General features: G+C 59.3%; 205 protein-coding genes, 4 tRNA genes, 3 rRNA genes, 1 other RNA gene and 1 pseudogene (2 of these 214 cut by a window edge). 149 read left to right on the top strand and 65 right to left on the bottom strand.

Annotated features, from left to right (window positions below; all coding sequences use genetic code 11):
* The 5 genes from prpF to CKA81_RS08125 form a co-directional block, all read right to left on the bottom strand.
* Window positions 1-982, bottom strand: the 5' portion of a protein-coding gene (gene prpF / locus CKA81_RS08145) for a 2-methylaconitate cis-trans isomerase PrpF (RefSeq protein ID WP_128354864.1). The gene continues 209 nt to the left of window position 1, outside the view; only the first 982 of its 1191 coding nucleotides appear in the window; the start codon lies at window positions 980-982; the stop codon falls past the left edge of the window.
* A gap of 17 nt (window positions 983-999) precedes the next feature.
* Window positions 1000-3597: a Fe/S-dependent 2-methylisocitrate dehydratase AcnD gene (gene acnD, locus CKA81_RS08140; protein WP_128354863.1), complete on the bottom strand. Its 2598-nt coding sequence runs from the start codon at window positions 3595-3597 to the stop codon at window positions 1000-1002.
* A gap of 24 nt (window positions 3598-3621) precedes the next feature.
* On the bottom strand, window positions 3622-4848 hold the full coding sequence (gene prpC, locus CKA81_RS08135) for a bifunctional 2-methylcitrate synthase/citrate synthase (RefSeq protein ID WP_394342551.1): 1227 nt from the start codon (window positions 4846-4848) through the stop codon (window positions 3622-3624).
* A complete protein-coding gene (gene prpB / locus CKA81_RS08130; RefSeq protein ID WP_128354861.1) occupies window positions 4806-5699 on the bottom strand; it encodes a methylisocitrate lyase in 894 nt (297 codons plus the stop codon). The genes prpC and prpB overlap by 43 nt, the downstream gene beginning before the upstream one ends.
* A 103-nt stretch (window positions 5700-5802) precedes the next feature.
* Complete coding sequence (locus tag CKA81_RS08125) at window positions 5803-6792, bottom strand: malate dehydrogenase (RefSeq protein WP_128354860.1); 990 nt, start codon at window positions 6790-6792, stop codon at window positions 5803-5805.
* Between the two features lie 320 nt (window positions 6793-7112).
* On the opposite strand from CKA81_RS08125, the gene CKA81_RS08120 reads away from it, so the two are divergent.
* The 7 genes from CKA81_RS08120 to gltA all read left to right on the top strand — a co-directional run bounded on the left by CKA81_RS08120 (window position 7113) and on the right by gltA (window position 12885).
* The gene (locus tag CKA81_RS08120; RefSeq protein WP_128354859.1) at window positions 7113-7886 is read left to right on the top strand and encodes a GntR family transcriptional regulator; all 774 of its coding nucleotides are present in this window, start codon (window positions 7113-7115) and stop codon (window positions 7884-7886) included.
* 94 nt (window positions 7887-7980) lie between these two features.
* Window positions 7981-8394 (top strand): succinate dehydrogenase, cytochrome b556 subunit, encoded by a 414-nt coding sequence (gene sdhC / locus CKA81_RS08115; protein ID WP_128354858.1) that lies wholly within the window; start codon window positions 7981-7983, stop codon window positions 8392-8394.
* Window positions 8394-8774, top strand: coding sequence for a succinate dehydrogenase, hydrophobic membrane anchor protein (gene sdhD / locus CKA81_RS08110; RefSeq protein WP_128354857.1), 381 nt, complete (start codon window positions 8394-8396; stop codon window positions 8772-8774). The genes sdhC and sdhD overlap by 1 nt, the downstream gene beginning before the upstream one ends.
* A gap of 3 nt (window positions 8775-8777) precedes the next feature.
* On the top strand, window positions 8778-10553 hold the full coding sequence (gene sdhA / locus CKA81_RS08105; RefSeq protein ID WP_128354856.1) for a succinate dehydrogenase flavoprotein subunit: 1776 nt from the start codon (window positions 8778-8780) through the stop codon (window positions 10551-10553).
* Between the two features lie 13 nt (window positions 10554-10566).
* Entirely contained in the window at window positions 10567-11283 is a 717-nt protein-coding gene (locus tag CKA81_RS08100; protein ID WP_128354855.1) for a succinate dehydrogenase iron-sulfur subunit, read from the top strand.
* A 15-nt stretch (window positions 11284-11298) separates the two neighbouring features.
* Entirely contained in the window at window positions 11299-11559 is a 261-nt protein-coding gene (locus tag CKA81_RS08095) for an FAD assembly factor SdhE (RefSeq protein ID WP_128354854.1), read from the top strand.
* Window positions 11560-11577: 18 nt separating this feature from the next.
* Window positions 11578-12885: a citrate synthase gene (gene gltA, locus CKA81_RS08090; RefSeq protein ID WP_128354853.1), complete on the top strand. Its 1308-nt coding sequence runs from the start codon at window positions 11578-11580 to the stop codon at window positions 12883-12885.
* A gap of 61 nt (window positions 12886-12946) precedes the next feature.
* Here gltA and CKA81_RS08085 read toward each other — a convergent pair whose 3' ends face one another.
* Window positions 12947-15244, bottom strand: a complete 2298-nt coding sequence (locus tag CKA81_RS08085) for an NADP-dependent malic enzyme (RefSeq protein ID WP_128354852.1) — start codon at window positions 15242-15244, stop codon at window positions 12947-12949.
* A 305-nt stretch (window positions 15245-15549) separates the two neighbouring features.
* Between CKA81_RS08085 and CKA81_RS08080 the strand changes: the two genes are divergently transcribed.
* The 5 genes from CKA81_RS08080 to CKA81_RS08060 all read left to right on the top strand — a co-directional run bounded on the left by CKA81_RS08080 (window position 15550) and on the right by CKA81_RS08060 (window position 23748).
* Window positions 15550-18420, top strand: coding sequence for a 2-oxoglutarate dehydrogenase E1 component (locus tag CKA81_RS08080; protein ID WP_128354851.1), 2871 nt, complete (start codon window positions 15550-15552; stop codon window positions 18418-18420).
* 29 nt (window positions 18421-18449) lie between these two features.
* Window positions 18450-19661: a 2-oxoglutarate dehydrogenase complex dihydrolipoyllysine-residue succinyltransferase gene (odhB, locus tag CKA81_RS08075; RefSeq protein ID WP_128354850.1), complete on the top strand. Its 1212-nt coding sequence runs from the start codon at window positions 18450-18452 to the stop codon at window positions 19659-19661.
* Window positions 19662-19769: 108 nt separating this feature from the next.
* Window positions 19770-21197 (top strand): dihydrolipoyl dehydrogenase, encoded by a 1428-nt coding sequence (lpdA, locus tag CKA81_RS08070; protein WP_128354849.1) that lies wholly within the window; start codon window positions 19770-19772, stop codon window positions 21195-21197.
* A gap of 79 nt (window positions 21198-21276) precedes the next feature.
* A complete protein-coding gene (zapE, locus tag CKA81_RS08065; protein ID WP_128354848.1) occupies window positions 21277-22368 on the top strand; it encodes a cell division protein ZapE in 1092 nt (363 codons plus the stop codon).
* A gap of 39 nt (window positions 22369-22407) precedes the next feature.
* Window positions 22408-23748 carry a tryptophan--tRNA ligase gene (locus CKA81_RS08060; protein WP_128354847.1) on the top strand — a complete coding sequence of 447 codons (1341 nt, stop codon included), beginning with the start codon at window positions 22408-22410 and terminating at the stop codon, window positions 23746-23748.
* Window positions 23749-23761: 13 nt separating this feature from the next.
* Here CKA81_RS08060 and CKA81_RS08055 read toward each other — a convergent pair whose 3' ends face one another.
* Both CKA81_RS08055 and CKA81_RS08050 read right to left on the bottom strand, forming a co-directional pair.
* The gene (locus CKA81_RS08055) at window positions 23762-24283 is read right to left on the bottom strand and encodes a hypothetical protein (protein WP_128354846.1); all 522 of its coding nucleotides are present in this window, start codon (window positions 24281-24283) and stop codon (window positions 23762-23764) included.
* Window positions 24284-24285: 2 nt separating this feature from the next.
* Window positions 24286-26655, bottom strand: a complete 2370-nt coding sequence (locus tag CKA81_RS08050) for a Tex family protein (protein WP_128354845.1) — start codon at window positions 26653-26655, stop codon at window positions 24286-24288.
* A gap of 126 nt (window positions 26656-26781) precedes the next feature.
* On the opposite strand from CKA81_RS08050, the gene CKA81_RS08045 reads away from it, so the two are divergent.
* Entirely contained in the window at window positions 26782-28842 is a 2061-nt protein-coding gene (locus CKA81_RS08045) for an ATP-dependent DNA helicase (protein WP_128354844.1), read from the top strand.
* Here CKA81_RS08045 and CKA81_RS08040 read toward each other — a convergent pair.
* Window positions 28829-29617 carry an outer membrane protein assembly factor BamD gene (locus CKA81_RS08040; RefSeq protein ID WP_164878454.1) on the bottom strand — a complete coding sequence of 263 codons (789 nt, stop codon included), beginning with the start codon at window positions 29615-29617 and terminating at the stop codon, window positions 28829-28831. The genes CKA81_RS08045 and CKA81_RS08040 overlap by 14 nt on opposite strands.
* Window positions 29618-29727: 110 nt before the next feature.
* Between CKA81_RS08040 and CKA81_RS08035 the strand changes: the two genes are divergently transcribed.
* The 5 genes from CKA81_RS08035 (at window position 29728) to phaR (ending at window position 34628) form a co-directional block, all read left to right on the top strand.
* Window positions 29728-30690: an RluA family pseudouridine synthase gene (locus tag CKA81_RS08035; protein ID WP_128354842.1), complete on the top strand. Its 963-nt coding sequence runs from the start codon at window positions 29728-29730 to the stop codon at window positions 30688-30690.
* Window positions 30668-31450 (top strand): peptidoglycan editing factor PgeF, encoded by a 783-nt coding sequence (gene pgeF / locus CKA81_RS08030; RefSeq protein WP_128354841.1) that lies wholly within the window; start codon window positions 30668-30670, stop codon window positions 31448-31450. Before CKA81_RS08035 ends, pgeF begins: the two co-directional genes overlap by 23 nt.
* A 111-nt stretch (window positions 31451-31561) precedes the next feature.
* Entirely contained in the window at window positions 31562-33193 is a 1632-nt protein-coding gene (gene phaC, locus CKA81_RS08025; RefSeq protein WP_128354840.1) for a class I poly(R)-hydroxyalkanoic acid synthase, read from the top strand.
* A 38-nt stretch (window positions 33194-33231) separates the two neighbouring features.
* On the top strand, window positions 33232-33969 hold the full coding sequence (phbB, locus tag CKA81_RS08020; RefSeq protein ID WP_128354839.1) for an acetoacetyl-CoA reductase: 738 nt from the start codon (window positions 33232-33234) through the stop codon (window positions 33967-33969).
* 86 nt (window positions 33970-34055) lie between these two features.
* Window positions 34056-34628, top strand: a complete 573-nt coding sequence (gene phaR / locus CKA81_RS08015; protein ID WP_128354838.1) for a polyhydroxyalkanoate synthesis repressor PhaR — start codon at window positions 34056-34058, stop codon at window positions 34626-34628.
* A 3-nt stretch (window positions 34629-34631) separates the two neighbouring features.
* On the opposite strand, the gene CKA81_RS08010 is transcribed toward phaR, so the two are convergent.
* Entirely contained in the window at window positions 34632-35762 is a 1131-nt protein-coding gene (locus tag CKA81_RS08010; RefSeq protein WP_128354837.1) for a GNAT family N-acetyltransferase, read from the bottom strand.
* Window positions 35763-35859: 97 nt separating this feature from the next.
* On the opposite strand from CKA81_RS08010, the gene CKA81_RS08005 reads away from it, so the two are divergent.
* Complete coding sequence (locus tag CKA81_RS08005) at window positions 35860-36915, top strand: CobW family GTP-binding protein (RefSeq protein ID WP_128354836.1); 1056 nt, start codon at window positions 35860-35862, stop codon at window positions 36913-36915.
* Between the two features lie 540 nt (window positions 36916-37455).
* Here the strand turns inward: CKA81_RS08005 and CKA81_RS08000 are convergent.
* A tRNA-Met gene (locus CKA81_RS08000) sits at window positions 37456-37532 on the bottom strand.
* Window positions 37533-37600: 68 nt separating this feature from the next.
* Between CKA81_RS08000 and scpB the strand changes: the two are divergent.
* From scpB to typA, 8 genes and pseudogenes are all read left to right on the top strand, one after another.
* A pseudogene (gene scpB, locus CKA81_RS07995) lies at window positions 37601-38159 on the top strand (SMC-Scp complex subunit ScpB); the annotation flags it as partial.
* 147 nt (window positions 38160-38306) lie between these two features.
* A complete protein-coding gene (locus CKA81_RS07990; RefSeq protein ID WP_128354834.1) occupies window positions 38307-40082 on the top strand; it encodes a pseudouridine synthase in 1776 nt (591 codons plus the stop codon).
* A gap of 213 nt (window positions 40083-40295) precedes the next feature.
* The gene (gene rimP / locus CKA81_RS07985) at window positions 40296-40778 is read left to right on the top strand and encodes a ribosome maturation factor RimP (protein ID WP_128354833.1); all 483 of its coding nucleotides are present in this window, start codon (window positions 40296-40298) and stop codon (window positions 40776-40778) included.
* Window positions 40775-42259: a transcription termination factor NusA gene (nusA, locus tag CKA81_RS07980; RefSeq protein ID WP_128354832.1), complete on the top strand. Its 1485-nt coding sequence runs from the start codon at window positions 40775-40777 to the stop codon at window positions 42257-42259. Before rimP ends, nusA begins: the two co-directional genes overlap by 4 nt.
* A gap of 63 nt (window positions 42260-42322) precedes the next feature.
* Entirely contained in the window at window positions 42323-45289 is a 2967-nt protein-coding gene (infB, locus tag CKA81_RS07975; RefSeq protein WP_128354831.1) for a translation initiation factor IF-2, read from the top strand.
* A gap of 2 nt (window positions 45290-45291) precedes the next feature.
* On the top strand, window positions 45292-45702 hold the full coding sequence (rbfA, locus tag CKA81_RS07970) for a 30S ribosome-binding factor RbfA (protein ID WP_128354830.1): 411 nt from the start codon (window positions 45292-45294) through the stop codon (window positions 45700-45702).
* A 34-nt stretch (window positions 45703-45736) separates the two neighbouring features.
* Window positions 45737-46492 carry a tRNA pseudouridine(55) synthase TruB gene (gene truB / locus CKA81_RS07965; RefSeq protein WP_128354829.1) on the top strand — a complete coding sequence of 252 codons (756 nt, stop codon included), beginning with the start codon at window positions 45737-45739 and terminating at the stop codon, window positions 46490-46492.
* Window positions 46489-48309: a translational GTPase TypA gene (typA, locus tag CKA81_RS07960; RefSeq protein WP_128354828.1), complete on the top strand. Its 1821-nt coding sequence runs from the start codon at window positions 46489-46491 to the stop codon at window positions 48307-48309. Before truB ends, typA begins: the two co-directional genes overlap by 4 nt.
* Window positions 48310-48378: 69 nt before the next feature.
* On the opposite strand, the gene CKA81_RS07955 is transcribed toward typA, so the two are convergent.
* Complete coding sequence (locus CKA81_RS07955) at window positions 48379-49860, bottom strand: NAD-dependent succinate-semialdehyde dehydrogenase (RefSeq protein WP_128354827.1); 1482 nt, start codon at window positions 49858-49860, stop codon at window positions 48379-48381.
* Window positions 49861-49870: 10 nt separating this feature from the next.
* On the bottom strand, window positions 49871-50551 hold the full coding sequence (locus tag CKA81_RS07950; protein WP_128354826.1) for an LOG family protein: 681 nt from the start codon (window positions 50549-50551) through the stop codon (window positions 49871-49873).
* Here CKA81_RS07950 and polA point away from each other — a divergent pair.
* Window positions 50550-53267: a DNA polymerase I gene (gene polA / locus CKA81_RS07945; RefSeq protein ID WP_128354825.1), complete on the top strand. Its 2718-nt coding sequence runs from the start codon at window positions 50550-50552 to the stop codon at window positions 53265-53267. The two genes, CKA81_RS07950 and polA, sit on opposite strands and share 2 nt — an antisense overlap.
* A 41-nt stretch (window positions 53268-53308) precedes the next feature.
* Window positions 53309-54097, top strand: a complete 789-nt coding sequence (locus tag CKA81_RS07940) for a dienelactone hydrolase family protein (protein WP_128354824.1) — start codon at window positions 53309-53311, stop codon at window positions 54095-54097.
* 8 nt (window positions 54098-54105) lie between these two features.
* On the opposite strand, the gene htpX is transcribed toward CKA81_RS07940, so the two are convergent.
* Window positions 54106-54987 (bottom strand): protease HtpX, encoded by an 882-nt coding sequence (htpX, locus tag CKA81_RS07935; protein ID WP_128354823.1) that lies wholly within the window; start codon window positions 54985-54987, stop codon window positions 54106-54108.
* Between the two features lie 149 nt (window positions 54988-55136).
* Between htpX and CKA81_RS07930 the strand changes: the two genes are divergently transcribed.
* Together CKA81_RS07930 and CKA81_RS07925 are read left to right on the top strand one after the other, a co-directional pair.
* Window positions 55137-56054: a DMT family transporter gene (locus CKA81_RS07930; RefSeq protein WP_128354822.1), complete on the top strand. Its 918-nt coding sequence runs from the start codon at window positions 55137-55139 to the stop codon at window positions 56052-56054.
* Window positions 56047-56916 (top strand): sulfurtransferase, encoded by an 870-nt coding sequence (locus CKA81_RS07925; protein WP_128354821.1) that lies wholly within the window; start codon window positions 56047-56049, stop codon window positions 56914-56916. The genes CKA81_RS07930 and CKA81_RS07925 overlap by 8 nt, the downstream gene beginning before the upstream one ends.
* Here the strand turns inward: CKA81_RS07925 and CKA81_RS07920 are convergent.
* Window positions 56905-58059, bottom strand: coding sequence for an aromatic ring-hydroxylating oxygenase subunit alpha (locus CKA81_RS07920; RefSeq protein WP_128354820.1), 1155 nt, complete (start codon window positions 58057-58059; stop codon window positions 56905-56907). The genes CKA81_RS07925 and CKA81_RS07920 overlap by 12 nt on opposite strands.
* A 226-nt stretch (window positions 58060-58285) precedes the next feature.
* Here CKA81_RS07920 and CKA81_RS07915 point away from each other — a divergent pair, with 226 nt between their 5' ends.
* From CKA81_RS07915 to CKA81_RS07875, 9 genes are all read left to right on the top strand, one after another.
* Window positions 58286-58564, top strand: coding sequence for an exodeoxyribonuclease VII small subunit (locus CKA81_RS07915; RefSeq protein WP_128354819.1), 279 nt, complete (start codon window positions 58286-58288; stop codon window positions 58562-58564).
* A gap of 2 nt (window positions 58565-58566) precedes the next feature.
* Window positions 58567-59481 carry a polyprenyl synthetase family protein gene (locus CKA81_RS07910; protein WP_128354818.1) on the top strand — a complete coding sequence of 305 codons (915 nt, stop codon included), beginning with the start codon at window positions 58567-58569 and terminating at the stop codon, window positions 59479-59481.
* Window positions 59482-59547: 66 nt separating this feature from the next.
* Window positions 59548-61440 carry a 1-deoxy-D-xylulose-5-phosphate synthase gene (gene dxs, locus CKA81_RS07905; protein ID WP_128354817.1) on the top strand — a complete coding sequence of 631 codons (1893 nt, stop codon included), beginning with the start codon at window positions 59548-59550 and terminating at the stop codon, window positions 61438-61440.
* A 64-nt stretch (window positions 61441-61504) separates the two neighbouring features.
* The gene (folE2, locus tag CKA81_RS07900) at window positions 61505-62308 is read left to right on the top strand and encodes a GTP cyclohydrolase FolE2 (RefSeq protein WP_128354816.1); all 804 of its coding nucleotides are present in this window, start codon (window positions 61505-61507) and stop codon (window positions 62306-62308) included.
* Window positions 62309-62486: 178 nt separating this feature from the next.
* Window positions 62487-62891, top strand: a complete 405-nt coding sequence (gene rpsF, locus CKA81_RS07895) for a 30S ribosomal protein S6 (RefSeq protein WP_128354815.1) — start codon at window positions 62487-62489, stop codon at window positions 62889-62891.
* A gap of 26 nt (window positions 62892-62917) precedes the next feature.
* Window positions 62918-63235 carry a primosomal replication protein N gene (priB, locus tag CKA81_RS07890; RefSeq protein WP_128354814.1) on the top strand — a complete coding sequence of 106 codons (318 nt, stop codon included), beginning with the start codon at window positions 62918-62920 and terminating at the stop codon, window positions 63233-63235.
* Between the two features lie 95 nt (window positions 63236-63330).
* Window positions 63331-63603: a 30S ribosomal protein S18 gene (gene rpsR / locus CKA81_RS07885; RefSeq protein ID WP_128354813.1), complete on the top strand. Its 273-nt coding sequence runs from the start codon at window positions 63331-63333 to the stop codon at window positions 63601-63603.
* Between the two features lie 16 nt (window positions 63604-63619).
* Window positions 63620-64072, top strand: a complete 453-nt coding sequence (gene rplI, locus CKA81_RS07880) for a 50S ribosomal protein L9 (RefSeq protein ID WP_128354812.1) — start codon at window positions 63620-63622, stop codon at window positions 64070-64072.
* Window positions 64073-64187: 115 nt separating this feature from the next.
* Window positions 64188-65567, top strand: a complete 1380-nt coding sequence (locus CKA81_RS07875) for a replicative DNA helicase (protein WP_128354811.1) — start codon at window positions 64188-64190, stop codon at window positions 65565-65567.
* On the opposite strand, the gene pdxA is transcribed toward CKA81_RS07875, so the two are convergent.
* Genes pdxA through CKA81_RS07855 form a run of 4 tightly spaced genes read right to left on the bottom strand, consistent with a single transcriptional unit; the run spans window position 65564 to window position 69203 of the window.
* Window positions 65564-66559 carry a 4-hydroxythreonine-4-phosphate dehydrogenase PdxA gene (gene pdxA / locus CKA81_RS07870; protein WP_128354810.1) on the bottom strand — a complete coding sequence of 332 codons (996 nt, stop codon included), beginning with the start codon at window positions 66557-66559 and terminating at the stop codon, window positions 65564-65566. The two genes, CKA81_RS07875 and pdxA, sit on opposite strands and share 4 nt — an antisense overlap.
* A 20-nt stretch (window positions 66560-66579) precedes the next feature.
* Entirely contained in the window at window positions 66580-68238 is a 1659-nt protein-coding gene (locus tag CKA81_RS07865) for a PhoH family protein (protein ID WP_128354809.1), read from the bottom strand.
* A 51-nt stretch (window positions 68239-68289) separates the two neighbouring features.
* A complete protein-coding gene (locus CKA81_RS07860; protein ID WP_128354808.1) occupies window positions 68290-68754 on the bottom strand; it encodes a peroxiredoxin in 465 nt (154 codons plus the stop codon).
* Window positions 68751-69203 carry an Mth938-like domain-containing protein gene (locus tag CKA81_RS07855; RefSeq protein ID WP_128354807.1) on the bottom strand — a complete coding sequence of 151 codons (453 nt, stop codon included), beginning with the start codon at window positions 69201-69203 and terminating at the stop codon, window positions 68751-68753. Before CKA81_RS07855 ends, CKA81_RS07860 begins: the two co-directional genes overlap by 4 nt.
* A 160-nt stretch (window positions 69204-69363) precedes the next feature.
* Between CKA81_RS07855 and alaC the strand changes: the two genes are divergently transcribed.
* The 5 genes from alaC to crcB all read left to right on the top strand — a co-directional run bounded on the left by alaC (window position 69364) and on the right by crcB (window position 74034).
* Entirely contained in the window at window positions 69364-70551 is a 1188-nt protein-coding gene (gene alaC, locus CKA81_RS07850) for an alanine transaminase (RefSeq protein WP_128354806.1), read from the top strand.
* Complete coding sequence (locus CKA81_RS07845) at window positions 70548-71852, top strand: homoserine dehydrogenase (protein WP_128354805.1); 1305 nt, start codon at window positions 70548-70550, stop codon at window positions 71850-71852. Before alaC ends, CKA81_RS07845 begins: the two co-directional genes overlap by 4 nt.
* Window positions 71849-73258 (top strand): threonine synthase, encoded by a 1410-nt coding sequence (thrC, locus tag CKA81_RS07840; protein ID WP_128354804.1) that lies wholly within the window; start codon window positions 71849-71851, stop codon window positions 73256-73258. The genes CKA81_RS07845 and thrC overlap by 4 nt, the downstream gene beginning before the upstream one ends.
* An 83-nt stretch (window positions 73259-73341) precedes the next feature.
* The gene (locus CKA81_RS07835) at window positions 73342-73641 is read left to right on the top strand and encodes a hypothetical protein (RefSeq protein WP_128354803.1); all 300 of its coding nucleotides are present in this window, start codon (window positions 73342-73344) and stop codon (window positions 73639-73641) included.
* Entirely contained in the window at window positions 73642-74034 is a 393-nt protein-coding gene (crcB, locus tag CKA81_RS07830; protein WP_128354802.1) for a fluoride efflux transporter CrcB, read from the top strand.
* Window positions 74035-74064: 30 nt separating this feature from the next.
* Here crcB and hpnE read toward each other — a convergent pair whose 3' ends face one another.
* The 3 genes from hpnE to hpnC are packed head-to-tail and all read right to left on the bottom strand — an operon-like array spanning window position 74065 to window position 77179.
* Window positions 74065-75417, bottom strand: a complete 1353-nt coding sequence (hpnE, locus tag CKA81_RS07825) for a hydroxysqualene dehydroxylase HpnE (protein WP_128354801.1) — start codon at window positions 75415-75417, stop codon at window positions 74065-74067.
* A complete protein-coding gene (gene hpnD / locus CKA81_RS07820) occupies window positions 75414-76277 on the bottom strand; it encodes a presqualene diphosphate synthase HpnD (protein WP_128354800.1) in 864 nt (287 codons plus the stop codon). Before hpnD ends, hpnE begins: the two co-directional genes overlap by 4 nt.
* A 17-nt stretch (window positions 76278-76294) precedes the next feature.
* Entirely contained in the window at window positions 76295-77179 is an 885-nt protein-coding gene (gene hpnC / locus CKA81_RS07815; RefSeq protein WP_128354799.1) for a squalene synthase HpnC, read from the bottom strand.
* A gap of 76 nt (window positions 77180-77255) precedes the next feature.
* Here hpnC and alr point away from each other — a divergent pair, with 76 nt between their 5' ends.
* The 13 genes from alr to phoU all read left to right on the top strand — a co-directional run bounded on the left by alr (window position 77256) and on the right by phoU (window position 90387).
* Window positions 77256-78383 carry an alanine racemase gene (gene alr, locus CKA81_RS07810; RefSeq protein ID WP_128354798.1) on the top strand — a complete coding sequence of 376 codons (1128 nt, stop codon included), beginning with the start codon at window positions 77256-77258 and terminating at the stop codon, window positions 78381-78383.
* A gap of 11 nt (window positions 78384-78394) precedes the next feature.
* Window positions 78395-79111: an SDR family oxidoreductase gene (locus CKA81_RS07805; protein WP_128354797.1), complete on the top strand. Its 717-nt coding sequence runs from the start codon at window positions 78395-78397 to the stop codon at window positions 79109-79111.
* A gap of 27 nt (window positions 79112-79138) precedes the next feature.
* Window positions 79139-80500, top strand: coding sequence for a DNA repair protein RadA (gene radA, locus CKA81_RS07800; protein WP_128354796.1), 1362 nt, complete (start codon window positions 79139-79141; stop codon window positions 80498-80500).
* Between the two features lie 44 nt (window positions 80501-80544).
* Complete coding sequence (locus CKA81_RS07795; RefSeq protein WP_128356682.1) at window positions 80545-81288, top strand: sulfite exporter TauE/SafE family protein; 744 nt, start codon at window positions 80545-80547, stop codon at window positions 81286-81288.
* Between the two features lie 3 nt (window positions 81289-81291).
* On the top strand, window positions 81292-83802 hold the full coding sequence (locus tag CKA81_RS07790) for an ABC transporter permease (protein WP_128354795.1): 2511 nt from the start codon (window positions 81292-81294) through the stop codon (window positions 83800-83802).
* Window positions 83799-84515: a 3-deoxy-D-manno-octulosonic acid kinase gene (locus CKA81_RS07785; RefSeq protein ID WP_228255815.1), complete on the top strand. Its 717-nt coding sequence runs from the start codon at window positions 83799-83801 to the stop codon at window positions 84513-84515. The genes CKA81_RS07790 and CKA81_RS07785 overlap by 4 nt, the downstream gene beginning before the upstream one ends.
* Before the next feature lie 59 nt (window positions 84516-84574).
* The gene (locus tag CKA81_RS07780; RefSeq protein WP_128354794.1) at window positions 84575-85675 is read left to right on the top strand and encodes a polyamine ABC transporter substrate-binding protein; all 1101 of its coding nucleotides are present in this window, start codon (window positions 84575-84577) and stop codon (window positions 85673-85675) included.
* A gap of 5 nt (window positions 85676-85680) precedes the next feature.
* Window positions 85681-86811: an ABC transporter ATP-binding protein gene (locus tag CKA81_RS07775; protein WP_128354793.1), complete on the top strand. Its 1131-nt coding sequence runs from the start codon at window positions 85681-85683 to the stop codon at window positions 86809-86811.
* Window positions 86808-87734 carry an ABC transporter permease subunit gene (locus CKA81_RS07770; RefSeq protein ID WP_128354792.1) on the top strand — a complete coding sequence of 309 codons (927 nt, stop codon included), beginning with the start codon at window positions 86808-86810 and terminating at the stop codon, window positions 87732-87734. The genes CKA81_RS07775 and CKA81_RS07770 overlap by 4 nt, the downstream gene beginning before the upstream one ends.
* Window positions 87721-88527 (top strand): ABC transporter permease subunit, encoded by an 807-nt coding sequence (locus CKA81_RS07765; RefSeq protein WP_128354791.1) that lies wholly within the window; start codon window positions 87721-87723, stop codon window positions 88525-88527. Before CKA81_RS07770 ends, CKA81_RS07765 begins: the two co-directional genes overlap by 14 nt.
* 9 nt (window positions 88528-88536) lie before the next feature.
* Window positions 88537-88893, top strand: coding sequence for a Spx/MgsR family RNA polymerase-binding regulatory protein (locus CKA81_RS07760; RefSeq protein ID WP_128354790.1), 357 nt, complete (start codon window positions 88537-88539; stop codon window positions 88891-88893).
* Window positions 88894-88909: 16 nt separating this feature from the next.
* Window positions 88910-89593 (top strand): ribose-5-phosphate isomerase RpiA, encoded by a 684-nt coding sequence (gene rpiA / locus CKA81_RS07755; protein ID WP_128354789.1) that lies wholly within the window; start codon window positions 88910-88912, stop codon window positions 89591-89593.
* 68 nt (window positions 89594-89661) lie between these two features.
* Window positions 89662-90387 (top strand): phosphate signaling complex protein PhoU, encoded by a 726-nt coding sequence (gene phoU, locus CKA81_RS07750; protein WP_128354788.1) that lies wholly within the window; start codon window positions 89662-89664, stop codon window positions 90385-90387.
* A gap of 55 nt (window positions 90388-90442) precedes the next feature.
* Here the strand turns inward: phoU and CKA81_RS07745 are convergent, their stop codons facing one another.
* Together CKA81_RS07745 and argA are read right to left on the bottom strand one after the other, a co-directional pair.
* Window positions 90443-90715 (bottom strand): oxidative damage protection protein, encoded by a 273-nt coding sequence (locus tag CKA81_RS07745; protein WP_128354787.1) that lies wholly within the window; start codon window positions 90713-90715, stop codon window positions 90443-90445.
* Between the two features lie 63 nt (window positions 90716-90778).
* Window positions 90779-92137 (bottom strand): amino-acid N-acetyltransferase, encoded by a 1359-nt coding sequence (argA, locus tag CKA81_RS07740; protein WP_128354786.1) that lies wholly within the window; start codon window positions 92135-92137, stop codon window positions 90779-90781.
* A gap of 77 nt (window positions 92138-92214) precedes the next feature.
* Here argA and hrpA point away from each other — a divergent pair, with 77 nt between their 5' ends.
* The 9 genes from hrpA to CKA81_RS07695 are packed head-to-tail and all read left to right on the top strand — an operon-like array spanning window position 92215 to window position 106118.
* A complete protein-coding gene (gene hrpA / locus CKA81_RS07735) occupies window positions 92215-96093 on the top strand; it encodes an ATP-dependent RNA helicase HrpA (RefSeq protein WP_128354785.1) in 3879 nt (1292 codons plus the stop codon).
* Between the two features lie 48 nt (window positions 96094-96141).
* Window positions 96142-99630, top strand: a complete 3489-nt coding sequence (dnaE, locus tag CKA81_RS07730; RefSeq protein WP_128354784.1) for a DNA polymerase III subunit alpha — start codon at window positions 96142-96144, stop codon at window positions 99628-99630.
* On the top strand, window positions 99630-100730 hold the full coding sequence (locus CKA81_RS07725; protein ID WP_128354783.1) for a glycosyltransferase family 4 protein: 1101 nt from the start codon (window positions 99630-99632) through the stop codon (window positions 100728-100730). The genes dnaE and CKA81_RS07725 overlap by 1 nt, the downstream gene beginning before the upstream one ends.
* Window positions 100727-101566, top strand: a complete 840-nt coding sequence (locus CKA81_RS07720) for a polysaccharide deacetylase family protein (RefSeq protein WP_128354782.1) — start codon at window positions 100727-100729, stop codon at window positions 101564-101566. The genes CKA81_RS07725 and CKA81_RS07720 overlap by 4 nt, the downstream gene beginning before the upstream one ends.
* Complete coding sequence (locus CKA81_RS07715) at window positions 101563-102330, top strand: glycosyltransferase family 2 protein (protein ID WP_128354781.1); 768 nt, start codon at window positions 101563-101565, stop codon at window positions 102328-102330. The genes CKA81_RS07720 and CKA81_RS07715 overlap by 4 nt, the downstream gene beginning before the upstream one ends.
* Window positions 102331-102355: 25 nt before the next feature.
* The gene (locus CKA81_RS07710) at window positions 102356-103492 is read left to right on the top strand and encodes a glycosyltransferase family 4 protein (RefSeq protein WP_128354780.1); all 1137 of its coding nucleotides are present in this window, start codon (window positions 102356-102358) and stop codon (window positions 103490-103492) included.
* Window positions 103493-103514: 22 nt separating this feature from the next.
* Window positions 103515-104231 carry a polysaccharide deacetylase family protein gene (locus CKA81_RS07705; protein ID WP_128356677.1) on the top strand — a complete coding sequence of 239 codons (717 nt, stop codon included), beginning with the start codon at window positions 103515-103517 and terminating at the stop codon, window positions 104229-104231.
* Between the two features lie 30 nt (window positions 104232-104261).
* On the top strand, window positions 104262-105431 hold the full coding sequence (locus CKA81_RS07700; protein ID WP_128354779.1) for a glycosyltransferase family 4 protein: 1170 nt from the start codon (window positions 104262-104264) through the stop codon (window positions 105429-105431).
* A 54-nt stretch (window positions 105432-105485) separates the two neighbouring features.
* Window positions 105486-106118: an FMN-binding negative transcriptional regulator gene (locus CKA81_RS07695; protein WP_128354778.1), complete on the top strand. Its 633-nt coding sequence runs from the start codon at window positions 105486-105488 to the stop codon at window positions 106116-106118.
* Here the strand turns inward: CKA81_RS07695 and CKA81_RS07690 are convergent.
* A complete protein-coding gene (locus tag CKA81_RS07690) occupies window positions 106115-106879 on the bottom strand; it encodes a YdcF family protein (RefSeq protein WP_128354777.1) in 765 nt (254 codons plus the stop codon). The two genes, CKA81_RS07695 and CKA81_RS07690, sit on opposite strands and share 4 nt — an antisense overlap.
* 3 nt (window positions 106880-106882) lie before the next feature.
* Window positions 106883-107854, bottom strand: a complete 972-nt coding sequence (locus tag CKA81_RS07685; protein ID WP_128354776.1) for a glycosyltransferase family 9 protein — start codon at window positions 107852-107854, stop codon at window positions 106883-106885.
* A 108-nt stretch (window positions 107855-107962) separates the two neighbouring features.
* Here CKA81_RS07685 and msbA point away from each other — a divergent pair, with 108 nt between their 5' ends.
* A complete protein-coding gene (gene msbA, locus CKA81_RS07680; RefSeq protein ID WP_394342538.1) occupies window positions 107963-109738 on the top strand; it encodes a lipid A export permease/ATP-binding protein MsbA in 1776 nt (591 codons plus the stop codon).
* A gap of 65 nt (window positions 109739-109803) precedes the next feature.
* Window positions 109804-110220 (top strand): hypothetical protein, encoded by a 417-nt coding sequence (locus CKA81_RS07675; protein ID WP_128354774.1) that lies wholly within the window; start codon window positions 109804-109806, stop codon window positions 110218-110220.
* A gap of 7 nt (window positions 110221-110227) precedes the next feature.
* Here the strand turns inward: CKA81_RS07675 and CKA81_RS07670 are convergent, their stop codons facing one another.
* Complete coding sequence (locus CKA81_RS07670) at window positions 110228-111109, bottom strand: isocitrate lyase/PEP mutase family protein (protein WP_394342550.1); 882 nt, start codon at window positions 111107-111109, stop codon at window positions 110228-110230.
* Between the two features lie 85 nt (window positions 111110-111194).
* Between CKA81_RS07670 and CKA81_RS07665 the strand changes: the two genes are divergently transcribed.
* From CKA81_RS07665 to CKA81_RS07650, 4 genes are all read left to right on the top strand, one after another.
* Window positions 111195-111872 carry a GntR family transcriptional regulator gene (locus CKA81_RS07665; RefSeq protein WP_128354772.1) on the top strand — a complete coding sequence of 226 codons (678 nt, stop codon included), beginning with the start codon at window positions 111195-111197 and terminating at the stop codon, window positions 111870-111872.
* 96 nt (window positions 111873-111968) lie between these two features.
* Entirely contained in the window at window positions 111969-112976 is a 1008-nt protein-coding gene (locus CKA81_RS07660) for a TRAP transporter substrate-binding protein (RefSeq protein WP_164878365.1), read from the top strand.
* Between the two features lie 72 nt (window positions 112977-113048).
* Window positions 113049-113639: a TRAP transporter small permease subunit gene (locus CKA81_RS07655; protein WP_128354771.1), complete on the top strand. Its 591-nt coding sequence runs from the start codon at window positions 113049-113051 to the stop codon at window positions 113637-113639.
* Entirely contained in the window at window positions 113636-114910 is a 1275-nt protein-coding gene (locus tag CKA81_RS07650; protein WP_128354770.1) for a TRAP transporter large permease, read from the top strand. Before CKA81_RS07655 ends, CKA81_RS07650 begins: the two co-directional genes overlap by 4 nt.
* A 4-nt stretch (window positions 114911-114914) precedes the next feature.
* On the opposite strand, the gene rng is transcribed toward CKA81_RS07650, so the two are convergent.
* Entirely contained in the window at window positions 114915-116378 is a 1464-nt protein-coding gene (gene rng / locus CKA81_RS07645; RefSeq protein ID WP_128354769.1) for a ribonuclease G, read from the bottom strand.
* 2101 nt (window positions 116379-118479) lie between these two features.
* Between rng and CKA81_RS07640 the strand changes: the two genes are divergently transcribed.
* The 6 genes from CKA81_RS07640 (at window position 118480) to CKA81_RS07615 (ending at window position 125545) form a co-directional block, all read left to right on the top strand.
* Window positions 118480-120011 (top strand): 16S ribosomal RNA (locus CKA81_RS07640).
* A 109-nt stretch (window positions 120012-120120) separates the two neighbouring features.
* Window positions 120121-120197, top strand: a tRNA-Ile gene (locus CKA81_RS07635).
* Between the two features lie 19 nt (window positions 120198-120216).
* Window positions 120217-120292 (top strand) — tRNA-Ala (locus CKA81_RS07630).
* A gap of 422 nt (window positions 120293-120714) precedes the next feature.
* A 23S ribosomal RNA gene (locus CKA81_RS07625) occupies window positions 120715-123603 on the top strand.
* A gap of 204 nt (window positions 123604-123807) precedes the next feature.
* Window positions 123808-123920: ribosomal RNA gene (gene rrf / locus CKA81_RS07620) — 5S ribosomal RNA — on the top strand.
* The 16S, 23S and 5S rRNA genes sit together here with 2 tRNA genes alongside, the layout of an rRNA operon.
* A gap of 80 nt (window positions 123921-124000) precedes the next feature.
* Window positions 124001-125545, top strand: a complete 1545-nt coding sequence (locus tag CKA81_RS07615; protein ID WP_394342537.1) for a phospholipase D family protein — start codon at window positions 124001-124003, stop codon at window positions 125543-125545.
* A gap of 11 nt (window positions 125546-125556) precedes the next feature.
* Here CKA81_RS07615 and CKA81_RS07610 read toward each other — a convergent pair whose 3' ends face one another.
* Genes CKA81_RS07610 through CKA81_RS07575 form a run of 8 tightly spaced genes read right to left on the bottom strand, consistent with a single transcriptional unit; the run spans window position 125557 to window position 132134 of the window.
* The gene (locus CKA81_RS07610) at window positions 125557-126183 is read right to left on the bottom strand and encodes a Maf family protein (RefSeq protein ID WP_128354768.1); all 627 of its coding nucleotides are present in this window, start codon (window positions 126181-126183) and stop codon (window positions 125557-125559) included.
* Window positions 126184-126192: 9 nt separating this feature from the next.
* Entirely contained in the window at window positions 126193-127632 is a 1440-nt protein-coding gene (gene pyk / locus CKA81_RS07605; RefSeq protein ID WP_128354767.1) for a pyruvate kinase, read from the bottom strand.
* Window positions 127633-127659: 27 nt separating this feature from the next.
* Window positions 127660-128130, bottom strand: coding sequence for a 23S rRNA (pseudouridine(1915)-N(3))-methyltransferase RlmH (gene rlmH, locus CKA81_RS07600; RefSeq protein ID WP_128354766.1), 471 nt, complete (start codon window positions 128128-128130; stop codon window positions 127660-127662).
* 15 nt (window positions 128131-128145) lie between these two features.
* Complete coding sequence (rsfS, locus tag CKA81_RS07595) at window positions 128146-128541, bottom strand: ribosome silencing factor (RefSeq protein WP_128354765.1); 396 nt, start codon at window positions 128539-128541, stop codon at window positions 128146-128148.
* A gap of 22 nt (window positions 128542-128563) precedes the next feature.
* Window positions 128564-129163, bottom strand: coding sequence for a nicotinate (nicotinamide) nucleotide adenylyltransferase (gene nadD / locus CKA81_RS07590; protein WP_128354764.1), 600 nt, complete (start codon window positions 129161-129163; stop codon window positions 128564-128566).
* On the bottom strand, window positions 129154-130062 hold the full coding sequence (gene hemF / locus CKA81_RS07585) for an oxygen-dependent coproporphyrinogen oxidase (RefSeq protein ID WP_128354763.1): 909 nt from the start codon (window positions 130060-130062) through the stop codon (window positions 129154-129156). The genes nadD and hemF overlap by 10 nt, the downstream gene beginning before the upstream one ends.
* Window positions 130059-131348: a phosphoribosylamine--glycine ligase gene (gene purD, locus CKA81_RS07580; RefSeq protein ID WP_128354762.1), complete on the bottom strand. Its 1290-nt coding sequence runs from the start codon at window positions 131346-131348 to the stop codon at window positions 130059-130061. The genes hemF and purD overlap by 4 nt, the downstream gene beginning before the upstream one ends.
* Window positions 131349-131402: 54 nt before the next feature.
* Window positions 131403-132134, bottom strand: a complete 732-nt coding sequence (locus tag CKA81_RS07575) for a YebC/PmpR family DNA-binding transcriptional regulator (protein WP_128354761.1) — start codon at window positions 132132-132134, stop codon at window positions 131403-131405.
* Between the two features lie 113 nt (window positions 132135-132247).
* Here CKA81_RS07575 and CKA81_RS07570 point away from each other — a divergent pair, with 113 nt between their 5' ends.
* The 3 genes from CKA81_RS07570 to CKA81_RS07560 are packed head-to-tail and all read left to right on the top strand — an operon-like array spanning window position 132248 to window position 135779.
* On the top strand, window positions 132248-133735 hold the full coding sequence (locus CKA81_RS07570) for a helicase HerA-like C-terminal domain-containing protein (protein ID WP_128354760.1): 1488 nt from the start codon (window positions 132248-132250) through the stop codon (window positions 133733-133735).
* A gap of 23 nt (window positions 133736-133758) precedes the next feature.
* Entirely contained in the window at window positions 133759-134682 is a 924-nt protein-coding gene (locus CKA81_RS07565) for a 2-hydroxyacid dehydrogenase (protein WP_394342549.1), read from the top strand.
* A 29-nt stretch (window positions 134683-134711) separates the two neighbouring features.
* Window positions 134712-135779 carry a tartrate dehydrogenase gene (locus tag CKA81_RS07560; RefSeq protein ID WP_128356670.1) on the top strand — a complete coding sequence of 356 codons (1068 nt, stop codon included), beginning with the start codon at window positions 134712-134714 and terminating at the stop codon, window positions 135777-135779.
* A gap of 10 nt (window positions 135780-135789) precedes the next feature.
* Here CKA81_RS07560 and CKA81_RS07555 read toward each other — a convergent pair whose 3' ends face one another.
* On the bottom strand, window positions 135790-136656 hold the full coding sequence (locus CKA81_RS07555; RefSeq protein ID WP_128354758.1) for a DMT family transporter: 867 nt from the start codon (window positions 136654-136656) through the stop codon (window positions 135790-135792).
* A gap of 81 nt (window positions 136657-136737) precedes the next feature.
* On the opposite strand from CKA81_RS07555, the gene CKA81_RS07550 reads away from it, so the two are divergent.
* Window positions 136738-137724 carry a quinone oxidoreductase family protein gene (locus CKA81_RS07550; protein ID WP_128354757.1) on the top strand — a complete coding sequence of 329 codons (987 nt, stop codon included), beginning with the start codon at window positions 136738-136740 and terminating at the stop codon, window positions 137722-137724.
* On the opposite strand, the gene CKA81_RS07545 is transcribed toward CKA81_RS07550, so the two are convergent.
* A complete protein-coding gene (locus CKA81_RS07545) occupies window positions 137721-138746 on the bottom strand; it encodes a class 1 fructose-bisphosphatase (RefSeq protein WP_128354756.1) in 1026 nt (341 codons plus the stop codon). The genes CKA81_RS07550 and CKA81_RS07545 overlap by 4 nt on opposite strands.
* 13 nt (window positions 138747-138759) lie before the next feature.
* On the bottom strand, window positions 138760-141453 hold the full coding sequence (gene pepN, locus CKA81_RS07540) for an aminopeptidase N (protein ID WP_128354755.1): 2694 nt from the start codon (window positions 141451-141453) through the stop codon (window positions 138760-138762).
* Window positions 141454-141625: 172 nt separating this feature from the next.
* Between pepN and CKA81_RS07535 the strand changes: the two genes are divergently transcribed.
* Window positions 141626-142273 (top strand): DUF4136 domain-containing protein, encoded by a 648-nt coding sequence (locus CKA81_RS07535; RefSeq protein ID WP_128354754.1) that lies wholly within the window; start codon window positions 141626-141628, stop codon window positions 142271-142273.
* 64 nt (window positions 142274-142337) lie between these two features.
* Here the strand turns inward: CKA81_RS07535 and CKA81_RS07530 are convergent, their stop codons facing one another.
* The gene (locus CKA81_RS07530) at window positions 142338-142694 is read right to left on the bottom strand and encodes an H-NS histone family protein (RefSeq protein ID WP_128354753.1); all 357 of its coding nucleotides are present in this window, start codon (window positions 142692-142694) and stop codon (window positions 142338-142340) included.
* A gap of 145 nt (window positions 142695-142839) precedes the next feature.
* On the opposite strand from CKA81_RS07530, the gene CKA81_RS07525 reads away from it, so the two are divergent.
* From CKA81_RS07525 to thpD, 7 genes are all read left to right on the top strand, one after another.
* Window positions 142840-143658, top strand: a complete 819-nt coding sequence (locus tag CKA81_RS07525) for a carbon-nitrogen hydrolase family protein (RefSeq protein ID WP_128354752.1) — start codon at window positions 142840-142842, stop codon at window positions 143656-143658.
* Between the two features lie 21 nt (window positions 143659-143679).
* Window positions 143680-145137, top strand: a complete 1458-nt coding sequence (tldD, locus tag CKA81_RS07520; RefSeq protein WP_128354751.1) for a metalloprotease TldD — start codon at window positions 143680-143682, stop codon at window positions 145135-145137.
* A 127-nt stretch (window positions 145138-145264) separates the two neighbouring features.
* A complete protein-coding gene (locus CKA81_RS07515) occupies window positions 145265-145810 on the top strand; it encodes a MarR family winged helix-turn-helix transcriptional regulator (RefSeq protein ID WP_128354750.1) in 546 nt (181 codons plus the stop codon).
* Between the two features lie 83 nt (window positions 145811-145893).
* A complete protein-coding gene (ectA, locus tag CKA81_RS07510) occupies window positions 145894-146370 on the top strand; it encodes a diaminobutyrate acetyltransferase (protein WP_128354749.1) in 477 nt (158 codons plus the stop codon).
* Between the two features lie 104 nt (window positions 146371-146474).
* Window positions 146475-147782 (top strand): diaminobutyrate--2-oxoglutarate transaminase, encoded by a 1308-nt coding sequence (gene ectB, locus CKA81_RS07505; protein ID WP_128356668.1) that lies wholly within the window; start codon window positions 146475-146477, stop codon window positions 147780-147782.
* Window positions 147779-148174: an ectoine synthase gene (locus tag CKA81_RS07500; protein ID WP_128354748.1), complete on the top strand. Its 396-nt coding sequence runs from the start codon at window positions 147779-147781 to the stop codon at window positions 148172-148174. The genes ectB and CKA81_RS07500 overlap by 4 nt, the downstream gene beginning before the upstream one ends.
* 17 nt (window positions 148175-148191) lie before the next feature.
* Entirely contained in the window at window positions 148192-149118 is a 927-nt protein-coding gene (gene thpD, locus CKA81_RS07495) for an ectoine hydroxylase (RefSeq protein WP_128354747.1), read from the top strand.
* 647 nt (window positions 149119-149765) lie between these two features.
* Here the strand turns inward: thpD and ehuA are convergent.
* From ehuA to ehuB, 4 genes are read right to left on the bottom strand one after another with little or no spacing between them, the layout of a single operon-like run.
* The gene (ehuA, locus tag CKA81_RS07490) at window positions 149766-150542 is read right to left on the bottom strand and encodes an ectoine/hydroxyectoine ABC transporter ATP-binding protein EhuA (RefSeq protein WP_128354746.1); all 777 of its coding nucleotides are present in this window, start codon (window positions 150540-150542) and stop codon (window positions 149766-149768) included.
* Entirely contained in the window at window positions 150539-151231 is a 693-nt protein-coding gene (gene ehuD / locus CKA81_RS07485; RefSeq protein WP_128354745.1) for an ectoine/hydroxyectoine ABC transporter permease subunit EhuD, read from the bottom strand. Before ehuD ends, ehuA begins: the two co-directional genes overlap by 4 nt.
* Window positions 151232-151233: 2 nt before the next feature.
* Complete coding sequence (ehuC, locus tag CKA81_RS07480; protein WP_128354744.1) at window positions 151234-151905, bottom strand: ectoine/hydroxyectoine ABC transporter permease subunit EhuC; 672 nt, start codon at window positions 151903-151905, stop codon at window positions 151234-151236.
* Window positions 151906-151919: 14 nt separating this feature from the next.
* On the bottom strand, window positions 151920-152783 hold the full coding sequence (gene ehuB / locus CKA81_RS07475; RefSeq protein WP_128354743.1) for an ectoine/hydroxyectoine ABC transporter substrate-binding protein EhuB: 864 nt from the start codon (window positions 152781-152783) through the stop codon (window positions 151920-151922).
* Between the two features lie 413 nt (window positions 152784-153196).
* Between ehuB and aroG the strand changes: the two genes are divergently transcribed.
* The 7 genes from aroG to CKA81_RS07440 all read left to right on the top strand — a co-directional run bounded on the left by aroG (window position 153197) and on the right by CKA81_RS07440 (window position 161666).
* Window positions 153197-154291: a 3-deoxy-7-phosphoheptulonate synthase AroG gene (aroG, locus tag CKA81_RS07470; protein ID WP_128354742.1), complete on the top strand. Its 1095-nt coding sequence runs from the start codon at window positions 153197-153199 to the stop codon at window positions 154289-154291.
* Window positions 154292-154346: 55 nt separating this feature from the next.
* Window positions 154347-155759: an FAD-binding oxidoreductase gene (locus tag CKA81_RS07465; RefSeq protein ID WP_128354741.1), complete on the top strand. Its 1413-nt coding sequence runs from the start codon at window positions 154347-154349 to the stop codon at window positions 155757-155759.
* A 51-nt stretch (window positions 155760-155810) separates the two neighbouring features.
* Complete coding sequence (locus CKA81_RS07460) at window positions 155811-157304, top strand: FAD-linked oxidase C-terminal domain-containing protein (protein ID WP_128354740.1); 1494 nt, start codon at window positions 155811-155813, stop codon at window positions 157302-157304.
* Window positions 157305-157313: 9 nt separating this feature from the next.
* On the top strand, window positions 157314-158414 hold the full coding sequence (glcE, locus tag CKA81_RS07455; RefSeq protein WP_128354739.1) for a glycolate oxidase subunit GlcE: 1101 nt from the start codon (window positions 157314-157316) through the stop codon (window positions 158412-158414).
* 10 nt (window positions 158415-158424) lie between these two features.
* Complete coding sequence (gene glcF, locus CKA81_RS07450; protein WP_128354738.1) at window positions 158425-159660, top strand: glycolate oxidase subunit GlcF; 1236 nt, start codon at window positions 158425-158427, stop codon at window positions 159658-159660.
* Between the two features lie 9 nt (window positions 159661-159669).
* Window positions 159670-160785 carry a tRNA 2-thiouridine(34) synthase MnmA gene (mnmA, locus tag CKA81_RS07445; RefSeq protein ID WP_128354737.1) on the top strand — a complete coding sequence of 372 codons (1116 nt, stop codon included), beginning with the start codon at window positions 159670-159672 and terminating at the stop codon, window positions 160783-160785.
* 62 nt (window positions 160786-160847) lie between these two features.
* Entirely contained in the window at window positions 160848-161666 is an 819-nt protein-coding gene (locus CKA81_RS07440) for a sulfite exporter TauE/SafE family protein (protein ID WP_128354736.1), read from the top strand.
* Between the two features lie 64 nt (window positions 161667-161730).
* Here the strand turns inward: CKA81_RS07440 and CKA81_RS07435 are convergent, their stop codons facing one another.
* Window positions 161731-162345: a glutathione S-transferase family protein gene (locus tag CKA81_RS07435; protein WP_128356666.1), complete on the bottom strand. Its 615-nt coding sequence runs from the start codon at window positions 162343-162345 to the stop codon at window positions 161731-161733.
* Window positions 162346-162569: 224 nt separating this feature from the next.
* Between CKA81_RS07435 and purB the strand changes: the two genes are divergently transcribed.
* The 4 genes from purB to CKA81_RS07415 all read left to right on the top strand — a co-directional run bounded on the left by purB (window position 162570) and on the right by CKA81_RS07415 (window position 165313).
* Window positions 162570-163946 (top strand): adenylosuccinate lyase, encoded by a 1377-nt coding sequence (gene purB, locus CKA81_RS07430; protein ID WP_128354735.1) that lies wholly within the window; start codon window positions 162570-162572, stop codon window positions 163944-163946.
* A 78-nt stretch (window positions 163947-164024) separates the two neighbouring features.
* Window positions 164025-164100 (top strand) — tRNA-Lys (locus CKA81_RS07425).
* Window positions 164101-164281: 181 nt separating this feature from the next.
* On the top strand, window positions 164282-164941 hold the full coding sequence (locus tag CKA81_RS07420) for a PAS domain-containing protein (RefSeq protein ID WP_128354734.1): 660 nt from the start codon (window positions 164282-164284) through the stop codon (window positions 164939-164941).
* Window positions 164942-165082: 141 nt separating this feature from the next.
* Window positions 165083-165313 (top strand): hypothetical protein, encoded by a 231-nt coding sequence (locus CKA81_RS07415; protein ID WP_128354733.1) that lies wholly within the window; start codon window positions 165083-165085, stop codon window positions 165311-165313.
* Window positions 165314-165401: 88 nt separating this feature from the next.
* On the opposite strand, the gene CKA81_RS07410 is transcribed toward CKA81_RS07415, so the two are convergent.
* Window positions 165402-165587, bottom strand: a complete 186-nt coding sequence (locus CKA81_RS07410; protein ID WP_128354732.1) for a CsbD family protein — start codon at window positions 165585-165587, stop codon at window positions 165402-165404.
* Between the two features lie 185 nt (window positions 165588-165772).
* Here CKA81_RS07410 and CKA81_RS07405 point away from each other — a divergent pair, with 185 nt between their 5' ends.
* Complete coding sequence (locus CKA81_RS07405) at window positions 165773-166015, top strand: hypothetical protein (protein ID WP_128354731.1); 243 nt, start codon at window positions 165773-165775, stop codon at window positions 166013-166015.
* Here the strand turns inward: CKA81_RS07405 and CKA81_RS07400 are convergent, their stop codons facing one another.
* The 3 genes from CKA81_RS07400 to CKA81_RS07385 all read right to left on the bottom strand — a co-directional run bounded on the left by CKA81_RS07400 (window position 166016) and on the right by CKA81_RS07385 (window position 169277).
* Window positions 166016-166399 carry a VOC family protein gene (locus tag CKA81_RS07400; RefSeq protein WP_128354730.1) on the bottom strand — a complete coding sequence of 128 codons (384 nt, stop codon included), beginning with the start codon at window positions 166397-166399 and terminating at the stop codon, window positions 166016-166018.
* Between the two features lie 507 nt (window positions 166400-166906).
* Window positions 166907-168583 (bottom strand): ABC-F family ATP-binding cassette domain-containing protein, encoded by a 1677-nt coding sequence (locus tag CKA81_RS07390; protein WP_128354728.1) that lies wholly within the window; start codon window positions 168581-168583, stop codon window positions 166907-166909.
* A 31-nt stretch (window positions 168584-168614) separates the two neighbouring features.
* Window positions 168615-169277, bottom strand: a complete 663-nt coding sequence (locus tag CKA81_RS07385) for a carbonic anhydrase (protein ID WP_128354727.1) — start codon at window positions 169275-169277, stop codon at window positions 168615-168617.
* Between the two features lie 148 nt (window positions 169278-169425).
* On the opposite strand from CKA81_RS07385, the gene CKA81_RS07380 reads away from it, so the two are divergent.
* The 3 genes from CKA81_RS07380 (at window position 169426) to CKA81_RS07370 (ending at window position 173140) form a co-directional block, all read left to right on the top strand.
* Window positions 169426-169620, top strand: coding sequence for a YqaE/Pmp3 family membrane protein (locus tag CKA81_RS07380; protein ID WP_128354726.1), 195 nt, complete (start codon window positions 169426-169428; stop codon window positions 169618-169620).
* Window positions 169621-169623: 3 nt separating this feature from the next.
* On the top strand, window positions 169624-170193 hold the full coding sequence (mntP, locus tag CKA81_RS07375; protein ID WP_128354725.1) for a manganese efflux pump MntP: 570 nt from the start codon (window positions 169624-169626) through the stop codon (window positions 170191-170193).
* Window positions 170194-170284: 91 nt separating this feature from the next.
* A complete protein-coding gene (locus CKA81_RS07370) occupies window positions 170285-173140 on the top strand; it encodes an adenosylcobalamin-dependent ribonucleoside-diphosphate reductase (protein WP_128354724.1) in 2856 nt (951 codons plus the stop codon).
* 25 nt (window positions 173141-173165) lie between these two features.
* Here CKA81_RS07370 and CKA81_RS07365 read toward each other — a convergent pair whose 3' ends face one another.
* Window positions 173166-173528 (bottom strand): hypothetical protein, encoded by a 363-nt coding sequence (locus tag CKA81_RS07365; RefSeq protein ID WP_128354723.1) that lies wholly within the window; start codon window positions 173526-173528, stop codon window positions 173166-173168.
* A 10-nt stretch (window positions 173529-173538) separates the two neighbouring features.
* Entirely contained in the window at window positions 173539-174036 is a 498-nt protein-coding gene (locus CKA81_RS07360) for a hypothetical protein (RefSeq protein WP_128354722.1), read from the bottom strand.
* A gap of 671 nt (window positions 174037-174707) precedes the next feature.
* Here CKA81_RS07360 and CKA81_RS07355 point away from each other — a divergent pair.
* The 5 genes from CKA81_RS07355 (at window position 174708) to ribA (ending at window position 180292) form a co-directional block, all read left to right on the top strand.
* Window positions 174708-176060, top strand: a complete 1353-nt coding sequence (locus CKA81_RS07355; protein ID WP_128354721.1) for a substrate-binding protein — start codon at window positions 174708-174710, stop codon at window positions 176058-176060.
* A gap of 55 nt (window positions 176061-176115) precedes the next feature.
* Window positions 176116-176982: a branched-chain amino acid ABC transporter permease gene (locus tag CKA81_RS07350; RefSeq protein ID WP_228255814.1), complete on the top strand. Its 867-nt coding sequence runs from the start codon at window positions 176116-176118 to the stop codon at window positions 176980-176982.
* A gap of 94 nt (window positions 176983-177076) precedes the next feature.
* Window positions 177077-178813, top strand: coding sequence for a branched-chain amino acid ABC transporter ATP-binding protein/permease (locus CKA81_RS07345; protein ID WP_128354719.1), 1737 nt, complete (start codon window positions 177077-177079; stop codon window positions 178811-178813).
* Entirely contained in the window at window positions 178800-179504 is a 705-nt protein-coding gene (locus CKA81_RS07340) for an ABC transporter ATP-binding protein (protein WP_128354718.1), read from the top strand. The genes CKA81_RS07345 and CKA81_RS07340 overlap by 14 nt, the downstream gene beginning before the upstream one ends.
* A gap of 155 nt (window positions 179505-179659) precedes the next feature.
* Window positions 179660-180292, top strand: a complete 633-nt coding sequence (gene ribA / locus CKA81_RS07335; RefSeq protein WP_128354717.1) for a GTP cyclohydrolase II — start codon at window positions 179660-179662, stop codon at window positions 180290-180292.
* 9 nt (window positions 180293-180301) lie between these two features.
* On the opposite strand, the gene dbpA is transcribed toward ribA, so the two are convergent.
* Together dbpA and CKA81_RS07325 are read right to left on the bottom strand one after the other, a co-directional pair.
* Window positions 180302-181690, bottom strand: a complete 1389-nt coding sequence (gene dbpA / locus CKA81_RS07330; RefSeq protein WP_128354716.1) for an ATP-dependent RNA helicase DbpA — start codon at window positions 181688-181690, stop codon at window positions 180302-180304.
* Between the two features lie 82 nt (window positions 181691-181772).
* Window positions 181773-182405, bottom strand: a complete 633-nt coding sequence (locus CKA81_RS07325; RefSeq protein WP_128354715.1) for an FMN-dependent NADH-azoreductase — start codon at window positions 182403-182405, stop codon at window positions 181773-181775.
* A gap of 111 nt (window positions 182406-182516) precedes the next feature.
* On the opposite strand from CKA81_RS07325, the gene CKA81_RS07320 reads away from it, so the two are divergent.
* Entirely contained in the window at window positions 182517-183428 is a 912-nt protein-coding gene (locus CKA81_RS07320; protein ID WP_128354714.1) for a LysR family transcriptional regulator, read from the top strand.
* On the opposite strand, the gene CKA81_RS07315 is transcribed toward CKA81_RS07320, so the two are convergent.
* Entirely contained in the window at window positions 183411-184982 is a 1572-nt protein-coding gene (locus CKA81_RS07315; RefSeq protein WP_228255813.1) for a glycosyltransferase family 39 protein, read from the bottom strand. The two genes, CKA81_RS07320 and CKA81_RS07315, sit on opposite strands and share 18 nt — an antisense overlap.
* Before the next feature lie 173 nt (window positions 184983-185155).
* Between CKA81_RS07315 and nirK the strand changes: the two genes are divergently transcribed.
* The 4 genes from nirK to CKA81_RS07295 all read left to right on the top strand — a co-directional run bounded on the left by nirK (window position 185156) and on the right by CKA81_RS07295 (window position 190209).
* Window positions 185156-186541, top strand: a complete 1386-nt coding sequence (gene nirK, locus CKA81_RS07310; protein ID WP_199287569.1) for a copper-containing nitrite reductase — start codon at window positions 185156-185158, stop codon at window positions 186539-186541.
* A 239-nt stretch (window positions 186542-186780) separates the two neighbouring features.
* The gene (locus CKA81_RS07305) at window positions 186781-187740 is read left to right on the top strand and encodes a TAXI family TRAP transporter solute-binding subunit (RefSeq protein ID WP_128354713.1); all 960 of its coding nucleotides are present in this window, start codon (window positions 186781-186783) and stop codon (window positions 187738-187740) included.
* Window positions 187741-187756: 16 nt separating this feature from the next.
* Window positions 187757-189784, top strand: coding sequence for a TRAP transporter permease (locus tag CKA81_RS07300; protein ID WP_128354712.1), 2028 nt, complete (start codon window positions 187757-187759; stop codon window positions 189782-189784).
* On the top strand, window positions 189781-190209 hold the full coding sequence (locus CKA81_RS07295; RefSeq protein ID WP_199287568.1) for a DUF1850 domain-containing protein: 429 nt from the start codon (window positions 189781-189783) through the stop codon (window positions 190207-190209). The genes CKA81_RS07300 and CKA81_RS07295 overlap by 4 nt, the downstream gene beginning before the upstream one ends.
* Before the next feature lie 50 nt (window positions 190210-190259).
* Here the strand turns inward: CKA81_RS07295 and CKA81_RS07290 are convergent, their stop codons facing one another.
* The 3 genes from CKA81_RS07290 to CKA81_RS07275 form a co-directional block, all read right to left on the bottom strand.
* The gene (locus tag CKA81_RS07290) at window positions 190260-190667 is read right to left on the bottom strand and encodes an Hsp20/alpha crystallin family protein (protein WP_128354711.1); all 408 of its coding nucleotides are present in this window, start codon (window positions 190665-190667) and stop codon (window positions 190260-190262) included.
* A 14-nt stretch (window positions 190668-190681) separates the two neighbouring features.
* Window positions 190682-191125, bottom strand: a complete 444-nt coding sequence (locus CKA81_RS07285; RefSeq protein ID WP_128354710.1) for an Hsp20/alpha crystallin family protein — start codon at window positions 191123-191125, stop codon at window positions 190682-190684.
* Window positions 191126-191483: 358 nt separating this feature from the next.
* The gene (locus tag CKA81_RS07275; protein WP_128354709.1) at window positions 191484-191861 is read right to left on the bottom strand and encodes a pyrimidine dimer DNA glycosylase/endonuclease V; all 378 of its coding nucleotides are present in this window, start codon (window positions 191859-191861) and stop codon (window positions 191484-191486) included.
* Between the two features lie 179 nt (window positions 191862-192040).
* Here CKA81_RS07275 and CKA81_RS07270 point away from each other — a divergent pair, with 179 nt between their 5' ends.
* Window positions 192041-192250 (top strand): cold-shock protein, encoded by a 210-nt coding sequence (locus tag CKA81_RS07270; RefSeq protein WP_128354708.1) that lies wholly within the window; start codon window positions 192041-192043, stop codon window positions 192248-192250.
* A 163-nt stretch (window positions 192251-192413) separates the two neighbouring features.
* Here the strand turns inward: CKA81_RS07270 and ssrA are convergent.
* Window positions 192414-192781: a transfer-messenger RNA gene (gene ssrA / locus CKA81_RS07265) on the bottom strand.
* Between the two features lie 78 nt (window positions 192782-192859).
* Between ssrA and sstT the strand changes: the two genes are divergently transcribed.
* On the top strand, window positions 192860-194116 hold the full coding sequence (gene sstT, locus CKA81_RS07260) for a serine/threonine transporter SstT (RefSeq protein ID WP_128354707.1): 1257 nt from the start codon (window positions 192860-192862) through the stop codon (window positions 194114-194116).
* Between the two features lie 22 nt (window positions 194117-194138).
* On the opposite strand, the gene gph is transcribed toward sstT, so the two are convergent.
* The 3 genes from gph to ompA form a co-directional block, all read right to left on the bottom strand.
* Window positions 194139-194813 carry a phosphoglycolate phosphatase gene (gph, locus tag CKA81_RS07255; protein ID WP_128354706.1) on the bottom strand — a complete coding sequence of 225 codons (675 nt, stop codon included), beginning with the start codon at window positions 194811-194813 and terminating at the stop codon, window positions 194139-194141.
* A 5-nt stretch (window positions 194814-194818) separates the two neighbouring features.
* Window positions 194819-195550, bottom strand: coding sequence for a bifunctional 2-polyprenyl-6-hydroxyphenol methylase/3-demethylubiquinol 3-O-methyltransferase UbiG (gene ubiG / locus CKA81_RS07250; protein WP_128354705.1), 732 nt, complete (start codon window positions 195548-195550; stop codon window positions 194819-194821).
* A gap of 82 nt (window positions 195551-195632) precedes the next feature.
* Entirely contained in the window at window positions 195633-196217 is a 585-nt protein-coding gene (ompA, locus tag CKA81_RS07245) for an outer membrane protein OmpA (RefSeq protein ID WP_128354704.1), read from the bottom strand.
* A gap of 416 nt (window positions 196218-196633) precedes the next feature.
* On the opposite strand from ompA, the gene gyrA reads away from it, so the two are divergent.
* The 15 genes from gyrA (at window position 196634) to cysM (ending at window position 212849) form a co-directional block, all read left to right on the top strand.
* Window positions 196634-199306, top strand: coding sequence for a DNA gyrase subunit A (gene gyrA / locus CKA81_RS07240; protein WP_128354703.1), 2673 nt, complete (start codon window positions 196634-196636; stop codon window positions 199304-199306).
* A gap of 2 nt (window positions 199307-199308) precedes the next feature.
* Window positions 199309-200436, top strand: coding sequence for a 3-phosphoserine/phosphohydroxythreonine transaminase (gene serC, locus CKA81_RS07235; RefSeq protein WP_128354702.1), 1128 nt, complete (start codon window positions 199309-199311; stop codon window positions 200434-200436).
* Complete coding sequence (gene pheA / locus CKA81_RS07230; protein ID WP_128354701.1) at window positions 200429-201514, top strand: prephenate dehydratase; 1086 nt, start codon at window positions 200429-200431, stop codon at window positions 201512-201514. Before serC ends, pheA begins: the two co-directional genes overlap by 8 nt.
* An 11-nt stretch (window positions 201515-201525) precedes the next feature.
* The gene (gene hisC, locus CKA81_RS07225) at window positions 201526-202665 is read left to right on the top strand and encodes a histidinol-phosphate transaminase (RefSeq protein ID WP_180016397.1); all 1140 of its coding nucleotides are present in this window, start codon (window positions 201526-201528) and stop codon (window positions 202663-202665) included.
* Entirely contained in the window at window positions 202662-203570 is a 909-nt protein-coding gene (locus CKA81_RS07220; RefSeq protein ID WP_128354700.1) for a prephenate dehydrogenase, read from the top strand. Before hisC ends, CKA81_RS07220 begins: the two co-directional genes overlap by 4 nt.
* Window positions 203567-204889: a 3-phosphoshikimate 1-carboxyvinyltransferase gene (gene aroA, locus CKA81_RS07215; protein WP_128354699.1), complete on the top strand. Its 1323-nt coding sequence runs from the start codon at window positions 203567-203569 to the stop codon at window positions 204887-204889. Before CKA81_RS07220 ends, aroA begins: the two co-directional genes overlap by 4 nt.
* Window positions 204886-205566, top strand: a complete 681-nt coding sequence (cmk, locus tag CKA81_RS07210) for a (d)CMP kinase (protein ID WP_128354698.1) — start codon at window positions 204886-204888, stop codon at window positions 205564-205566. Before aroA ends, cmk begins: the two co-directional genes overlap by 4 nt.
* Before the next feature lie 96 nt (window positions 205567-205662).
* The gene (gene rpsA, locus CKA81_RS07205; protein ID WP_128354697.1) at window positions 205663-207378 is read left to right on the top strand and encodes a 30S ribosomal protein S1; all 1716 of its coding nucleotides are present in this window, start codon (window positions 205663-205665) and stop codon (window positions 207376-207378) included.
* Window positions 207379-207383: 5 nt separating this feature from the next.
* Window positions 207384-207743 carry an integration host factor subunit beta gene (locus CKA81_RS07200; protein ID WP_128354696.1) on the top strand — a complete coding sequence of 120 codons (360 nt, stop codon included), beginning with the start codon at window positions 207384-207386 and terminating at the stop codon, window positions 207741-207743.
* Between the two features lie 146 nt (window positions 207744-207889).
* Window positions 207890-208213: a LapA family protein gene (locus tag CKA81_RS07195; RefSeq protein WP_128354695.1), complete on the top strand. Its 324-nt coding sequence runs from the start codon at window positions 207890-207892 to the stop codon at window positions 208211-208213.
* Between the two features lie 21 nt (window positions 208214-208234).
* Window positions 208235-209449, top strand: a complete 1215-nt coding sequence (lapB, locus tag CKA81_RS07190; RefSeq protein ID WP_128354694.1) for a lipopolysaccharide assembly protein LapB — start codon at window positions 208235-208237, stop codon at window positions 209447-209449.
* Complete coding sequence (gene rfaE1, locus CKA81_RS07185; protein WP_128354693.1) at window positions 209446-210375, top strand: D-glycero-beta-D-manno-heptose-7-phosphate kinase; 930 nt, start codon at window positions 209446-209448, stop codon at window positions 210373-210375. Before lapB ends, rfaE1 begins: the two co-directional genes overlap by 4 nt.
* Window positions 210372-211367, top strand: coding sequence for an ADP-glyceromanno-heptose 6-epimerase (gene rfaD / locus CKA81_RS07180; RefSeq protein WP_128354692.1), 996 nt, complete (start codon window positions 210372-210374; stop codon window positions 211365-211367). Before rfaE1 ends, rfaD begins: the two co-directional genes overlap by 4 nt.
* A 109-nt stretch (window positions 211368-211476) precedes the next feature.
* Window positions 211477-211890, top strand: a complete 414-nt coding sequence (locus CKA81_RS07175) for a ComEA family DNA-binding protein (protein WP_128354691.1) — start codon at window positions 211477-211479, stop codon at window positions 211888-211890.
* Between the two features lie 53 nt (window positions 211891-211943).
* The gene (gene cysM / locus CKA81_RS07170) at window positions 211944-212849 is read left to right on the top strand and encodes a cysteine synthase CysM (protein ID WP_128354690.1); all 906 of its coding nucleotides are present in this window, start codon (window positions 211944-211946) and stop codon (window positions 212847-212849) included.
* Here cysM and mltB read toward each other — a convergent pair.
* Window positions 212842-214074 (bottom strand): lytic murein transglycosylase B, encoded by a 1233-nt coding sequence (mltB, locus tag CKA81_RS07165; protein ID WP_128354689.1) that lies wholly within the window; start codon window positions 214072-214074, stop codon window positions 212842-212844. The genes cysM and mltB overlap by 8 nt on opposite strands.
* A 10-nt stretch (window positions 214075-214084) precedes the next feature.
* On the opposite strand from mltB, the gene CKA81_RS07160 reads away from it, so the two are divergent.
* The 8 genes from CKA81_RS07160 to CKA81_RS07130 all read left to right on the top strand — a co-directional run bounded on the left by CKA81_RS07160 (window position 214085) and on the right by CKA81_RS07130 (window position 221022).
* Window positions 214085-215008 (top strand): histone deacetylase family protein, encoded by a 924-nt coding sequence (locus CKA81_RS07160; protein WP_128354688.1) that lies wholly within the window; start codon window positions 214085-214087, stop codon window positions 215006-215008.
* A gap of 57 nt (window positions 215009-215065) precedes the next feature.
* Window positions 215066-215815, top strand: a complete 750-nt coding sequence (locus tag CKA81_RS07155; RefSeq protein ID WP_128354687.1) for an electron transfer flavoprotein subunit beta/FixA family protein — start codon at window positions 215066-215068, stop codon at window positions 215813-215815.
* Window positions 215816-216745 (top strand): electron transfer flavoprotein subunit alpha/FixB family protein, encoded by a 930-nt coding sequence (locus CKA81_RS07150; RefSeq protein ID WP_128354686.1) that lies wholly within the window; start codon window positions 215816-215818, stop codon window positions 216743-216745. It abuts the gene before it with no gap.
* A 15-nt stretch (window positions 216746-216760) separates the two neighbouring features.
* Window positions 216761-218575: an acyl-CoA dehydrogenase gene (locus CKA81_RS07145; protein WP_128354685.1), complete on the top strand. Its 1815-nt coding sequence runs from the start codon at window positions 216761-216763 to the stop codon at window positions 218573-218575.
* Window positions 218576-218669: 94 nt separating this feature from the next.
* The gene (locus CKA81_RS07140; protein WP_128354684.1) at window positions 218670-219311 is read left to right on the top strand and encodes a peroxiredoxin; all 642 of its coding nucleotides are present in this window, start codon (window positions 218670-218672) and stop codon (window positions 219309-219311) included.
* 194 nt (window positions 219312-219505) lie between these two features.
* Window positions 219506-219682 (top strand): hypothetical protein, encoded by a 177-nt coding sequence (locus CKA81_RS17065; protein ID WP_164878364.1) that lies wholly within the window; start codon window positions 219506-219508, stop codon window positions 219680-219682.
* A gap of 151 nt (window positions 219683-219833) precedes the next feature.
* Entirely contained in the window at window positions 219834-220223 is a 390-nt protein-coding gene (gene rplS, locus CKA81_RS07135) for a 50S ribosomal protein L19 (protein WP_128354683.1), read from the top strand.
* Between the two features lie 61 nt (window positions 220224-220284).
* On the top strand, window positions 220285-221022 hold the full coding sequence (locus tag CKA81_RS07130; protein ID WP_128354682.1) for a CoA pyrophosphatase: 738 nt from the start codon (window positions 220285-220287) through the stop codon (window positions 221020-221022).
* Between the two features lie 30 nt (window positions 221023-221052).
* Here the strand turns inward: CKA81_RS07130 and rsgA are convergent, their stop codons facing one another.
* Window positions 221053-221958: a ribosome small subunit-dependent GTPase A gene (gene rsgA / locus CKA81_RS07125; protein WP_128354681.1), complete on the bottom strand. Its 906-nt coding sequence runs from the start codon at window positions 221956-221958 to the stop codon at window positions 221053-221055.
* On the bottom strand, window positions 221951-223195 hold the full coding sequence (locus CKA81_RS07120; protein WP_128354680.1) for a M48 family metallopeptidase: 1245 nt from the start codon (window positions 223193-223195) through the stop codon (window positions 221951-221953). Before CKA81_RS07120 ends, rsgA begins: the two co-directional genes overlap by 8 nt.
* Window positions 223196-223243: 48 nt before the next feature.
* On the opposite strand from CKA81_RS07120, the gene orn reads away from it, so the two are divergent.
* Window positions 223244-223789 (top strand): oligoribonuclease, encoded by a 546-nt coding sequence (gene orn, locus CKA81_RS07115; protein WP_128354679.1) that lies wholly within the window; start codon window positions 223244-223246, stop codon window positions 223787-223789.
* Here the strand turns inward: orn and paaX are convergent.
* On the bottom strand, window positions 223779-224738 hold the full coding sequence (gene paaX / locus CKA81_RS07110; RefSeq protein WP_128354678.1) for a phenylacetic acid degradation operon negative regulatory protein PaaX: 960 nt from the start codon (window positions 224736-224738) through the stop codon (window positions 223779-223781). The two genes, orn and paaX, sit on opposite strands and share 11 nt — an antisense overlap.
* A gap of 145 nt (window positions 224739-224883) precedes the next feature.
* Here paaX and paaA point away from each other — a divergent pair, with 145 nt between their 5' ends.
* The 7 genes from paaA to paaG all read left to right on the top strand — a co-directional run.
* Entirely contained in the window at window positions 224884-225876 is a 993-nt protein-coding gene (gene paaA, locus CKA81_RS07105; protein WP_128354677.1) for a 1,2-phenylacetyl-CoA epoxidase subunit PaaA, read from the top strand.
* A gap of 49 nt (window positions 225877-225925) precedes the next feature.
* Entirely contained in the window at window positions 225926-226213 is a 288-nt protein-coding gene (gene paaB, locus CKA81_RS07100; protein WP_128354676.1) for a 1,2-phenylacetyl-CoA epoxidase subunit PaaB, read from the top strand.
* Between the two features lie 8 nt (window positions 226214-226221).
* Window positions 226222-226986 carry a 1,2-phenylacetyl-CoA epoxidase subunit PaaC gene (paaC, locus tag CKA81_RS07095; protein WP_128354675.1) on the top strand — a complete coding sequence of 255 codons (765 nt, stop codon included), beginning with the start codon at window positions 226222-226224 and terminating at the stop codon, window positions 226984-226986.
* Complete coding sequence (gene paaD, locus CKA81_RS07090) at window positions 226980-227492, top strand: 1,2-phenylacetyl-CoA epoxidase subunit PaaD (protein WP_128354674.1); 513 nt, start codon at window positions 226980-226982, stop codon at window positions 227490-227492. Before paaC ends, paaD begins: the two co-directional genes overlap by 7 nt.
* 4 nt (window positions 227493-227496) lie before the next feature.
* Entirely contained in the window at window positions 227497-228579 is a 1083-nt protein-coding gene (paaE, locus tag CKA81_RS07085) for a 1,2-phenylacetyl-CoA epoxidase subunit PaaE (RefSeq protein WP_128354673.1), read from the top strand.
* 95 nt (window positions 228580-228674) lie between these two features.
* Window positions 228675-230339 carry a phenylacetic acid degradation protein PaaN gene (gene paaN, locus CKA81_RS07080; protein ID WP_128354672.1) on the top strand — a complete coding sequence of 555 codons (1665 nt, stop codon included), beginning with the start codon at window positions 228675-228677 and terminating at the stop codon, window positions 230337-230339.
* Between the two features lie 24 nt (window positions 230340-230363).
* Window positions 230364-230686, top strand: the 5' end (the start) of a protein-coding gene (gene paaG / locus CKA81_RS07075; protein ID WP_128354671.1) for a 2-(1,2-epoxy-1,2-dihydrophenyl)acetyl-CoA isomerase PaaG. Its footprint extends 466 nt past the window's final position; only the first 323 of its 789 coding nucleotides appear in the window; the start codon lies at window positions 230364-230366; its stop codon lies beyond the right edge, outside the window.

Here is a 230686-nt window from a genome sequence, read left to right as displayed (position 1 = left end):
CGGTGCCTATGGCGACCGCCGCCGTACCCATCATGGCATGGTGCAGCTTGCCCATGGACAAGGCGCGCACCAGCAAGTCTATGCTGTCGGCGGCTATCTGTTTGCCGCTGGAAGACACATAGGCGGCAGGCTTGGCAACGAAGGCCACCTTGGGCGTATGCTGCCGTTGTGCCGCTTCGTCGATATTTGCTATCAAGCCCATCCGAACGGCGCCGTGAGCCCGTATGGTCTCGAACATGGCAAGGGCCTTCGGGTCGCTATTGATGTCGTCCTGCAGCTCCGTGCCGGTGTAGCCGACGTCTTGCGCATTGATGAAAATGGTGGGGATGCCGGCATTGATCATGGTGGCCTTCAGCGTACCCACGCCAGGCACCTGCAGTTCATCGATCAGCTTGCCGGTAGGGAACATAGCGCCACCGGCGCCGTCTTCCTCGGCCGCCGGGTCCATGAATTCCAGTTGTACCTCGGCAGCCGGAAAGGTCACGCCATCCAGTTCGAAGTCGCCGGTTTCCTGCACTGCCCCGTTGGTAATCGGGACGTGGGCAATGATGGTTTTGCCGATGTTCGCTTGCCAGATGCGTACGGTGGCAACGCCGTCCTGGGGAATGCGACTGGCATCCACCAGGCCGCCGCTGATGGCAAACGGCCCCACGGCAGAAGACAGGTTGCCGCAGTTGCCGCTCCAGTCGACGAAGGCCTTGTCGATGGACACTTGGCCAAACAGGTAGTCGACATCGTGGTCCGGTCGGGTACTGGTCGACAGAATTACCGTCTTGCTGGTGCTTGAGGTAGCGCCACCCATGCCGTCGGTGTGCTTGCCATAGGGGTCGGGGCTGCCGATCACGCGCAGCAACAAGGCGTCGCGCGCCGGGCCTGGGGCCTGCGCGGCCTCGGGCAGGTCTTGCAGGCGGAAGAACACCCCTTTGCTGGTCCCGCCGCGGATGTAGGCGGCAGGCACTTTGATCTGGGCTGGGTGAGCCATACGGGTAAGTTCCTTCTTCAAGCTGTTGTCGCGGTCGATTCGATGAAGTCCTGCGCGAAGCGTTGCAGCACGCCACCGGCCTCATAGATCGATACTTCTTCTGCGGTGTCCAGGCGGCAGGTGACGGGTACGTCGATACGCTCGCCATCCTTGCGATGGATGCGTAGCGTCAGTGTCGTGCCAGGGCTGGGTTCGCCAACCACGTCGTAGGTCTCGGTGCCGTCGATGTTCAAGGTGTGGCGGTTGACGCCCGGCTTGAACTCCAGCGGCAGTACGCCCATGCCGACCAGATTGGTGCGGTGGATGCGTTCGAAGCCTTCGGCCGCGATGGCTTCCACGCCGGCCAGCCTTACACCCTTGGCCGCCCAGTCGCGCGAAGAGCCCTGGCCGTAGTCCGCACCGGCCACGATAATCAGCGGCTGCTTGCGCTCCATGTAGGTTTCGATGGCTTCCCACATGCGGGTGATCTTGCCTTCGGGTTCGATGCGTGCCAGCGAGCCTTGCTTGACCTTGCCGTTCTCGGTGACCATTTCGTTCAGCAGTTTGGGGTTGGCAAAGGTTGCTCGCTGCGCTGTCAGGTGGTCGCCGCGATGGGTGGCGTAAGAGTTGAAGTCTTCCTCGGGCAAGCCCATCTTGGCCAGGTATTCGCCGGCAGCACTGTCCGCCAGTATGGCGTTGGAGGGCGACAGGTGGTCGGTCGTGATGTTGTCGCCCAGTACTGCCAGGGGCCGCATGCCGCTAAGCGTGCGCTTGCCGGCAAGTGCGCCTTCCCAGTAGGGCGGGCAGCGGATGTAGGTGCTTTGCGGGCGCCATTCGTACAAGGGCGCTACCTGCTCGCTTGCCACGATGCTGCGTGCAAACATGGGCTCGTAAACTTGCCGGAACTGTTCGGGCTTGACGCTGGCCGCAACGATGGCGTCGATCTCTTCGTCCGTAGGCCAGATGTCTTTCAAGGTGACCGGCTTGCCGTCATGGTCCAGGCCCAGCACATCTTTTTCGATATCGAAGCGGATGGTGCCGGCGATAGCGTAGGCAACCACCAGTGGCGGGGAGGCCAAAAAGGCTTGCTTGGCGTAAGGATGGATGCGGCCATCGAAGTTGCGGTTACCCGACAGTACGGCGGTAGCGTACAGGTCGCGGCTGACGATTTCTTGCTGTATGGTCGGGTCCAGCGCGCCGCTCATGCCATTGCAAGTTGTACAGGCGAAGCCGACAATCCCGAATCCCAGTTGTTCCAGTTCGGGCAGCAGCTTGGAATCTTCCAGGTACAACTGCACCGCCTTCGAACCGGGCGCCAGTGATGACTTTACCCACGGCTTGCGTGTCAGGCCGCGCGCATTGGCATTGCGGGCCAGCAGGCCGGCGGCGATCACGTTGCGCGGGTTGCTGGTGTTGGTGCAACTGGTGATGGCGGCGATAATCACGGCGCCATCCGGCATCAAACCGGGCTCGTTCTCGACCTTGCCCGAGATGCCCCGCGCAGCGAGCTCTGAAGTCGGCACGCGGCGGTGCGGGTTGGACGGGCCGGCAATATTGCGTACCACCGTCGACAAGTCGAATCGCAGCACACGCTCGTATTCAGCCGTTTTAAGGCTGTCGGCCCAAAGCCCCGTGTGCTTGGCATAGGTTTCCACCAACTTTACCTGCTCGTCTTCGCGACCGGTCAGTTTCAGGTAATCGATGGTCTGCTGGTCGATATAGAACATCGCCGCCGTGGCGCCGTATTCGGGCGTCATGTTGGAGATGGTGGCGCGGTCGCCCAGGGTAAGGTCGGCAACGCCCTCGCCATAGAACTCCAGGTAAGACGACACAACCTTCTCGTTGCGCAGGAACTCAGTCAGTGCCAATACCAGATCGGTGGCCGTGCTGCCGGGGCGCAGCTTGCCGGTCAGTTCGACGCCGATGATATCGGGCAGGCGCATCCATGATGCGCGACCCAGCATGACGCTTTCCGCCTCCAGGCCGCCGACGCCGATGGCAATCACGCCCAGCGCGTCCACATGAGGCGTGTGGCTGTCGGTGCCCACGAGTGTGTCAGGGAAGGCCACACCATCGATGGCATGCACCACGGGCGACATCCGTTCCAGATTGATCTGGTGCATGATGCCGTTGCCGGGCGGAATGACGTCGACGTTCTTGAATGCCTTCTTGGTCCAGTTGATGAAATGAAAGCGGTCGTCGTTGCGCCTGTCTTCGATGGCGCGATTCTTTTGGAAGGCATCCTTCTCGAAACCGCCGTGTTCGACGGCCAAGGAGTGATCGACAATCAATTGCGTCGGTACAACCGGATTGACTTGAGCCGGGTCGCCGCCTTTTGCCGCAATGGCTTCGCGCAGGCCAGCCAGGTCCACCAGAGCGGTTTGGCCCAGGATGTCATGGCAAACCACGCGTGCCGGAAACCAGGGGAAATCCAGGTCACGCTTGCGCTCAATGAATTGCCGTAGCGAAGCGGTAAGGGTAGCCGGATCGCAGCGGCGCACGAGGTTTTCGGCCAGCACACGCGAGGTGTATGGCAGCTTGTCGTAGGAACCCGGCTCGATCGCCTCGACCACCGAGCGGGTGTCGAAGTAGTCGAGCTTGGTGCCGGGCAGCGGCTTGCGGTTTGCAGTATTCATGACTTCAAGGTTTCCTATCGTGACCTATCCGCGTTTGGCGAGAGGGACGAATTTCTGATCTTCGGGGCCGACATAGTTGGCCGTGGGGCGAATGATTTTGTTGTCGATGCGCTGTTCGATGATGTGCGCCGCCCAGCCGGCGGTGCGGGCAATGACGAACAAGGGGGTGAACATGGCTGTCGGTACGCCCATCGTGTGATACGAAACGGCCGAGAACCAGTCCAGGTTGGGGAACATTTTTTTGGCGTCCCACATGACGGTTTCCAGGCGTTCCGCGATGTCGTACATCTTCGTGTTGCCTTGCTTCTTGGACAGCTTGCGGGCGACGTCCTTGATGACTTTGTTGCGCGGATCGGAAACGGTGTACACGGGATGGCCAAAGCCGATGATGACTTCCTTGTTCTCGACGCGGCGCCGAATATCGGCTTCAGCCTCGTCGGGCGACTCGTAGCGCTTTTGTATTTCGAAGGCGACTTCGTTGGCGCCGCCATGTTTGGGGCCGCGCAAGGCGCCTATGCCGCCGGCGATGGCCGAATACATATCCGAGCCCGTGCCCGCAATCACGCGGCTGGCAAAGGTGGACGCGTTGAATTCGTGTTCTGCATAAAGGATGAGCGAGGTGTGCATGGCGCGCACCCACTCGTCATTGGGCGCCTTGCCGTGCAACAGGTGCAGGAAGTGTCCGCCTATGCTGTCGTCGTCGGTCTGGACGTCGATGTAGTGGCCGTTGTGGCTGAAGTGATACCAATACAGCAGCGCGGAGCCCAGGTTGGCCAGCAGCCGGTCGGCGATGTCTCGGGCGTCCGGCGTATTGTGGTCGTCTTTTTCGGGCAGGATGCAGCCCAGTACGGAAACGGCCGTGCGCATGACGTCCATGGGATGGCTTGCAGCCGGCAAGGCTTCCAGTGCGGTTTGCAGATTTGCCGGCAGACCGCGCAGGGCCCGCAGCTTTTCCTTGTAGGCGGCAAGCTCTGCCTTGTTGGGCAGCTTGCCGTGGATCAGCAGGTGAGCAACTTCTTCGAACTCGCAGGTTTCGGCAATATCGAGAATATCGTAGCCGCGGTAGTGCAGGTCGTTACCGCTGCGCCCGACGGTGCACAGGGCGGTGTTGCCGGCAACTACGCCGGACAATGCTACGGATTTTTTAGCCTTGGGTGCGGGCTTGGTATCTGGGGTCTGCTTTGTGACCATGGCGGGGCTCCTGATGATTATTTTGCTTTGCCTTGTTGGAACAAGGCGTCGAGTTTCGATTCGAATTCGTGGTAACCGATGCGTTCGTAAAGTTCTTCGCGCGTTTGCATGAGATCGACCACGTTCTTCTGGTGGCCATCACGCCGGATGGCGGTATAAACAGCTTCTGCAGCTTTGTTCATGGCGCGGAAGGCCGACAGCGGATAGAGCACCATGCCCACTCCGACGCCGCCCAATTCTTCGACCGTGAACAATGGGGTCTGGCCAAACTCGGTGATGTTGGCCAATACCGGCACCTTGAGTGTGTCGGCGAACAGCTTATAGGTTTCCAGATCGTAGGACGCCTCGGCGAAGATGGCATCCGCGCCCGCTTCAACGCAGGCGACTGAGCGTTCCAGCGCGGCCTGTACACCGTCCACCGCAATGGCATCAGTGCGTGCAATGATGAAGAAATCGCTGTCGGTGCGTGCATCAACAGCTGCCTTGACGCGATCAGCCATTTCCTGGGTGCTAACAATCTCCTTGCCGGGACGATGGCCGCAGCGCTTCGCGCCGACCTGGTCCTCGATGTGGCAGGCGGCGGCGCCAAACTTGATCAGGCTTTTAATGCTGCGTGCGATATTGAAGGCCGATGGACCGAAACCGGTGTCAATATCGACAACCAGGGGCACGTCGCAAACGTCAGTGATGCGGCGGATATCGGTCAACACGTCATCCAGCGTATTGATGCCCAGGTCTGGCAAGCCCAATGAGCCGGCAGCCACGCCACCGCCCGACAGGTAAATGGCGCGGTATCCTGCGCGTTTTGCAAGCAGGGCATGATTGGCGTTGATGGCGCCCATGATCTGCAGGGGTTGTTCTTCTTTCAGTGCCTGGCGAAATTGTGCGCCGGCGGACGCGGGTCGGGTCATTTCAGCTCCGGAATAGCGGGTGTAAGCGCTGGAAAGCAGCGGGGGCGGAACGTCTTGCGAACAAGGCCCAACGTTGCGGGCCTTGTTGTCGTTCAATGTGTGTTTACGTTAACAGCTCTTGCACGCCGTCGCGCTCTTCGAGCAGCTCTTTCAGGGTGAAATCCATGCGCTCGCGCGAGAAGGCGTCGATTTCCAGCCCTTCCACCCGTGTGTACTCGCCCTTGTCGGTGGTGACTGGCACGCCGTAGATAATGCCTTCGGGAATGCCGTAAGAACCATCGGAGGGAACGCCCATGGTGACCCATTTGCCGTTCGAGCCCAGCACCCAGTCGCGCACGTGATCGATGGCGGCGTTGGCAGCCGACGCGGCGGATGACAAGCCGCGCGCTTCGATGATGGCTGCACCGCGTTTGCCGACGGTGGGGATGAAGGTGTCGCGATTCCAGGCGTCGTCATTGATCAGGCCGGCCAGGCTTTGGCCGCCGACGGTGGCGAAACGGATATCGGGATACATGGTGGGCGAGTGGTTGCCCCAGACGATCAGCTTTTCGATCTCGGCAACAGGCTTGCCCGACTGGGTGGCCAGTTGCGACAAGGCACGATTGTGATCCAGGCGCAGCATGGCTGTGAAGTTCTTCGCGGGAAGATCGGGCGCTGACTTCATGGCGATGTAGGCGTTGGTGTTGGCGGGGTTGCCCACGACCAGGACCTTGACGTCGCGGCTGGCCGACTCGTTAAGAGCCTTGCCTTGCGCCGTGAAGATCTGCGCATTCACATGCAGCAGGTCTTTGCGTTCCATGCCGGGGCCGCGGGGACGTGCGCCAACCAGCAAGGCAACGTCGGCGTCCTTGAACGCCTCGCGGGCGTCGCTGTGGGCGGACATGCCGGCCAACAAGGGGAACGCGCAATCGTCAAGTTCCATCATGACGCCCTTGAGTGCCTTCTGGGCTTTCTCGTCGGGTATCTCGAGCAACTGAAGAATCACGGGCTGGTCTTTGCCGAGCATTTCGCCCGAAGCAATGCGGAACAGCAGAGCGTACCCGATCTGGCCGGCTGCGCCGGTGACGGCGACACGCATGGCGGGTTTGGACATGAACAATCTCCCGGTAGATAATGGTATGTGAGGGGTGTAAAGACAAATGACAGTGTAAATCTTTTGACGGCTTTTCCATCGGGCCGCAGACCCTGGACAATCGCGGCCCTGGTCCTGTGCCAGGCCAAGCTGCCACGCGGGCCGCTGCCTATGGGCGTCGTGCTGTAGCGTAGCGAAATTCCGGGCGCGAGTCAATTGTCTTATATCTTATATAAGACACAAGAGTATTCGACAGAATGCGTCAAGCGTGCGAAAATGGCGGGCGTTCATGTAGCGTTTTCACCCTATCCCACGACCTACCCGGTTCTTAAATATCTGCCATGTCTGATGCACCCCTTACTGATCGAGGCTCCGCGCCTGCCGATCGCTCTGCAAGCAGCGCGGCGTTCAGCCCGTTGTACCAGCAGATCAAGGGTTTGTTGCTGCAAAGTCTGGACAGGGGCGAATGGAAACCGGGCGAGTCCATCCCCAGCGAGCTCGAGCTTGCAGCGCGCTTCCAGGTCAGCCAGGGCACGGTGCGCAAGGCCATCGACGAGCTCGCTTCTGAGAACCTGCTGCTGCGTCGGCAAGGCAAGGGCACTTTTGTAGCCACGCATCACGAAGCCAAGGTGCGTTTTCGCTTTTTGCGGCTTGCTCCCGACGACGGCAAGCAGTCCGTTTCAGGCAGTCGTATTCTCGACTGCCGCCGCGTCAAGGCGCCGGCCGATATCTCCACCTTGCTTGAACTGCGCAGCGGCGAAGCCGTCGTCAATATGCGGCGCCTGCTCACTTTTGATCAGACCGCCACCATACTGGACGATATCTGGCTGCCGGGCGCCGTGTTTCGCGGCCTCACAGCCGAGTCACTCGGCCGGTATCGCGGCCCGCTATATGGGCTGTTCGAGTCCGAGTACGGGGTCAGCATGGTGCGCGCTGAAGAAAAAATCAAAGCAGTATCCGCGTCGGACGATCAGGCGCGGCTGTTGCAAGTGGCGCCAGGCAGCGCGCTGCTGCAAGTGGAACGTGTGTCTTATACCTATGGTGATCGCCCCATGGAAGTTCGCAGGGGATTGTATGTAACAGAGCGGTTCCATTATCGAAACAGTCTGAATTAGCGCAACTTTTTGCCGATTTGATGCTCACCGCTTAAATCGGCGAAAATGCCTGTAGCGCTTTGCAATAATTATTTGTTTTTCACTCGAGGCCATCATGTCCGATTCAGCTTCAAAGCCGCGTCCGCAGTTTCGCAATCTTAGCGTGCCGCAGATACTAAGCTACCGCTTGCCCTTGGCAGGAAAGTCGTCAATCATGCACCGCGTCAGCGGCGCCTTATTGTTTCTCTGTATTCCGCTGGTAATTTTGCCGCTTTTTGCGCTTAGCGTGACGTCCCCCGAAAGCTTCGCCTCCATCCAGGGCTGGGTGGCAAATCCGCTCTGCAAACTGGTGCTGCTGGCGCTCATTTGGGGTTACCTCCATCATTTCTGTGCGGGCATCCGCTATCTTTTGCTCGATCTGCATATCGGCAACGACAAGCATTCGGCACAGAAGTCGGCGGGTGTGGTGTTCGGTGTCAGTCTCGCGCTCACTCTGGTCTTCGGTCTTAAATTGTTCGGGGTTTGGTAATGGCTAAAGAACTACTCGGTACGAAGCGCCTGGTCGTTGGCGCACACTACGGAACCCTGGACTTTATCGTGCAACGGGTCACCGCGGTCATCATGGCTGTCTATACACTCGTGCTGTTTTTCGGAATTATTTTCACCTCTGAAATGAATTTCGAAAGCTGGCGCAACCTGTTCACGTTTACCTGGGGCGTTTTGCCGGTCGGTCAGTTGTTGGCCACCTTGGCGTTCCTGTCGGTCGCGTGGCACGCCTGGATAGGCGTCCGCGATATCTGGATGGACTACGTACGCTCTGCGGGCCTGCGCCTGTTGCTGCAAGTGCTGACACTGTTGTGGCTGGTTGGCGCCGTCGTCTATTTCGCAAAAATTCTCTGGAGCTTATAAGCCGTGGCTGCTGTCAAAAATTCCTTACCGCGCCGCCAGTTTGATGTGGTGGTCGTGGGCGCCGGCGGGGCCGGCATGCGTTGCTCCTTGCAACTTGCTCAAGCCGGCTTGTCGGTTGCCGTCCTGTCCAAAGTCTTCCCGACCCGTTCGCATACGGTGGCTGCTCAAGGGGGCGTCAGCGCTTCGCTGGGCAACATGAGCGAAGACCACTGGAACTGGCATATGTACGATACCGTCAAGGGTTCCGATTGGCTCGGCGACCAGGACGCCATCGAGTTCATGTGCCGCGAAGCGCCCAATGCGGTTTACGAACTCGAGCACTTCGGCATGCCCTTCGACCGCAATCCGGATGGCACCATTTACCAGCGTCCGTTCGGTGGACACACGGCCAACTTCGGCGAAAAGCCCGTGCAACGCGCCTGTGCCGCTGCTGACCGCACCGGTCACGCCATGCTGCATACGCTGTATCAACGCAACGTTGCCGCCCGCACGCAGTTTTTTGTCGAGTGGATGGCACTGGACCTCTTGCGTAACGACGCGGGCGATGTCCTGGGCGTTACCGCCCTCGAAATGGAAACCGGCGAAATCTACGTGCTGGAGGCGAAGCAAACTGTATTGGCAACCGGCGGGGCAGGGCGCATCTGGGCCGCATCCACGAACGCGTTCATCAATACCGGTGACGGTCTGGGCATGGCAGCACGCGCCGGCCTGCCTTTGCAGGATCTCGAGTTCTGGCAATTTCACCCCACCGGCGTCGCCGGTGCCGGCGTACTGATTACCGAAGGCGTACGCGGCGAAGGCGGCATCCTGCTCAACAAGGATGGCGAACGCTTCATGGAGCGCTACGCGCCCACGCTTAAAGATCTGGCCCCGCGCGACTTCGTCTCGCGCTCGATGGACCAAGAAATCAAAGAAGGGCGCGGTTGCGGAGACGGCAGCTATGTCGTGCTCAAGCTCGATCACCTGGGTGCCGAAACCATCCAGAAGCGTCTGCCGTCCATCCGCGAAATCGCCATCAAGTTTGCCAACGTCGATCCCATCAAGGATCCCATACCGGTCGTGCCCACGATTCACTACCAGATGGGTGGCATCCCGACCAACATCTATGGTCAGGTCATCACCGTTGCCAATGGCGGCACCACACCGGTCAATGGTCTGTACGCCATCGGCGAGTGCGCTGCAACGTCGGTGCACGGCGCCAACCGGCTGGGCACGAATTCCCTGCTCGACCTTATTGTATTTGGCCGTTCGGCGGGCAATCACATTGTTCAGTCCCATCCAGAACGCCAGCACGCCCATCAAGACATCCCGGATTCGGCCATCGAGTTCTCGCTGGATCGTGTCAATAGGCTGGAAGCTCGCAAGTCGGGCGAGAAAGTACAGGATGCAGCCGCTGCGATCCGCACGTCCATGCAATATCACTGCGGCGTGTTCCGCACACTCGATCTCCTGAACAAGGGCGTCGACTCCATCGAGGGCATCGCTCAGCAAGTGGACAATATGTACTTCGACGACAAGTCAAAGGTCTTCAATACCGCGCGTATCGAGGCCCTGGAAGTCGAGAACATGATCGAAGTCGCACGCGCGACGACCAAATCCGCAGCCGCCCGTACGGAAAGCCGGGGCGCTCATGCCCTGGACGACCATCCCGAGCGCGATGACGAGAACTGGTTGCGTCACACACTGTGGTTCTCCGAAGGCAGCCGTCTCGAGTACAAGCCGGTCACCATGAAGCCGCTTACCGTCGACAGCATTCCGCCCATGCCGCGGACCTTCTAAGCAGGATATCGAAATGAGCCAAAAACGTATCGTTAAATTCGAAATCTACCGCTACGATCCCGACAAGGACGAGCGGCCCTACATGCAAAAGCTCGAAGTCGAGCTTCAGCCGACCGACAAGATGCTGCTGGATGCACTCATTCGCATCAAAAGCGACGTCGACGACAGCCTGGCGCTGCGCCGGTCCTGCCGCGAAGGCGTCTGCGGTTCCGATGCCATGAACATCAACGGCAAGAACGGCCTGGCCTGCACGACGAATATGCTCGAACTGAAAGAGCCTGTCGTGCTCAAGCCATTGCCCGGCCTGCCGGTGGTGCGCGACCTTATCGTCGACATGACGCACTTCTTTAACCAGTACCATTCGATCAAGCCTTTCCTGATCAACGACCAGCCGCCGCCCGAGCGTGAGCGTCTCCAGACGCCCGAGGCACGCGACGAGCTCAACGGCCTGTACGAATGCATACTGTGCGCATGCTGTTCGACGGCATGTCCCTCTTTCTGGTGGAACCCCGACAAATTCGTGGGTCCCGCAGGGCTGCTGCAGGCTTACCGATTCATCGTCGATACCCGCGACGAAGCTACGGCAGAACGCCTCGATAACCTCGAGGATCCCTATCGCCTGTTCCGGTGCCACACCATCATGAACTGTGCTGATGTCTGTCCCAAGGGCCTTAATCCGTCGGCTGCTATCGGCAAGATCAAGGAACTCCTGGTTCGTCGCACTATTTAGGAATATGCCCCAGTAATGGCAACACTCTCCGAGCTGGAACGCGCCCGTCTGCGTTGGCGGGCCCGTCGAGGCCTGCTGGAAAACGATCTGATCATCACCCGATTTCTGGATCACTACGAAGCTGAACTAACTGATACTGATGTTTCCGCCTTGTCTTTGCTGTTCGAGATGGGCGATAACGAATTGCTTGATGTGTTGCTGGCCAGAACCGACCTTGCGGGCGTATACGATACGCCCGACATCCGTCGCTTGGTCGCGCAAATGCGAGAGCTGTAAATTTTAAGGAAAAATGTGATGCAATTGTCCGACAAGAAAGCCACGCTATCATTCTCCGACGGCAGTCCTTCTGTTGAGTTTCCGGTCTATCAGGGTACTGTTGGCCCCGACGTGATCGACATCCGCAAGCTCTATGGCCAAAGCGGCATGTTCACGTACGATCCGGGCTTTCTCTCGACTGCCGCCTGCGAATCGGGCATTACCTATATTGATGGCGACAAGGGCCAGTTGCTGTATCGCGGCTACCCTATTGATCAGTTGGCGCAAAATTGCGACTTCATGGATATTTGCTATTTGATCCTGAATGGCGACTTGCCCAACAACACGCAGAAGACCGAGTTCGACCACCTGGTTACGCACCACACCATGGTGAACGAGCAACTGCATTTCTTCCTGCGCGGTTTCCGTCGCGACGCACACCCCATGGCTGTGCTGACTGGCCTGGTGGGCGCGCTGTCGGCCTTCTATCACGACTCTACCGACATCACCAATCCGCACCATCGCCATGTGTCGGCCATCCGCCTTATCGCGAAGATGCCGACGTTGGTCGCCATGGCCTATAAATTTTCACAAGGCCAGCCTTTCATCTATCCGCAGAACGACTTGTCCTACACGGGCAACTTCCTGCGCATGATGTTCGCCACGCCTTGCGAAGAATACAAGGTCAACGAGGTCGTCGAGCGTGCGCTGGATCGCATCTTCATCCTGCATGCCGACCACGAGCAAAACGCCTCCACCTCAACCGTGCGTCTGTGTGGCTCGTCGGGCACCAATCCCTTCGCGGCCATCGCCGCTGGCGTGGGCTGCCTCTGGGGCCCGGCCCATGGTGGCGCCAATGAAGCCTGCCTGCAGATGCTCGAAGAGCTCCAAGCCAACGGCGGCGTCGCCAAAGTGGGCGAGTTCATGGAGAAGGTCAAAGACAAGAACTCTGGCGTTCGCCTCATGGGCTTTGGCCATCGGGTCTACAAAAACTACGATCCACGCGCCAAGCTCATGCAGGAAACCTGCAAGGAAGTGTTGTCGGCACTGGGCCTGGAAAACGATCCGCTGTTCAAGCTGGCCATGGAACTGGAACGCATAGCGCTGGAAGATCCGTACTTCGTCGAGCGCAAGCTGTATCCCAACGTGGACTTCTACTCCGGTATCGTCCAACGCGCCATCGGCATTCCGACCTCGTTGTTCACGGCTATCTTCGCCTTGGCACGTACCGTGGGCTGGATCGCCCAATGGAGCGAAATGCTGTCCGACCCCGACTACAAGATCGGCCGTCCCCGTCAGTTGTACACCGGTGCCCAAACCCGCGACGTTCCTGCTAACCGCGGGTAAGTAAGCCCTGGTGTGGGGTCGGGTCTTGCAATCAGGCATTGCAAGACCCGACTTGCATACACTACAGTTGGACTTGACCGGCCTCTTGTTGAGCATCGACCACGGCCAGGGCGGTCATGTTGACGATGCGCCGGACCGTGGAACTGGTGGTCAACACGTGTACGGGACGCGCGGCGCCCAGCAGCACGGGCCCCATGGTAACGCCATTGCTGCCGGTCATTTTCAACATGTTGTAGATGATGTTGCCAGCGTCCAGGTTCGGCGTGATCAGCAAGTTGGCAGGCCCACGCAGCGTCGAATCCGGGAATGCCTTCAAGCGTATGGCTTCCGACAGCGCCGCATCGGCATGCATCTCGCCATCCACTTCCAGGTCGGGCGCCCGTTGGGCGATCAGGCGGCGTGCTTCGGCCATCTTGCGCGACGAGGCCGTCGAGCGGCTGCCGAAGTTCGAATGCGACAGCAAGGCCACCTTGGGCACGATGCCAAAGCGCAGTACTTCTTCCGCCGCCAATATGGTCATGTCGGCAATCTGTTCCGCTGTGGGATCTTCGTTTACGTGGGTATCGCAAATGAACAAGGTCTGGGTCGGCAACATCAGTACATTCATGGCGGCAAAAGTGCCGGCGCCGGGCTTGAGGCCTATGACTTCTTCCACGTACTTCAGTTGATTATCGAAGCGGCTGCTGACTCCGCATATCATCGCGTCGGCGTCTCCGCGTTGCAGCAGCATCACACCAATCAAGGAATTGTGCTTGCGCACCATGGCCTTGGCGATCTCGGGCGTTACGCCGTCGCGGCCTTTCAGCTTGTAATAGGCGCTCCAGGTTTCGTTGAAGCGGGCGTCGTCTTCCGGGTCGACGATCTCGATGTCGCGGCCGACGGTCAGGCGCAGGCCGAACTTTCGTATCCGCATATCGATGACCGATGGGCGTCCGACCAGGATGGGGTAGGCCACTTGCTCGTCGACGATGGTTTGAAGCGCCCGCAGCACTCGCTCATCTTCCCCGTCGGCGTAGATCACACGCTTGGGCGCGCTCTTGGCTTGCATGAACAGGGGCCGCATCAATTGCCCGGAGTGGTAGACCAGGCTCATCAGCTTTTGCCGATAGGCTTCCATGTCTTGAATCGGACGCCTGGCCACGCCTGAAGCTGCAGCGGCTTCGGCCACGGCCGGCGCGATCTTCATGATGAGGCGCGGATCAAAAGGCTTGGGAATGATGTAGTCAGGCCCGAAGTTCAGTTCTTGATTGGCATAGGCGAGGGCGACTTCGTCGTTCTGTTCAGCCTGGGCCAGTTCGGCGATGGCCTTTACGCAGGCCAGCTTCATTTCTTCGTTGATGACCGATGCCCCGACATCCATTGCTCCGCGGAAGATGAAGGGGAAGCACAGGACGTTGTTTACCTGGTTGGGGTAGTCGGACCGCCCCGTTGCGATGATGCAGTCGGGCCGTGCCGCTTTCGCGATCTCCGGCCGGATCTCCGGCTCTGGATTGGCCAGCGCCAGGATCAGGGGTTGGGATGCCATGGTCTTGACCATGTCGGCCGTCAGTACACCCGGCGCCGAGCACCCCAGGAATATATCCGCATCGCGGCACACGTCTGCCAGTGTGCGTGCCTCGGTTTCCTGCGCGTAGCGTGCCTTGTTGGGCTCCATGTTCTCGTCGCGGCCCTTGCGGATGACGCCGCGCGAATCCACTACATACATGTTCGATTGCCTGACCCCCAGGTGCTGCAGCAGATCCAGGCAAGCGATGGCGGCGGCGCCCGCGCCGGAACACACCAGCTTGACGTCTTCGATTTTCTTGCCCACGACCTTCAATCCGTTAAGGATGGCGGCGGAGGAAATAATGGCAGTGCCATGCTGATCATCGTGGAAGACTGGTATCTTCATGCGTTCGCGCAGCTTCTTCTCGATGTAGAAGCATTCGGGCGCCTTGATATCCTCCAGATTGACCCCGCCCAGGGTGGGCTCGAGCGCGGCAATGATGTCGACCAGCTTGTCGGGATCAGTTTCATCCAGCTCGATGTCGAACACATCAATGCCGGCGAACTTCTTGAACAGGCAGCCTTTGCCTTCCATGACGGGTTTGGCGGCCAAGGGCCCGATATTGCCCAGCCCCAGCACGGCTGTGCCATTGGTAATCACGCCCACCAGATTGGAGCGCGAGGTGTACATCGAGGCGGCGTCTTCGCCGTCAGCATGGATGGCCATGCAGGCGCTGGCTACACCGGGCGAGTATGCCAGCGACAAGTCGTCCTGGTTCGCCAGCGGCTTGGTCGGCATCACCGATATCTTGCCCGGGCTGGGATAGGCATGGTATTGAAGGGCAAGTTTGGCAAGATCGGCGTTCGCATCCATGGCGACATGCTCCTGGGAAAAGAAAAAGAAGAAACTTAACGCTTTACAGACGATTTGCGTTAACGAATTAGTATCTGAATCCGATAGGTGTTTGTTATTGCCAACGGTTTGGCGCTTTTGCGCCGCATTTGCCTAGTCGCGGTTTATCCCCCAATGCTTCAAGGGTATACTGGTAACAATACGGCTTATCAAGGCGTCGTACTGTTGCCTTCTGCCCCGCTATCCGCTATTCGGTCTGGCCGTGTCGCGGAAGGTTGTCCCCTGCATCATAACGAGTGAGACACTCGGATAGGTGAAGCGAATATATGTCATCGGAAATAGAACTTTTATCCAATTCGTACCTTTTTGGCAGTAATGCACCCTATGTCGAGGAGCTCTACGAGGCTTACCTCGATAACCCGGGTTCTGTTTCAGAACAGTGGCGCCAATACTTCGACCAATTACAACACCTGCCCGCCACCGACGGTAGCGAAATTACGCGCGACCAGGCCCATGCGCCTGTAGTCGAGTCGTTCGCTCAGCGTGCCAAGGCCAACGCCTTCGTGGCCCGCGCCCAAGAGCCCGATTTGTCCATCGCAGGCAAGCAGGTCTATGTGCAGTCCATCATCGCCGCATACCGGTCGCTGGGCTCGCGCTTTGCCGAACTCGATCCGCTCAAGCGCTTCGATCGCCCGGTCATCCCCGAGCTCGATCCCTCTTTCTACGGACTGACCGAAGCCGATCTCGACCAGGTCTATTCGGCCACCAATACTTATTTCACCAAAGCCGACACCATGACCTTGCGCGATATGCTCAAGGCCTTGCGCGATACCTACTGTCGCAGCGTCGGTGCCGAATTCATGCACATTTCCGATCCGGCCGCCAAGCGCTGGATCCAGGAGCGGCTCGAGTCCACACTGGGTGTTCCTTCGTTTTCGCCCGAACGCAAGCGTCACGTCCTTCAGCAGATCACCGAGGCCGAAGGCCTGGAGCGCTTCCTGCATACCAAGTATGTGGGCCAGAAGCGCTTCTCGCTCGAGGGCGGCGAAAGCTTCATCGCTGCCATGGACGAAGTCGTCAATCACGCCGGCGACAACGGTGTCCAGGAAATCGTCGTGGGCATGGCTCACCGCGGTCGCCTGAACATGCTCGTGAACATCATGGGCAAGATGCCGGGCGATCTGTTCGCCGAGTTCGAGGGCAAGCACGCCGAAGGCCTGACCGACGGCGACGTTAAATACCACAACGGTTTCTCCAGCGACCTGTCCACGCGCGGCGGCCCCATACACCTGTCGCTCGCGTTCAACCCTTCCCACCTTGAAATCGTCAATCCCGTGGTCGAGGGCAGCGTACGCGCGCGCCAGGACCGTCGCGGCGACGAAGAAGGTGCGCAGGTTTTGCCGGTACTGGTGCATGGCGACGCCGCCTTTGCCGGACAAGGCGTGGTCATGGAAACCCTTAACCTGGCACAAACGCGCGGCTATGGTACGGGCGGCACGCTGCACATTGTCATCAACAACCAGATTGGCTTCACGACGTCCGACCCGCGCGATACCCGTTCCACGCTGTATTGCACCGATGTCGTCAAGATGATCGAAGCACCGGTGTTCCACGTTAACGGCGACGATCCTGAAGCCGTTGTCTATGTCACGGCCTTGGCGCTCGATTACCGCCTGCAGTTTCACCGCGATGTCGTGGTCGACATCGTGTGCTTCCGCAAGCTGGGCCACAACGAGCAAGACACCCCTTCGCTTACCCAGCCGCTTATGTACAAAAGCATAGGAAAGCATCCTGGCACGCGCAAGTTGTACGCCGACAAGCTGCTCGCCCAAGGCGTGCTGGCCGAAGGCGAACCCGACCAACTGGTCAAAGACTATCGTCAGCTCATGGAAGACGGGCAGCGCACGATCGAACCCGTGCTTACCGACTACAAGAACAAGTACGCGACCGACTGGTCGTCCTTCCTGGGTGCCAAATGGACCGACCAGGCAGACACCGGGGTTCCGCTTGCCGACCTTACCCGTATCGGCGAAAAGCTCACCACGGTTCCCGAAGGCTTCACTGTCCACTCGCTGGTCAACAAGCTGCTTAACGACCGTCGCAACATGGCGCGCGGCGAGCAGAATGTCGATTGGGGCATGGGCGAGCACCTGGCGTTCGCTACGCTGGTCGCCAGCGGTTACGCCATACGCATCACCGGGCAAGACTCCGGCCGCGGCACGTTTACGCACCGCCACGCGGTCTTGCACGACCAGAAGCGCGAGCGCTGGAACGATGGCACGTATATCCCCCTGCAAAACGTCTCCGAGGGCCAGGCACCGTTCACGGTCATCGATTCGGTCTTGTCCGAAGAAGCCGTTCTGGCGTTCGAGTACGGCTATGCCTCGGCCGAACCCAACACGCTCACCATTTGGGAAGCGCAGTTTGGCGACTTCGTCAATGGCGCCCAGGTCGTCATCGACCAGTTCATTACATCGGGCGAAGCAAAATGGGGACGCCAGTGCGGTCTGACCATGATGCTGCCGCATGGCTACGAGGGGCAGGGTCCAGAGCACTCTTCCGCCCGTATCGAGCGTTTCCTGCAACTGTGTGCGGACAACAACATACAGGTGGTGCAGCCAACCAACGGCTCGCAAATTTTCCACCTGTTGCGTCGTCAAATGATCCGGCCCTTCCGCAAGCCGCTGGTCATCCTGACGCCAAAATCCCTGTTGCGCAACAAGGACGCCACCTCGCCGCTATCCGATCTGGCCAATAGCCAGTTCTTGCCGGTCATTGGCGAGCAAAACGCCGACATCGACCCGGCAGCCGTCAAGCGCGTGCTGGTTTGTTCCGGCAAGGTGTATTACGACATCATGCATGCCCGCAAAGATGCAGATCGTTCGGATGTTGCCATTCTGCGTATCGAACAGCTTTATCCGTTCGCTCACAAGTCCTTCCAGGCCGAGCTGCAAAAATACGAGAACGCCAAGGAAATCGTCTGGGTACAGGACGAACCTCAAAACCAGGGTCCCTGGTTTTATATTCAACATCATTTGTACGAGAATATGGCTGACGGTCAACGTTTGGGCTATGCGGGCCGTGCTGCCTCGGCTTCTCCTGCGGTGGGCTATCTGGCCAAACACCAGGAGCAGCAGCGCAATCTGCTCGAACAGGCTCTGGCGCCCAAGTTCAAAAGCTTCATGCTGACCAAATAACGACTATCTCACATCACGGAATACACATTATGGCTATCACCGACGTTCTCGTACCCCAGCTTTCCGAATCAGTTTCCGAGGCCACGCTGCTTACCTGGAAGAAGCAACCGGGCGAAGCAATCGAAGCAGACGAAATTCTCATCGAGGTCGAAACCGATAAGGTCGTACTCGAGGTGCCTGCACCCTCGTCGGGCGTCTTGAAGGAAATTGTGAAGGCAGATGGCAGTACGGTAACCTCGGGCGAAGTACTGGCGCGTATCGATACCGAAGGCAAGGCTGCGGCTGCGCCTGCGGCCGCCGAAGCTGCGGCACCAGCAGAGCCCGCAGCAGCCGCTCCGGCCTCGGCCAAGGCGGCTGCATCGTCAGTGGCGTCGCCGGCAGCCAACAAGATTCTGGCCGAAAAGGGTGTGGATCCTTCCAATGTCGAAGGCTCCGGCCGTGGCGGTCGCATCACCAAGGGCGACGCCCTGCAGGCGGACAGCGCGCCGGCCAAGAAGGCCGCTGCCGCTCCCGCAGCACCCACCAGCCTGTCGCTGGATGGCCGCCCCGAGCAACGCGTACCCATGAGCCGCTTGCGTGCTCGCGTTGCCGAACGCCTGCTGCAGTCGCAGGCCGAGAACGCCATCCTTACGACCTTCAACGAAGTCAATATGCAGGGCATATTGGATCTACGCAAGAAGTACAAGGACCAGTTCGAGAAAGAACACGGCGTGAAGCTCGGCTTTACCTCGTTCTTCGTCAAGGCTGCCGTTGCGGCGCTCAAGAAATACCCCATCGTGAACGCCTCGGTCGATGGCAAAGACATCATCTACCACGGCTACTTCGATATCGGTATTGCCGTGGGCAGCCCGCGCGGCCTGGTGGTGCCCATCCTGCGTAACGCCGACCAGCTGTCCATTTCCGAAATCGAGAAGCAGATCGCCGACTTCGGTGCTCGTGCACGCGATGGCAAGCTTACTTTGGAAGAGCTTACCGGCGGTACGTTCTCGATTTCCAACGGCGGGGTGTTTGGTTCCATGCTGTCCACGCCCATCATCAACCCGCCGCAGTCGGCCATCCTGGGCATACACGCCACCAAGGACCGCCCGGTCGCCGAGAACGGTCAGGTCGTCATCCGCCCAATGAACTATCTGGCACTTTCTTACGATCACCGCATCGTTGATGGCCGCGAGGCCGTGCTGGCCCTGGTCGCCATGAAAGAAGCGCTGGAAGATCCTCAGCGCCTGCTGCTGGACGTCTAAGCAATCGGGGTCGGCCGGTGCAAGTCCGGCGGCGCGACGTTCTGTATGCGCTGACCCTCGCAGGCCTCTGGCGGGCCTGCGCCACCACTATCAAGATCGAGAAAAAATATGGCTAAACAATTCGACGTAGTCGTTATCGGCGCCGGTCCTGGCGGATACATTGCCGCCATCCGCGCAGCCCAGCTGGGCATGACGGTGGCCTGCATAGACGCATGGAGCACCGCTGACGGTAAACCCGCACCCGGAGGCACCTGCACCAACGTGGGCTGCATTCCGTCCAAGGCACTGCTTCAGTCGTCCGAACACTTCGAACAGGCCAACCATCATTTTGCCGATCACGGCATCGAACTGAAGGGCGTGAGCCTGAAGCTGGACACCCTGATCGGTCGCAAGACCACCGTGGTCAAGCAAAACAACGACGGCATCCTTTATTTGTTCAAGAAGAACAAAGTCACTTTCTTTCATGGCACGGGGTCGTTCGTGGCTCATGTGGACGGCGGCTGGTCCATCAAGGTTGCCGGCAAGACTGACGAAGACCTCGTTGCCAAGCATGTCATTATCGCCACGGGCTCCGCTCCACGCGCTTTGCCGGGCCTGCCTTTCGACGAGACACAGGTGCTGTCCAACGACGGCGCCTTGCGCCTTCCCGCCGTGCCCAAGACCCTGGGCGTGATCGGTGCCGGCGTCATCGGCCTCGAACTGGGCAGCGTATGGCGTCGCCTGGGTTCCGAAGTCACCATTCTTGAAGCCATGCCCGACTTCCTGGCCGTTGCCGATCAGCAGGTGGCCAAGGAAGCGCACAAGGCTTTTGCGAAGCAGGGGCTGGTCATCCACACCGGTGTAAAAATCGGCGAGATCAAATCCGGCGCGAAGTCCCTTACCGTTCCTTATACCGACGCCTCTGGCGCGGATCAGAAGCTGGTCGTGGACAAGCTCATTGTTTCTATCGGCCGCGTTCCCCATGTGGACGGTCTGGGTGTAGAGACCGTAGGCCTGAAGCTTGATGAGCGTGGCTTTGTGGCGGTAGACGACGATTGCAAGACCAATCTACCCAATGTCTGGGCTGTCGGCGATGTCGTGCGCGGCCCGATGCTGGCGCACAAGGCTGAAGAAGAAGGCGTGGCGGTGGCAGAACGCATTGCCGGTCAACACGGCCATGTCAATTTCGGCACGATACCCTCGGTCATTTATACATCGCCGGAAATCGCCTGGGTCGGCCAGAACGAGCAGCAACTGAAGAAGGAAGGCCGCGACTACAAGGCGGGCAGCTTCCCCTTCATGGCCAATGGCCGCGCTCGGGCGCTGGGCGACACCACAGGCTTCGTCAAGGTGCTGGCCGATGCCAAGACCGATGAAGTGCTGGGCGTACACATTGTGGGCCCCCAGGCTTCCGAACTGATCTCCGAGGCCGTCACCATCATGGAGTTCCGGGGTGCAGCTGAAGACATCGCACGTATCTGCCATGCGCACCCGACGCTGTCGGAAGCCATGAAAGAAGCGGCGCTGGCCGTCGACAACCGCACGCTGAATTTCTGATTCCGGCGTGTTGCTGCGTTGCTGATTCTGTAAAGGGCGGGTGTCGACTCGCCCTTTTTGTTTTTTGTGAGTCTGTTGGATGAATGTTCGCGAGTACTACCATCATGTGTTGCAAGAGCGTGGCTATCAGGTCGATGAGGCCCAGCTCGCGGCGGTGGAGCGATTGCAGACTTACTACGACGACTGGGTCAGCTTCAAGCAAGGACGCTCTTCCACCTTGCGCAAGTTATTCCGGCGACCCGATGTGCCGCGCGGCGTTTACATGTGGGGCGGGGTGGGGCGCGGCAAGAGCTTCCTGATGGATGCCTTCTATCAGACCGTCCCGGTTCGGCGCAAGACGCGGGTGCACTTTCATGAGTTCATGCGTGGCGTGCATCGGCAGTTGGACGAAGTGCGCGGCCAGCAAGATCCATTGGACGAAGTCGCGCGCCTCCTGGCCAAACGTTACCGGCTTATTTGCTTCGACGAATTCCATGTGTCCGATGTGGCGGACGCAATGATTCTGTACCGGCTGCTGTTCAAGTTGTTCGAGCATGGCACGTCCTTCATCATGACGTCCAACTACGAGCCCAACACCTTGTATCCCGATGGCTTGCATCGCGATCGCATTCTTCCGGCCATCAAGCTGATCTACGAGCGCATGGATGTCCTGAATGTGGACATCGGCGTGGACTATCGCCGCCGCAGCCTCGAACAGATGCGCATGTACTTGACGCCGATTACGGCGGAAACCACCAAAGAGCTACGTGCCAATTTCGATCGCTTGCTGGATACTGCGCCACTCAAGCCTGTCCTTATGGTCGAGAACCGCCAGCTGCATGCCGTGGCGCTGGGCGGCAGTATTGTGTGGTTCGACTTCGCCACCTTGTGCGGCGGACCGCGCTCGCAAAACGACTATCTGGACCTTGCCAGTCGATTCAAGACGGTGATTTTGTCGGATGTGCCGCGCATGGGTCCACGCCATGCGTCCGAGGCAAGGCGCTTTACCTGGCTGATCGATGTGTTCTACGATCACAAGATAAAACTGATCATGTCGGCCGAGTGCGAGCCCGACGAGCTTTATACCCAAGGCCCCATGGCCAACGAATTTCATCGCACGGTCTCGCGCATACTCGAGATGCAGTCGCGTGATTACCTGGAAGCTGATCGTCGCGAGGCTGTGGTTCTGTAGTCCTGCCCGCCTATCTGTCCTTACTTACTTAAGCGATTTATGAACACCCGTGTACTGACTGGCATTACCACTTCCGGCACCCCGCACCTGGGCAACTATGCCGGCGCGATCCGGCCCTCCATACAGGCCAGCGCGCTGCCTGGCGTGGACGCCTTCTATTTCATGGCCGACTATCACGCCCTGATCAAATGCGATGATCCCCAGCGCATTGCCCGGTCCCGCCTCGAGATCGCGGCTACCTGGATTGCGGCCGGGCTTGATCCGGAAAGGGTAACGTTCTATCGGCAGTCCGACATTCCCGAGATTCCGGAGCTATGCTGGATGCTTACTTGCGTGACGGCCAAGGGACTGATGAATCGGGCGCATGCCTACAAGGCATCCGTCGACCAGAATGTCGCGCGCGAAGCCGAACCAGACGATGGCATCACGATGGGGCTGTTCTCGTATCCGGTGCTGATGGCCGCCGACATCCTCTTGTTCAATGCCAACAAGGTGCCGGTGGGGCGCGACCAGATCCAGCATCTGGAAATGACGCGCGACATTGCGCAGCGTTTCAATCACTTGTATGGAAAAGGCACCGACATCTTCGTGCTGCCCGATGTGCAGATCGACGACGAGGTCGCCACGCTGCCAGGCCTGGACGGTCGCAAGATGTCCAAGAGCTACGACAACACCATTCCCTTGTTTGAAGGCGGTTCCAAGGCGCTGCGTGCGGCAGTGATGCGTATTGTCACTGACTCACGCGAACCGGGTGAGCCCAAGGATGCGGAAGGCGCGCACTTGTACACCTTGTACCGCGCCTTTGCGACGCCCGATGAAACGGCGACTTTTCGGGCCCAGCTTGAAGCCGGCATGGGCTGGGGCGACGCCAAGCAGGCCTTGTACGAGCGCATCGAGCAAGATTTGGGTCCCATGCGTGATCAGTATGCCGAGCTGATGGCCAGGCCGGAACGTATCGAGGACATACTGCAGGCCGGCGCGGCCAAGGCGCGCCGCCTGTCCGAGCCTTTCATGGCGCGTTTGCGCGAAGCGGTGGGCCTGCGCAGCAGCATGCTGCCCGCGTCGGCCCTGACCGATGCGACAGCCCCCAAGCCCGCTGCGAAGCGGCCCCGCTTCGTCAGTTTCCGTGATGAGGCGGGGCAGTTCCGTTTCCGCTTGCTTGCCGGCGACGGTCAGGAACTGATGCTGTCCGAACCCTATGCCAACCCCAAGGACGCCGGCGTCGCCATCCGTCAGCTTCAAGCCGTGGACGGTGAGGTAGCGATGCTGGAAGACGGCGAGCAAGTGGTCCTGCGCGTGGATGGCACCGTGGTCAGTCGCTTCGATGCCGACCGACTGGCCAGCGTTCGCGCGGCGCTGGCTGACCTGGCTACCGACTGAAGCAGCGCTGCATTCAGTTGCAGCGTTCTGCCTGTACACCCAGTTGGCCGCACAAGGCCAGGATGTCGTCCACTCGGTCCCGATAGACCAGTAAGACCTGGAAGTCGTGGGTATAGCTTTGTCCGAAGTGGATCAGCTGATATTTGGTGTGATGCGCCAGCAGTTGCTGGTCGACCCAGGCAAAAAAGCCCGACACGCTATCGAAGCTGCTTTGTTCGTAGGGATAGTCCGGCAAGGCTGGCTGCTCAAAGGCGTCGACGATCTGTTCATAAAGTTCGTCGACGGTGTCGGCATAAGCGAAGTAGTCCTCTAGCTCGGTGAACAGAACGAAAGCCAGCAGGCCCTGCGGATCGTACTCGACCACCTTGGCTGCATCCGCACCGTAAGTCTCGAGCAAGGTCGGCGTCGGACTGGCCTGCACCTGCAGGCAAAGGTCGATGATGCGGTTCGCCTCGTGCTCGTCCAGGTCGTCGCAAGTTAGCCACTGCGTCAAGGTAAGCAGCTGTTCGCGCTTGTTGTTCTCTGGCTGGTTCATGTTTATTGCTTTAGTTTTGCAAACGCGGCGGCCATGGCGCTTTCGCCTGCAGGCGGTGCAGATCGCGGCTGGGCCGGCTTGCGTTTGTCGCCATTGCTGGGGCGGCGCTCTTCCGAGCCGCGGCGGGTGGGCGCACCCTCGTCGTCCAGCCGCATGGTCAGCGCAATGCGCTTGCGTGCCGCATCCACTTCCTGCACCTTTACCTTTACGGTCTGGCCGACACGGACAACATCGCGGGGGTCCTTGACGTAGCTTTGTGACAGGGCCGAGATATGCACCAGGCCGTCCTGATGGACGCCCACATCAACGAAGGCCCCAAAATTGGCCACGTTGGTGACGACGCCTTCGAGAATCATGCCCGGGTGCAGATCGGCCAGGGTGTTCACGCCTTCCTTGAACTGCGCCGTCTTGAACTCTGGCCGCGGGTCGCGACCAGGCTTCTCAAGCTCCAGGAAGATGTCCTTGATGGTAGGCAAGCCGAAACGCTCGTCGGTGAACTCGGACGGCGACACACCCTTGAGTGCGCCGGGCGCGCCCATGATGGCACGGGCGTCGGCCTGGATCTTGGCCAGGATACGTTCAACGACAGGATAGGCTTCCGGGTGCACCGCGGACGCATCCAGTGGGTTGTCGCCGTCGGGTATGCGCAGAAAGCCGGCAGCCTGCTCAAAGGACTTGTCGCCAAAGCGCGGCACCTTCATCAATCCCTTCCGGTTGGTAAAGGCGCCGTTCTCGTCGCGCCAGGCGACGATGTTGCGAGCCAGTGTGGCGTTCAGGCCGGACACGCGGGTCAGCAGCGGAGCCGAGGCCGTGTTCACATCGACACCGACCGCGTTTACGCAGTCTTCGATTACGGCATCCAGCGAGCGTGCCAGCTCGCGTTGATTCACGTCGTGCTGATACTGGCCCACGCCTATGGCTTTGGGCTCTATCTTGACCAGCTCGGCCAAAGGATCTTGCAAGCGGCGAGCGATGGAAACAGCGCCGCGCAGGCTGACGTCCATGTCGGGGAATTCCAGTGCGGCAAGCTCTGAGGCCGAGTACACGGAAGCTCCGGCTTCCGAGACCATCACCCGTGTAAGCGTCATCTCGGGGTGTTTCTCGAGCATGTCGATGACCAGCTTTTCCGTCTCGCGCGAGGCCGTACCGTTGCCGATGGCGATCAGTGCGATATTGTGCCGGGCCACCAGCGCTGCCAAGCTGCGTATGCTGCCTTCACGGTCGCGCCGAGGCTCGAACGGATAGATTGTTGCCGTGTCCAGAACCTTGCCGGTTGCATCGATGGCTGCCGCTTTGACGCCCGTGCGTATGCCCGGATCCAGTCCCAGCACGGCTTTGGGTCCGGCCGGAGCCGCCAGCAGCAAGTCCTTCAGGTTGGCGGCGAATACGCGTATGGCTTCTTGCTCGGCGCTTTCACGCAAGCGGCCTATCAGCTCGGATTCGAATGAGGTCAGCAGTTTGACGCGCCAGGTCCAGCGGCACACTTCCGCCAGCCAGCGGCCCCGGGGCGGTGCATCGGCGCCAAAGTCGGCGCCGACTCGCAACAGGTCGGCAATACGCAGGACGCAAGGGTGGGGCGTCTGGGCTTCCAGTTCGGGGGACAGGCCCAGCCGGATATCGAGCGCGCCCTGTTGACGGCCACGCAATAACGCCAGGACGCGGTGCGACGGCAGCGTGCGCAGCGGCTCGCTGAAATCAAACCAGTCGCGAAAGTTCGCACCCTCGGTTTCCTTGCCTTCAACCACACGAGAATACAGCAGGCCGGTGTTCCAGAGGTGCTCGCGCATCGTCGCCAACAGGTCGGCGTTCTCGGCGTAGCGCTCGGACAGGATGTCGCGGGCTCCATCCAGGGCGCCCTTGATGTCATTGACACCGGCCTCGGCGTTGATATAGCCCGCGGCCAGTTGCGCAGGGTCGCATTGCGCTTCTGCCACGATGGCATCGGCCAGCGGCTCCAGGCCCGCTTCCCGAGCGATTTGCGCCCGGGTGCGCCGCTTGGGCTTATAGGGGGCGTAAAGGTCTTCAAGGCGCTGCTTGGTGTCGGCCGCATTGATTTCTTGCTCGAGGGCGGCATCAAGCTTGCCCTGCTGGGCGATAGAGTCCAGGATGGCGGCACGGCGCGACTCGAGGTCGCGTATATAAAGCAGCCGCAATTCCAGGTTGCGCAGCACGGTGTCATCCAGCCCGCCTGTGGCTTCTTTCCGGTATCGGGCAATGAAGGGCACCGTGGCGCCACCGTCCAGCAGATCTACGGTCGCCTCGACCTGGGCGAGCCGCACATTGAGCTCCTTGGCCAGCAGGGCGAGTATGCGGGCCGGATCAGGCGCGCGGTCGGCTTTGCCGGATTTTGCGAGAACGGAATTTTCAGTCATTGGTCCAAGAATAAAACAAGTGTTCAGGCGGGGCATTTTGCCACATCGGCCTGCGGTCGGGAAAGCTACGAGGGTATCATCTATGCTTGCCTGTCTTTAAGCGCTTCACTCCTTCTTTACCATTTGATGCTATTGCAAGAATTAACCGATATTTTCTCGGCCGATGGGCCTATCGCGCAAGCCGTGCCCGACTATCGCCCGCGCGTGGCTCAGCTGGAGCTCGCCCAGGCCATCGAGCTGGCCTTGCGCGAACGCAGCACGCTGATCGCCGAGGCGGGTACGGGCACCGGCAAAACGTGGGCCTATCTCGTGCCGGCCTTTCTTGGCGGCGGCAAGGTATTGGTGTCCACCGGTACGCGCACCTTGCAAGACCAGCTGTTTCGGCGCGATCTGCCGCGGCTGCGCAAGGCGCTGGCCCTGCCCATCTCTGTCGCGCTGCTTAAGGGCCGCGGCAACTATGTGTGTCATTACCATCTCGATCGCCTGGGTGGTGACGACCGCGCGCTGAAATCGCGCGCCGAGATCAGTCAACTGCGCCATATCCAGGTTTTTGCCAAGCAATCGCGCAGTGGCGACCGCAGCGATCTGGCCGAGGTCCCCGAGGACGCCGACATCTGGAACCGGGTCACCTCGACGCGCGACAACTGCCTGGGGCAGGACTGTCCCCACGTACGCGACTGTTTTGTAATGAAAGCCCGGCGCCAGGCCCAGGATGCCGACCTGGTGGTGGTCAATCATGCGCTCTTCATGGCGGACCTGGCCCTGCGCGAAGAAGGTATTACCGAATTGCTGCCCACCGTCGAACTGGTGGTGTTTGACGAGGCGCATCAACTTCCCGATATTGCCACCCGCTTTCTGGGCAGCAGCGTGTCTTCGCATCAACTGCTGGACCTGGCCCGAACAACCGAGGTGGCCGGTCTGGCTTACGCCCGCGAATCCACCAACTGGAGCGAGGCGGGCAAACGCATAGAGCAGGCAGCACGAGAATTGCGGCTGGCTGCGGCCCCGATCGAGAAGCTGCCCGGGCGCAAAGCCACGTATCTGGCCATCCCGAACCCGGCACAGTTCGATAAAGCCCTGACCGACCTTCTGGATGTCCTGGACACCAGTGCCCAACTGCTTAATGTGGTCAGCGAAAAACATCCCGACCTGGCAGCCGTCCATAAAACCTGCCTCGATCTGCGGGCGCGACTCTACCAATGGAGCCAGCCCGACCGCAGCGGCAAGAACGCGCTGCGTCCGGCAAGCGACGACGCCACCCTGCCGGCCGACGCCGACGGTGCCGCAGTGCGCTGGGTGGAGCAAACCCAGCACCACATGCGGCTGCATAGCGCGCCCCTATCGGTGGCCAAGGTGTTTTCCCGGTATCGAAGCAAGGACCAGGCCTGGGTGCTGACATCGGCCACCCTTTCCGTACATGGGGATTTCGGCCATTTCGTGCGGCAGTTGGGCCTTTGGGATGCCACCACCCGCCATTGGGAATCACCTTTCGACTACCCGGACCAGGGCGTGCTTTATGTGCCCAAGTCCTTGCCACTGCCCAGCGATCGCGAATTCAACGAGAAGTTCGTGTCCGCGCTGCTGCCGCTCATACAGGCGTCCACCGGTGGCGTATTGGTCTTGTGCACGACCTTGCGGGCAGTCGATCGCATCGCCACGCTGCTTGAAGAACATTTTGAAGACCTGGACATCGACCGGCTGCTGCTACGGCAGGGGGAAAGCTCGCGCGGCGTTTTGCTCGAGCGCTTTCGCGCGCAGAGCAATGCGGTGCTGGTGGGCAGCGCCAGCTTCTGGGAAGGCATCGATGTGCCGGGCAACGCCCTGACGCTGGTCGCGATCGACAAGCTGCCCTTCGCGCCGCCCGACGATCCGGTTCTGGAAGCCCGCCTGAACCTCTGTCGCACTGAAGGCGGCAATCCGTTCATGGAGTACCAGTTGCCCGAAGCAGCCATTGCGCTCAAACAAGGAGCCGGCCGCCTGATACGTTCGGAAAGCGACTGGGGCGTGCTGATGGTGGGTGACACCCGCATGGTCGAAAAACCCTATGGCAAGCTGCTGTGGCGCGGGCTTCCACCCTTTGCCCGTACGCGCGAGGCTGCCCAGGTTATCGGCTTTCTGAAAAGCAAACAGGCTCCGAAGGAGCCTGTGCAAGAAACGAGCGACACCGTGGCGATCAAAGCCAGTTGATGGGGTTCCATTTGCTGCCGCCGGGTTCATCCAGGCCCCGCGCGTAGTACTTGCTGTCGGGGAAGTTCTGGTCGAGCACGCGTTTGGCGTCATCGCGCAGTTCTGTCATCCCCAGCTTGTCGTAGGACAGCATCATGATGTACAGGGCCTTCTCGGCGATGGGCACGCCCTGGAAGTCGGTGATGACGGTTTGCGCACGATTGACCGCCGCCACGTAGGCACCCCGCTCGTAATAATATTGCGCCACATGCACTTCGTTTTGGGCAATCGTGCTGACCAGCCACGTTACCCGCTTGCGTGCATCGGCCGCGTAGCGGCTGTCGGGATAGCGTTCGATCAGTTCATTAAACGATTCGTACGATTCGCGTAGCCCTTTGGGGTCGCGTTCGCTGGGATCCTGGCGCGTGATGTTGCTGAACGCCGCGCTGGGAGGCGTGAAGGTGATGAGACCCTTCAGATAAAGCATATAGTCGGTGCCGGGGTGATTCGGATACTGCTGCTGGAAGCGATCGATTGCCGCCAGCGCCTGCTCCGGCTCTTCGTCTTTCCAGTTTACGTAGGCCTGATCCACCAGCGCCTGCTGTGCATAGGTGCCAAACGGGTAGCGCGCTTCAATGGCTTCGAGCCGTGCGCGGGCTTCTTTCCAGTTGCCTGCGCTGGTCTCTTCGCGGGCGTCCTGGTACAGGCGTTCGGCGCTCCAGCCGGCGGTCTTGTCCTGGTCCCCCTTGACTGTGCCGCAGCCAGCGATCACGATGATCGCAAGCAGCGCCAGCAGGGTGAGCCCTAAGCGTGCCAGGCCGGAAGATCCGGAAAATTGAGAGTCGGTACGAGTCACAAAAGCGTCCTTGGTGTTAGCATTGCAGGCTGATTATATGATTTGTCGCCATGCCTGACACAGATATCGCCAAAGAAAGTTTGGCGCCCCTGGCCACCCTGGAGTTTCAGGTGCCATTTACCGCCATGCCCGAGCGGCTGGACAAGGTTCTGGCCCGGCTCATTCCGGAGCATTCACGCAGTCGAATGCAGGGCTGGATTGAATCAGGCCATGTGCAGGTCAATGGCCAGCCAGGCCGCATCAGGCAGCAGGTCAACCCGGGGGACAAGCTTGTCGTGCACCAGCAATTGGCGCCGGAATCCCAGGCATTTACGCCAGAGGATGTACCCTTCGGGGTCGTACAAGCCAGCCCCGACTGGATTGTGGTCGACAAGCCGGCGGGCCTGGTGACGCATCCGGGCGCCGGAAATTGGACCGGCACGCTGCTTAATGGCCTGCTTTATCGGTTTCCCGAGCTCGCCACGGTATCGCGCGCCGGGATTGTGCATCGTCTGGACAAGGATACCTCGGGGCTCCTGGTCGTAGCCAGGCACGACCGGGCGCAAACCCATCTAGTACGCCAACTGCAGGACCGCAGCGTCAGTCGCGAATATCTCGCCCTGGTGCACGGGCACATCCGCTCGGATGGCCAAGTACGGCTGGCCATCGGCCGGGATCCGCGAGTGCCGGTGCGCATGTCGGCAGATCACCCCATCGCTCCCAAAGAGGCCATTACCCATTACGCGCCGCTGCGTCGCGGAATGATCAGCGGGGAACACCCGGTTACCGAGGTGATATGCCGGCTGGAGACGGGCCGTACCCATCAGATACGTGTACATATGGCCAGCCTGCGGCATCCCCTGGTGGGCGACACACTGTACGGCGGCAAGCCCTTGGGAGATGCCTCGCGGCAGTTGCTGCATGCCCGGGCACTGGCCTTCGATGATTTTTCCACGGGAGAGCGACTGTCTTTCGAATCGCCGCTTGCCCAGGATTTCAAGAAGGTGCGCGATGACATTGCCTGGGACGCTTGACGCTGGTTTGCCCACCGTAAGCGGTCGTCCATGGCCGGGTGTGCGCTACTTCTGTACAACCCGCCAGGGGGGTGCCAGCGTCGGACCATGGTCTGCGCTTAATCTTGGGCGCCATACCAGGGATGATCCTGCTCACGTTGACCAGAATCGCGCACTGCTGCTGCGGCATCTGCCGGCGGCGCCTTTATGGCTGGACCAGGTGCACGGATCGACGGTGCTGGACGCCGACCTGTCGCAACCAAGCGAGCCAGGTCGTCAGGCCCTGCCGGTCGCTGATGCTGCCGTGACGACCCGGCCGGGCACCGTGCTCGCCATCATGACCGCCGACTGCCTGCCTGTGGTAATTGCCAGTATGGATGGACGCGCGCTGGGCGTCGCACATGCCGGCTGGCGTGGCCTTGCCGCAGGCGTCCTTGAAAACACCCTGGCAGCGCTGCGTCTGCGCGCCGATGTGGGCACGACGTGGCAAGCCTGGGTAGGTCCGGCAATCAGCCGGGTTCACTTCGAGGTGGGGCCTGATGTCTACGAAGCGTTCACCGCCACCGACCCCGAAGCGAGCGCACACTTTGCCCCAGGGGCCGCACAGAAGTGGATGGCCGACCTGCCCGCACTTGCACGCCGTCGTCTATTGCAGGCTGGCATCCAGCAGGTGGAATTGTCGGGCGTATGCACCTACGCACAGGCCGACAAATACTACTCGTTCCGGCGTAACCCGACGACCGGCAGACAGGCCACACTGGCTTGGCTCGCGCCGGTCTAGACACCGTGGCGTATGCCTGTGGATAAGGCTAGCGACTTACCCTGATTGACACCAAATTGAATGCCATTCACCATGAAGACAAGGTATTTAAACGCTTAAGGTGTCAGCAAATTGAGAGCTTCGTCATCAGTATGGCCGATTCCGGTTACCGTCGCGCCGGACAAGCTCGCGCAAATACAGTCCGAGTTCTCGCGCGAATGGCTGCGTATATCCACGAGCGCGCAGCAGGGTGCTCTGGCACCGCCGGCCGACCGCCGTTTTCGTAGCGAGGCCTGGACCAGCCATGCTGCTTCCCTGATGGCAGCCCATACCTATTTATTGACTGCCAAAACGCTGGACAGCATGGTCGACGCCGCCGACATCGACGAGGCCGTGCGTAAGCGCCTGCGGTTCTCCATCATGCAATGGGTCGAGGCCAGCTCGCCTGCCAATTTCCTTGTCACCAATCCCGATGCCCAGCGCGAGCTGATCAAGTCCAATGGCCAGTCACTATGCCGGGGCATGGCCAACCTGATCAGCGACCTGCAAAAGGGCAGGCTTACGCAATCCGACGAATCTCAGTTCGAGCTCGGCAAAAATGTCGGCATCACGCCGGGCGCCGTTATTTACCAGAATCGGCTGATGCAGCTTATTCAGTATGCGCCGACCACACAGCAGGTCTACAAGAAGCCGCTGCTTGTCGTCCCGCCGTGCATCAACAAGTATTACATCCTTGACCTTCAGCCCGAAAACTCCTTCGTGCGCCATGCCATCGATCAGGGCCACACGGTGTTCCTGGTTTCGTGGCGCAATCCGGCCACCACCGATACCGACGGTGTCGATCAGGCCACTTGGGCCGACTACCTCCAGGAAGGCGTGCTGCAAGCCATCGACGTCGCCAGTAGTATCTCGGGGTCCAGGCAAATCAACGCCCTGGGGTTCTGCGTCGGTGGAACACTCCTGGCGTCAGCCTTGTCTTTGGCGCATGCGCGGGGCAAGCAGCCGGTCAGCGCGCTTACCTTGCTGACCACCATGCTCGATTTCGCCGATACCGGTGTGCTGGACGTTTTTGTCGACGAACAGCACGCCCAGAAGCGTGATCAGGAGTTGGGGCAGGGCGGACTGATGTCGGCTCGCGAGTTGGGTACGACGTTTTCGTTTTTGCGGCCCGCCGAACTGGTCTGGAATTACGTCGAAGGCAACTATCTGAAAGGGCAGCTACCGCCGGCGTTCGATCTCTTGTACTGGAATGCCGACGGCACCAATTTGCCCGGCCCATTTTTTTCCTGGTATTTCCGCAATACCTATCTGGAGAACAACCTGCGGGTTCCCGGCAAGGTCAAGGTAGGCGAACACGCGCTCGACCTGGGCACGCTGTCCATGCCGGCCTATATCTATGCATCACGAGACGACCACATTGTGCCGTGGCAGGCGGCGTATGCTACAACCGGGATTCTAGGCGGCGCGTCGCGGTTCGTGCTTGGTGCATCGGGCCATATTGCGGGCGTCATCAATCCTCCTGCCAAGAAGCGCCGCAGTTATTGGGCACACGATGACGCCGTCCCGTCGGCTGCACCGGCAACTGGCGCCGCACAGTGGCTGGACAACGCAGCCGAGCACTCTGGCAGTTGGTGGCCCGATTGGGCGGCATGGTTATCGACCCGGTCGGGTGCCAAGGTTCGCGCCCCGGCCAGCGCCGGAAATAAAAAATATACGACACTCGAATCGGCGCCAGGCAGTTATGTAAAAGTGCGGGCACAGTAAACCGACTGTCTGGAACTCAACAACAACAGGAGAGCATCATGGCTAGCAAACTGGCTTATGTAACAGGGGGGATGGGGGGCATAGGCACCAGCATCTGTCAGCGGTTGGCCAAAGAAGGCTATACCGTGGTGGCGGGGTGTGGGCCCAGCCGAAATTTCAAGCAGTGGCTCGATGAGCAATCTGCCTTGGGCTACAGTTTTCACGCTTCCGTCGGTAATGTGTCCGACTGGCAATCCACCGTCAAGGCTTTCGAACACGTGCGTGACAACCTAGGTCCGGTTGATGTGCTGGTCAACAATGCCGGCATTACGCGCGACGGGCTCTTCCGGAAAATGACTCAAGAAGACTGGCGTGCTGTTATCGACACCAATCTGAACAGCTTGTTCAACGTTACCAAGCAGGTCATCGAAGACATGGTCGAAAAGCAATGGGGGCGCATCATCAATATCAGCTCCGTAAATGGCCAGAAGGGGCAGTTCGGGCAAACCAATTACTCGACCGCCAAGGCGGGCATACACGGTTTCACGATGGCGCTGGCCCAAGAGGTCGCAAGCAAGGGCATTACGGTCAATACCATCTCGCCGGGGTATATCGGTACCGATATGGTGCGGGCCATCCGTCCCGACGTGCTCGAAAAAATCGTCGCCACCATACCGGTCAAACGTCTGGGCACTCCTGAAGAAATCGGGTCCATGGTGGCCTGGCTTGCCTCCGACGAATCCGGGTTTGCGACGGGCGCCGATTTCTCCCTTAATGGCGGCTTGCACATGGGCTAGGTATCGATTCAGATTTCCGCCACGACGGCTGCAGGCTTTGCCCGCCTCCAGTCGTTTCGCATCAACTCGTATTTGGCCAGAATGTCATGACGCAAGCTCAGCAAGCACAATCCAGCACATCAACCCGCTTGATCAAGAAGTACCCCAATCGGCGCCTGTACGACACGCAGACCAGCGCCTATATCACTTTGGCCGACGTCAAGCAGTTGGTGCTCGATTCCGAGGTCTTTCAGGTTGTGGACGCCAAGTCCGGTGACGACCTTACGCGCAGTATCTTGCTGCAGATCATCCTCGAAGAAGAAAGCGGTGGCATGCCCATGTTTTCGCCTACGGCACTGTCGCAAATCATCCGCTTCTACGGCCACGCCATGCAGGGCGTCATGGGCTCGTTTCTGGAAAAGAACATCCAGGCTTTCATGGACATCCAGGACCGGATGGCCGAGCAATCAAAGGGTCTGTACGGTCAGCAGTTCGGGCCGGAAGCCTGGACGCAATTCATGAATATCCAGGCGCCGGTGCTGCAAAACATGATGAGCAACTACGTCGATCAAAGCAAGAACCTGTTCGTACAGATGCAAGATCAGATGCAGGACCAAAGTCGCAATATGTTCTCGGTATTTCCCTTTGCTGCGCCGCCGCCCAAAGATCCGAAAAAATAAGGCTTACTCGGGCTTGCTCTTGAAGGGGCTGTGCGCCTGCAGCTCTTTAAGATAGGCATCCACCGCAGTGGTTTCCACTTCAAGAAACTCCATGATGGCCTCGGCATAACGCTGATCAGCAATCCAGTGCGCCGAGCATGTCCGCACAGGAAGCATGCCGCGCGACAGCTTGTGTTCACCCTGGGCCCCGCCTTCGAAGACACTTAAATTGCGAGCAATGCAATACGCTATGCCCTGGATGTAGCAGGCCTCGAAGTGCAGGCCCGGAATGTACCGCGTGCAGCCCCAATAGCGACCGTACAGGCGCTTGGTTGCGCGGATGTTCAGGGCGGCGGCTACCGGGGCGCCGTCTTGTTCGGCAACGACCATCATCATGCTTTGCGGCATGCGCTGATGCAAGGTCTCGAAGAAGGCGTAAGACAAATAGGGCGCATTGCCATGTTCCATGTAGGTGCGCTCGTAGCAGGTGTAAAAGTACCTTAGCGTCTTGCTGTCGATGTCCTCGCCTTCAAGCCAGCGAAAGCGCACGCCGGCTTGTTCGACCTTGCGACTGTCCTGTTTGATTTTCTTTCGTTTCTGTTGGCTGAGGCTGGCAAGGAAATCTTCGTAAGAACTGTAGCCGTCATTGAACCAATGAAACTGCACGTTCTCGCGCAGCATGAATCCCGCTTCCACCAGTGCGCGCTCGTCATCCGCATCGGGAAACAACACATGCACGGACGAAACCTGGTTGTCGCGGCTGATCGCGATCGCCTCTTGTGCCAGCAGGACACGGTCGGCGTGGTTACGCGCCAGTAGGCGAGGCCCGGGCACCGGCGTGAACGGAATGGCGGAAAGCAGCTTGGGGTAGTAAGCAAGCCCATGGCGCGCAAAGGCATGCGCCCACGCATGGTCGAAGACATACTCTCCACGAGAATGCGATTTTAAATACAGAGGCATGGCAGCCGCCAATTGCCCGTTGCGGTGCATCAGCAAAAAGTGGGGCGCCCACCCCGTTTCAGGAGCGGCGCATCCGGTTTCCTGCAAAGTCAGCAAGAAGGCATGATTGACCAGGGGGTGATCGCCCGCCAGGCTGTTCCACCCATCGGCATCGATATCTTGCAGTTGGCGAACAAGGTTGAAAGTGGGGGACAAGGCAGGCTGGAGCGTCAGGCGCAGTAGTGATCAAGGCAACAAAGGTGCGGGCCTTCAGAGTGTAGTCCATAGGCCGGCGATACGGTAAAGTGCCCGCATGCAGAAAATTCCCATCACGGTGGTTTCGGGTTTCCTGGGCAGCGGCAAGACCAGTCTGCTGAACGGTCTTTTGCGCGCGACGCCAACAACAGAGGCGGAGCAGGGTGCGCTGGATGGCACCCTGGTGCTGGTGAATGAGCTCGGCGCCATTGGCCTGGATCACCGGCGCTCGCTTGCCGTCACCGACACGGTGGTGTTGCTGGAATCGGGATGCCTTTGTTGTGCCGTGCGGGGCGAACTCGTTCAGGCTTTGCGCCAGGCATTCATGGACGCCTTGCACAAGAAGATACCCGCTTTCTCCCGGGTACTGATAGAAACCACGGGGATCGCCGATCCCGCAGCAGTGATGTACACACTCAAGTATGAGCCCTTTCTTGCAGAGCGATACCGGTACGCAGGCTGCATCACTGTGGTCGATGGCTGCTTCGGCGCCATGCAACTGGAGCAGCATCGGGAAGCGGTGCAGCAGGCCGTGTTGGCCGACGTTCTGGTCATCAGCAAGACGAACCTGACGGACACTGATAGCCTGGCCGAGCTGGAGGTCTCATTAGGGCGCATCAATCCGATGGCCGTTCGTTTTCAGGCTGACCATGTGCCGGTGCTGGCAGAGTTGCTGCACACGGCCAATTCCACAGTAGAGGCGCCGGGCCGGCTAAAGCTTGCACCCCTATGGACGCGTGGTGCCTTGCGGTCAGCCTCCATGCACCATGGGGGCGTAGGGGTGTTGACGCTGTCATGGTCCACGCCCTTGCAGCGCTCCCGTTTCGTGGCCGCCGTCAGCGCATTGCAAGAGCTCGAGCATCCCTACTTACTGCGTCTCAAGGGATCAGTCTGGTTCCAGAATGCGATTGAAGCCGTCCTGGTGCATGGCGTGCACAAGCACCTGTATCCCCTTGACTTGCCGGCCCCCAGTGCGGGCGATACCTCGCGATCATCTTTTCTTGTGGTGATCACACGCGACGGCCCGCTCGCGGCGCCGCTCGAGATTTTCCAACGGCTGCTACCTGGTGCTCATTTGGCAGTGTCGCCTGAGGGCAACTTTGTAGATTCATAGGTTGCAATGACTGCCTGCCGGTGGTGTAATGGCATTGTTACTGCCACAGGCAAGACCCGGCGCAAGACGCTAGGTCAACCCGCATTACGGGCTCCTGCTGGCACAGGCCGCGACCTTGTCTTTCGGCCATCGCAATATAAATTGAATAATTTTAAACAGGCGCATTATTCGCGTGTGCCAGGCAAGCCCCGTATCTTCCGGGCAAGCTTCGGCGGGCCGCAAGCGCCTGAACCACAAATATTTCATAGCAGTGGGCCATCCCTCGGATAGCCTGATGAAGTAGCGTAGCTGCCTCATCAGACGCGACCACCTGCACCCTGAAATAGGACTCATGGCAGCAAACCTTAGTATTTCCGGTATTGGCATTCTCGCAAGGCGCAGGCCTGGGCTACGTGCGACCCTGGCCATCCAGGGGCAGTACTCTGCCGGCGCCCGTACGGTTTGCGCTGCGGCCGGTGTAAGGTCGCTTGTACCTCAAGCGGCATTATCAGCACAAACAAAAATGGGTCAAACGCGTTTGCGTTTGACCCATTTAAAAACTGGTTGCGGGGACAGGATTTGAACCTGTGACCTTCGGGTTATGAGCCCGACGAGCTGCCAGACTGCTCCACCCCGCGTCTGAAGAAAAGAATATTAACCCAATTACCTAATCCATGCAACCCAAGCAGAACCTACTTTTTGCCCGATGACAGAGACCGAGATCATCCGAGTGCTTGAAACGGCGCTGTTGTGCGCCGATCGCCCCATGCCGGTGGCCGAGCTGCGCAAGCTTTTTGCAAGCGAAGACTTCACCAACGATGACTTGCATCGCTACGTGGCTACCTTGCAGCTGGACTGGAGCGAAAAAGGTCTCGAACTGGTCAACCTGGCGACGGGCTGGCGCTTCCAGAGCCGGCCGGATATGCAGCGCTATCTGGCACGCCTCAACCCCGAAAAGCCGCCCCGTTATTCCAGGGCGGTGCTCGAGACCCTGGCCATTATCGCGTGGCGCCAGCCGGTAACCCGGGGCGACATCGAAGACATTCGTGGCGTCACGGTCTCAACGCAAATCGTGCGTACGCTGGAGGATCGTGGCTGGATCGAGGTGCTCGGGTACCGGGACGCCCCTGGGCGGCCGGCGCTTTTGGGCACCACTCGCCAGTTCCTGGACGATCTCGGGCTTAAGGCGCTGGACCAACTACCTGAGTTGGAATCTCAGGAGGCGGTAGTAGCCCTTGCAGGCCTTCAGCTTGAAGAAATCCCCAACGACGAACTCGCATTCGCCGAGGCGACAGAGGCATACGACACCGAATCCCCGGACGCAGACCCAGGCGAACGTAACGCCATCATTAATGCCGACGATGCGCAGCCATCGGTGGAAGAACAGATACAAACGGAGTACCAGAAAGAAAATGAGTGATATCAACGAAGAACACGGTTCCGCCGCTGGCAAGCTTCCAGCAGTCGATCAAGCCGATCATGCTGCTGATGGCGGCCAGCCCACGTCGACGCGCGGCAAGGGCCGCAAATTGCGTACGCCCTTTCGTCGCCGACGCGGCGATGCGCCGACTGAGGGCGCCAACGCAACGTCAACGGGTGCGCCCGATGGAGAAGCTGCGCCGACAGACTCGGCCGAAGCCGCCGCTGCGGCCAAGCCCCCAAGAAACCCTCGACGCCGTAAACCCGCTGACAAGACGGCGGCTGGCCCGGGCGCGGGTAGCCCGGCGGCTGGGCCGGCGCGTGGCCGCGGGCGCGGTCCCAAGCCAGCCGAGCCGGCCCAGGCAGCCGAAGCCGAGAACGATGCCGAGCAGGCCCTGGCCTATCTCGAGACTGCTGCGCCGATGGCGCAACGCTTGGGCAAGTACCTGGGCAGCGACGCGCTGATGCCCAAGCTGCACAAGGTGCTGGCCGAAGCCGGAGTCGGTTCTCGTCGCGAGATGGAAGAGCTCATTATTGCCGGCCGGGTATCCGTCAACGGCGAGCCGGCTCATATCGGACAGCGGGTTGGCGAGAACGATCAGGTTCGCGTCAACGGCCGCGTCATTACTCGTCCAAGTGCGAAGAAGCCGCCGCGCATCATCCTGTATCACAAGCCGGCCGGCGAGATCGTCAGCCACGACGACCCTGAAGGTCGCGCTACCGTATTTGCGCGTCTGCCCAAGATGCGAGTGGGCAAGTGGCTCTCGGTAGGCCGTCTGGATCTGAACACCGAAGGCCTGCTTATCCTGACCACATCGGGCGATCTGGCCAACCGTCTGATGCATCCACGCTATGGCGCCGAGCGCGAGTACGCTGTGCGCGTTTTGGGCGAGCTCGGCGAAGAGCAGCAGGCCAGCCTGCTCAAGGGCATCGCCCTTGAGGACGGGATGGCGCAGTTCGGTTCGCTGGACTATTTGGGGGGCGAGGGCAGCAATCGCTGGTACCGCGTCACACTGAAGGAAGGCCGCAATCGCGAAGTCCGCCGCATGTTCGAGGCGGCAGGTGTGACGGTAAGCCGCCTGATACGCACTCGATTCGGTGAAGTGGTATTGCCACGCAATTTACGCCGCGGCCGGTGGGAAGAGCTGGATGGTTCCCTGGTCAACGCCCTGATGTTGCAGCTTGGGCTGTTGCGCGAAGATGACGGCGATGACGACGGTCGCCGCGAGCGGCAGCCTGCCTCGCACGATAGCGCCTTGCCACCAGGGTTTGGCACCATGGAGCGCAATGGCATGAACGGCGCCAAGCTCGGGCGTCGCGGCAAGTTGTCGGGCGGTCGGACAGTGCGCGGTTCGGTGGCAGAAAGCTATCCGTCTGATCCCTACGGTACCGGCCTTAGCTTCAGTGGCGGTTTGGCCAACGGCCACCCTAATGGCAACGGCAGTGGCCGGGCCAAGCCGGCCGGGAAGGGTCGCAAGCCGGCAGGGCAGCCACGGGGTCCGCGCGACGAGAACGCTGCACCGGCAGACCCACGTCGGCGGTCCACCCGTTCGGCCAAGCCCGGAGGCCCCAAGCCGGGCGGCGCTGGTCCCAAGGCAGGAGCGCCCAAGCCAGCGCGTGGCCCTCGCGGCAGCGCCAAGCCCAAAGCAACCGGCAACACCGGCGGTCGCGCCCGCAGCTCCGCAGCACGCGGCGACGATTGGCAGCCTCGCGGGGCGTCGGCGCACGAGTCGCACCTGGGCAAGCTGGGCGGCGGTCGTAACAGGTAGTCGGACGTACCGGGGGCGGCACTTGCCGCCCACTGTTGCTTTTTAAAGGTAAGGCCTAGACATCACAGGATTTTTATTGAGATTCTGTTAGAATGTAGGGCTTTACAGCTATATTGTTTTTGCCGCAGGGCGGTAACAAGTAGGTAGCAACTACGGCAATATTGGCGGCAATAACAGTGGGCTGGTGCATACAGCCCATTTTTTTTGGATTTTATGGCAGATATATTCGCTTTAACACAAGAGGCTCTGGCCGGAATGGAAGTCGAGCTTATCGACGTAGAACGCGCGCCCCTTGGGTTGCTGCGCGTTACCATCGACCGCCCGGAGGGTGTGCGAATCGAGGACTGCGAGCAGGTTTCAAAACAGTTGTCGCGCGTATTCGAGGTGGAAAACATCGACTACAAGCGTCTCGAGGTTGGCTCTCCTGGCACCGATCGGCCGCTCAAGCGCGTCGCCGACTTCATTCGGTCTGCCGATCAGCGTGTCGAAATCCGACTGCGTGAAGCTATCGATAATCGTAAGGTGTTTGTCGGCATGCTGCGCGTGCCCGAGGATGCGGCCAGTGTCGCTACACCGGTGTTCGGCCTGGTGCTCGAGGGCACCGAGCCCGACGCGCAAGTACTTGACTTCACTTTCGACGATGTCGATCGGGCCAAGTTGGATCCCATTCTAGATTTCAAGGGTAAGAAGCGATGAGTCGCGAAATTCTTTTATTGGTCGACGCCCTGGCGCGTGAGAAAAACGTAACGCGCGAAGTGGTTTTTGGTGCGCTTGAAAATGCGTTGGCTTCCGCCATGAAAAAACGCTTCAAGGAAGACGCCGATATCCGCGTCACCATAGACCGCGTTACCGGCGAGCACGAAGGTTACCGCCGGTGGCTGGTCGTGCCCGACGATGCGGGCTTGCAAGAGCCCGATCAGCAAGAGCTCTATTCAGACGCCCAGGAAATCGTCCCGGGTATCGAAGTGGGCGACTATATAGAAGAGGCGCTCGAGCCCGAAGAGTTCGGTCGCATTGGTGCCCAGGCTGCCAAGCAGGCCATCCTGCAGCGCATCCGCGATGCCGAGCGCGAACAAGTCCTTAGCGACTTCCTGGACCGCGGTGAAAACATCGTGTCCGGTACGGTCAAGCGCATGGACAAGGGCGATGCCATTATCGAAACCGGCAAGATCGAAGCCCGCTTGCCCCGCAGCGAACTCATCCCCAAAGAGAACATCCGGGTGGGCGATCGCATACGCGCCTGGGTGTTGCGTGTCGATCATGCAGCCAGAGGCCAGCAGGTCATTCTTTCGCGTACGGCGCCCGAGTTCATCCGTCAGTTGTTCGAGAACGAAGTGCCTGAAATCGAACAAGGCCTGCTCGAGATCAAGGCGGCGGCTCGCGATCCGGGCGTACGCGCCAAGATCGCGGTGGTTGCCTACGACAAGCGCATCGACCCGATCGGCACTTGCGTGGGCATGCGCGGGTCGCGCGTCACCGCAGTGCGCAACGAATTGGGCGGCGAACAAGTCGATATCGTTCTGTGGGCGGATGATCCGGCCGAGTTCGTTATTGGCGCGCTGGCGCCCGCTCATGTCGACTCCATCGTGGTCGATGAAGACAAGCACGCCATGGACGTCGTGGTCGACGCCGAGAACCTGCCAAAGGCCATCGGCGCCCGCGGCCAGAACGTGCGCCTGGCTTCCGAGCTCACGGGTTGGCAGATCAACATCATGACGCCCGAAGAAAGCCAGAATCGCCAGGAAGAAGAGCGTACCGGCCTGCGCGCGGCGTTCATCAGCAAGCTGGATGTCGATGAAGAAGTGGCCGACATCCTGATCGATGAAGGGTTCACCGGGCTGGAAGAGATCGCCTACGTGCCCATGCAGGAGTTGCTCGAGATCGAAGCCTTCGATGAAGACACGATCAACGAACTGCGCACCCGTGCCCGTAACGCACTGCTGACCGAGGCAATCGCCCAGGAAGAGCGTGTGCAGACGGTTGCCCAGGATTTGCTGGAAATAGAAGGAATCACGCCTGAACTGGTTGCCAAGCTGGCCGATGCCGAGGTTCTCACCCTCGACGACCTGGCAGAACTGGCCACCGACGAGTTGTCCGAAATTACCGGTTTGACCGAAGACGAAGCAAGTCAAATGATTATGCGCGCCCGGGCTCACTGGTTTGAAGACGACGCTTGACACACTAGTGGCAACCCAAGGTGTGTTTATTGAAAATAGTTGTAGTAAGCAAGAGAGAGTCGAATGCCGAGTAACACCGTCGCCCAGTTCGCTGTTGAACTGAAAATGCCTGCGAACGCACTGCTGGAGCAGTTGCGTTCCGCTGGCGTTGAACTCAAGTCGGTTGACGATGCCGTCACCGACGCGGATAAGGCGAAACTCCTTGATTCGTTACGCCGTGCACATGGCGGAAACGAGGGCAAGAAAATAACCTTGACGCGCCGTCAAACCTCCGAAATCCGGCAGGCTGACGGCTCCGGCCGTTCGCGCACCATCCAGGTCGAGGTGCGCAAGAAGCGCGTGTTCGTCAAGCGCGATCCCTCCGAGCTGGTGGCAGAAGCCGCTCGTAGCGAAGTCGCCGACCAAGCACCCGACAATCTCGACGCTGCACTCGCTGCGCCTGTGCCCGAGGCTGGTCAGGCACCCGAAGCCCAGGCTGCCGCAACACCTGTCGCCGATATGGTTTCGCCGCAAGCGGCAGACAAGCCGGTAGAGCCCGAAGCAGCGCCAGTCCAGGAAGCAGTGCCGGCCGAACAGCCCGCACAGCCTGAGCCTGTCGCAGACGCCAAGCCTGTTCAAGAGGCTGCTGCTGCCGACAAGGCTGAAGCCGAAGTTGCAACGCCGGCCGAGTCGGCCGAGCCGGTCGCGCAAGCGCCTGCCGCCGCGACCGACCCCGAGCCTGCAGCGCCGTCCGAAACTGCGCCCGTAGCGGCTCCCGAAACCGCGTCTGTCACTGCGGCTCCCGAGAAGCCTGCTGCAAAAGCTCCTGCGAAGACAGCCGCTCGCGGCACCAAGACGGCCGCCAAGCGTACGTCAGCCGTCGAGCCCGTAGAAGACGAAGACCGTCAACGCGCCCGTCAGGCAGCCGAGGCTGAAGCCGCTGCCTTGCGCGATATGCTTAACCGTCCTCGCAAGGTCTTGAAAGCTCCCGAGCCCGAGGCCCCTGGTATATCCGGTACGTTGCACAAGCCTGCTGGTGTCAAGGGCGCCAAGAAAGACGCCAAGGGCGCTCCCGGCGACGTCAAGAAAGTCATCAAGGCGTCCGAGGTGTCATCGTCCTGGACAGATGACAGCGGGCGCAAGAAGCCGGCTGCCAAGGCCGACGCCCCACCTGCCAGCCCCAGCCGCGACGGCTGGCGTGCCGGCGGCAAGGCGGGCAAGGGCAACAAGGGCGGCAATGCCCGCGGTCGTGGTCGCAATGCGCAACCCGAACGCAAGGAAATTCAACCGGTCGAGTTCATCGCGCGTGAAGTCCATGTGCCTGAAACCATTTCTGTGGCCGACCTGGCTCACAAGATGTCAGTCAAGGCCGCCGAGGTCATCAAGCACCTGATGAAGTTGGGCCAGATGGTCACCATCAATCAGGTGCTCGACCAGGAAACCGCCATGATCGTGGTCGAAGAGCTCGGCCATACGGCTATCGCGGCCAAGCTCGACGACCCGGAAGCCTTCCTCGAGATTGCAGAAGGTCCCGAGGCCGAAACCTTGCCGCGTGCACCGGTCGTAACCGTGATGGGCCACGTCGATCACGGCAAGACGTCCTTGCTTGACTACATTCGCCGCGCCAAGGTCGCGTCGGGCGAAGCGGGTGGCATTACCCAGCATATCGGGGCGTATAACGTCAAAACCGATCGCGGCATGGTCACCTTCCTGGACACCCCGGGCCACGAGGCGTTTACCGCCATGCGTGCACGCGGCGCCAAGGCGACCGACATTGTCATTCTTGTGGTTGCTTCGGACGACGGCGTCATGCCGCAAACCAAAGAGGCCATCCATCATGCCAAGGCAGCAGGTGTGCCGCTGGTGGTCGCCATTACCAAGATCGACAAGCCCGACGGCAATCCAGAGCGGGTAAAGCAAGAACTTGTCGCGGAAGAAGTCGTGCCCGAAGAGTACGGTGGCGACGTCCCCTTCATTGGCGTTTCTGCCAAGACGGGCGAAGGCATCGATAACCTCCTCGAGAACGTGCTGCTGCAGGCCGAGATCCTTGAGCTCGCCGCTGCGGTCGATGCACCCGCCAAGGGCATCGTGATCGAAGCGCGCCTCGACAAGGGTCGCGGTCCGGTGGCGACCATCCTTGTGCAGAGCGGCACTTTGAACCGCGGTGATGCGGTGCTGGCCGGCGCAAGCTATGGCCGCGTGCGAGCCATGCTCAACGAGAATGGCAAGCCTGTCACCAGTGCCGGTCCTTCCATGCCAGTCGAGATCCAAGGCCTTACCGATGTGCCGGCGGCGGGTGACGAAGTCATCGCCATGGTCGACGAACGCAAGGCCCGCGAGATCGCGCTGTTCCGTCAGGGCAAGTTCCGCGACGTCAAGCTGGCGCGCCAGCAGGCGGCCAAACTCGAGTCCATGTTCGACAACCTGGGCGAAGGCACGCAAACTTTGGCACTTATCGTCAAGACGGACGTGCAGGGCTCGCAAGAAGCGCTGGTGTCCTCGCTTACCAAGCTGTCCACCGACGAGGTCCGTGTGCAAGTCGTGCATGCCGCCGTGGGCGGTATCTCGGAAAGCGACGTCAACCTGGCGATTGCCTCGAACGCCGTGATCATCGGCTTTAACGTACGCGCCGAGCAAAGCGCCAAGAAGCTGGCCGACAACAACGGTATCGACTTGCGCTACTACAACATCATTTACGATGCGGTAGACGACGTACGTCAGGCTTTGTCCGGCATGCTGGCGCCCGAGAAGCGCGAAGAAGTCATCGGCATGGTCGAGATCCGCGAGGTCTACAGCGTGTCGCGTATCGGCAATATTGCAGGTTGCATGGTCACCGACGGTGTCGTGCGACGCGATGCCCAGGTGCGCCTGTTGCGCAACCATGTGGTGCACTGGACGGGCTGGATCGACTCCCTGCGTCGCTTCAAAGACGATGTCAAGGAAGTCAAGTCGGGCTTCGATTGCGGTATCACCCTCAAGGGCAATAACGATATCGAAGTCGGCGACCAGCTCGAGGTCTTTGAAATCAAAGAAATCGCCCGGACGCTGTAATAATGGGTCGACACAAGTCCAAACCAAATCCGGGGCGCAATACCCGGCTGGCCGATCAGATCCAAAAGGATCTGGCCGGCCTGATACAGCGCGAACTCGACATATCGCGGGCTGGGCTTATTACGCTTACGGGTGTCGAGCTCTCGGCCGACTATGCGCACGCCAAGGTCTATTTCACGGTCATGGGTGCCGAGCCGGAAACGGCCACGGCGGCCCTGGCAGAGAAAGCAGGCTGGTTGCACTCCCTGCTGTTCAAGATGCTGCACATCCATACTGTGCCCACCTTGCGCTTCATCCACGACGACCAGCTCGCTCGCGGCCTGGCCTTGTCGCAGCTGATCGATCAGGCCAATCGGCCTCAGGCTGAAGTGTTCAAGCCCTCGGAACCCGAGGATCCGGACGAGCAGCCTTAAGAGGCTGTCGTTTTTTTTCATGGATTTATAAACGATGGCTTCCCGACGCGGGCAGATGCTCGATGGTGTCTTGTTGCTGGATAAACCGGAAGGTTTATCGAGCTTCCACGCCTTGCAGCGGGCCAAGCGCGCACTGGATGCCCGCAAGGCTGGCCATACCGGCACACTCGATCCTTTCGCCACCGGCCTGTTGGTATGCTGCCTGGGTCGCGCAACCAAGTTGTCCGGTCAGATGCTGGAGGCGGACAAGGGCTATGTTGCGACGATCCGCTTTGGGCAGGAAACCGACTCGGGTGACCTGACCGGTAACATTGTCAGTACCGCGCCGGAAGGCCATCAGGGCCCCGAGCGCGAGGCCCTGGAGCAAGTGCTTGCCCAGTTCCGGGGTGACATCCTGCAAATTCCGCCGATGTACTCGGCCTTGAAGCGCGATGGAAAGCCCTTGTACGAGTACGCGCGGCAAGGCATAGAATTGGACAGGCCGGCCCGGCCTGTCACCATTTATCAACTGGAACTCTTGAGCCTGGACGGGCTTGAGGCGGTCATCCAGGTTCAGTGCAGCAAGGGAACATATATTCGTACCCTGGCTCAAGACATTGGACGCCAGCTTGGCTGTGGGGCGCATCTGAAAGCACTTCGACGCACCAGCGTCGGGCCTTTCCAGTTGAGCGACGCAGTGGGACTGGAGGCTTTGCAAGCCATGGCTGCACCTCAGACGGTCTTGATTGCCCTGGACGCCTTGCCCGCCGGTCTGTCGCCGGAAACTATTACACCAAAGGATGAATTATGAATCGCGCTTTGCGCAATGTGGCCATCATCGCCCACGTCGACCATGGCAAGACCACATTAGTGGATCAGTTGCTGCGTCAGTCCGGAACCTTCCGCGATAATCAAGCACTTACCGAACGCGTGATGGATTCCGGCGACATCGAAAAAGAACGCGGGATCACCATCCTGGCCAAGAACTGCTCGGTACAGTATGAAGGCACGCACATCAATATCATCGATACCCCGGGACACGCGGATTTCGGCGGCGAAGTCGAGCGCGTGCTGTCCATGGTGGACGGTGTGGTGCTGCTGGTCGATGCCGTTGAAGGGCCCATGCCGCAGACCCGTTTTGTGACGCGCAAGGCGCTTGCATTGGGTCTGAAGCCCATCGTGGTCGTCAACAAGATAGATCGTCCCGGCGCGCGTCCGGACTTCGTCATCAACGCCACTTTCGATCTGTTCGACAAGCTGGGCGCCACCGAAGAACAACTGGACTTTCCGGTGATTTATGCGTCTGGCCTTTCGGGCTATTCCGGCTTGACCGCTGATGTGCGCGATGGCGACATGCGTCCGCTGTTCGACGCCATACTTCGTCATGTGCCCCAGCGCGAGGACGATCCGGACGGACCCTTGCAGATGCAGGTCATTTCGTTGGACTACAGCACCTACGTTGGCAAGATAGGCGTGGGGCGTATCAATCGCGGACGCTTGCGCGCTGCCCAGGATATCGTCATCAAGTTCGGTCCGGACGGAGAGCCCATCAAGGGCCGCGTCAACCAGGTGCTCAAGTTCAAGGGTCTGGAGCGTGTGCAAGTCGAAGAGGCTCAGGCCGGCGATATTGTTCTGATCAACGGTCTGGACGAGATCGGCATTGGTTGCACCATTACTGACCCCTCGCAACCGGATGCTTTGCCGATGCTGCGCATCGACGAGCCCACATTGACCATGAACTTCATGGTCAATACCTCGCCGCTGGCGGGTCGCGAAGGCAAGTTCGTAACCAGCCGCCAATTGCGCGACCGCCTGGATCGCGAGCTGAAGGCCAACGTAGCGCTACGGGTTAACGAAACCGATGACGATACGGTATTCGAAGTATGTGGCCGTGGCGAACTGCACCTGACTATTCTGCTGGAAAACATGCGTCGCGAAGGTTACGAGCTTGCCGTCTCGCGTCCCCGTGTCTTGCTCAAAGAGCAGGACGGCGTACGCATGGAGCCGTACGAACTGCTGAGCGTGGACGTCGAAGACGCCCACCAGGGCGGCGTGATGGAAGAATTGGGCCGGCGCAAGGGCGATCTGCAGGATATGCAGGCCGACGGCCGCGGACGTACGCGTCTGGAGTACCGCATTCCGGCTCGCGGCCTGATCGGATTCCAGGGCGAGTTCATGACCTTGACGCGTGGTACCGGCCTGATGAGCCATATTTTCGACGACTATGCGCCCATGAGGGAAGGTGGTGTGGGCGAACGCCGAAATGGGGTGCTGATCAGCCAGGACGACGGCACCGCAGTGGCCTATGCCTTGTGGAAACTTCAGGAACGTGGCCGTATGTTCGTGTCGCCGCAGGAACCTGTGTACGAAGGCATGATCATCGGCATCCACAGCCGCGACAACGACCTGGTCGTGAACCCTATCAAGGAGAAGAAGCTCACCAACGTGCGCTCATCCGGCAAGGACGAGCATATCGACCTGGTACCGCCCATACAGTTGACGCTCGAGTACGCAGTGGAGTTCATCAGCGACGATGAGCTGGTTGAGGTCACGCCGAAATCCATACGCCTGCGCAAGCGCTATCTGCAAGAGCACGAGCGTCGCCGCATGTCGCGCGAGGCCAGTTAAGCTAGACGCTGTCTGCCAACCCATAACGCCCCATATTCGTATGGGGCGTTATGTTTTTGGGACTACGGTCTACATGCCGCCCAGGCATACGTATTTTATTTCCATGAAATCGTCCATGCCGTATACAGAACCTTCGCGGCCCAGGCCTGACTGCTTGACGCCGCCGAAGGGCGCGACTTCGTTGGAGATCAGTCCGGTATTGACGCCTACCATGCCGTACTCCAGTGCTTCGGCGACGCGGAATATGCGTGCCACATCGCGACTGTAGAAGTAGGACGCCAAGCCATACTCGGTGTTGTTGGCCAATTCAATAACATGGGCCTCGTCAGTGAACTTGACAACGGGTGCGAGCGGACCGAAGGTCTCTTCGCGCATGCACAGCATCTCTTCGGTAATGTCGGACAGTACGGTGGGCTGGAAGAATCGCCCGCCCATTGCATGGTCTTTGCCACCCGTGGCGATTTTTGCACCCTTGCCAAGTGCATCTTTGACGTGCTCGCGCACCTTGGCGACCGCGGCATCGTCGATCAGTGGGCCTTGGGTCACCTGGTCGGTAAAGCCATCGCCCACCTTCAGGTTGGTGACCTTGGCGGTGAATTTCTCGAGGAAGCTATCGTAGACCGACGCATGAACGTAGATGCGGTTGGTGCAAACGCAGGTTTGTCCCGCGTTGCGGTATTTGGCGATCATGGCCCCCTCGACGGCAGCGTCCAGGTCGGCATCTTCGAACACGATGAAGGGAGCGTGGCCGCCAAGCTCGAGCGACAGCTTCTTGAGGGTAGGCGCGCTTTGCTGCATCAGGATGCGTCCCACCGGGGTCGATCCGGTGAACGTCAGCTTGCGCACGACTGGGCTGTCGCACAGCGTTTTGCCGATGTCGATGGAGCGCTCGCTGTCTGCCGTGATGATGTTAAGCACGCCTGCGGGAATGCCGGCCCGATGTGCCAGCTCGGCAAGTGCCAGCGCCGACAGCGGGGTTTGTTCGGCCGGTTTAAGGATGACGGTGCAGCCTGCGGCCAGCGCGGGCGCCACTTTGCGGGTGATCATGGCGTTGGGGAAATTCCAGGGCGTAATCGCAGCGCACACACCGATGGGTTCGCGCATGACCAGCATGCGGTTGGCCTTGTTGGGCGAAGCCATGATGTCACCGCTGACGCGCTTGGCCTGTTCGGCGAACCACTCGACAAATGAAGCGCCATAGACGATCTCGCCTCGTGATTCGGCGATCGGCTTGCCCTGTTCCAGTGTCATCAATTGCGCGAGATCTTCGGCATTGGCAATGATGAGATCAAACCAGCGGCGCAGGATCTCGGCTCTTTCCTTGCCCGTTCGTGCCCGCCAGGGACGAAACGCCTTATTGGCCGCGCGTATGGCGTTTTCGGCGTCGGCCACTCCCATGTTGTCCACTTGGGCGATGGGCTTGCCGTTGGCCGGATTGTCGACAGCAAAGGTGCTGCCGTCTGGCGCGTGCACCCATGTGCCATCAATATACGACTGCGTCTTGAACAGTGCGGGGTCTTTCAGGGGGTGGGGCAGGTCGGTAACGTTCATGGTCTATCCGTTATTGGGGGAGGGCGGGCGCTACTTCGCGCTCTTCGGCAAAATCGGCGCAGAATGTTTCTATTTTGCTCATCACGACGTCGAGGTCGTCAGTTATCGTGAGCAGGTCCAGATCGTGCGGGCCGATAAGTTGATTAAATAATAGTTCACTTTTGATCCAATCGATGAGCCCCGACCAGAATTCCGTGCCGATCAACACGATGGGAGCCGGCGGAACCTTACGGGTCTGAACCAGGGTCAGGACTTCGAACAGTTCGTCCAGCGTGCCGAATCCACCGGGCAGCGCGATATAGGCCGCGCTATGCATGAAGAAGGTGGCTTTGCGCGAATAGAAGTAGTCGAACGTGAGGCTGTGGGTTTGGTATTGGTTGTTGCTGGCCTCGCGGGGCAGTTTGATATTAAGCCCCACGCTATGGCCGCCTGCTTCGAAGGCCCCCTTGTTGGCAGCTTCCATGATGCCCGGGCCCCCGCCTGCGATAACGGGCAGGCCGGCTTTGGCCAGGCGGGCTCCCACGCCTTCGCTTAACGCATAATAAGGAGAGTCGGGCCGGATCCGGGCGCTGCCAAACACGCTGACACCCCAGCCGATTTCCCGCAATGTTTCGGCAGCGGCCTTCATCTCTGACATAATCGCAGGGATCTGCTCGCTTGCCGGCAAACGTACTATTCTATTGTTTGACATGAAAAAAACCTTGTTGCTTGTTGATGGTTCCAGCTACCTGTATCGGGCTTATCATGCGATGCCCGACCTGAGAAACGCCAAGGGAGAGCCCACCGGCGCGCTCTATGGGGTCATCTCCATGTTAAGGAGACTGCTGGTTGATTACAAGGCGGACTACGCCGCCTGCGTTTTCGATGCTCGTGGAAAGACTTTTCGCGACGATATCTACCCTCTGTACAAGGGCAACCGACCGTCGATGCCCGACGAACTCTCAGCACAAATCGAGCCCATACACAGGGCGGTTACTGCCCTGGGATGGCCTGTATTGGCGGTGCCGGGCGTAGAGGCGGACGACATTATCGGTACATTGGCGTGTCGCGCCACGCTAGAGGACGTGCGGACGGTGATATCGACCGGTGACAAGGACTTGGCTCAGTTGGTCAATGAGCATGTTGAGCTGGTCAACACCATGAGTGGAGAACGCCAGGATATCGCGGGCGTCATGAAAAAATTTGGTGTGTCCCCAGCACAGATTGTAGACTTTTTAATGTTGACCGGCGATTCGGTGGACAATATTCCCGGGGTGCCCAAGGTGGGCCCCAAGACCGCAGCCAAGTGGCTGGCAGAGTTCGGCAGTGTCGATGCCCTGGTCCAGAATGCGGATGCCATCAAGGGCGTGGCAGGGCAGAACCTGCGGGCCGCGCTTGGCGACTTTCCCATGACGCGGCAGCTCTTGACGGTCAAGACCGACTGCGAAATTCCGGATCTGGCGCAAGGCCTGGCTGGCCTTACACCCCGTGCGCAAGATCTGGACGCCCTGATTCAGTTGTATGACGAATACGGGTTTCGCACCTGGCTGCGCGAGCTTAGCGGCGACAGCGAGCGTGTGCCGGCCCAGGACAGCCGTGTGCCCGAAGAGGTCCCCGCCGCCCCGGCCACTACCGATTATGAAACCATACTGGATGCCGAAGCACTCGGGCGGTGGTTGACGCTGGTGCAAGGGGCCGAGCTTGTTGCCCTGGACACTGAAACCACCTCGCTTGATCCCATGGTGGCCCGCCTGGTCGGCTTGTCGCTGTCGGTGCAACCCGGTGTGGCCTGCTATATTCCCGTGGGCCATCGTGGCCCCGATCGGGTCGAGCAGCTTCCCAAACAACAGGTGCTCGATACCCTGCGCCCCTGGCTCGAGAACGCCGGCGCGGCCAAACTGCTGCACAACGCCAAGTACGACGCGCATGTATTGTTGAATGAAGGCGTGGCGCTGGCCGGCATCACTGAAGACACGATGTTGCAGGCCTATGTGCTCGAATCGCACCGGCGCGTCAATATGCAAGAGCTGGCCGAGCGCTGGCTCGGCCGTACCGGCACGACGTACGAGGATCTTTGCGGCAAGGGCGCCAAACAGATCTGCTTTGACGAAGTCGATGTGCAGACGGCCTCTTTCTACGCATGCGAGGATGCAGACTTCACCTTGCAACTGCACCAGACCCTGCGCCCCAAGGTCGCGACCGACCCCGGCCTGGACGCCATCTATCAGCTTGAGGTCAAGGTGTCGGCTGTATTGACGACCATAGAACGCAATGGCGTGGCCATCGATGCCGCCTTGTTGGCCAGGCAAAGCCACGAATTGGGCCAGCAACTGCTGGCACTGGAAGAGCAGGCTTATGCGCTGGCAGGCCAGCCCTTCAACTTGAATTCGCCCAAGCAGCTGGGCGAGGTCCTTTTTCAGCGCATGGAATTGCCCGTGGTTCGCAAGACAGCCAGTGGCGCGCCATCGACCGACGAAGACGTGCTGACCAAGCTGGCGCGCGACTATCCCTTGCCGGCGCTATTGCTGGAATACCGCGGCATGGCCAAGCTCAAGTCGACCTACACCGACAAGCTTCCCCGGATGATCAACCCCAGTACGGGACGCGTGCATACGCGCTATGCACAGGCGGCGGTCATAACCGGCAGGCTGGCCTCGTCCGATCCCAACCTGCAGAACATACCCGTGCGCACGGCGGAAGGGCGACGTGTTCGGGCGGCCTTTGTGTCCTCTTTGGGCAAGGTGGTCTCGGCCGACTATTCTCAGATAGAACTGCGTGTGATGGCCCACGTTTCCGATGACGAGAACCTGTGCCGCGCTTTTGAGCAGGGCGACGACATACATAGGGCAACCGCAGCCGAAGTATTCGGGGTTGCACCAGGAGACGTATCTTCCGAACAGCGACGCGCCGCCAAGGCGATCAATTTCGGCTTGATTTACGGCATGGGCGAGTTCGGCCTGGCTTCCAACCTGGGCATCACGCGGGACGCGGCCAGGGCTTATATCGATCGATACTTCACGCGCTATCCGGGGGTAGCGGCGTATATGGAGCAGACCAAGCGCATGGCACGCGAACTGGGCTATGTCGAGACCGTGTTCGGACGACGCCTTTGGCTGCCCGAACTGCGCGGCGCCAAAGGTCCACGCCAGGCCGCCGCCGAACGTGCCGCCATTAACGCACCCATGCAAGGTACGGCAGCCGACCTGATCAAGATGGCCATGGTGGCGGTACAGGACTGGATACACGCCGAGAAGCTGCAGACGCTGCTTGTCATGCAGGTACATGACGAACTGGTGCTCGACGTCCCAATGCAGGAAGTAGACCTGGTCGCCAGCCGCTTGCCCGACCTGATGTGCAATGTGGCCAAGCTGGTCGTACCGCTGGTTGCCGAAGTGGGCCAGGGCCCCAACTGGGAGCAGGCTCACTGATTGCCCGCTGGCAAGCTTATTGAACCCACCAAGGAGCCGATATGTCTTTTTCTCGCATTACCGGGCTGGCTGCAAGTACCATCCATACCGACACGAGTGGCTTGCGCGAAGGGCAGGTGCAAATGCCTACTTTCGACGGCACGATACCCGCGTATTATGCGGCGCCTGCCGACGTGCCAGCGCCACCAGTGGTGTTGGTCATACAGGAAATCTTCGGCCTGCACGAACATATCCGGGACGTCTGCCGCCGCTACGCCCAGGCGGGATACCTGGCCGTCGCCGTAGAGCTGTATCAGCGTCAGGGCGATGCCGGCCAGTACACCGACACTGCTGCGCTCATACGCGACATCGTTGCCAAAGTGCCCGATGAACAAGTGTTGGCCGACCTGGACGCCAGCGCAGACTGGGCCGCAACGCAGGGTGGCGATATTACACGGCTGGGCGTGACCGGATTTTGTTGGGGCGGCCGCCTGACATGGATGTACGCCGCGCACAGCGACCGCTGCAAGGCAGGGGTTGCGTGGTACGGCAAGCTTGCCACCGGCCATGGTCCGCTGCAATCACGTCATCCTGTGGACGTGGCCGCGCAATTGCGTGCGCCCGTGCTTGGACTGTATGGCGGGAAGGACAGCAGCATCCCGCTTGAGGATGTGCGCCGCATGGAGGCCGCGTTGGCAGAGGGCGGACCGATAGCCCAGCAGTCCAGGCTTGTCGTCTATCCCAAGTCAGGCCATGCTTTCTATGCCGACTATCGGCCCAGTTATGTTGCGCAGGATGCGCAAGACGCCTGGGCCAAGTGCCTGGCCTGGTTCGACCAGTATCTGGTCTGAACCCACGGTTACAAGGTCGGGGCGGTTTGCAATGCGTGTATGCGTGCCGCTATGGGCGGGTGCGAAGCAAAGATGGCGCTGATGGCGCCGCCGCCGGAGATACCGGACGCCTGGAATGCCTTGGGCAGTTCGCCTGCTTCGACACCACCCAGACGGGCCAGCGCCCGTATCATGGGTTCGCGCGAGCCCAGCAACCGGGCCGAGCCGGCATCAGCGCGGTATTCGCGCTGGCGCGAGAACCACGCCACGATAATTGAAGCGAGTATCCCGAACGCAATCTCGCAGGCGATGACGGTCGCGTAATAGCCCAGGCCAACGCCGCGGTCATTTTTCAGGACGACCCGATCCACAAAGTAGCCCACGACACGGGCAAGAAAAATAACGAAGGTGTTGACCACGCCCTGGATCAGGGTGAGGGTGATCATGTCGCCATTGGCGATGTGGGCAACCTCATGGGCCAGTACGCCCGCCACTTCTTCTTCGGACATGCTGGACAACAAGCCCGTGGATACGGCCACCAGGGAATCGTTCTTGAACGCGCCGGTGGCAAAGGCGTTGGGTGCGCCGTCGTAGATGGCGACTTCCGGCCTGCCGATGCCGGCACGATCAGCAAGTTGGTGGACCGTGTCGACCAACCAGGCCTCTTGTGCCGTGGCCGGGGCCTGCGGGTCGATCACGCGGGCACCGGTCGACCTTTTGGCCATCCATTTGCTGATCAGCAGCGAAAAGATCGCTCCGGTGAAGCCGATCAGAGCGGCAAAAATCAGCAGTTGGGTCAGGTCCAGGCCGTTGGCGGTCAGGTAGCGGCCGACGCCCAGGATACTCATGGTGGCGCTGAGCACCAGCATGACGGCAATGTTGGTCAAGAGGAAGAGAAAAATTCGTTTCATGTTTTTTATATTCAGAAAGTCGCGAGCAGGATTATGACTTGGAATATGGTGGCAGGTTCCGCAATTTAAAGCGGCCGCCAGCCATATTTCTTTCCATCCATCAGAGTATAGTAACGGCTTGGCGTCTAATCTGAATTTCGGTTGAGTGCATGCAGTCTCTGTGGATGTTGCTGGCGAGTTTGATGTTTGCTGCGATGGGGGCGTGCATCAAAGTCGCTTCAGATTATGGCGCGACCCTACCCCACGTCGTCCTGTTTCGCGGTCTGCCCTCTGTCATCTTGCTTTTCTTCTGGACGCAGGCCACGCATAGAAGCCTCAGGCCCTCCAGTTGGACACTGCATATCTGGCGCAACCTGACGGGCATCGCCTCGATGTGGCTGGGGTTCTATGCCATTGCGCACCTGCCCCTGTCGACGGCTATCAGCCTGAACTACACCGCGCCGCTGTTCATCGCTGGATGGATGCTCGGGTGGGGCGGCACGCAGCGTGATCCCGTGCGCATCGTCGCCGTGATGCTGGGCTTTATCGGCGTGGTCGCTGTCCTGCGCCCCAGCATCGGGCACGACCATTTTTTTGCCGCTACCTTGGGGCTGTGCGCCGGCGCCATGTCTGCTGTCGCCATGATGCAGATCCGAAAGTTGGGCCGTATCGGCGAACCCGAGTGGCGCACTGTTTTCATTTTCTCTTGCTTTGCCTGCTTGTCCGGCGTGGTCGGCATCGCCGTGTACGGCTGGCGCGACATCGGTATTGCGGCATGGCTGGCCCTTACTGGAGTCGGCCTGTTCGGCCTGGTCGGGCAGTTGGCAATGACGCGGGCCTTCGGTTTGGGTTCCGCGCTATTGACGGCGGCCTTGCAATATACAACTATTATCTTCGCAGCCATGTTGGGCATTGCCTTTTGGGACGACGCGCCCGATATCCTGGCATGGGCAGGGATGGCGCTGATCATTGCTTCCGGGCTACTGTCCATCTGGCGCACTTATAGCGAAGACCGGGTCATGCGTGGGCAAGCCAGCCCCGCTCCGGCCGCTCCACCTACAGCAACACAGGAGACCGGTAGTGCTTGATTTATTGATAGAGGCTTCTGCCCTGCGCGATAAACTTCCCTCGCGCGAATGGCTGGTGTTCGACGTGCGCCACGATCTTGCCGATCCTGCCGCTGGCCGCCATGCCTACGAACAGGGGCATATTCCTGGTGCCTTGTTTCTCGATCATGAACAGCAGTTGTCGGCTGCCAAAACCGGTCGCAACGGGCGTCACCCCTTGCCCGAGCGCCAGGAGTTCGCCGCGTTCATGCGTACGCAGGGCTTGACGCGGCAGTCGCGGGTGTTGGTCTACGACGGCGGCAACAGCATGTTTGCCTCCCATGTCTGGTGGATGCTGCGCTGGCTGGGCCACGACAAGGTCGTTGTGCTGAACGGAGGCTGGCCTGCGTGGGTGGCCGCTGGTGGCGCGGTCGAGACCGGCTCCAACAGCCCCCGACTTACCGAGGCGCAAGCGGTCCAGGATCTCGGTTTGCCTGCAGCGCCTGGCATGAAGACGGTCGACGTGCAGGCGGTGCTGGCCAATCTGGATGCGCCCGCATTCACCTTGTTGGATGCGCGCTCAGCGGAGCGCTATCGCGGTGAGACCGAGCCGCTGGATCCGGTGGCCGGCCACATCCCTGGTGCACTGAATCGTCCCAGCAACCTTAATGTCGGGCCGGACGGGCGCTTCCGTCCTGTCACCGAGCTTCGCCACGAATTCGATGCGTTGTTGCAGGGCCGCGATGCGGCGCAGATGGTACACCAGTGCGGCTCGGGCATAAGCGCCTGCCATAACCTTTTTGCCATGGAACTGGCCGGGTTGCCAGGCTCTGCCGTGTATCCGGGTTCCTGGAGCGAGTGGTGCAGCGATCCCGCTCGGCCGGTGGCCCGATCAGAGGCCTGAGGCGTCTTCCATCATGAGACGGTACCACTCGTGGAAGTGCTGCATGCCGTCTTCCATGGGCGACTGGTAAGGCCCGGCCTCGTTGACGCCACGGCGCATCAGCGCGAGGCGTCCGGCATCCATGCGTTCGGCTATCTCGTCATCTTCAATGGCGGTTTCCATATAGGCGGCGCGTTGTGCCAGGACGAATTCGCGCTCGAACGCTGCGATGTCTTCCGGATAATAGAATTCCACAATATTGAGGGTTTCCTGTGGGCTGACCGGGTGAACCGTCGACAGCACCAGCACGTGAGGGTAGAGCTCTATCATGTGGGTCGGAAAATAAGTTACCCACACAGCGCCAAAGTCGGGCTCGTCGCCGCCACGGTAATCCAGCAGGCGATCGTGCCACTGGCGATAGACCTCCGTGCCGGGCTGGTTCAGGGACTGGTTGATCCCGACCCGCTGAGAGCTGTACCAGTCGGCCAATTCCCATTCCAGGTCGTCGCAGGTAACAAATTTACCCAGGCCGGGGTGGAACGGCCCGACGTGGTAGTCCTCCAGATAGACTTCAATGAAGGTTTTCCAGTTGTAGTGGCATTGATGCACTTCGACGTGGTCGAGAACGTAGTCGCTGAAATCGAACTCCGGCCGTTGGAACAGCGCAGCCATGTCGGCGGCTGGGTCGCGTGGTCCCTCGAACAACAAACCATGGCAGTTTTTCAAGGTGTAGCGCGCCAGGTCCATGCAAGGTGTCTGGGGAAACTGCGGTGCACCCAGCAATTTGCCTTGCTTGCTGTAGGTCCAGCGGTGCAGCGGGCACACGATGTTGCCGCCCGTGTCTTGCAGATTGCCGTGGGCGCTGCCCGGGTCGGTGACTTGACCTGTCCGTCCGCCCAGCATGATGGCCTGCCGGTGTCGGCAAACGTTGGAGATCAGTTCGACGCCGCCGGCATTGCGCACCAGCACACGCCCGGCATGCTCTTGTGCCAGGGTGCGCCAGTCGCCCACTTCGGGGACGAGCTTTTCGTGGCCGATGTAAATTGCGGAATTCTTGAAAATGCGTTCCTGCTCTTGGGCAAAAACGTCTGGGTCAAAATAGCTGCTGACTGAAAGCTGGCTTTGTGCCGGCGCAAAATGCGCTTCCCGACCGATATCGGTCATGGTTCCCCCCGCTGTGATGAAACCAGGGCGGTATTTGTAAAGCCCTGGTGCGAAGAAAAAAACGGACTGGCCGATGATGATGTGTAAACAAAAAGTGTACCCCAGAAAGCAGCCGGCAAAAAGTATGCCGGCAGCCCGTTCGGGCAGCCAAGCCGAGCATCTCGTACAATTTGCCTTGGTACAGAACCGGGCGCCGTAACGGCACCCCGCATTTTCGGAATACGTCATGAACGACATCAACACGGGATCCACGCCTCCCGGCGGCGACAGCGCAGCTAATTTACCCAAAGACTTCGAAACGGCGTTGGCCCAGCTCGAATCGCTGGTAGCCCAGATGGAAGACGGCACGCTGGCCCTGGACCAGTCTTTGGCGGCTTACGAGCGCGGGGTCGAACTTGCCCGCATCTGCCAGCAACGACTCGATCACGCCGAGCAACAGGTACGGGTATTGCAAGAGAACCTGCTCAAGCCCATGCCGGGCGCCGCCCTGGGTGACGAGGGTTAAGGATGCCGCGTAGAACCTTGGATTTTTCCGACTGGCTGACCGACCGCGTACATCATATAGAAAGCGTGCTCGAGCAGGCTCTGCCGGCGTCCACGGTAGTGCCCGGCAGTTTGCACGATGCCATGCGCTACGCAGTACTGGGTGGAGGCAAGCGGGTACGTGCCGCCCTGGTTTATGCCGCGGGCGAAGCATCGCTGTCGGCCGGTACCGCCGCTTCCGCCCAGGAAATCGCCCTGGATCACGCTGCTGCGGCGGTCGAGCTGATCCACGCCTATTCGCTGGTACACGACGACTTGCCCTGCATGGACGACGATGCCTTGCGCCGGGGCAGGCCGACGGTACACGTGAAATATGGTGAAGCCACCGCCATGCTGGCCGGCGATGCCTTGCAGCCCTTGGCTTTTGAGCTGATCGGCCTGATGCCGATTGCGCCTGCGCTGGTCGTGCAGGCGACTCAACTGCTGGCCCGGTCGGCCGGTAGCCTGGGTATGGTGGGCGGTCAGGCCATCGATTGCGAGAGCGTCGGTAAAGTACTGGCCGCAGAACAACTGCAGCAGATGCACAGCATGAAGACGGGCGCCATGCTCGAAGCCAGTGTCTTGTTGGGAGGCATCGTGGCCGGGGCAGGCTCGTCGGCAAGGCAGGGGCTGGAAACCTATGCCGCCGCCATCGGGCTGGCGTTCCAGGTGGTGGACGACATCCTGGATGTCACCGCCGACACTGCTACGCTGGGCAAGACGGCGGGCAAGGACGCCGCCGGCAACAAGCCGACCTATGTTTCGAGCATGGGGCTGGAGGGTTCGCGCGAGTTGCTGCAATCCTTGCATGCCCAGGCCCGCAACGCCTTGCTACCGCTGGGGCCGTCCGCCGCCCGCCTGGCTGAGATCGCCGATTTCATCGTCGGACGAGACCGTTAACCGCGCCGCTAACGCCCGTATCACAGAGCGCCTAAAATGCACTCTGCACTGGATTTCATGATTCGTATGTCTACTGTCTCTCTTGACCACATCAATACACCGGCCGATCTGCGCGGCCTGGACCGCGCCGAACTCAAAGAGGTTGCCGATGAACTGCGCGAGTTCGTGCTTCGGTCGGTATCCAGAACGGGCGGCCATCTGTCCTCCAATCTGGGCACGGTCGAATTGACGATCGCCTTGCATCATGTCTTCAACACCCCATTTGACCGCATAGTCTGGGATGTGGGCCATCAGTCGTATCCTCACAAGATACTGACCGGACGCCGCGAACAAATGGCCCAGCTGCGTCAGGCGGGCGGCATTTCAGGCTTTCCGCGTCGCTGCGAGTCCGAGTACGACGCATTCGGTACCGCCCACTCATCCACCTCTATCTCTGCCGTGCTGGGCATGGCGGTCGCATCGCGTAATGCAGGCCTGGACCGCCAGCATATTGCCGTGATCGGCGATGGCGCGATGACCGCCGGCATGGCTTTCGAAGCGCTCAACAATGCGGGGGTGACTCCAGACGTCAATGTGCTGGTGGTACTGAACGACAACGACATGTCGATCTCTCCACCGGTGGGGGCGCTCAACCGCTATCTGGCGCGACTGCTGTCGGGCGGCTTCTATGCGGCCGCCAAGAACGTCGGCAAGGCGGTACTGCAACACGTGCCCACCATGCTAGAGCTGGCGCGTCGTTTCGAAGGTCACGCCAAAGGCATGGTGTCACCGGCAACTTTGTTCGAAGAGCTGGGCTTCAACTATGTCGGGCCCATCGACGGCCACGATCTGGACGCCCTTATTCCCACGCTGGAAAATCTGAAGGCCTTGGGCGGTCCCCAGTTTCTGCACGTCGTGACCAAGAAGGGGCAGGGTTACAAGCTTGCTGAAGCCGATCCCGTGCTCTATCACGGTCCGGGCAAATTCGATCCCGATGTCGGTATCCAGAAGTCCGGCAGTCCGTCGCGGCAAACCTTTACCCAGGTGTTCGGGCGCTGGTTGTGCGACATGGCCGCTGCCGACGAGCGCCTGGTGGGTATCACGCCGGCCATGCGCGAGGGCAGTGGACTGGTGCAGTTTGAGCAGCAGTTTCCCACACGCTACTTCGATGTGGGCATCGCCGAGCAGCACGCAGTGACCTTCGCCGGCGGACTGGCTTGCGAAGGGCAAAAGCCGGTACTGGCCATCTACTCCACCTTCCTGCAGCGCGGCTACGATCAGTTGATTCATGACGTGGCCCTGCAAAACCTGGACGTTACCTTTGCGCTGGACCGCGCCGGAATAGTCGGTGCCGACGGCGCCACGCATGCGGGCAACTTCGATATTGCCTTTTTGCGTTGCATCCCCAACATGGTGGTGGCGACGCCGTCGGACGAAAACGAGACACGCCTGCTGCTTAGCACCTGTTATCAGCATCCCGGGCCGGCATCGGTCCGATATCCACGTGGCGCGGGGCGCGGCGTGGCGGTAAGCGAAAGTCTCGACACCGTCGAGATCGGCAAGGCGATCATGCGGCGCGAAGGGCGCGGCATCGCGATTCTGGTCTTTGGCACCTTGCTGCCGGACGCAACGCAGGCAGCCGAAAGCCTGGGCGCCACGGTGGTCGACATGCGCTTTGTCAAACCCCTGGATCAGGCCATGCTCGCCGGTCTGGCCGAGAATCACACAGCCTTTGTAACGGTGGAAGAAGCGGCCATTATGGGAGGGGCGGGTAGTGCTGTGCTTGAATCTCTCAGCGCGCAGTCCATTCAGGTGCCGCTACTGATGCTGGGCCTGCCGGACCGGTTCATCGATCACGGAGACCAGGCTTTCATCCTGAGCGAGCTGGGCCTGGATGCCCGCGGAATAGAGCGGTCGATACGGGAACGTTTCGGCGCCTTGTGCCCTCCAATTGCAGAGGCGCCTGCTGATTTGAAGTAAAGTAAGCTTACTCTTCCCCTACGTGGCGCCTCTTGAACCGTAGCGCTTTACAGGCATTTAATTCATGAATATTTTGATAGACCCGGTGGTTGCCATGCCCGATGTGCAAAGCAGCCAAGACACGCGACGTATCGCGATTCAGCGCGTAGGCGTGCGTGGTGTACGCCATCCCATGCTGGTGATGACGACCGACGGTCCTCAGGCTACCGTGGCCAACTGGGAACTTACCGTGGGCCTGCCGGCTCACGAGAAGGGTACGCATATGTCGCGTTTTGTGGCCTTGCTCGAAAAGTACCGCCGGATCCCCATGACGCCCGCTGGATTTTGCCAGATGGCCGACGACATGTTGCCGCTGCTCCAGGCAAAGCATGGCGACATCAGCGCCAGCTTTCCGTACTTCATGAGCAAGACTGCTCCGGTGTCGGAGGTCGTCAGCCTGATGGATTACGAAGTGACATGGACGGCCCGTACCCGGGCCGGCATGCCGACGCAGTTCGAAGCCGTGGTGCTGGTTCCCGTTACCAGTCTATGCCCGTGCTCCAAGGCCATTTCAGAGTACGGCGCCCATAACCAGCGCTCGCACGTTACCGTCGAAATTGTCTACGCTGATGGCGCCCAGGCCGATATTGATGGCTTGATCCGCATGGTGGAAAAGGAGGCATCCTGCGAATTATGGGGCTTGCTCAAGCGTACGGACGAGAAGTTCGTCACTGAACGCGCATACGAGAATCCAAAATTCGTCGAAGACCTGGTGCGCGACGTGGCGGCCCGGCTGCAAGACTTGCCGGCAATTCAGCGCTACAAGGTGGTGGCCGAGAATTTCGAATCCATACATAACCACTCGGCCTACGCGGTGGTCGAAGGCTAAGCCTTACGCCCTTCGCACCCGCCCATTGCCAGAATTGCGCCAAAATGCTATTATCACTGGCTGTTTCTTGCTCGACCAACTGTAAAGAAGACTAGGCATTTAGCCTATAAACCTTGTTTGGGTTGGCGGGCTGACCCTTTTGGCCTTGAAGCCAAAAGATATCCACAAGGAGTGTTTTATGCGTCACTACGAAGTAGTGTTTATCGTGCATCCCGATCAAAGCGAGCAAGTGCCCGCCATGATCGAGCGCTATCAGTCTGTCGTTACCAGCAATGGCGGCCAGGTCCACCGTTTGGAAGATTGGGGCCGTCGCCAGTTGGCATACCCCATCCAGAAGCTCGTCAAAGCGCATTATGTGTGCTTTAACATCGAATGCGGACAGACCGTTCTCGATGAACTCGAGCATTCGTTCCGCTACAACGACGCCATCTTGCGCCACCTGATCATCAAAGCCAAAAAGGCTCACACGGCACCGTCCGTCATGATGAAATCGGTCGAGCGCGAAGAGGCCCGCAAGGCAGGCGCCGAGGCAACGACGTCGGCTCCCGCTCCTGCCCCCACCACGACGGCTGAAGCCGAGTAAATGGGGCTGGTGTCCCACGTCCACTCGTGAATCAGCTCGTTTTGACTGCTACTGCCCTCGAGGTCCAGCCATTGCGCTATACCCCGGCAGGTCTGCCTGCAGTCGAAATGATCTTGGATCACGCTTCCGAGGTCCAGGAAGCCGGGCAGCTACGCCGGGTCGAAATGGTACTGTCGGCGGTGGCGCTGGGAGACATCGCTTTGCTGTTGGCTGACACCCCGCTGGGTGCATCGTTGTCGATACAGGGGTTTTTAGCTCCGGTACGCAAAGGCGCAAGCAAGCTGGTGTTGCATATACAGCAGGCGGATCGGGTTTTTGCCGGCGACGCGACAGTCGTCGTATAGCAGGAATTCATGGCACATCAACGCGCGGGTGCATATTGCGCCAGGCGCATGGAATATACAGTCCGGACACGTTCCGGAAACTAAAGAGGCACATCATGGCTTACTTCAAGAAGAGCAAGGAAAAACGCAAGTTCACGCAACAGAATCCGCTGTTCAAACGTCGCAAATTCTGCCGTTTCACAGCCGCGAACGTTGACGAGATCGATTACAAAGACCTGGACACCCTGCGTGACTTCATCCAGGAAAACGGCAAGATCATTCCTGCCCGTCTAACCGGTACCAAGGCCCACTATCAGCGTCAGCTCGACACCGCTATCAAGCGTTCGCGCTTCCTGGCCCTGCTGCCTTACACCGATAACCACAACTGATCCGGGGCCCATCGTCATGCAAATCATACTGCTCGAAAAAGTTGCTAATCTGGGTAACCTGGGTGAGGTCGTTCGCGTGCGTAACGGCTATGCCCGCAACTACCTGATACCCAAGAAAATCGCCCGTCGCGCTACCGAGGCCGCCTTGAAGGAATTCGAGGCCCGCCGCGCCGAGATCGAAAAAGTGCAGGCCGAGAAGCTGGCCGTTGCGCAAGCCACGGGCGAGAAGCTGTCCGGTAAAACGGTCGCCATCTCGCAGAAAGCGGGCGTGGACGGTCGTCTGTTCGGTTCGGTTACCAGCATGGACGTCGCTGCTGCGCTCGTGCGCGATGGTTTCCAGGTCGAGAAAACGCAAGTCCGTCTGCCGGAAGGTGCCTTGAAAGCCGTGGGCGAGTTCCCGGTACAGGTCGTCCTGCATGCTGACGTCGTGGCGGAGATCACCGTTGCGGTACAAGGCGAAATGGCCTGATCGGCCTACCGGTGCATGGTACATTCCTTACCTGGAAAGTACCGTGTGCCGACGCATGAAAGCCGGCCTTGGCCGGCTTTTTTTATTGCAGTGCCCTTAAGCTCGGAGCCCGGATTTGGACAGCAAAAGAACAAGCAACGACCCGCAACTGGATTATCTGCGCGTGCCGCCTCATTCGGTCGAAGCCGAGCAATCCGTGCTGGGCGGCCTGTTGCTGGACAATGCCGCTTTCGACCGCGTTACCGATGTCTTGAACGAAGACGATTTCTATCGCTACGATCACAAGATCATTTGGCAGCACATCACCCGCCTGATCGGCCTGGCCCGTCCCGCCGACGTGGTCACAGTCAACGAGTCGCTGGCCAGTGCCGGCAAGTCCGATGACGTAGGCGGGCTGGCCTACCTGAACGCGCTGGCTCACAACACGCCATCAGCCGCAAACATACGTCGCTATGCCGAAATCGTGCGCGAGCGCTCCATGCTGCGCAAGCTGGTTTCCGTGGCCGACGAGATCTCCGCGACGGCGTTCAACCCGCAAGGCAAGGAAGCCAGACAACTGCTCGATGAGGCAGAGTCGCGGGTATTCCAGATCGCCCAGGAAGGCGCGCGGGGCGCGACCGGTTTCCAGGAAATCCAGCCGCTGCTCACTCAGGTGGTCGAGCGCATTGACGAGCTCTATCACCGGGAGGGCGATTCAGACGTCACCGGCGTGCCTACCGGCTTTACCGACCTGGACCGCATGACTTCGGGCTTGCAGGCCGGCGACCTGGTTATCGTGGCTGGTCGGCCCTCCATGGGCAAGACTTCGCTCGCGATGAACATCGGCGAGCATGTTGCCATCGAGCAGGGCTTACCCGTGGCGGTTTTCTCCATGGAAATGGGCGCTGTGCAGCTGGCCATGCGGATGGTGGGCTCTGTGGGGATGCTGGATCAGCATCGCATGCGTACTGGCAAGCTTACCGCCGACGACTGGCCGCGGCTTACCCATGCCGTGCAGCAGGTTCAGGAAGCGCAAATTTATATCGATGAAACGCCGGCCCTCACTTCGATGGAGGTTCGGGCGCGCTCGCGCCGCCTGGCGCGTCAATGTGGCCAATTGGGCCTGATCATCATCGACTACATGCAGTTGATGTCGGCCAACTCTTCTGGCGAGAACCGTGCCACCGAGATCTCGGAGATCAGCCGGTCGCTGAAAGGCCTGGCCAAAGAGCTTAACTGCCCCTTGGTGGCGCTATCGCAGCTTAATCGTAGCCTGGAGCAGCGGCCCAATAAACGGCCGGTAATGAGCGACTTGCGCGAATCGGGCGCCATCGAGCAGGATGCTGACCTGATACTCTTTATCTACCGCGACGAGGTCTACAACCCCGACTCTCCCGACAAGGGCACGGCGGAAATTATCGTAGGCAAGCAGCGTAACGGCCCCATAGGCAGTGTGCGCCTGACCTTCCAGGGGTCCAGCACGCGCTTCCTGAACTTTACGTCGGGAATGGGCTAGCCGACCGTCATGTCTAGCGCCAGGTCATAGGCTGCCCGCAAGGAGGCGGCATTGGCGATGCCCTGTCCGGCAATATCGAAGGCCGTGCCATGGTCGACGCTGGTCCGCACGAAAGGCAGCCCTATCGTGACGTTCACGCCTTCGTCCACGCCCAGGTACTTCACGGGTATCAGGCCCTGGTCATGATATTGCGCCACGACGATGTCGAATTCGCCCTGGCGTGCGCGCATGAAGACGGTATCGCCGGGCCATGGGCCGCTGGCGTCGATGCCTTCCTGCCGGGCCTGACTGATTGCCGGAGCGATGATCTGTTGCTCTTCCTGGCCGAAGCGGCCGTCTTCGCCGGCGTGCGGATTCAGGCCCGCAACCGCTACCCGGGGTTTCTGAAGGCCCGCTTGCAAACAGGCACGATGCGCCAGCCGTATGGTGTCAAGTTCAAGTTCTTGAGTGATCAGGCTGCTTACCTGCGACAGCGGCACATGGATGGTTGCCAGGATGACCCGTAACTGCGGATTGGCCAACATCATCGCGTAGCGGGCTGTGTGGCTTCTTTCGGCCAAAATTTCGGTGTGCCCGGGGTAGTCTATGCCGCCGGCCTGCATGGCCTTCTTGTTCAGCGGAGCGGTAACTATGGCTCGCAGTTTGCCGGCCAGCGCATCGTCGATGGCGTGGCACAGATACTCGTATGCCCCGCGACCGGCCAGCGCGCTAAGTTCGCCAGGCACGAGGTCGTCCGGCAAGGCTTGCCAACGATTCAAGACAGGAATGATGCCCGGTTGCGTGGACAGCAGATCGGGGTCGCTGACCAGTTCGATATTCAGCTTGTCCTCCAGGCCCAGCTGCACGATGGTGGCTTCTAGTACACCGGCGTCGCCGTACACCAGCGCCGGATGCGGCAGACCCGCTGCAAACAGCTTCACGATGATCTCGGGGCCGATGCCGTTGGCATCGCCCAAAGTGAAGCCAATAGGAAGGTCGGTAACAGAGCTCATGCGCAAACGCCCGTGCTGTGCTAGAGCGCCTCGCTGGCGTAATCGGCCAGGCGTGAGCGCTCGCCGCGCTGCAGGGTGATGTGGCCCGCATGCGGCCAGCCCTTGAAGCGATCAACCACGTAAGTCAGCCCCGAGCTGCCTTCGGTGAGATACGGCGTGTCGATCTGCGCGATGTTGCCCAGGCAGACGATTTTCGTGCCGGGTCCGGCCCGGGTAACCAGCGTCTTCATCTGTTTGGGTGTGAGGTTCTGGGCTTCGTCGATGATCAGGAACTTGTTAAGAAAGGTGCGGCCGCGCATGAAGTTAAGTGACTTGACCTTAATGCGGGAACGGATCAGTTCCATGGTTGTATTCTTGGACCAGTCGACGTTGCCCCCGCTGGCGGTGATTTCGCCGTTGCCGGCGCCCAGGTGCAGAACCTCGAGGTTGTCCTCGAGCGCTCCCATCCAGGGCAGCATTTTTTCTTCTTCGGTACCGGGCAGGAAGCCGATGTCGTCGCCCACCGGCACTGTCGCGCGCGTGATGATGATCTCGTTGTAGCGCTTGGTTTCGAGGGTTTGGGTCAGTGCGCTGGCCAGCGCAAGCAGGGTCTTGCCCGTGCCCGCCTGGCCCAGTAGCGACACGAAGTCGCAATCGGGGTTCATGAGCAGATTCAGCGCAAAGTTTTGTTCGCGATTGCGCGCCGTGATGCCCCATACGTTGTTCTTGCCGTGACTGTAGTCGCGCAAAGTGGCCAGTACCGCGCTTTTGCCGCTAACCTCTTTGACCTGGGCCTGCAAGGGCAGGTCGCCATCGAAATAGACGAACTCGTTGACGATGAACTCGGCGCACAGCGGGCCCTTGATCCGGTAGAACGTCGTGCCGCCCTGTTGCCAGGACTCGACGTCTTTGCCGTGCTTGAGCCAGAAGTTCTCGGGCAAGGGCATGACGCCATCGTAGAGCAGGTCCGAGTCGTCCAGCACATGATCGTTCAGGTAGTCTTCGGCAGGCAAGCCCAGCGAGCGCGCCTTCAGGCGCATATTGATGTCTTTGGACACCAGGATGACTTCACGCTTGGAATAGGCGGCTTGCAGTGCATGGACGACGTTCAGGATGGCGTTGTCGGCCTTGCCCATGGGCAGTTCGATAGGCAGCTTCGCATACAGGGCGGTCGTTTGGAAGTGCAGGCGCCCCAGCGCCTCCTGGTTGCCCAGGGTGTCGAGCTCGACGCCTTTTTCCAGTTCGCCGTTGCCGCTGACCAGCCCATCCAGAAAGCGGCTGACCTGGCGCGCGTTGCGGGCCACTTCCGACATGCCTTTCTTCTGGTGATCGAGTTCCTCCAGGACCATCATGGGCAGGAAAATGTCGTGCTCCTGGAACTTGAACAGAGAGTTCGAGTCGTGCAGCAATACATTGGTGTCCAGTACAAACAGCTTGCGCTTTGCGGTGGCGAGGCGCGCCTTCTTGGCCGGGCGGCTCGTCACGACGGTCAGTGCGGGCTCGGGCGGAGGCGGCGTGGCGGGCAGCAACGGCTTGGCCGTTTTGCGAGCTGCCGGCGCCGCGGCTGGTGCCTTGCTGCGCGGCGCTTTCGCGGCGGGTGTGGGGGCAGGTGTGGCGGCGTCCTCCGCGACAACGGGTTCCGATCCGGTATCGGCTGAGATCACTGCTCCCATGCGGGTCGGCAACTTCGGTAGCGGCATAAGGTGTTAGCTCCTGGGGGATCGGGTGGCAGTTATTTGCCGTGATGATACCTAGATATTGCGCACGGCCTGCAATACCTCGTCGACATGGCCGGCCACGCGCACGCCACGCCACTCGCGCAGCAGGACCCCGTCGGGACCGATAAGGAAAGTGCTGCGCTCTATGCCGCGTACTTGCTTGCCGTACATGTTTTTCATTTTGATGACGCCGAACAGTGAACACAGCGCTTCGCTATCGTCAGAGATCAGGGGAAACGGCAGTTGCTGCTTCTCGGTGAAGCCCTCGTGCGACTTGAGCGTGTCGCGCGACACGCCGATGATATGGCAGCCGGCATCGACGAAATCCTGGTAGGCATCCCGAAACTCTTGTGCCTGGGTCGTGCAGCCCGGCGTGTTGTCCTTGGGGTAAAAGTAAAGCACGGCAGCATGGTTGCGCAGGCCGGCCAGGGTTACCTGCCCCTGAGTGCTTTGCGCGCTGAATTCGGGCACGGCCCTGCCCACGGCGATCTGGGTCATGCGGTCTCCTGTAAGGGCAGCAAAGCGACGACAACACGGCGTCCTTCTGCCATAAGAATATTGTAGGTACGGGCGGCGGCTTGTGTGCTCATGGCCTCAACGCCTATGCCCATCTGGAGTAGGGGACCGGTGATGGCGGCGGGTAGCAGGTGTTGCGCCGTACCCGTGCCGATCAACAACACTTCTGGTGCGTCTGGCGGCTTGCGCGGGCCACTGCCGCCGCCATCCAGAAAGGCCATGGGATCGGCCGGGACTTCGACGATTCCCGCCACCAGCTTCAGGGTGGCGGCGGTGATGTCACTGAAGCGATGGACTTCCCAGGTATGTATCGGGCCCTCGGGCGCGAAGTACACCGCATGCCCATACGTGACTTCGTTGATCTCGATGTAATCCTTCCCGTAAGCGGTGACGGTATTGAGCGCAGGATTGGATTCGCTTTGTAATTGCACAGAAAACTCCCGAAAGTCTTTTCGATCATAGCGCAAAGCCGCTATGCGCCATGCTGTCCCCGCGATTTTTTCGTATGGATTAAACTTACCGGTTATTTGGCGCAAGCGCCGGCTTGCGATTGAACAGACCCCTTCAAGCTTTTGTCATTCAAGGACAATCATGACGAATTTTCCGCGCATAGAGCGGTTACCGCCCTACGTTTTTAACATTACCGGCGAACTGAAAATGGCGGCGCGGCGGCGCGGGGAAGATATTATCGACATGTCCATGGGTAATCCCGACGGACCCACCCCCAAGCATATCGTTGATAAGCTGGTCGAAGTGGCAACTCGCATCGACACCCACGGTTATTCCGTATCGAAAGGGATCCCCCGATTGCGCAAAGCCATTTCGGGCTGGTACGAGCGCCGCTATGGTGTTCAGATCGATCCCGATACCGAAGCAATTGTGACGATAGGCTCCAAAGAAGGCCTGGCCCACCTGATGCTGGCCACGCTGGACAAGGGCGATACCGTGCTGGTGCCCAATCCCAGCTATCCCATCCATATTTATGGTGCCGTCATTGCCGGCGCCAATATCCGTTCGGTGCCCATGACGCCCGGCCTGGATTTCTTTGAAGAAATAGAAAGGGCGGTACGCGAAAGCATACCCAAGCCCAAAATGATGATATTGGGGTTTCCGAGCAACCCTACGGCGCAATGCGTGGACCTGTCTTTTTTCGAGCGTGTCGTCGCGCTGGCCCGCGAGCACAATATCCTGGTTGTGCACGACCTGGCCTATGCCGACATCACCTTCGACGGTTATGTGGCACCGTCCATCATGCAAGTCGAAGGCGCGCGCGACGTAGCGGTAGAGTTCTTCACCATGAGCAAGAGCTACAACATGGCGGGCTGGCGCGTCGGCTTCATGGTCGGCAACCAGGAATTGGTCAATGCGCTGGCGCGCATCAAGAGCTACCACGACTACGGCACGTTTACCCCTATTCAGGTTGCGTCGATTGCGGCGCTCGAGGGCCCGCAGGACGGCGTGGCCCAGGTTGTCGAACAGTATCGTAACCGGCGCGACGTCCTGGCCAAGGGCCTGCACGAGGCAGGGTGGATGGTCGATATCCCCAAAGCTTCCATGTACATCTGGGCAAAAATCCCGGAAGCCTATCAAGAGCTGGGTTCGCTGGAGTTCTCCAAGCGCCTGCTGGCCGATGCGAAGGTGGCCGTGTCGCCGGGCATCGGGTTTGGCGAATATGGCGACGGGTACGTGCGCTTCGCACTGATAGAAAACGAGCAGCGCACGCGTCAGGCCGTGCGTGGCATTAAAGAAATGTTCCGTAAGGACGGTTTGGCTAAATGAGTTCGATAAAAGTAGGTTTGTTGGGTTTGGGCGTCGTCGGTGGCGGCACCTGGAAAGTTCTTACGCAAAATGCAGAAGAGATTGCGCGGCGCGCAGGCCGGTCGATCGAAGTGACGGCCGTGGCCGTGCGCGATGTCGCCAAGGCCAAGCGCCTGGTGGGCGACAGCGTGCGAGTTACCGACGATGCGATGCAGGTGCTGCGCGATCCCGATATCGACATCATTGTCGAGCTTATCGGTGGCGATACCCTGGCGCGCACATGGATCATGGAAGCCATCGCCCAGGGCAAGCACGTGGTAACGGCCAACAAGGCGCTGCTTGCCAAGCATGGCAACGAAATCTTTGCGGCCGCACATGCCAAAGGCGTAATGGTGACCTTCGAGGCAGCCGTGGCGGGCGGCATCCCCATTGTCAAGGCTATCCGCGAGGGCCTGACTGCCAACCGCATACAGTGGCTGGCAGGCATCATTAATGGCACGACCAATTTCATTCTTTCCGAAATGCGCATGCGCGGCCTGTCGTTCGAGCAGGCGCTGGCTGATGCCCAACGCCTGGGCTATGCCGAAACCGATCCTACTTTTGACATCGAAGGGGTGGATGCGGCGCACAAGCTGACTTTGCTGGCCTCGCTGGCGTTCGGCATACCGGTGCAATTCGACAAGGCGCATATCGAGGGCATCTCGACGCTGGCACAAGACGACATCACGCACGCCGAGCGCTTGGGCTATCGCATCAAGCTGCTGGGCATCACGCGGCGCCGCGAAGACGGCATCGAACTGCGTGTGCATCCTACCCTGGTCCCGGTCGATTGCCTGCTGGCGAACGTCGAGGGCGCCATGAATGCCGTATTGGTCAGCGGCGACATGGTAGGCCCCACCTTGTATTACGGTCAGGGCGCCGGCGAGCTGCCAACGGCGTCTGCCGTCGTGGCGGACCTGGTTGACGTCGCGCGGCTGGAAGCCGCCGACCCGGAGCACCGTGTTCCGCATCTGGCCTTTCAGCCCGATGCCATGCAAGACACCGTGGTGCTGCCGGTACAAGAGGTGCGCTCTTCTTACTACCTGCGTGTACGGGTGCAGGACCGGCCGGGTGTGCTGGCCGATATTGCGCGCATCTTGTCCGATTCGGGCATTTCCATAGGTTCGATGTTCCAGCAGCCGCATGGCGATACCGAGGCCGATATTATTTTTCTTTCGCACGAAGCGCGGGAAGGCGCCGTGGATGACGCCATGGCCCGCATTCGTGCCTTGCCTTTCGTGCAATGCGACCTGACTCGTCTGCGCGTTGAGAGCCTGACATGAAATACCAGTCTACCCGTGGCGGCATGACGCCCCAGCCGTTCAGCGATATTTTGCTGGAGGGCCTGGCGCCCGATGGCGGCCTGGCCGTCCCCGTTACGCTACCGAGCATCGATGCACAGACGCTCGAGTCTTGGCGCGGCTTGAGCTATGCCGACCTGGCGACCGAGATCCTGGGAAGGTTCATCGACGACATACCAAGGGCGGACCTTGCGCGCCTCACGCATGCGGCCTATCGGCCCGAGGTGTTTGGCAGCGAGGGCATTGTGCCGCTCAAGCCCCTGTCCGCTTCAGTGTCCTTGCTGGGCTTGTCGGAAGGCCCGACGCTGGCTTTCAAGGACATGGCGATGCAGTTTCTTGGCCATGTCTTCGAGTATGTGCTGGACAAGAGAAACGCCACGCTGAACATCGTGGGCGCCACGTCCGGCGACACCGGTTCGGCGGCAGAGTACGCGCTGCGCGGCAAACGTGGTGTGTCGGTCTTCATGCTGTCACCGCAGGGCCGCATGAGCGAGTTCCAGCGTGCGCAGATGTATTCGCTGCAAGATGAAAACATCCACAACATCGCCGTCGACGGTGTATTCGACGAATGCCAGGACATCGTGAAAGCACTGGCGAGCGATCTGGATTTCAAGGCGCGCCATCACATAGGCGCGGTCAACTCGATCAATTGGGCCCGTATTGCGGCCCAGGTCGTGTACTACTTCTGGGGCTGGCTGCGCGCCACCACAGGCAGCGGCCAGCGTGTGTCCTTCAGTGTGCCGTCGGGCAATTTCGGCAACATCCTGGCCGGACACATCGCCCGGCAAATGGGCCTGCCCATACGCAGGCTGGTGCTGGCCACCAACGAGAACAACGTGCTTGAAGAGTTCTTCCGCACGGGGGTGTATCGGCCACGCGCGGCCGAGCATACCCATGCCACCTCCAGCCCATCCATGGATATATCCCGGGCGTCCAACTTCGAACGCTTCGTATTCGACTTGCTCGATCGCGATACCGACGCGCTGCGCGCATGCTGGGATCAGCTCGCCAATACGGGTGCCTTCGATCTTAGCCACATGCTGCCGCAGTTCGAGTCGCGGTATGGTTTTGTGGCCGGCGTCAGCACCCATGCTGATCGCTTAAATACCATTAGAACCACCTACGAGCAGACCGGCGTTCTCATCGACCCCCATACGGCAGACGGTGTGAAAGTCGCGGCACCGTTTGTGGAAGAGGGCATTCCCATGCTCGTACTGGAAACAGCGCTGCCTGCAAAGTTCAGCGAGACGATCGAGCAGGCCATAGGCAAGCCGGCCCCCGTGCCGGCGCACTTGCGGGGTTTGTCTGATCTGCCACAACGGGTCCAGCAAATGGATTGCAGCGTAGATCAGGTGCGCGCCTACATCGCGCAGCACGCCGCAAGCTGACAGCGGCAGTCACTGCAACTTTCAGTTGCAGTGACTGGATTTTCGTTTTGCTACACTGGTTTGACACTTCTCAGGAGCCTGATATGCCGAACGAAAATCATGCAGAAACAGAAGTCGTCCAGATCCATCCCGATGGGCGGCGCGCAGTGGTGCAACTGCGTACTGATGGCAAGAATTTTTACCAGGCCCTGGGGCCGGATGGCTTCGGCGTAGGGGTATACAACCTGCCCGACGAGGCTCGCTCTGCTGCCCAGTGGGCCTGGGATTTCCTCGAAGAAGATCCCAATCTGCGTCGGCTGACCCTGATGCAGCTCATCATCGAAAAGCTGATCGAACAATACCCCCTGGAGGCGTCCGACGTGACGCTGTCGCCCAAGGCCTGAATGTTCTCGCTGCCCCACTTGCTTGCGGTTGCTGGCGGTGCTTCGATAGGCGCGCTGTGCCGGTGGGGCCTGGACTTTTGGCTTGATCGCGGTTCATCAAGCTTGCCCTGGGGCACACTCGGTGCGAACCTTGTCGGCGGCTATCTCGTAGGATTGGTGCTGGGCTGGCTTAGCCTGAACCCCGACCTGCCGGTGTGGTTGCGGCTGATGCTGGTCACCGGATTCCTGGGCGGGCTGACGACTTTTTCCACTTTCTCGGCGGAGGCCTTCGGCATGTTGGAGCGTGGTGCCTACGCGACGGCCTTGGGTTATGTGGGGCTTAGTCTATTGGGCAGTCTTGGACTGACGGCGCTGGGTTTTGCCACTGTGCGCATGATCCGCTCGGGCATGTAGTTCGCCGGCGCGGGCGCGCCAGCCACTGCATCAGTCCAGTGCCGCGTGCAGTTCAGTCGCGGCCTGCAGGCCGCTGCGTACCGCGCCTTCCAGAACGGCCGGATACTCCGTGTTGGTCCAGTCGCCGGCAACCCATACTCGCGGCCATGGCGTGCGGTTCTGGGGTCTTGCAAGACCTGGCACCGCCGCGAACGTTGCGCGCTTTTCAACGATGATGTTGTGCGCCACCACCTCCGGCAAGGGGGCGTAGCGGCGAGTCTGTTCACGTAGTTGGGTGACCAGCCCCGCGATGACGTCGGCAGCTTCGTGTTCCTGCATCGCTCTGGCATCGCTGACGACGATGTGCACCAGCGTGTCGCCGTGCGGCGCCTCATGCCTCAGTGGGCGGCCCAGGGCGCTGGAATCGAACAGCCATTGACCGAACTGTCGACGCGCCGGATCGTCGCGCAGCAATAGCATGGGGGTAGGCAATGCCCAAGGTTGGGCGAGCCGCAAGCTGATGGTGGCGATGGGCAGAAACGAAAAAGCCGCCAACGACTCCAGATAGGCAGTGCTTAGTGGCGAGGCCGGCAATTGCGCAAGCAGTCTATGGCTGGACGGCGCATTACCAGCCACGATCACGGCATCAAAGTGCCTGTCTTGCACTTGCACGTAGCGCGCTGCGGTACGCAGCTGGCGCACTGTATGGCCCTTCAGGACGCTGGAGCGGCCCAAAGGGTCGCCGTGCAGGGCATGCTCCAGGGCATCGGGCCATAGTCGCGTCAGGTCGACTCTGGGGATAAGCAGGTCGCTGGCCTGCTTGTTGCCGCCCAGGCTGTCGCGCAGCACATGGGCAAATAATTGCGCGCTGGCGGCTTCCAGCGGGGTATTCAGCGCTGCTATGCACAAAGGGTGCCAGAACGTTCGGATCGCATGGGGCGATTGCCGGCCCTGTTCAAGCCACTGGCTGACGGTTTGCTCAGGTGGAGTTTCCCACTGGGCTTTTTGCAACTTGTTGGTGATGGCGATCAAGGCCAGTTTCTCGCTCAGCCGCAGGCCGCGTGCCGTGGCTATTCCTGCAAGCAGGTGCCAGGGCGCAGGCAGGTTGGCGGCCTTGATGCTGAATTGACCGTCGGCGGACTCCAGCCGCAGAGGCATGCGATAGAACAGGGCTTGAGGGTCCAGGCGCAGCATGCGCATGACCTGCAGCGTTTGCGTGTAGGCGCCCAGCAGCAGGTGTTGACCGTTGTCGGTCCAGCAATCAAGCGCCCGTGCATGCACGCGGCGCGCTCTGCCGCCCAATGTGCGGGCGGCCTCGTGTACGACCACTGAATGTCCCAGCTCACGCAGCCGCAAGGCTGCGGCAAGGCCAGCCCAGCCGGCGCCTACGACGGCGACGTTCATTGGCTTAATCGCTTGATCAGCCCCCGGCCACCACCTACCCAGATCTTCCAGGCCAGCCAGAACTTGCGGATGGGCGTGAGCGAGATGCGCTGATCGAGCACTTGCCAGTTGTCTCTTTCGATCTCTTGCAGGAGGGCATGGTAGATGGCTGCCATCATCAATCCGGGCCGTTGTGCGCGCCGGTCGGCTTCGGGCAGTGCCTGGACGGCTTCACGGTAGCATTGGCGTGCGCGTTCGGTCTGAAATCGCATCAGTGCTTCGAAGCGGTCGGAATGCTGCCGATCGATGATTTCCGCAGCGGTCACATTGAAGTTCTGCATATCCTCGACAGGCAGATAAATGCGTCCGCGCCGGGCGTCGTCGCCGACGTCCCGGATGATGTTGGTCAGTTGAAAGGCCAGGCCCAGCTTCTCAGCGTAGACCAGGGTTTCGGGTTGCGTGTAGCCGAAGATGCTGGCCGAGAGTTCACCCACCACGCCGGCCGCGTGCCAGCAATACTTGCGCAGGGCGGGCCAGTCGTTGTAGCGGCTTTGATCCAGGTCCATTTCCATGCCTTCAACGACAGCATGCAGGCGTTCGGCGCTCAGACCGAAGACGTGGATGTGCGGTGCCAGTGCCTGCATGACGGGATGCTCGGCGTGGCCGGCGTAGAGTTGATCGATCTGGGTGCGCCACCACGCAAGCTTCATGCGTGCCACGGACGGCTCGGTGGACTCGTCGACGATGTCGTCCACTTCGCGACAGAAGGCGTACAGGGCCGTAATCGCCCGACGCCGTTCAGGCGGAAGGAACAAAAAGGCATAGTAGAAGCTGGAACCGCTTTGGGCGGCCTTGTTCTGGCAGTATTCGTCGGGAGTCATGTATCCGGCTGGGCTCTTTAAGGTCTTGCGAGGTGTCGGACGGCGGGACGGGCAGCCAGTGCTCGCCACACAAGCAGGATCCAGTCGCTTTTTTTCAGCGTTGGTCGTTGAAAGAATATGTCGTAGTGTAATTCGTCCAGGCGCTGCAATATGCGCAAGCCGCCGTGGATCACCAATTTCAGCTCCAGCCCGATCCTGCCGGGCAGGCGGCTGGCCAGGGGCAGGCCTTGCAACAGCATGAGGCGGGCCTGTGCAACCTGTTCTCGCATCAGGGACTGCCAGGCGCGGTCGTCGCCTTCTGGCTTGTACGCGTTCGCGGAACTGCGGGTGGCAATATAGTGCTCGTCGACGCCATGTTGCCGAAGTTTGTCCTGCGGCAGATATACGCGGTCTTTGCGCCAATCGATGGCGACATCCTGCCAGAAGTTGGTCAGTTGCAGCCCCGAGCATACGGCGTCCGACTGGGCAAGGCTGGCCGGATCGACGCGATCATAAAGATGCAGCATCAGGCGGCCGACCGGGTTGGCGGATCTGCTGCAGTAGTCCAGGAGCTCGTCATCGCAAGTGTAGCGGCTCTTCTGGACGTCCTGCTCGAACGCCGAAAGCAAATCATAGAAGGGCGCCACAGGCAGCTTGTGGCGCTGTATGGTCCCCATCAGAGGCCGGAATACGGCGTGGCGCGGATCGGCGTCCGCAAGCGTCAGTCTGCCGTTTTCTATCTGTGCCAGTGCCGATCGATAGCCGGCAAGCTGCTCAAGACGTTCGTGGGGCAGGGCTGTGCCTTCGTCCGCAATATCGTCCGCGCTGCGTGCAAACCGGTAGATGTCGCGTACGGCGCCACGCAGGCGGCGCGGCAGCAGCACCGAGGCTACCGGGAAGTTCTCATAATGATCGACGGCCATAGGCGGGCAGTATAAGGCAAGGCACTTACCGGATTATCGGGAAGTGGTTTAGACTTCGCTATCCAGGGAGGGAGTCATGCCGCGTCCGATTTCGGCGACGATATCCATATCGTCCTTGAGTCACAATTTACATACCGTCATTCAGCAGTTGCAACCGGATAGCGGCCACGCAAGCCAACCGCGCCCCAAGGTGTGGGCGGTCATCAAGGCAAATGCATACGGGCACGACATCGCCAGCGCCGTCTCGGCCTTCCACGAGGCCGAGGGGCTTGCCATGCTGGATCTGGACGAGGCCTTGCGTTGCCGGGAACTGGGCTGGCGCAAGCCCATCCTGTTGCTTGAGGGCTGCTTCGAGCCGGGCGACATCCAGCTTGCCCAAGCCCACGACCTGACCCTGGCGATCCATTGCAAAGAGCAACTGGACATGCTGGCTGCCAGCACGGCCACCTCGCCTGGCTTGGACGCTTACGTCAAGCTCAATACCGGCATGAACCGTCTGGGCTTCAGCCTTCAGGATTTTCCCCAGGCTTACCGCGAGGCAATGATGCTGCGCGAGCAAGGCGTGCTGCGCCATGTCGGCAAAATGACGCACTTCGCGCGGGCTGACGACGACCCCGAAGAAACACGCCAGCAATTGGAAACCTTCAATACCGTGACGGCCGGGCTGCCAGGCTCCATCAGCGTCTGCAATTCCGCCGCCACGCTAACGTCCGGCCTGTGGGTCAAGGCTGCCGGAGACGAACAATGGGTTCGTCCCGGCATTTGCCTGTACGGGTCCTCTCCCTTTGCCGATGTTACCGCCGGGCAGTTGGGCCTGCGACCGGCGATGACGCTGGCCGCGCAGTTGATCAGCGTACGCAGCGTGGATACCGGCGGGGCAATCGGTTACGGCCACACTTTCCGCTGCGTCGAACCTGTCCGGGTGGGTGTAGTGGCTTGCGGCTATGCCGATGGCTATCCGCGCCATGCCGGTACCGGCACCCCTATTACCGTTGCCGGCGTGCGTACCCGTTTGTTGGGCCGCATATCCATGGACATGCTGGTTGCCGACTTGACTCCCGTGCCGCATGCCGCCGTGGGCAGTCCAGTGGTGTTGTGGGGGGAAGGCGGGCCGTCCGTGGACGAGGTCGCCGCAGCGGCCGGCACCATAGGTTACGAATTGCTTTGCGCTGTGGCGCCTCGCGTGCCAAAACATATCGTATGAAAGGAAATGCCATGAAGCATAAATGTGTACTGGTCACCGGAGCCACCAAGGGCATAGGCTGGGCGATCAGCCGTCGGCTGGCCGACCTGGGTTGCCATGTCGTGGGCCTTGCGCGCCAGACACAGGATATCGACTTTCCTGGTTATCTTTACGCCTGCGATCTGAATAACGCCGGCGAGACTGAGGACATGCTGCGCGTCATCCGCGAGAAGTATCCGGTAGATGCGGTTGTCAACAATGTGGGGGTCATCATGCCGGAGCCGCTGGGCGAGGTGGACCTGGCCTCGCTCTATCAGGTGTTCGACCTGAATGTTCGGGTGGCCGTTCAGGTGGCGCAGACCTTCGTGCCTTCCATGAAAGCGCGTCACGAAGGCCGTATTGTGAATATTTGCAGCCGCGTCACACACGGCAGCGTCAACCGCACCAGCTATTCGGCTGCGAAAAGCGCACTCATTGGGTGCACCAAGACCTGGGCGCTCGAACTCGCACCCTATGGCATTACCGTCAATGCGGTTTCTCCGGGCCCCGTCGAGACCGAATTATTTCGTGCCGGGCATCCGGAAGGCAGCGAGGTCGAAAAGAAGGCGTTGTCATCCATACCCATGGGCCGTTTCGGTTCGCCGGCCGACGTGGCTGCGGCCGTCACCTTTCTGCTAAGCGACGAGGCCGGATACATCACCGGCCAGGTGCTTGGTGTTGATGGCGGAGGCAGCATCGCCGGCAGGTAAAGCGCTTGCGGCGGTTAAACTTGCCCGATGGCCAAAGCAAAAACCGTGTTTGTTTGTAGTGAGTGTGGTGCAAGCAGTCCCAAATGGGAAGGCAAATGCCCGCATTGCGGCGAGTGGAATACCTTGCACGAGGCGGTGGAAGCCGGCGTTGCAGCCAGTCGTTTTGCCCCCTTGGCCGGCGCCAGCCCTGTACGCAGCCTGGCCGATATCGAGGCCCGGGAGCACGCGCGCCAGCCAACCGGCATCGCAGAATTCGATCGGGTGCTCGGCGGTGGCCTGGTGGCCGGGTCGGTCGTCCTGATCGGCGGCGACCCGGGAATAGGCAAGTCCACGCTATTGCTGCAAGCCCTGGTCAGCCTGTCCAATGCTGTCAAGGTGCTGTACGTGACCGGCGAAGAATCCGCCGAACAGGTCGCGCTGCGCGCCCGCCGGCTTGAGCTGGCCAGCGGCGACGTAGACCTGTTGGCCGAGATCCGCCTGGAGGCCATCACGGATGCGCTGGCCCGGCACAAACCCGCCGTGGCAGTCATTGACTCGATACAAACCCTTTATTCCAGCCAGTTGACCTCGGCGCCGGGCTCGGTGTCGCAGGTGCGTGAGTGCGCTGCCCAACTGACGCGGATCGCCAAGCAGACTGGTACCGCCATTGTCCTGATCGGCCATGTCACGAAGGATGGCACGCTGGCCGGTCCCCGCGTACTGGAACACATCGTCGACACGGTCCTGTACTTCGAAGGCGATACGCATTCGTCGTTTCGTCTGGTGCGAGCCTTCAAGAATCGCTACGGTGCAGTCAACGAACTGGGCGTCTTCGCCATGACGGACCGGGGCTTGCGCGGCGTCGCCAACCCGTCCGCCTTGTTCTTGTCCCAGCACGAGCAGAACGTACCGGGGTCCTGCGTCATGGCCACTCAAGAGGGCACCCGTCCCTTGCTGGTTGAGATCCAGGCACTGGTCGACACTGCCCATGTTCCCAACCCGCGCCGCCTCTCGGTGGGGCTGGAGGCTACCCGGCTTGCCATGTTGCTGGCGGTGATGCATCGCCATGCAGGCGTCGTCACCTTCGACCAGGACGTCTTCGTGAACGCGGTTGGCGGCGTAAAAATTACCGAACCGGCTGCTGATCTGGCTGTGCTGCTGGCCATCATGTCCTCCCTGAACAACAAGCCCTTGCCCAAGGGCCTGGTGGTATTTGGCGAGGTCGGTCTTGCCGGCGAGATACGACCCGCACCGCGCGGCCAGGAGCGCTTGCGCGAGGCCGCCAAGCTGGGCTTCAGCCTCGCGCTGATCCCGCGTGCCAATGCGCCGCGACTACCCATAGAGGGCCTGGAGATCTGGGCCGTCGATCGCGTGGATGCTGCTCTCGCGCGTCTGCGCGAAGGCCACTGAGGGGACTGCGTTTGGCGTGGTATGTGATTGTGCTGGGTTGCCTGATGTCGGGGGCGTTGATCGGCTTTACGGGCGGAGTCCTCGGTATAGGCGGTGGGCTACTGGCCATTCCATTGCTGGGCCTGATCATGAATATGGATCAGCAAGCTGCGCAGGGTACGGCCTTGATCATGGTTCTGCCCGCCGTGCTCATGACGGTTCGTCAATACAATCAACAAGACAAGATCGACCTCAAGGCGGCAGCTGCCGGTGCTGCCGGATCCATCGTGTGTACATGGATAGGCGCCCAGATTGCACTCGGACTGGATCCGTCGCGCTTGCGCCTGATCTATACCGGCTTTGTTCTGTTCATTGCGATCTTCTACATCGTGCAGAGCCAATGGCGGCCAGCCGCCGGAGGTGGACCCAAGCCGCGTCGCAAGACCCAGGATTTCCATAAGGGATGGTTCGCGCTGATCGGCATGATCGCGGGCATGGCGGGTGGCATATTCGGTGTCGGAGGTTCGGTGCTGGTTGTGCCCATCCTGACGACAGTTTTTCGCTTGACCCAGACCGGCGCGCAGGGCCTGGCCTTGACGATGATTATTCCGGGAACCATTGTCGCGCTGATCACCTATGCCGCCCATGGTCAGGCCGATTGGTTGCTGGGCCTGCCGCTGGCAGTGGGCAGCATATTTCTTGTTCCTTATGGCGTCAGGCTGGCTTACGCATTGCCCGAGCCCCGGCTCAAGCTCGCTTTTGCATGCATGCTGCTTGTTATCATGGTGCTATTGCTGATTAAGGTCTGAACCATGCATGCAGGTATCGTTTCTATAGTGCGCTTCGGACTGCGGTCATTGAGGCGGGACTGGCGTTCGGGCGAGTTACGGCTCTTGGCGCTGGCCCTGGTGACCGCTGTAACAGCAGTGACCAGTGTGGGTTTTCTTGCCGACCGTGTTGGCGGGGCGCTGGAGCGCGACTCAGCACAAATGCTTGGGGCAGACCTTGCAGTGCGTTCCGCGGATCCCATACCCAGCCCTTTCGGTCAGCGTGCCCTCGAGCTTGGCTTGACGACAGCGCAAACCGTCCAGTTTCCCTCCATGGCGGGCACCGATAGCACCATGCAACTGGCGTCCTTGAAGGCGGTGTCTCCCGGATACCCCTTGCGCGGGCAACTGCGTACAGTCGATGGGACGGACCCATCCGGTGCTGCCCACCCTGCAGATGGCATTCCGGCGCCCGGCACCGCCTGGGCGGACGCCCAATTGCTGAATCAGCTCGACATAGAGCCAGGCCAGGACGTCACGCTGGGCGAGGCGAGCTTCACCGTTGCACGCATCATCACCTACGAGCCAGATCGCGGCATGGAGTTTGTGAATGTGGCGCCGCGCATCATGATCAATATGTCGGACCTGCCCGCAACCGGACTGGTCGCGACGGGCAGCCGCGTCCGTCATCAGTTGTTGGTGGCCGGATCACCCGCCCAAGTGCAGCGCTACCAGGACTGGATTTCCGAGAAGGTAGTCGATGGCCAGACGATCTCCACGCCGCAAACCAGCCGCCCACAGTTACGCAGCGCACTGACCCGCGCGGAGCAATTCCTGCAGTTGGTCGCTCTTTTGACCGTGATGATCGCGGCCGTGGCGGTTGCCCTGGCAACGCGTCGATATACCTTGCGCCACCGGGATGGTATTGCGGTGATGCGCTGCCTGGGCGCCAGCCGGCGACAGCTGGGCATTTCGCTATGGGTGGAGTTTCTGGCGCTGGGTTTGATCACCAGTGCGGTGGGTGCGCTGGCGGGCTTTGCCGTGCACGAAGGCCTGGTACTGGTTGTCTCTGCCTGGCTGGATACCTCGCTGCCGCCGGCCACGCTCGAGCCAGTCTGGCAGGGTCTGGCCGCGGGTTTATTGCTGCTGATGGGGTTTGCCTTGCCCCCGCTGGCGGCGCTGCCCAAGGTGGCGCCCGCCCGGGTCCTGCGTCGTGATGATGCGGGGCCGCCGTTGCGCCGCTGGCCCTCTTATGCTTTCGGGGTCGCTGCTTTCTTCGCGTTGACGGTCTGGATTTCAGGCGACCTTCGCTTAAGCAGTGTGGTGACGGGCGGATTCGCCGTGGCGCTCGTCTTGTTTGCGCTGACCGCCCATGCGCTGGTGGCCGTCCTGGGCCGCCTGAGGCATCGCGCGGCCGGCCATGCCGCCTTGCGCTTTGCATTGGCAGGCCTGGTGCGCCGCCGTGGCCTGACCGTCACGCAACTGTGTGCCTTGTCGACCGGCTTGATGATATTGCTGTTGCTGGCGATCACGCGCACCGATCTCTTGCAGGGCTGGCAAGGCAGCCTGGAACCCGATGCACCCAACACCTTTCTGATCAATATCCAGCCAGAACAGCGCAGCAGCGTACAGGCCCGTTTAAAGGAAGAGGGCCTGCAGGCAGTGACATTCTCGCCGATGATACGGGGCAGGCTGGTGGCGATCAGCGACAAGGCGGTCAATGCCGACGACTACAAGGATGCTCGCGCGCAGCGCATGGCCAAACGGGAATTCAATCTGTCCTACACCGATACATTGCCGGACAGCAACGAGACGACGGCCGGCCGATGGCTTGATCCCCAGGCTCACGAGGCTTCCCTGGAGACCGGCCTTGCAGCTACCTTGGGTATCGCCGTTGGCGACACGCTGACCTTCGACGTAGCAGGCCGTGACGTCAAGGTGGCCGTGGTCGGACTGCGTGAAGTGGATTGGGATTCCTTCCAGACGAACTTCTTTGCCGTGCTCAGTCCGGCGGCGTTGGTCGATGCGCCGGCAAGCTACATTACTTCGCTGCATGTGCCGCCCGAGCAGGCCGCTGGGCTGCTTGCGGTTCTGCGCGATTTTCCTAATCTCACGCTCTTCGATATCGGCTCTCTTCTGGGACAAGTGCAGCATGTGCTGGATCAGGTGGTAAGAGCCGTGCAATTGCTTTTTCTTTTCACGGTAATCGCCGGTGTGCTGGTGTTGGCCGCGGCGCTGGCTGCCACCCGGGATGAGCGCATCCACGAAGTGGCGATCCTGCGTGCCTTGGGTGCCAGCCGACGCCAATTGGTGGCGGCGCAACGCATCGAGCTATTGATCGTGGGCGGGCTTGCCGGCTTGCTGGCGGCAGGCGGGGCTGTTGCTGTGGCCGGTTTACTGGCACGGCTGGTGTTCGAGTTTCCGCTGGCCTGGTCCTGGTGGCCCTGGGTCGCCGGGATAGGCATAGGTATCGCGGCATCCCTCCTGGGCGGCACCTTGGCGCTGGCCGGCGTGCTTAAAACGCCGCCACTGGTCTCACTACGGGAAGCGACATGATGACAAGGATACGCAGCGTCGATTTCCCGATGGCACAGGGGGCGATCCGCTACGACGCGGCAACGCTGGACCAGCCTACGCCGCAGTGGTTTGATCCGAACGCCGAGTCGCTGCAGGCGCAGGCGGTCTCGCATGGCGGGCGACAGGCTGCCTGGTTTGTGAGCGGCGGCTTCGGTGCGGCGGTGCTGCGCCATTATCGGCGCGGCGGTCTGGCTGCAAGAATAAGCGCCGATAACTACCTGTGGAGGTCGGCCGAAGCCAGCCGGTCTTTCGCCGAGTTCGAATTATTGCGCTACCTGTACGAACTTGATTTGCCGGTGCCGCGACCTTTGGCCGCCGCCTACTGGCGTCGCGGCCTGAGCTATCGCGCCGCCATCCTGATCGCACGCATACCCAATGTGCAGCCGCTGGCCCGCGCGCTGGACGATGCCGACCCTGCCAAGGTTGCGGCCGCCATTTATGCAATGCACGAGGCAGGTGTCTGGCATGCCGACCTGAACGCCTACAATATTCTGCTTGGCGAAGATGGCGGCGTCTGGCTTATAGACTTCGACAAAGGCCGCAAGATGACGGTCTCGCCGGAACGGCGGCGTGGCAACTTACTACGGCTACGCCGCTCGCTCATCAAGGTGGCTGGCGATTCGGGAGCACAGTGGTGGATGGCGCTGGAACCGGCCTATTCGCGGTTGATACGGGCAGATGGCCATTTTTAGCTAAAAAGCTTTATCATCACGCCTTTTGGCTTTTTTAATATTGTCGGGGGAGGCTCGTAATGAAGTTCAACACAGCGAAAAGGCTGCTTATGGCCGCCGTCGTTGCGACGGCATTGTCGCCCGTCAGCGCCCAACAGCGCGTCGTGAATGTCTATAACTGGGCTGAATACACTGCCCCCGACACACTTTCCGGATTTGAAAAAGCCACAGACATCAAGCTGCGCTATGACGTCTACGACAGCAACGACACCTTGCAAGCCAAGCTGTTGACCGGCAAGTCCGGTTACGACGTGGTCGTGCCGTCTACGCACTATGCAGCCCGGCAGATCGAAGGCGGTCTGTTTCAGAAGCTGGACAAGAGCAAGATACCGAACTGGGAGCATCTGGACCCGGCCATCATGGCTATTGTCGAGGCGGTTGATCCAGGTAACCAATACCTGGTGCCGTGGGGCTACGGTACCAATGGCCTGGGCTTCAATGTCGACAAGGTTAAGGAAATCCTGGGCGCCGACGTGCAACTGGGCAGTTGGGACATGCTGTTCAAGCCCGAGAATGCTGAAAAGCTGAAGGCTTGCGGGATCTCGGTGCTGGACGAGGCCGCGCAAGTGTTCCCGGCTGTCTTGCATTACCTTGGCAAGGACCCCAACAGCAGCAAGCAGCAAGACTACCAAGAAGCGTTGGCGCTGCTGAAAACCATACGCCCCTATATCAGGCAGTTCAGTTCGTCCGGCTACATCGATGAGCTGGCCGCGGGCGATTTGTGCATGGTCTACGGTTACTCCGGCGACGTCATGATCGCGGCCAATCGGGCCCGCGAGGCGGGCAAGAGCTACAAGATCGACTATTACATTCCCGAGGGCGGGGCCCCGGCCTGGTTCGACACCATGGCCATACCGAAAGACGCGGCGAACGTAGACGAGGCACATGCCTTCATCAACTACATAGAAACGCCCCAAGTGCATGCCGCCATCACTAACGTCATGTTTTACCCGAACGCCAACAAAGAGGCACGCAAGCACGTCGTCAAGGAAGTGGCCGACAACCCCATGATCTACCCACCCGACGACGTTGCCAGCACACTTTATGTGATCAAGCCACAGACTCCTGCCATGCAGCGCGTGCAAACGCGCATGTGGGCTGAGCTCAAGTCCGGGCGTTGACGGTCATGCTCGATAATCGCTCCGTCGCATCCCCGTGGTCAGGCGACGCGGATGAGTTCGTCCGCATCGAAGAGGTGGTCAAGATATACGGCGACACGGTAGCCGTGCAGTCGGTCAGCCTGTCGGTACGGCGCCACGAAGTGTTCGCCTTGCTGGGCAGCTCCGGCTGCGGAAAATCCACGCTGCTGCGCATGCTGGCCGGTTTCGAGGAGGTCACTTCGGGGCGCATCTACCTGGACAACGAAGACATCACCAGCCTGCCGCCGTATCGGCGGCCGGTCAACATGATGTTCCAGTCCTACGCGCTTTTCCCTCACATGACAGTAGAGGCGAACGTCGCTTTCGGCCTGAAACAGGAGGGCGTGCCGCGCAACGAGATCCATGAACGCGTTTTCGAAGCGCTGGATCTGGTCCAGATGGCCGGCTTCGCTCGTCGAAAGCCGCATCAATTGTCAGGCGGACAGCAGCAGCGCGTGGCCTTGGCGCGCAGCCTGGTCAAGCGGCCCAAGCTCTTGTTGCTGGACGAGCCCATGTCGGCGCTGGACAAGCAGATCCGCCAGAAAACGCAGCTTGAACTGATCAAGATCCTGGATCAGGTCGGCGTGACTTGCATCATGGTGACCCACGATCAGGAAGAAGCCATGACCATGGCGCATCGGCTGGCTGTCATGACGGAAGGGCAGATCATTCAGTGCGGCACACCGCAAGCGGTTTATGCCTTCCCCAACTCTCGCTTCGTGGCCGGTTTTATCGGCTCCACCAATCTATTTACCGGCACGATCGTTGTCGACGAGTCCGACCATGTGTCGATCGAAAGTCCCGAGCTGACCCGACCGCTATACGTCAGTCATGGCGTCAGCGAGCCGCTGGGCATGGAGGTGCATGTTTCGATACGGCCCGAGAACATACGCGTGCTGCGTGAGCAGCCCGACGCAGAATTCAACTGGGGCCATGGCATGGTCAGCCACGTCGCGTGGATGGGCAGCTACGCGCGCTACCAGGTAAGGCTGGACTCGGGGCAGCTTATGGAGGCCAGTGTGCCCAGCCTGATGCTGGCCCAAGCCGACGCACCGGGTCTGGATGAAGAGGTATTCGTGTCGTGGTCGGATGACAGCGCCACGGTGTTGCCATCATGAACGGATTGTCCTGGCGCGCATGGCCGATTCGACGCTGGCTGACGATCATGCCGCCGTTCCTGTGGTTGGCCTTGTTTCTGTTGCTGCCGTTCTTATTGGTGCTGAAGATCAGCTTTGCTGATCTGCGTTTCGGCATTCCGCCGTATACCCCATTGGCGGAATTGCAGGAACAGACCCTGACCTTGGCCTTGAGCCTGCGTGGCTACGCGCTGCTGTTCAGCGATAGTCTGTATATCGCCACGTACCTGAACTCGGTAAAAATGGCAGCGATCACAACGCTGTGCTGCATGCTGATCGGCTATCCGATGGCGTACTACATCGCCCGATCCGAACCTTCGTTGCGCAACCTGTTGCTGCTGGGCGTCATCCTGCCGTTTTGGACGTCCTTGCTGCTGCGTGTGTATGCCTGGGTCGGGATCCTGCGCAACGATGGCCTGCTCAATAACTTCTTGTTGTGGTTGGGCGTCATAGACGTGCCGCTGGAAATTTATCGCACCGACCTGGCTGTCTACATCGGCCTGGTCTATGCCTACCTGCCGTTCTTCGTGCTGCCCCTGTACGCCAACCTGGTCAAGTTTGATCTGCGTTTGCTGGAAGCCGCCTACGATCTGGGCGCGCGGCCATGGAAAGCCTTCCTGACCATTACTGTCCCCTTGTCCATGCCCGGTGTGATCGCCGGAGCCATGCTGGTGTTCATTCCTACGGTTGGCGAATACGTCATACCCGAGATGCTGGGTGGCGCCAATACCTTGATGATGGGGCGGGTGATGTGGACGGAATTCTTCAATAATGCCGATTGGCCGATGGCGGCCGCAGTGACCTGCGTCATGGTCTTGATGTTGCTGGTTCCACTGGTGCTGTTCCAGTACAACCAGGCCAGGCAATTGAACGACACCAGAGGAGTTGGACATGACGCGTCCTGATCCCGTCCTGCGTGCGGTCGTGCTGGGCGCAGGCTTTGCCTTTTTGTACGTGCCCATCCTGTGCCTGATGGTTTTCTCGTTCAATGATTCGTCGATGATGACGTCCTGGACAGGCTTCTCTTTCAAATGGTATGGCGAGCTGTTCCGGGACGACGCCCTGCTGAGCGCCGCCCGGCTTTCACTGGTCATCGCGGCCTTGACTGCAACGGCTGCGGTCATTATCGGCACTTGGGCGGGCTATGTGCTGGCGCGCATGGGGCGGTTTCGGGGCTTCGGGCTATACATAGGGATGGTCAGCGCACCGCTGGTGATGCCCGAGGTGGTGTTGGGCATTTCCCTGCTGCTGATGTTTGTGGAGATCAGCGAGTTGCTCGGCTGGCCGTCCGGCAATGGCATGTTCACCATCTGGGTGGGTCACGTTACCCTATGCATGGCTTACGTTGCCGTCATCATCCAGTCGCGCATCCGTGATCTGGACCGATCGCTCGAAGAAGCCGCCCTGGATCTGGGCGCCAGTCCACTGAAGGTCTTTTTTGTCATTACCTTGCCATTGATCTTCCCGGCATTGCTGGCCGCCTGGCTGTTGGCCTTCACCTTGTCGCTGGACGACGTGGTGATCGCCTCTTTCTTGTCGGGACCCGGCTATACAACTCTGCCGCTCGAGGTTTTCTCTCGCGTCCGGCTGGGTCTGAAGCCCGAGATCAATGCGCTGGCCACGCTATTCATACTCATCGTCGGCCTGTTTGTCGTCATCGCCAACCGCATGCAGTGGCGCAAACAAGCCCAACAGTAAGGACACCACATGCGTAGTATTGCGGTTTATGGATTGAAGAAGTGCAGCACCTGTATCAAGGCGATGGCCTGGCTCGAAGCGAACGGCATGCCGTTTGCCTTCACCGATTACCGCGATAACCCCATCGCTCCGGCTGTCTTGGCTGTCTTGGCCGACGAATTGGGCGGATGGGAGAAGCTGGTGAATCGGGCTTCAATGACCTGGCGCAATTTACCTGCCGAGCGCAAGGCGCCACAGACTGCCCAGGATTGGCTGGCGCTGATCGCCGAGTTTCCGGCCTTGATACGACGTCCTGTGATGGTGGACGCCGACGGGCAGGTCAGTGTCGGTTTTTCGGAAAAGAAGTACTCCGCAATTTTTGCCTGACGACAGGATCATACGCATGCTTACGCAATCAGATCTCAAACGACAAGTGGCCGAGGCCGCGGTGCAATTCATTTTGCCCGAACTCACACCAGAAACTGTGTTGGGGGTGGGTACAGGGTCCACGGTAGACCTTTTCATTGAGGCGATCACCCCGTACAAGAATCGTTTTCTCGGTGCTGTATCAAGCTCGGAGCGCAGTTCGGCCCGCCTGGCGGAGGCCGGCATCCGCGTCTTCGACCTGAACGATGTGGCCAGCATGCCCTGGTATGTCGACGGCGCAGACGAGGTCGATCACGGCTTGAACATGATCAAGGGCGGGGGCGGCGCGCTCACGCGCGAGAAGATCGTGGCGTCCGTGGCCGAACAATTCCTGTGTATTGTGGACGAGTCCAAGTTGGTGCAGACCCTGGGCGCCTACCCTCTGCCGATCGAAGTCATTCCGATGGCACGTGAAGTCGTGTCGAGGCGGCTGGCAGGCCTGGGCGGCGAACCGGCGCTGCGCGAGGGCTTCCTTACGGATAATGGCTGTCAGATCGTGGATGTGGCGGGTTTGCAGATCACCGCGCCTGCCGACCTGGAGGGCCTGATCAATGATATTCCCGGCGTGGTTTCCTGCGGCCTGTTTGCCTTGGCCGGGGCAGACGTACTGTTGGTCTCGACACAATCGGGCGTGCGTCGACTGAATTTGCCCTTGTCATAAAGGCGTCACGATTCACATGTAAACTACCTGTGTAACTTCAATTTTTTATGTGAACATCAAGGGCCGATATGTCTGAGCACACGAATAAGCAATTTCATACCGATCTTGAAACCACACGATCGCTCTTCCTTGAAATGGGCGGGCTGGTCGAAGCCATGGTGCAGGACGGCATGGAGGCGCTCTCTACGGGCGACCTCACTCTGGTCGATAAAGTGCGCGAGCGCGAAAAAGAAGTCAATCGCCTGGAGGTCGAAATTGATGAGCGCATCAGCCTGCTTATTGCTCGCAACCAGCCCACCGCCGTCGACCTGCGTTTGCTGTTGTCCGTATCAAAGATGCTGACCGACATGGAACGCTGTGGCGACGAAGCCGAGAAAATCGCCAAGATGGCGCGGCGCCTGCACGAGTCCGGGGGCCGCTACGAGCCCGTGGTCGAGTTGCGCCACATGGCAAATTTCGTCACCGCCATGATCCGCGACTCTCTGGACGCTTTTGCCCGGCTCGATCCCGTTCATGCGGCGCAGGTCGTGCGTAACGACAAGGAAGTCGACAAAGAGTGGAAAGGCTCTCTACGTCATATCATTACCTACATGATAGAAGACCCGCGCACGATCTCGCGCTCCATCGACCTGATCTTCATAGCCCGCGCGCTCGAGCGCATCGGCGATCATGCCAAGAACATGTCCGAACGCGTTATCTACATGGTCCGGGGCGACGACGTACGGCACACTGGCATCAAAAACACCGAGAGACTGGCCAGGGGTGAAGCCGCCGAAGAAGAAAACGAGATCTGAGCACCGGCCAGATCAACAAAAAACCGCCTTGATCGGCGGTTTTTTGTTGATCGCGTTATGCCGAGGGAGGCACGTAGCCCTGGGCCTCGACGTCGACGTCATCAAACAGGAAGCTTTCCATTTGCGTGGCCAGATACTTGCGCGCTCGGGCGTCGGCAAGATTGAGGCGGTTTTCGTTGACCAGCCTGGTTTGCGTATCCATCCATAGCGCCCAGGCTTCCTTCGACACGCTTTGCCAGATACGCACGCCGAGGTCGCCAGGGTAGGGGGGGTAATCCAGCCCCTCCGCCTCGCGCTTGAGCTTTACACATTGCACCATACGAGCCATGGAACACACCTTATAAAACGAGTTGACTGACTGCCTATTGTACCGAGGCGCCAGCGTGCCGGACTAGAGGCGCTTGATGAAGATCAGACTGTTGCGCGAACGGTTGTAATGGGCCTGGCGCTCTTTGGGCAAGTCGGCCACGCCACCTTGCACGAAGCCACGCTTGATGAACCAGTGCGAGGTACGGGTCGTCAAGACGAACAGGCGCCGGGCACCTATGGCCCGCGCGCGGCCTTCGGCGTGACGCAGCAGTATTTCGCCTTCGCCAGCACCCTGCCACTCGGGCTGTACGATCAGGCAAGCCATTTCGGCCATGTGGTCGTTAGGGTAGGGAATGATCGCGACGCAGCCGTAAATGACGCCATCGTGCTCCAGCACAGTGAACTTTTCCACATCGCGCTCGATGACTGAACGGCCCCGAGGCACCAGGGTGCCGTCCGCTTCCAGGGGCTCGATCAGTTGGACGATGGCGCCGACATCGTCGACCGAGGCAGGCCGCAGGTCGTCCAGCGTGTCTTCGACCACCATGGTGCCCACCCCGTCGTGGGTGAAGATCTCGAGCAGTATGCTGCCGTCCAGTGTGTAGGGCACCAAATGGGCGCGGGCCACGCCGCGTTTGACCGCCCGCGAGGCATGCGTCAGAAATGACGAGGTATCTTCATCCAGTGTGCCCGAGGCCAGAATACGATCAGCGTCTTCGCGGGCCAACTCGGTATCGACCGTGCCGTCCGTATCAAGCACCGTGCGGTCCTGCGTCAGGAAAATAAGCTTTTCCGCGCGCAGTGCGATGGCAGCGCTGGTGGCCAGGTCTTCCATGGCCAGGTTGAACGCCTCTCCCGTAGGCGAGAAGCCCAGGGGAGACAGCAGCACAATGGAGCCCTGGTTGATGCTGTTCTTGATGGCGTCGATATCCATCTTGCGCACCGCGCCGGCGTGTTTGTAATCCAGGCCGTCTATCACGCCTACGGGGCGTGCGGTGACGAAGTTGCCCGAAATGACACGTATTTGCGCATGCGACATCGGGGTGTTGGGCAAGCCCTGGCTGAATGACGCTTCGATGTCGAGCCGGATTTCACCCGCGGCCTCTTTGGCGCACTCCAGCGCTTCGGCGCTGGTGGGCTCGGTGCCCCGGCCGAATTGTGTCTGGTAGCCTTTTAATTTAAGCTGTTCGTTTACCTGCGGGCGCGAGCCATGCACCAGCACCAGTTTGACGCCCAGTGCCGAAAGCAGCGACAAGTCTTGTATCAGGGCATTCAGTGCGCCGTCGCTGACCAGTTCGCCACCGAAGGCGACGACGAATGTCTTGCCCCGGAAGTCGTGGACATACGGGGCGACCTCGCGAAACCATCGCACGAACTGAGCCGGAGCGAATTCGGGCGCGTCTTGCGCGGATAGCGTGGGGTCGGGTTCGATGGTGGTCATATGGCAGTGTAAAGTCTCAGCAGGGGTTGTGTCCGTCCAAAATTATAATAACGGACTACCCGCTTCCATTACGTTTCATGCAAGAGTTTGTCAATTTGTCGGAAAACCCACACATACCAGGTAGCAAGCGTGCCTCCAGGCCCGCCGGTGCTGCTTCTGTTCGTCGCCCACCGGCTGCAGCGCGCGCGGCCCGCGCCCTGCCTTCGGTAAGTTACCCGGAAGACCTGCCCGTCAGCGCGCGCCGCGACGATATCGCTGCGGCCATCAAGGCGAACCAGGTCATCATTGTCTGTGGTGAGACGGGTTCAGGCAAGACCACGCAGTTACCCAAGATCTGCCTGGAACTTGGGCGCGGCCTGGAAAAAATGATAGGCCACACCCAGCCGCGCCGTCTGGCGGCCACCTCAGTGGCCAAGCGCATCGCGCAAGAGCTGAACACCGAACTGGGCGACTGGGTCGGTTATCAGATCCGCTTCAACGACAAGACCGGACCCAACGCCGCCATCAAGCTGATGACGGACGGAATACTGCTTGCCGAGTCTCAGCGCGACCCGCTGCTAAGGCGCTACGACACCATCATTATTGATGAGGCCCATGAGCGCAGCCTGAATATCGATTTTCTGCTGGGATTCCTGCGGCAATTGCTGCCGCGGCGGCCGGATCTGAAATTGATCATTACCTCGGCAACCATAGATGCCGACCGCTTTGCGCAGCATTTCGGCCTAGCCGGCAAGCCTGCCCCGGTGATCGAGGTGTCGGGCCGCCTGTACCCCGTGGACATACTCTACCGACCGGTACGTGCGGATGAAGAGCCGGCTCCGGGCGAGGCGGCTGGCAAGCGGACGTCCAGTGATGAGGAGCGCGATCTGATTGACGCCGTGGTCGAGGGTGTGGATGAGTGCGCACGCCACGGACGGGGCGATATCCTGGTGTTCCTCCCCGGCGAGCGCGAGATTCGTGAGACCGTCGAGGCCTTGCGCAAACATCACCCCCCGGGCACAGAAGTGTTGCCGCTCTATGCCCGTTTGTCCCAGGCTGAGCAAGAGCGCATTTTTCATCCCGAAGGCAGCGGCCGACGCGTGGTGCTGGCCACCAACGTGGCTGAAACCTCGCTTACGGTGCCCGGCATACGCTACGTGGTCGATAGCGGCCTGGCGCGTGTGAAGCGCTATTCGTGGCGCAACAAGGTGGAGCAGCTGCGCATCGAGCCCATCAGCCAGGCTTCGGCGAATCAGCGGGCGGGGCGTTGTGGGCGCATAGGGCCGGGCGTATGCGTGCGCTTGTACGACGAGGCTGATTTCAAGCAGCGGGCGGCCTTTACCGACCCCGAGATATTGCGCTCTTCGTTGGCTTCGGTGATCTTGCGCATGAAGGCGCTCAAGCTGGACGATATCGAAGTATTCCCCTTTGTCGATCGCCCCTCCGGCCGTGCAGTGGCCGATGGCTATCAGCAGTTGCAGGAACTGGGCGCGCTGGACGAGCAGCAGACACTGACCGATACCGGTCGGGCGCTGGCCCGTTTACCGGTGGATCCGCGGCTGGCCCGCATGATTTTGGCCGCCCGCGACCAGCAATGCCTCGCCGAGATCCTTATCATCGCCTCGGCGCTGTCGGTACAGGATCCCCGCGACCGGCCGATGCAGGAGCGCGAGGCTTCCGAAGCGGCCCATGCCAAGTTCGGCGACGATAAGTCCGAATTCATCTCCTACCTCAAGCTATGGCGCTGGTATGGCGAACAAGTAGAGCACAAAGGCTCGCAACGCAAGCTGGTTGCGCTATTACGCCAGAATTTCCTCTCGCCGCTGCGCCTGCGGGAATGGCGCGATGTCCACAGTCAGCTATCCGGCCTGGTCGGCGAACAGGGTTGGCGCATGAACACCAGCGAAGCGACTTATGAACAGACCCACATGGCGCTCTTGTCCGGTTTGCTCGGTAATATCGGCTTGAAGTCGGAAGAAAGCGGCACCTATCAGGGCGCGCGGGAAATCCGCTTTCATATCCACCCCGGGTCGCGCCTGGTGCGCAAGGCGGGCCGTTGGATCGTCGCGGCAGAACTGGTCGAAACCACGCGTCTGTACGCCCGCTGCGTTGCCCGCATCGACCCGGTCTGGCTGGAAAAAGTGGGTGGACATTTGCTGCGCCGTAACTGGTCCGACCCGAGGTGGGACCGGAAAGCCGGCCAGGTCGTTGCCAATGAAAGGGCGACGCTCTATGGCTTGCAGGTCTACAACGGCAGGCGTGTCCACTTTGGTCGGATAGATCCGGCGCAAGCACGGGAACTGTTCATCCGGCAGGGACTGATGACGGGAGAGATCGATGTCTCCTTGCCCTTCCTGCGGGAAAACCGAAAACTGATTCTGGCCATCGAGAAACTCGAGCACCAGACGCGGCGGCCGGACATTCTGGTGGATGACAGCCTGATTTTCGCCTTCTACGATCAGAAAATTCCTGCGGATGTCTACCAGAGCGCGACCCTGGAGAAATGGCATAAAGGCCTGTCCAAGGAAGAATCAAAGGCCTTGTTGCTGAGTCGCGATGCGCTGATGCGGCATGATGCCGCCGGCATCACCACCGAGATATTCCCGCGCAAGGTCGTGTGGCATGGCGTCGAGATGGCGCTCGATTATCATTTCGAACCCGGTTCCGTGCGAGACGGCGCGACCTTGACCGTGCCTCTGTTTGCTTTGAACCAAATCGACCCCTTGCGCTGCGAGTGGCTGGTGCCCGGCATGCTGAAGGAAAAGGTTCATCTGCTGCTTAAATCCTTGCCTCAGAAAATACGGCGCCATTGTGTGCCTTTGCCCGATTATGCAGCGGGTTTTTATGAGCGTTGGTTCGACAGGGCCGCCGATCCGGACCGGGGCCTGCTGGAGGCGATCAGCGCCGACATGTGGGAGCAAGTGAAGCAGCGTCCGGCCCGCAGTGATTTCAAGCCCGAAACCTTGCCGGCCCATTTGTTCATGAACTTCAAAGTGGTGGACGAGCATGGGCGCATGCTTTCGGGCGGGCGCAACCTGGATCAACTCAAGGCAGAGCACGGCAAGCAAGCGCAGGCTTCCTTTCAGCAGTTTGCGGCCCGGGACGACCAGGTTGCCCAGGCCCTGTCTCATGAGCAGTTGACCGAGTGGTCGTTTGGCCCGCTACCCGAGATCATGGAAATACGCCGCAAGGGACAATCGTTTGTGGGCTATCCCGCGCTGGTTGACAGGCAAACCCATTGCGATCTGGACGTATTTGATGATCCGGCGCAGGCTCGCCAACGGCATCGGGCAGGCTTGCGCCGCCTGTTTCGCTTGGGACTGCGCGAGCAGGTGAAGTTCCTTGAAAAGAATCTGCCTGAGCTGACCACGATGAGCATGCTTTATATGTCGCTGGGCACACAGGAAGAGCTCCGCAATCAGATTATTGATTGCGCACTGGATCAGGCCTGCCTTGCCGAGCCCTGGCCTTCGGACCAGGCTGCTTTCGAATTGAGACGCAATGAGGGCAAGTCGCGCCTGGGCCTTCTGGCGCAAGAAGTTGGCCGCCTGACCAAGCAGATACTCATGGAGTGGTCGGCGTTGCAGAAGAAGCTGCCGCAGGCCAAGCCGCATGCCGGCGCATACGCCGATTTGCAGGCGCAGCAGTCGCGCCTGATGGGAAAATGGTTTCTGCGCGACACACCCTATCAGCAACTGGCACACTACCCACGCTACCTGAAGGCGGCCCAGGTGCGTATAGACAAGTTGCGTGCCGATCCTGCGCGTGATGCCAAGCTGATGGCCGAGATGGCGCCGTTGGTGGCTCAATACCAGCGCGCCGCGGTGGCCCTGCAGGGCAATGCCGATGCGCAACTGGAGGCGTTTCGATGGCTGCTCGAGGAGTTGCGTGTGGCTCTGTTCGCCCAGGAACTGCGCACGCCTATGCCGGTATCGGTAAAGCGCCTGCAAAAGGCCTGGGCGGCAATGCAGCGCTAGGTCGGCGCGGCAGCTCCAATAACGCTAAGGCTGGGTACAATTCGGTCCATGATTGATGCCAACACCCCACCCGCTTTCGTCCATTTGCGTGTCCATACCGAGTTTTCGGTCGTAGACGGTATCGCGCGCATTCCCGACCTGGTCAAGCGGGCGGCGCAATTCGGCCAGCCGGCCATGGCGATCACCGACCTGTCCAATCTCTTTGGTCTCATCAAGTTCTACAAGGCGGCGCGGACGGCCGGCATCAAGCCCATTGCCGGTTGCGATGTGTGGCTACAGAACGAACATGATCGCGACAAGCCTTATCGGCTCTTGCTGCTGGCCAGTTCACAGCAGGGTTATTTGTCGCTGTGCGAGCTTCTCAGCCAGGCCTGGCTGGACAACCAGTACCGGGGGCGGGCCGAATTGCGGCGCGAATGGCTGCAAGGCCGTAGCGGACTGATCGTCCTGTCGGGCGGGCGTGCGGGCGATGTTGGCCAGTTGCTCGAGGCAGGCAACATGGACGAGGCTGCGGCGGCTGCGGGCCAGTGGGCCAAATCCTTCCCGGGCAGTTACTACATTGAATTGCAGCGTAGCGGCCACGAGGGCGACGAAACCTATGTACAGGCCGCCATGCGCGTGGCGGCATCGCTCGACCTGCCGGTGGTGGCCACGCACCCCGTGCAGTTTCTCGAAGCCACGGATTTTCGTGCGCACGAAGCCCGCGTCTGTATCGCCGAAGGCGAACAATTGGGTAATGCCCGGCGGGTGCGGCGCTTTACCCAGCAGCAGTACCTGCTGAGCACCGAAGAGATGGTGCAGCGCTTTGCCGATGTGCCCGTGGCCCTGGCCAATGCGGTGGAGATCGCCAAGCGGTGCAACCTCACGCTGGTGCTTGACCGCCCGCGTCTCCCGGATTTTCCAACGCCCGATGGCATCACGCTGGACGACCACATGGCTCAGTTGGCCGAAGAGGGGCTGGCCTTGCGCATGCAGCAGCTATTCCCGGATGAGGCCGAGCGGCAGGCCCGTTATCCGCAGTATCTGGAACGCTTGCGATGGGAATGCAAGACCATCATCGGGATGGGCTTTCCAGGTTACTTCCTGATCGTGGCCGACTTCATCAACTGGGGCAAGAATAACGGCGTGCCGGTAGGCCCCGGGCGAGGCTCCGGTGCCGGTTCGCTGGTGGCGTACTCGCTGGGCATCACCGACCTTGATCCCATACGCTACGACCTGCTGTTCGAACGTTTCCTGAACCCCGAACGGGTATCCATGCCTGACTTCGACATCGACTTCTGCCAGGACAACCGCGAACGTGTTATCGACTACGTGAAGCAAAAGTACGGCAAGGAGGCTGTCAGCCAGATCGCCACCTTCGGAACGCTGGGTGCCAAGGCGGTGGTGCGCGACGTCGGGCGTGTGCTCGAGATGCCTTACTCCTTGTGCGACACCCTGTCCAAACTGATCCCTTTCAGCCCCGCGGACCCCTGGACGCTGGAGCGCACGCTGGCCGACGAGCCTGCCTTCAAGGAGCGCTACGATCAGGACGAAGAAGTGCGCGCGCTGATCGACCTGGCGCGGCCCCTGGAAGGGCTGACCCGCAACGTAGGCATGCACGCCGGAGGCGTGCTGATAGCCCCAGGCAAGCTTACCGACTTTTGCCCGCTGTATTGCCAACCCGGTGTGGACAGCAACGCCGTTTCGCAGTTCGATAAAGACGACGTCGAAGCGGCCGGCCTGGTCAAGTTTGACTTCCTGGGCCTGCGCAACCTGACGATACTCGATTGGGCGGTTCGCTACGTCCGTCAGTTCAATCCACAGCAGCGCGACTTCGACATCATGGCGTTGCCGCTCGATGATCCGCAAGCCTACAAGCTGTTGTCCGACGGCAATACCACGGCGGTATTCCAGCTTGAGTCGCGCGGCATGAAAGAGCTGCTCAAGAATCTGCGGCCCAACACCTTTGAAGACATCATCGCCATGCTGGCGCTGTATCGGCCCGGGCCGCTCGAGTCCGGCATGGTGGTCGACTTCGTCAACCGCAAGCATGGCCGAGCCGAGGTCGATTATTTCCACAAGGATCTCGAGCCGGTACTCAAAAGCACTTACGGCGTCATTGTTTATCAAGAACAGGTGATGCTGATCTCCCAGATCGTGGGGGGATACACCCTTGGCGGCGCCGACCTCCTGCGCCGCGCGATGGGCAAAAAGAAGGCCGAAGAAATGGCCAAGCATCGCAGCATCTTCGAGAAGGGTGCCGTCGAGAAGGGCTACGACGCGAAGCTGGCCGTCAAGTTATTTGACCTGATGGAGAAATTTGCCGGGTACGGTTTCAACAAGAGTCACTCCGCCGCCTATGCCTTGATCGCCTACCAGACAGCCTGGCTCAAGGCCCATCATCCAGCCGAGTTTCTCGCGGCCACCTTATCTTCCGATATGGACGATACCGACAAGGTGCAAATCTTCTGGAAGGATGCGCTTGCCAACGGCGTGCAAGTCCTCCCCCCTGATGTCAACACGTCGGCTTACCGATTTGAGCCGGTGCCCGATGAACATGCGGCCCGCGGCGAGCCGCCTCGCACCATGCGCTACGGCCTGGGGGCCATCAAGGGGACGGGCCAGGGCGCGGTCGAGGAGATCATCCGTGCCCGTCAGGAAGGCGGGCCTTACACCAGCTTGTTTGACTTCTGCCGCCGAATCGACCGGCACAGTGTCAATCGTCGCAGCATCGAAGCGCTTATTCGTGCCGGAGCCTTCGATCAAATCGAAGAGAACCGGGCCGCCTTGCTTGCTACGGTGGGTAATGCCATTGAAGCGGCCGAGCAGGCCGAGCGCAGCGCCAATCAGGTCTCGCTGTTTGCGGACGATGCCAACGATATCGTCGAAGGCGAGCTGGCCAAAGTGGCGCCATGGGATCTGCAGACCCGCCTGACGCAGGAAAAGGCCGCACTGGGGTTTTTCTTCAGCGGCCATCTGTTCGACGCCTGGCGCGACGAAGTAAGGCGTTTTGCTCCCAGGCCGCTCGCGCGTCTCGAGGCAGCCCGGAGCCCGCAATGGTTTGCCGGGGTGCTGGCTTCCGTACGGCCGAAAATGACACGACGAGGCCGCATGCTTTATGCCGTCCTGGACGATGGCTCTGCACAGGTTGAGGTCGCCGTTTTCAACGAACTGTACGAGCAGCATCGCAACCGTCTAAAGGAAGATCGCCTTATCATCGTTCACGGCAAGGTAAGCAATGATGATTACTCAGGCGGTTTGCGTGTGTCGGCCGAGTCGGTCTACGACCTGCAATTGGCCCGCGAAGCGCGCGCACGCAGTTTGCGCATTACCCTGAACGGCAACGCTGATGCACAGCGCTTGCGCCAACTGCTCAACCCCTTTCGCGCAGAGCCTGAAAATGGCGTGCCTGGTGTACCGGTGGAAATCCGTCTGAAACGGGAAGACTATCTGTGCACGGTCAGGCTGGGCGAAGATTGGCGGGTACGCATGGCCGACACCATGCTGGAACAACTGGAAGATTGGGCGCTGGCAGAGGCTATCGAGGTAAATTATTGATGACGCCCTTGCGTATCCTGCATTCCGAAGCGGCCACCAGTTTTGGTGGGCAAGAACAATATATCTACCGGATGATGATTGCCATGCGAGAGCGCGGCCATCACCTCGAGGCCGTATGTCAGCCGCATGCCGTGCTGGCCGAGCGTTTGCGAGAGGCCGGCTTCACGGTGCACACCACCTACATGGACGGACCCGTCAATTTCGTCAAGACCCTTGTCAAGGTAAGAGGTGTACTGCGTCGCGGTCGATTCGATGTGCTCAATACGCACAGCCGGCGCGACACCATAGTGGCTGGCCTGGCGGCCCGGCTTGCGGGCACGCCGCTTATTGTCCGTACCCGACACCTGGCCAAGAAGGTGGGCTCCCTCTTGTCGTACACCATCATTCCGCACCGGGTGACGACGGCCAGCGATTTTGTGCGAGATCACCTGATCTCGCGAGGCGCAGATCCCACCAAGGTGGCAACGGTTTATCCGGCGGTAGATATACCACCCATACCGGAGGCTTCCACGCTGCGCGAAGAGCTGCGCCTGGCCCAGAACGACATCGTGGTGGGGTGCGTCGCGGTCATGCGCGCGGAAAAAGGTCACAAGAGCCTGATCGATGCCATGGAGCCCCTGATACGGGCCAGCCCCAATGTGCACCTGGTGCTGGTGGGTGGCGGGTCGCCGGTGTTCGAGGAAGTCCGCGATTACGTCGCCGCCAAAAAACTGGACAAGCGAGTGCACCTGATGGGCACGCGCCGCGATGTCCCCAATTTGCTGGCCGGCTTTGATGTGTTTGCGCTTGCCACGCGCACCGAGGCATCGGGCACGGCTTTCGTCGAGGCGGGTGCAGCCGGCTTGCCTGTCGTGGGCACCGATGTGGATGGCGTGCCCGAAATGATGCATGCCGGGGTCAGCGGTATGCTGGTTCCGCTTGACGATACGGCGGCGTTCACTCAGGCCCTGGAGCGGCTAATCACGGATCCCGCCCTGCGTCGACAGATGGGGCAGGAAGGCTTGAAGTTCTGTCGTGCTTCCGGGCGCTTCAGCGCCGAAGCCATGGCCGAGCGCATCGAATCCTGCTATACCCGTTGGCTTACGGAGCGCAAACAATGAGTCGAAATCGCAGCGTCCCTGTGCTGATGTACCACCATGTTAGCCCAGTGGACGGCATGATCACCGTGTCGCCGGCCAATTTCGAGCAACAGTTGTTATGGTTGAAACGACGCAATTACCGGACGCTGACCAGCGCCGAATTTGCCCAGCATTTGGACGGCGCCCCGGCCCCCGCCCGATCAGTGCTGATCACCTTCGACGACGGCTATCTGGATAACTGGGTATACGCCTACCCCCTGCTTAAAAAGTACGGTTACACGGCGATGATATTTCTGGTCACGTCATGGATAGGCGACGGCGACAAGCGGCATTGCCTGGGGCAGGGCGAGCTGCCCGAAACACCGTCGCACCGCGAATGCGAAGCCCGTATCGAACAGGGGCGCGCCGACGAGGTCATGCTTCGCTGGAGCGAGATCCAGGCCATGCAAGACAGCGGCGTCGTCGAGTTCCACAGCCACACGCATACACACACCCGATGGGACCTGCTTGCGCAGCAAGACAAAAACGCCCATATGGCAGAGGAGCTGTCGTCTTCCCGTACTTGCCTGGAAGCCAATCTGGGTGCGGCGTCCGAGCATTTTTGCTGGCCGCAGGGGTACTTTGATGCGGACTACACGCGGTTGGCGCAGCAGGCGGGCTTTAAATACCTGTATACCACCCAGGCTTTCGGACAGAATCGCCCGGGCTCCGACCCGGCTAATATTTATCGCTTTGCGGTGCGCAACACCTCGGGCCAGTCGGTGGGGCGCCGTATCCAAGTGGCTGGCCATCCGGTAATCGGGCCGCTGTTCAATCGCTGGAAGCGCTGGAAGCGCAGTCTCAGGCAGCGGACATGACGCTGTCCGTCATCATCATTACGAAGGACGAGGCAGGGCACATCGCCGACTGCATCGATTCGGTCAATTTCGCCGACGAGATCATCGTGGTCGATTCGGGCAGCCAGGACGGCACGCGCGAGATTGCCGCTGCCAGGGGTGCCCGGGTCAGTCTTGCAGCGGATTGGCCGGGCTTCGGGCGGCAAAAAAACCGCGCGCTCGATCTGGCCACTTGTGAATGGGTATTGTCGATCGACGCCGACGAACGGGTGACACCCGAACTGGCACAGGAGATCCAGCAAGTCATTGCGGCGCCTAGCGCCGATGCCTACAAGATTGCCCGTCTGTCCAACTTTGGCGGTCGCTGGATCCGGCACAGCGGTTGGTGGCCCGACCATGTACTGCGCCTGTTCAGGCGCGGGACGGCTCGCTTCAAGGACGTGCCGGTGCATGAAAGTGTACAGACCACGGCGCCAGTGGCCTTGCTGCATGGGCACTTCCTGCACTATCCCTACGCCAACCTCGAAACTTTCATTGCGAAGATCAACCATTATTCGTCCGAAGCGGCGGCTGCCATGCATGCGCGGGGAAAGCAGACGAGCGTCATGGGCGCAACGGGGCACGCAGTCTGGACCTTTATTCGCATCTACCTCATACGGCGCGGATTCCTCGACGGTCGGGAAGGTTTTATTCTGGCCGGGATGGCGGCTGCGGGCAGCTTTTTTCGTTACAATAAGCTGCTTTTTCTAAATAAAAATAAACAACCCCCGCCCGATAAAGACTGACGTCGGCGCAACTTAGTCGGCTCGCATGAAAATTCTCATTACTGACATCCACCATGGCAATGGCGGAGGCCACGTCACGTACGTTGCCAGCCTCTTGAAGGGCCTGAAGAGCGCCCACGACGTTACCGTGGCGGCACCTCGTACCGGGCGCCTGTATCAGGCGGCCACCTTGTTCCCGGGGGTCAGGGTTTTGCCCGGGCACTATACGTCCAGACCCTTGCCGCTGCTGGCCGAGGTTGCCAAATTAAGGCGTTTCCTGGATCGGGAAGCTTTCGATGTCGTCCATGTCAATGGCGGCGCCGACCACCGGCATATCATGCTGGCCTCGCTGGGGCTGGCCCGCCGGCCGGCCATCGTTTGGACCAAACACAACACCAACCCAGTTTCTAGTCCTGGCCATCGGCTGCGCGCCCGGCTGGGCACCGATCTTTCCATTGCTGTTTGCGACCATGTCGCGCACATATTGACCGAATCCGCCTACCGCCGTCGGCCCATAACCGTGATACGCAACGGCATCGACATCAATCATTTTTCGCCGGTGGCGGCCGAGCGTCGTCAGGCCCTGCGCGAACAACTGTTTGGTGCAATCGATAAGGACGTACTGGTTCTGGGCAGTATCGGCGGCACCGACCATAACAAGGGTTGGATGGATCTGGTGAAGGCTGCAGCTCGCCTGTCGCCGCCGCAACGGTGCCGCGTGCGTATTATTGTGGCGGGCGATCCGCCATCGAAGGGCGTTTTGGACGAAGTCGGGCGCCTGGACATGCACGGCCAAGTTCATTTTCCCGGCTTGGTGGCCGATGTACGCGACATATTGGGTGCGTGCGATGTGGGCTTTGTGCTGTCTTACCGCGAGGCAGCCTCTTATGCCAGCTGCGAAACCATGGCGATGGGATTGCCGGCACTGGTCTCGAAGGTTGGCGGTCTGCCTGAGAACGTGCGTGATGGGCTGGACGGGTGGGTGGTGCCGGCCGGAGACGTCGATGCCATCCATTCGTGGTTATCTGGCCTGCTGGCCGACGCCTCGGTTCTGGCGGCGCTGGGCCGCTCGGCACGGCAGCGTGCACAGCAGGCTTTTCCCACGGCGAAGTTTATTCAGGACACCGTGCACGCCTATACGCAGGCAGTGGGCCTGGTATCCCGGCGCGTTGCCCCGATATAATCGGCCCATGATTCCCATATTGATGTACCACCAAATCGGCCAGCCTGCGCCGCGCAAGTCGCCCTATCGCAGCCTGATCGTGCATCCTTCTGACTTCAAGCGTCAAATGACATGGTTGCGCCGTTTTGGTTATCGGGGCCTTTCCATGCACGACCTTTTGCCCTATCTGCTCGGACAGCGACGCGGCAAGGTCGTGGGCATTACCTTCGACGACGGCTATCGCAACGTTTACGAAAATGCGCTTCCTGTCTTGCGCGATCACGATTTCACCGCCACCAATTACTTCGTCGCCCGTCAACTGGACGGCGGCAATGTCTGGGACTACGAGAAAGGCATTGCGCATGCCGACCTGATGTCGGTTGAGCAGATGCGGGCATGGGCAGCCGCCGGCATGGAGGTTGGCTCGCATACTTTGGATCATCCCTATTTGCCCAAGCTGTCCCCCGAAGTTGCCGATCACCAGATCCGGCAATCGAAGGCCGAGCTGGAGCAACTGCTGGACAAGCAAGTCAGTGCCTTCTGCTATCCCTATGGTGGCGAAACGCCAGGCATACGCGCCATGGTCCGTAATGCCGGGTATAGCAATGCCACGACAACCCTGGGTGGGCTGGCGAACAGCAACGACGATCCTTTCGGTCTACCCCGAGTAACCGTTGCACGCTCCACCAATATTTTTCGCTTCCTGCAAAAATGCATGACCCGATTGGAAGAAAAGCGCCGCGATCCTCAAAGGCCTTAGCCGTCTCTGTCTCTTGTACAGGTGCCACCCATGTCGATGCCCCGTTTAAAAATCGCTTTTGTTGTAGACCGTTTTGGCAATCGTTACGGCGGTGCTGAGGCCTATGGGGTGGCACTCATGCGCCAATTGGCGCAGCGCCACGATGTCACGGTGTTCGCTCGCGAATACGACGCAAACTGCGACCTGGTGCTGCCCTTTGTTCCTTTGCGGTCCTGGAAGGGTCTGCCCAGTTGGGTGCGCGTGCTGCTGTTCTCGTGGCGCGCCCGCCGCGCGACTCGCCGCGACTATGACATTGTTCATTCGCACATGAACGGCTGGTGCGGCGATATCGAAGTCATACACGTGACCCCGGTGCGCTACAACTGGCGGGTGCGCGCCTTGCCCCTGGCAAAGCGGCTGCTTTCATATGTTAGCCCTCGCGTGCAGACTTATCTTGGACTGGAAGCGCGCCGTGTTGCCAGGCGGCCGGCCCATCGCGCCGTGGCCGTGTCGGGCTTGATTGCCGATCAACTCGAGGCGGCTTACGGCGAGGCCGATTACCCGGTCATTCCGCCGGGCGTATCCGTGCAAGATAGCCCGGGTGAACCCGACCGCACCGGCATCCGGCAACGGCTGGGCTTTGCTGCCGACGACCACGTCAGTTTGCTGGTGGCGCGCAACCCCTTGCGCAAAGGCTTGCCCACTGTACTTCGCGCGATGGCCTTGCTGCCGGCCCGGCACAAGCTGCTTGTCGTTGGCAGCAATGCCGCCACCCGCGATTTCATCCATAAAGCGCCCGAATTTGCTGCCTTGGCCGACCGCATCAGTCTGGTGGAAGAGACATCCGACGTCGCACCCTATTATCGGGCGGCGGACGTCTATGTGCACCCTACCTTGAACGATAGCTTCGGGATGGCCCCTCTGGAAGCCATGTCATTTCAGTTGCCCGTGGTGTTAAGCCCGGCGCCCTGGTGCGGCTTTGCCCAGTATGTGCGCGACGGTCATGAAGCCCTCGTAATGAAGCATCCGGAAGATCACCACGAACTGGCGCTGTGCATCAAGCGGATCAGCGACGACCCCGTGTGTCGCGCCACGTTGGTTCAGGGCGGGAATGCCGTGGTCGCCCGGCACAGCTGGGAGGAGGTCGCGAGCAGCTACCTGGGCCTGTATGCCGAAGTGATCGCCGAGCGCGAATATCCCGCGCCGGTTACCAGCTCGTGATGGCCCCCGCCTTGATTATGCAACTGACCACCCGGCGCTAAGGAGTCTGCCACCATGTATCTGCCTTCGGCCTTCGAGGAAACCCGTCCGGAAGTCTTGCACGCCTTGATGCGTGAGCACCCGCTGGGCGCCCTGGTGACGCAGGGACCTGCAGGGTTGGACGCCAACCACCTGCCTTTTGAGCTCGACACGTCGCGTGGCACGCATGGCACGCTTACCGGTCATGTCGCCAGGGCCAACCCCTTGTGGCGGGAGGTAGCCGATGGCGACGAAGTGCTGGTGATCTTCAAGGGCGGCGATGCCTATGTTTCGCCCAACTGGTACCCCAGCAAGCACGAGTCGCATCAACAGGTTCCGACCTGGAACTATTGTGTGGTCCACGCTCACGGTCATATCAAGATACGCGATGACGAGAAATTTGTAAGGGGTGTGGTGGCACGCCTGACGCGCACGCACGAGAAGCAGGCCGAGCCCGATAGCCCCTGGAAAATGACCGACTCCAGCCCCGACTACATCGCCCGCATGCTTGGGGCCATTGTGGGCATAGAAATCGACATTACCCGCTTGTTGGGGAAGTTCAAGCTGAGTCAAAACAGAGAGCAGCGCGACGCCGACGGTGTGGTCCAGGCGCTACGCGATCGTCACCAGGATGAACTGGTACGCCTCATGACGGCTGGCCCCCGCTAGATCCAGCCGCGCATCCAGTACACCAGCAGGCCGACATACTCCTTGACGATGGAGCGGCTGGCGGCGAGTGCCCGCATGCTTGGTTGCCAGAACGAAAACCTTGGGTCCGCCGGTACGACAATCTGTGGGGGAGCTGGCGACGCAATGGCGCTGACGCCTTGCTTGCGGAACACTGCCATGGCGCGCGGCATGTGCAGGGCGGAGGTCACAAGCAGGATGCGGCGAATGTCCCGCTGCTTGAGTTTCTCTGCGGTATAGACTGCATTCTCGTGGGTGGTGAAACTGCGGTTCTCGAGCAGCATCGCGGTCTCGGGTATGTCGGCCTGCTTGAGCGCATTGGCCATCATCTGCGCCTCGCTGACAGAACCCTCGAGTGCCGCTCCGGACAAGACAATCAAGGGCGCCCGGCCCTCCTTGTACAGCACCGCCGCGGTGTCTACCCGTGAAGTTGCTGTAGCGCTGTCGTAGGGCTCGAACCAATTGGTGCGTCCATTGGCAGTGCTTCCCCCAAGTACCACGATGGCATCCGCAGTCGGCAGATTCATGGGTGGCTGATGGGGATACAACTGTTCTAGTCTTCCGCCGGCCCATAACGATGAGGCCGGCAACGACCAGAACAGCGCCCAGGCCAGCCCTGTGGCCGCCACCAGGAACCCCGTCTTGCGCCAGCGCACCATGAACAGGATCGCGCCGATCAGCAGCAAGGTGATGCACAGGTTCAGCGGAATCACCAGGTTAGTCAGAAAACTAGAAAAGGTCATGTGCTACCGGCCAATGTCTTCGGGCAAAAGGGCAAGAATATGTTGCTCGGTGTCTCGCAGCGACGGCCAGGCATTCGCCGAGCCCAGGCAAACGGCATTCTCGGACCAGGGTCCGGTGCGCTCGGGCTGGGTAACGCCGAAGAGGGTCAGTTGGCGGGACCCGGCGGCGGCCGCTAGATGCGACACACCGGAATCATTGCACACGACCAGTGAAGCGAGTCGGGTGAGTGTAGCAAAGGCGCCCAGCTTCAAGGGCGGCAGGCAAAGGGCTGTCGGCGCATTGCGCCTGGCAGATTCCGCTTCGGCGGGTGGCGGACACATGGCCACAATATGACCCTGTTCCTGCAACTGTCGCGTCAGCGCGTCGTAATGCGGCCAGACTTTGACCTTGCCTCGGTGCAAGCCTGTCGCTGTGGGGGCGATCAGTACGAATGGCTTGTTGTCCAGGCCGGTGGTTTTCAGTGCGTGCTGGGCTTCGCTACGGTGCCGGTCCGTCATCCGCAGGCCCAGAGTGCGCTCGGCCGGCAGGGGGCTAGCCGGCAGATTCCAGCGCTTCAAGGCCTGGGCGGTGACAAAATGCCACGCTTGCACCGCATGCGGTGCGCCGCCCGGCTTCTGTACCGGCCAACGCAGGATCAGGCTGCGGCCATCGTCACGGTAACCAGCGCTCTGGATCCCGGCAAAGCTGAACACCATCGCGCTCGAGAGTGAGTCGGGTAGCAATACGCCTCGCGGGTGTGCGTGCTGAGCTTTCTTGCGGTAGGCATGAACGGCCGCACGATCTTCCCGCCATCGGCCTTTCATATCGATGAATCCGCCCAGTTTGTATCCCGCCAGCAGATCACGCGCCCACGGTCGTGCACAGACGACGATCGGCAATTGGGTGTCCAGCAACGTATGGAGGCTGGGAAGACTCATGCAGACATCGCCAATCCAGTTGGGAAGACGCACATAGATGGCTGAAGGCATAGGCATGAATATGGGACGGGCGAAGCAGGCGGTATGATTGTTCAAGTAGGCGGGGACGGCGTTTCAGGCTGGTAACGCTAAAATGAATCACCCAATAGTATATAAGCGAGTTTATTGTTGAATTCAGCCAGCCAAACCACGGCACGCTCGGAACCCGTCAAGATCGACCTGTGGCGTCGCATATACAGCCGTCTGGGCGTGTACTGGAAAGCGGTAATCGTTGCCGTGTTGCTGGTCAGTGTAGCGGCCGCCACGCAGCCCACGCTGGCAGTCATCATGAAGCCTTTGCTCGACGAAGGGTTCTCGGGCACCAAGCCATCCTACATCTGGTCCATACCGCTGGCAGTCGTCGGCTTGATGCTGTTGCGCGGGGTTTGCAGCTTCGCCAGTAACTACCTGCTGGCCTGGGTTGCCAACAACATGCTGCTGGGCCTGCGCAAAGAGATGTTCGACCGGCTGCTTGGACTTTCCGACGCCGACTTCAAGCGCGGCGACTCCGGCCGCTTGCTCAATCGGTTCACGATAGACGCCGGCACGGTCACAGGCCTGGCCACGGAAGTCATTACGGTGGTGGTGCGCGAAACGCTGGTTGTCGTCGCGCTGCTGGGCGTGCTGCTGTACATGTCGTGGCAGTTGACCTTGATTGTCCTGGTCATGTTGCCGATTTCCACGATCATTGCACGTATCTTCATTCGGCGACTACGCCGTATCAATCGTGAAACCATAGGTATGAACGCCGAGCTGACCCGGGTGGTGCGCGAAGGCATAGATGGCCAGCGCGTCATCAAGCTGTTTGACGGCTATACGCGCGAGTCCAGCCGCTTTCAATACGTAAATGCCAAGCTGCGCCGGTTTGCCATGCGTGCCGCCAGCGCCAATGCTGCCATGTCGCCCCTGTCGCAATTTTCCATAGGCGTGTCTGTGGCGGCCGTGATTGCGGTGGCGCTTTACCAGGCGAACCACCAGGGTCTTACTGTGGGCAGCTTTGCGGCCTTCATGGCGGCGCTTGGGCAGATCTTCGATCCCATGAAGCGACTGACCAATATTGCAAGCGCCATGCAACGCATGCTGATATCAGCCGAAAGCGTATTTACCCTGATCGACCAAGAGCCCGAAACCGACACGGGTAAAACCAAGCTGAGCTTACCCGTCAAGGGCCGTGTCGAATTCCGCAATATCCACCATCGTTTTCCTGATGCCCACGTCGACACGCTGTCCGACGTCTCTTTCGTGGCCGAGCCCGGCCAGACGATTGCATTGGTAGGTCGGTCAGGCAGTGGCAAGACGACACTGGTCAATATGTTGCCGCGTTTCGTCATACCCGATAGCGGCATCGTATCCATAGATGGTCAGAACATTGCCGATCTGAACCTGCGGGAGTTGCGATCGCAGCTGTCACTGGTCAGCCAGGATGTTGTTCTGTTCGAGGGCACGATCGCCGAGAACGTGGGTTATGGCGCCTTGCATGAGGCCAGCGAACAAGATATTCGCGATGCCTTGCAGGCTGCCAATCTCTTGAGTTTTGTAGAGGGCCTGCCCTTGGGCCTGGAAACGCCGGTAGGCGAGAATGCCAGCCAGCTTTCGGGTGGCCAAAGACAACGCCTGGCCATCGCGCGCGCGCTGATCAAGAACGCGCCCGTCCTGATTCTGGATGAGGCCACATCTGCCCTGGATAATGAATCCGAGCGCCAGGTGCAGGCATCGCTGGAATTGCTGATGGCAGGCCGCACGACCCTCGTGATTGCGCATCGGCTCTCGACCGTGCAGAAAGCCGACCGTATCGTGGTCCTGGATGCGGGCTGCATTGTCGAGCAAGGGCGCCACGAAGATTTGCTTGAGCAAGATGGACTATATGCCTCTTTGTACCGCATGCAGTTCCGCGAAGATTGATGCCGCGGCAGTGGTTCAGCACAGTTGCGGCCACTGTCCTTCCCGAATTTGAAAGGACGAAGACAATGAAGATTCCAGCAGTTTTTGTGATGGTCGCGATGTTGGCCGGCTGCGCATCCACACCCCAGGGCCTACGCGTTACGGATTTGCGTGACCAGCGGTACTTTCGCGGCGACTACACCATACCCCTGAGCTTTGCCAAGATACAGGCCGCGCTATTCAAGCACGAAGCGGCCTGCGGCTCAGCGCCTGTCTTTGCGCTGGACCCTCGCCAGACCAGTTATGCCACCATCATCGATAAGCCGGCCGGCCAGACCAGCTACGAGAACGCCATTGTCGCGGACCTGACCTTTTACCAATCGACGTTGATGTCCGAGCCCCGCAGCCGAGCCCATGTATACAGCTATTACGCTGATTCGGCGACCCAGCAGCGTATCGAGCAGTTGTTTGCCGCCATCGCCCACCCCGAAGTCTGCCCTTAAACCGCGGCTAATCGTCGGCATGCGCCTTGTCAAAATCCCAGACGGCCTGAAACCCCATCAGGCGGCTGAAGGATTCGAAATCATAAAGGCGGTCGGCCACAGCGGCTGAGGAGCCGTCTTGTAGCAGCGCACTATAGGCATCTTCAAGTGCCTTACCCATTGCGAGAAAAGCGGTGCCCGGATAGATCGCGAGTCGGAATCCCATCGCCTGAAGTTGCTCGCGCGACAGTACGGGCGTTTTGCCACCTTCGACAATGTTGATCAGTACCGGCTTGTCGAAAGCGCCAGCGATCTGCTCCATCTCCTGCACCGATTCGGGCGACTCCACGAAAAGTATGTCGGCACCTGCTTCCGAGTAGGCATGCATGCGGCTCAGCGCCTCATCCAGCCCCAAAGACGTGCGGGCGTCTGTGCGGGCGACGATCAGGAAATCATCACTGTTGCGCGCTTCGGCGGCGACACGTATTTTCTTTACCATATCGCTGGCGGGAATGACGCGGCGCCCCGGCGTATGCCCACACTTCTTCGGGAATTCCTGATCTTCAAGCTGAATACCCGCCAAGCCGCCAGCCTCATAGCCTTTCACTGTATGAGCGACGTTAAGCAAGCCACCGTAACCCGTGTCGCCATCGGCGATGATGGGTGTTTGGGTGCCTAGCGCGAAAGCGCTGGCCCGATTGAGCATGTCGGTATAGGTAGCCAAGCCTGCATCAGGCAAGCCCAAATAAGATGCCACGGTGCCATAGCCGGTCATGTACAACACATCGAAGCCCATTCGATCCGCCATGCGGGCTGAAATCATGTCGAAGATTCCGGGTGCAGTCAGCATCCCCGGTGCGGCCAGGCGTTCGCGCAGGCGTTGACGCTTCTCTGTGGCGGTGGTCATCAGTGCAATTCCTCGTTGTAGTAAGCCAGAAATTAATTGTATACAATCTCGGCTCAGTATCAACAGCTTTCTAGGATCGGACGGCATCATGGCGCGCACAGGGCAGCATGGACATACTGCTGAGCAGGCCTATCATTGGATCAGGGACCGCATACTACGCAACTATTGGCCTGCTGCGAGTCAGCTGAAAGAGGGCGAACTTGCTACCGAAATAGGCGTAAGCCGGACGCCTGTTCGAGAAGCCTTGCGTCGCCTGACCCAGGAGGGCCTCGTGGAGACGGTGCCCAACCTCGGAAGCCGACTTCGCAGTTGGACCAGTACAGACCTCGAAGAAATATTCGGCCTACGCATGGTGCTGGAGTCTTATGCCGCGCGGCTCGCCGCCACACGAATAAACGCTGAAGAGCTTGATGCCCTCTACAAGCTCTGTACGGCCATGGAGCAACTGGTCGAACAAGGCATGGACAATTCTCAGGCTCGACACGAGCTGACTCGCCTGAACGAGCAGTATCATGCCGCCATCATGGCTGCCTCACATAGCCCGCGGCTAATGACGCTGGCGCAGCAAGTCATTTCTTTCCCTCTGGTTTACAGAACCTTTTCGAGCTACCGGCTGGAGGAGATCAATCGCAGTATGGCGCACCATCGCGAGCTTGCTGATGCTTTCGGCTCGCGCGATCCGATCTGGGCCGAGAGCGTCATGAGAGCTCACTTGGCCGCTGGTCATGAGGCGATCCGGCACAAGCTTTCCAGGGATAATCTCTGATTGACGGTTTCCGAAGTAGTTGTATACAATTTTTGAGAGATCGCGCTATGACGCGGCATCCAACGCTTTTTGTTTTTTGCCCTGGAGGAGACCCGCATGCAAAAACGTATCATCAAGTCGCTGTGTCTATCAGCGTTAGCCACTTTCATGGTCTGCGGCAGCATGGCCGCCCATGCCGAGCGTACGCTTAAAGTCAGCCTGCAGGTTTCCGCGAAACATCCGGTCGGCGCCAATGTCGTGTATTTCAAAGATCAGGTCGAGAAGATCTCGAATGGTGAGATCAAGGTCGAGATCTATGATTCGGCGCAGCTCTACAAAGGCAGTGAAGTGCCTCAGGCGGTCGCTGCTGGTGCCATCGACATGGGCCTGGTATTGATAGACGAATATGCCGGCACCTTGCCGGCAACAGGTCTGTTCTCAGTGGCCTTCATGTTCCCCAACTACGACGTCCTGGCCAAGGCGGCAGCGCCTGAAAGTCCCATCCGCCAGGAAATCGACGAGCTTATCCGCAGTACTGGTACGCGCGTCGTGTGGTGGCAAGATTACGGCCCCGTGCAACTGCTTTCCAAAGGCACGCCCGTGATCACTCCCGATGACATGAAAGGCAAGAAAGTACGTGTGCTGGGCAAGCCGTCCGGCGACTTCATCAATGCCGCTGGCGGCATACCGGTAAAAATCGGCGGCGCCGAACAGTTCATCGCCTACCAGCGCGGCACTGTGGACGTCGGCATGACCGGCACCACAGCAATTCAGTCGCGCAAGCTCTTTGAGGTCATGGATTCCGTCACCATCACCAATCATGCCCAGACCGAGTTCCTGATCGTCATGAACGACAAGCTGTGGGACTCCATGTCCGAGCAAGAAAGAGAATGGATTTCAACAGCTGCCAAATCGGCCGAAGACGTGATGCGCGCCGAAACCAAGACCGACAATCTCGAGTCGGAAGAATTCATCCGCAGCCAGACCCCCATGAAGGTTATCCATCTTTCGGATGAGCAGGTGAAAGCTTGGCAGGCGACGGCAGCACCCGCGGTGGACGAGTACATCCGTTCCGCTGGTGACGTGGGCAAGCGCCTGGTCGACGAAGTCAAGAAACTCTACTAGTTGGTGTTTGGCGGGTAGGGGGCGTTCGGCCCACTGCCTGCCGGCCCCCGCTGTCTTACCGCGAGTGCGCGCATGAAAAAAGAAGCAAGCATCGAACGAAGCAAGGTCCTTCGCTTCGTCGACCGTGTCGCCGAGCTCAGTGGAAGCGTGGGTGTCTACATGATCATCTTTGTCACTGTCGTCCTGACCTACGAAGCCGTGGCGCGCTATTTTTTCGCTTCGCCCACGCAATGGACGCAAGATATCTCCGTCACCTTGCAGATCTGGTTTACCTATATGGGAATGGCCCTGGTTCTCAAAGATCGCGAGATGATCAGAATAACAGCGCTGCTGGCCATCGCGCCAAAGTCGGTTCGCTATGTGCTCGAAGCGGTGTCGCTCATTATTATTTTTCTTTTCTCGCTTCTGGCGGTAACCAAGGGGTGGGACGTCGTCGCTGACTCTATTCGCCTTGGACGTCGGCAGCCAACCATGTTGGCGCTGCCTAACTGGATTGCCGAGCTACCGGTCGTACTGGGGTTTTTCCTTCTTCTGGTTCAATCGACCGCTGAACTGATACGGCTGCCTTTTCGCGGCCCGCCCAACTTCTCCGTTATTGCTGAACTCGACCCTGCCTTGCACGAGGCAGCTCAACCATCGCCACACGACGAGGTTCGCGCGTGACACTGCTCTATATTGGAATCGCGCTCCTCACGCTGCTGTTTATCGGCGTGCCTGTGGCTTTCTCGCTTGCGGGGTTGGGCGCCGCCTTGTTATTGCTGAAGGGACTGCCTTTGGCCATGGTGGCCCAGAACCTGCACGGTGCGCTCGATAACTTCGTGCTGTTGTCTGTTCCTTTATTCCTGTTGATGTCCAACCTTTTATTGAAAGGCGGAGTCGGCAAGGATCTCTTCGAGGCGGTTCAGAAGTGGGTAGGGCATTGGCCCGGCGGCCTCGGTATTTCGGCATTGCTGTCTTGCGGGATATTTTCCGCCATATCAGGAAGCTCGATCGCGACCGCGGCCACAGTCGGCTCGGTAGCGATCCCCGAGATGGTCAAACGCGGCTACGGCAAGAGCTTTACGCTCGGTCTTCTGGCGGCGGGCGGTACGCTGGGTATTCTTATACCGCCGTCGATCCCGCTCATTGTCTATGGTGTGATTACCGAAGAGAGCATAGGCAAGCTGTTCATGGCCGGCATCGGGCCAGGCTTGCTTCTTATGTTGCTCTTTGGCATTTATACCGTGTTCTATGCGCGTGCCAACAAGCTCCACCAACAGGCGCCCCGCGCCACTTGGGCCGAGAAACGCGGCTCGACCATGCGTGCATTGCCCACTGTCGCGCTGGCAGTGCTGATAATCGGCGGCATCTACGCAGGCGCGTTTACACCTACTGAGGCTTCTGCGGTGGGTGCAACCGCATCGTTCTTGCTGACCGCGTTTTTCCTGAAAACATTATCGGTCAAGGACTTCATTGCGGCGGTAAGGCAAACGCTTAAAACGACTATCGTGCTTTTCCTTATCGTGATTGGCGCGAAGATTTTTGGCAAGGCAATAACGCTCTACCAGGTTCCGGCCATGCTTTCGGAGCTCGTCGACCTTCATATTTCGTCGGTCGATGGTTTCCTCTTGCTGGTAACCGCCATTCTGTTGGTGATCGGACTGTTCCTGGAAAGCCTGTCGATGTTGCTGATCATGGTTCCCGTGCTGTTTCCAACGGTATTGGACCTTGGTATTGATCCCATTTGGTTCGGCATCTATTTCGTGATCCTGATTGAACTGGCATTGATTACGCCGCCGGTGGGGTTGAACCTGTTCGTGATCCAGGCGATTGCCGGCTCCACGCTTGGCGCGGTCGCCCGGGGCGTCATACCGTTTATTATCTTGATGTTGGTAGCGGTGGTGTTGGTGTATTTCGTCCCATCCATCGTCACCTGGATACCGAGTACCTTCTAGAGTCTTACATCAAAACGATATCGTATTGTTCTTGTGTGTACTGGCTTTCCACCTCGAGCGATATCGGCTTGCCGATGAAGTCGCCCAGCATGGCCAGGTGCGGGCTTTCTTCTTCCAGGAACAAATCCACAATGGCTTGCGAGGCCAGGATGCGGAATTCCTTGGGATTGAACTGCCGCGATTCGCGCAGAATTTCACGCAGGATCTCATAGCAAAGCGTGCGCGGCGTACGGACATTGCCGCGGGCCTGGCAAGTAGGGCAGGGCTCGCATAGTTGGTGGGCCAAAGAGTCGCGGGTGCGTTTGCGAGTCATTTCGACCAGCCCCAGCTGACTGAAGCCACTGACCGTCATGCGCGTGCGGTCCTTGCTTAGCGCCTTGTTCAGTTCGGCCAACACCGCAGCACGGTGCTCGGTATCTTCCATGTCGATGAAGTCCAGGATGATGATGCCGCCCAGGTTCCTTAGCCTTAGCTGGCGCGCCACCGCAATGGCAGCTTCCAGGTTGGTCTTGAAGATGGTGTCGTCGAAATTTCGACCTCCAACGAAGCCGCCGGTATTGACGTCGACGGTCGTCAGGGCTTCTGTCTGATCAATAATGAGGTAGCCCCCCGACTTCAGATCGACCCGACGCGACAGCGCCCGGGCAATCTCTTCGTCGACATTGGCGGTATCGAACAAGGGGCGCTCGCCGCTGTAATGCTTGATGCGTTCAAGCACGGAAGGCGTGTAGGTGCGAGCCCAATCGATAAGCTCTTGAGTGGTGCCCCGCGAATCAACCACGATGCTCCCGGTGTAGGGCGTGACCATGTCACGGAGCACACGCTGAGCCAACGTGAGGTCGGTATAGAGCAGTGACGGGGCGCCTTGGATCTTGGCCTTCGATTGTATGCTGTTCCAGAGGGTGCGCAAATAAGAGTGGTCGGCCTCGAGCTCTTCGTTCGTGGCGATTTCGGCCTGGGTGCGGACAATAAACCCGCCTTGCTCATCTTGCGCTCGAAAGCTCAAGACGCGGTCGCGTAGCGAGATCCGGTCTTGCTCGGATTCTATCTTTTGTGAGATGCCGACGTGCGGATCGTAAGGAAGGTAGACGAGCATGCGGCCTGCGATGCTGATCTGGGTAGAAAGACGTGCCCCTTTGGTGCCGAGTGGATCTTTGATGACCTGGACCATGAGGGATTGGCCTTCGAAAAGGAGTTTCTCGATAGGCGTGATGGCTGCACCAGTGCTGCGCTCGTTACGGTTTTGGCGCAGGTCGGCAACGTGGATAAACGCGGCGCGGTCCAGGCCTATGTCGACGAAGGCGCTTTGCATGCCGGGCAGCACGCGCACGATTTTCCCGAGGTACAGGTTGCCGACATGGCCACGCTGGATGCTGCGTTCGATATGGAGTTCTTGCACGGAGCCCTGTTCGACTACGGCGACGCGGGTTTCAAAGGGTGTGACGTTTATTAGTATGTCTTCGGTCATGAGGCATTATGTGATTGCGGTGTTTTGTCAGTGTAGAGGTGAATGGAGCGTCGTGGTAGATGGGCTTACCTTTATGGGGCTTCGCCAATGCGGTTCTGTTAGTGCAATCAGCCTGTGCTGATGCGATGATTTGCTTTTATTCCTATTGCGATCCACTGTTCCTATTGCGCGCGGCGCGGCGTGGGGGCACGGGCTGGGCTAGACGGTCACGGCTCCGGCTTGCGCCGTGGCAAACCTTGCGTCAGGGCCACGGCGGGGCGCCTGCGGAACTCGCAACGTCGGGGCAGTGCCCCGACACCCGTGTTGCTCGGACACCCGCAGGCTTGCCTCCCCGCCGCAGCCCTGCCACAAGGCGTGCCCTAAAGCCGCCCAGCCCGTGCCCCCACGCCACACCGCGAGTCTGTAGTGATTGTGACGGCGTGGGTCCTTCTGAGTGGAGCGGATAGGACGTCGGTATGTTCCTGCCTATATATATAAGTAGCGTGGAGATATAGGCCAGCGGGACGGCGCTGCGTCGTCTAGAGCGGATAGCTTTAGGCGATCACCAGGCACGACGCTATCACCACGTGGCGACAGGTCCCGCTACTGCGGCACCTCTTCCCTACATATCGGAGGGCGTGCATTACTGGCGGTGAGAGCGTCACGGTCATCCGTCGTGATTGTGCATCGACTCTTTATATATGGCGCTTCTCTATATCTGTCCAATCTCGGAGCGATGCACGCCAGAAGTGCGATATAGAAGAAGGCAGCTCAGTGGTCGATGCCTGTGCTTTTATCTGCTGATCATGGCAATTGAACAGTCAGGCGAGTGAAGTAGCAAACCGGCACGGTAGCAAGGAGTGCGGCAGAAGCAACGAAGGGGCATCAACGAAGGTGCAGCAGGGCAGCGCCCAACGGCATGAGTCAAGAATGCTAAATCCACCCAACGCGCCAGCTTATCCTTATCGGTCCACCCCATGAATAGTCCAGGCCCGGGGTGTGGGGTAGCGGTTGCGCGATTTGTCGGCCCCGCCGCGGGGCGACGTTGCACGGGGAGGCAAGCCTGCGGCTGTTCGACCAACGCGGGTGTCGGGGCACTGCCCCGACGTTGGGAGTTCCGGAGGCGCCCCGTGCAGCGTTGACCCGCGGGCAGCCCTGGCGCAAGCCAGGGCCGGGGTCGATGAGCGCAACCGCTACCCCACACCCCGGGCCGGGTTTAGTGCGCAGTGCGTGGCAATAAGATTCAGGCACCTGCGCGACAAGCGCTTTTAAAGCAAAGCCGAACCCCTAATAACGCTTTCGCCCAGGTAAAAAGCGTGCTTTCCCATGGAATTTAGCCCCGCCGCAAAACTATTTGCGCCCCGCCCAAAAAAACATTCCACCAGTATTTCAACAGCTTATCTGTCTAGCCGTCATCAGCGCGTCACAAAACCGTGCTTTTGCCCGCAAAGCGAGTTGCATGGCCTAAAAACCCTGTGCTATAGTTCTGTTCTTCGCAGCACACGCGACTGGGGTTAACCCTAGTTAGCAACCGGTACTAAGGCTTTGAAAGTAAAGCAGTTTTACCGGGCAAGTGGGTTGCAAGGGCAGTAAAACAGGTAGCGAAAAACTTCTCGGATTATGGTATGATTTCGGTCTTGCCAAAAAACGGCAAGGTAGAGGACAAAGCAGCGGCGCTTTAAGGTGGTTTTCAAAGCGCGCTGGCAGCAAGGGTAAGGGCAGTGTGAAGTTTGTGGCGTTAAGCCCGGCCGAACCACCCCAACTTGACAGGCCAGAAAAACTGCTTCATAATCTCGCTTCTTTGCTCGAGGCACACACGGCCAGCCACACGCTGCCAGGTGGGTTAGCCGAGCAGGCAGTAGTACAGAATTTAGTACCCGAGGGGTTGTTCGCACAAAACGCCTCACACGCTCTTTAACAATTTAACAGCCGATAAGTGTGGGCGCTTGGAATGAGTGTGCAGCCTTCTCACGAGGGTTCGCCAAAATTATCAAGTGCTCGCACATTGAAAAAGTAAAGGTTTGAAGTAATTTAAACCGGTCTTTTTCTTTGAGCAGACGCGACGTATGACCTGCCGGGTTCTTAGGAGCTCGGTTTGGAAATTACGATTTATACAGAGATTGAACTGAAGAGTTTGATCCTGGCTCAGATTGAACGCTAGCGGGATGCTTTACACATGCAAGTCGAACGGCAGCGCGGGTCTTCGGACCTGGCGGCGAGTGGCGAACGGGTGAGTAATATATCGGAACGTGCCCAGTAGCGGGGGATAACTACGCGAAAGCGTGGCTAATACCGCATACGCCCTACGGGGGAAAGGGGGGATCGCAAGACCTCTCACTATTGGAGCGGCCGATATCGGATTAGCTAGTTGGTGAGGTAAAGGCTCACCAAGGCTGCGATCCGTAGCTGGTTTGAGAGGACGACCAGCCACACTGGGACTGAGACACGGCCCAGACTCCTACGGGAGGCAGCAGTGGGGAATTTTGGACAATGGGGGAAACCCTGATCCAGCCATCCCGCGTGTGCGATGAAGGCCTTCGGGTTGTAAAGCACTTTTGGCAGGGAAGAAACGGCGCCGGATAATACCTGGCGCAACTGACGGTACCTGCAGAATAAGCACCGGCTAACTACGTGCCAGCAGCCGCGGTAATACGTAGGGTGCAAGCGTTAATCGGAATTACTGGGCGTAAAGCGTGCGCAGGCGGTTCGGAAAGAAAGATGTGAAATCCCAGAGCTTAACTTTGGAACTGCATTTTTAACTGCCGAGCTAGAGTATGTCAGAGGGGGGTAGAATTCCACGTGTAGCAGTGAAATGCGTAGAGATGTGGAGGAATACCGATGGCGAAGGCAGCCCCCTGGGATAATACTGACGCTCATGCACGAAAGCGTGGGGAGCAAACAGGATTAGATACCCTGGTAGTCCACGCCCTAAACGATGTCAACTAGCTGTTGGGGCCTTCGGGCCTTAGTAGCGCAGCTAACGCGTGAAGTTGACCGCCTGGGGAGTACGGTCGCAAGATTAAAACTCAAAGGAATTGACGGGGACCCGCACAAGCGGTGGATGATGTGGATTAATTCGATGCAACGCGAAAAACCTTACCTACCCTTGACATGTCTGGAAGCTTTAAGAGATTAAAGTGTGCTCGCAAGAGAACCGGAACACAGGTGCTGCATGGCTGTCGTCAGCTCGTGTCGTGAGATGTTGGGTTAAGTCCCGCAACGAGCGCAACCCTTGTCATTAGTTGCTACGAAAGGGCACTCTAATGAGACTGCCGGTGACAAACCGGAGGAAGGTGGGGATGACGTCAAGTCCTCATGGCCCTTATGGGTAGGGCTTCACACGTCATACAATGGTCGGGACAGAGGGTCGCCAACCCGCAAGGGGGAGCCAATCCCAGAAACCCGATCGTAGTCCGGATTGCAGGCTGCAACTCGCCTGCATGAAGTCGGAATCGCTAGTAATCGCGGATCAGAATGTCGCGGTGAATACGTTCCCGGGTCTTGTACACACCGCCCGTCACACCATGGGAGTGGGTTTTACCAGAAGTAGTTAGCCTAACCGCAAGGAGGGCGATTACCACGGTAGGATTCATGACTGGGGTGAAGTCGTAACAAGGTAGCCGTATCGGAAGGTGCGGCTGGATCACCTCCTTTCAGAGCGAAGCACACGAAGCGAAAGCGTCCACACTTATTGGCTGTTTGATTAGAAAGAGTAAGCCACGACAAGGTTACGGGTCATGCTGCAGGGCATGGCGCGCACACTGGGTCAGTAGCTCAGTCGGTTAGAGCACCGTCTTGATAAGGCGGGGGTCGTTGGTTCGATTCCAACTTGACCCACCAGTACGGTTTTTATCGGTGCGGGGGATTAGCTCAGCTGGGAGAGCACCTGCTTTGCAAGCAGGGGGTCGTCGGTTCGATCCCGTCATCCTCCACCAAGCTTCTTTTAGGTATTAAAAGGAAGGCGCGGTCCGAGCGTGCGGGTTGGACGAAAGCAGCAGCGGTGCACTTGTCGGCTGGATGGAATTAACGAACAGGGCTTTGGGCTCTGGCGCGCACACACAGTGCGTACCGGAAGTCAGAGCGCTGCTCGTTAAGTCTACGGATTTAATGGTTTTACTCGTTCTTTAACAATCTGGAAGAAGCACAACGAAGTAATTTATGGATGGTGCCGCGCCTTCAGAAGCGCTGCACCAGTAAGTAAAGTACGGGTTGTGATTGCATTATTAAATTAGTTCAAGTAGTTCTCAAAAGCGGGTCATGCGGGTAGCAGTATCGCACGCGTGACACGAGCTTTGAAAGCGATGAACGGCACAACACACGCTAAACTCAAGTGTTTCTATAACCTATAAAGTTATAGGATCAAGCGACTAAGTGCACATGGTGGATGCCTTGGCGATCACAGGCGATGAAGGACGTTGTAGCCTGCGAAAAGCTGCGGGGAGCTGGCAAACAAGCTTTGATCCGCAGATATCCGAATGGGGAAACCCACGCCCGCAAGGGCGTATCCCGCACTGAATACATAGGTGCGTGGAGGCGAACCGGGTGAACTGAAACATCTCAGTAGCTCGAGGAAAAGAAATCAACCGAGATTCCGATAGTAGCGGCGAGCGAACTCGGATCAGCCTTGACGTTTTAGCACGTACGATAATCGAACGCGATGGAAAGCGCGGCCATAGCAGGTGATAGCCCTGTAGATGAAATCGTGCGTGTGGAACTAGGCGTCAGACAAGTAGGGCGGGACACGTGAAATCCTGTCTGAACATGGGGGGACCATCCTCCAAGGCTAAATACTCGTGATCGACCGATAGTGAACCAGTACCGTGAGGGAAAGGCGAAAAGAACCCCGGAAGGGGAGTGAAATAGATCCTGAAACCGTGTGCATACAAACAGTAGGAGCGGGCTTGTCCCGTGACTGCGTACCTTTTGTATAATGGGTCAGCGACTTACATTCAGTGGCAAGCTTAACCGAATAGGGAAGGCGCAGCGAAAGCGAGTCCGAATAGGGCGATTTAGTCGCTGGGTGTAGACCCGAAACCAAGCGATCTATCCATGGCCAGGTTGAAGGCACGGTAACACGTGCTGGAGGACCGAACCCACTAATGTTGAAAAATTAGGGGATGAGCTGTGGATAGGGGTGAAAGGCTAAACAAGCTTGGAAATAGCTGGTTCTCTCCGAAAACTATTTAGGTAGTGCCTCACGTATTGCTGCCGGGGGTAGAGCACTGTTATAGCTAGGGGGTCATGGCGACTTACCAACCTATGGCAAACTCCGAATACCGGCAAGTATGAGCGTGGGAGACAGAGCACCGGGTGCTAACGTCCGGACTCAAGAGGGAAACAACCCAGACCGCCAGCTAAGGTCCCTAACTATGGCTAAGTGGGAAACGAAGTGGGAAGGCATAGACAGTCAGGAGGTTGGCTTAGAAGCAGCCATCCTTTAAAGAAAGCGTAATAGCTCACTGATCGAGTCGTCCTGCGCGGAAGATGTAACGGGGCTAAGCCATAGACCGAAGCTGCGGGTGTGTATCTTGATTGATATACGCGGTAGGAGAGCGTTCTGTAAGCCTGCGAAGGTGTCTTGTAAAGGATGCTGGAGGTATCAGAAGTGCGAATGCTGACATGAGTAGCGATAAAGGGGGTGAAAAGCCCCCTCGCCGTAAGTCCAAGGTTTCCTGCGCAACGTTCATCGGCGCAGGGTGAGTCGGCCCCTAAGGCGAGGCAGAGATGCGTAGCTGATGGGAAGCTGGTTAATATTCCAGCACCGTCGTGAAATGCGATGGGGGGACGGATTGCGGAAAGTCATCGGGGTGTTGGATGTCCCCGTTGTTGCACTATAGAAGGCGCCCAGGCAAATCCGGGCGCGTAATTCAAGGGTGTGACTGGATAGGACTTCGGTCCTAAACTGATCCGAAGCAGTTCCAAGAAAAGCCTCTAAGCTTCAGTTTCACGAGACCGTACCGCAAACCGACACAGGTGGACGGGATGAATATTCCAAGGCGCTTGAGAGAACTCAGGAGAAGGAACTCGGCAAATTAATACCGTAACTTCGGGAGAAGGTATACCCCGGTAGTGTGAAGGGCCCGCGCCCTGAGCATGAAGGGGTCGCAGAGAATCGGTGGCTGCGACTGTTTATTAAAAACACAGCACTCTGCTAAGACGAAAGTCGACGTATAGGGTGTGACGCCTGCCCGGTGCCGGAAGGTTAAGTGATGGGGTGCAAGCTCTTGATCGAAGCCCCGGTAAACGGCGGCCGTAACTATAACGGTCCTAAGGTAGCGAAATTCCTTGTCGGGTAAGTTCCGACCTGCACGAATGGCGTAACGATGGCCACACTGTCTCCTCCTGAGACTCAGCGAAGTTGAAGTGGTTGTGATGATGCAATCTACCCGCGGCTAGACGGAAAGACCCCATGAACCTTTACTGTAGCTTTGCATTGGACTGTGAACCGGCCTGTGTAGGATAGGTGGGAGGCGTTGAAAGTGAGTCGCTAGATTCGCTGGAGCCAACCTTGAAATACCACCCTGGTCTGTTTGCGGTTCTAACCTTGGCCCGTTATCCGGGTTGGGGACAGTGCATGGTGGGCAGTTTGACTGGGGCGGTCTCCTCCTAAAGCGTAACGGAGGAGTTCGAAGGTACGCTAGGTACGGTCGGAAATCGTGCTGATAGTGCAATGGCATAAGCGTGCTTGACTGTGAGACTGACACGTCGAACAGGTGCGAAAGCAGGACATAGTGATCCGGTGGTTCTGAATGGAAGGGCCATCGCTCAACGGATAAAAGGTACTCTGGGGATAACAGGCTGATACCGCCCAAGAGTTCATATCGACGGCGGTGTTTGGCACCTCGATGTCGGCTCATCTCATCCTGGGGCTGTAGCCGGTCCCAAGGGTATGGCTGTTCGCCATTTAAAGAGGTACGTGAGCTGGGTTTAAAACGTCGTGAGACAGTTTGGTCCCTATCTGCCGTGGGCGTTGGATACTTGACGGAGCCTGCTCCTAGTACGAGAGGACCGGAGTGGACGTACCGCTGGTGTATCGGTTGTCATGCCAATGGCATTGCCGAGTAGCTATGTACGGAAGAGATAACCGCTGAAGGCATCTAAGCGGGAAACTCGTCTGAAGATTAGGTATCCCGGGGGCTAGACCCCCCTGAAGGGTCGTTCGAGACCAGGACGTTGATAGGCTGGGTGTGTAAGTGCAGTAATGTACGTAGCTAACCAGTACTAATTGCCCGTGCGGCTTGATCCTATAACCTTGTAGGTTATGCGTTTCAAGTGTCGTTCAAACAAATTGATGTAACAATCGCGAACCCGTACCCAACACACAAATCCATACGTTACACCCCTGGCGGTCAGCCCAACGGCTGGCACGCGAAGGCGCGGTGTGCTTCTTCTTAAGATTGGCCTTAGGGCCAGGCTGGCAACAGCTTGGCCACAAGGCAAACCAGTTACGCTTGACGACCATAGCAAGGTGGTCCCACGCCTTCCCATCCCGAACAGGACCGTGAAACGCCTTCGCGCCGATGATAGTGGACGTACGTCTGTGAAAGTAGGTCATCGTCAGGCTCTTATACCCCAAACCCCCATCCGCTCACCGCGGGTGGGGGTTTGTCTTTGGGCTAACGGTTTCCAGGTCGGTGATTATCTTGTTTTTCACCCGTAGGGCTTTCCTGCTTTGCTTGCTCGCCTTGCTCTTGGGCGGTTGTTCCCTACCTCCGCTGGAGGGGCGAAGCACCAGCGTGGCGCTCAATCAGATTGAAGCTGCGGACACCGCCTTGGGTCGCGCCATTGCGCCTCAGGCACAACAACATCGTGGACGTAGCGGTATCTATTGGCTGATTGACCCGCACGAAGCTTTTGCTGCCCGTGCGCTATTGGCCAGATCTGCGCAAAAGACCCTGGACGTGCAGTACTACATTTGGCATGGCGACGTCACTGGCACCCTGTTGCTCGACGAGCTACGTGCCGCGGCTGACCGGGGTGTGCGTCTGCGCTTGCTGCTGGATGACAACGGTACAACCGGCTTGGACAAAGAGCTGGCCGCCTTGCATACCCATCCGAATATCGAAGTCCGCCTGTTCAATCCCTTCGTGGTGCGCAGGCCTAAAGCCATTGGTTTTCTCACGAATTTCACTGCGGCAAATCGCCGCATGCACAACAAATCGTTTACTGCCGATAACCAGGCGACGATTATTGGCGGTCGCAATGTGGGCGATGAGTACTTTGGCGTAGGCGAATCTTTTTTGTTTGCCGACCTGGATGTCATGGCGGTCGGATCGGTGGTGGACGACGTTTCTACTGATTTTGATCGTTATTGGAGCAGCGACTCGTCCTATCCGGTCGACCTGATCCTGCCCAAGGCGGACGCGGCGGCTTTGCAGGAAGTGAGAGCCGCTGCTGCACAGATGGCCGAATCCGAGGCGTCTGCCGACTATCTGCGTGCGATCAGAGATTCTCCTTTTGCCACTGGACTGCTGCAAGGCAGTTTGGAGTTTGAGTGGGCGGACACCACTATGGTCAGCGACGACCCGGCCAAGGGCCTGGGCCTCGCGGATCCTGACAGCCTGGTCACTCGCCAGCTAAGCGAGCTTCTGGGGCGCCCAACCGAGAATCTGGAGCTGGTCTCGTCTTACTTTGTGCCCACGGCCGCCGGCGTAGACGTCTTTACCAAGATGGCGGAAGACGGTGTCAAGTTGCGTATATTGACTAACTCATTGGACGCGACAGACGTTGCCGCAGTTCATGCAGGCTATGCCAAGCGACGTAAAGATCTGCTGGCTGCCGGCATTGCGCTTTATGAAATGCGGCGAATGTCGACGGTAAGCCGGCGCAACGCGAGCGCAGGTCCTTTTGGCAGCTCGGGATCCAGCTTGCATGCCAAGACCTTTGCCGTCGATGGAAAGCGCGTATTTGTGGGCTCGTTCAATTTCGATCCCAGATCAGTGCACCTTAACACCGAACTGGGCTTCGTCATAGAAAGTCCGACCACGGCTCGGCAGATCGAACAGTTCTTTGATGAGCGGGTATCCGAAAGCTCGTACGAGGTGCGTCTGTCCGAGCCCGGGGACTTGTATTGGTTAGAGCGCCGGGATGGAAAGGAAGTCCGCCACGACTCGGAACCTGAAACTGGCCTGTTCAAGCGAGGCTACGTGTTGTTCCTTTCGATATTGCCCATCGAGTGGCTACTTTAAGCGCTAGTGCTCTACACCTTGGGACTGGATAGCTGATCCAGCAGCCGCCCGGTTTCATACAAGGGCAGTCCCATCACACCGGTATAGCTGCCGGATATATAGGCGACGAACCGGCCTGCCTTGCCCTGGATGCCATAGGCGCCGGCTTTGCCTAAGGGTTCTCCGCTATGGCAGTAGCTGTCGATTTCGGACGCAGTCAGTGCCTTGAAGCGAACTTCTGTGATGGATACATCTTCCAGCAATACCCCGGCGTGCGCGATCACGATGGCCGTATGCACGGCATGCGTACGGCCGGACAGCCGCTGCAACATGGTGCGCGCATCTTCGATATCGAGCGGCTTGCCCAGAATATCGCCGCCCAGAATGACAGTGGTATCGGCGGACAGTATGGGTGTGCTTAATGACAAGGCGCCGGCTTCCAGCGCGCGGTGCTGCCTGGCGACCCATTCGCGCGCACGTATCGCCTTGTCGCGTGCCGTGCGGCGTACGTAGACTTCGGGTGCCTCGCCGGGAAGCTGCGGCTCGTCTTCGCCGTCGGGCGCGGGAACAGCCAGTACCTGATGGGGAACACCCATCTGTAGCAACAGCTCGTGCCGGCGCGGGCTGGCCGAGGCCAGATAAATAGGCAATGACTTCATGGCTGACGCTTAGCTGACCTTAAGTATTTTCATGCCGTTGGTGCCGCCGCTGTCGCTGTAGAAGTCGCCCTTGGTCAGGATGATCCAGTCGCCCGGGCTCAGCAAAGACTGCTCTTTCAATTTGTCGATGGCTTTTTCACTGACCAGTGCGGGGTCGATTTGCGCGGCGTCGAACGGTACGGTGTAAACACCGCGGAACATGGCTGCGCGGCGCTGTGTATTGGGGTGTCGGGTGTAGCAGTAAATGGGCACGCCAGACCGGATGCGCGACATGATCAGCGGCGTGTGGCCGCTTTCCGTCAGGCTGATGATGGCCTTGATTCCCGGAAAATGATTGGCGGCATACATGGTCGCCAGCGCAATGGTCTCGTCGCAGCGCATGAAGGTTTCGCCCAGCCGGTGCTGTGATTTCGTGGTGGTGGGCTCTTGTTCGGCGCCCAGGCATACACGCGCCATGGCCGTCACGGCCTCTACGGGAAATTGCCCCGAGGCGCTTTCGGCCGACAGCATCACCGCATCGGTATGATCCAGCACAGCGTTTGCCACATCCGATACTTCGGCCCTTGTTGGCATGGGGCTGCTGATCATGGACTCCATCATCTGCGTTGCCGTGATCACCAGCTTGTTGCGCGTGCGGGCATGCTGGATGATGCGCTTCTGTATGCCTACCAGACGGGCGTCGCCCACTTCCACGCCCAGGTCGCCGCGCGCCACCATGACGCCGTCGCTGACCTGGATGATGGCATCCAGCGCAGCGTCGTCGGCGACTGCCTCGGCACGTTCTATCTTGGCGATAATCCAGGCTTGGCTGCCCGCCTCTTGCACCAGCTTGCGCGCTTCCTCGATGTCGCTGCCATAACGCGGGAAGGAGACGGCCACATAGTCCATTTCCAGTTCGGCCGCCAGTTTGATGTCTTCGCGGTCCTTGTCGGTCAGGCTGGGCGCCGATATACCGCCGCCACGGCGGTTGATCCCCTTGTTATTGGACAGCGGCCCGCCTACGGTGACGACGGTGTGCACGGCATGCTCGTCCACACTTTCGACCAGTAGCACGACGCGGCCGTCATCCAGCAAGAGCTCGTCTCCGGGGTGGCAGTCCTGGACCAAGGACGGGTAGTCGATGCCGACGATGGTCTCGTCCCCTGCTTCCGAAGGGTGATTATTGGAAAGCGTGAAAGGCTGGCCGACGGCAAGCTGTACTTTGCTGTCCGTAAACCTGGCGATGCGGATCTTGGGACCTTGCAGGTCGCCCATGATGGCAACGAATCTATCGTGTTTCTTTGAAAGCGCGCGCACCAGTTCGGCGCGCTGCCGATGATCGTCGGGCTCGCCGTGCGAGAAATTCAGGCGCGCCACATCCATGCCAGCCAATATCAGTTGTTCGATTTTCTCCGGGGTGGAGCTGGCCGGCCCCAGTGTTGCAACGATTTTTGTACGGCGTCGAGTCATGGTGGGGCAGTGCTCGCAAAAAGCGCATCAAGCGCGGTGATAAGGGTGGCCGGTCATGATAGCCCAGGCGCGGTACAGCTGTTCGGCCAGTACCACACGCACCATGGGATGGGGCAGCGTCAGTGACGAAAGTCGCAAGCGTCCGGGGCAGCTTAGCTTGAGCTGGGGGTCCAGACCGTCCGGGCCGCCGATCAGGAAGACGATGTCCTGGCCACTGCCGCGCCATCGTTCCAGGTCTTGCGCCAGCGCCATGGTGGTCATGTCCTTGCCTCGCTCATCCAGGGCGATGCGATAGGCGTGCGCAGGGATGGCGGCTTCGATACGTCGTGCCTCCGCGTGCATCATCTGCCCAGGAGTCTTGCCCGACGTGCGGGCCTCCGGCTTGATTTCCCTGATTTCCAATGGGCAATCCGCGGGCAGCCGCCGGGCGTACTCGCGCCAGGCCGTTTCAACCCAGTCGGGCATGCGTACACCGACGGCGACGACGATCAGTTTCATCGGGTCGCTCCCGGATCAGTTTCCGTCGTAGTCGTACGATTGCGGGATGCTGGGCAGGGTGGATTGTGGCAACAGGCGCGCGCGCACAGGTTTGTCTCCCCAGATTTCTTCCAGGTTGTAGTACTGGCGTACGACCGGCTGCATGCAGTGCACGACGATGTCGCCCAGATCGACCAACACCCATTCGCCGGTGTCTTCGCCTTCGTAGGCGACGATGGGAATCTTGTGCTCGCGAGCTTTGTCCGCCACGCTGGAAGCCAGGGCTCGCGTCTGGCGGTTGGAGGTGCCACTGGCAATGACCACGCGGTCGAACAGCCCCGTAATGTGGGTGGTGTTGAAGATCTTGATGTCCTGGGCCTTGACGTCTTCGAGCGCGTCAATGACCAGGCGTTGCAGTTTTTGAATATCCATTAAGTCACTATACCGTGAGAGATCAGGCGGCAGGGGCCCGATAAAGCCCTTTTTGTTTAATATACTTCGCCACGGCGGGATCCAGCATTCCGTCGGTGGGCTGATCGGCGGCCAGATGGTCGCGAATTTGCGTGGAAGAGACAGGCATGGGAGTGAAGGGCAGCTGCAACAGCTGCTTGCCCAGCTTTTTCAGGTGCCTTTGCAGTGGTTCCGGGGCCACCAAGGCGGAGCCCGGCCTTAACGCGACGGCCAAGTGCACCAGGCTGGTGATTTCCTGCCAGTACTCCCAGGTACAGAAGTTTTGCAACTGGTCTGTACCCAATATCCAATAGTAGTCCGCCGGCGGCAATTCGCGCAGCGTATCGATGGTGTAGGTGTTGCCGCCCCGTAGCACCTCAATGGGGTTGATGCGCATGCCGGGCTGGTCACCCACCGCGAGTTCCAGCATGGCTACCCGGTCTTGCGCCGGCGCCCCCAGCGGATCGCGCTGCCAGGGAGTGCCGGCGGGGATGAATTGCACCTCGGCCAGATCCAGGGCCTGCAGGGCGACACGAGCCAAGGCCACATGGGCCAAATGGACCGGGTCAAAGCTGCCCCCAAGAAGGCCGGTTTTTATAACCATTGCCTGGGATGCAGGAAGGCCGCTAGCCTGGCCTCGGGGGTGTCTGGCTCGGGCTGCCAGTTGTAGCGCCACGTTGCCGTGGGCGGCATCGACAGCAAAATGGATTCGGTGCGCCCGTCTGATTGCAGGCCAAACAGCGTGCCACGGTCGAACACCAGGTTGAACTCAACATAGCGTCCGCGTCGGTATGCCTGGAATTCGCGCTCTCTTTCAGCGTATTCGGTGTGCCGGCGTGCCTCGACGATGGGCATGTAGGCGTCCAGGAAGCAGTCGCCAACCGAACGAGTGAGCGCAAAGCTATGGTCGAACCCTTGCTCGTTCACGTCATCGAAGAACAGGCCGCCGACACCACGGGTTTCGCGGCGGTGTTTCAAGTAGAAGTATTCGTCGCACCATTTCTTGTAAGCGGGGTATTTGTCGTCGCCAAAGGGTTGTACGGCGTCGTGACATACCTGGTGGAAATGGCGAGCGTCTTCTTCGAAGGGGTAGTAGGGTGTCAGGTCCAGGCCGCCACCGAACCAGAACACGTTATCGTCGTCGCTGCCCTGCGGCGCATGGGCGACAAACAATCGGACATTCATGTGGACGGTCGGGACATAAGGGTTGCGCGGGTGCAACACCATGGAAACCCCCATGGCTTCCCAGGAGCGCCCGGCCAGTTCCTTACGGTGGGCGCTGGCCGATGGCGGCAGAGTCTTGCCCTGTACATGGCTAAACAGTACACCGCCCCTTTCCAGCAGCTTGCCGCCTTCGATGTAGCGCGACAAGCCGCCGCCGCCTTCATCACGGGTCCATTGGTCGGTGTTGAATGATCCGCCTTCAGCATCCTCGAGCGCCTGGACAATACGCGATTGCAAGCCTAAAAAATAGTCGTGGGCGGTTGAAATAGGTACGGTCATGAGGTTTTTCCCGCCACGGCGCGCCACCCGATATCGCGGCGATACTGCTGGCCGTCAAAGTGGGTTTGCGAAATGGCACTATAGGCGGCCGCCTGCGCGCGCTTGACCGAGTCGGCAAGCACCGTGACGCACAGTACGCGCCCGCCCGATGTTTTCAGGATGCCGTCTTCCAGCTTGGTGCCGGCATGGAATATGACGCATTCGTCGGTATTGTCGGGAAGCCGGCTGATGACGTCGCCGGTACGTGCCTGTGCCGGATAGCCACTGGCTGCCATGACGACACCCAGTGCGGTGCGCCTGTCCCATTCGATGTCGGCCTCGTCCAGCCGGCCAGCGATGGCCAGGTCGAAGACTTCGGTGAGATCGCTTTTGATGCGCATCATGATGGGTTGGGTTTCCGGGTCGCCCATCCGGCAGTTGAACTCCAGCACTTTCAGGGAGCGCGTGGCGTCGGGGCCCTCGCCTATCATGAGGCCCGCATACAAGAACCCGGCATAGGGGATGCCATCGCGCGTCATGCCCGCCATTGTCGGGTTGATGATCTCGCGCATGATGCGATTGTGCAGTGCCGGCGTGATGACCGGCGCAGGCGAATATGCGCCCATGCCGCCGGTGTTCGGCCCTTCATCGTTATCGTTCAATCGCTTGTGGTCCTGGCTGGTGGCCAGCGGCAGCACATGCTGTCCGTCGCACATGACGATGAAGCTGGCCTCTTCGCCCAGCAGACATTCTTCAATGACCACCCGGGCGCCAGCGGCACCAAGGGAACCGTCGCCCAGCATTTGATCCACGGCGTCGCAAGCCTCTTGCACACTGCTGGCAACGACCACGCCCTTGCCGGCGGCCAGACCGTCGGCCTTGACTACGATGGGCGCGCCTTCAGCCGTAATATGCGCCTTGGCTTGCGCCGGGTCGGTAAAGGTTTGGTAAGCCGCCGTAGGGATGTTGTGCCGAACCAGGAACTCCTTGGCATAGTCTTTGGAGCTTTCCAGCTGGGCGGCGGCCTGCGTGGGCCCGAAAATCTTCAGGCCCGCACTTTGGAAGGCGTCAACGATGCCGGCGGCCAGGGGCGCTTCCGGCCCCACAATGGTGTAGGCGATTTTTTCGTCGCGGGCAAAGGCGATGAGGGCGTCCGTGTCGGTCAAGGGGACGTTTTTCAGTTGATCCGACAGGGCGGTGCCGCCATTGCCCGGTGCAACGTACACCGTTTGTACACGGGGCGACTGTGCCAGCTGCCATGACAGCGCGTGTTCGCGGCCGCCGCTCCCGATTACGAGTATTTTCATTTGTTAGGTGCCAGAAGCAGTGTAGTGAAGGGGGACGATGGGGTTTGCAGGGTGTCAGTCTGCTTCATCGAATACGGCGGTGGAATACACGTCTTGTACGTCGTCCAGCGACTCGAGCGCATCAAGCATCTTTTGCATCCGGGCCGCGTCGTCGCCGGTCAGCTCGGTTTCGTTCAGGGCCTTCATGACAATGCCCTGCACCTCGGGGACTAGCTCCGATTGCTCGAAGGCTATTTTGACGGCGGCATAGTCGGCAGGCGGGCAAGTGACCTCGATCACGCCTTCTTCGTCGGTCTGGATGTCGTCGGCGCCGGCCTCGAGGGCGGCTTCCATGACGGATTCTTCCGACGTGCCGGGCGCAAAAAGAAATTGCCCGCAATGCTGGAACATAAAGGCGACCGAGCCTTCCTGGCCCAGGTTGCCCCCATTCTTGCTGAAGGCATGGCGTACTTCGGCCACTGTACGGATGCGATTGTCGGTCATGCAGTCGACAATGACTGCCGCGCCGCCTACGCCGTAGCCTTCGTAGCGAACTTCTTCGTAGTTGGCGCCGTCAGCACCGCCAGCCCCGCGCTGGATGGCGCGCTGGACGTTCTCTTTGGGCATGTTGGCGGCTGTGGCTTTGTCCCAGGCCAGGCGCAGGCGCGGGTTGGAGTCTGGGTCGGCGCCGCCTGCGCGTGCGGCGACGGTGATTTCACGGATGATTTTTGTCCAGAGCTTGCCTCGCTTGGCATCTTGGCGACCTTTTCGGTGCTGGATGTTCGCCCATTTACTGTGACCGGCCATATATAGTGTGTCGTTAAATCGCTGTAAAAGAAGCCCATTTTACCCCGTGCAGAAGCAAGGGGTCCGAATTACACTTGGGCTTCCTTAACGCCAGCGTCTATAGGCCATTAAAAATGCCAGCACCCGTCCCGATTGCAAGAAACACCGACACAGAGTGTGTGTTGCTTCCCTCGTTTGCCAATCGGCATGGCTGTATAACCGGCGCCACGGGCACAGGCAAAACTGTGACCCTGCAATTGTTGGCCCAGGCCTTTTCCCGCATGGGCACGCCGGTGTTCATGGCCGACGTCAAGGGGGACCTTAGCGGCATCTCGCAAGCAGCGTCCAGCAACCCCAAGCTGGCCGACAGGCTGACCAAGCTCGGTTTGCCCGAGCCCGTCTGGGGCGCCTGCCCAACCGTGCTGTGGGATATATTCGGCGAGCAGGGGCATCCGGTGCGGGCTACGGTTTCCGACATGGGCCCATTGCTGCTTGCTCGCATGCTGGAACTGAACGATACCCAGGAAGGGGTGCTGCATCTGGTCTTCCGGGTGGCCGATGACGAAGGCGAATTGCTGCTGGACCTGAAAGATCTGCGGGCCATGCTGCAAAACGTGGGAGACCGCGCCGCCGAATTGCGTACCCGCTACGGCAACGTGTCGACCGCGTCCATAGGCGCCATCCAGCGCAGTCTGTTGCGCCTGGAGTCGCAAGGCGCCACCCAGTTCTTTGGCGAACCCATGCTGGACATCTTCGATTGGATACGGGTCGACGAGAAAGGCCAGGGTGTCGTCAATATTCTGGCTGCGAACAAACTGATGCAGGCGCCCCGGCTGTACGCGGTCTTTCTATTATGGATGCTGGCCGACCTGTACGAGGGCCTGCCGGAAGTCGGCGACCTCGACAAGCCCAAGTTTGTATTTTTCTTCGATGAAGCGCACTTGCTGTTCAACGACGCGCCCAAGGCATTGCTGGAGAAGGTCGAACAGGTGGTGCGCCTGGTGCGCTCGAAAGGGGTCGGCGTGTATTTCGTGACCCAGAATCCGCTCGACATTCCGGACAGTGTGCTGGGGCAACTGGGCAATCGCGTGCAACATGCGCTGCGAGCATTTACGCCGCGCGACCAGAAGGCCGTCAAGACAGCGGCGGAAACCATGCGGCCCAATCCGGCCCTTGATATCGAGGCGGCGATCACCGAGCTGGGCGTGGGCGAGGCTCTGGTGTCGATGCTGAACGACAAAGGCCAACCGAGCATTACCCAACGAGTCTGGATGTACGCTCCGGGCAGCCGTATTGGTCCGGCTAGCGGCGCCGAACTGCAGGTCTTGCGGGCAAGCTCCTTGTTGGGCGGCAAGTATGATCAGGTGGTTGATCGGGAATCCGCCTACGAAAGGCTGCAACAGCGCACGCAAGTGCTGGACAAGGCAAGCGGCAAGGGTGCCGACGCTGAGCAGAACGATGGCGTCATGGGCGCAGTCAGCGATTTTCTTTTCGGTTCCACCGGGCCGCGTGGCGGTCGCAGAGATGGTGTGGTGCAATCGGCAGTCAAGAGCGCGGTTCGAAGCACGGCCACGCAGTTAATCCGAGGCGTGCTGGGTTCGCTGACCGGGCGCCGTCGATAGGAGAGCATGTGAAGGTCAAGATTATGGTGGCAGGCGGTACGGCCGACTATACGGAAGAATGGCGCGCGCGGTTTGCCCAGGCCTGCCCGGATATGCAGGTTATAGCCTGGCATGGGGAAGCCGACCCTCCGGCTGCCGACTATGCCGTGGTATGGCAGCCGCCAGAGGGGTTCTTTGCCGCGTCGCCTGGCCTGAAAGCAGTATTCAACCTGGGCGCGGGGGTGGATCGCCTGATGACGATGCCGGACCTGCCAGCCAGCCTACCGGTGGTGCGGGTAGAGGACGCCGGCATGGGCAGCCAGATGGCAGAGTATGTCCTGCACGGCCTGATTCATGCATCGCGGCAATTCGACCGTTATGCGGAGAACCAGGCGCGGGGCCAGTGGCTGAAGCTGCCGGCCATATCGTACGAGGCATGGCCCGTGGGGGTGATGGGCCTGGGCGCAATCGGCAAGCAGGTCGCAGAAACCCTGGCAAGGGCAGGTTATCCCGTGGCCGGCTGGTCGCGCAGTCCCAAGACGGTAACCGGCGTCCGGACTTTTCATGCCGACACAGGGTTCCGGGACTTCCTTGCGCGCACGCGCGTGCTGGTCAATGTGCTGCCCCTGACCCCAAGCACTGAAAACATCATTAACCAGTCCACCTTGCAGGCATTGCTGCCCGATGCCTACGTCATCAATGTGGCGCGGGGCCATCATGTGGTGGACGAAGACCTGTTGTCCGCGATCGATGCCGGTCATGTACAGGGCGCTTTGCTGGACGTCTTTCGCACCGAGCCGCTGCCTGCTGATCACCCGTATTGGACGCATCCGCGGGTCCGCATTACGCCGCATATTTCTGCGATCACCCGCTATGAAGAGACGCTGGAACAGATCATTGACAAGATCCATTCGCTGGAACAAGGCCTGCCGATTAGCGGCGTGGTGGCCAGGAACCAGGGTTATTGATCCCATTTAATGCACTGAAAGAGGCTTACGTGTCCGCACATCACAAGATCGCCGTTATTGCCGGGGACGGAATAGGCAAGGAAGTTATGCCCGAAGGTATACGCGTGTTGGAGGCCGTGGCAGGCCGCCATGGCATAGTCTGGCAGTGGGATGAGCTGGACTGGAGTTGCGATTACTATGCCCGCCATGGACGCATGATGCCCGAAGACTGGAAAGACCGCATCGGCGGACACGAAGCGATCTTCTTTGGCGCCATAGGTTGGCCCGAGGCCGTGCCCGACCATATCGCCTTGTGGGAATCCCTGTTCAAGTTCCGGCGCGAGTTCGATCAGTACATCAATCTGCGTCCGGTGCGCCTGATGCCCGGCGTGCCGTCTCCACTGGCCGGGCGCAAGCCAGGCGATATTGATTTTTTTATCGTGCGCGAGAATACCGAGGGGGAATACTCCAACAGCGGAGGTCGCCTTTTCGAAGGAACCGAGCGCGAAGTCGTCATCCAGGAAAGTGTCTTCACCCGCATCGGTGCCAACCGTGTGCTGAAGTTTGCGTTCGAACTGGCGCGCAAGCGTGGCAAGCACCTTACCGCCGCCACCAAGTCCAACGGCATTTCCATTTCCATGCCCTGGTGGGATGAGCGGGTTGCCGAGATGGCAAGCCAATACCCCGATGTGCGCTGGGACAAATTCCATATCGACATCCTTTGCGCTCATTTCGTACAGCACCCGGACAGGTTCGATGTGGTGGTGGCCTCCAACCTTTTTGGGGACATCTTGTCCGACCTGGGGCCTGCATGTACCGGCACGATAGGCATAGCCCCGTCGGCAAACCTGAATCCCGAGCGCCACTTTCCGTCGCTTTTCGAGCCGGTGCATGGCTCGGCGCCCGACATTTTCGGCAGGAATATCGCCAATCCCATCGGACAGATCTGGAGCGGGGCAATGATGCTGGACTTCCTGGGCCACACGCTGGCGGCACAAGATGTGGTCAAGGCCATTGAAACCGTGCTGGAAGACGGGCCTCGAACGCCCGACATGGGCGGCACTGCAAGCACCGCGGATGTCGGCAAGGCGGTGGCTGCCCTCGTGGCGACCGCCTGACTGGCCGGCTTCAGCCGGCTTGTTTGTCCGCCTTGCGCAAGCCCGACCAGATGATGGCGCCTACCATCAAGGCGCCACCGATCAGCGCACGCAGACTGGGGTATTGTGCAAACAGGACGGCGGCAAAGAAGATCGCATAGACAGGTTCCAGCGCGATGACAATGCCGGCGCTGCGGGCTTTAAGCGTCATCAGGCTGGATACCAGTAAATAATGGGACAGCGCCGTGCACAGGACGCCCAGCATGGCCATCCATAGCCAGTTCAGCGCATCCAGTTGCGCCATGGCCGGCAGCGAGAAGGGCAGGGTAAGCAGCGCAACAAAGGCGTTCTCCCAACAAGCGACTTGCTGCGCGGGTATGCGTGCGGCGGCTCGCCGATTGATCAAGGTAAACAAGGCGAAGGACAGACCCGACGCGATCGCCCATGCCAGGCCGATGGTGGCGTCGTCGCGAAAATCGAAAGAGGGCGTCACCAGCACCAGCCCCAGGCTGACCAGCAGCAGGATCAGCCACTCGTGCGTGCTGACCTTCTCTTTGAAGACCAGCCACTCGCACAGCGTAATGAAGGCCGGAAAGCTGGCAAAGCCCAATGTGGCGATCGCAACGCCGCTGATCTTCACGGCAATGAAGAAGGTGATCCAGTGTATGGCCAGCATGGCGCCCGCCAGTGCCAGCACGCCAATGTTGCGGCGGGTGATGCCCTGGATCGGCGAGCTTCCCATCATGCGCATCACCGCATACAAGGCCACCACGGCAAAGCAGGCTCGCCCCGCCGTAATGGCAATGGCATCGGCCTGTATCAACTCGCCGAAGATGCCCGTCAGGCCAAACAGGACAGCCGCGATATGAATCGAAAAAAGGGCGCGCTGACGACTCATATTTTTTAAGCTGAAAACTCGTGGAAGGATTTACACTATGCGCAGTCATCGTACCGCAACGTTTCCCGTAAGGAGTCCGTCTTGGAAAACCAGGTAAAAGCAATACGCATAGAGAAGAACGGTGGTCCCGAAGTCTTGAAGTTGGTAACGCTTCAGGTCCCGCCGCCCGAAAAAGGCGAGGTAACTATACGGCAAAAAGCCATAGGCCTTAATTACATCGATATCTATTTTCGCACGGGCCTTTATTCGCACCCGCTGCCCCATGGCTTGGGCTTCGAGGCGTCCGGTGTCGTAGAGGCCGTCGGCCAGGATGTCCGCCACCTGAAGGTGGGCGATCGCGTCGCCTACGGGCAAAGCCCCATCGGCGCATACGCCGAAGCGCGCAACGTGCCAGCCGACCGTGTCGTCAAGATCCCCAAGGGTGTTGCTTTCGACGAAGCCGCAGCCATTATGCTCAAGGGTCTTACCGTCCAATACCTGTTTCGCCAGACCTATCGCCTGCAAGGCGGGGAAACCATCTTGTTCCATGCGGCTGCGGGTGGCGTCGGCCTGATCGCTTGTCAATGGGCCAAGGCGCTGGGCGTCAAGCTGATCGGCACGGCGTCCACACCCGAGAAAGCCGCCTTGGCCAAGCAACACGGCGCCTGGGAAGTCATCGATTATTCGCGCGAAGATGTGGTGGAACGCGTCAAGGAACTGACCAACGGCAAGAAGGTCCCCGTGGTCTACGATGGGGTGGGTAAAGATACCTGGCTCACCTCGCTCGACTGCCTGGAACCGCGCGGCCTGATGGTCAGTTTCGGAAACGCCTCCGGTTCGGTTGAAGGCGTCAACCTGGGTGTACTGGCCAGCAAGGGCTCCTTGTTTGTCACCCGTCCAACCTTGGGCACCCACGTGGCAACACTGGAAAAAATGCAGTCAGCGGCCGATGAGCTCTTCAGCCTGGTCGGCAAGAAGAAGATCAAGGTTGCCATCGGCCAGCGGTTTCCGCTGGAGGCCGCCGGCGACGCCCAAGAGGCACTGGCCGCCCGCAAGACGACCGGCGCCACGGTGTTTACTCTGGACTAAGCTTCTTGGCTGGCCGCGTCCAGGTGGTACTGCCGGACGCGCTCGACTTCCTGCTTCGAGCCCAGGATGACTCCGATACGCTGATGCAGGGCGTTGGGCTGCACATCCAGGATTCGATGGGTGCCGTCAATGGCGGCACCCCCGGCCTGCTCAACGATCATGCTCATGGGGTTGGCTTCATACATCAGCCGTAGTTTCCCGGCCTTGCCGGATGGCCGCTCGTCGCGCGGGTACATGAAGATGCCACCACGGGTCAGTATGCGGTGCACATCGGCCACCATGGATGCGATCCAGCGCATGTTGTAATCCTTGCCCAAGGGTCCGGTCTTGCCGGCCAGGCAATCGCCGATGTAGCGTTTTACGGGTGGTTCCCAATGACGCATATTGGACATATTGATGGCGAATTCCGTGGTTTCTTCCGGAATTCGTATGTCTTCCTCGGTCAGTACCCATGATCCCATCTCGCGGTCCAGTGTAAAGCCGACAACTCCCGATCCTACCGTCAGCACCAGCATGGTTTGCGGACCGTACACCGCATAGCCGGCAGCCACCTGTGTGGCGCCCGCTTGCAGAAAGTCGTCTTCATCGACTTCGCGGCCCGACGCGTGGTGCGGGGCGTGCAGGACCGAGAAGATCGTGCCGATAGAGACGTTGACGTCGATGTTGGAAGAGCCATCCAGGGGATCGAACAACAGCAGGTGTTCGCCCTTGGGATAGCGGTTGGGAATAAGATGGATGGTCTCCATTTCTTCGGATGCCATTGCTGCCAGGTGTCCACCCCACTCGTTCGCCTCCAGCAAGATCTCATTGGACAGGACGTCCAGCTTCTTTTGGACCTCGCCCTGGACGTTCTCGCTTTCCAGGCTGCCCAACACACCGCCCAGCGCCCCTTTGCTGACCGCATGACCGATAGCCTTGCAGGCTCGCGCCACGATCTCGATCAGTAGCCGCACTTCCGCCGAAACGGCTTGTTCTTTTCGTTGTTGTTCGACCAGGTACTGCGTCAATGTTTTGCGTTTCATGTGTGCTCCGCGTTTAGATGTTCAAGGCTTTCGTGACGATTTCCGCGACGTTGCGCGACAGATCCGTTTGCTGGCGTATGCGCTCAAGCGCTACACGCATGCCGCTACGTGCCGGTTCGGCATAACGCGCCCAATTGTCGAAAGCGCGAGCCAGGCGGGCGGCGATCTCCGGATTGAGCTTATCCAGGGCCAGCACCTGCTCGGCCCAGTACGCGTAACCCTCGGCGCTGTGGATCCCGCTTAGGTTGTTCATGCAGAACTGAAAAATCAGTGCCCGGGCCCGGTTGGGATTGCGCAAGGAGAACGCCGGATGCAACATCAATGCCCTGATGGTATCTACGGAGGCATCTGCAGCGGTTGCCTGCAGCGAGAACCATTTGTCCATGACCAAGGGATCGTGCTGCCATTGGTCATAGAAGTGGGCCAGCGCATCGCTGGCTTGCGGGCTGTCCGAATAGTGCACCAGCGCCGAGAGGGCGCCCATGCGGTCGGTCATGTTGCCGGCGGTCCGGTATTGCTGGATTGCCATCGCTTCCGCTTGTGGCTGCTTGGCCGCCACCAAATAAGCCAGCGCCAGGTTCTTGAGACTGCGTCGCCCAGCAGACAAGGGGTCCGGCTGGTAGGGTTCAGCCGCGTCGTGAACTGCTTCATAGGTTTGTTGCCAAAGATCGGCCATCGCGCCACCCAGGGCCGCACGCAGATGACGGCTGGCTTGCACGGTATGGAGCGGATCCATCGGCTGCGTCTTCTCGAGCAATTCGCGGTCGCTCGGCAGGGTCAGAATGCGAGCCTGGTAAGCGGGAGACAATTGCTGGTCCAGCAGCAGGCTGCGCCATGCCTCGACGAACGAGTCCAGTACCGTGGGTGTCTTGCCTTGCGCGTAGGCATCGACCAAGGCGAGCAGTTGGCGGGTGGCAAGCTCTTGCCCGGCTTCCCAACGGGCAAACGGATCGGTGTCGTGCTGGGCCAGCAAGACCAAGTCTTCGTCCGGACGGTCGAATTCCACAATGACGGGGGCCGAAAAGTTGCGCAGCAAAGACGGCACGGGCATGGAGGGGATATCGTGGAAGGTCCATGTTTGCTCTTGCTCCCGCAGCTCGAGCAGCACGGTATCGAGCACCTTGCCCTCGTGCCGGATCGCTAGGGCTTGGCCGTCGCGGCCCAGCAAGCCCATGGCAAACGGAATATGCAGCGGCGGCTTATGCAAGGGTGGCTGCTGCAGTTTCTCGATACCCACGGGATCACAGCGCTGGCGCAAGGTCACGGTGCAGTACTGGCCGGCTTCGTCCCAATCGAGCCGGACCCTAACCCGCGGCGTGCCGGCTTGCGAATACCAGCGCCGGAAGACGTCGAGGCTTTTGCCGGGATTGCGAGCGCTGTAGACGGAGTCCATGGCGCTGACAAAGTCGTCGCAGGTGACGGCCTGGCCATCGTGTCGGCGAAAATATTCTTCGAGCCCCTCGCGAAATCCGTCTTCGCCGAGCAAGGTATGCTGCATGCGTATAACTTCCGCCCCTTTCTCGTAGATGGTAGCCGTATAGAAGTTGCCGATTTCCTGGTAGCTTTCGGGCCGTATCGGATGAGCCATGGGGCCGGCGTCTTCGGGAAACTGGGCAATGCGAAGGGTGCTGACGTCATCGATGCGCTTGACGGCGCGGGCGCTGGCTGCCTCCGCCCCTGAAAGGTCCTGCGCCAGCATGTCGGCCGAAAATTCCTGATCGCGAAATACCGTCAAGCCTTCCTTGAGCGATAACTGGAACCAATCGCGGCAGGTAACCCGGTTACCTGTCCAGTTGTGAAAGTATTCGTGGCCAATAACGGCTTCGATAGCCCGGTAAGCGGCATCGGTAGCGGTGTCTTGGTCGGCCAGGACGTAGGCTGAATTGAAGACGTTGAGCCCCTTGTTTTCCATGGCGCCCATATTGAAGTCGCGCGCCGCCACGATCATGAAGCGGTCCAGATCCAGCTCGAGTCCAAACCGCTGCTCGTCCCACTTCAGTGACCGCAGCAGGCAGTCCAGCGCCCAGCCCGTCTTGTTTTCCGAATCTTTGTCGCTATATACCTGTAGCAAGGCGTCTTGGCCGCTGCGTGTTTGTGTGGTGAGTTCGCGGCATGCAAAGTCGCCCGCGACCAGGGCAAACAAATAGCTGGGCTTGGGGTGAGGGTCTTCCCATAAGGCTTCGTGGCGGCCGTCAGGCAAATCGCGTTCGTGCAGCAAATTGCCATTGGACAGCAACAAGGGGTAGCGCTGCTTCTCGGCCCGCAAGGTGACCCGATAGCGGGACATGACGTCAGGGCGATCCGGAAACCACGTAATGCGGCGAAAGCCTTCAGCCTCGCACTGTGTGAACAGCTTGTCTCCGGATACATACAGACCCATTAGGGTGGAGTTGTCCGCAGGCCGACAAAGACTGGTAATTTCCAGCGTAAAGCTTGCGGGAACCTTCGAGATGACCAGGGTGTCATTTTCGATCTTGAAATTGTCTTCTGGCACCCTTGCGCCATCAATGGTCAGGCATTCCAATTGCAGGGCTTGTCCGTCCAGTACCAGCGGATGGATGTCGGTGCCGATGCGTTCGAATACCAGTCGGCTGACAACCCGGGTTTGTTCCGCCTGAAGGTCGAAGGCGAGCTCTACGCTGACCAGGCTGTATGGATACGGCTGGTAGTCGTGACGTGAAATGGAAGGAGCGATATCGGTGCGCATGACAGCTGTCCCGAGAAATTGCGAATGTTCGTATTGTAGTGTTTGCGGCTCTCTGCGGTTTTTGGGCTGATGATGCAACCTTTGGATGTTTTTAGTGGTCTTATGGCAATGTCGTGGCAGCAATGCATAACCATGCCGGCATGCCTTATAACTGGACGAAGCAGAGGGACATATGTGGAAGAAAACAGTTAACTATCAGCAAGCGGTATGGCGCTGCTGTGTATTGCTTGCCACTGCGGTGCTGGTGGCCGGATGCGCCTCTACGCTTTCGGCCAGGGTGACCAGCTATCAGCAATGGCCGGCGGATGCCTCTGGCGCCAGCTACCGGATCGTGCCCGCACCCACGCAAGTAAATAATCTTGAATTCCAGGCGGTCTCCGACATGATACGTTCCTCCATCGGGCCCACCGGCCTGGTCGAGGCCAGGGCAGGCGTGTCGCCGCGGTTCGATGTGCATATCGAATACGACAGTGCCATGAGCCGCGCCTGGACGCAGCGCTACCATGACCCCTATGTGCGCGATGGTTGGGGCTTTGGGCCCGCATTCGGGCACTATGGCGGCTATGGTGGCTGGGGGGGCGGGGTCTTCATGAGCTCGGGCACGTCCAGCGTGCCGGTGGACGTATATAAAAATACGCTTACCGTCATTATTCGGGATAATCAGAATAATGACGCCGAGGTATATCGGTCCAGCGCTGTCAATATGAGCTCAAGCGATAACCTGCAGGAAGTCATGCCCTATTTGGCCCAAGCGGTGTTCGACGGTTTCCCGGGCAATAACGGCCAGGTGCGCGAGGTTGAATACGATCGTGGCCGGTAGCCCTAGCCGGAAAAGCCGCCGGTGCCGGCCACGGATGCCGGCACTGGTGTAGCGGTAGTTGGCTTTATGGCTTGATCAGGAAGCTGTCGCGTTGCTGGCCTTCGGATTCTGCCGCGGTTATCCAGCGTGGTGCCTTGCCACGGCCTGTCCAGGTATCACCGGTTTTCGGATTGCGGTATTTGGGCGGCACAGTGCGCTTTGGAGCCCCAGCTGCAGCAGCTTTCTTGGCAACGTGGGAAGTTTTTCGGTTGTAGGCGCTTGCGATGTCGTCGGGCGTGATATCGTACTCGCGCATGGACCGAAGAATGGATGTAACCACCGGCCCCCGGCGTTTGGTTTGCAGCGCGAGGGCTTGTTTTTGAAGCTTTTGTATTTCTTTTTCGATTTTCTGTTTCTGGGCAGTGTAAGAGTCGCGAGTCATTTGGGTATTCCTGTATATAACGGTGCAGGTTTGGGCCAGCGATAATCATCCGCCTCACGGCAGCTAGTGATTCTATCGTATTTTGTGTTGCGTTTGAATCAATTCATATTGAAGAGTGGACAAATTTGCATTATCAGGATTATTAATGGACGTCCCGACCAATAAGTTTCGCGTCGCCGCCGTACAAACGGTCAGCAGCACCGATCTGCAGCGCAACCTGCGGGAAGCTGGCGAACTGATCGGGAAAGCCGCAAGGGCTGGCGCCCAATTAATAGCCTTGCCCGAATACTTCTGCCTTATGGGGCGCCACGATCAAGACAAGCTATTGATCAAGGAAGAGCTGGGCAGTGGCCCCATACAAGAGTTTCTGGCAGAACAGGCCCGCCGGCACGCCATATGGCTGGTCGGCGGAACCCTGCCATTGACCACTGATGATGCACAACGCATTTATAATGCCACCCTGGTTTACGATCCGGCCGGGAAACAAATCGCCCGTTATGACAAAATCCATTTGTTCGGCTTTCGCCGCGGAGAAGAATCCTACGACGAGTCGGTTTCCATCAAGGCTGGCACCCTGAATGCAAAAACCTTCGATGCTCCTTGTGGTGCCGTGGGCTTGTCCATTTGCTACGACCTGCGTTTCCCCGAGTTATATCGGGCGATGGGCGACATAAACTTGATTATCGTGCCCTCGGCCTTTACTTATACGACGGGTTCGGCACACTGGGAACTGCTGTTGCGTACGCGGGCCATCGAGAATCAGTGTTATGTTCTTGCCGCGGCGCAGGGTGGCAAGCACGAGAATGGTCGACGCACCTGGGGTCATTCCATGCTGATAGATCCATGGGGCGATATTGTCGATTGCATTGCAGAAGGCCCGGGCTTTGCTATTGGCGATATCAACCCCGAACGAATTTCCGAAGTGCGGGCGTCCTTGCCCGCGCTGAAACATCGCACGATGTAACCTTGTACCGGTACGCTACTAATGAAAGTTGTTGATCCCGCAGTTAATGCTCTGGCCACGGCCAAATCGGTTTTGTTAGACCCTTGGGGGCTTACAGAATCTGATATGGCGCGTGCGCTGGGCGAAATATTCACCCATCGGGTCGATTATGCCGACTTGTATTTCCAATATACTCGCAGCGAAAGCTGGAGCCTCGAAGAGGGTATAGTCAAAACCGGCAGTTTTTCGATCGAACAAGGCGTGGGCGTGCGTGCTCTAAGCGGCGAGAAAACCGCATTCGCTTATTCGGATACCTTGTCGCCGGAAGCCCTGCTGTCCTCCGCCCATGCGGTGCGCACCATCGCACGCCAGGGCGCCGGAAAGCAAAAGGTAGTTAGCGGCCACCCGCCGCCCGGACACATGCTTTATCCGGCTGTCGATCCTCTTAATACACTGTCGGCGCCCGACAAGGTCACTTTGTTGGGGCGCATCGAAAGCATGGCCCGCGCCGCCGATCCACGCATTATTCAAGTGATGGCCGGCCTGGGGGCGGAATACGACGTTATTCTGGTTGCCGGCAGCGACGGGCGCCTTGCCGCCGATGTCCGCCCGCTGGTTCGTTTATCCCTGACGGTTATTGCCGAACATGAAGGCCGGCGCGAAATGGGCCACGGGGGCGGTGGCGGTCGTACGGGCCTGGATTACTTTACCGACGATATCCTGCTGTCTTATGTCGAACGTGCGACCCATGAGGCCTTGACCAACCTGCAGGCCCGCCCGGCGCCGGCTGGCGAGATGACCGTCGTTCTGGGCTCCGGGTGGCCGGGCATCTTGTTGCACGAGGCCGTCGGCCATGGCCTGGAGGGCGACTTCAATCGCAAGGGCTCCAGCGTTTTCTCCGGTCGTATCGGCGAGCGTGTGGCTTCACCGGGCGTCACGGTGATCGATGACGGCACGATCGCCGATCGCCGCGGTTCGCTCAATATTGACGATGAGGGCAATCCGACGCAGCGCAATGTATTGATCGAAGACGGCATCTTGAAGGGTTATATGCAAGATTCCCTGAATGCCCGCTTGATGAAAATGCCGGTTACCGGCAACGGCCGACGCGAGTCCTATGCCCATTTGCCTATGCCCCGCATGACCAACACTTATATGTTGGCCGGCGGTGTGCCGCCGGCGGAAATCATCGCTTCGGTCAAGAACGGACTATACGCGGCCAATTTCGGCGGTGGTCAGGTCGATATCACCAGTGGCAAGTTCGTCTTTTCGGCTTCCGAAGCCTATCTGATCAAGAACGGCAAGATCACGCACCCGGTCAAGGGCGCCACCCTGATCGGTAGCGGCCCCGAAGCCATGAATCGCATCAGCATGATCGGCGACGATTTGCGGCTGGATTCGGGGGTCGGTACTTGCGGCAAGGAAGGTCAAAGCGTCCCTGTAGGCGTGGGCATGCCCACGGTACGCATGGATGGACTGACGGTGGGTGGCACTGGCTGAACATCGTCCAGCTGTGCCGTCAGGAAAGGCCGCTTGCGGCCTTTTTTTTCGTCTTCAGGTTTGACATAAGTCGTTCGCGAGCTTATCATTTCAGTAGAAATCAATTGGGTTGAACCTTTGTGAGACTATGACCAACACCACTCTTTCAAGTCAGGAATACGACCTGCGCATACTGCGTGCGTTGCGCCGCATTACCCGTTCTGTGGCTTTGCATTCCCGACAGTTGGCCGCCTGCAGCAACATCACGGCGCCCCAGCTTATCTGCTTGCGCGCCGTCATCGAGCGCGGGGCGCTGACTGCCACGGCCATCAGCCGCGAGATCCACGTCAGCGCCAGCACGGTGGTGGGTATTCTTGACCGCCTGGAAGACAAAGGCCTCATCCAGCGTGAACGGGGCCGCCAGGATCGCCGCATTGTGTTCGTGACTGCCACCGAGGCTGGCATCCAACTGGCAGCCAGTACACCGTCGCCTCTGCAAAAAAAGCTGTCCGACGCACTGAACGCTTTGCCCGAGCTGGAGCAGGCCACAATCACGATGTCGCTTGAGCGCATCGTCGACCTCATGGAGTCCGACGGCGTGGCGCCTGTAGAAGAGGCGCCTGGCGAACCGGCTTCGCCCATATTGGACGTGCCCATAGCTGGCGCGTTGCCAGAATCGGGATTGGTGGTGTGACAGATTGTTCAAATACTATCTCCCCTCCAGCGCCAGCCAAGCGCCACGCCAGCCCCAGTTCGGGCGAACGCCCTCCGGAATGGATGCGCGCTCCGGTTAATAGCGACGCCGCATCCATCCATCGTTTGATTGCAGAGTGTCCTCCCCTGGACCTGAATTCGCTCTACGCTTATCTGCTGCTTACCGAACATCATTCTCATACCTGCATTGCAGCAGGCTCCGGCGAGTTCCTCGACGGATTCATCTCCGCCTATTTTGTTCCAGAGCGCCCCGACGTGTTGTTTGTATGGCAGGTCGCCGTGCATCCGCGCGCCCGAGGCCGGGCACTCGCACGCCGCATGCTCGACGCGCTGTTGCGCCGGCCGGCCACGGCGGGCGCTAGATACCTGGAAACGACGGTCGGGCAGGACAACCAGGCATCACGCAAAACGTTCAACTCAATCGCACATTCGCTGTCGGCTCCGCTAATCGAACTACCGCTGTTCGAGCCGACGCTATTTGGTGAACAGAATCACGAAAGTGAACCCTTGCTGCGCATTGGTCCGTTTCGGGCTACGTAGTCTTCCGGCCGTATCGGCCGATCAACAGTCAGGGGCGTCGCGCACGATGTGCGCTGCAGGCATTTTATATTGCGCACCCCATAACCAAGAGAGGAAGAACAATGATGGATTTGAAAATATTTGACCGGATGGAGTCGGAAGTGCGGGGCTACGTCCGGTCGTTTCCCGTGATATTCAAACAAGCCAGAGGCTCCGTACTGATCGACGAAAATAATCGTGAATATATCGACTTTTTCAGCGGAGCCGGCACGCTGAATTATGGCCATAACAATCCGGAACTGAAGAGCAAGCTGATCGAGTATCTGGAGTCTGACGGATTGGTGCACGGCCTGGACATGGCTACGAGCGCCAAGAAATACTTCATGGAAACCGTGGAGCGGGTGCTGTTCAAGCCTACTGGTCGAAAATATACTTTGCAGTTCACGGGCCCCACCGGTACGAATGCGGTTGAAGCAGCGCTCAAGCTCGCTCGGCAGGTCAAGGGACGCCAAAACGTTATCTCCTTTACGCATGGCTTTCATGGCGTCAGCGGCGGCTCGCTCGCCGTCACCGCCAACGCCAAGTTCCGCAAGGCTGCGGGCGTGGCGCTGAGCAATACGACCTTCATGCCCTTCGATGGCTATATGGGTCCCGACGTCAATACCATGGCATATTTGGAACGCATCCTGGAAGACTCGTCCAGCGGTGTCGACCATCCCGCCGCCGTCATTGTCGAGACGGTACAGGGCGAGGGTGGCGTCAATGTGGCCTCGCATCGCTGGCTAAGAGAGCTCGAGCGTCTGTGCCGACAGCACGACATGCTGTTGATCGTTGACGACATACAGGTTGGCTGCGGTCGAACAGGCAGCTTCTTCAGCTTCGAAACTGCCGGCATCCAGCCAGACATCATCACGCTGTCCAAGTCCTTGTCAGGATTTGGCCTGCCCATGTCTCTCGTGCTGATGAAGCCGGAGCTCGATATATGGCAACCGGGTGCGCATAGCGGTACCTTCCGCGGCCACAATCTGGCTTTCGTTACCGCCGCGCAAGCACTGGACAGCTACTGGGCTACCGACAGCTTTGCCAAGGAAACGCGACGCAAGGAGCGTCTGGTGCGGGACTGGCTTGAGAACCTGGCGCATAGCTTTCCCCAGGCAGGGCTTAGCGTGCGCGGTCGAGGCCTGATACAAGGCCTCGTTACGCGTGGTGATGACGATACGGCAAACCGCATTGCCAAGAAGGCATTTGAGCACGGCATCGTGATCGAGACATCGGGCGCGAACGACGAAGTACTTAAAATTCTTCCGGCACTAACTATCGAAGACGAATTGCTGATCAAGGGCCTGGAGGCCATTGAACGCAGCGTCTCGGAAGTTGTGTCGGGTAAAGGGGCAAGCGCCCATATTCTCAAATTTGGAGGACGTGCAGGATGATCGTCAGAAACGTTAATGACATTATCGGGACGGACCAGGAGGTCCGAACCGAAACATGGCTAAGTCGCCGGGTACTGCTTAAAAAAGACGGCATGGGCTTCTCGTTCCATGAGACGGTCATTTTTCCGGGAACGGAAACACACATCCATTACCAGAACCATCTGGAAGCGGTGTGGTGCGTCGAAGGCGATGGCGAGATCGAAACCATCGCCGATGGCAAAAAATATGCATTGGGCCCAGGCGTGGTTTATGCCTTGGATGAGAACGACGAACACTGGCTGCGGGGCGGCACAAAGCCGCTACGTGTCATCTGCGTCTTCAATCCTCCCCTGACAGGCCTGGAAGTACACGATGACAAGGGCGTTTATCCGCTGGTAACGGATACCGCCTGAGTTCTTGAGGAGTAGTAATGAATATTTCAATGAAAGACCCTTACGTATCTCGTACCGATCGGATGGCGGCGATCATCGCTCGTCGCGATCCGGTAGTGTACGGCGGGGGCAATTACGCTGACGCCTTGCCGGCGCAGCAACTGGCTTCCTACGAACGCAATGGTTTCGTGATGCTGGAAGATGTATTTTCCGAGCAGGAAGTCCAGGAGCTTATGGATGAGGTCAAGCGCATGAGCGCCGATCCCCAGATTGTTTCCATGGAAGAAGCCATCACCGAACCGGGCAGTGATGCGGTCAGGTCCATCTTTCGTGTGCATCAGCTTAACGAGCGCATCGCCAGGCTGGCGCGCGATCCGCGGCTGCTGAACGTCGCGCGACAGATTCTGGGCTCGGAAGTCTATATGCATCAGTCCCGCGCCAACATGAAGCCCGGCTTCAAGGGCAAAGAATTCTACTGGCACTCGGACTTCGAAACCTGGCACGTCGAGGACGGCATGCCGGCCATGCGCGCCTTAAGTTGCTCGGTGCTGTTGACCGATAACAACGCCTGCAACGGGCCGCTGATGCTGGTGCCCGGTTCACACCAGCAGTTCATATCGTGCCAGGGCGAGACGCCCGACGAGAACTACAAGAAGTCGCTCAAGAAGCAGGAGTACGGCGTGCCGGACCCGCTGAGCTTGCAGCTGTTGGTGGAGCAGGGCGGGATACAGGCCATGACCGCCAAGGCCGGATCGGTCGTATTCTTTGACTGCAATACCATGCACGGTTCAAACGGCAATATCTCGCCATGGCCTCGTGCCAATGTATTCATGGTCTACAACAGCGTCGAGAACACGCTGGAGGCGCCTCGCTATGGCCTGACGCCGCGTCCCGAGCATATCGCCACGCGCAGCAGCTTTGAGGCTCTGGTGCCTGAAGAGGCCAACGCCACGACATCAGTCTGACGTAAAAAAGGGCGGCACGCGTTTTTTATCGCGTGCCGTGTTTTTGTTTGTTGTGTTCTAAACCGGCCTGAGGCGGGTGGGGCTGATTGGGCTAGACGGTCACGGTTACGGCTTTGCCGTAACTTCCCGGCGTCTGCGCCATGACGGGGCGCCCGCGGAAGTCGCAACGTCGGGGCAGCGCCCCGACACCCGCGTTGCTCCAACAGCCGCGGGCTTGCCTCCCCGTCATGACGCAGACGCCGGCGTGCCCTAAAACGCCCAATCAGCCCCACCCGCCCCAGGCCTTGGCGTTATGAGCATACGCGCGATAGGGGGGCCTTCGTTTCTCGCCGCAGCAGAGCTCCAGACGCCTCCGAAGGAGTAGTGAATCAATCGTACCGGCGGGGGTGGTGCAAGGCCATTCTGGCGCTTATGCCGCGCCGTTTAGCGGTTTCGGGACGGGGGCCTAAGAGGGCGCGCTGTCCGAAGGGAAAAACAGTCCGGGGGACTGTTTTTTTCAAGTTCGCGCCCGTCCCCCGGCCCGGGACCGCTAAACGGGAAATCCCGGCTTCAGCCGGGATCGCAGGGGATCAAGCCAGAATGGCCTTGCTCCACCCCAGCCTGTTTGTTAATAGATACTAATCCGTCCGGGCATCCGACGTCTCCCGCTAATCCGGGTTGATGAAACCCTTCAGGAACTCCTGTGTACGCTCTTCTCTGGGCTCTTTGAATACCTGCTCGGGTGGGCCTTCTTCAACGATACGGCCTTTGTCGAAGAAGCAGACGCGATCCGAAATCTGCTTGGCAAACTGCATTTCGTGCGTTACCAGCAGCATGGTCAAGTCTTGTTCGCCAGCCAGCCGCTGTATGACGTTCAATACTTCACCCACCAGCTCCGGATCCAGCGCCGAGGTGGGTTCGTCAAACAGCATGATGTTGGGCTTCATGGCAAGGGCGCGGGCGATCGCCACGCGTTGCTGTTGTCCGCCGGAAAGTTGGCTCGGAAACTTGTCGGCCTGATCAGCCAGTCCCACCAGATCCAGGTACTCTTCGGCACGCTGGTTCGCTTTTTCTTTCGATAGGCCCAGTACATGGACCGGTGCTTCAGTGATATTGCGCCTGACCGTCATGTGCGGGAACAAATTGAACTGCTGGAAGACCATGCCCATTTCCTTGCGCATCTCGCGCAGGTGCGCCTCGCTGGCCGGCACAAGCTGATCGTCCTTATATTGATGCCACAGCGGCTTGCCGGCCACATGGATGACGCCATCGTTAATGGTTTCCAGGGTCATCAAAATGCGCAACACCGTCGATTTGCCGGATCCCGACGGCCCGATGATGGTGACCTTCTCGCCTTTGCGTACGTTGAAATCGAGTTCGTCCAGTACGGTAACTTCGCCGAAACGCTTGATGACTTTTTCGAATTTGATAATGGGCTCGTTCATCGCAAGGGCAGTCCTTCTTTGGGCAGGCGGTTATCCAGATAGCGCACACCCGCAGACGCCAGCAGCGTCATGATCAGGTACAGGCCCCCCACCATCGAGAGCGGAATCAGATAATTGAAAGTCCGGTCGCCGATGATCTTGGCCACGTTAAGCATTTCCAGCACCGAGACTACCGACAGCACCGGCACGTCTTTCATGATCGAAACCAGATAATTGCCCAGGGCCGGGATGATGCGCGGTATGGCCTGGGGCACAATAATGATGCTGAAAGTGCGTAGCGGCGATAGATCAAGCGCGTGTGCGGCTTCCGTTTGACCGCGCACTATGGATTCGATACCGGCGCGATACACCTCGGAGGTATAGGCGCTGTATTGCACACCCAAGGCCAGAGCGCCCGTCAGGAAAGCGGGCAGCACGATGCCGTATTCGGGTAATACGTAATACAGGAAGAACAACTGCACCAGCAGGGGGGTGTCGCGGATGAACTCGGTAATGAACCGGGCCGGCCACGAGATCAACCGTATGGAAGACGACTTCAAGGCGGCCAGCACCAGACCCAACACCGCGGCAACAAAAAAGCCCAGTACCGTGGCCTGGATGGTTACCACCATGCCCTTGAGCAATATGGGCAAAATGGAACCAGCGAAAAGCCAGTCGTTGGTGGTGTCCCACTCTATGCCAAACAGCATGGTCAGGTCCTCCCCGCGCGCCAGCGCCCAACCGAGCGCTCCAGCAGCTTCATGATGGCGGTAAGCACCAGGGCCATGCCAAAGTACATGAACAGCAGCAGGGTATAGACCGTGACGCTGTCCTGCGTGAAATTGCGGATCTGCTCGGCCCGGAAGGCCAGGTCACCCAAGCTGATGAGGGAAACCAGCGCCGTATCCTTCAGGTTCTGTACGGCCAGATTGCCAAAGCTGGGCATCATTTCAGGGATCGCCTGCGGCAAAGAAATACGCCACAAGGTTTGTCGCGGCGTGAAATCCAGCGCTTGAGCGGCCTCATGTTGCGAGCCGGGCACGGCCTGTATGGCACCACGCACGACCTCGGCCCCGTAGGCGCCGATATTCAATGCCAGGGCAAGCGTGCCGGCGACGACTGGCGGCAGGCGCAGGTCGATGCCGATCGCCTGCCCAAGAATGGGCAAGGCAAAGTACAGCCAAAATAGTTGAACCAGCAGCGAGGTGCCCCGGAATACTTCAATGAAGAAGACCGAGATGCTTTTGACGGCCCAGTTGTGTGACAGCTTGCCCACGCCCCACGCGAAGGCGAAAATGGCGCCCAGGATGGTTGAATAAACCGTCAGCTGGATGGTTACCCAGGCGCCTTGCAGCAGCGGCGTGCTGTAGCTAAGCCATTCCATGGCGTGGCCTGGCCTTACTCAGCGCACAATTGTTCTGTCGTTCGGGCGAAGGATTCCGTGGCGTCAGTTTCGCTGAAACCGTAGTGAGCCATGGTTTTCTTCCAGCCCTCGGTCTGTTTGAATTTGGCCAGTTCTACGTTAAAGGCGTCGCGAAAGTCGGCGGAGTTCTCACTGAAGGTGAACGCTCCCCAGCTTCGGGCCGGTTCGCCATTGATGACCGGGTCGGTGAAGTTCTGGGCCGCTTCGACTTTGTCGCTCTTTTTAGCCAGTTCGCTGACGGTAAGACTGGTGGCCGCATACGCGGATGCCCGTCCTGTGGATACCGTCGAAATAGCGTCGGCATTATTGGAAATCGTCACCATGCGCTCGCCGGGAACACCCAGTGCTTGCATCATTTCCAACTGGTCGGCGCCCGCCATGATTGCGACCTTCTTGTCATTGCCGGCGAAGTCCTCATACGTGTGGACGTTGTCTGGATTGCCTGCGGCGACCAGCAGGCCTTCGCCGTACGAGCTGTTGGGCTCGGAAAACAGCACCTCTTTACAGCGCTGCGGCAAAACCGCCATCTCGGCGGCGACCATATCGAAGCGGTTGGCTCGCAGGCCGGGTATCAGAGAGCCGAAGTTGGTCGTCACCCATTCGATCTTGTGTATGCCAAGTTGCTCTATCACGTGCTTGGCTACGTCTGGGCCCATACCCTTGGCTTGACCGTCCAGGTCCATGTAGCCGTAGGGAATCTCGTTGGCAACCGCTATGCGTACCATACCGCGGTCCTTTACTTGCTGCAGCGTGGCTGACATGGCGGGCGCGGCGGCCATGCTTCCGATCAGCAGTGCAGCGCTTGCAAGCAGTGAGCAGGCTTTATGGGTGGTTTTCATTGCATATCCTTATTCTGATTGGCAAGACGAAGACGCCCCGCAGCGTTGGTCCGAAATCGCTAAGACGCAAAAATCATACACCACAAAATGATTTGAACTCAAATTAATATGGGTGTTAACATTCTGGAGCGAATGATCAGCATAGGAGGCGTTTGCGTGGTGGTCAGCAAGTTACGGTCCTCGCCGCCATGCAATTAGTGGTTGGCATAGCCGAAGCTGCGTGCTAACATCAACGACTATGCAACGCACTTTCAGCATTTTTTTCTTTTATTTTTTTTCTTTTCCAAAGCCGCTGGTGGAGGAAGGGAAGCGTTGTACGCAGTAAAGAAAAGCAAACATTCCCAAAAAGCCGCCAGCTTCAGCTAGGCGGCTTTTTTGTTCCTGGCTTAAGTGGCAATAACTGGAGTAAGACCGTGTCGCACAATACAGATGATTTACGAATCCGGGAAATCAAGGAACTTAGCCCGCCAGCCCACGTCATGCGGGAGTTCCCGTGCACGACCGCCATCTCCGCCACGGTTTATGACGCGCGCCACGCCATACACGACATTCTGGAAGGTACCGACGATAGACTCGTGGTGGTGATCGGGCCGTGTTCCATACACAACCCCGTTGCCGCCATGGAGTACGCCAAGCGCTTGCTCGAGCAGCGCAAGCATTTCCAGGCTGATCTGGAAATCGTCATGCGCGTTTATTTTGAAAAGCCCCGCACCACGGTTGGCTGGAAGGGTCTGATCAACGACCCGGGCCTGGACGGCAGCTTCAATATCAATCAGGGCTTGCGCACAGCACGCGAACTGCTGATCGACGTGAACCAATTGGGTTTGCCTGCCGGATGCGAATTTCTGGACATGATTACACCTCAATATATTGCCGACCTGGTCTCGTGGGGCGCCATCGGTGCGCGCACGACCGAAAGTCAGGTGCATCGCGAGCTGGCTTCGGGCCTGTCGTGCCCCGTCGGTTTCAAGAACGGGACGGATGGCAACATCAAGATCGCCATCGACGCCATCAAGGCCGCGTCGCAGCCGCACCACTTCCTGTCCGTCACCAAGGGCGGTCATTCGGCCATCGTTTCCACCGTGGGCAACAAGGATTGCCATATGATCTTGCGCGGCGGTAAAGTGCCCAATTATGACGCCGCGAATGTCGAGGCTGCTGGTCAGGCCATGAGCAAATCCGGTCTGCAGGCCCGCATCATGGTGGACTCCAGCCACGCGAACAGCAACAAGGACTACACCAATCAGCCGCTGGTATTGGAAGATGTTGCCAACCAGGTGGAAGCGGGCGATGCGCGTATTTTTGGCGTCATGATCGAAAGCAACCTGGTCGGGGGGCGTCAGGATCTGGTGCCTGGGCAGTCGCTGACTTACGGGCAGAGCATTACCGATGGCTGCATCGATTGGGACACCTCTGTTCAGGTGCTCGAGCGCTTGGCGCTGGCAGTACGGAACCGGCGGCTTGCCGTCACGCAATCAGCAAATGCCCTGATCGGCAGCCATGCCTGAAAACCGTTAGTATGGGATTGGGCTTAATCTTGGATCGGTCTTAGGAGTCATTGGCATGAACGCCCCTGTGGTCCCCAACAGTTTGCGTCGTCCTGTGCCTGCGGGCTTCCTGGATGCGCTGAAGGCGTATTTCGGTGCGCGATTTTCCAACGCGCAGGCCGTACGCGAGCACCATGGTCGCGACGAGTCTCCTTATCCGCCCATGCTTCCCGACGGCGTGGTTTTTGCCGAGAGCACCGAAGAAGTCGCGTGGTTGGCCAAGCAGTGTCATGAGCATCGCGTACCCCTGATTCCTTTCGGCGTGGGCTCGTCCCTGGAGGGCCACCTGCTGGCCGTCCAGGGCGGCATCAGCGTCGACCTTTCGGGCATGAACAAGCTGGTGGCGGTGCACGCCGAAGACTTCACTGCCACTGTGCAGGCCGGCGTGACACGCAAGCAGCTTAACGAAGAAATCCGCGATACCGGCTTGTTTTTTCCTATCGACCCCGGTGCGGACGCCAGCCTGGGCGGCATGGCCGCTACGCGTGCTTCGGGTACCAACGCGGTCCGCTATGGCACCATGCGCGAAAACGTGATGTCCCTGAAGGTGGTGACCGCCGACGGCCGTGTCATTGAAACCGCCAATCGGGCACGCAAGTCGTCTGCCGGCTACGACCTGACCCGTATCTTTGTCGGGAGCGAAGGCACGCTGGGCATCATTACCGAAGTGACGGTGCGTCTGTTTCCTCAGCCAGAGGCCATCTCGGCGGCCATTTGCAACTTTCCCAGCCTGCAGGCCGCGGTCCAGAGTGTGATCGAAGTCATACAGATGGGCGTGCCCGTGGCTCGGGTCGAGTTCATGGACACCTGGGCGGTAAAGGCTACCAACGCCTACAGCAAGCTCGACCTGCAAGAGTCTCCGTTGCTGCTGTTTGAGTTCCATGGCAGCCCCGCTGGCGTCAAGGAGCAGGCTCAGGTCGTCCAGGAGATCACCCGCGACAACGGTGGCATGGATTTCCAGTGGGCCGAGCAGCCGGAAGACCGCAGCCGTCTCTGGACGGCCCGGCACAACGCCTATTTTGCCGGTCTGCAGCTGCGCCCCGGATGCCGCTCCAGTACGACTGACGTCTGCGTACCGATCTCGCGGCTGGCCGAGTGCGTGGGTCAGACCGCTGCCGAGCTCGATCAGGCCAGCTTCCCGTACACCATCGTGGGGCACGTAGGCGATGGCAACTTCCACGTACTGATGCTGCTTGACCCGGACAGCCCGCAAGAGTGGGAAGAGTCCGAGCAACTTAACCAGCGTTTGGTGCAGCGTGCCCTCGATATGGAGGGGACCTGCACGGGCGAACACGGCGTGGGTTTGCACAAGATGGAATTCATGCTGGCCGAACATGGGCAAGACGCCCTGGATCTCATGTCCAGCCTGAAGGCTGCCTTCGACCCTCATAATATTTTGAATCCAGGCAAAATTATTCCGCAGCACTAGGCGATAAGAGCCCGCCCCCGGGCGGGCGACGATAACAAGCGAACAAGTACCATGAACGAATCATCACTGAGTTCGGCGCCAGACACCGGGCCGGATTTTGCGGGCTTCATCGCCAGGCTGGCTGGCACTGTGCCAGCACATTGCATCTTGACCAAGGTCGAAGATACCCGGCCCTACGAATGCGACGGGCTGTCGCTGTATCGGGCCTTGCCGCCGGTGGTCATTCTTCCCGAAAACGAAGAGCAGGTCGTTGCCGTATTGCAAGGCTGCAAGGCCTTCAATATCCCTATCGTGGCACGCGGTGCGGGTACGGGGCTGTCGGGCGGCGCCATGCCGCATACGCAAGGCATCTTGCTGGGCTTGGCGAAACTGAATCGCATAAAAAAAATCGACCTTGCCACAGCTACCGCCATCGTCGAGCCCGGGGTAAGAAACCTGGCAATCTCCGAGGCGGCATCGGCCTATGGCTTGTATTACGCGCCCGACCCCTCCAGTCAGATCGCCTGTTCGATCGGCGGCAATATTGCCGAAAACTCAGGCGGCGTGCATTGCCTGAAATACGGCCTGACCGTACATAATGTGCTGCGGATCCGGGTGGTCACCATAGACGGCGACATCATCGAACTGGGTTCACACGCCCCTGACTCACCCGGGGCCGACTTGCTGGCGGCGTTCATCGGCTCGGAGGGCATGCTGGGCATCGTGACCGAGGTCACCGTAAAGCTCATTCCATCGCCCAGTTGTGCGCGCGTCATCATGGCAAGTTTCGACAGTGTCGAAGCAGCCAGCCTCGCAGTCACCAATATCATTGCAGGCGGCATTATTCCGGCTGGCCTCGAAATGATGGACAAGCGGGCAGTGCATATGGTGGAGCCCTTCGTGAACGCCGGCTACGATCTGGACGCGGCGGCCATTTTGCTGTGCGAATCCGATGGCACGGAAGAAGAGGTGGACGACGAGGTGGCCCGCATGGAGGCAGTGTTCCAGCACGCCGGAGCAACCAAATTGCAAGTGTCGCGCTCCGAAGACGAGCGCCTGCTGTTCTGGGCGGGACGCAAGAATGCCTTTCCGGCGGCAGGGCGGGTATCGCCGGACTACTACTGTATGGATGGCACGATACCGCGGCGCCACCTGGGCCGGGTGCTTGGCGCCATCGAACAAATGGAAGACGAGTTCGGCTTGCGTTGCGCCAATGTCTTTCATGCAGGCGACGGGAATTTGCATCCTCTTATTCTGTTCGACTCCAACAAGGTCAACGAGGTGGAGTGCGCCGAGAAGTTCGGCGCCGCCATTCTGGAACTTTGCGTGCAGGTGGGTGGCACGATAACTGGCGAGCATGGCGTAGGTATCGAGAAGATCAACCAGATGTGCGTGCAATTTACGCGCGAAGAGCTCGACTTTTTCTACGCCCTGAAAAGCGCCTTTGATCCCTACGGGCTGCTTAACCCGGAAAAGCTCATCCCCACTTTGGCGCGTTGTGCCGAGTACGGCAAGATGCACGTTCATGGCGGCGAGATCCGCTTTCCCGATCTGCCCCGTTTTTAAGAGCCAAGCATGGAATTCGCCTTATCTCAACTAAGCCAGCAGGTCATGGCAGCGCGCGGTTCCGAGCGCCCCGTCTATATACGCGGGGGCGGAACCAAGGAATTTTACGGCGAGCAGGTAGACGGCATTGCGGTGCCCGATATCGCGGTCCTGGACGTTTCGGGCTATCGGGGCGTGGTGAACTACCAGCCGTCCGAGCTGGTTATCACCGCCCGCGCCGGCACCTTGCTTTCCGAAATCGAAGAGACGCTGGATCACGAAAACCAGATGCTGGCATTCGAGCCACCACGCTTTGGCCCGACATCCACGATAGGCGGTTGCGTTGCCAGCGGGCTATCCGGACCGCGCCGCATGGCCGCCGGCAGCTTGCGCGACTTCATGCTGGGCGCCAAGTTGCTCGACTCCACGGGCAAGGTACTGAACTTTGGCGGAGAGGTCATGAAGAACGTGGCGGGTTACGACGTGTCGCGGCTGCTGGCCGGCTCCATGGGGATCTTCGGCGCGCTCATGGAGGTCTCCATCAAGGTTGCTCCCAAGCCGTTTCATGAAGAGACTCTGGTTCTGGAGACGGACGAGGCCGGCGCTCTGCAGCAGTTTACAGAGTGGCGCGGCTTGCCCGTTCCGATCAGCGCTACGGCTTGGGTGGCAGACGATACGCAGCGGGCGGGCAAACTGTATGTGCGGGTTTCGGGCAGTGAACCGGCCGTGGCAATGGGCATGGCCCGCGTAGGTGGGCAGGTCATGCCGGCTGACCAGGTCAAAGTGTTCTGGACCACCATGCGGGACCAGACTCACCCGTTTTTCCAGGCCCGGCCGTTATGGCGCGTTGCCTTGCCGCCGGATAGCCCGCCGTTGGAGGCGGGACCCACACTGATCGAATGGAATGGCGGCTTGCGGTGGTTGTCCACCGAAGTCTCGCCGGCTGACTTGCGCCGCGATGTGACGCAACGGGGCGGGCATGCCACGCTTTACCGATACGATAACCGGCCGGCCGACATACCCGTATTCCATCCTTTGCCGTCCGCACTTCGAAATATCAATCAACGTCTGAAGCAAGAGCTAGATCCCGTGGGGATTTTTAATCCGAAACGCTTGTTTCCTGATTTTTAAGAGCTAAATCGTGCAAACAAATCTAGCATCCTGGGCGCGTGACTCCCAACTGGGTCAAGAAGCCGACGACATTCTGCGCCGTTGTGTGCATTGCGGTTTCTGCCTGGCCACTTGCCCCACATATCAAGAGCTCGGCGACGAGCTCGATAGCCCGCGCGGCCGCATATACCTGATCAAACAGGTTCTGGAAGGTGTTGAGCCTACGCAATCGACCCAGACCCACCTGGATCGTTGCCTCACTTGCCGCAATTGCGAGACCACCTGTCCGTCGGGCGTGCAGTACGGCGCCCTGGTCGATATTGGCCGCAAGCTGGTGGAAGAGCGTGTGCAGCGCCCGGCGTCACAGCGTCTGCTCCGAGGGGTGTTGCGCCGCATGTTGAACTCGCCGGCATTCGGCCCGGCTTTAAAGCTGGGCCGTCTGTTCCGTCCCGTACTGCCCGAGGTGTTGCGCAACAAGGTTCCTGCGGCTCGGCCAGCGGGCAGGCTGCCTGATACCTCGCGTCACCCGCGGCAGGTGATCATGCTTGCCGGTTGCGTGCAACCAGCCATGATGCCTTCCATCGACGCGGCCACCATACGCGTGCTCGATGCGGTAGGCATAGGTACTCGCATAGTCGCGGGGGCCGGGTGTTGCGGGGCGATCAACTTTCATTTGGATGCGCAAGAGGCTGCACTTGATCAAATGCGGGCCAACATCGATGCGTGGCTACCTTTGTTGGACAGCGGCGAGGCCGAATGCATCATCATGAACGCCTCCGGTTGCGGGGCCATGGTCAAAGAATACGCGCACCATTTGCGCGACGACCCCGCCTATGTCGCCAATGCCTTGCGCCTGGTCGACAAGGTGCGCGACGTGGCAGAGGTGCTTGCGCCGCATGCGCAGGAGCTGGCCGGCCGGCTGACCGGCTTGCCGGGCCGTACGGCGTTTCATCCGCCCTGTACGTTGCAGCATTGGCAAGGCCTGCGCGGCGTCAGCGAACGGCTGCTGACCGATCTGGGCTTTGAGCTGCAGCAATTTGGCGAGGCTCACCTGTGTTGCGGTTCGGCCGGCACGTACTCGGTAACGCAACCCGAGCTTTCCCAGTCTTTGCGCGACCGCAAGCTACGCCATATCGGCGCCGCCGAACCGGAATACATCGTATCTTCCAATATCGGGTGTATCACTCACCTGCAAAGCGGCACGGCGACACCGGTACGCCACTGGATCGAAGTCGTGGACGAAGCCCTGGCCCGGCCAGGCGGCTAAAATGACCGCATGATTAATTCCAATGCATCAAAGAGGCGAGTGGTCGTCGGCATGTCGGGGGGCGTGGACTCTTCGGTGACGGCATGGCTGCTCAAGGAACAAGGTTACGAGGTGCTCGGCCTGTTCATGAAAAACTGGGAAGATGACGACGATTCAGAGTACTGCTCGACACGGCAAGACTGGCTGGATGCCGCTAGCGTAGCCGACCTTATCGGTATAGACATCGAGGCGGTAAATTTTGCGGCCGAGTACAAGGACCGCGTCTTCGCCGACTTTCTGCGAGAGTACTCCGCCGGGCGCACGCCCAACCCCGACGTCCTGTGCAACGCCGAAATCAAGTTCAAGGCTTTCCTGGACCACGCAATGGCCCTGGGCGCCGACCATATTGCCACGGGCCACTATGCGCGCGTGCGCTCAGTACAGACGCCGGCCGGGCCGCAGTTTGAATTATTGAAGGCCGTCGATGCGAGCAAGGACCAAAGCTATTTCCTGCACCGGCTGAACCAGGCGCAGTTATCCCGCACGATCTTTCCTCTGGGCGAAATCAACAAAACCGAAGTGCGGCGCATTGCGGCCCAACTGGGTCTTCCCAATGCCACCAAGAAGGATTCCACCGGCATCTGCTTCATCGGCGAGCGGCCATTCCGTGAGTTCTTGAATCGCTACCTGCCAACACAGCCCGGTCCCATCAAAACCCCGGACGGACGGGTAATTGGTCAACATCAGGGCCTGTCGTTTTATACGCTCGGCCAGCGTAAAGGGCTGGGGATAGGCGGCGTGAAAGGGCAACAGCGAGACGACGGCACGGCCGACGCCTGGTATACGGCGCGCAAAGACCTCGAAACCAATACCCTCTACGTGGTGCAGGGCCATGAGCACCCCTGGTTGCTTGCACAGCAGTTGCAGGCGCAGGACGCCAGTTGGGTCGCCGGACAGCCGCCAGCCAGCGGGCGCTATGGCGCCAAGACCCGCTACCGGCAGACTGATTCGGTAGCCATGCTCGGTACAGTTGACGCCGACGGGTTTTCCTTGTCGTTCGACGAAGCGCAATGGGCAGTCACCCCTGGCCAATCTGCCGTCTTGTATGAGGGCGACGTGTGCCTGGGTGGGGGCATCATTGTTTAGTATCAAGCTGCATTCGGCCAGCCCGGATCCTCTCTCATTTCTTTTCTTACCAACAAGGTTTTATGGATCCGGCATTTATTGTTAGCCTGGCGTGTCTGGGTAGTGTGGTCGGTTTTGCTGCGGGGCTGCTGGGCATAGGCGGGGGCATGCTGTTGGTGCCTTTCCTGACGATACTGTTTCCCATCTATGGCATCCCGCGCGAACTGGTGGTTCATGCCGCAATCGCGACTTCCATGGCCACTATCGTGTTTACCTCCGTGTCCAGCATGCGCGCACATCACAAGCGGGGCGCCATACTATGGAATATCGTCCTCGTGATGGCGCCCGGCATGATAGTTGGCGGCTTGCTTTCCGGTGGGGCGGTGTTTTCCTATTTAAGTGGTGTCTGGCTGTCCATTATTTTTGCCGTGTTCGTCGGTTATTCGGGGTTTCGCATGCTCAATGGCAAGCCTCCTGCAGCTTCCCGCCGGATGCCCGGTACGCCGGTTACGGCTGGCGTAGGCGTGGGCATCGGCTTTGCATCCGGCCTGCTGGGTGCGGGCGGCGGCTTCCTTTCTGTACCGTTCATGACGCGCAGCAATATCTCGGTGCATAACGCGGTCGCCACCTCGGCCGCCCTGGGCTTCTTCATTGCGGTAGCCAATAGTGCCGGCTATATCTATTCGGGCTTCAACGAAGTAGGGGGCCAGGAGGGCATGTTGGGTTACATTTATTGGCCGGCGTTGGTGGTGTTGTCCGCCATGAGCATGCTGACGGCGCCCTATGGCGCCCGATGTGCGCACCGCCTGCCGGTTGCGACGCTAAAGCGGGTGTTCGCCTGCCTGCTGTTCGGTCTGGCGGTCTACATGCTGTACGAAGCTTATATCGGCTATACCAGCTAAAGAAAAAGCCGGGCAACAACCCGGCTTTTTGCTATATGGGGCGGCGTGACCGCCCGTGTGTCAGTCAGGATTGCGGCGGCAACGTCGATGTGAACGAAGGGCGCGTCTGCAGCTTGTCTTCCAGCCGTTTCAGGTTCGCGAAGCGCGAGCGCCATTCCAGATGTGCAAAGCGCAGGTCCAGATAACCCAAGGCACAGCCTACGGCGATGTCGGCCAGGCTTAAGTTGACGCCCATGCAAAAGGGCTGGTCATCCAGGCTTTTGTCCATGGAGTCGAGCGCGACTTCAATCTTCTTGTACTGCCGGTCTATCCAGCTTTGGCTGCGTTGATGGGCTTCGCGGCGGTGCGTCTCGATGTGTATGGTCACGGCAGCGTCGAGCACACCATCGGCGATAGCTTCCCAGCACTTGGTGGCGGCGCGGTCGCGGCCTTGCTGCGGGATAAGCCTGCCTACCGGTGAAAGGGTATCCAGGTACTCGACGATGACTCGCGAGTCGAACAAGCTGCCGTTGTCGTCCATGAGCAGGCAGGGTACTTTGCCCAAGGGATTGTGGGCTTGTATCTGGGTGTCATCAGCCCACACGTCTTCGAGTACGAGTTCGTACTCGAGTTTCTTCTCGGCCATCACGACGCGCACTTTGCGCACGTAAGGACTAGTGAGAGAACCAATAAGTTTCATGGCAAAGTTCGGAAGTTGCAGGCGAAAAAAGTATAGCAGCATACCGGCGCTTTATTGGCGGGGTAGCCGGACAAAGCCGTGGTGTTACAGGAAAGCCAGACAATGTGTCGTTTTAATGCTGATTCGCTGCTTTGCGGTGTGACTTTTCGGCCCAGACCGGTTAGGCCCTCCATACCTGCCCGAATGGTAGAATCCGAGGTTGACTTTTCTCTATGTGAACAGCAATGCAACTCGTCCAGCAACCCACTTATCTCAACGCCTTGTCGCCACTGGATGGCCGGTACGCCGCCAAGGCGCAGGGGCTCCGGTCCACCTTGTCTGAAGCCGGTTTCATGGCGCATCGGGTGGAAGTCGAAGTGGCCTGGCTGCTTGGCCTGGCCGAAGCGGGTTTGCCCGAGCTGCCGGCTTTTTCGGCAGAGTCCAAGGCGGCGCTCAAGGCAATTGTGGACGAATTCTCCGAACAGGATGCCGGACGCATCAAAGAGATCGAGAAAACCACCAATCATGACGTCAAGGCGGTCGAGTACTGGCTGAAAGAGCGCGTTGCCGACAACGCCCAGCTGGCTGCCGCGGCAGAGTTCATCCATTTTGCCTGCACGTCCGAAGACATCAACAACACCTCGCACGCCCTGATGTTGACGCGTGCACGTTCGGAATTTATTGTCCCGCGTCTGGCGGAGCTTTGCGATCACCTTAAGACGCTGGCGCGTCAGTTTGCCGATCAGCCGCTACTGTCGCGCACCCACGGTCAACCGGCCAGCCCGACCACCATGGGCAAAGAGTTCGCCAACGTCGCGGCGCGGCTCGAACGAGCCATTGCGGCGATCGAGGCAGTACAGCCCCTGGCCAAGATGAACGGAGCCACAGGCAACTACAACGCCCACATGGCCGCTTATCCCGAGATCGACTGGCCCGCGTTCAGCGCGAAGGTCCTGGACGGCCTAGGCCTGGTACAGAACCCGTATTCCATACAGATAGAGCCACATGACTGGATGGCCGCCCTGTTCGATGCCGTCGCCCGTGCCAACACCATCATCCTCGATTTGGATCGCGACATCTGGGGCTATATATCGCTGGGCTACTTCAAGCAGCGGCTGAAAGAGGGCGAGGTGGGCTCGTCGACCATGCCGCATAAGGTCAACCCCATAGATTTCGAAAACTCCGAAGGCAACCTGGGCCTGGCCAATGCCGTCCTGCGCCACCTGTCTGAAAAGTTGCCGCTATCACGCTGGCAGCGAGACCTTACCGATTCCACGGTCTTGCGCAATCTGGGTGTGGCCTTCGGTTATTGTGCGGTGGCCTACGACTCTTGCTTGCGCGGGCTGCACAAGCTGGAGATCAATCGCCCCGCCATCGACGCCGACATTGACGCGTGCTGGGAAGTGCTGGCCGAGCCGGTGCAAACCGTCATGCGGCGCTACGGCCTGCCACAGCCCTACGAGCAGCTCAAAGCCTTGACCCGCGGCAAGGGCATCGACCAGGAAGCGCTGGCCGGCTTTATCGCGGGGCTGGATTTGCCGGCTGAACCCAAGGCAAGGCTGCAAGCCATGACGCCGCGCAGTTATATCGGCTTGGCAGCAGAGCTTGCAAAGAAAATTTAGACCAGCACAAGAAATTAAGACGGGTTTTGCTTGGCGCGAGGTCCGTTTTCGAGTTAGAATCTTTTTCTTTGCAGCGACGGGCTGTTAGCTCAGTTGGTAGAGCAGCGGACTCTTAATCCGTAGGTCGACAGTTCGAGCCTGTCACAGCCCACCAGTAAAATCAAACACTTAGGCCAATTCTTCGGGGTTGGCCTTTTTGTTTTTTTAGGGGTTCGGGACTGGCGCAGCACGGGTATATCCTCAATGGTTCTTTGCATTCTTTGACAGTTAGTGCCGTATTTTTCGCCACAAGGGTGCGTATATTTGCTGGATTATCGGGAATATACGGGGCGCCCATGAATGAACCACCATTCCACTTCCTGGCAGAGCATTCTCATGATTTGATTTGTGTGGTCGGTCCGGACCATGTCATGACTTACGTTGCGCGCTCGTGCACTGCCTTGCTCGGGTGGGACCCAGAGCAGATGGTGGGAAGAAGGCCTGATTCATTTATCCATCCGCAGGATCTTCCGACCGCCGCCGAGGCCTATAGGGAAACCGGGGAGCCCAGTGAGCATCGTACGCCCACCATGCTTCGGATGCGCAGGAAAACGGGCGACTACATCTGGATGGAAGTTGATACGCTGCGGCTATCCGACCCCGGAGCGGCGGGCGATCAATTGGTGCTTATCATGCGGGATGTCACTGCCCGCCTTGAAGGCGGCAGTCCTTCCCGATTTCCGATGTCTCGACGCAAGCCCGACCACAGCGACACCAACGCCAGGCTAAGAGCTGCGGGAGGCACCATCTTCGATATTGATCTGTATCTTACGGCTTCGGGACATATTGCGTTCCTGGAATCGGCCAGAGAGGACGAGCAGGGACGGCTGGTGTGCTCGGGCTATGTACTGAACGAACGCAATGGGAAAGCGGGCGTGCGCGTACTTGAGTGGCTTGCGTCGGGCGACTGCCTGACGACCGGCGATGATCTTGATGGAATCAAGCGGCGTATCTGAGCCATCAATGGGCGTAGAGACGGTGTCGGGCGTGAACTCGGTTCATTGTGTCCGGCCCAGCTCGAAGGAGGGCCCTGAGTCAGTAGCCCGAATAATACCTAATGTGGTAGCCTTTGCTTACATTGCCGAGGAGGGGCCCGCATGTTCACCCTGCTAGTCGTCGTGTCCGCATGTGTTCTGGGTTTTTGCCTGGTGACCGCGCGACCGGCAGCCGATAAAACTGACCCGGTAGCCGGTATCAGCAAGCGGGCCCTGGTTGGCCTAGGCGTCGTGGCGCTGATGTGGATTGCATATTTGCTGTACTACCATAGCGACGGGCAGGCATCCGAGCGCGCAAAGCTAGAGCTTGCCAAACCCGCTGAAACGAGTTGATTGCGCCAGTAAACGTATCGCCATAAACAACAGCCCCTCGCAAGGAGGGGCTGAGCCGCTAACGTTCTAGCGAACGACGCTATCTGTCTTAGCGAGGTTTGGTGGCGTCCTTGATTGCTTCCTTGGTGTCGCCGACTTTGCGTTGTGCTGTGCCTACGTTTTTTTCGACTTTTCCTTCAAGCTCCGTTTCGGGATCGTTGGCCACGTTGCCCACTGTTTCCTTGACGCCGCCCTTGATTTCTTTGGCTACGCCTTTTACTTGGTCTTTGTTCATGGATAAAGCTCCTAAACGTTTGATTGCCCATTAAGGCTCTCTTGCGTACCGCGTGGGTAGTTCTGGCCGAACTGCCGTCACGCGGTCTACGGAAGTACCAAGCAAGCGCTATGCCCAGGATGTTCCTACGTAGGCACGCAACTGGCTGGTCGGCAGCAGTGGCTTCTTTTTCTAAGGAGATTGGGATGCGTAGACTGGGAGCGCTCCTGATGATCGTAGGAGCGAACATTGCGGTAGGTTCGATCGCGGTGGCGTTTTGGCGATCGGCATTGCAATGTGCAGTGGATGCCCGCACCGGAGGGTGCGAGCAGGGCGGCGTGATCGCCTTCTTTGAGATGATGACTTCCAGCGTAGGCTTGTTCTATTGGGTAGTGTTCGTTTTCGGGCTGTTCGTATTCTGGCGGGGAAAGCGGATGCGGCCTCGATAATCAGCCAACGCTTTGCTCGGATATCTCGATCAGGTTCAGGTCGGGATCCCGCAAGTAGATCGAGCGTATGGATCCCATGGCCCCCGTCCGGTATACCGGACCTTCAATGATATTGGCGCCTTTCGTCTGCAGCGTGGAGATCACATCGTCCAATGGCCGATCTGCAATAAAGCATAAGTCCAGTGCGCCGGGCACCGGCAGATGCGCCTTGGGCTCGAATTCTGAACCTTTGACATGGAGGTTTATTTTTTGCTGTCCGAAGCTCAACGCTTTTCGCCCCTCGCCAAAACTTACCAAAGTCATACCCAGGAGGCCGACATAAAAGTCGATGCATGCCTTCTCGTCTGTTGTTGTAAGCACCAAGTGGTCTAAGTGGTGGATCATGGGCGAACTCATGCAGTTGATGGTTTCGCTATTTTATCTGGCTAAATATAATCAACAGTTTTTCGCTTGGGTAAACGCAAGCCCGCAAACTGCCAGGCGAGCAAATGTGATTGCTTGCTACCAACAGTGACCTTCAAGTGGTGCTATAAAACCAGCAATAGCATCACCGTGGGGCCAGCAAGCATGTTCATCCAGACATTGAGCCGATGTGGCGCAGTATTGTTTCTCGCCGCGGTCATATCCGGCTGCTCTACGGGGAGCCCCGAGGCTGGCCCCAGCGCATCAAGCCGTAGTCCGGGCTTGTTTAACCCGTGCACATGGAACCGTAGCAGCTGCATGTACGAAGGCAGGTACGAGCCAGGGGAAGAGGCCTATGCCGAGGAAGAGGCCAGGCGTCTGAACCGGGCTGCGGCCGCCAAGCTGCGTCGCAGCGCTAATTAAAGGCTAGCAGGTCGGCTCGGCCCCGCCCGGGTGGGCCCGGGACCAAGTGCGCGACTGGGAAATGAATCAGGCCGCCTTGCGAGCCGACGCTGCAGTTTCCCGCTGTCGCTTCGCTTCGTCCAGCAAGTAAACCTGATAATCGTCCAGATCCCCGTCGAAGTCGGACATGCCGCCGCGTGATACCAGCCAGAACTCATCGCATACCGAGCGCAGCAGTGCGCGATCATGGCTTACCAGCATCACGGACCCTTCGAACTCGTTCAAGGCTACGCTCAGCGCCTCGCGCGTGGCCAAATCCAGGTGGTTGGTGGGCTCATCCAGCAACAATAGATTGGGCCGCTGCCACACAATCATGCACAACACCAGGCGTGCTTTCTCGCCGCCACTCATGCTGCCCACTTTCTGCTTGACCATGTCGCCGTTGAAATTGAAGGTACCCAGGAAGTTGCGCAAGCCTTGCTCGCGGCAGTCCATTGCGCTGGGACGGGTGGCCGCGGGTGTGTCGCGTACCAGCCTGATCATGTGTTCCAGGGGTGTTTCTTCCGGCCGAACGACGTCCAGCTCCTGTTGCGAGAAGTAGCCGATGTTCAGTCCCTTGCCGGTGATGATTTCGCCCGCCGTCGCTTGTAGTGCACCGGCTATGGTTTTCACCAGCGTGGATTTCCCTTGCCCATTGGCGCCCAGTATGCCGATACGCTGGCCGGCCAATACCGAACGATTGATATTTTGCACGATGACCGATGGCGGGGTTCCGGCGGGTGCGTCCGGCGCTGCGGGATAGCCGAAGCTGGCACCTGACATGGACAGCATTGGATTAGGCAGGCTGGCTGGCTCTTTGAACTGGAATTGGAATTCGGCATCGGCCAGCATAGGCGCGATCTTCTCCATGCGCTCCAATGCCTTGACCCGGCTTTGCGCTTGCTTGGCCTTGCTGGCCTTGGCCTTGAAGCGATCAATGAACTTTTGAAGGTGGGCGGCTTTCTCTTGCTGTTTGGCATGCGCCGCCTGCTGCAGCAGCATTTGCTCGCTGCGCATGTCTTCGAACTTGCTGTAATTGCCGCCGTAGCGCACGAGCTTGCCTTGATCGATATGCAAGGTGACGTCGGTGACCGCATCCAGGAATTCCCGATCATGGCTGATCACGACTATGGTGCCGGCATAATGCTTCAACCAAGCCTCCAGCCATACCAAGGCATCAAGATCCAGGTGGTTGGTGGGCTCATCGAGCAGAAGCAGATCTGATGGGCACATCAGGGCGCGTGCCAACTGAAGACGCATGCGCCACCCACCCGAGAAGCTGTTGACGGGCTGATCCAGCTCAGCCACGCTGAATCCCAAACCCAGGATAAGCGCTTGTGCGCGCGCCGGTGCGTCGTGGGCGCCTGCGTCATGCAGAGCCATGTAGGCATGGGCCATGCGCATGCCGTCCTCGCTGTCTTCGGCGGCCGTAACTTCGGTCTGCGCAGCCAGCAAGGAGGTGTCGCCTTCGACAACGAAGTCGGTGGCGCTTTGCGATGTTTCAGGCATGTCTTGGGCTACTTGAGACATGCGCCACTGGGCGGGAATGGAAAACTCGCCGCCGTCTTCATGCAAGGTGCCGTTGAGCACTGCAAAAAGTGAGGATTTGCCGGCGCCGTTGCGACCGACCAAGCCTACTTTTTCACCGGGGTTGAGCGTGACAGACGTTTTGTCCAGCAATACTTTGCTGCCGCGACGCAAGGTCACGTTCTTGAGGATAATCATTGGGGAATCAAGCAACTACACAGGAGGGGGCCTATATTGTAGTCGCTTCGGTGAGATCCGGTTCGCAGTACGGCGCAAACTTGCCGGTGGAAGGGTCTCGTATGAAGAGCACGCCCGTGCCAACGCCGAAATACGCGCCATGCAACTGCAGCGAGCCTTCTTCGACCGCTTCGATAACGGCAGGGAAGGTCATCAGATTTTCGAGGCTGTATTCGACCACCGCCCATTCCAGCCGCTGTATCCAGCTTTGCCGATCACCGTCCGGCGGTCCCAGCCGCTCGGCGACGGGGGCAATCTGCGACATCCACTTGCCGATAAAGTCTCTTTTGCTAAGGGGAGCGGCCTGGTTGGCGAAGGCCGATACGCCGCCGCAGCTTGCGTGACCCAGCACCACGATGTGTTTGACTTTTAATGCGTTGACGCCGAACTCGATCGCAGCGCTGGTACCGTGAAATGACCTTTCGGTATCGGGTTCGCAGGGCGGCACAAGGTTGGCGATGTTGCGGACAACGAATATCTCACCGGGGTTGGCGTCGAAGATGGTTTCCGGTGCCACGCGCGAGTCTCCACAGCCTATGACCATGATCTCTGGATGTTGTCCGGATTTTTCGAGTTCTTCGTAACGTTGTCTCTCGCGGGCCAAGCGTCCATTGAGAAAACATTGATAGCCATCAGTCAGTCTTGCTGGAAACAATTTCGGGTCCTTGTTGGTTTATTCTTCACAAATTTTACGCCTATGGCCGGGCTACGCCAATTTCAGGGTCTCACGTCTGCCAACGGCGCGACCCCAGGCGCGGTCATCAGGTAAACTTAGCCCTCTTTTTAACAGCAACTTCAGGATCATGCGCCTACTCATAGCACTGCTGCTTCCCTGGCTTACTTTCTTCACGATAGGCCGTCCGATTGCTGGAATCATCTGTCTGATTCTGCAGCTCACGCTTATAGGTTGGATACCCGCCACCATCTGGGCAGTCTACGCCCTGAGCCAATACAAGACAGATCAGAAAATCGCCAAAGCCCTAAGTGGCCGTCGCTAAGTCGTGAACTTCGCAACGACGGCGCTGCTTGCGCTCGCCATGTCGGCGGATGCGTTCGCCGCCGCCATCGGAAAAGGCGCGGCACTCCATAAGCCCCGGTTTGCCGAGGCGCTGCGCACTGGCTTGATTTTTGGCGTGATCGAAGGGATCACGCCGGTGATCGGGTGGGCCCTGGGCTTGGTGGCCGCGCCGTTTGTATCGGCTTGGGACCACTGGATCGCATTCGCGCTATTGGGCGGGCTGGGTCTGGTGATGATCCGCAACGGTTGCAAGCCGCAAGCGGTATCCCAGGACAAGCGCATCAAGCATTCGTTCTGGCTGCTGGCGGCTACCGGTTTTGCAACCAGCATAGACGCCATGGCGGTGGGCGTTGGCCTGGCTTTCATCGATGTCAATATTGTTTCCACCTCGGTGGCGATAGGCTGCACCACGCTGTTGATGGTGGTGGTGGGTGTCATGCTGGGAAGGCTGCTCGGCAGCTTGGCAGGACGCCGGGCGGAGGTAGTCGGCGGCGCGATACTGATCGGGATTGGTACGATGATACTGGTGGATCATCTGGGGCTGACTGCCTGATCTTGTCGCTTCCTTGTGCTATCGTTAAATGGATCAGGGCCGCTGATTCGGCTACGCGATTTTCCGTGCCGCGGGCGGCTAGGAAGCCATCATGAAACAGCTGGAAAACCCCGCCATTACACTTGCACAATCGCAAACCATTTCCACCGAAGTCCTGCTGGAAAAATACGCCAAGGACGGCGAAACCAGCATAGATCAAGTGCGTACACGCGTAGCGACGGCGCTGGCCCGGGCCGAGGCACCCGAGCATCGCAAGAAGTACACCAGCGAATACCTATGGGCCATGCAGCATGGCTTTGTGCCGGCCGGCCGAATCAACAGCGCCGCCGGCACCCGGTTGGACAGCACCCTCATCAACTGCTTCGTACAGCCCGTGGGCGACTCCATCACCGAAACGGTGCAAGGCAAGCCGGGCATCTATAAGGCACTGGCGCAGGCAGCTGAAACCATGCGGCGCGGCGGTGGCGTGGGCTATAACTTTTCGGCGATACGGCCGCAGGGCGCCTTGGTAAAAGGCACAGGCAGCAGCGCTTCGGGTCCACTGTCTTACATGCGCGTTTTCGACCGCTCGTGCGAGACGGTCGAATCAGCGGGTGCGCGCCGCGGTGCACAGATGGCCGTACTTGACGTCACGCATCCGGACGTCATGGCATTTATCGGGGCCAAGCGGCAAGCCGGCGAACTGAATAACTTCAATGTCTCGGTCGGCGTGACTGATGCTTTCATGAAGGCGGTGGAAGCCGATGCCGACTTTGAGCTCGCTCATGCCGCTGAACCGAATGCCAAGCTGAAGGACGAAGGAGCCTACCTGCGGGACGACGGCTTGTGGGTTTATCGATCGGTCCGGGCCCGAGACGTCTGGGACGCCATCATGCAAAGTACCTACGCGGCAGCAGAGCCGGGCGTGCTTTTCATGGATCGCATCAACGCCGACAACAACCTGTCGTATTGCGAAATCATCGAGGCTACGAACCCCTGCGGCGAGCAACCGCTGCCCGATCATGGCTGCTGCTGCCTGGGCAGCCTTAATCTGACTTCTTATGTGGTCGATCCGTTTACCAAGAGCGCCCGTTTCGACTTTGACACCATGAAAAAGGTGGCCCGGCTTGCCGTGCGCATGTTGGACAACGTGCTTATCGTCACCAAATGGCCACTGGAAGAACAACAGCTCGAAGCCGACGCCAAGCGACGTCTGGGGCTGGGTTTCACCGGGCTGGGCGACGCCCTGATCATGCTCGGCATACGTTACGACTCTGAGCAGGGCCGCGCATTGGCTGCCGAACTTGCAGAGCAACTACGGGATGCCGCTTACCAGACATCGATCGAGCTGGCCCAGGAACGGGGCGCCTTCCCCCTGTTTGACGCCGAGAAGTATCTTCAGGCCGGTTTCGCTTCACGGTTGCCTGAGGCCATCAAGGCCCAGATACGCCAGCATGGCTTGCGCAACTCCCACCTGATTTCGATTGCTCCTACGGGGACGATATCGTTGGCCTTCGCCGACAACGCCTCCAATGGCATCGAGCCGGCATTTTCCTGGACCTACCAACGCAGCAAGCGCATGGCCGATGGCAGTCGCAAGAATTACACTGTTGAGGATCACGCTTACCGGGTCTTCCGCGCCCTGGGTGGCGACACCGACGCCTTGCCCGATGCATTTGTGTCGGCACTGGAAATCTCGGCCATTGACCACATGCTGATGGTTGCTGCGGTCGCACCCTATGTCGACGCTGCTATCTCCAAGACGGTCAATGTGCCCGTCGATTATCCCTACGACAACTTCAAAGACTTATACATGCAGGCCTGGCACAAAGGCTTGAAGGGCATCACCACATACCGGCCCAATACCATACTGGGGGCCGTCCTGTCCGTACCCACGGCTGCAGCAGACCAGGCCGGCACGCCGCAGCCTATTACCCTTTCCGAACAAGATAAGCGCCTGGTGCTGACCGAGGTCGCCATGAGCCCGCCTCTGGCGTCCTTGCGCTGGCCATCGCGCCCCGACTTACCAGCCGGCGCATCAGGCTGGGTCAGCGAAACCATCGTCACGCCGCAAGGCGAATTCGCCATCGCGGTCGCCGACCATGACAAGGTGCCATTCGAGGTTTGGGTATTGGGTGGCCAGCCGCCCCGTGGGCTGGACGCCATTGCCAAGACCTTGTCGACCGACATGCGCGCCAACGATAAGGGCTGGCTGCGCAAAAAGCTGTCAGTGCTGGCCCATGCTTATGGCGACAGCTTCCAGATGCCTATGCCGCCAACAGGTAAGCTGACCACGGTGCCCAGTGCGACTGCCGCGTTGGCTAGGCTGGTCGAGTGGCGCTACAACGATCTTCATGCGCTAACACCCACGGATGACGATCCGTCGCCCGTCTTGAACGCGCTGTTCGCGCCTCGCGAGCCGCGCACCGGCACAGACGGCACTCTGGCCTGGGTCGCCGATGTACGCAATCCGGCGACCGCAGACGATTTTGTGCTGATGCTGAAAGAGCTGCAGATGCCCGACGGCAGCAGACGTCCGTACAGCATGTGGCTGACAGGTGCACACCCGCGCGCATTGGACGGCCTATGTAAGTTGCTTAGCCTGGACATGCGGGTTATTGATCCCGCATGGATAGGCATGAAGCTGCGCAAGCTGCTGAACTACGCAGAACCGCGCGGCGATTTCCTGGCCCAGGTGCCCGGCAACGACAGGCAAGCCAATTATCCATCTACGGTGGCCTATGTTGCACAACTGGTCATACACCGCTATGCCATGCTGGGCATACTGACCGAAGAGGGCATGCCCATCAACGCGATGGGCGTGGTGGCTGGCGAGCCGGCGCACAAGGCAACAACAAGCCCGACCATGGCGGGCAGCCGTTGCGCCGAATGCGGCAACCTTGCCGTCATCAAGAAGGACGGCTGCGAGTTCTGCACCGTGTGCGGGGCGCTGGGCGCCTGCGGCTAAGTAAACCGCCAGGGCGATCGCCGTATCAGTTGATGCTGCGCGACGCCTGCTGCTGCGCCTGCGACGCAAGTATCAGCGACTCGAGATGAGGCGAAGTCTGCAATGCCAGCACTGGCGTTTCGGGACTGTCGTCGTCGTGCTCAAGCTTCAGTTTGATGGACTGACCCTCGAAGGCGGGGGGGTTGGCCTGAATTTGCACGTATTGGTTCAGTAGCCGATCTACGGCTTTTTGCGCTTCATGCAACTGAACAGCCAGCGACGAATCGACATGCAGTTCGAACTGCTGCTCTATCGTCTTTGCGAGATCCCAGCTAAAGAACGTCAAGGCATTCTGACCATGGCATTCCGGGTGCAGAAAGCCCCAGGACTGATTGTTTGCTGTATTCAAATCTGTGTCTTCAAGGTTGGGCCGCTATGCGGCGTTTGATGGTTTTCCCGTCGTAGGTGTAGATGTCGATTTTATCCGGCTTCTGACTGTTGGGCGTGCGCATGGTAAAGACGCGCCCTTTGGCAGACACCTGAATTTGTTCGGAGCATGAGCCGAATTCGGACGACACCGTGTAGCCCGACTGTTTAAGCGTAACCCATCGGTAGGCGACCGGACAGATGTTGTTTCCGGTGCTTACCGAAACCAGCGCCACTTGGGCCTTGGGCAAGCTGAAGGCGTAGGTGATGTTCAAGATGCCGCGCACTTCGGGCGTAATGTCCGCGCCGTCGATCTGCAGCCGGGACTCGTAGACGTATTCGCTGGTGGCTACCTGCAGCTTTCCGTAGGGCGTGTCGAATGCCAGGCGAGAAGGGCTGACCGGCCAGGTGGGCGGCGAGTTGGCCGCGGCAACCATATTGACCGCCGCCAGCGTCAGGGCAGCCAGAAATTGGAAGGGCGTAACGGGCATGGTGGGAGTCCTGAAACGTTACAAACCGTGCGGCTCTTGAGTGCAATGTAAGGACTATTACATTTCATTTTTGTCGCGTATGCAAGCGGATTGTAGCGTCTTGTCGCCGAGCGACCATCGGGCCCTAAGCAGCCGCAATTGTCATGTAAATCAGGGCGATCCCCATCAGGCAGAAGTACACGGCGATGCCAGTAAGGAAACTTCTGGAGATCAGCCGAACTCGCTGCCCAAAGCCTGCCTTCGCCGGCGAGTTGGGCCGTGTATGCCAACACCAGGTAGCAACGGCTGCCAGGACGCTCAGGAGTATGAACCACACTTTCATGGCCGCATTGTAATGAATGCGCGTGCCGCTGTTATGTAAGTTTTGTGTAAGTTTCAAATTGTATTTCTAATACTGAGCGCGAAAGCTGCGCTTGAACGGATCAAAAAATACCAAGTGAATTATTAAAGCCGGAAAGCGCAAAACGCCGCAGGCCATCGAGACAAGATCACGCCGATCCGTAGCACGGACAAAGTATCAACGGTTATACACCGATGCCTCGAATGCGTCGGTGATAACGGGGGCATCGACGGTGCGGCGCCTGGCGGCGGGCCGAGTTCAGTTCATTGAAGCCGACGCAGAGCGGCCAGAAGTCAATATTTTTTTTGGCACCTCAACAAGGAGATTCAGGATGGAAGACAAAAAATCAATCAAGCAAGGTGTGGACCGCCGGTCCATGCTCAAGCTGGGCGCCGCCGGCGCTGCAGGCAGCATGTTGTTGCCTGGCATGTCCGGTGTGGCCGTCGCTGCCGAAGAGAAGAAACCTGTCGGCAATTATCCGGCTGGCGTGGAGGGCGATACCGTGTTCATCGGTCTGACCCTGGACATTACCGGTCCTTATTCGGCGCAAGGGGCCGACCAGCAAAAAGGCTATGAGCTTGCTGTAGAGCAATTGAACGCGGGCGCCGAAGAGGTCAAGAAGATTTCACCATTGACCAAGAAAGGCGTGTTGGGCAAGAAGGTGGAGTTCGGTGTGGCCGATGCAGAGACCAAGCCCAATACCGCTGTTCAGGCCGCTACGCGTTTCATTCACAACAACAAGGCCATGATGATTTCCGGCAGCACCAGTAGCGCCGTTGCAATCGCCCTGCAGAAAGTCTGCGATCGCGAACGCACGATCTACCTGCCTGCCATCAGCGGTTCGAACGAAACGACGGGTGTGGATTGTCAGCGTTATGGTTTCCGTCTGTGCTACTTCGCTTATACGGCCTGCCAGGCCATTGCCCCCGTACTGGCCAAGAACCTGGGCAAGGACCGCAAGGCCATCTACCTGGTTCCTGACTACACCTACGGTCACACCACCTACGATTCGATGGTCGAGTTTACAGAGAAGCAGGGCTGGAAGACGGTGGGCTCGCAGGTGCATCCGCTGGGCGCCAAGGACTACAGCTCTTTCCTGATCAACATCGCCAACAGCGACGCCGACACACTGGTCGTTATTGCGTATGGCGCCGATGCCGCGAACTCGATCAAACAGGCCAAGCAGTTTGGCTTGCTCGAGCGGATGAACATCGTCGTGCCTTACATGTCGGCGTTCCTGGAGAAGGAAATCGGCGAGGAAATCATGCAGGGCGTATACGGCGCTACCGGTTTCTGGTGGACCTTGCAAGACCAATACCCCGTTGCGAAGGACTTCGTTACTGCGTTCGAGAAGAAGTTCAACGCCAAGCCACGAGACTCCGCCTACATCGCCTACCTCACGACAGTTTTGTGGGCCGATGCGTGCGAGCGCGCGGGTTCCTTCTACCCGCCCGATGTCATCAAGGCATACGAAGCAGGCGAAGTGCGTCAAGGCCCGGTGGGTGATGTGACCTTCCGCGCCGAAGACCACCAGGGCGTCATCAACTTCCCGATCGTGCGTGGCAAGAAGCCGGCGGACATGAAGAATCCGGACGATTACTTCGAAGTTGTGGAAGTCGTGGACGGCCGGGCGAACTTGCCCGAGCTTGGTGTGCTGGGTTGCAAACTGGGCGAGTACGTGTGATCGACGATAGTCGTATAGGCATATAACCAAAGAAGGAGGAGATGGAATGCCGAGCATGTCGTTGTTCTTATCACAGCTATTCAACGGGCTTGCGACAGGCCTGTTGCTGGCGCTTATCAGTACAGGCCTGACCATTATCTACGGCACGCTCGGCGTTGTTAACTTCGCGCATGGGGCCCTATTCGTTGTAGGGGCCTATGCCGGTTTTACCGCATATGGGATGACCGACTCGTTTCTGATAGCAATCGCCGCCGGCGCTATTTTTACGCTGGTGGTGGGCCTGATCGTCGAGCGCGGCCTGATGCGCATGTATTACGGCAGGCCGCCGGAGGACCAGATTCTGGTCACTTTCGGTATCGGGATCATCCTGGTCGAACTGGTGCGTTCGATTTATGGCGGCATCAGTTTGTCGGTGCCGACACCGGAGTGGGGTCAGGGCGTAGCACATATTGGCTCGCTCATTTACCCGCTTTATCGCTTGCAGGCGCTGGCTATCGCGGCCGGTACGCTGGCAGTGTTGTATTACGTCCTTTATCGGACCAGCCTGGGTTTGATCGTGCGCGCCGGCATTGAAGACGCGCAAATGGTCAATGCGCTGGGCATCAATGTCAAGCGTACCTTTTTGCTGGTATTCGGGATCGGAGCGATGGCGGCAGGCTATGCCGGCGTCATTGACTCGCCGATCGTTACCTTATCTCCCGACATGGGCCACCGAATACTTGTCGATTCGTTCGTGGTCGTCGTGATTGGTGGCGTGGGTTCTTTCCCTGGCGCCATTGTCGGCGGCATTATCGCCGGCGAAATTCTCAGCCTTACCTCTATGTTCAATCCTGCATATTCACACGTGATGCTTTTCGTGGTGATGGCGCTGGTTCTTATCTTCCGTCCGCAAGGCCTGATGGGTCAGGAGGGTCGGGAATGAGCACGCACAATCAACCATTCGTACGCCGGCAACTGGGCGAAATTGTTGTTGGTATCTGTTTGCTGGCTGCCCCTTCGTGTTGCCGCACCTGGGCATGAGCGCCGACCTGCTGACCCGCATACTGATCTGGGGCTTGTTCGGTCTGGGCTTTGACCTGCTGTTCGGCTATACCGGGCTGCTGTCTTTTGGCCAGTCGGCATTCTATGGCACCGGTGGATTCGTTGCCGCTTACCTGTTGACCTCAGGCATCGTGCCGCACATGTTGCTTGCCCTGCTGGTAGGCGTCATCGTTGCGGCCATCGCGGGCCTGGCCATAGGCTACCTCACCTTGCGGCGCACCGGCATCTACTTTGCCATGAGCACACTGGCCTTTGGCGAGATGTTCTACTTCCTGGAAAACTCTTTGTTCAAGGAGTACACAGGCGGCGAGAACGGCATCGCCGGTGTTCCTCCACCCGAAATAGCACTGGGTTTCACGACCATCAATATTTCCAGTGGCTGGCCGATGTATTGGTTTGTTGCGGCATTTTTCTTCATCGGTTTCCTGATTGCGCGCAGGATAGTGCGGTCGCCATTTGGGGCCGTCCTGAAGGCGATACGCGGCAACCCCAAGCGGGCGCTGGCCCTGGGCCATTCCATACAGGGATACAAGCTGACGGTGTTCGTCATCGCCGCCGCCTATGGTGGCCTGGCCGGGGGCCTGCTCGGTGTGTTTCAGTCGTACATGCCACCGGATGCTTTCTCGCTCGATACGTCCGCACAACTGGTTATCCAAACGGTCATGGGCGGAGCGGGTACGCTGCTGGGGCCGCTGTTGGGTGCCACCATCTGGCTGTATCTCTATGACGGGCTGCAGCAAGTGGCAAGCGTGGGCGCGCACTGGAAACTCATCCTGGGCATTGTCTTCGTCATACTGGTCACGGCTTTGCGGCACGGCGTGGCGGGCGGCATACTGGACTACATCAGGCGTCGCAGTCGGACCACCAAGGTCGTCGATCGGGAAGCCAGGACCGAGGCCATTGCGCCACTGGATATCGTCGATCCGATAGCCAGCAATCGTCCTGGCGCACCCGTACTGGAAGCGCGCGGTATCACCAAACAGTATGGCGGGTTGACGGCGGTAAGCGACGTTACCTTCTCGCTCGCGGAAGGCGAGCTGCGGGGCGTGATAGGACCCAATGGCGCCGGTAAGTCGACATTCTTTGCCATGTTGGCGGGCGAACTGGCGACGACATCGGGCCAGGTATTTTTCCGCGGTCAAGAGATCACCGGTATTGGCGTCACGGCGGTCTGCCAATTGGGCATGAGCAAAAGCTATCAGATCAATCAGCTTTTTGAGCGCCTGACCGTTCGGCAGAACGTCATTATTCCGGTGCTGGCCCGCAGCCGCGGCAAGTTCCGCGCCGATATGCTGCGTAATTTGCATTACTCCAGCGCGCTGGACGAGCAGGTGAACGCCGCGATCGAACTGGTGGGCTTGACGCACCAGGCCGATACGGTGGTGTCCGAGCTGCCTTATGGCGAGAAGCGGCGCCTGGAAATTGGTCTGGCCCTGGCTACCGGCGCCAATGTACTGCTGTTCGATGAGCCCTTGGCAGGCCTGGGCCCAGAAGAGCGCGTACACGTAGTGGGATTACTTAAATCGATCCGCAAGGGCCGCAGCATGGTGGTCGTCGAGCACGACATGGATGCCATGTTTGAATTGGCTGAGCGGATTACCGTACTTTATGAAGGCCGCAAGCTGGCGGAAGGCACACCGGACGAGATCCGGCTTGATCCGGCAGTCCAGGCAGCATACCTCGGAGGGATGGACGAGCATGAGTCTGCTTGAGGTCGACAATATCAATAGTTTCTACGGGGATTCCCATATCCTGTTCGACGTGTCTATGCGCGTGGAAGAAAATGAAGTGGTGGCCTTGCTGGGGCGTAACGGCGCCGGCAAGAGCACCACACTCAAATCCCTGATGGGATTGGTGCAGCCTAAAAGCGGCATCATTCGCCATAACGGCGTTGAGGTTCAAAAGCTTCCACCGTACGAACTGGCCAGGCGGGGCATCCAGTTGGTGCCCGAAGAGCGACGTATCTTCGGGCAGATAACCGTGCAGGAAAACCTGCAACTTGCGGCCATGACTGCAGAAAAGGCGCGGACGCTGGAGGAAATCTACGAAACCTTTCCACGCTTGGCTGAGCGCAAGCGCAATCGCGGCAAGCAGTTATCGGGTGGCGAGCAGCAAATGCTTGCGGTTGCCCGCGCGATGATACGCAACGCCAACATCATTCTGCTGGACGAGCCTTTCGAAGGCTTGGCCCCGCTGATCGTGAAGGACTTGATCGAAGTGTGTCGCAAGCTGGCAAAGAGCGGCCATACCATCGTTATTGTCGAGCAGAACGTACGTGCGGCCTTATCGTTGGCCGATCGTTGCTATCTGATCAATAACGGGCACATGGTCTTTGAGGGCACGCCAGCCCAGTTGCACGAAGACAATTCTGTGATTCAGAAGTATCTGGGCGTCAAGGTGTAAGGCTCCAGGCAAGCAGCAAAATGGGCGACCGCGATGGTCGCCCATTTTGTTCAAGCGCCCTCTGTATTCTGCAACAGTCCGTCCTGGCGCAGTTTCGTACGCAAGGCGGCCTACAGAAGTATCATAGCGATGTGCTTTATTCCACAGAGGTTGTTATGCAGTCCAATTCCGCGGCGGCACGCCCGGTCAGTTATAAGCTGGATTACATCGCGTCCAGTAAGCTCCCTACGCCGTGGGCCACCTTCGAGATTCACATCTTCATCGACCGCGCCACCGCCAAAGAGCATCTGATGCTGACGCTGGGCGAGCTGGGCGACGGCGCGCCGGTGCTGGCAAGAGTCCATTCCGAGTGCCTGACCGGCGATGCCTTGTTCAGCCAGCGCTGCGATTGCGGTGCGCAACTCGAGTCCGCCATGCAAATTATTGCTGCAGAAGGGCGGGGGGCGCTGCTTTATCTGCGCCAGGAAGGGCGCGGCATCGGGCTGGTGAACAAGATACGAGCCTATCAGCTGCAGGATGCGGGGGCCGATACCGTAGAGGCCAACGAGCAGCTGGGCTTCCCGGCCGATATGCGGCGCTACGATCTGTGCAAACCTATGCTGGATCGTTTTGGCATTACGGCGCTAAAGCTGATGACCAACAACCCGCGCAAGGTTGCCGCCATGGAAAACCTGGGCATAGAGGTAGCAGAGCGGCTGCCCCTGCAGGTCAACCGCAATGCCTACAACGAAAACTACCTAAGCACCAAGGCCGCCAAATTGGGGCATTGGCTGAAGGAACGCCTGTAGCCGGGCGGGTCAGACCTCGGCCATGAAACGCATCTTGAAGCGCCGTCCTTTAATGTTGCCGCTGCTTAGCTTGTCGTGCGCTTGTCGCGCGATATGGCGCTCCAGGGCAACGAAGCTGACCTGATCCAGGATATTGATTTTCCCGATCTGGGCGGCTTCAAAGCCGGCGTCTTTGGTCAGCGCACCCAGCAGATCTCCCGGTCGCAGCTTGTCTTTTTTGCCGCCCTGTATGCACAGCGTCACCATGGGCGCGCGCAATCGGCCACCAGCTGCCGGCTTGAGGGCGCGCAAGGCGGCCCACTGTATGGGCTGACCCTGGTATTGCTCTATCTGGTTGGCCCAGCGCAACTCGTGGGGCGCACACAGGCTTAGCGCCAAGCCGCTGGCATCGCCGCGGCCCGTGCGTCCTATGCGATGTATGTGAACCTCGGGGTCGGGGGTGATCTCGGCATTGATGACGGCATCGAGCGAGTCGATATCCAGGCCGCGCGCAGCGACGTCAGTTGCAACCAGCACCGAGCAGCTGCGATTGGCAAACTGCACCAGCACGTCTTCACGATCACGCTGCTCCAGGTCGCCGTGCAGCGCCAGGGCGCTAAACCCGCGTGCTTGCAGGAACTGGGCCAGGTCGCGGCACTGGGCTTTGGTATTGCAAAATGCCAGCGTGGAGCCGGGACGGAAGTGCTCGAGCAACTGAGCCACGGCCGCAAGGCGCTTGTCGCCCTCAACCTCATAAAAATACTGCACGATCTGGCCCGCGTCGTGTACCGACTCGACCTTCACCTGGGCTGGCTGCTTCAGAAAACGCGCACTTGCCTTGCGGATGTCGTCGGCATATGTCGCCGAGAACAGCAGTGTTTGTCGTGTAGCGGGGCAGTTGCGAACGATTTTGGCCACGTCATCGAAGAAACCCATGTCCAGCATGCGATCGGCCTCGTCCAGCACCAGGGTGTGGATAGCGCCCAGATCGACGGTCTGCCGGTCTATATGGTCCATGATGCGGCCGGGCGTGCCGACCAGCACATGGGCACCGAACTTAAGCGACTCGACCTGCGGCCGTATCGGCGTGCCGCCGCATAGCGTCAGTATTTTGATGTTGCCCAGTGCGCGTGCCAGCCGGCGCAATTCGTTGGCGACTTGTTCTGCCAATTCGCGCGTTGGGCACAGCACCAGGGCCTGGGTATGGTAGGCGGTCGGTTCCAGCCTGTGAACGATGCCCAAGCCAAAGGCCGCAGTCTTGCCGCTGCCCGTCTTGGCTTGTGCGACGATATCGCGGCCCTCAAGAATAAGCGGCAGGCTGGCTGCCTGTATGGGCGTCATGCTGTGATACTGCATGGCGTCCAGATTATCAAGTACAGGCTGCCCGAGCGGCAGTAGGGAAAAAAGAGGGGAGGTCACAGATAGGCCCGGTGCGCATGTGTGGCACGCCGGACCCGGGATTGGATCGGGGCGCACACGGCTACCCCGATTGTACTGCCTGTCAGGCGACCTGTTGCTCCAGGGCTACCAATGTACGTATGCCTTCGGCCGCCGATTCCAGGGCCTGTGCCCGGCTGTCCGGCCCTAAGTCTGTTCCTTCAGCGCGCACCGTGCGAAAGTCGGTGATGCCGAAGAAACCGAAGACGGTTTTCAGATAGGTTTCCTGATGCTCCATGGCTTGGCCGGCTTCGCTGGTGGAGTAAATGCCGCCCCGGCTAAGTCCGGCGATGACGATCTTGTCTGCTGCCAGGCCAACCACGCCGTTTTCGGTGTATTTGAATGTTCGGCCGGCTTGGGCCAGGCGATCTATCCAGGCCTTCAATTGGCTGGGAATGGAGAAGTTGTAGAGCGGCGCACCGATGACCACGACATCAGCATCCAGGAACTGAGACACCAGCGCTTCGGAAAGGCGATTTTCACGCTGTTGGGATTCGGTCAGCGCCGCGTCGCTGGGCGGCAGACGAAAGCCCATCGCGTCCCGCGAGAAGTGTGTGGGCGTCTGTACCGCCAGATCCAGGTAGTCGACCACGGTATCGGGATGGTCTGCCGTCCACTGCGCGACGATGTCGGCTGTGAGCTTGCGCGAAACGGAGTTGGCGCCATTGATGCTGGAATCGATATGCAGGAGTTTCATGGGTGGTCCTAGGGTTTGTTCGTATGTAGTCATTATGCATTGGCCTGTTTTTATTGATAAGCCGGCGGAAACGCGATAGATTGTTCTATTGATGTACCTAGTAGGTGTCTTATGCAGGATCTGAACGACATGTTGTATTTCGCTGAGGTGGTCAGCCAAGGCAGCTTTGCGGCCGCCGGACGATCCCTGGGCGTACCGAAATCGCGCCTCTCTCGTCGGGTGGCGCGTCTGGAAGAGCATCTGGGTACTCGTTTGCTTCAACGGACGACTCGCAAGTTGTCGTTGACCACTGCCGGGGAAATCTATTATCGACATTGCTCTGCCATGCGCGACGAGGCACAAGCCGCAGACGCTGCCATTGCGCAGGTGCAGTCCGAGCCTCGCGGCATGATACGGGTGGTGTGCCCGGTAACCTTGGCGCAAACTGTCGTGGGTGAGCTCTTGCCCGACTACATCCGCAAGCATCCGCAGGTTCAGATCAATATGCAGGTCAACAATCGTGTGGTCGATCTGGTGGAGGAGGGCGTTGATGTGGCGCTGCGCGTGCGCGCCTCGCTTGCCGACAGCGGCAGTCTGGTCGTCAAGCACTTGGGGTACTCGGAAGCACTACTGGTGGCAAGCCGCGACCTATTGGACGAGTACGGTAGGCCGCAAAACCCCGACGATCTGCTGCGTCTACCAACGATGGCCATGTCGACCACCGATGGACGTACGCCCTGGACCTTGTTCGGACCTCACGGCGCTCAGCAGGTCGTCATGCACACGCCGCGCTTCGTTGCTGACGATCTGCTCACGCTGAAATTGGCGGTGCTGGGCGGCAGCGGCATCGGACTCTTGCCAGACTACCTATGCCGCGACGAACTCGCAGATGGCCGAATGGAGCTGGCCTTGCCGGGCTGGCGGCCACCGCCTGGTATTGTTCACGCGGTTTTTGGATCGCGGCGGGGGCTGACACCCGCGGTGCGCTCCTTCCTGGACTTTCTGGGCGAGCATCTGGGGCCGGCTTCATCTTCCCCGGCATGACTCCGTCGGCGGGATGACCGCCCAGTGCAGGTCTATCATGGGGCTGGACGGCCTAGACCAGGGCAGGGCGGCCAGCCCTTGCCATTGTCCACTCTGATACAGGGCTTGCAACGCCGGGCTGGGATCTCCCTTCGTTTTCCTGCTGTAGACCACCAAGGCGCCGCAGTCCAGGGCGGTCTCTTTGCTTAGCCATGGCGACTCTTCGTAGCGGCCATCAATCAGCACTTGCGCATCGTCATGTGTGTGAATGGCAATATTGCCGCCCAACCAGGTATCGGAAACAATCAAACGCAAGGGTAGCTGCGGCACATGCTTTTGCCAGACGGCGTTCATTTCCTGCGCTATCAGCGCGCCTGGAAACATCGAGCGGGTATCGCGCCCCGTATACCAGGCCAGCGGCCCGCGTCCCACGGCGTAGCCGACGGCCATTAAAACCTGCACCGCAATAACAAGCACAGCGATCCGCCGCAAATTCTCGCGCTCGTCACCGCGCATCTTCCACAAGGCATAGAAGCCAAACAGAATAAAGAAGGTCGTGCCCCAGGAGGCGACCAGGCGCGTACCCATCGCTGCGGACACCAGCACCGTGGACAGGAAAGGTGCCAGGCCTACCCAGATCAGGAAGGAGCGGTCCCAAGGTGACAGCGCCCCGGCATAGCTGGACGGCCGCGTGCCCTTATTCTCGTTCGACCGATCTGTTGTTGGACGGCGACGGTGCCAAAGCGCCCAGCCCATCCATACCACCAGCATTGGCGATATGCGCGCCAACTGGTCCAGGGTAAAGGCCAGTATGTGCCGGTACGCATCGGCGTAGCCGCTGGCAGCCAGGGAACTGTCGGCATAGCGCAGGGGTTGGAATGAATGGATAGCCAACCAATAGATGTGTGGAGCGATGACGACCGCAAAGGCGGCTAGCGCCCACGCGATGCCGCGTAGGTTACGCGTATCGCGCAGGCTGCCCTGGCGCAGCATGAACAGGAAAAACGCCGCGAACTGAATCACGGCGCTGTACTTGGTCAGGACGGCCAAGGCACTGACCGCACCCAGCCACACCCAGGTTGTCGGCTTGCGATAGCGCAGCGCTCGATAGAACAGCCATGTCGCCGCTGCAATCGACCATAGCTGTACGGTGTTGTGGTTGTAGATGGTGCCGCGCAAGGAAAAGTAGATGCATGTGGACGTTATCAACATGACCATGAAGGCCAGGCGCGGCGTGGTGAATTCCCGCCCTAGCAGCCAGATAAACCATAGGGCCAGGGCGGAGAACAACTGCGCACCCAGGAAAGTCAGCCATACGGGGCGCCCAAAAAATTGGGTCAGCCCGTACATGAACCAGGACGGCAAGGGCGGGTGCTTGTAGTAACCCAGTTCCAGGCTGGACGCCCAGACCAGCTCTTCCATGCCGTCCAGGTCTGGCGCCCGGTGACTGACGGCGCACAGGATGGTCCATAGCGCCACCATGCCGGCCAGAAACGCCAGTACACGCCAATTGGACGCGTCGGCAGGGGAAGACATGCTCGAAAAAGGCGGGCAGACGGGAGAACGGCGGTTCATGAAGTGGTCGACCTTGTTGTAGTGCTGAATTTTTATTAGTGCGCTTATTGATCCCGATCAATGAGCTGGCGTGCCAAACAGGGCAAATTGTAGGCATAGAACGTAATGTTGTGCCGAAATTCCCGGCGTCGCTCGTTGCGCCGCGGGAGTATTGAACCTGAAGGGGAAATGGAATGAAAAGGCTGTTGATGTTATTTGCCATGTGTATGACGCTGGCCGGCGGGGCGCCGAGTTTTGCGGCGCAGGGGGCGCCGGCGGGCACGGTCACCTATACGCCGGACATCACCTTTACTTTGCGTACGGCCATTGCCGAGGGCAAGCTGGTGTTCATGGGCGATGCGGGAACGATCGCGGGACAGGTCAACCCCGACCTCAAGGTGCCGGCCAATGCAGTCGTGCAGATCAACGTCATCAACGGCGACGGTGCGATCCACGATATTGCCGTCCCGGAGTTCTCTGCAAAATCAGACACCTTCACAGGCAAGGGCTCGTCCACTGCCATTGTTTTCCGCGCCAATAAGGACGGAACATTCGAGTATCTGTGCACGCTGCCTGGCCACAAGGCGGCTGGCATGTTTGGCAAGCTGATCGTCGGCGAGCCGCAAGAGCAGGTACAAAGCGACGCGCTTGATATTGCCCAGGACCCCACCGCGGTGGGCCAACCGGTTGGCAAGCGTGGACCGCAGAAGGTCACCATCGATCTTGAAACCACTGAAGTGATTGGGCAACTGGCCAGCGGCAGCACCTACAAGTACTGGACCTTCAATAATAAAGTGCCGGGTCCTTTCGTACGCGTACGGGTGGGCGACACTGTTACGGTAAACCTGACCAATGCCAAGGAGGCCTCGCACATCCACTCGGTTGACTTCCACGCGGTGACGGGCCCAGGCGGTGGGGCGGCGGTAACGCAGGCTGCGCCGGGGCAAACCAAAAGCTTCACCTTCAAGGCGCTCCATCCCGGCCTGTTTGTCTACCACTGCGCAACGCCTATGGTGGCACAGCACATTACCAACGGCATGTACGGCATGATCCTGGTCGAGCCCGAAGGCGGCTTGTCGCCCGTGGATCGCGAGTTCTACGTGATGCAGGGCGAGCTCTATACCGCGCAAAAGCACGGCTCGCAGGGGCTGCAGGAATTCTCGCTGGAGAAATTGCTGGACGAGAACCCCGAGCACCTGATGTTCAACGGCACCATGGATGCCTTGTCGGGCAAGCACAAGCTGCAGGCAGTGGTGGGTGAGCAGATCCGCATATTCTTCGGTGTGGGCGGCCCCAACCTGGTGTCCAGTTTCCACGTGATCGGTGAAGTATTCGACCGGGTTTATTCGCACGCTTCGCTGACATCCAAGCCCTTGACCGACGTACAGACCACGCTGGTGCCCCCGGGCGGCGCAACCATGGTGGAGTTCAAGGTAGACGTTCCCGGCAACTACATCCTTGTCGATCATGCCCTGTCGCGTGTCGAGAAGGGGCTGTCCGGCATTCTGTCCGTAAGCGGCAAGCCCGACCCTTCCATCTTTCATTCTGACGAGCCTGTCGATCATTCGTCCGGGCATTAACCATGTGGCCATGGCTGCAACCATGGCCTGATCTTCACATGCATTGCAGAAAGGCGGAGCACAGGCTTCGCCTTTTTTGTCCTGCGGTTAATACCTAGTTACTCCTTGTGTTTGATTTGGGTATATTGCTCCACTTGCCTGAACAAAACGTGGCGGTTGTACTACACGCGTTTTCCAGGGGTTCATGGTGGGCAAGCTTCAATCTTCCTGCCCCTAAATAACTATTCTTGGAGTCAACAATGCGAGCCATCAAATGGATTGCCACGGCAGCGTTAGCCGTGGCCACAGTTGCTGCCGGTCCGGCGGCAGCCCAGAAACAACAATTCGTCAATATTCTCACTGGTGGACAGAGCGGGGTGTATTACCCCTTGGGCGTGGCCTTGTCGCAGGTCTATGCCAAGAGTATTCCGAACGTCAAGGCAACCGCCCAGGTGACTAAGGCGTCTGCCGAGAACATGAACTTGCTGCAGGCTGGTCGCGGCGAGCTTGCGCTGGCTCTGGCGGACACCGTTTCCGACGCTTGGAAGGGTTCCGAAGCTGCGGGTTTCCCCAAGAAGCTCGACAAATTGCGCGGCTTGTCGGCCACATACAATAATTATGTGCAGATCGTGGCTAACGCAGATTCTGGCATACGCAGCCTGGCCGATCTGAAAGGCAAGCGTATTTCGGTTGGCGCAGCGCGCTCCGGTACTGAGCTGAACGCTCGCGCAGTGTTCAAGGCTGCCGGCATCACGTACGACGATCTGGCCAAGGTGGAATACCTGCCGTTTGGCGAATCGGTTGAACTGATGAAGAACCGCCAGCTTGATGCCACGCTGCAGTCCGCCGGCCTGGGTGTGTCATCGATTCGTGATCTCGCAACCTCAGTAGATATCGTTGTTATACCGGTACCGGCTGACGTCATCGAGAAGATCGGCGATGCTGCCTACCAGCCATCGAAGATCCCGGCCAATACTTACGAAGGTCAAAGCGAAGACATTCCCACTGCCGCCATACCCAACTTCCTCGTTACACATTCGGATGTACCGGAAGAACTGGCCTACCAGATGACCAAGGCGCTGTACGATAACCTTGATACGCTATACGCCGCCCACAATGCGGCCAAGGCAATCAAACTGGAGAACGCCGTCAAAGGCATGCCGGTTCCCCTCCATCCTGGCGCAGAGCGTTATTACCGCGAAGCCGGCATTGTTAAATAATTGCGATAGTATTTAGATGAACTCAAGCCCCGAGCACGTTACTCCGGCCTTGCCGCGAGTTGTTTTCTGGATCGCCGTGGCCTTCTCGGCTTTCCAGGTTTATACGGCAGCTTTCAGTCCGTTATCCAGTCAGGTGGTACGAGCCATACACGTAGGTTTCGTGTTGTTAATGGTTTTCGCACTGATGCCTGGCTTCAAAGGAAGATCCGGACGGTATGTAAGCTGGGCGCTTGGGGTGCTTGGGTTCACTTTCAGCTTTTATCACTGGATTTTCGAAGCCGATCTTACCCAGCGTGCGGGCCAGATGACCGATACCGATATGGTCATAGGCATAGTCACGCTGGTTTTGGTCTTCGAGGCTGCGCGCCGCGTAATGGGATGGGCCTTGCCGATTATTTGCGGCCTGTTCCTGCTGTATGGGCTCTTCGGCGAGTATTTGCCGGGCTTGCTGGCACATCGTGGCTATGGTTTCGATCAAATCATCAGCACCATGAGTTTCGGCACCGAAGGCATCTACGGAACGCCGACTTACGTCTCCTCCACTTATATCTTTCTGTTCATCCTGTTTGGCGCCTTCCTGGAGCAGGCAGGAATGATCACTCTGTTCACTGATTTCGCGATGGGTACGGTCGGCCATACCCGTGGCGGACCGGCAAAGGTTTCCGTCATCAGTTCCGGCCTGATGGGGACGATCAATGGTTCCGGTGTGGCCAATGTGGTGACAACGGGGCAGTTCACGATTCCATTGATGAAGCGCTTTGGTTATTCGCCGGCCTTCGCGGGGGGCGTTGAAGCCACATCCAGCATGGGCGGGCAGATCATGCCCCCGGTCATGGGTGCCGTGGCCTTTATTATGGCCGAGACGCTTAACATTCCGTACATAGAAGTGTGCAAGGCTGCCATTATTCCAGCGTTGCTTTACTTCGTTACGGCCTTCTGGACAGTCCATCTCGAGGCGGGTCGCCTTGGCTTGCACGGCCTTCCCAAAGACCAGTGCCCCAATCCCTGGGCGGCCATGCGCTTGCACTGGTATTTGTTGCTGCCACTGATCGGGCTGGTGGCCTTGTTGTTTTCGGGTTATACGCCGCTGTTCTCAGGTACGGTAGGTCTGGGGCTGACCGTTATATTGATATTTGGTGCTGCGGCCATGTCCGGTGTGGGCAGTTTGGCCCTGCGTTATTTATTCTGGATTCTTCTGGCCTTCGCATGTGCCGGATTCGTCGAGTACGGCGTTATTACTTTCTTCGCGATTACGGCGGTCCTGATCGCCACGCTAAGAATCTTGCGCAAGGGACAGGCCTCGCTGCGCCTGGCCATGCAGGCGCTGGCTGACGGTGCCCGCCATGCGCTGCCTGTGGCGATTGCCTGCGCACTGGTGGGCGTCATTATCGGGATCATCAACCTCACTGGTGTGGCAGCCGAGTTTGGCGGCCATATCATTGCTCTGGGCGAAAAAAGCCTGTTCCTGGCCCTTTTCCTCACGATGATCACCTGCCTGATACTGGGCATGGGCATCCCGACCATTCCCAACTACATCATCACCAGTTCCTTGGCCGCGCCGGTGCTGTTGCAACTGGATGTGCCGCTGATTATTTCGCACATGTTTGTTTTTTACTTTGGGATCATGGCCGACCTGACGCCGCCGGTCGCTCTTGCAGCCTTCGCTGCAGCGCCCATTGCGCGCGAAGACGGTCTGAAGATAAGCATACAGGCGCTGCGCGTGGCCATTGCCGGCTTTGTGGTGCCGTACATGGCCGTGTATTCGCCTGCATTGATGTTGCAGGGCGGCAGTTTCATGGACGTGATCTACATCGTGCTCAAGGCGCTGCTTGCCATTGGGCTATGGGGCGCCGGCGCGACCGGGTTCCTGATTGGTCCAATGAACTGGTTCGGGCGTCTGTTGGCTATCACGGCGGCTGGGCTGCTGGTAGCCGCTGCGCCTATCACGGACCAGTTGGGCTTTGGCTTGTGTATCGTGTTTGTGCTGTGGCACTGGTGGCGCGTGCGGTCGGACGAGCACCGTAAGGCAAGTCTATCGTCATGACCTTGGCTGGGTCAGTGTTGGGCGTGTGCATGGTGCTGGCTGCCGCGCCCGACGTGGCGCCAAGGTTCGTGCCGGTGCGCGATTTCACACTGGCCTGGACGCATTCCATCGAGAAGCTGCGCTGGGAAGAAGACTACGTTGTCATGCCCCCACGTACCGGCGGCGGCAAGCCCGTGTTGGTGGCAGGCAAAGCACGTATAAGGGGTTCCGGGGCTGGCATGGAGCCCCCGCCCGACGCGACTTTCAAAGGCGGCTGGTACGAATATCAACCACAAAGGCAATTGCCCGACCAGTTGCGCCTGACCCGCTCGGCTTACACCGCTGATTACGAATGGTGCGAGAACGGGTCATGCAAACCCTTGTCGGCCATCATGCCCACGGATGGCGGCGTCACGCTACTCTATCCGTGCCGCAAGGCAAACTAGCCGACAAAGAAAAGCAGCCGGTTGCCCGGCTGCTACTTCCAAGTGACCGGTCAGCCCGCCTGTATTTCGATACGGCGGGGCCGGGCCTCTTCGAGCCGCGGTATTCTCAAGCGCAACACGCCATCTTCCAGATTGGCGTCGATCTGCGATACATCCAGATCCACGCCTAGCGTGAAGCTGCGACTGAAGCGCGACTCTGGACGCTCGACGTAATGCACTTGCAAGTTGCCGGGCGTGGGTACCACTGCCTGTCCCTCTATGCGCAGGTTGTGATCGTGAACTTCGATATTGACCTGATCCCTCGAAACACCGGGCAAATCCATCCATAGCGTGATGCCGTGGCTGTTCTCTTCTATATCGACTGGCGGCGTGCGTGTCAGCGGCTGGGTTGCGCTGTCGTCTTGCCGACGCGCCACTTCGCTCTGGTTTCGCCCTGCAGTCCTGGTAATGTCGTTCATCGTATCCTCCGTAGTTACTGAACCGTGATGGCGCGGGGCTTGGACGCTTCCGCCTTGCCCACGCTGATGGTCAGGCATCCATTCACGTAACGGGCGCTGACTTTGTCGGGGTCGGCGGCGGCCGGCAGTTCAATAATGCGTCGAAATGCTCCCGTAAAGCGCTCCTGCCTGTAGCGGCGACTCTCGTCACCTTCGTCTTTACCAAAGGCGGGTGCCCGCTCGCCGCTGATCGTCAGGACACCCTTATCGATAGATACGTTCAGTTGGTCCGCTTGTACGCCGGGAACGAATGCGACGATCTCGACGGTATCATCGGTGCTCCCGACGTTCAGTTGAGGAAAGGCACCATAGCGGTCGGACCGCACGCTATAGGGAAACCCGCCGAACAGCGATGCCACTTGCTGATGCAAGCGATCAAACTCGCTTAACAGATCGCTTTGGAAGTAGGAATTGCTCATTTTATGGCCTCCGTAAGAGCGGCCAGACGCAAGCGCTTGCCGGGCGTTTGCGCAACCGCATGAAAACAGGAAAACGTACGAATGCCGCTTTCTTAGTCTGTGATATAGGTGCTGGCTCAGCAGTTTTCAAGAGGCAGGCGCGGCAGTTTTTGTCGCACTTTGCACATAGCTTCTGCACCGGGCACGGGTCCATGCTGGGTTAGCGGCGGGTCACGACAATTTCAAGATACTCGCCGGGCACCACCATGCCGGAGTCCCCCGAACGATTCAGCCGCTCTATCAACACCAGCAGGTCGGCAGTCAGGGCAGCCTGCGCCGAAGCCTTATTCCGCCGGGCGGCTCAGCGTAATGGCCTGGGCTAGTCCTGGTTTTTCCTGCCGCGCTCTTGTATCCGTTGGCGGTTAAGGGCGAGGGCTTCCGGCGTTGGCTGCCAATCACCCCAGTATTCAGCCGGGATGGACGGAAAGTCGTCGCGCTGTATGCCAGCGTATGAAGGCTTGTAGCCGCGGCGCTTCATCTCTTCAATCAATTCGGCATGTCGCCGCGCGAGGTATCCCAGCCGCGTGTAAAAGAAAAGCAGGTGGCCTTTACCCAAGGTATACGCCGTAGTCTGTATAAAGCCGCCGCGCGCTGACGCTTTCTGCGCCAAGGCAAACACCCGCGGCAATTCGCGGTACTCGGCCACCAAATGGGGGCCGCTGAGCTCCTGAACAGGTATGCAATTTATGCGAGTCATGCTGGTGGTGGCAGTAAGACGCCAAGAGGGACACGGCACATTATCGCTCTTGCTGCCTTGGCGGCTTGGCCCGCCGCGTAGCAACGCAAAGGTATCATGTGGTAACACTGCTGGCTTTATAGGGCATAGATGCCCATAGTGGCGGTGGGGATATATTTCCCTTCTACTTAGGATTTACATTGAAAACAGAAATTGGCATCGTGAAGTGGTTCAACAACGACAAAGGGTTTGGCTTTATCATGCCCGAATCCGGCGGCAAGGATCTCTTTGCGCATTACAGCGAAATTCAAGGCTCCGGCCATAAAAGCCTCGAAGAGAACCAACGCGTTTCCTTCGTCGCATCCGAAGGCCAAAAAGGCCCACAAGCTTCGAACATACAGATAATCTAAACGCTCCACCCGCTTTAATTGGCGGGTAGATAGAGTGTTTGGATGAGGCCAAATCCTTTAGGGGGTTTGGCCTTTTTGTTGTGTGGCGTTGCCCCGGCAAGCTATACGAGAGATCAGGAAAAGAAAAAGCCTCCCGGCTTGGAGGCCGGGAGGCTGAATATACTGGTGGAGTCGGCGGGAATTGAACCCGCGTCCGCAAGCCCTCTACAGGCAGTTCTACATGCTTATTCGGTTAATTTTAATTTTTTAACCTTGGAGCGTGCCAACCGACAGGCCCTTCCTTGGCGATTCACGTCAATTTAAGATCAGGCCGAGTGACCCAGCAAGATCCGATTCTTTGTAAATGACGCTGCTGTAGGTTTTACCCTACCTAACCCAAAGACAAATTAGTGCAGCGGCTTACCGCACTAGGCGGCTAAAGCGAAACGCTCGTCGTTGGCGTTTGTGTTTTTTCCAGTGGATTTACGAGCTTACTGGTGCTCGGCATGCCCTACACTGCGTCGCGACCCACGTCGAAGCCGGATCGACCCCAGTGCATTGATTATAGCGCATTCCTGGTTTTTTAGACAGCTTTGGGGGTGGTAAAATCCTCGTCTTCCCGGAGTTCCTATGTCTAGCGCGGTAAAACAAAATCCACTCTTGCAGTTTGTCTGCCATGGCAGCCTGGTGGTTCAGATCGTGATTGGCCTTGTGGCTGGCGTGGCGCTGGCTTTTGCGGCACCTGAGTGGGCGGCGCAGGTCGGCCTGTTGGGCGACTTGTTCGTCAATGCACTGAAGGCGGTCGCGCCTATCCTGGTATTTGTATTAGTGATGGCGTCCATAGCCAATCACAAGCACGGCCAGGAAACCAGCATGGGGCCCATCCTGGTACTGTATTTGCTTGGCACCTTTTTAGCAGCGCTTGTCGCGGTGCTAGCCAGCTTCATGTTTCCGCTGACCATCCAGTTGCAGGCCGTGCCCCAGGCACTAAACCCTCCAGGCGGCATCCTCGAGGTGCTAAAAACTTTGTTGATGAGTGTGGTCGACAATCCCATTAACGCCTTGGCTAGTGGTAACTATATCGGCATCCTGGCCTGGGCTCTCGGTTTGGGCCTGGCCATGCGCCGCGCGCACGGAGCCACCAAGAACGTGATTGGCGACCTGTCGGGCGCGGTGTCGTTTATCGTGAAGATGATCATTCGTCTTGCACCCATCGGCATATTCGGATTGGTAGCGGCAATGATTGCCGAAACGGGCGTGACCGCGCTACTTGGCTATGCGCGGCTGCTTGCAGTGCTGTTGGGCTGCATGGTTTTCGTGGCGCTGGTAATGAACCCGCTGATCGTCTTCCTGAAAATTCGTCATAATCCTTACCCACTGGTCTTTACATGCCTTCGAGAAAGCGGTCTTACCGCATTCTTTACACGCAGCTCGGCCGCCAATATTCCCGTCAATATGGCCTTATGCAAGCGCCTGGGCCTGCCCGAAGACACCTATTCGATATCCATACCCTTGGGGGCCACCATCAATATGGCAGGTGCGGCGGTGACGATCACGGTGCTCACGCTCGCGGCGGTCAATACCTTGGGAATTGTGGTGGATCTGCCGACTGCTTTGCTGCTCAGCCTGGTGGCGGCCATCGCGGCTTGCGGCGCATCGGGTGTGGCCGGCGGCTCATTGCTGTTGATTCCGCTGGCATGCAGCCTGTTTGGCATCCCGAACGAGCTCGCCATTCAGGTAGTGGGCGTGGGGTTTGTGATCGGGGTTCTGCAAGATTCCACCGAAACCGCGCTGAATTCATCCACCGATGTATTGTTTACTGCGGCGGGCACGTATGCGGCAACAGCCGATGCAGCCGCAGTGGAAGCGGCTGCCCAGGCAAGTTAAGCGGGTTTTCGGTGTGGTCTGCTCAGGCCGACAGGCTGGCCCATTGTTCGATGGCCGGCCAAACCGCCTGGGGGGTATCGGCGATGGCATCGGCCTGCCAGGCTTGCAACATGGCGGTTTCGGTGCCGCAATAGCCATAAGCCGCTACGACGGTTGCCATGCCCGCCGCTTTGCCAGCCACGATGTCCCGCTCGTCGTCGCCTACGTATATGCACTCAGACGGTTCGAACCCGGTTTTTTCTGCAGCATGCAGCAAAGGAGCTGGGTGCGGCTTCGGGTGATCGGTGGTGTCGCCGCCCACAGTAATGGCGCAGTCGGTATATAGGCCCAGGTGCACCACCAACGGAATGGCCAGGTATTCCATCTTGTTGGTGACTATGCCCCAGGCGTAGCCGTGTTGCTTGAGTTTGGCCAGCAGTTCGTCCACCCCCGGGAACAGCCGGGTGTGAGTGGTCATGTCTTGCTCGTAATCGGCAAGGAACTGCTGCTTGCAGTCTTCGTAGTCGGGATGGTCGGTGCCCATATCGAGGCCGGCCTTGAGCAAGCCGCGTGCGCCGTGCGAAGCATAGGGCCGCAGAGTTTCGTAGGGTAGGGGAGCCAGCCCACGGCGGGCGCGCTGCTTATTGGCAGCGGCGGCCAAGTCGGGCGCGGTATCGGCCAGGGTGCCGTCGAAATCAAAGAGAACCAGTTTACGCATGGATATCAGGCCTCGCGGCGCGTAGCCAGCAGATAATTGACCGAGGTATCGCCACTAAGCTTGTAGCGATCGGTAATGGGGTTGTATTCCATGCCGTTCAGGCGCGTGGTAAGCAGCCCGGCAGCGCGTGCCGCAGCGGAAAGTTCGCTGGGTTTGATGAAGCTTTCGTAGCTGTGTGTGCCCTTGGGCAGCATACGCAACAGGTATTCGGCGCCGACTATCGCAAACAGAAAAGACTTGGGGTTGCGATTGAGGGTCGAGAAAAACACCCAGCCGCCCGGCTTTACCAGTGTGGCGCAGGCCTGGACGATAGAGGAGGGATCGGGCACGTGCTCCAGCATTTCCATGCAGGTGACGATGTCGTAGGTGCCGGGATGCTGCGCCGCGTGGTCTTCGGCGCTGACCGTTTCGTAAGTGACCGCAATGCCGGACTCCAAGCCATGCAGCTTGGCTACCTTAAGGGATTTTTCGGCCAGGTCGATACCGGTAACCGTGGCGCCTTGGGCTGCCATGCTTTCGGCAAGGATGCCGCCGCCGCAGCCGACATCCAGTACATTTTTGCCTGATAGCGCACCGGCTTGATCGAGTATCCAGCCCAAGCGCAGCGGGTTGATGGCATGCAAGGGCTTGAATTCGCTTTCAGGGTCCCACCATTTGGAAGCCAGCTTGCTGAACTTTTCGAGTTCGGCCTGGTCAACGTTAAGGGTGTCGGTTGCTGAATGGGCTGTTGCGTTCATGGCCTGTCCGGAAATAAATAAGGGCCCCGCAATGCGGAGCCCTTATTGTAGCGTTTAACGCAGCAAATATTACCCTGGGGTATTACTTGCGTGTGCCAACGATTTCGATCTCTACACGACGGTTTTGAGCACGGCCTTCGCGAGTAGCGTTGGACGCGACAGGGCTGGTTTCGCCCTTGCCTTCGACGTAGATGCGATCAGCAGCCATACCCTTGCTGATCAGGTATTCCTTGACCGAGTTAGCACGACGCTGGGACAAGCCCATGTTGTACTGTTCGGTACCGATCGAGTCGGTGTGGCCGGTAGCAATCAGGGTTTCCAGATTGATCGTGTTGGCCTGTGCGGCTACTTGATCCAGGATTTGACGGCCTTCAGGCTTCAGATTCGATTTGTCGAAGTCGAAGAAGGTGTCGGCATTCAGGACTACTTTAGTGGCGGTAGGAGCAACCACTGGTGCTTCGGCCTGAGCAACTGGTACGCCGTCGCAACCGGGGATGCCGGTAGCTGGGGTCCAGAAGTTATCACGCCAGCACAGTTCGTTGGTGCCGTTTTTCCAAACGTCGCCAAATGGGTTGCGCCAGTTATCGACAGTTTGCGCAGATACTGCACCAGAAGCCGTGGCGGCTGCAAGGGCGAGTGCAAGTGCGATTTTGGAGGGTTTATTCATGTTTCTCCTCGTTGAGCTTAATGCTGGTAAGTGACCGCAGCGAACCCCCGCCGCATATCAAGAAAACGGAGCCAGTATAGCAACGCCATGATTGAATCAAAGAATTGCGCTGGGTTTCATGCGTGTTAGGGCGAATCTTACGGCATTTCTGGCCGGTTAGTTAAGCCCGAATGATACATATCGATCAGATAGTGGCATTTGTACCCTATCTCCAGCATTATTGTTGGTTTTAAGCAACGGGCAGTCGCCTTAAAGTGCTTTATGAACTGCAAGAGGGAAACGAAGCGTTCTTGCACCTCTTTCATTTACTGGGGCCCCGAACCTTGCTTGCGGGCAGGCTCCAGAAGGGGAAGTGCTAGAATTTCCCATTCGCCCGACTTCGGCCCGACTTCACGATTTAACGTTTAAGACACTCTATGGATTCCTTCGCCAAGGAGACCCTCCCCATATCGTTGGAAGAGGAAATGCGTCGCAGCTATCTGGATTACGCCATGAGCGTAATCGTAGGGCGCGCTTTGCCGGACGTTCGGGACGGGCTCAAGCCGGTGCACCGACGCGTATTGTTCGCCATGCACGAACTGAATAACGACTGGAACCGCGCCTATAAGAAGTCGGCGCGTATTGTCGGGGACGTTATCGGTAAATATCACCCGCATGGCGATTCCGCGGTCTACGACACCATCGTACGCATGGCGCAGGACTTTTCGCTGCGCTATATGTTGGTGGACGGTCAGGGTAACTTCGGCTCCGTGGACGGCGACAGTGCCGCCGCCATGCGGTACACCGAAATCCGCCTGTCCAAGATTGCGCACGAGCTGTTGGCCGATATCGATCAGGAAACGGTCGATTTCGGTCCTAACTACGACGGTAGCGAGAACGAACCCCTGCTGCTGCCGGCCAGGCTTCCCAACTTGCTGGTGAACGGCAGCTCGGGCATTGCCGTGGGCATGGCAACAAATATACCGCCGCATAACCTGGCCGAGGTCATTGATGGTTGCCTGTATTTGCTGCGCAACCCCGAATGCACCATAGACGAACTGATCGAGCTGATACCCGCACCTGACTTCCCCACAGGGGGCATCATCTACGGCATGTCGGGTGTGCGCGAAGGCTACCGTACCGGGCGCGGCAGAGTCATCATGCGTGCAAAGACGCACTTTGAAGACATGGAGAAGGGCCATCGTCAGGCCATCGTCATCGACGCCATCCCCTATCAGGTAAACAAGAAGACCTTGCAGGAGAAGATCGCGGAGCTCGTCAACGAGAAGCGTATCGAAGGTATTTCCGACATACGCGACGAATCCGACAAAGACGGCATGCGCCTGGTTATTGAGCTCAAGCGCGGCGAAGTACCTGAAGTCATACTTAACAACCTGTACAAGAATACGCAGTTGCAAGACACCTTCGGCATGAATATGGTGGCGCTGGTCGACGGCCAGCCGCGCCTGCTGAACCTGAAGCAAATGGTGGAGTACTTCCTTTCCCACCGCCGCGAGGTCGTCACGCGCCGTACGGTATTCCAGTTACGCAAGGCTCGCGAACGCGGCCATGTGCTCGAAGGCCTGGCCGTGGCGCTGGCGAACATCGACGATTTCATTGCGATTATCAAGGCGGCGCCCACGCCGCCCGTGGCACGCCAGGATTTGATGGCACGCACCTGGGATTCGTCGCTGGTTCGCGAAATGCTTACACGCGCCGACGATGGCGCCACACCCGGTGGGCGCGCAGCCTATCGTCCCGAAGCGCTGCCCGATATGTTCGGCTTGCAGGAAGACGGCCAGTATCGGCTTAGCGACACGCAGGCTCAGGAAATCCTGAACATGCGGCTGCAACGCCTGACTGGCCTCGAGCAAGACAAAATTGTCGGCGAGTACAAGGACGTCATGGCGACCATCGCCGATCTGCTGGATATCCTGGCGCGTCCTGAACGCGTCACTACCATCATTTCCGACGAGCTGCTGGCCATCAAGACCGAGTTCTCGACCAATACCAAGGACGAACGGCGCTCCGAGATCGAACACAACGCCACGGAACTCGATACCGAAGATCTCATTACCCCCATGGATATGGTGGTTACGCTGTCGCAAAGCGGCTACATCAAGAGCCAGCCTTTATCGGAATACCGTGCGCAGAAGCGCGGCGGCCGCGGCAAGCAGGCCACCACCATGAAGGAAAACGACTGGATCGACCAGTTGTTTATCGCCAATACCCACGACTACCTGCTGTGCTTCTCCGATCACGGGCGGGTTTACTGGCTGAAGGTCTGGGAGGTTCCGCAGGGTTCGCGCAACTCCCGCGGTCGTCCTATAGTCAATATGTTCCCGCTGGTCGATGGCGAAAAGATCACGGTGGTCCTGGCGGTCAAGGAATTCAGCGAAGATCATTATGTCTTCATGGCGACCTCGCGAGGCACCGTCAAGAAGACGCCATTGTCCGACTTCTCCAATCCGCGCAAGGCCGGCATTATTGCGGTTGCTCTGGATGAGGCCGATTTCCTTATCGGTGCCGACCTTACCGACGGCAAGCATGATGTCATGCTGTTCTCCGACGCAGGCAAGGCCGTGCGCTTTGACGAGAACGACGTGCGCCCCATGGGTCGCACCGCACGGGGCGTGCGCGGCATGAACCTTGAAGAAGGCCAGTCGGTGATTGCCATGCTGGTGGCCGGCGACGAATCGCAAAGCGTGTTGACCGCCACCGAGAACGGCTTTGGCAAGCGTACCTCCATTGTCGAATATACCCGTCATGGCCGAGGCACCAAGGGCATGATTGCCATCCAGACATCTGCTCGCAATGGCAAGGTTGTTGGCGCAGTGCTGGTCGAGCCCGAAGACGAAATCATGCTGATCACCACCAGTGGTGTGCTGGTTCGCACCCGGGTGTCCGAGATCCGCGAGATGGGTCGTGCCACGCAGGGCGTCACATTGATCAACGTGGATGACGACAGCATGCTTTCGGGCGTGCGCCGTGTTGTGGAAAGCGATGCCGACGATCTGGATGACGAGGAAGAAATCCTCGATACGCCGGAGGGTACGCAAGACACCGAAATACCAGAGCAACCGGATACGGACGACAGCAAGGAAGACTAAGCATGCGCCCCTGGAATTTTTCGGCGGGGCCGTCGGCCTTGCCGTTGGAAGTGCTGCAACACGCTGCGGCCGAGATGACCGATTGGCACGGCAGCGGTATGTCGGTCATGGAAATGAGCCATCGGGGCAAGCAGTTTACGCAGATATACGAAGAGGCCTTGGCCGATCTGCGCGAACTGCTGCAGGTGCCGGAAGAATTCGACGTGCTATTCATGCAGGGCGGGGCTTCGGCCCAGAATGCCATCGTGCCTTTGAATCTTATTGGTCGGCGCGATGCAAGGAAGGCCGATTATGTCCTGGCCGGCATCTGGTCCAACAAGTCGCACAAGGAAGCCCAGCGCTATGGCGATATTGCCGTGGCGGCGAGCAGCGGCGCGCAGGCTGATGTTGACGGGCGTACACAGGCACCCTGGACGTGGTTTCCCAAGCCGGCCGACTGGTCCGTGCGGGCTGACGCGTCCTACCTGCATATATGCAGTAACGAAACCATAGGCGGCGTCGAGTTTCCCGACTGGCCCGATATGAAGTCGCTGGGCGCACCTGAAGTCCCGCTGGTTGTTGATGTGTCTTCGCATTTTCTGTCGCGCTCCATCGACTTTTCCAAAGTCGGCATGGTGTACGCCGGCGCCCAGAAGAACGCCGGTCCGGCCGGGGTGACCATGGTCATCGTGCGCAAGGAACTCATCGGTCATGCCTTGCCGATCTGTCCGTCCGCCTTCGATTACGCCAACGTGTCTGCCGCAGGCTCCATGTTCAATACGCCGCCCACTTATGCGATGTATATGGCCGGGCTGGTGTTCAAATGGTTGAAAAAGCAGGGCGGGATCGCCAGCATGGAGGCGGCCAATATCGCCAAGGCGCGCGCGCTGTACGACTATCTGGATGGTTCGTCTTTTTATGTCAGCACGGTGCACCCGTCCTATCGTTCGCGCATGAATGTGCCGTTTTTCCTGAAGGACGAGTCGCTGAACGCGGCCTTTCTTGAAGGCGCCGACGCGGCCGACTTGCGGCAACTAAGAGGCCATAAAAGCGTGGGCGGCATGCGGGCCTCCATCTACAATGCCTTGCCGCTCGAAGCGGTGCAGGCGCTTATTTCGTACATGCAGGACTTCGAACGTCGACATGGATAATCAATTACAAGCCCGTTTGTTGCCACTGCGTGAGCGTATTGACGCGCTGGACGAACAGATCCTCGACTTGTTGAACCAACGCGCGAAGGCTGCGCAGGACGTCGGCAAGATCAAGCAAGAACTCGACCTGGATGGGCCCATCCTGAAGCCCGAACGCGAGGCCATGGTGATTCGTCGGCTGCAGAGCCTGAACGCCGGACCCTTTACCGACCAGGCTATTGACGCTGTGTGGTCGCAAATAATTTCCACCTGCCGCGGGCTGGAAAGCGTCTTGACGGTGGCCTATTTGGGCCCGCAGGGTTCGTTTTCCGAGCAGGCCGCGCTGGATCACTTCGGACATGCCATTACGCGCCTACGTTGCGATTCTTTCGACGAGGTGTTCCGGGCGGTAGAAGCCGGGCAAGCCGATGTCGGCATGGTCCCTGTCGAGAACTCCACCGAGGGTGCGGTCAATCGCACCTTGGATTTGCTGTTGAGTTCTCCGCTGAAGGTGCTGGGCGAGCGATCCATCAAGATTCATCATAATTTAATGACACGTTCTGGCACGCTGGACGGCGTGACGCGCGTCATGGCTCACCCGCAGGCGCTGGCTCAATGCCAGGCCTGGCTGACACAGCATCATCCCGGCTTGCCGCGCGATGCAGCGTCCAGCAACGGCGAGGCGGCTCGGATTGCGGCGCAGGATCCCACTGTGGCTGCTATTGCCGGCACGATGGCCGCACAAGCCTGGGACTTGCAGGTGGTCGCCTCCGGCATACAGGACGACCCGCAGAACCGCACACGTTTTCTGGCCGTCGGAGCCATCGAGACCCTGCCCACGGATAATGACAAGACCAGCATTATCCTGGCCGTGCCCAATCGGGCGGGAGCCGTCTACGAAATGCTGGCGCCACTGGCGGCAAACGGCGTTTCAATGAGCCGGCTGGAATCCCGCCCGGCCCGCACGGGCCAGTGGGAATACTATTTTTATGTCGATTTGTTGGGCCATCACAAGGAACCATCCGTGGCCCAGGCGCTGGCCGACCTGAAGAAACAGGTGGCTTTTTTCAAAGTCCTGGGTTCGTACCCAAGGCAGTAGGGACAGCTTGCATGAATTCCGAAGATATCAAAAGCGCTGTCATGGCGGCAGGCGCCCCTGACCATATCCTGGCGATCGCGCCGTATCAGCCTGGCAAGCCCATCGAAGAGCTTGCGCGCGAGTTCAAGCTGGACCCAGCCAACATCATCAAGCTGGCTTCCAATGAGAACCCGCTGGGCATGCCCGATTCGGCAAAATCGGCCATGATGAAAGCGGTGACGACGTTGGGGCGTTATCCCGATCCCAATGGCTTCGAGCTGAAGGCGGCCCTTGCCGCCCGGTATGGTGTGCCTGCGGCGTGGGTGACCTTGGGCAACGGGTCTAACGATCTGCTCGAGCTGGCGTCGCTGGCCTTGCTGGGGCCGGGCTTGTCGGCGGTTTATGCGCAGCACGCCTTTGCCGTGTATCGCCTGGCAACGCAGGCGCGCGGCGCCCGCCATATCGTCGTGCCCGCACGCGAGTACGGCCATGACCTGAACGCCATGCTGGCTGCCATCGACCAAGACACCCGGCTGGTGTTTATTGCCAACCCCAATAACCCTACCGGTACTTTCCTGCCCGCCGCCGATGTCGTGGCGTTTCTGCAGCAGGTGCACGAGCGCTGGGGCGACAAGGTGACCGTGTTGCTCGATGAAGCGTACAACGAGTATCTGGATCCCGAGCTCCGATTCGACAGCGCTCGTTGGGTAGAGCAGTTCTCCAACCTTATTGTCAGCCGCACCTTCTCCAAGGCATACGGGCTGGCAGGCTTGCGTGTCGGCTTCGCTCTTGCGCAGCCGCGCCTGACAGATTTGCTGAATCGCGTTCGTCAGCCATTCAATGTCAATAGCCCGGCTCAGGCCGCCGCCATCGCGGCCCTGGACGACGCCGACTTTCTGCAACGCTCTTATGCCTTGAACCGGGACGGCAAGCAGGCACTTTGCGCCGCTTTCCAGAAGTTGAATCTGCAGTTCGTGCCCAGCTACGGCAACTTCGTGCTGGTTAGGGTGGGTGACGCGGCAGGCGTGAATCTGGCCTTGCTCAAGCGCGGCATTATTGTGCGCCCGGTGGGCGCTGATGGGCTGCCGGAGTGGTTGCGTGTAAGCATCGGCCTGCCTCAGGAAAACGCCCGTTTCATCGAGGCTCTGACGGCTATTGTCGGCGCCGCATGAGCGCGCCGCCCTTGCCCAGGACCAGCGCCGAGCCCCTGGTGCCAGTCCTCGCTATTGTGGGTGTAGGCCTGATAGGCGGCTCGTTCGCAGCGGCAGTGCGCCAAAGCGGCCTGGTGACACGGATAGTCGGCGCGGGGCGCCAAGGCGGCACGCTGGCGCGGGCGCAGGCACTGGGTTTGATCGACGAGATCGTAAGCTTGCAGCAAGCGGCACAGACCGCCGACCTGATCCTGATAGCCGCACCGGTGGGCGCAACCACCGAGATACTGGCAACACTGCAACCGTCACTGCGGCCCGAGACCATAGTCACCGATGCCGGCAGCACCAAGGCCGATGTGGTGACTGCCGCCCGGCAAGTCCTGGGCGATCAAGTAGGCCAGTTCATACCCGGCCACCCCATTGCCGGCGCCGAGGCGACCGGTCCCGAAGCAGCCGATGCCCAGCTTTTTCAGGGGCGCAGCGTTGTGCTGACGCCCTTGGCAGAAAACTCGAACGCCAGCAAAGCCTTGCTGACACGCTTATGGGAAGCCTGCGGGGCGCGGGTCGTTTGCATGGAGCCCGATACGCACGATACGGTCCTGGCATCGGTCAGCCATGTGCCGCATCTGCTGTCGTCGATCTACATGTGGCAGGTCGCCACAGCGCAGGATTCCGATCTGCGCATGGCATTGGCGGGTACCGGGTTTCGCGACTTCACGCGTATCTCGGCAGGATCAGCGGAAGTCTGGCGCGACATCTTCTTAAGTAATCGCCCGGCGGTGCTTGCTGAGCTTCAGGAAGTGAAAGCGGCTTTGGCCCGCGCAGAGCAAGCCCTGATTGACGGCGACGGCGCGGCGCTGGAAGATTTTCTCGAACGGGCCGCGCTGGCACGGCGACTATGGGGAAGCAGGAGTGGATTGGCATGACTAAGACATCGAGCTTGCGTCTGGCTTCGGCCAACACCGCGACCGGACAAATACATTTGCCGGGCTCGAAAAGCATTTCCAATCGTGCCTTGCTGTTGGCCTCGCTGGCTGAAGGCAGCACGACGCTGGAGGGTGTGCTCGACTCGGACGACACGCGTGTGATGCTGGCTGCCTTGCGTCAGCTTGGCTTGCATATCGAAAGCGGCGGCGCAGGCACCATTACGCTGCAGGGCGCCTGCCCGTATCCCGTTCGGCAAGCAAAACTGCTGCTCGGTAACGCCGGTACCGCCTTCCGTCCGCTGACTGCGGCCCTGGCCATGATGGGCGGTGACTACGAGCTGTCCGGCGTGCCGCGCATGCATGAGCGGCCTATCGGCGATCTGGTGGATGCCTTGCAGGCGATGGGAAGCGCGATTCGTTATTTGGGCAACAGCGGCTATCCGCCGCTTGCCATAGGGCAGGGCAGCATACGCACCGACCACCCCGTCAAGGTAAAGGGCTCGGTTTCCAGTCAGTTTCTGACCGCGCTGCTGATGGCCGCCGTGATACCTGCCGGTACTGCCAGCCGCGATATCATCATAGAAGTCGACGGTGAACTGATCTCGCAACCTTATATTCTTATCACCTTGAACCTGATGGCGCGGTTTGGCGTGGCGGTCGAGCACGAAGACTGGCAGCGTTTTGTGATCCCGGCTGGGGCGCGCTACCGCTCACCCGGGCGTTATGCGATCGAAGGCGATGCATCGACCGCCTCGTATTTCATGGCGCTTGGCGCCCTGGGTGGCGGCCCCGTCCATATTTTGGGCGCGGGTTCGAACAGCATACAGGGCGACATGGCTTTCGCCGATGTGGTCCAAGACATGGGCGCCACGGTAGTCCGCCACGCTGATTCCGTGCAGGTAAGCGGCGTACATGTGGCCCGCGGGGAACGCCTGCGCGCCTTCGACCGCGATTTCAATCTGATTCCCGATGCCGCCATGACGGCAGCGGCCATGGCGATGTTTGCGGACGGGCCTTGCACCTTGCGCAACATAGCCAGTTGGCGAGTGAAGGAAACCGATCGCATCGATGCCATGCACGCCGAGCTGGAAAAGCTGGGCGCGAAGGTGGAATCCGGCCCGGACTGGATACGGGTGCACCCCATTGCCGATGGTCAGTGGCGCGCGGCGGCTATCAAGACCTACGACGATCATCGCATGGCCATGTGTTTTTCCTTGGCCGCTTTCGGGCCGGAGCCGGTCACCATCCTGGATCCGGACTGCGTCAGTAAAACCTTCCCCGATTATTTTTCCGTTTTTTCCGACCTGGTCCAGCCATGAGTGCTTCTTTCGCCCCACCTGTCATCACTATCGACGGTCCTACGGCTTCAGGCAAGGGTACGATCGCGCATCGCGTCGCAAGCGCGCTGGGGTGGGATGTCCTGGACAGTGGGGCCTTGTACCGCCTGACGGCGCTGGCCGTGCGCCAGTTGGGGGTGGACGCCGATGACGAATTGGCCGTCGCCCAGGTCGCCGCCGAGCTCGACGTCGCCTTCCAGGGCGATTTGGTGTTGCTGTCTGACGTCGATGTGGCGGCGCTGATCCGGCAGGAAGAGATCGGAAATCTGGCTTCCAAAGTCGCCGCTTATCCGCCGCTGCGGCATGCGCTGCTTGAACGTCAACGGGCTTTTCGCCGCTTGCCAGGGCTGGTTGCGGACGGGCGCGATATGGGCACGGTGGTGTTTCCTGATGCGCCTCTGAAAATATTTTTAGTCGCCGATGTGCAGGCGAGGGCGGAAAGGCGTTGTAAGCAGTTGAAGGAAAAGGGCTTTTCTGCTAATCTACCGGGCCTATTAGAAGATATGCGCTTACGCGATGAGCGTGACCGCAGCCGGGCAAGCGCGCCGCTTGTTGCTGCGCCCGATGCCCACATCATCGATTCGTCCAGTCTGAGCATCGATGAAACAGTGAATGTTGTACTCGACCATTGGTCGAGCTTGGGGTTCCGAGCCAAGTAGGATTTTCACGGTTCGGGATTATTTCTGACTCCACTGGGGGGCTAGCCCTTCCTGGTGTGTTTTTAACAGCCACTTCCGGCTTTTGGATTTAACTTAATGTCCACCATTCCGACCCCTGCCGCCTTCGGCGGTGAAAGTTTTGCCGACCTTTTTGCTGAAAGTATCAAAGACCAGGACATGAAGTCCGGTGAGGTCATTTCAGCTGAAGTCGTGCGCATCGACCACAATTTTGTCGTTGTCAATGCCGGCCTCAAGTCCGAGGCGCTGATCCCCCTAGAAGAATTCCTGAACGACCAGGGCGAACTCGAAGTTGAGCCTGGTGATTTCGTATCCGTTGCCATCGACTCGCTCGAGAACGGCTATGGCGACACCATATTGTCGCGTGACCGCGCCAAGCGCCTGTCGGCCTGGCTGCAGCTTGAGCAAGCACTGGAATCCGGCGAAATGGTAACCGGCACCATCACCGGCAAGGTCAAGGGCGGCCTGACTGTCATGACCAACGGCATCCGCGCCTTCCTGCCCGGTTCGCTGGTGGATCTGCGCCCCGTGAAAGACACCACGCCCTACGAGGGCAAGACCATGGAGTTCAAGGTCATCAAGCTGGACCGCAAGCGCAACAACGTTGTGCTGTCGCGTCGCTCGGTGCTTGAAGCCAGCATGGGCGAAGAGCGCCAGAAACTGCTCGAAACGCTCAGCGAAGGCGCCGTGGTCAAGGGCGTCGTCAAGAACATCACCGATTACGGTGCGTTCGTCGACCTGGGCGGTATCGACGGTCTGCTGCACATCACCGACATGGCATGGCGTCGTGTGCGTCACCCATCCGAAGTCCTGCAAGTAGGCCAGGAAGTCGAAGCCAAGGTCCTGAAGTTCGACCAGGAAAAGAGCCGTGTCTCGCTGGGCGTCAAGCAACTGGGCGAAGACCCATGGGTTGGTTTGGCACGTCGCTACCCGCAAGGCACCCGCCTGTTCGGCAAGGTTACCAACCTGACCGACTACGGTGCGTTCGTTGAAGTCGAAGCCGGTATCGAAGGCCTGGTACACGTTTCCGAAATGGACTGGACCAACAAGAACGTCGACCCGCGCAAGGTTGTTACCTTGGGCGAAGAAGTCGAAGTCATGGTTCTGGAAATCGACGAAGACCGTCGTCGTATTTCGCTGGGCATGAAGCAGTGCCGTGCGAATCCATGGGAAGAGTTCTCCATCAACTTCAAGCGCGGCGACAAAGTCCGTGGCGCCATCAAGTCCATCACTGACTTCGGCGTGTTCGTCGGCCTGCCTGGCGGTATCGACGGCCTCGTGCACTTGTCCGACCTGTCCTGGACCGAAACCGGCGAAGAAGCCGTACGCAACTTCAAGAAGGGCGACGAAATCGACGCAGTGGTTCTGGGTATCGACACCGACAAGGAACGCATCTCGTTGGGTATCAAACAGCTTGAAGGCGATCCCTTCAACAACTTTGTCGCGACCTACGACAAGGGTGCAGTCGTTCCCGGCGTCATCAAGTCTGTCGAAGCCAAGGGTGCTGTCGTTACCCTGTCGGTCGATGTCGAGGGCTACTTGCGTGCCTCCGAAATCTCGGCCGGCCGTGTGGAAGATGCCACCGCTGTCCTGAACGTGGGCGAGAACGTCGACGCCATGATCGTCAACATCGATCGCAAGACGCGCTCGATCCAGTTGTCGATCAAGGCACGCGATAACGCCGAAACAGCCGATTCCATTCAGCGTATGTCTGACGCCAGCGCTTCGTCGGGCACCACTAACCTGGGTGCTCTGCTGAAAGCCAAGCTGGATCAGCAGCGCGACGACGGTTAATTGGTGTGACCAAGTCGGAACTGATAGCGATTCTCGCGAGTCGCTACCCGCAGCTGGCGGCCCGTGACACGGACTACGCTGTCAAGACGGTACTCGATGCAATGACCCAGGCCCTGGCCAACGGCCAACGCATCGAGATCCGTGGATTCGGCAGTTTTTCCTTGTCGGAAAGGGCGCCGCGCATCGGTCGCAACCCCAAGTCGGGCGAGAAAGTAATGGTGCCTGGTAAACAGGTGCCGCACTTCAAGCCCGGCAAAGAGTTGCGCGAGCGGGTCGATTCAGCCTTCGATAAAGAAGCCGAGACGGCGGAACCCGAGTCCGTCTTTACGCTAGGTCACTTCGACACCCGCATCATGCACGGCTAACCGGTATTCTGGTTCCGTGTTTGCCGCGACAGGCAGTATAAGCAGGCCCTTCCAGCAAGGGCCTGCTTTCTTTTTGGCGTCGGGCAGGGATACAAGAGGTATACCCCTTACAATTATGCGATCCCGATTCATTTGGAGTACCCGTCATGCGATACCTGGTTTGGATACTGAGGCTCGTGGTGTTTGTTGTTGTGCTGATGTTCGCGCTGAAAAATACCGGCCCTGTGGACGTTAATTTCTTTGCCGATCACGTGATTACGGGCGTGCCGCTTATTGTGGTGATGCTGACGGTGTTTGTTCTGGGGGTCGTGTTGGGCTTGCTGATCGCCGCGCCCTCCATCATGCGCCGCCGTCGCGAAAGTGCCAGGTTGAAGCGCGAAATTGCACGGCTTCAAGAGGCACGCACGCGTCCCGAGCTTTCGGCCGACACCGTTGCGCCGGAAACGGTCGCTCCACTGGCCCCCCTGTAACATTCACAAGGTATAACGACAGTGGATTTTGAACCCTGGTGGTTGATTTTCCTGCCCCTGCTTTTTGCGCTGGGCTGGATCGCGGCAAAAGTGGATTTGCGGCAGATGCTTTCCGAAACACGTAGCCTGCCCAATTCGTATTTCAAGGGCCTGAACTTCCTGCTCAACGAAGAGCCCGACCGGGCTATCGATGCCTTTGTGGAAGTCGCCAAGCTCGATCCGGAAACGACCGAACTGCACTTTGCGCTGGGCAGCCTGTTTCGTCGTCGCGGCGAGATGGAACGGGCCATACGCGTGCATCAAAGCCTGTTGTCGCGCGCCGATCTACAGGCCGCGGATCGCGAAAGCGCCCAGCACGAACTTGCCCAGGACTTTCTCAAGGCAGGCATGCTGGATCGTGCCGAGCAAGCGTTCGAGCGCGTCCTTGATACCCGTTTTGCCGTCCCTGCCGTACGCGCCCTGATACGCATTTATGAGTCCGAACACGATTGGCCACGCGCCATCGAGGCGGTCAAACGCCTGCGCGCGCTGGTCGACGAGCCGGTGCCGCAATTGGTGCATTATCAATGCGAACGGGCCGTGGCGGCCCTTGCCTTGCGTCCACCCGATATTGATGCGGCCAGTGCTGCGCTGGACGCAGCCGACAACGCGGCCGTTGCGCTGCGTAAAGAGGGCAGGGGGCAGGCGTCCGAAGCGCGGATTGCCATATTGCGGGCGCAATTGGCGCGCGCGGCCAATCACCCGGAACGCGAAAGAGCCTACCTCGCCTCGGTACTGGATGCGGCGCCCGAGTACGCCAGCCTGATCGCCGCCGACCTGCTGGAAAGCTACCGCAGCGTCGGACAACAGGCGGAGGGGCTGGCAGTGTTGAAGGCGCATTATTTGCGGTTTCCGTCCCTGGATACCTTCAATGTCGTGTTTCGCGAGCTACGCGCCCAAGAGGGCTATCAGCCGGCCTGGGCTTTTGCTCGCGAGGCCTTGCGTGCCCACCCTTCGCTCCTGGGGCTGGATCGCCTGCTGGAAGCCGAGCTGGCTACCGGCGACTCGGCGTCGGTCAATCTTGCGGCCGGTGCCGACCTAAGCCTGCTGCGTTCGCTGATTCATAAACACACACAGCGGCTGGATCGTTATTCCTGCCGGATTTGCGGCTTCGAGGCGCGCCACTTCTATTGGCAGTGCCCAGGCTGCAATTCCTGGGAAACCTATGAACCGCGTCGATTGGAGGAAATTAAATGATGGCTTACCCCCTGGAGGCGGTCAGCCGCGTGAAAGTTTTGGTCGTGGGCGACATCATGCTGGACCGATATTGGTTCGGCGAGGTCGAGCGTATATCGCCGGAGGCACCCGTACCCGTGGTTCGGGTTGCGCGGCGCGAAGACCGTCTGGGCGGAGCCGCCAACGTCGCCCGCAATATCGTCGCGCTGGGTGCGCAAGCCAGTTTGTTGGGTGTAGTGGGCAGCGATGAGCCAGGCACGCGCGTGCGCGAGCTGGCGCGCGAGGCGGGCATCAATTCCTGCCTGGTTGCCGATCCGGAAACCCCCACCACTCTGAAAATGCGTGTGATGGGGCGCCAGCAGCAATTGCTGCGAGTCGACTTCGAAGAAACCCCCGGCTTGGCTTGCCTGGACAAGCTGGAGGCCCAGGCACGGCAACTGATGGCGGAGCACGATATGCTGGTGTTGTCCGACTATGCCAAGGGTGCGCTGGCGCAGGTAGACGTACTGATCAGTGCCGCCCGTGTTGCCGGCGTGCCCGTATTGGTCGATCCCAAAGGGCAGTCGTATCAGCGGTACCGTGGTGCCACCATGATCACGCCCAACCGCGCAGAAATGCAAGACGCCGTGGGCCGCTGGTCAGACGAAGACGACTTGCAGCAACGCGCGCAAAAACTGCGCAAGGAACTCGAGCTTGAAGCGCTGTTGGTTACGCGTTCCGAGCAAGGCATGACCTTGTTCTCTGAACGAGGCCGCGAGCACACCGATGCCTACACGCACGAGGTATTCGACGTGTCGGGTGCCGGCGATACGGTGCTGGCAGCGCTGGCCGTCACCCGCGCCGCTGGCTTGGACTGGTACGACGCGGTATTGTGGGCCAACCGGGCCGGCGGCGTAGTGGTCGGCAAATTGGGTACATCTACCGTAACGGCAGGAGAACTGGCATGATCGTAGTGACCGGAGGCGCCGGCTTTATCGGCAGCAACCTCGTACTGGGACTGAACCGACGCGGCCTTACCGATATTTTGGTGGTTGACGACCTGACCGAGGGCGACAAGTTCGTGAACCTCGTGGACGGACGGATTGCCGATTACATGCACAAGGACGATTTCCGACGTCGGCTTGCTTCGGGCCAACTCGGTGACATCGAGGCAGTCTTTCATCAGGGGGCATGCTCGGACACCACCGAACGCAACGGGCAGTACATGCTGGACAACAACTATCGCGTCACACTGGAACTGTTCCAGTTCTGTCAGGGACGCAAAATTCCGTTTATATATGCCTCGTCGGCGGCGGTGTATGGGGCGGGGCCGGTATACGCAGAAGACCTCGCCAACGAACGCCCGCTGAACGTCTATGGATACTCGAAGTTCTTGTTCGACCAGGTGCTGCGCCGCCATCTGGACACCTTGACCGCGCCCGTCGTGGGCTTGCGTTATTTCAACGTGTATGGGCCCAACGAGCAGCACAAGGCACGCATGGCCTCGGTCGCCTTTCATAATATGAATCAGTTTCGCACTGTCGGGCACGTTCGTCTCTTCGGTGGTTGGGACGGCTATGCCGACGGCGGTCAGATGCGTGACTTCATCCATGTGGACGACGTGGTGGATGTCAATCTTTTCTTTTTGGACAAGCCCGCGAAATCCGGCGTGTTCAATTGCGGCACCGGGCGTGCCCAGCCGTTCAACGACGTGGCAAGCGCGGTGGTCAATACGCTGCGCGAAGAGCAGGGCGAACCCGTTCTCGGCTTGCAGCAGCAAGTAGAGCAGGGCCTGCTTCGTTATATCGACTTTCCGGAAGACCTGAAAGGCCGCTACCAGAGCCATACCCAGGCCGACCTGACCTTGCTGCGCGATGCCGGGTATGACCGGCCGTTCCGCGACGTGCAAACCGGGGTTGCACAGTACGTGCGCGTACTGCTTGAACAGGGCCGCATCTAGCGTCTTGACGCCACGCGGTAGCTTTACGCATGGACAGTTGCAGGAGCGCTGCGTAGCGGTGCCAGGCCGATGGCGCCATGATGTTGTTTCCTTTACTCGGAGGCAGCTCATGAACCCGTTTACTGAATCCACTGTTGCGCGGCCCTTGGCCCACGACTCTTGTTCCCGCTACGCCGATGCAGCCGTGCCTGCACGCCGGCCAGGGCGGCGCGCGCTTTTTCGCATGGCGCTGGGCGTGATTGCCGGGGTGGCACTACCCGGCCTGGCCCGCGGCATCGACGTCAATCAGGCCACCCTCGAACAACTGCGCAGTTTGCGGGGCATAGGCCCCAAGACCGCTCAAATCATCATCGACGAGCGCAAGCGTGGCGGTCGATACGAATCCATCGAAGACCTCTCCGATCGCGTCAAGGGTATCGGCCCCAAAAAAGCGGCGGCACTGCAATCCGCCGGCCTGACTGCCGGCCCGCCGGCAGCCGCCGTGCATCCCGCCGCAGGGGCGCCCCGAGCCAAGGCCAAGTAGCCGGCGCGTCGGCATCCTGAACAGGGCGGGCACTAAGGTGTATGATTTCTGGCATGAAAAAGTACATGACTATCCAAGACACCATCGGTGCTACGCCACTGGTAAGCCTGCAACGCATTCCCGGCGATGTCGGACAAAAGCGAGGCAACGTCATCCTGGCCAAGCTGGAGGGAAACAACCCCGCCGGCTCGGTCAAGGACAGGGCCGCCAGCGCCATGATCCGCCACGCCGAAGAGCGCGGCGAGATCAAACCCGGCGACACGCTCATCGAGGCCACCAGCGGCAATACCGGCATTGCCCTGGCCATGACGGCGGCTATCCGCGGCTACAAGATGGTCCTCATCATGCCCGATAATCTGTCGGTCGAGCGTCGCGCTTCCATGACGGCGTATGGCGCCGAATTGATCCTGACACCCGCCAGCCAGGGCGGCATGGAATACGCCCGCGATCTGGCCGCAAGCATGCAGGCCGAAGGCAAGGGCAAGGTGCTGGACCAATTCGCCAACGAAGACAACGTGCGGGCCCATATCGAAACCACGGGGCCCGAACTGTGGCAACAGACGGACGGCCAGATCACCCATTTCGTCAGCGCGATGGGCACCACGGGCACCATCATGGGTGTGGGTTCGTATTTGCGCTCACGCAATGAAAATATCCAGATCGTCGGCGCGCAGCCTGCCGAAGGCTCTCAGATACCCGGCATCCGCAAATGGCCCGAGGCCTATCAGCCGCGCATCTATCAGCCCAGCAAGGTCGACAGTTTCGAACTGATCGCCCAAGCAGACGCCGAGCAAATGGCGCGCCGGCTGGCAGCCGAGGAAGGCATATTCGGCGGTATATCGTCCGCCGGAGCCCTGATCGCCGCCTTGCGCGTCGCTGCAAGGGTAGAAAACGCCACCATCGTCTTCATCGTATGCGATCGTGGCGACCGCTATCTTTCTACGGGCGTTTTCAATTAGGCCAGCCGTAGCCCATGCGATCGGCCAGGGCGTGGGCCAGATCCGCAACTGAGCTTGCATAGAAGTAGCTACGGTTGTAGTGCGTGATGGCAAAGAAGTTGGGTGTGCCGATACGGTACTCGGCCAGCTTGCGCGGTTCGTCCACCAGGTCGACCACGCCCAGCTTATGCTGCTGCCAGGGCGCAGCCGCGCCAGCTTCCGACGCATGGCTTACAGGGCGCAGCGCCGCCGTGCTGGCGGCTGTTGGAGTGCGCAGCGTGGCTCCGGCCGCTTCCAGTTGCGCCCAATCGTAGGTGGGTATCAGGCCACCTGCGACCAAAGAGGCCGCATTGGGCCCCGCCGCGGCCGGCGCAAATACCGGCAGCCCTGGTACCCAGCCATGCAGCCGCAAGAATCGCGCGACCGAGGCAATGGCATCGTCGACGCTGTAAAGCAAATCGATGCGGCCGTCGCGGTCGCCGTCGGCGGCATAGCGCATCAGGCTGCCCGGCATGAATTGCGGCAAGCCCATTGCGCCGGCAAACGATCCGCTGACCTCCAGGGCGTTCAACTGTTTTTTGTAGTCCAGCTCGATCAGGTCTGCCAGTTGATCTCGAAATAACTGGCTGCGTTCCGGCCGACTGGGGTCGGGATAGCGAAAGCCCAGCGTCGTCAAGACATCCAGCACTCGGAAGCTACCGGTGTTGCGGCCATAAACGGTTTCGATGCCGATGATGGCCACGATGATGGACGGTGGCACGCCGTAGGTCGTGGCGACGCTATCGAGAGTGCTGCGGTTTTCGCTCCAGAAGCGTTCGCCGGCGTTGATGCGTATGGGTTCGACGAAGCGATTGCGGTAAGTGACCCAACTGCGCCGTATGCGATTGCCCGAAGGCGTCATCAACTTGACGGCGGCCGCGTCATAGTTGGCCGTGCGCAGTAACGCCTCTACGTGCGACAGCGGGACACCGCGAGCGTTCGCGACTTCGCGCGCATAAGCCTGCAAGTTGGGGGTAAGGTCGCCGTTGGCCTGACGAAAAACTGCAGAGCCCGGTGTGGAGATCCCGGCCTGGATGGACGGCGCTGGTGCTGGAAGGGAAAGCGGTTGAGCGGTATTTTGTGTGACCGCGGTGGCGGGCACGACTTGCATTGGAGCGGGGGCTACTGCTGCTGTTTGATTGGCGGCACAACCCGCGAGAAGCACTGCTATACAGCCGACTTGCAAACTACGGACCGGTTTGAACATAATCATCCTTATGGAGACTCTATATATTACTCATCCCGCATGTCGGCTGCATGAAATGGGCAGCGGCCATCCCGAATGCCCCGAGCGCCTGGACGCGCTGAACGACCAACTGGTGGCCAGCGGCATCTTGGACTTTGTCGATCAATGCCAGGCCGAGCCCGCATCCGATGCCGACTTGCTGCGTGTGCACGCTGCCGAGCATCTGGCGTACCTGCGTCGGCACGCGCCGGCCAGTGGCTATTTTGCGGTAGATGAGGACACCGCCATGAATACGCACACGATCGAAGCAGCATGGGCGGCCGCCGGTGCGGGTATTACCGGAGTGGATGCCGTAATGGGCAATACGCACCGCAAGGCCTTTTGCGCGGTACGCCCACCCGGCCACCATGCGCGCCATGCTCAGGCGATGGGCTTCTGCTTTCTGAATAATATTGCCGTTGCGGCAGCTTATGCTCTGGAACAGCATGGGCTGGAGCGCGTGGCTGTGGTCGATTTCGATGTGCATCACGGTAACGGCACCGAAGAAATGTTCGCCGGCGATGAGCGCGTCCTGATGTGCAGCTTTTTCCAGCATCCGCTCTTTCCGAACAGCCATCAGCAGCCGGCCGCGGCCAATATGCTCAATATCCCGATCGATGCCTACAGCAAGGGCGATGACATCCGCATGCTGTTCAGCGACGTGCTGTTGCCCCGCCTACAGGCCTTTCGCCCGCAACTGATCTTGATTTCGGCCGGCTTCGACGGGCACCGGGAAGACGAAATGGGGCAACTGGGTTTGGTTGAGGCCGACTATGCCTGGATGACCAGCCAGTTGGTCGCGCTTGCGGACGAAACTGCCTCGGGCCGGATCGTCAGCTTTCTTGAAGGCGGCTACAGTTTGTCAGCTCTTGGGCGCAGCGTGACCGCTCACATCAGGGCTCTGGCAAAGCTGTAGAATAAGAGACTTTGTTCTGTACGAATTTTGCTTTTTAGTTTTTCTGGAGAAGGCTCGATGAAGGTTCTGGTACCTGTCAAGCGTGTGGTTGATTACAACGTCAAAGTGCGCGTCAAATCCGATCAAACAGGCGTGGACATCGCCAATGTCAAAATGTCCATGAATCCGTTTGACGAGATCGCGGTCGAAGAAGCGACCCGTCTGAAAGAAAAGGGCGTCGTCACTGAAGTTGTGGCTGTGTCTTGCGGTACTGCCCAATGCCAGGAAACTTTGCGTACCGCCATGGCAATTGGCGCCGATCGCGCCGTGCTGTTGCAGACCGACGTCGAGCTGCAGCCATTGGCGGTTGCCAAGCTGCTGAAGGCGCTGGTCGACAAAGAACAGCCGCAACTGGTTGTTCTGGGCAAGCAGGCTATTGACGACGACGCCAATCAGACCGGCCAGATGCTGGCGGCATTGCTCGACTGGCCGCAAGCGACTTTTGCCAGCAAGGTTGAGGTCTCGGGCGATTCGGTTACGGTCACACGCGAAGTGGACGGTGGCCTGGAAACGCTGTCCCTGAAACTGCCTGCCGTCATCACGACCGACCTGCGCTTGAACGAACCGCGTTACGTCACCTTGCCCAACATCATGAAGGCCAAGAAGAAGACACTGGACACCCTTACGCCGGAAGAGCTTGGCGTTGACGTCACGCCACGCCTGAAAACGCTCAAGGTCACAGAGCCGCCCGCCCGCTCGGCCGGCATCATGGTGCCTGATGTGGCGACGCTCGTGGACAAACTAAAGAATGAAGCAAAGGTGGTTTAAATGACAATATTGGTAATTGCAGAACACGATAACGCCGAACTCAAGGGCGCTACGCTGAACACCATCGCCGCAGCAGCGAAGGTTGGCGGCGACATTCATGTGCTGGTGGCAGGGCAAGGCATCCAGGCCGTAGCCGACCAGGCCGCCCAGGCAACGGGTGTTGCCAAGGTGCTGCTGGCTGACGGACCGGCACTGGCCGACGGCCTGGCCGAGAACGTTGCCGCGCAGGTGCTGGCGGTGGCTGGCTCGTACAGCCATATCTTTTTCCCGGCGACTGCGGCTGGCAAGAATGTGGCGCCTCGCGTTGCAGCCAAGCTCGATGTCGGCCAGGTCTCCGACATTATTTCCGTCGAATCCCCCGACACTTACACCCGACCCATTTATGCAGGCAACGCCATTGCCACCGTGCAGGCTTTGGATACCGTCAAGGTCATCACCGTCCGTACGACCGCTTTTGATGCCGTGGCGGCACAGGGTGGCAGCGCAACGGTCGAGCCCATTACCGCTGTCGGTGATGCGGGCGTGTCTTCGTTTGTGGGCCGCGAGGTGGCCAAGAGCGATCGGCCCGAGCTGGCCGGAGCGCCCGTTGTTGTGTCCGGCGGCCGCGGCATGGGCAGCGCCGAGAACTTCAAGATACTGGATCCGCTGGCCGACAAGCTCGGGGCAGCACTGGGCGCCTCGCGCGCGGCGGTTGACGCCGGTTACGCACCCAACGATTGGCAGGTCGGCCAGACCGGCAAAATCGTAGCGCCGCAGTTGTACGTAGCGGTGGGTATTTCCGGTGCCATACAGCATTTGGCCGGCATGAAAGATTCCAAAGTCATCGTTGCCATCAACAAGGATGCCGAGGCGCCTATTTTTGGTGTCGCCGACTATGGGCTGGTCGCCGATTTGTTCCAGGCGGTACCGGAACTGGTTGACGCACTGTAAATATTCGGAGACACCATGAGCTATCGCGCACCCATCCAGGATATCCGTTTCAATCTCAGGCACTTGGCTGACCTGCAAGGCGTACTGGCCCTGCCGGGTTTTGAAGAGTTGTCAGAAGATCTCGTGGATGCGGTGCTCGACGAGAACGCCCGCTTTGTCGAGCAGGCGATTGCGCCACTGAATCGCAGCGGCGACACTGCGCCAGCCACATGGTCCGACGGCAAGGTCACGACCTCACCCGGCTTCAAGGAAGCCTTCGAGGCCTTTGCGCAAGGCGGTTGGCAAGGTCTGCAACACGACGTCGAATGGGGCGGCCAGGGTCTGCCCAAGCTGGTCGGCGCTCCGGCCAGCGAGAACATCAACGCGGCCAATCTCGCTTTTTCCCTGTGTCCCTTGTTGACGGACGGGGTGATCGAAGCCCTGACGGCGGTAGGCAGCAAGGCCCAGCAGTCCTTGTTCATCCCACCCATGCTGGAGGGCCGCTGGACAGGCACCATGAACCTGACCGAGCCGCAGGCAGGCTCTGATCTGGCACAGGTGGCAACCAAGGCCGTGCCGCGTGGCGAGGGCGTCTACGGGCTTTTCGGCCAGAAGATCTTCATCACTTATGGCGAGCACGACATGGCCGAGAACATCGTCCATCTGGTGCTGGCCCGCACGCCCGACGCGCCCAAAGGGGTGAAGGGCATTTCGCTGTTCATCGTGCCCAAGTTTTTGGTCGATGCCGATGGCTCGCTGGGCGAACGCAACGATGTCGTGTGCGCCTCGCTAGAGCACAAGTTGGGCATACATGGCAGCCCGACAGCAGTGCTGATGTACGGCTCGAACGGTGGCGAAGGCGCCACCGGTTATCTGGTCGGCGAAGAGAACCGCGGGCTGGAATACATGTTCATCATGATGAACGCCGCCCGCTATGCGGTGGGTGTTCAGGGCGTGGCCTTGTCCGAACGTGCCTTGCAGCAGGCCACGGCCTATGCAAACGAGCGCGTGCAAGGGCAGGCGCTGGAAGGTTCGGCGGGGCCTGTCACGATCGCCCATCATCCCGATGTACAACGCATGCTGCTTACCATGCGCGGTCTTACCGAAGGTGCCCGCGCACTGGCTTATGTGGCGGCGGCGGCTTGCGATAAATCGCGCCGTCATCCGGATCCTGCCGAGCAGGAACGCAACAAGGCGCTGTACGAGTACCTGGTGCCTGTCGTCAAGGGCTTTTCCACTGAAGCCTCGGTAGAGGTCGCCTCGCTGGGCGTGCAAGTCCATGGCGGCATGGGCTTTATCGAAGAGACCGGCGCCGCGCAGTACTACCGCGATGCCCGCATCTTGCCGATTTACGAAGGCACCACGGCCATACAGGCCAATGATTTTGTCGGCCGCAAGATTCTGCGCAACGGTGGCCAGGTCGCAAGGCATCTGGCAGCCGAGATGCGCGCTACGGTGTCCGAGTTGCAGGCCGCGGCCAGCGCATCTACAGATCACTCCGATGGCCTGGCCTTGATAGGTCGGCGGCTGGATGCTGCGGTGACTGCCTACGAGCAAGCAACCGAATTCGCTTTGAAAAATAGCCAGGCATCCTTGCCCGCAGTGTTCCTGGGCAGCGTGCCTTACTTGATGCTTGCTGGCGTGGTGCATGCCGGCTGGCAATTGGCCAGGGCGGCGCTGGTTTGCAGTCAGCCTTCGGTACAGCAGCAGGCGCCGGAGTTCTGCCGGCAAAAGCTCGCAACCAGTGTATTTTATGCCGCTCACATCCTGCCGCGTGCCCAGGCCTGCGCCCAAGGCATCACCGAAGGCGTGGTGGCGAATCGGTACGCTGCTACAACCATCGGCATATAAAGTTATACAAAAAACGTATTTCCTTTGGTTTGCTTATGCTGCCACAATATAAGGGATACGATTTCCTTGTTGTTTTATTTTCAAGAGAGCTGCCATGACGACACTGCGTTTGGGCGATACCGCCCCCGATTTCGAACAGGATTCCTCCATTGGCAAGATTCGTTTTTACGAGTTCTTGGGCGACAGCTGGGGCGTTCTGTTTTCGCACCCGGCCGATTTCACACCTGTGTGCACGACCGAGCTGGGTTACACGGCCATTGTGTCCGGCGAGTTTGCCAAGCGTAATGCCAAGGTCATCGCGGTGTCGGTGGACGATGCCGAATCGCACCGCAAATGGATCGAAGACATCAACGACACCCAGAAGACCAAGGTCGAGTACCCCATTCTGGCCGACGAGGACCGCAAGGTGTCGACCTTGTACGACATGATCCACCCTAATGCCAGTACCACGGCAACTGTGCGTTCGGTGTTCATCATCGACCCCAACAAGAAGATACGCCTGACGCTGACCTACCCGGCAAGTACCGGCCGCAATTTCAACGAGATCTTGCGTGTGCTCGATTCGCTGCAACTGACAGACAGCCACAGCGTGGCCACGCCGGTCAACTGGGAAGACGGCGACGACGTCATCATCGTTCCTTCACTGAAAGACGAAGCCGTGCTGAAAGAAAAATTCCCCAAGGGCTATACGGAAGTGCGTCCTTACTTGCGCGTTACGCCGCAGCCCAATAAGTAAGGCCAGCCTCAGGCCCTCGCGGCCTTTTTGCTTGCTTGCCACACAGACCCGCCCGCTAGGAAGCCGGCGGGTTTTTTATTGGGTGATGACAGGGCCTGCACGCCGCTTGAAAATAGTGCTTGCATTCGATGCTGTTTTTTTATACAGTACATTTATAGAAGTACTGTGTTTAACAACAGTTATCCGAGACCACTATGAAAACACTAAAAACAGACAACACACCTTCCAAATGGCCTTTCCCAGCCCGTCAGGGCAATGGCCGCCCGGCCAATCTTACGCGCGGCGCCATGGTGGCCGATATCTGTCTTGTGGCGGTATGGGGTGCCAGCATTCCGGGGCTGATGTGGCTGGGTGTGGCAAGCGGCTTTTAAACCGGCCCATTTACTTGTACAATAGCAGGCTTTGCTAACTCATCCTCTGACGGCTAGCGTAGTATTGCCAGTATGGCAGCACAGCAGCACCGGTCGTAAACCCCGCGAAAAAAACCGCAGCCGCATCAAGATGAAACCTGGAGTGTTCATTGTGAACCTTATCGAAACCATCGAACAAGAAGAAATCGCGCGCCTTACCGGCGGCGAAGCCCGGCCACAGTTTGGCCCCGGCGACACCGTTATTGTTAACGTGAACGTAGTCGAAGGCACGCGCAAGCGCGTTCAGGCCTACGAAGGCGTTGTTATTGGTCGCCGCAATCGTGGCCTTAACTCGTCATTTATCGTGCGCAAAATTTCTTCCAACGTTGCCGTAGAGCGTACCTTCCAGCTTTACTCGCCCCAAATTGCCAGCATCGAAGTCAAGCGCCGCGGCGACGTCCGTCGTGCTAAACTTTATTACCTGCGTAGCCGTTCGGGTAAGGCTGCACGTATCAAGGAAAAACTGGTCCGCAAGTCGGCCAAGAAGGCTGCTGTTCAATAAGCTGCCCGCTCCCGATACACTGCAAAGGCACCCGCACGGGTGCCTTTGGTTTTTTGAGTCTATGGCTGAAACCCCTGTACCTTCTCGACCCCGACGCATCGCTGTACCGGCGGGTTTTGACCCGCAAGTCCAGCCTGTCGTGCCCAGCAAATCCCTGCCGCCGCTATCCACCTCCAGCATCGAGCTGGACTTCATACGGACCGCTTTCCAAACCCCGGTGTCGTGGCAGGTAGAACCCATTTTTTCGGATGCCTTCAGCGAGGACGTCTATCGACGCCCCGATATCACTCAGGCCGCCGTATTCTTCCCGTTGATTCAACGTCCTTCCGGCCTGCATGTGTTGTTTACCCGCCGGGCTTCGCATCTATACGATCATGCGGGGCAGATATGCTTCCCGGGTGGCCGCATCGAGCCGAGCGACGCTGACGCCATAGCGGCCGCCTTGCGCGAAACGCAAGAAGAAATCGGGGTTGATCCTGAATTCATACAACTGATCGGCACACAACCCGGCTTTCTGACCTCGACCTGCTTTACGATGAAGCCCGTGATAGGGCTGATACGCCCCGGGTTCACGATTACACCCGACCTCACCGAAGTGGCTGACGTATTCGAGGTGCCTTTGTCTGTACTGATGGACACCCGCTTGCATCAGCTGCACGAGGCGCAACTGCCGGGCGGCGGCCATCGCTTGTATTTTTCCATCAACTGGCAAACGTACTTCATCTGGGGCGCCACGGCCGCGCTGATCCGCAACTTCTATCATTATCTCGCAGCGGCGCAGGCCAGGCTGGGGCGCTGAACGCCAGCACCCGCGTAGCGATCTGGTCTGTCAGTACCGGCCTTGGGCCTCGTTTTCGGCCAGTATGCGTTTGTAAAGCTCGTGGCGTTCTACCGGAATGTCGCCGCGTTCCAGGGCCGCCAGCACGCCGCATCCCGGCTCATGCCTGTGCGTGCAATTGTAGTAACGGCAATGCGCGATGCCATCTACGAATTCTGGAAAGCCGCGCTCGATATCGGTCGCATTAAGGTGATACAGACCAAAGGCCTGGAAGCCCGGTGAATCGATGATGTCGCCCGAGCCGTCCGGAAGATGGTAAAGCCGTGTACTGGTGGTGGTGTGTTTTCCGGCCCCCAGGGCTTCCGAGTGCGCCTGCGTGTGCGCACCGGCATCGGGCACCAGCACATTCAGCAAGGTGGATTTTCCCATTCCGCTTTGTCCCAGCAAAAGGCTGCAGCGGTCCTTCAGCAGGGGGTGCAGAATGGCGCGCAGTTCATCGGGCGCATAAGCGCTGAGTTCGATAATCGGGATGCCGGCATTGGCCAGCTTGTCCAGCCGCTGACGAGCGCGCGGCAATGCGTCCTGCAAGTCGACCTTGTTCAAGAGGATGACAGGCTCGATGTCGGCACTGCGCGCGGCCACCAGTGCGCGGCCAAGAAGATCATCGGAAAACAGCGGCTCTGGCGCCACCACGATAAGCAGCTGATCGACATTGGCCGCGAACTGCTTGGTGCGCATGTCGTCCGAGCGGTACAGCAGGTTGCGTCGCGGCAGCACTTCATCGATTGCGCCTTCGCGCTCTCCCTGGGGCGAGATGAGAACCTGGTCGCCGACCGTTGCGCCGGCCTTTTTGCCACGCGGAAAGCATTTTCGGACGCTGCCGTCCGTCAGTTCCACGGTGTAATGTCGCCCGTGCGCAGCAATAATGCGGCCGCGCAGCGCAGTGGCCTTATCCATGTTTCAGATGCTGGATGCGTATCACAGCCGGTGGATGACTGTCGTAAAAGGCCGAGTGGACCGGGTCGGGTGTAAGCGTTGCGGCGTTATCGTCGTAAAGCTTCACCAGGGCCGATACCAGCCAGTCCGGCGAGCACTGATGCGCCGCATAGCGATCGGCCTGGAATTCGTCGCGCCGCGATAGCCAACTGGCCACAGGCGTGACCCAGAACGTGAAAACAGGTATGACCAAAAACAGCAAAATCAGCGCGAGCGCGTCGTTGGGCCGGCCCAGTTGCGGCACCACGCCCAACCCGGTATAGAACCACACCTGATTCGATAGCCAGCCCAGCAAGACGAAGAAACCCAGGGCCACGCTGAAGGTTACGATCATGCGCTTGATGATGTGCTTGTGCTTGAAGTGGCCCAGCTCGTGCGCAAGCACCGCTTCGACCTCGTCGACGTTCAGGCGGTTGAGCAGGGTATCGAAGAAGACAATGCGACGGCTTTTGCCGAAGCCCGTGAAATAAGCATTGCCATGGGCAGATCGTGTTGAGCCGTCCATCACGAACAGCCCCCGCAGCGAGAAACCGCAGCGCTTGGCCAGGGCCTGGATGCGTTGCGCCATTTCGGGGTTGTCCAATGGCGTGAAGCGATTGAACATGGGCGCGATCACGGTCGGAAAAAGCCATAGCATCAGGATATTGAACGCCACCCAAATGCCCCAGGCCCACCATATCCAGTTTTCGCCTGCATTGCCCATAATCCACAGCACGCCTGCGGCCAGTGGTGTGCCAAACAGTAGGGTAAGGAAGAGGGCCTTGGCGGAGTCGATGATGAACAGACGCGGCGTCATGCGGTTAAAGCCAAACCGGGCCTCCAGACGAAACTTGCGCCAGGCCGAAAATGGCAGGCCAATAACGCCCATGATGGCCAGCACGGCCCCCAGCAATGCCAATTGACGCAGCATCTCGTTGTCGATAAGCAGCCCCAGTTGTGCATCCAGGAACTGCAAGCCGCCCAGCAAGGTAAAGCCCACCAGGGCGGCAGCTTCCACCACGCGCTCCAGCATGCCGAACTGCATCTTGGCAGCGGTGTAGTCGGCCGCCCGCTGATGGCTGTGCAAGCCGATGCGATCCGAGAACTCGGCTGGCACTTGCCCGCGATGCGTCTGAACATGACGTATCTGGCGGGCGGCCAGCCAGAACCGGACCGCAAGGTCGGTAAGAAGGAGGGCAACGAACAGCAGAGTAAACATAGGATCCGGGGGCGTATGCGAAAATCAGTGTTTTAAGGAAAAATTGATATGGCGACGAATGATCAGCGTTTAGTGTGGCTCGATATGGAAATGACCGGGCTGGACCCTGAAAAAGAACGCATTATTGAAGTCGCCGTGGTGGTCACCGAGCCCGATCTGTCGTTTGTCGCGGAAGGCCCGGTACTGGTTATACACCAAAGCGATGCGCTGCTTGATGCCATGGATAAATGGAACCAGTCCACCCATGGAAAAAGCGGCTTGATCGACAAGGTCAAGGCTTCGACGCTGACGGAAGCCGAGGCCGAAGACCAGTTGCTGGCCTTTCTGGCCCAGCATGTGCCTTCCGGAAAGTCGCCGATGTGCGGCAATACCATCGGCCAGGATCGCCGCTTCATGGTCAAGTATATGCCCCGTCTCGAGGCCTATTTTCACTATCGTAATCTGGACGTCAGTACCTTGAAAGAGCTGTCTTTGCGCTGGAAGCCTGAAGTGTACAAGAGCTTTGTGAAGCAAAGCCGACACGAGGCGCTGGCCGATATCTACGAGTCCATCGAAGAGCTCAAGCACTACCGCGAGCACTTCATCAAGCTGTAGCCATCGCAGCCGGCGTGGTGTCAGGCCGGCCGCCGAAGCGCTGCAGTACATACGGCTTGAGAGGCTGGTATCGAACCGGGTCTTGCCCCAGTACCTGATCCAGATGCTCTTCGGCCAATTCGAAGACCGTCCAATACAGTTCGCCGCATAGCTCACGCGCCTTGTGGCCCGGCCAGTTTGTCGGCAACATCTGCGTGGGCAGTTGCGGGTCATGCAGCACGATGCGGCGCCATTCGTGCAGCGTCAGCGCCCTGAGGGCGAAGGCCTGCGATGGCCGCATCTGCGCAGTGGCGGATGCCAGCATCGGGCCAAAGGTGGTGCAAAACGACTCGTACTGCTGCGCCACCCCGTCAAGATCCCAGCATTGTGAGATCAGCATACTGATCTGCAGACCCTTGCTGTGGTTCAGCTCGTGGGCGCCCAACATCAGCGCATGATCGTTCAGCTTGAGCTTGTCCAGCACTTTTCTGGCGACGGTGGTTTGATCGCGGGGCAGGGCGAAGACGCCGGGGGCGATGGCCCCGAAGCCGGCCCAGATCAGTTCGCGCCGCAATTCGCCGCGGCGGTCCATGCTGCCATTGCCGAAGCGGGGCAATATCACCAGTGTCCAATCACCGTCCCACTGCTCTGACGAACCGTCATAGATGCGTCCCGATGCCTGGCGGGTCAGTTCCAGCCCCTGGTCGCTCAGGCGGTAAAGGCTGCGCCGCCCGTGGCGTTCTGATTGCAGCCAGTGTTGGGCAACCAGCCGAAATACGCTGGTGCGCAGCAAACGCTCGTTGATACCCAGGGGCGTGACCAGCTCGATCAGGTCGCTAAGCCATATGCTGCCGCCATGCGGTTCAATGGCGTCACCCAGCAGCGTGACGCACAAAGACTTGGCCCGCGGCGGGTCGCGCTCGAGCAAAGCATGTATCAGGCGTTGCAAGGGGGTGGGCGTGTCCTGCATGACATCCTTATCCTTTTACTGGCAGGCCATCTTATCCGAAAGCCTTGAAAACCCTATTTGATACTAAATATTGATTGACAGCAATATTTTTGTATTAAATAATCAAGGGTATGGATAAGGCCCTCCGGCCGTCAAGGAGACATTCATGTACGCGCAATTAGTCGAAACCGGTGTCAAGAGCGTTCGTTCCGTAGACGAACTGACAGGGCTGGAACGCTCATTTCAGGAACGTGTGGACGAAGGCGTGCGCATCGAGGCCAAAGACTGGATGCCCGAGGCTTATCGCAAAACCCTGGTCCGTCAGATTTCGCAGCATGCGCATTCGGAAATCGTCGGCATGCTGCCCGAGGGCAACTGGATAACCCGCGCGCCCTCACTGAAGCGCAAGGCCATTTTGCTGGCCAAGGTGCAGGACGAGTGTGGGCATGGCTTGTATTTGTACAGCGCTGCCGAGACCCTGGGCGTGTCGCGCGACGACCTGGTCGCCGACCTGCATTCGGGCAAGGCCAAATACTCAAGTATCTTTAATTATCCGACGCTTACCTGGGCCGACATCGGCATGATTGGATGGCTGGTTGACGGCTCGGCCATCATTAACCAGATACCGCTATGCCGTTGTTCTTATGGTCCTTACGCCCGGGCCATGGTGCGCGTCTGCAAGGAAGAGTCTTTCCATCAACGTCAGGGCTACGACCTGCTGATCCAGATGTGCCTGCACGGTACGCAAGCGCAAAAGGACATGTGCCAGGAAGCGTTCAACCGCTGGTGGTGGCCCGCCCTGATGATGTTCGGGCCGTCGGATGCCGATTCCCCCAACAGCGCACAGTCCATGCAATGGCGCATCAAGCTGTTTTCAAATGACGAGCTCCGTCAGAAGATGGTGGACCAGACCGTGCCTCAGGCCGAGTACCTGGGCCTGACCGTGCCCGACCCCGACCTCAAATGGAACGAAGAGCGCGGCCATTACGATTTCGGCGAAATCGACTGGTCCGAGTTTTACGCAGTCATCAAGGGTCACGGCCCTTGCAACCGCGAGCGTCTGCAGATGCGGGTCGATGCTCACGAGAACGGTGCCTGGGTGCGGGATGCATTCATGGCGCATGCCGACAAGCAGGCGCAACGCAAGGCAGTTGCCTGATCGCTTTTTTTCAATGCCGGCATAGTGCGCGGCAGCAAGGATACAAGTCATGAGCCAGAACGGATGGCCTCTTTGGGAGGTCTTTATTCGCAGCCAGCATGGGTTGGCCCACAAGCATGTAGGCAGTTTGCATGCGCCCGACGCCGAAATGGCAATCAACAATGCACGCGATGTCTATACGCGGCGCAACGAGGGTCTAAGCATCTGGGTGGTGCGAGCCGCCGATGTGGTCGCCAGCAGTCCGGGCGACAAGGAACCTTTGTTCGAGCCTGCCAACAGCAAGATATATCGGCATCCCACCTTCTTCCCCATGCCCGAAGAAATCAAGCACATGTAGGAGGCCGTATGGAGCCAGCCCTGTTTCAGTATCTGCTACGTCTGGGTGACAGCAACCTCGTGCTGTCGCACCGGCTGTCCGAATGGACCGGTCATGGACCGGCCCTGGAAGAAGATCTTGCCATGACCAACATCGCGCTCGACCTGCTGGGGCAGGCGCGCATGTGGTTGACCTTGGCCGGTGAAGTCGAAGCCCAAGGACGCGATGAGGACCAACTGGCCTATTTGCGCGATGCGCCCGACTACCGCAATTACTTGCTAGTCGAGCGGGACAACGGCCATTACGGCGATACCATCGTGCGTCAATTCCTTTTTGATGTCTGGCATTACTTTCTGCTCGAGAAGCTGGAGCGTTCCAGCGATGAGCGCGTGGCGGCAATCGCCGAGAAATCACTCAAGGAAGTTACCTACCATGTGCGTCGGTCCGGCGACATCATGGTGCGCCTGGGTGACGGCACAGCCGAGAGCCACCGCCGCATGCAGGCGGCGCTGGACAACGCGTGGCGCTTTGCCGGCGAGCTGTTCGTCGACGACGACATCACACTGGCCTTGGTCGATGCGGGCGTGGTGCCCAGCCATGCCAGCTTGTGGCCCGATTGGCTGGCGCATGTGTCCCAGACACTTGCCGAGGCCACACTGAACATGCCGGCGCCCGACGAAGCCAATCATCTCGCATACCGTGGCGGCATTCATGGTCGCCATACCGAGGCCTTGAGCCTGATGCTGGCCGAGATGCAGCATCTTCAGCGCGCGTATCCCGGAGCCGTATGGTGACCACCGCTACCACCCCCGTAGCCATCGAACAGGTCCGCAGTTGGTTGACCGAGGTGGCCGATCCGGAAATCCCGGTGTTGTCCATCGTCGACCTGGGCTTGATCCGCGAGATCGCCTGGGACGGCGACACCTGCGTGGTCACCATTACCCCGACGTATTCGGGCTGTCCCGCGATGGAAGTCATTGAGTCCGATATCCGCGGTGTATTGCAAGCCCGCGGCATTTCGTCGGTTCGTGTGGAAAGCCGCTTGTCGCCGGCATGGACAACAGACTGGATGACCGAGAAAGGCCATGAGGCGCTACGAGGTTATGGCATTGCGCCGCCCGGCCAGAAGGCGATCGACATTTCGGGTCTGACACGGCGCAACCCCGAGGTGGTCGTGCCTTGTCCCTTATGTGGCTCCGGCCATACGCGGCTGATCAGCCATTTCGGTTCGACTGCATGCAAGGCTCTGTACCGCTGCAACGGTTGCGGCGAACCCTTTGATTATTTTAAGGCGCATTAGATTCATGAGTCAGTTCTATCCATTGAAAGTGGCATCGGTAGCGAAGAACACGCGCGACGCCGTGGTCGTGACCTTCGATGTTCCCCAGGAGCTGCACGACGCCTTTTCCTTCCGTCCGGGCCAATACCTGACCTTGCGCACGCAGGTTCAGGGCGAGGAACTGCGACGCTCCTATTCCATCTGTGCCGCGCCGCATGACCGCCAACTGCGGGTTGCCATCAAGCGCCTGAATGACGGGGCGTTTTCCACTTGGGCAAACGAAACGCTCGCGCCAGGCCTGTCGCTGGATGTCATGCCGCCCGATGGCCACTTCACGGTGGAATTTGACTCGGCCAAGCAACGCCGCTATGTTGCCTTTGCCGTTGGCAGCGGCATAACGCCGATTCTGTCTCTGATAAAGTCGGCGCTGGATACCGAACCGCGCAGCAGTTTTACCTTGTTCTATGGCAATCGTGCCTCGTCGGCCGTGCTGTTCCGCGAAGAGATCGAAGACCTCAAGAATCGCTATATGGAGCGTTTTTCGCTGGTGTATGTCATGAGTCGCGAGCATCAGGACATTGAGCTGTTCAATGGACGACTGGATGGCGACAAGGTCGATCAGTTGTTGAGTGCCTGGATGGATCCCACCCTTATCGACTATGCCTTTGTCTGCGGTCCTCAGGATATGACCGAATCGGTTATCGAGGCGCTCCAGGGCAAGGGACTGGACAAGTCCCGCATTAAATTCGAGCTCTTTGGTTCACCCAAAGGGCCGCGTGCCTTGCGCACCGGCCAGGAAGCCCGCAAGGCACCAGGTGCCGAGCTGTGCGAGCTGACCGTGGTGCAAGACGGCCTGACGCGCACACTGACCATCGAAAAAAACAAAGACAGCGTGCTGGATTCGGCGCTGGCCCAGGGTATAGAACTGCCCTATTCTTGCAAGGGTGGTGTCTGTTCCACCTGCCGCTGCAAGGTGACAGAGGGCGAAGTCGACATGGATGCCAACTTTGCGCTTGAAGACTACGAAGTCGCACGCGGGTTCGTCCTAAGTTGCCAGAGTTTTCCGGTTACCGATAAGCTGGTGATCGATTTCGACCAAGAAACCTGATCGCATTTTGCCGGACGGGCCGAGCGCATCGGCCCGTCCGTTATTCATTTCAAGGCCGTCGCTGACTGCTGTCGGCCTTACAACAGGAGTGCACTGTGTCCACCGATTTTTTCAAAGTTCACCAGGAGGTTCTCGAGCAGGCTGTTGCCGCGGCAGCGACGCGCGACTACTGGAGCCCATATCCCGAGTCTCCCAGCCCACGGGTCTATGGCGAAACAGCGAACGAGGAGGGCCGTGCGGCATTCGAGGCCTATCACGGCAAGGATTTTCCGCTGCAGCTGGACGGCGCCACCGGTCAGTTTGGCAAGGAGGTCTCGCCCTTCGGTATCGAGCTGGGCATCCGCTATCCCCAGGTTCCTGCCGCCACGCTGATTGCCCAGTCGCAGGCCGCGCTGGAAACGTGGCGTGAGGCGGGTCCGCAGGCCTGGGCCGGCGTCAGCGTTGAAATCTTGAAGCGTGTGAACCAGCGCAGTTTTGAAATGGCCTACGCCGTGCAACACACCACGGGCCAGGGTTTCATGATGGCCTTTCAGGCCGGTGGCCCACACGCTCAGGACCGCGGTCTGGAAGCGGTGGCATACGCCTGGAATGAGATGGCGCGCATACCCGGTGAAGTCACCTGGGAGAAGCCGCAAGGCAAGCACGATCCTATCCGCATGCAGAAGCGCTTTACCATCGTGCCGCGCGGCGTAGCGCTGGTGATCGGTTGCTCGACCTTCCCCACCTGGAATGGCTACCCCGGTTTCTTTGCCAGCCTGGCGACGGGCAATGCGGTTATCGTCAAACCCCACCCCGGCGCGATTCTGCCCCTGGCCATCACGGTGTCCATTGCGCGCGATGTACTAACCGAAGCCGGCTTTGATCCTAATGTTGTCTTGTTGGCCGTGCATGATGCCGGCGACGACACCGCCCAGACGCTGGCATTGGATCCCGCCGTCAAGATTATCGATTTCACTGGTAGCAGTGCCAATGGCAACTGGCTTGAAGCCGAAGCCAGCCAGGCGCAGGTCTATACGGAGAAGGCCGGCGTCAACCAGGTCATTATCGACTCCGTCGACGATTTCAAGAGCGTGGCGCGCAATCTGGCGTTTTCCTTTTCACTGTATTCCGGCCAGATGTGTACCGCGCCGCAGAACATTTATGTGCCGCGCGACGGTATTGCGACTGCCGACGGCCGCATGAGCTTTGACGAGGTGGCGGCGGGCTTGGCCCAGGCGGTTGCCAAGCTGGTTGCGGATCCAGCCAGGGCGGTCGAGATCACTGGCGCCATACAGAACGCCGGTACGCTGGAACGCATCGAGACGGCGCGCAAGCTGGGTTTGCCAATATTGGCAGATAGCCAGTCGCTCACGCACCCGCAATTCGAAGGCGCCAAGGTGCAGACACCGCTGGTACTGCAGGCCGACGCCGACAACGATGTGATCATGCGCGAATGGTTCGGTCCTATCGTGTTCGTCGTGGCTACCGACTCCACGGAACACAGCCTGCAACTGGCTCAGCGCACTGTCATCGAGCATGGCGCCTTGACGCTGGCTGCCTACACCACTGACCAGTCCGTGGCCAAGCAAGCAGAGAAAGCCGCCGAGCGGGCAGGGGTGTCGCTGTCGCTGAACCTTACCGGCGCCGTATTCGTGAACCAGACCGCCGCCTTCAGTGACTTCCACGGTACGGGCGCCAACCCGGCAGCCAATGCTTCCTTGTCCGATACGGCTTATGTGGCCAATCGTTTCCGCGTGGTGCAAACTCGCTGGCACGTATAAATAAAACGACAACACGGAGACATCATGAGCTACGAAAGTATCTTGTTTGAACTGAAGGACGGCATTGCACGCATCACGCTGAACCGGCCAGAGAAACTGAACAGCTTCACGGCCGCCATGCATGGCGAGCTGTCCGATGCTGTTGGCCGGGTAGAAAGCGAAGGGGCACGCGTGCTGGTCATCACCGGCAACGGTCGCGGCTTTTGTGCCGGGCAGGATCTGTCCGAGCGACAAATGAGCGCGGGCGCCGCGCCCGTCGACTTGGGAAGCACGATAGAAAAATACTATGCACCCATGGTCCGTCGTTTGCGCGCCTTGCCGCTGCCAGTGGTGGTGGGCATCAATGG

It is taken from the genome of Pollutimonas thiosulfatoxidans (assembly GCF_004022565.1).
In the GTDB taxonomy this organism is placed as follows: Bacteria; Pseudomonadota; Gammaproteobacteria; order Burkholderiales; family Burkholderiaceae_B; genus Pusillimonas_D; species Pusillimonas_D thiosulfatoxidans.
The sequence above is the reverse complement of the archived record's forward strand: the minus strand, read 5'-3'. Positions and strand labels throughout refer to the sequence as shown.

Bases quoted from the DNA above. Each gene is read 5' to 3' on its own strand.
- acnD (WP_128354863.1), bottom strand. From the start codon at position 3,597: ATGAATACTGCAAACCGCAAGCCGCTGCCCGGCACCAAGCTCGACTAC.
- prpB (WP_128354861.1), bottom strand. From the start codon at position 5,699: ATGACCCGACCCGCGTCCGCCGGCGCACAATTTCGCCAGGCACTGAAA.
- CKA81_RS08125 (WP_128354860.1), bottom strand. From the start codon at position 6,792: ATGTCCAAACCCGCCATGCGTGTCGCCGTCACCGGCGCAGCCGGCCAG.
- CKA81_RS08120 (WP_128354859.1), top strand. From the start codon at position 7,113: ATGTCTGATGCACCCCTTACTGATCGAGGCTCCGCGCCTGCCGATCGC.
- sdhC (WP_128354858.1), top strand. From the start codon at position 7,981: ATGTCCGATTCAGCTTCAAAGCCGCGTCCGCAGTTTCGCAATCTTAGC.
- sdhD (WP_128354857.1), top strand. From the start codon at position 8,394: ATGGCTAAAGAACTACTCGGTACGAAGCGCCTGGTCGTTGGCGCACAC.
- CKA81_RS08100 (WP_128354855.1), top strand. From the start codon at position 10,567: ATGAGCCAAAAACGTATCGTTAAATTCGAAATCTACCGCTACGATCCC.
- CKA81_RS08095 (WP_128354854.1), top strand. From the start codon at position 11,299: ATGGCAACACTCTCCGAGCTGGAACGCGCCCGTCTGCGTTGGCGGGCC.
- gltA (WP_128354853.1), top strand. From the start codon at position 11,578: ATGCAATTGTCCGACAAGAAAGCCACGCTATCATTCTCCGACGGCAGT.
- CKA81_RS08085 (WP_128354852.1), bottom strand. From the start codon at position 15,244: ATGGATGCGAACGCCGATCTTGCCAAACTTGCCCTTCAATACCATGCC.
- CKA81_RS08080 (WP_128354851.1), top strand. From the start codon at position 15,550: ATGTCATCGGAAATAGAACTTTTATCCAATTCGTACCTTTTTGGCAGT.
- odhB (WP_128354850.1), top strand. From the start codon at position 18,450: ATGGCTATCACCGACGTTCTCGTACCCCAGCTTTCCGAATCAGTTTCC.
- lpdA (WP_128354849.1), top strand. From the start codon at position 19,770: ATGGCTAAACAATTCGACGTAGTCGTTATCGGCGCCGGTCCTGGCGGA.
- zapE (WP_128354848.1), top strand. From the start codon at position 21,277: ATGAATGTTCGCGAGTACTACCATCATGTGTTGCAAGAGCGTGGCTAT.
- CKA81_RS08060 (WP_128354847.1), top strand. From the start codon at position 22,408: ATGAACACCCGTGTACTGACTGGCATTACCACTTCCGGCACCCCGCAC.
- CKA81_RS08055 (WP_128354846.1), bottom strand. From the start codon at position 24,283: ATGAACCAGCCAGAGAACAACAAGCGCGAACAGCTGCTTACCTTGACG.
- CKA81_RS08050 (WP_128354845.1), bottom strand. From the start codon at position 26,655: ATGACTGAAAATTCCGTTCTCGCAAAATCCGGCAAAGCCGACCGCGCG.
- CKA81_RS08045 (WP_128354844.1), top strand. From the start codon at position 26,782: ATGCTATTGCAAGAATTAACCGATATTTTCTCGGCCGATGGGCCTATC.
- CKA81_RS08035 (WP_128354842.1), top strand. From the start codon at position 29,728: ATGCCTGACACAGATATCGCCAAAGAAAGTTTGGCGCCCCTGGCCACC.
- pgeF (WP_128354841.1), top strand. From the start codon at position 30,668: ATGACATTGCCTGGGACGCTTGACGCTGGTTTGCCCACCGTAAGCGGT.
- phbB (WP_128354839.1), top strand. From the start codon at position 33,232: ATGGCTAGCAAACTGGCTTATGTAACAGGGGGGATGGGGGGCATAGGC.
- phaR (WP_128354838.1), top strand. From the start codon at position 34,056: ATGACGCAAGCTCAGCAAGCACAATCCAGCACATCAACCCGCTTGATC.
- CKA81_RS08005 (WP_128354836.1), top strand. From the start codon at position 35,860: ATGCAGAAAATTCCCATCACGGTGGTTTCGGGTTTCCTGGGCAGCGGC.
- CKA81_RS07990 (WP_128354834.1), top strand. From the start codon at position 38,307: ATGAGTGATATCAACGAAGAACACGGTTCCGCCGCTGGCAAGCTTCCA.
- rimP (WP_128354833.1), top strand. From the start codon at position 40,296: ATGGCAGATATATTCGCTTTAACACAAGAGGCTCTGGCCGGAATGGAA.
- nusA (WP_128354832.1), top strand. From the start codon at position 40,775: ATGAGTCGCGAAATTCTTTTATTGGTCGACGCCCTGGCGCGTGAGAAA.
- infB (WP_128354831.1), top strand. From the start codon at position 42,323: ATGCCGAGTAACACCGTCGCCCAGTTCGCTGTTGAACTGAAAATGCCT.
- rbfA (WP_128354830.1), top strand. From the start codon at position 45,292: ATGGGTCGACACAAGTCCAAACCAAATCCGGGGCGCAATACCCGGCTG.
- truB (WP_128354829.1), top strand. From the start codon at position 45,737: ATGGCTTCCCGACGCGGGCAGATGCTCGATGGTGTCTTGTTGCTGGAT.
- typA (WP_128354828.1), top strand. From the start codon at position 46,489: ATGAATCGCGCTTTGCGCAATGTGGCCATCATCGCCCACGTCGACCAT.
- CKA81_RS07955 (WP_128354827.1), bottom strand. From the start codon at position 49,860: ATGAACGTTACCGACCTGCCCCACCCCCTGAAAGACCCCGCACTGTTC.
- polA (WP_128354825.1), top strand. From the start codon at position 50,550: ATGAAAAAAACCTTGTTGCTTGTTGATGGTTCCAGCTACCTGTATCGG.
- CKA81_RS07950 (WP_128354826.1), bottom strand. From the start codon at position 50,551: ATGTCAAACAATAGAATAGTACGTTTGCCGGCAAGCGAGCAGATCCCT.
- CKA81_RS07940 (WP_128354824.1), top strand. From the start codon at position 53,309: ATGTCTTTTTCTCGCATTACCGGGCTGGCTGCAAGTACCATCCATACC.
- htpX (WP_128354823.1), bottom strand. From the start codon at position 54,987: ATGAAACGAATTTTTCTCTTCCTCTTGACCAACATTGCCGTCATGCTG.
- CKA81_RS07930 (WP_128354822.1), top strand. From the start codon at position 55,137: ATGCAGTCTCTGTGGATGTTGCTGGCGAGTTTGATGTTTGCTGCGATG.
- CKA81_RS07920 (WP_128354820.1), bottom strand. From the start codon at position 58,059: ATGACCGATATCGGTCGGGAAGCGCATTTTGCGCCGGCACAAAGCCAG.
- CKA81_RS07915 (WP_128354819.1), top strand. From the start codon at position 58,286: ATGAACGACATCAACACGGGATCCACGCCTCCCGGCGGCGACAGCGCA.
- CKA81_RS07910 (WP_128354818.1), top strand. From the start codon at position 58,567: ATGCCGCGTAGAACCTTGGATTTTTCCGACTGGCTGACCGACCGCGTA.
- dxs (WP_128354817.1), top strand. From the start codon at position 59,548: ATGTCTACTGTCTCTCTTGACCACATCAATACACCGGCCGATCTGCGC.
- folE2 (WP_128354816.1), top strand. From the start codon at position 61,505: ATGAATATTTTGATAGACCCGGTGGTTGCCATGCCCGATGTGCAAAGC.
- rpsF (WP_128354815.1), top strand. From the start codon at position 62,487: ATGCGTCACTACGAAGTAGTGTTTATCGTGCATCCCGATCAAAGCGAG.
- rpsR (WP_128354813.1), top strand. From the start codon at position 63,331: ATGGCTTACTTCAAGAAGAGCAAGGAAAAACGCAAGTTCACGCAACAG.
- rplI (WP_128354812.1), top strand. From the start codon at position 63,620: ATGCAAATCATACTGCTCGAAAAAGTTGCTAATCTGGGTAACCTGGGT.
- pdxA (WP_128354810.1), bottom strand. From the start codon at position 66,559: ATGAGCTCTGTTACCGACCTTCCTATTGGCTTCACTTTGGGCGATGCC.
- CKA81_RS07865 (WP_128354809.1), bottom strand. From the start codon at position 68,238: ATGCCGCTACCGAAGTTGCCGACCCGCATGGGAGCAGTGATCTCAGCC.
- CKA81_RS07860 (WP_128354808.1), bottom strand. From the start codon at position 68,754: ATGACCCAGATCGCCGTGGGCAGGGCCGTGCCCGAATTCAGCGCGCAA.
- alaC (WP_128354806.1), top strand. From the start codon at position 69,364: ATGACGAATTTTCCGCGCATAGAGCGGTTACCGCCCTACGTTTTTAAC.
- CKA81_RS07845 (WP_128354805.1), top strand. From the start codon at position 70,548: ATGAGTTCGATAAAAGTAGGTTTGTTGGGTTTGGGCGTCGTCGGTGGC.
- thrC (WP_128354804.1), top strand. From the start codon at position 71,849: ATGAAATACCAGTCTACCCGTGGCGGCATGACGCCCCAGCCGTTCAGC.
- CKA81_RS07835 (WP_128354803.1), top strand. From the start codon at position 73,342: ATGCCGAACGAAAATCATGCAGAAACAGAAGTCGTCCAGATCCATCCC.
- crcB (WP_128354802.1), top strand. From the start codon at position 73,642: ATGTTCTCGCTGCCCCACTTGCTTGCGGTTGCTGGCGGTGCTTCGATA.
- hpnE (WP_128354801.1), bottom strand. From the start codon at position 75,417: ATGAACGTCGCCGTCGTAGGCGCCGGCTGGGCTGGCCTTGCCGCAGCC.
- hpnD (WP_128354800.1), bottom strand. From the start codon at position 76,277: ATGACTCCCGACGAATACTGCCAGAACAAGGCCGCCCAAAGCGGTTCC.
- hpnC (WP_128354799.1), bottom strand. From the start codon at position 77,179: ATGGCCGTCGATCATTATGAGAACTTCCCGGTAGCCTCGGTGCTGCTG.
- alr (WP_128354798.1), top strand. From the start codon at position 77,256: ATGCCGCGTCCGATTTCGGCGACGATATCCATATCGTCCTTGAGTCAC.
- CKA81_RS07805 (WP_128354797.1), top strand. From the start codon at position 78,395: ATGAAGCATAAATGTGTACTGGTCACCGGAGCCACCAAGGGCATAGGC.
- radA (WP_128354796.1), top strand. From the start codon at position 79,139: ATGGCCAAAGCAAAAACCGTGTTTGTTTGTAGTGAGTGTGGTGCAAGC.
- CKA81_RS07795 (WP_128356682.1), top strand. From the start codon at position 80,545: ATGTCGGGGGCGTTGATCGGCTTTACGGGCGGAGTCCTCGGTATAGGC.
- CKA81_RS07790 (WP_128354795.1), top strand. From the start codon at position 81,292: ATGCATGCAGGTATCGTTTCTATAGTGCGCTTCGGACTGCGGTCATTG.
- CKA81_RS07785 (WP_228255815.1), top strand. From the start codon at position 83,799: ATGATGACAAGGATACGCAGCGTCGATTTCCCGATGGCACAGGGGGCG.
- CKA81_RS07780 (WP_128354794.1), top strand. From the start codon at position 84,575: ATGAAGTTCAACACAGCGAAAAGGCTGCTTATGGCCGCCGTCGTTGCG.
- CKA81_RS07775 (WP_128354793.1), top strand. From the start codon at position 85,681: ATGCTCGATAATCGCTCCGTCGCATCCCCGTGGTCAGGCGACGCGGAT.
- CKA81_RS07770 (WP_128354792.1), top strand. From the start codon at position 86,808: ATGAACGGATTGTCCTGGCGCGCATGGCCGATTCGACGCTGGCTGACG.
- CKA81_RS07765 (WP_128354791.1), top strand. From the start codon at position 87,721: ATGACGCGTCCTGATCCCGTCCTGCGTGCGGTCGTGCTGGGCGCAGGC.
- CKA81_RS07760 (WP_128354790.1), top strand. From the start codon at position 88,537: ATGCGTAGTATTGCGGTTTATGGATTGAAGAAGTGCAGCACCTGTATC.
- rpiA (WP_128354789.1), top strand. From the start codon at position 88,910: ATGCTTACGCAATCAGATCTCAAACGACAAGTGGCCGAGGCCGCGGTG.
- phoU (WP_128354788.1), top strand. From the start codon at position 89,662: ATGTCTGAGCACACGAATAAGCAATTTCATACCGATCTTGAAACCACA.
- CKA81_RS07745 (WP_128354787.1), bottom strand. From the start codon at position 90,715: ATGGCTCGTATGGTGCAATGTGTAAAGCTCAAGCGCGAGGCGGAGGGG.
- argA (WP_128354786.1), bottom strand. From the start codon at position 92,137: ATGACCACCATCGAACCCGACCCCACGCTATCCGCGCAAGACGCGCCC.
- hrpA (WP_128354785.1), top strand. From the start codon at position 92,215: ATGCAAGAGTTTGTCAATTTGTCGGAAAACCCACACATACCAGGTAGC.
- dnaE (WP_128354784.1), top strand. From the start codon at position 96,142: ATGATTGATGCCAACACCCCACCCGCTTTCGTCCATTTGCGTGTCCAT.
- CKA81_RS07725 (WP_128354783.1), top strand. From the start codon at position 99,630: ATGACGCCCTTGCGTATCCTGCATTCCGAAGCGGCCACCAGTTTTGGT.
- CKA81_RS07720 (WP_128354782.1), top strand. From the start codon at position 100,727: ATGAGTCGAAATCGCAGCGTCCCTGTGCTGATGTACCACCATGTTAGC.
- CKA81_RS07715 (WP_128354781.1), top strand. From the start codon at position 101,563: ATGACGCTGTCCGTCATCATCATTACGAAGGACGAGGCAGGGCACATC.
- CKA81_RS07710 (WP_128354780.1), top strand. From the start codon at position 102,356: ATGAAAATTCTCATTACTGACATCCACCATGGCAATGGCGGAGGCCAC.
- CKA81_RS07705 (WP_128356677.1), top strand. From the start codon at position 103,515: ATGTACCACCAAATCGGCCAGCCTGCGCCGCGCAAGTCGCCCTATCGC.
- CKA81_RS07700 (WP_128354779.1), top strand. From the start codon at position 104,262: ATGTCGATGCCCCGTTTAAAAATCGCTTTTGTTGTAGACCGTTTTGGC.
- CKA81_RS07695 (WP_128354778.1), top strand. From the start codon at position 105,486: ATGTATCTGCCTTCGGCCTTCGAGGAAACCCGTCCGGAAGTCTTGCAC.
- CKA81_RS07690 (WP_128354777.1), bottom strand. From the start codon at position 106,879: ATGACCTTTTCTAGTTTTCTGACTAACCTGGTGATTCCGCTGAACCTG.
- CKA81_RS07685 (WP_128354776.1), bottom strand. From the start codon at position 107,854: ATGCCTATGCCTTCAGCCATCTATGTGCGTCTTCCCAACTGGATTGGC.
- CKA81_RS07675 (WP_128354774.1), top strand. From the start codon at position 109,804: ATGAAGATTCCAGCAGTTTTTGTGATGGTCGCGATGTTGGCCGGCTGC.
- CKA81_RS07665 (WP_128354772.1), top strand. From the start codon at position 111,195: ATGGCGCGCACAGGGCAGCATGGACATACTGCTGAGCAGGCCTATCAT.
- CKA81_RS07660 (WP_164878365.1), top strand. From the start codon at position 111,969: ATGCAAAAACGTATCATCAAGTCGCTGTGTCTATCAGCGTTAGCCACT.
- CKA81_RS07655 (WP_128354771.1), top strand. From the start codon at position 113,049: ATGAAAAAAGAAGCAAGCATCGAACGAAGCAAGGTCCTTCGCTTCGTC.
- rng (WP_128354769.1), bottom strand. From the start codon at position 116,378: ATGACCGAAGACATACTAATAAACGTCACACCCTTTGAAACCCGCGTC.
- CKA81_RS07610 (WP_128354768.1), bottom strand. From the start codon at position 126,183: ATGAAGTCATTGCCTATTTATCTGGCCTCGGCCAGCCCGCGCCGGCAC.
- pyk (WP_128354767.1), bottom strand. From the start codon at position 127,632: ATGACTCGACGCCGTACAAAAATCGTTGCAACACTGGGGCCGGCCAGC.
- rlmH (WP_128354766.1), bottom strand. From the start codon at position 128,130: ATGAAACTGATCGTCGTCGCCGTCGGTGTACGCATGCCCGACTGGGTT.
- rsfS (WP_128354765.1), bottom strand. From the start codon at position 128,541: ATGGATATTCAAAAACTGCAACGCCTGGTCATTGACGCGCTCGAAGAC.
- nadD (WP_128354764.1), bottom strand. From the start codon at position 129,163: ATGGTTATAAAAACCGGCCTTCTTGGGGGCAGCTTTGACCCGGTCCAT.
- hemF (WP_128354763.1), bottom strand. From the start codon at position 130,062: ATGACCGTACCTATTTCAACCGCCCACGACTATTTTTTAGGCTTGCAA.
- purD (WP_128354762.1), bottom strand. From the start codon at position 131,348: ATGAAAATACTCGTAATCGGGAGCGGCGGCCGCGAACACGCGCTGTCA.
- CKA81_RS07575 (WP_128354761.1), bottom strand. From the start codon at position 132,134: ATGGCCGGTCACAGTAAATGGGCGAACATCCAGCACCGAAAAGGTCGC.
- CKA81_RS07570 (WP_128354760.1), top strand. From the start codon at position 132,248: ATGCCAGCACCCGTCCCGATTGCAAGAAACACCGACACAGAGTGTGTG.
- CKA81_RS07565 (WP_394342549.1), top strand. From the start codon at position 133,759: ATGGTGGCAGGCGGTACGGCCGACTATACGGAAGAATGGCGCGCGCGG.
- CKA81_RS07555 (WP_128354758.1), bottom strand. From the start codon at position 136,656: ATGAGTCGTCAGCGCGCCCTTTTTTCGATTCATATCGCGGCTGTCCTG.
- CKA81_RS07545 (WP_128354756.1), bottom strand. From the start codon at position 138,746: ATGAAACGCAAAACATTGACGCAGTACCTGGTCGAACAACAACGAAAA.
- pepN (WP_128354755.1), bottom strand. From the start codon at position 141,453: ATGCGCACCGATATCGCTCCTTCCATTTCACGTCACGACTACCAGCCG.
- CKA81_RS07535 (WP_128354754.1), top strand. From the start codon at position 141,626: ATGTGGAAGAAAACAGTTAACTATCAGCAAGCGGTATGGCGCTGCTGT.
- CKA81_RS07530 (WP_128354753.1), bottom strand. From the start codon at position 142,694: ATGACTCGCGACTCTTACACTGCCCAGAAACAGAAAATCGAAAAAGAA.
- CKA81_RS07525 (WP_128354752.1), top strand. From the start codon at position 142,840: ATGGACGTCCCGACCAATAAGTTTCGCGTCGCCGCCGTACAAACGGTC.
- tldD (WP_128354751.1), top strand. From the start codon at position 143,680: ATGAAAGTTGTTGATCCCGCAGTTAATGCTCTGGCCACGGCCAAATCG.
- CKA81_RS07515 (WP_128354750.1), top strand. From the start codon at position 145,265: ATGACCAACACCACTCTTTCAAGTCAGGAATACGACCTGCGCATACTG.
- ectA (WP_128354749.1), top strand. From the start codon at position 145,894: ATGCGCGCTCCGGTTAATAGCGACGCCGCATCCATCCATCGTTTGATT.
- ectB (WP_128356668.1), top strand. From the start codon at position 146,475: ATGGATTTGAAAATATTTGACCGGATGGAGTCGGAAGTGCGGGGCTAC.
- CKA81_RS07500 (WP_128354748.1), top strand. From the start codon at position 147,779: ATGATCGTCAGAAACGTTAATGACATTATCGGGACGGACCAGGAGGTC.
- thpD (WP_128354747.1), top strand. From the start codon at position 148,192: ATGAATATTTCAATGAAAGACCCTTACGTATCTCGTACCGATCGGATG.
- ehuA (WP_128354746.1), bottom strand. From the start codon at position 150,542: ATGAACGAGCCCATTATCAAATTCGAAAAAGTCATCAAGCGTTTCGGC.
- ehuD (WP_128354745.1), bottom strand. From the start codon at position 151,231: ATGCTGTTTGGCATAGAGTGGGACACCACCAACGACTGGCTTTTCGCT.
- ehuC (WP_128354744.1), bottom strand. From the start codon at position 151,905: ATGGAATGGCTTAGCTACAGCACGCCGCTGCTGCAAGGCGCCTGGGTA.
- ehuB (WP_128354743.1), bottom strand. From the start codon at position 152,783: ATGAAAACCACCCATAAAGCCTGCTCACTGCTTGCAAGCGCTGCACTG.
- CKA81_RS07465 (WP_128354741.1), top strand. From the start codon at position 154,347: ATGAACGCCCCTGTGGTCCCCAACAGTTTGCGTCGTCCTGTGCCTGCG.
- CKA81_RS07460 (WP_128354740.1), top strand. From the start codon at position 155,811: ATGAACGAATCATCACTGAGTTCGGCGCCAGACACCGGGCCGGATTTT.
- glcE (WP_128354739.1), top strand. From the start codon at position 157,314: ATGGAATTCGCCTTATCTCAACTAAGCCAGCAGGTCATGGCAGCGCGC.
- mnmA (WP_128354737.1), top strand. From the start codon at position 159,670: ATGATTAATTCCAATGCATCAAAGAGGCGAGTGGTCGTCGGCATGTCG.
- CKA81_RS07440 (WP_128354736.1), top strand. From the start codon at position 160,848: ATGGATCCGGCATTTATTGTTAGCCTGGCGTGTCTGGGTAGTGTGGTC.
- CKA81_RS07435 (WP_128356666.1), bottom strand. From the start codon at position 162,345: ATGAAACTTATTGGTTCTCTCACTAGTCCTTACGTGCGCAAAGTGCGC.
- purB (WP_128354735.1), top strand. From the start codon at position 162,570: ATGCAACTCGTCCAGCAACCCACTTATCTCAACGCCTTGTCGCCACTG.
- CKA81_RS07420 (WP_128354734.1), top strand. From the start codon at position 164,282: ATGAATGAACCACCATTCCACTTCCTGGCAGAGCATTCTCATGATTTG.
- CKA81_RS07415 (WP_128354733.1), top strand. From the start codon at position 165,083: ATGTTCACCCTGCTAGTCGTCGTGTCCGCATGTGTTCTGGGTTTTTGC.
- CKA81_RS07410 (WP_128354732.1), bottom strand. From the start codon at position 165,587: ATGAACAAAGACCAAGTAAAAGGCGTAGCCAAAGAAATCAAGGGCGGC.
- CKA81_RS07405 (WP_128354731.1), top strand. From the start codon at position 165,773: ATGCGTAGACTGGGAGCGCTCCTGATGATCGTAGGAGCGAACATTGCG.
- CKA81_RS07400 (WP_128354730.1), bottom strand. From the start codon at position 166,399: ATGATCCACCACTTAGACCACTTGGTGCTTACAACAACAGACGAGAAG.
- CKA81_RS07390 (WP_128354728.1), bottom strand. From the start codon at position 168,583: ATGATTATCCTCAAGAACGTGACCTTGCGTCGCGGCAGCAAAGTATTG.
- CKA81_RS07380 (WP_128354726.1), top strand. From the start codon at position 169,426: ATGCGCCTACTCATAGCACTGCTGCTTCCCTGGCTTACTTTCTTCACG.
- CKA81_RS07370 (WP_128354724.1), top strand. From the start codon at position 170,285: ATGAAACAGCTGGAAAACCCCGCCATTACACTTGCACAATCGCAAACC.
- CKA81_RS07360 (WP_128354722.1), bottom strand. From the start codon at position 174,036: ATGCCCGTTACGCCCTTCCAATTTCTGGCTGCCCTGACGCTGGCGGCG.
- CKA81_RS07355 (WP_128354721.1), top strand. From the start codon at position 174,708: ATGGAAGACAAAAAATCAATCAAGCAAGGTGTGGACCGCCGGTCCATG.
- CKA81_RS07350 (WP_228255814.1), top strand. From the start codon at position 176,116: ATGTCGTTGTTCTTATCACAGCTATTCAACGGGCTTGCGACAGGCCTG.
- CKA81_RS07345 (WP_128354719.1), top strand. From the start codon at position 177,077: ATGAGCGCCGACCTGCTGACCCGCATACTGATCTGGGGCTTGTTCGGT.
- CKA81_RS07340 (WP_128354718.1), top strand. From the start codon at position 178,800: ATGAGTCTGCTTGAGGTCGACAATATCAATAGTTTCTACGGGGATTCC.
- ribA (WP_128354717.1), top strand. From the start codon at position 179,660: ATGCAGTCCAATTCCGCGGCGGCACGCCCGGTCAGTTATAAGCTGGAT.
- CKA81_RS07325 (WP_128354715.1), bottom strand. From the start codon at position 182,405: ATGAAACTCCTGCATATCGATTCCAGCATCAATGGCGCCAACTCCGTT.
- CKA81_RS07320 (WP_128354714.1), top strand. From the start codon at position 182,517: ATGCAGGATCTGAACGACATGTTGTATTTCGCTGAGGTGGTCAGCCAA.
- CKA81_RS07315 (WP_228255813.1), bottom strand. From the start codon at position 184,982: ATGAACCGCCGTTCTCCCGTCTGCCCGCCTTTTTCGAGCATGTCTTCC.
- nirK (WP_199287569.1), top strand. From the start codon at position 185,156: ATGAAAAGGCTGTTGATGTTATTTGCCATGTGTATGACGCTGGCCGGC.
- CKA81_RS07305 (WP_128354713.1), top strand. From the start codon at position 186,781: ATGCGAGCCATCAAATGGATTGCCACGGCAGCGTTAGCCGTGGCCACA.
- CKA81_RS07300 (WP_128354712.1), top strand. From the start codon at position 187,757: ATGAACTCAAGCCCCGAGCACGTTACTCCGGCCTTGCCGCGAGTTGTT.
- CKA81_RS07295 (WP_199287568.1), top strand. From the start codon at position 189,781: ATGACCTTGGCTGGGTCAGTGTTGGGCGTGTGCATGGTGCTGGCTGCC.
- CKA81_RS07290 (WP_128354711.1), bottom strand. From the start codon at position 190,667: ATGAACGACATTACCAGGACTGCAGGGCGAAACCAGAGCGAAGTGGCG.
- CKA81_RS07285 (WP_128354710.1), bottom strand. From the start codon at position 191,125: ATGAGCAATTCCTACTTCCAAAGCGATCTGTTAAGCGAGTTTGATCGC.
- CKA81_RS07275 (WP_128354709.1), bottom strand. From the start codon at position 191,861: ATGACTCGCATAAATTGCATACCTGTTCAGGAGCTCAGCGGCCCCCAT.
- sstT (WP_128354707.1), top strand. From the start codon at position 192,860: ATGTCTAGCGCGGTAAAACAAAATCCACTCTTGCAGTTTGTCTGCCAT.
- gph (WP_128354706.1), bottom strand. From the start codon at position 194,813: ATGCGTAAACTGGTTCTCTTTGATTTCGACGGCACCCTGGCCGATACC.
- ubiG (WP_128354705.1), bottom strand. From the start codon at position 195,550: ATGAACGCAACAGCCCATTCAGCAACCGACACCCTTAACGTTGACCAG.
- ompA (WP_128354704.1), bottom strand. From the start codon at position 196,217: ATGAATAAACCCTCCAAAATCGCACTTGCACTCGCCCTTGCAGCCGCC.
- gyrA (WP_128354703.1), top strand. From the start codon at position 196,634: ATGGATTCCTTCGCCAAGGAGACCCTCCCCATATCGTTGGAAGAGGAA.
- serC (WP_128354702.1), top strand. From the start codon at position 199,309: ATGCGCCCCTGGAATTTTTCGGCGGGGCCGTCGGCCTTGCCGTTGGAA.
- pheA (WP_128354701.1), top strand. From the start codon at position 200,429: ATGGATAATCAATTACAAGCCCGTTTGTTGCCACTGCGTGAGCGTATT.
- hisC (WP_180016397.1), top strand. From the start codon at position 201,526: ATGAATTCCGAAGATATCAAAAGCGCTGTCATGGCGGCAGGCGCCCCT.
- CKA81_RS07220 (WP_128354700.1), top strand. From the start codon at position 202,662: ATGAGCGCGCCGCCCTTGCCCAGGACCAGCGCCGAGCCCCTGGTGCCA.
- aroA (WP_128354699.1), top strand. From the start codon at position 203,567: ATGACTAAGACATCGAGCTTGCGTCTGGCTTCGGCCAACACCGCGACC.
- cmk (WP_128354698.1), top strand. From the start codon at position 204,886: ATGAGTGCTTCTTTCGCCCCACCTGTCATCACTATCGACGGTCCTACG.
- rpsA (WP_128354697.1), top strand. From the start codon at position 205,663: ATGTCCACCATTCCGACCCCTGCCGCCTTCGGCGGTGAAAGTTTTGCC.
- CKA81_RS07195 (WP_128354695.1), top strand. From the start codon at position 207,890: ATGCGATACCTGGTTTGGATACTGAGGCTCGTGGTGTTTGTTGTTGTG.
- rfaE1 (WP_128354693.1), top strand. From the start codon at position 209,446: ATGATGGCTTACCCCCTGGAGGCGGTCAGCCGCGTGAAAGTTTTGGTC.
- rfaD (WP_128354692.1), top strand. From the start codon at position 210,372: ATGATCGTAGTGACCGGAGGCGCCGGCTTTATCGGCAGCAACCTCGTA.
- CKA81_RS07175 (WP_128354691.1), top strand. From the start codon at position 211,477: ATGAACCCGTTTACTGAATCCACTGTTGCGCGGCCCTTGGCCCACGAC.
- cysM (WP_128354690.1), top strand. From the start codon at position 211,944: ATGAAAAAGTACATGACTATCCAAGACACCATCGGTGCTACGCCACTG.
- mltB (WP_128354689.1), bottom strand. From the start codon at position 214,074: ATGTTCAAACCGGTCCGTAGTTTGCAAGTCGGCTGTATAGCAGTGCTT.
- CKA81_RS07160 (WP_128354688.1), top strand. From the start codon at position 214,085: ATGGAGACTCTATATATTACTCATCCCGCATGTCGGCTGCATGAAATG.
- CKA81_RS07155 (WP_128354687.1), top strand. From the start codon at position 215,066: ATGAAGGTTCTGGTACCTGTCAAGCGTGTGGTTGATTACAACGTCAAA.
- CKA81_RS07150 (WP_128354686.1), top strand. From the start codon at position 215,816: ATGACAATATTGGTAATTGCAGAACACGATAACGCCGAACTCAAGGGC.
- CKA81_RS07145 (WP_128354685.1), top strand. From the start codon at position 216,761: ATGAGCTATCGCGCACCCATCCAGGATATCCGTTTCAATCTCAGGCAC.
- CKA81_RS07140 (WP_128354684.1), top strand. From the start codon at position 218,670: ATGACGACACTGCGTTTGGGCGATACCGCCCCCGATTTCGAACAGGAT.
- CKA81_RS17065 (WP_164878364.1), top strand. From the start codon at position 219,506: ATGAAAACACTAAAAACAGACAACACACCTTCCAAATGGCCTTTCCCA.
- CKA81_RS07130 (WP_128354682.1), top strand. From the start codon at position 220,285: ATGGCTGAAACCCCTGTACCTTCTCGACCCCGACGCATCGCTGTACCG.
- rsgA (WP_128354681.1), bottom strand. From the start codon at position 221,958: ATGGATAAGGCCACTGCGCTGCGCGGCCGCATTATTGCTGCGCACGGG.
- CKA81_RS07120 (WP_128354680.1), bottom strand. From the start codon at position 223,195: ATGTTTACTCTGCTGTTCGTTGCCCTCCTTCTTACCGACCTTGCGGTC.
- orn (WP_128354679.1), top strand. From the start codon at position 223,244: ATGGCGACGAATGATCAGCGTTTAGTGTGGCTCGATATGGAAATGACC.
- paaX (WP_128354678.1), bottom strand. From the start codon at position 224,738: ATGCAGGACACGCCCACCCCCTTGCAACGCCTGATACATGCTTTGCTC.
- paaA (WP_128354677.1), top strand. From the start codon at position 224,884: ATGTACGCGCAATTAGTCGAAACCGGTGTCAAGAGCGTTCGTTCCGTA.
- paaB (WP_128354676.1), top strand. From the start codon at position 225,926: ATGAGCCAGAACGGATGGCCTCTTTGGGAGGTCTTTATTCGCAGCCAG.
- paaC (WP_128354675.1), top strand. From the start codon at position 226,222: ATGGAGCCAGCCCTGTTTCAGTATCTGCTACGTCTGGGTGACAGCAAC.
- paaD (WP_128354674.1), top strand. From the start codon at position 226,980: ATGGTGACCACCGCTACCACCCCCGTAGCCATCGAACAGGTCCGCAGT.
- paaE (WP_128354673.1), top strand. From the start codon at position 227,497: ATGAGTCAGTTCTATCCATTGAAAGTGGCATCGGTAGCGAAGAACACG.